General features: G+C 59.2%; 221 protein-coding genes and 3 tRNA genes (2 of these 224 only partly in view). 79 read left to right on the plus strand and 145 right to left on the minus strand.

What is annotated here, in order from left to right; all coding sequences use genetic code 11:
- Positions 1–930 carry the 3' portion of a glycine cleavage system aminomethyltransferase GcvT gene (gene gcvT / locus NAT49_RS02165; RefSeq protein ID WP_251589965.1) on the plus strand. The gene continues 180 nt to the left of window position 1, outside the view, so 930 of the gene's 1,110 nt are visible here — the last part of the coding sequence; its start codon lies beyond the left edge, outside the window; it ends in the stop codon at positions 928–930.
- A 27-nt stretch (positions 931–957) separates the two neighbouring features.
- Here the strand turns inward: gcvT and NAT49_RS02170 are convergent, their stop codons facing one another.
- The 11 genes from NAT49_RS02170 to NAT49_RS02220 form a co-directional block, all read right to left on the minus strand.
- Positions 958–1,572, minus strand: coding sequence for an alpha-ketoglutarate-dependent dioxygenase AlkB family protein (locus tag NAT49_RS02170; protein WP_374708796.1), 615 nt, complete (start codon positions 1,570–1,572; stop codon positions 958–960).
- Positions 1,569–2,111, minus strand: coding sequence for a phosphatase PAP2 family protein (locus NAT49_RS02175; protein WP_251589969.1), 543 nt, complete (start codon positions 2,109–2,111; stop codon positions 1,569–1,571). Before NAT49_RS02175 ends, NAT49_RS02170 begins: the two co-directional genes overlap by 4 nt.
- Positions 2,083–3,243 carry a glycosyltransferase family 4 protein gene (locus tag NAT49_RS02180; RefSeq protein WP_251589971.1) on the minus strand — a complete coding sequence of 387 codons (1,161 nt, stop codon included), beginning with the start codon at positions 3,241–3,243 and terminating at the stop codon, positions 2,083–2,085. The genes NAT49_RS02175 and NAT49_RS02180 overlap by 29 nt, the downstream gene beginning before the upstream one ends.
- An 89-nt stretch (positions 3,244–3,332) precedes the next feature.
- Positions 3,333–4,190 carry a LysM peptidoglycan-binding domain-containing protein gene (locus tag NAT49_RS02185; RefSeq protein ID WP_251589972.1) on the minus strand — a complete coding sequence of 286 codons (858 nt, stop codon included), beginning with the start codon at positions 4,188–4,190 and terminating at the stop codon, positions 3,333–3,335.
- The gene (gene yihG / locus NAT49_RS02190) at positions 4,160–5,005 is read right to left on the minus strand and encodes a 1-acylglycerol-3-phosphate O-acyltransferase, YihG family (protein WP_251589973.1); all 846 of its coding nucleotides are present in this window, start codon (positions 5,003–5,005) and stop codon (positions 4,160–4,162) included. The genes NAT49_RS02185 and yihG overlap by 31 nt, the downstream gene beginning before the upstream one ends.
- A 172-nt stretch (positions 5,006–5,177) precedes the next feature.
- Positions 5,178–6,020 carry a fructosamine kinase family protein gene (locus tag NAT49_RS02195; protein WP_251589974.1) on the minus strand — a complete coding sequence of 281 codons (843 nt, stop codon included), beginning with the start codon at positions 6,018–6,020 and terminating at the stop codon, positions 5,178–5,180.
- Entirely contained in the window at positions 6,017–7,894 is a 1,878-nt protein-coding gene (locus tag NAT49_RS02200) for a monovalent cation:proton antiporter-2 (CPA2) family protein (protein ID WP_251589975.1), read from the minus strand. The genes NAT49_RS02195 and NAT49_RS02200 overlap by 4 nt, the downstream gene beginning before the upstream one ends.
- 73 nt (positions 7,895–7,967) lie before the next feature.
- Complete coding sequence (locus NAT49_RS02205) at positions 7,968–8,234, minus strand: GrxA family glutaredoxin (protein ID WP_251589976.1); 267 nt, start codon at positions 8,232–8,234, stop codon at positions 7,968–7,970.
- 104 nt (positions 8,235–8,338) lie between these two features.
- Positions 8,339–9,163, minus strand: a complete 825-nt coding sequence (locus NAT49_RS02210) for an inositol monophosphatase family protein (protein WP_251589978.1) — start codon at positions 9,161–9,163, stop codon at positions 8,339–8,341.
- Positions 9,164–9,250: 87 nt separating this feature from the next.
- Positions 9,251–9,790 (minus strand): response regulator transcription factor, encoded by a 540-nt coding sequence (locus NAT49_RS02215; RefSeq protein WP_251589979.1) that lies wholly within the window; start codon positions 9,788–9,790, stop codon positions 9,251–9,253.
- 23 nt (positions 9,791–9,813) lie between these two features.
- Positions 9,814–11,076 carry an ATP-binding protein gene (locus NAT49_RS02220; RefSeq protein ID WP_251589980.1) on the minus strand — a complete coding sequence of 421 codons (1,263 nt, stop codon included), beginning with the start codon at positions 11,074–11,076 and terminating at the stop codon, positions 9,814–9,816.
- Positions 11,077–11,605: 529 nt separating this feature from the next.
- Between NAT49_RS02220 and NAT49_RS02225 the strand changes: the two genes are divergently transcribed.
- From NAT49_RS02225 to NAT49_RS02240, 4 genes are all read left to right on the plus strand, one after another.
- The gene (locus tag NAT49_RS02225; RefSeq protein WP_251589981.1) at positions 11,606–12,265 is read left to right on the plus strand and encodes a metallophosphoesterase; all 660 of its coding nucleotides are present in this window, start codon (positions 11,606–11,608) and stop codon (positions 12,263–12,265) included.
- A 132-nt stretch (positions 12,266–12,397) separates the two neighbouring features.
- Positions 12,398–12,535, plus strand: coding sequence for a hypothetical protein (locus NAT49_RS02230; protein WP_251589982.1), 138 nt, complete (start codon positions 12,398–12,400; stop codon positions 12,533–12,535).
- A gap of 110 nt (positions 12,536–12,645) precedes the next feature.
- Complete coding sequence (gene prfC, locus NAT49_RS02235; RefSeq protein WP_251589983.1) at positions 12,646–14,232, plus strand: peptide chain release factor 3; 1,587 nt, start codon at positions 12,646–12,648, stop codon at positions 14,230–14,232.
- Between the two features lie 119 nt (positions 14,233–14,351).
- Positions 14,352–15,155: a TatD family hydrolase gene (locus NAT49_RS02240; protein WP_251589984.1), complete on the plus strand. Its 804-nt coding sequence runs from the start codon at positions 14,352–14,354 to the stop codon at positions 15,153–15,155.
- 82 nt (positions 15,156–15,237) lie between these two features.
- Here NAT49_RS02240 and NAT49_RS02245 read toward each other — a convergent pair whose 3' ends face one another.
- From NAT49_RS02245 to metH, 3 genes are all read right to left on the minus strand, one after another.
- Complete coding sequence (locus tag NAT49_RS02245) at positions 15,238–15,729, minus strand: DUF934 domain-containing protein (protein WP_251589985.1); 492 nt, start codon at positions 15,727–15,729, stop codon at positions 15,238–15,240.
- Positions 15,722–17,374 (minus strand): nitrite/sulfite reductase, encoded by a 1,653-nt coding sequence (locus NAT49_RS02250; protein WP_251589987.1) that lies wholly within the window; start codon positions 17,372–17,374, stop codon positions 15,722–15,724. The genes NAT49_RS02245 and NAT49_RS02250 overlap by 8 nt, the downstream gene beginning before the upstream one ends.
- 199 nt (positions 17,375–17,573) lie before the next feature.
- Entirely contained in the window at positions 17,574–21,302 is a 3,729-nt protein-coding gene (gene metH, locus NAT49_RS02255; RefSeq protein ID WP_251589989.1) for a methionine synthase, read from the minus strand.
- Positions 21,303–21,463: 161 nt separating this feature from the next.
- Between metH and nfuA the strand changes: the two genes are divergently transcribed.
- Positions 21,464–22,051, plus strand: a complete 588-nt coding sequence (nfuA, locus tag NAT49_RS02260) for a Fe-S biogenesis protein NfuA (RefSeq protein ID WP_251589991.1) — start codon at positions 21,464–21,466, stop codon at positions 22,049–22,051.
- A gap of 256 nt (positions 22,052–22,307) precedes the next feature.
- Here nfuA and NAT49_RS02265 read toward each other — a convergent pair whose 3' ends face one another.
- Positions 22,308–23,270 carry a DNA-binding protein gene (locus NAT49_RS02265; protein ID WP_251589992.1) on the minus strand — a complete coding sequence of 321 codons (963 nt, stop codon included), beginning with the start codon at positions 23,268–23,270 and terminating at the stop codon, positions 22,308–22,310.
- A 266-nt stretch (positions 23,271–23,536) separates the two neighbouring features.
- Here NAT49_RS02265 and NAT49_RS02270 point away from each other — a divergent pair, with 266 nt between their 5' ends.
- The gene (locus NAT49_RS02270; protein WP_251589993.1) at positions 23,537–24,694 is read left to right on the plus strand and encodes a tyrosine-type recombinase/integrase; all 1,158 of its coding nucleotides are present in this window, start codon (positions 23,537–23,539) and stop codon (positions 24,692–24,694) included.
- Between the two features lie 81 nt (positions 24,695–24,775).
- Positions 24,776–25,186, plus strand: a complete 411-nt coding sequence (locus NAT49_RS02275; protein WP_251589994.1) for a SufE family protein — start codon at positions 24,776–24,778, stop codon at positions 25,184–25,186.
- A gap of 9 nt (positions 25,187–25,195) precedes the next feature.
- On the opposite strand, the gene yidD is transcribed toward NAT49_RS02275, so the two are convergent.
- From yidD to NAT49_RS02305, 6 genes are all read right to left on the minus strand, one after another.
- Positions 25,196–25,492 (minus strand): membrane protein insertion efficiency factor YidD, encoded by a 297-nt coding sequence (gene yidD / locus NAT49_RS02280; RefSeq protein ID WP_251589995.1) that lies wholly within the window; start codon positions 25,490–25,492, stop codon positions 25,196–25,198.
- Positions 25,470–25,928: a phosphoribosyl-AMP cyclohydrolase gene (gene hisI, locus NAT49_RS02285; RefSeq protein WP_251589996.1), complete on the minus strand. Its 459-nt coding sequence runs from the start codon at positions 25,926–25,928 to the stop codon at positions 25,470–25,472. The genes yidD and hisI overlap by 23 nt, the downstream gene beginning before the upstream one ends.
- 21 nt (positions 25,929–25,949) lie before the next feature.
- Complete coding sequence (locus tag NAT49_RS02290) at positions 25,950–26,771, minus strand: metal ABC transporter permease (RefSeq protein ID WP_251589997.1); 822 nt, start codon at positions 26,769–26,771, stop codon at positions 25,950–25,952.
- 11 nt (positions 26,772–26,782) lie between these two features.
- On the minus strand, positions 26,783–27,511 hold the full coding sequence (locus tag NAT49_RS02295; RefSeq protein ID WP_251589998.1) for a metal ABC transporter ATP-binding protein: 729 nt from the start codon (positions 27,509–27,511) through the stop codon (positions 26,783–26,785).
- A gap of 3 nt (positions 27,512–27,514) precedes the next feature.
- The gene (locus NAT49_RS02300) at positions 27,515–28,483 is read right to left on the minus strand and encodes a metal ABC transporter solute-binding protein, Zn/Mn family (protein ID WP_251590000.1); all 969 of its coding nucleotides are present in this window, start codon (positions 28,481–28,483) and stop codon (positions 27,515–27,517) included.
- Between the two features lie 79 nt (positions 28,484–28,562).
- On the minus strand, positions 28,563–29,006 hold the full coding sequence (locus NAT49_RS02305) for a transcriptional repressor (RefSeq protein WP_251590002.1): 444 nt from the start codon (positions 29,004–29,006) through the stop codon (positions 28,563–28,565).
- 370 nt (positions 29,007–29,376) lie between these two features.
- On the opposite strand from NAT49_RS02305, the gene NAT49_RS02310 reads away from it, so the two are divergent.
- Both NAT49_RS02310 and NAT49_RS02315 read left to right on the plus strand, forming a co-directional pair.
- On the plus strand, positions 29,377–30,687 hold the full coding sequence (locus NAT49_RS02310; RefSeq protein ID WP_251590004.1) for a dicarboxylate/amino acid:cation symporter: 1,311 nt from the start codon (positions 29,377–29,379) through the stop codon (positions 30,685–30,687).
- 399 nt (positions 30,688–31,086) lie between these two features.
- Complete coding sequence (locus tag NAT49_RS02315; RefSeq protein WP_251590006.1) at positions 31,087–31,635, plus strand: DUF1161 domain-containing protein; 549 nt, start codon at positions 31,087–31,089, stop codon at positions 31,633–31,635.
- Between the two features lie 107 nt (positions 31,636–31,742).
- On the opposite strand, the gene NAT49_RS02320 is transcribed toward NAT49_RS02315, so the two are convergent.
- The 4 genes from NAT49_RS02320 to gorA all read right to left on the minus strand — a co-directional run bounded on the left by NAT49_RS02320 (position 31,743) and on the right by gorA (position 35,708).
- Entirely contained in the window at positions 31,743–32,138 is a 396-nt protein-coding gene (locus NAT49_RS02320; protein ID WP_251590008.1) for an ectoine synthase, read from the minus strand.
- A 95-nt stretch (positions 32,139–32,233) separates the two neighbouring features.
- Positions 32,234–33,499, minus strand: coding sequence for a diaminobutyrate--2-oxoglutarate transaminase (ectB, locus tag NAT49_RS02325; protein WP_251590010.1), 1,266 nt, complete (start codon positions 33,497–33,499; stop codon positions 32,234–32,236).
- A gap of 74 nt (positions 33,500–33,573) precedes the next feature.
- A complete protein-coding gene (ectA, locus tag NAT49_RS02330) occupies positions 33,574–34,149 on the minus strand; it encodes a diaminobutyrate acetyltransferase (RefSeq protein ID WP_251590012.1) in 576 nt (191 codons plus the stop codon).
- Between the two features lie 194 nt (positions 34,150–34,343).
- Positions 34,344–35,708: a glutathione-disulfide reductase gene (gene gorA / locus NAT49_RS02335; protein ID WP_251590014.1), complete on the minus strand. Its 1,365-nt coding sequence runs from the start codon at positions 35,706–35,708 to the stop codon at positions 34,344–34,346.
- 127 nt (positions 35,709–35,835) lie between these two features.
- On the opposite strand from gorA, the gene can reads away from it, so the two are divergent.
- Complete coding sequence (gene can, locus NAT49_RS02340) at positions 35,836–36,489, plus strand: carbonate dehydratase (RefSeq protein WP_374708802.1); 654 nt, start codon at positions 35,836–35,838, stop codon at positions 36,487–36,489.
- A gap of 3 nt (positions 36,490–36,492) precedes the next feature.
- Here can and msrA read toward each other — a convergent pair whose 3' ends face one another.
- The 7 genes from msrA to mtnA form a co-directional block, all read right to left on the minus strand.
- Entirely contained in the window at positions 36,493–37,119 is a 627-nt protein-coding gene (msrA, locus tag NAT49_RS02345; protein WP_251590018.1) for a peptide-methionine (S)-S-oxide reductase MsrA, read from the minus strand.
- Positions 37,120–37,122: 3 nt separating this feature from the next.
- Complete coding sequence (tamB, locus tag NAT49_RS02350) at positions 37,123–41,010, minus strand: autotransporter assembly complex protein TamB (protein WP_251590021.1); 3,888 nt, start codon at positions 41,008–41,010, stop codon at positions 37,123–37,125.
- Entirely contained in the window at positions 41,010–42,821 is a 1,812-nt protein-coding gene (gene tamA / locus NAT49_RS02355) for an autotransporter assembly complex protein TamA (RefSeq protein ID WP_251590023.1), read from the minus strand. Before tamA ends, tamB begins: the two co-directional genes overlap by 1 nt.
- Positions 42,822–42,860: 39 nt before the next feature.
- On the minus strand, positions 42,861–43,799 hold the full coding sequence (locus tag NAT49_RS02360; protein WP_251590025.1) for a hypothetical protein: 939 nt from the start codon (positions 43,797–43,799) through the stop codon (positions 42,861–42,863).
- Between the two features lie 163 nt (positions 43,800–43,962).
- Positions 43,963–45,249 (minus strand): nucleotide sugar dehydrogenase, encoded by a 1,287-nt coding sequence (locus NAT49_RS02365; protein WP_251590026.1) that lies wholly within the window; start codon positions 45,247–45,249, stop codon positions 43,963–43,965.
- Positions 45,250–45,251: 2 nt separating this feature from the next.
- The gene (gene galU, locus NAT49_RS02370; protein WP_251590027.1) at positions 45,252–46,142 is read right to left on the minus strand and encodes a UTP--glucose-1-phosphate uridylyltransferase GalU; all 891 of its coding nucleotides are present in this window, start codon (positions 46,140–46,142) and stop codon (positions 45,252–45,254) included.
- Between the two features lie 72 nt (positions 46,143–46,214).
- Entirely contained in the window at positions 46,215–47,261 is a 1,047-nt protein-coding gene (mtnA, locus tag NAT49_RS02375; RefSeq protein WP_251590028.1) for an S-methyl-5-thioribose-1-phosphate isomerase, read from the minus strand.
- A 116-nt stretch (positions 47,262–47,377) separates the two neighbouring features.
- Between mtnA and NAT49_RS02380 the strand changes: the two genes are divergently transcribed.
- Genes NAT49_RS02380 through NAT49_RS02390 form a run of 3 tightly spaced genes read left to right on the plus strand, consistent with a single transcriptional unit; the run spans position 47,378 to position 50,099 of the window.
- Positions 47,378–48,712, plus strand: a complete 1,335-nt coding sequence (locus NAT49_RS02380; RefSeq protein ID WP_251590029.1) for a TRZ/ATZ family hydrolase — start codon at positions 47,378–47,380, stop codon at positions 48,710–48,712.
- The gene (gene ubiG / locus NAT49_RS02385) at positions 48,709–49,431 is read left to right on the plus strand and encodes a bifunctional 2-polyprenyl-6-hydroxyphenol methylase/3-demethylubiquinol 3-O-methyltransferase UbiG (RefSeq protein ID WP_251590030.1); all 723 of its coding nucleotides are present in this window, start codon (positions 48,709–48,711) and stop codon (positions 49,429–49,431) included. The genes NAT49_RS02380 and ubiG overlap by 4 nt, the downstream gene beginning before the upstream one ends.
- Positions 49,428–50,099, plus strand: a complete 672-nt coding sequence (locus tag NAT49_RS02390) for an HAD-IA family hydrolase (protein WP_251590031.1) — start codon at positions 49,428–49,430, stop codon at positions 50,097–50,099. The genes ubiG and NAT49_RS02390 overlap by 4 nt, the downstream gene beginning before the upstream one ends.
- 77 nt (positions 50,100–50,176) lie before the next feature.
- On the opposite strand, the gene ybgF is transcribed toward NAT49_RS02390, so the two are convergent.
- The 12 genes from ybgF to NAT49_RS02450 form a co-directional block, all read right to left on the minus strand.
- Positions 50,177–50,893 carry a tol-pal system protein YbgF gene (gene ybgF, locus NAT49_RS02395; RefSeq protein ID WP_251590032.1) on the minus strand — a complete coding sequence of 239 codons (717 nt, stop codon included), beginning with the start codon at positions 50,891–50,893 and terminating at the stop codon, positions 50,177–50,179.
- A gap of 57 nt (positions 50,894–50,950) precedes the next feature.
- Positions 50,951–51,460, minus strand: coding sequence for a peptidoglycan-associated lipoprotein Pal (pal, locus tag NAT49_RS02400; protein WP_251590033.1), 510 nt, complete (start codon positions 51,458–51,460; stop codon positions 50,951–50,953).
- A gap of 48 nt (positions 51,461–51,508) precedes the next feature.
- The gene (tolB, locus tag NAT49_RS02405; RefSeq protein WP_251590035.1) at positions 51,509–52,807 is read right to left on the minus strand and encodes a Tol-Pal system beta propeller repeat protein TolB; all 1,299 of its coding nucleotides are present in this window, start codon (positions 52,805–52,807) and stop codon (positions 51,509–51,511) included.
- On the minus strand, positions 52,807–53,931 hold the full coding sequence (gene tolA, locus NAT49_RS02410) for a cell envelope integrity protein TolA (protein ID WP_251590036.1): 1,125 nt from the start codon (positions 53,929–53,931) through the stop codon (positions 52,807–52,809). The genes tolB and tolA overlap by 1 nt, the downstream gene beginning before the upstream one ends.
- Positions 53,932–53,940: 9 nt before the next feature.
- A complete protein-coding gene (gene tolR, locus NAT49_RS02415; protein WP_251590037.1) occupies positions 53,941–54,375 on the minus strand; it encodes a protein TolR in 435 nt (144 codons plus the stop codon).
- 2 nt (positions 54,376–54,377) lie between these two features.
- Positions 54,378–55,061, minus strand: a complete 684-nt coding sequence (gene tolQ / locus NAT49_RS02420) for a protein TolQ (protein ID WP_285836022.1) — start codon at positions 55,059–55,061, stop codon at positions 54,378–54,380.
- Between the two features lie 33 nt (positions 55,062–55,094).
- Positions 55,095–55,493 carry a tol-pal system-associated acyl-CoA thioesterase gene (gene ybgC, locus NAT49_RS02425; RefSeq protein ID WP_251590039.1) on the minus strand — a complete coding sequence of 133 codons (399 nt, stop codon included), beginning with the start codon at positions 55,491–55,493 and terminating at the stop codon, positions 55,095–55,097.
- Position 55,494: 1 nt separating this feature from the next.
- Positions 55,495–56,532 carry a Holliday junction branch migration DNA helicase RuvB gene (gene ruvB / locus NAT49_RS02430; RefSeq protein ID WP_251590040.1) on the minus strand — a complete coding sequence of 346 codons (1,038 nt, stop codon included), beginning with the start codon at positions 56,530–56,532 and terminating at the stop codon, positions 55,495–55,497.
- Position 56,533: 1 nt separating this feature from the next.
- On the minus strand, positions 56,534–57,154 hold the full coding sequence (gene ruvA, locus NAT49_RS02435) for a Holliday junction branch migration protein RuvA (RefSeq protein ID WP_251590042.1): 621 nt from the start codon (positions 57,152–57,154) through the stop codon (positions 56,534–56,536).
- Positions 57,155–57,260: 106 nt separating this feature from the next.
- Complete coding sequence (ruvC, locus tag NAT49_RS02440) at positions 57,261–57,797, minus strand: crossover junction endodeoxyribonuclease RuvC (protein WP_251590044.1); 537 nt, start codon at positions 57,795–57,797, stop codon at positions 57,261–57,263.
- 100 nt (positions 57,798–57,897) lie between these two features.
- A complete protein-coding gene (aspS, locus tag NAT49_RS02445; protein WP_251590046.1) occupies positions 57,898–59,664 on the minus strand; it encodes an aspartate--tRNA ligase in 1,767 nt (588 codons plus the stop codon).
- Positions 59,665–59,763: 99 nt separating this feature from the next.
- Entirely contained in the window at positions 59,764–60,021 is a 258-nt protein-coding gene (locus NAT49_RS02450; RefSeq protein WP_251590048.1) for an FmdB family zinc ribbon protein, read from the minus strand.
- Positions 60,022–60,215: 194 nt separating this feature from the next.
- Here NAT49_RS02450 and NAT49_RS02455 point away from each other — a divergent pair, with 194 nt between their 5' ends.
- Positions 60,216–61,157 (plus strand): D-2-hydroxyacid dehydrogenase, encoded by a 942-nt coding sequence (locus NAT49_RS02455; RefSeq protein ID WP_251590049.1) that lies wholly within the window; start codon positions 60,216–60,218, stop codon positions 61,155–61,157.
- A 2-nt stretch (positions 61,158–61,159) separates the two neighbouring features.
- On the opposite strand, the gene corA is transcribed toward NAT49_RS02455, so the two are convergent.
- Positions 61,160–62,110 (minus strand): magnesium/cobalt transporter CorA, encoded by a 951-nt coding sequence (corA, locus tag NAT49_RS02460; RefSeq protein ID WP_251590050.1) that lies wholly within the window; start codon positions 62,108–62,110, stop codon positions 61,160–61,162.
- Between the two features lie 166 nt (positions 62,111–62,276).
- On the opposite strand from corA, the gene NAT49_RS02465 reads away from it, so the two are divergent.
- The 4 genes from NAT49_RS02465 to NAT49_RS02480 all read left to right on the plus strand — a co-directional run bounded on the left by NAT49_RS02465 (position 62,277) and on the right by NAT49_RS02480 (position 67,327).
- Entirely contained in the window at positions 62,277–63,224 is a 948-nt protein-coding gene (locus NAT49_RS02465; RefSeq protein ID WP_251590051.1) for a nucleoside hydrolase, read from the plus strand.
- A gap of 144 nt (positions 63,225–63,368) precedes the next feature.
- Positions 63,369–64,127, plus strand: a complete 759-nt coding sequence (gene otsB, locus NAT49_RS02470; protein WP_251590052.1) for a trehalose-phosphatase — start codon at positions 63,369–63,371, stop codon at positions 64,125–64,127.
- A gap of 6 nt (positions 64,128–64,133) precedes the next feature.
- On the plus strand, positions 64,134–65,915 hold the full coding sequence (locus NAT49_RS02475) for a glycoside hydrolase family 15 protein (protein ID WP_251590053.1): 1,782 nt from the start codon (positions 64,134–64,136) through the stop codon (positions 65,913–65,915).
- Positions 65,897–67,327: an alpha,alpha-trehalose-phosphate synthase (UDP-forming) gene (locus NAT49_RS02480; protein WP_285835991.1), complete on the plus strand. Its 1,431-nt coding sequence runs from the start codon at positions 65,897–65,899 to the stop codon at positions 67,325–67,327. Before NAT49_RS02475 ends, NAT49_RS02480 begins: the two co-directional genes overlap by 19 nt.
- Before the next feature lie 23 nt (positions 67,328–67,350).
- Here the strand turns inward: NAT49_RS02480 and yccX are convergent, their stop codons facing one another.
- Positions 67,351–67,620 (minus strand): acylphosphatase, encoded by a 270-nt coding sequence (yccX, locus tag NAT49_RS02485; RefSeq protein WP_251590058.1) that lies wholly within the window; start codon positions 67,618–67,620, stop codon positions 67,351–67,353.
- 99 nt (positions 67,621–67,719) lie between these two features.
- On the opposite strand from yccX, the gene NAT49_RS02490 reads away from it, so the two are divergent.
- Complete coding sequence (locus tag NAT49_RS02490; protein WP_251590059.1) at positions 67,720–68,805, plus strand: bifunctional nicotinamide-nucleotide adenylyltransferase/Nudix hydroxylase; 1,086 nt, start codon at positions 67,720–67,722, stop codon at positions 68,803–68,805.
- A gap of 20 nt (positions 68,806–68,825) precedes the next feature.
- On the opposite strand, the gene NAT49_RS02495 is transcribed toward NAT49_RS02490, so the two are convergent.
- The 7 genes from NAT49_RS02495 to NAT49_RS02525 form a co-directional block, all read right to left on the minus strand.
- Positions 68,826–69,752 (minus strand): LysR substrate-binding domain-containing protein, encoded by a 927-nt coding sequence (locus tag NAT49_RS02495; protein WP_251590061.1) that lies wholly within the window; start codon positions 69,750–69,752, stop codon positions 68,826–68,828.
- A 33-nt stretch (positions 69,753–69,785) separates the two neighbouring features.
- Entirely contained in the window at positions 69,786–71,207 is a 1,422-nt protein-coding gene (cls, locus tag NAT49_RS02500) for a cardiolipin synthase (protein WP_251590062.1), read from the minus strand.
- A gap of 117 nt (positions 71,208–71,324) precedes the next feature.
- Positions 71,325–72,833 (minus strand): fumarate hydratase, encoded by a 1,509-nt coding sequence (locus tag NAT49_RS02505; protein WP_251590063.1) that lies wholly within the window; start codon positions 72,831–72,833, stop codon positions 71,325–71,327.
- 121 nt (positions 72,834–72,954) lie between these two features.
- Positions 72,955–73,773 carry an endonuclease VIII gene (nei, locus tag NAT49_RS02510; protein WP_251590064.1) on the minus strand — a complete coding sequence of 273 codons (819 nt, stop codon included), beginning with the start codon at positions 73,771–73,773 and terminating at the stop codon, positions 72,955–72,957.
- Positions 73,774–75,795, minus strand: coding sequence for an excinuclease ABC subunit UvrB (gene uvrB, locus NAT49_RS02515; protein WP_251590065.1), 2,022 nt, complete (start codon positions 75,793–75,795; stop codon positions 73,774–73,776). It lies immediately after the preceding gene.
- A 134-nt stretch (positions 75,796–75,929) separates the two neighbouring features.
- Positions 75,930–76,337: an OsmC family protein gene (locus NAT49_RS02520; protein WP_251590066.1), complete on the minus strand. Its 408-nt coding sequence runs from the start codon at positions 76,335–76,337 to the stop codon at positions 75,930–75,932.
- A 32-nt stretch (positions 76,338–76,369) separates the two neighbouring features.
- A complete protein-coding gene (locus NAT49_RS02525; protein WP_251590067.1) occupies positions 76,370–76,564 on the minus strand; it encodes a heavy-metal-associated domain-containing protein in 195 nt (64 codons plus the stop codon).
- A gap of 97 nt (positions 76,565–76,661) precedes the next feature.
- On the opposite strand from NAT49_RS02525, the gene ygfZ reads away from it, so the two are divergent.
- The gene (gene ygfZ / locus NAT49_RS02530; RefSeq protein WP_251590069.1) at positions 76,662–77,573 is read left to right on the plus strand and encodes a CAF17-like 4Fe-4S cluster assembly/insertion protein YgfZ; all 912 of its coding nucleotides are present in this window, start codon (positions 76,662–76,664) and stop codon (positions 77,571–77,573) included.
- Between the two features lie 103 nt (positions 77,574–77,676).
- Here ygfZ and smrA read toward each other — a convergent pair whose 3' ends face one another.
- Together smrA and NAT49_RS02540 are read right to left on the minus strand one after the other, a co-directional pair.
- Complete coding sequence (smrA, locus tag NAT49_RS02535) at positions 77,677–78,273, minus strand: DNA endonuclease SmrA (protein WP_251590071.1); 597 nt, start codon at positions 78,271–78,273, stop codon at positions 77,677–77,679.
- A gap of 38 nt (positions 78,274–78,311) precedes the next feature.
- A complete protein-coding gene (locus NAT49_RS02540) occupies positions 78,312–79,550 on the minus strand; it encodes a YihY family inner membrane protein (protein ID WP_251590073.1) in 1,239 nt (412 codons plus the stop codon).
- 124 nt (positions 79,551–79,674) lie between these two features.
- On the opposite strand from NAT49_RS02540, the gene wrbA reads away from it, so the two are divergent.
- Genes wrbA through pdxH form a run of 3 tightly spaced genes read left to right on the plus strand, consistent with a single transcriptional unit; the run spans position 79,675 to position 81,327 of the window.
- Positions 79,675–80,289: an NAD(P)H:quinone oxidoreductase gene (gene wrbA, locus NAT49_RS02545; protein WP_251590074.1), complete on the plus strand. Its 615-nt coding sequence runs from the start codon at positions 79,675–79,677 to the stop codon at positions 80,287–80,289.
- Entirely contained in the window at positions 80,286–80,639 is a 354-nt protein-coding gene (locus NAT49_RS02550) for a DUF2069 domain-containing protein (protein WP_251590075.1), read from the plus strand. The genes wrbA and NAT49_RS02550 overlap by 4 nt, the downstream gene beginning before the upstream one ends.
- A gap of 40 nt (positions 80,640–80,679) precedes the next feature.
- Complete coding sequence (gene pdxH, locus NAT49_RS02555; protein WP_251590076.1) at positions 80,680–81,327, plus strand: pyridoxamine 5'-phosphate oxidase; 648 nt, start codon at positions 80,680–80,682, stop codon at positions 81,325–81,327.
- Positions 81,328–81,369: 42 nt separating this feature from the next.
- On the opposite strand, the gene NAT49_RS02560 is transcribed toward pdxH, so the two are convergent.
- On the minus strand, positions 81,370–84,147 hold the full coding sequence (locus NAT49_RS02560) for a bifunctional acetate--CoA ligase family protein/GNAT family N-acetyltransferase (protein ID WP_251590077.1): 2,778 nt from the start codon (positions 84,145–84,147) through the stop codon (positions 81,370–81,372).
- Between the two features lie 69 nt (positions 84,148–84,216).
- Here NAT49_RS02560 and NAT49_RS02565 point away from each other — a divergent pair, with 69 nt between their 5' ends.
- Positions 84,217–85,152, plus strand: a complete 936-nt coding sequence (locus tag NAT49_RS02565; RefSeq protein ID WP_251590078.1) for a histone deacetylase family protein — start codon at positions 84,217–84,219, stop codon at positions 85,150–85,152.
- A 66-nt stretch (positions 85,153–85,218) separates the two neighbouring features.
- On the opposite strand, the gene NAT49_RS02570 is transcribed toward NAT49_RS02565, so the two are convergent.
- A complete protein-coding gene (locus tag NAT49_RS02570) occupies positions 85,219–86,619 on the minus strand; it encodes an APC family permease (RefSeq protein WP_251590079.1) in 1,401 nt (466 codons plus the stop codon).
- Between the two features lie 264 nt (positions 86,620–86,883).
- Between NAT49_RS02570 and NAT49_RS02575 the strand changes: the two genes are divergently transcribed.
- From NAT49_RS02575 to NAT49_RS02585, 3 genes are read left to right on the plus strand one after another with little or no spacing between them, the layout of a single operon-like run.
- Positions 86,884–87,210: a DUF1244 domain-containing protein gene (locus NAT49_RS02575; protein ID WP_251590080.1), complete on the plus strand. Its 327-nt coding sequence runs from the start codon at positions 86,884–86,886 to the stop codon at positions 87,208–87,210.
- Complete coding sequence (gene moaB / locus NAT49_RS02580) at positions 87,207–87,725, plus strand: molybdenum cofactor biosynthesis protein B (RefSeq protein WP_251590082.1); 519 nt, start codon at positions 87,207–87,209, stop codon at positions 87,723–87,725. The genes NAT49_RS02575 and moaB overlap by 4 nt, the downstream gene beginning before the upstream one ends.
- Positions 87,715–88,905, plus strand: coding sequence for a molybdopterin molybdotransferase MoeA (locus tag NAT49_RS02585; protein WP_251590085.1), 1,191 nt, complete (start codon positions 87,715–87,717; stop codon positions 88,903–88,905). Before moaB ends, NAT49_RS02585 begins: the two co-directional genes overlap by 11 nt.
- Here the strand turns inward: NAT49_RS02585 and NAT49_RS02590 are convergent.
- The 6 genes from NAT49_RS02590 to NAT49_RS02615 form a co-directional block, all read right to left on the minus strand.
- Positions 88,878–89,501 carry an ACP phosphodiesterase gene (locus NAT49_RS02590; protein ID WP_251590087.1) on the minus strand — a complete coding sequence of 208 codons (624 nt, stop codon included), beginning with the start codon at positions 89,499–89,501 and terminating at the stop codon, positions 88,878–88,880. The two genes, NAT49_RS02585 and NAT49_RS02590, sit on opposite strands and share 28 nt — an antisense overlap.
- Positions 89,502–89,509: 8 nt before the next feature.
- Positions 89,510–89,860, minus strand: a complete 351-nt coding sequence (locus NAT49_RS02595; protein ID WP_251590090.1) for a TusE/DsrC/DsvC family sulfur relay protein — start codon at positions 89,858–89,860, stop codon at positions 89,510–89,512.
- A gap of 1 nt (position 89,861) precedes the next feature.
- Positions 89,862–90,152 carry a sulfurtransferase complex subunit TusB gene (gene tusB, locus NAT49_RS02600; RefSeq protein ID WP_251590092.1) on the minus strand — a complete coding sequence of 97 codons (291 nt, stop codon included), beginning with the start codon at positions 90,150–90,152 and terminating at the stop codon, positions 89,862–89,864.
- Between the two features lie 3 nt (positions 90,153–90,155).
- A complete protein-coding gene (gene tusC / locus NAT49_RS02605) occupies positions 90,156–90,506 on the minus strand; it encodes a sulfurtransferase complex subunit TusC (RefSeq protein WP_251590094.1) in 351 nt (116 codons plus the stop codon).
- A complete protein-coding gene (tusD, locus tag NAT49_RS02610) occupies positions 90,503–90,895 on the minus strand; it encodes a sulfurtransferase complex subunit TusD (protein WP_251590096.1) in 393 nt (130 codons plus the stop codon). Before tusD ends, tusC begins: the two co-directional genes overlap by 4 nt.
- A gap of 71 nt (positions 90,896–90,966) precedes the next feature.
- On the minus strand, positions 90,967–91,644 hold the full coding sequence (locus NAT49_RS02615; protein WP_251590098.1) for a Bax inhibitor-1/YccA family protein: 678 nt from the start codon (positions 91,642–91,644) through the stop codon (positions 90,967–90,969).
- Between the two features lie 157 nt (positions 91,645–91,801).
- Between NAT49_RS02615 and NAT49_RS02620 the strand changes: the two genes are divergently transcribed.
- A tRNA-Ser gene (locus tag NAT49_RS02620) sits at positions 91,802–91,892 on the plus strand.
- A 114-nt stretch (positions 91,893–92,006) separates the two neighbouring features.
- Here the strand turns inward: NAT49_RS02620 and NAT49_RS02625 are convergent.
- Positions 92,007–92,402, minus strand: a complete 396-nt coding sequence (locus NAT49_RS02625) for a hypothetical protein (protein ID WP_251590100.1) — start codon at positions 92,400–92,402, stop codon at positions 92,007–92,009.
- Between the two features lie 379 nt (positions 92,403–92,781).
- Here NAT49_RS02625 and NAT49_RS02630 point away from each other — a divergent pair.
- Positions 92,782–92,872, plus strand: a tRNA-Ser gene (locus NAT49_RS02630).
- 657 nt (positions 92,873–93,529) lie between these two features.
- Here NAT49_RS02630 and NAT49_RS02635 read toward each other — a convergent pair.
- Positions 93,530–95,656 carry a PhoX family protein gene (locus tag NAT49_RS02635; RefSeq protein ID WP_251590102.1) on the minus strand — a complete coding sequence of 709 codons (2,127 nt, stop codon included), beginning with the start codon at positions 95,654–95,656 and terminating at the stop codon, positions 93,530–93,532.
- Between the two features lie 753 nt (positions 95,657–96,409).
- Here NAT49_RS02635 and NAT49_RS02640 point away from each other — a divergent pair.
- Complete coding sequence (locus NAT49_RS02640) at positions 96,410–96,628, plus strand: hypothetical protein (RefSeq protein WP_251590111.1); 219 nt, start codon at positions 96,410–96,412, stop codon at positions 96,626–96,628.
- Positions 96,625–96,804 (plus strand): hypothetical protein, encoded by a 180-nt coding sequence (locus NAT49_RS02645; protein WP_251590112.1) that lies wholly within the window; start codon positions 96,625–96,627, stop codon positions 96,802–96,804. Before NAT49_RS02640 ends, NAT49_RS02645 begins: the two co-directional genes overlap by 4 nt.
- On the opposite strand, the gene cobA is transcribed toward NAT49_RS02645, so the two are convergent.
- Together cobA and serS are read right to left on the minus strand one after the other, a co-directional pair.
- Positions 96,784–97,992 carry a uroporphyrinogen-III C-methyltransferase gene (cobA, locus tag NAT49_RS02650; RefSeq protein ID WP_309619156.1) on the minus strand — a complete coding sequence of 403 codons (1,209 nt, stop codon included), beginning with the start codon at positions 97,990–97,992 and terminating at the stop codon, positions 96,784–96,786. The genes NAT49_RS02645 and cobA overlap by 21 nt on opposite strands.
- Before the next feature lie 24 nt (positions 97,993–98,016).
- Positions 98,017–99,297, minus strand: a complete 1,281-nt coding sequence (gene serS / locus NAT49_RS02660; protein WP_251590113.1) for a serine--tRNA ligase — start codon at positions 99,295–99,297, stop codon at positions 98,017–98,019.
- Positions 99,298–99,508: 211 nt separating this feature from the next.
- On the opposite strand from serS, the gene ydiJ reads away from it, so the two are divergent.
- The 4 genes from ydiJ (at position 99,509) to cobO (ending at position 106,563) form a co-directional block, all read left to right on the plus strand.
- A complete protein-coding gene (ydiJ, locus tag NAT49_RS02665; protein ID WP_251590114.1) occupies positions 99,509–102,625 on the plus strand; it encodes a D-2-hydroxyglutarate dehydrogenase YdiJ in 3,117 nt (1,038 codons plus the stop codon).
- 72 nt (positions 102,626–102,697) lie between these two features.
- Positions 102,698–104,524 carry a cation:proton antiporter gene (locus NAT49_RS02670; protein WP_251590115.1) on the plus strand — a complete coding sequence of 609 codons (1,827 nt, stop codon included), beginning with the start codon at positions 102,698–102,700 and terminating at the stop codon, positions 104,522–104,524.
- A gap of 109 nt (positions 104,525–104,633) precedes the next feature.
- Entirely contained in the window at positions 104,634–105,875 is a 1,242-nt protein-coding gene (locus NAT49_RS02675) for a NupC/NupG family nucleoside CNT transporter (protein WP_251590116.1), read from the plus strand.
- An 85-nt stretch (positions 105,876–105,960) separates the two neighbouring features.
- Positions 105,961–106,563 carry a cob(I)yrinic acid a,c-diamide adenosyltransferase gene (gene cobO, locus NAT49_RS02680; protein WP_251590117.1) on the plus strand — a complete coding sequence of 201 codons (603 nt, stop codon included), beginning with the start codon at positions 105,961–105,963 and terminating at the stop codon, positions 106,561–106,563.
- 6 nt (positions 106,564–106,569) lie between these two features.
- On the opposite strand, the gene NAT49_RS02685 is transcribed toward cobO, so the two are convergent.
- Positions 106,570–107,625 carry an ABC transporter substrate-binding protein gene (locus NAT49_RS02685; protein WP_251590120.1) on the minus strand — a complete coding sequence of 352 codons (1,056 nt, stop codon included), beginning with the start codon at positions 107,623–107,625 and terminating at the stop codon, positions 106,570–106,572.
- Between the two features lie 99 nt (positions 107,626–107,724).
- A complete protein-coding gene (locus tag NAT49_RS02690) occupies positions 107,725–108,660 on the minus strand; it encodes an alpha/beta hydrolase (protein WP_251590122.1) in 936 nt (311 codons plus the stop codon).
- 265 nt (positions 108,661–108,925) lie between these two features.
- Between NAT49_RS02690 and NAT49_RS02695 the strand changes: the two genes are divergently transcribed.
- Positions 108,926–109,663: an SIMPL domain-containing protein gene (locus tag NAT49_RS02695; protein WP_251590124.1), complete on the plus strand. Its 738-nt coding sequence runs from the start codon at positions 108,926–108,928 to the stop codon at positions 109,661–109,663.
- 91 nt (positions 109,664–109,754) lie between these two features.
- Here NAT49_RS02695 and NAT49_RS02700 read toward each other — a convergent pair whose 3' ends face one another.
- Complete coding sequence (locus NAT49_RS02700; protein WP_251590125.1) at positions 109,755–111,200, minus strand: sodium-dependent transporter; 1,446 nt, start codon at positions 111,198–111,200, stop codon at positions 109,755–109,757.
- A 167-nt stretch (positions 111,201–111,367) separates the two neighbouring features.
- On the opposite strand from NAT49_RS02700, the gene NAT49_RS02705 reads away from it, so the two are divergent.
- The 4 genes from NAT49_RS02705 to NAT49_RS02720 all read left to right on the plus strand — a co-directional run bounded on the left by NAT49_RS02705 (position 111,368) and on the right by NAT49_RS02720 (position 114,854).
- Entirely contained in the window at positions 111,368–112,024 is a 657-nt protein-coding gene (locus tag NAT49_RS02705) for a potassium channel family protein (protein WP_251590127.1), read from the plus strand.
- 64 nt (positions 112,025–112,088) lie between these two features.
- Entirely contained in the window at positions 112,089–113,453 is a 1,365-nt protein-coding gene (locus NAT49_RS02710) for a TrkH family potassium uptake protein (protein WP_251590129.1), read from the plus strand.
- A gap of 79 nt (positions 113,454–113,532) precedes the next feature.
- Positions 113,533–114,450 (plus strand): LysR family transcriptional regulator ArgP, encoded by a 918-nt coding sequence (locus NAT49_RS02715; RefSeq protein ID WP_251590130.1) that lies wholly within the window; start codon positions 113,533–113,535, stop codon positions 114,448–114,450.
- Positions 114,451–114,479: 29 nt separating this feature from the next.
- A complete protein-coding gene (locus tag NAT49_RS02720; RefSeq protein ID WP_251590131.1) occupies positions 114,480–114,854 on the plus strand; it encodes a hypothetical protein in 375 nt (124 codons plus the stop codon).
- Positions 114,855–114,928: 74 nt separating this feature from the next.
- Here NAT49_RS02720 and NAT49_RS02725 read toward each other — a convergent pair whose 3' ends face one another.
- Together NAT49_RS02725 and slyA are read right to left on the minus strand one after the other, a co-directional pair.
- Positions 114,929–115,231 carry an MTH1187 family thiamine-binding protein gene (locus tag NAT49_RS02725; protein WP_251590132.1) on the minus strand — a complete coding sequence of 101 codons (303 nt, stop codon included), beginning with the start codon at positions 115,229–115,231 and terminating at the stop codon, positions 114,929–114,931.
- Positions 115,232–115,448: 217 nt separating this feature from the next.
- Positions 115,449–115,940, minus strand: coding sequence for a transcriptional regulator SlyA (gene slyA, locus NAT49_RS02730; protein ID WP_251591919.1), 492 nt, complete (start codon positions 115,938–115,940; stop codon positions 115,449–115,451).
- Between the two features lie 213 nt (positions 115,941–116,153).
- Between slyA and NAT49_RS02735 the strand changes: the two genes are divergently transcribed.
- Positions 116,154–117,344: an amino acid aminotransferase gene (locus NAT49_RS02735; RefSeq protein ID WP_251590133.1), complete on the plus strand. Its 1,191-nt coding sequence runs from the start codon at positions 116,154–116,156 to the stop codon at positions 117,342–117,344.
- Positions 117,345–117,389: 45 nt separating this feature from the next.
- Here NAT49_RS02735 and NAT49_RS02740 read toward each other — a convergent pair whose 3' ends face one another.
- Positions 117,390–118,739: an MATE family efflux transporter gene (locus NAT49_RS02740; protein WP_309619157.1), complete on the minus strand. Its 1,350-nt coding sequence runs from the start codon at positions 118,737–118,739 to the stop codon at positions 117,390–117,392.
- Positions 118,740–118,843: 104 nt separating this feature from the next.
- Complete coding sequence (locus tag NAT49_RS02745) at positions 118,844–119,299, minus strand: hypothetical protein (RefSeq protein ID WP_251590134.1); 456 nt, start codon at positions 119,297–119,299, stop codon at positions 118,844–118,846.
- A gap of 162 nt (positions 119,300–119,461) precedes the next feature.
- On the opposite strand from NAT49_RS02745, the gene NAT49_RS02750 reads away from it, so the two are divergent.
- Positions 119,462–120,397 carry a LysR family transcriptional regulator gene (locus tag NAT49_RS02750; protein ID WP_251590135.1) on the plus strand — a complete coding sequence of 312 codons (936 nt, stop codon included), beginning with the start codon at positions 119,462–119,464 and terminating at the stop codon, positions 120,395–120,397.
- Positions 120,398–120,438: 41 nt separating this feature from the next.
- Here the strand turns inward: NAT49_RS02750 and NAT49_RS02755 are convergent, their stop codons facing one another.
- From NAT49_RS02755 to leuC, 13 genes are all read right to left on the minus strand, one after another.
- On the minus strand, positions 120,439–121,623 hold the full coding sequence (locus NAT49_RS02755) for an O-succinylhomoserine sulfhydrylase (RefSeq protein WP_251590137.1): 1,185 nt from the start codon (positions 121,621–121,623) through the stop codon (positions 120,439–120,441).
- Positions 121,624–121,769: 146 nt separating this feature from the next.
- Positions 121,770–123,290, minus strand: a complete 1,521-nt coding sequence (gene purF, locus NAT49_RS02760) for an amidophosphoribosyltransferase (RefSeq protein ID WP_251590139.1) — start codon at positions 123,288–123,290, stop codon at positions 121,770–121,772.
- A gap of 61 nt (positions 123,291–123,351) precedes the next feature.
- Positions 123,352–123,882 (minus strand): CvpA family protein, encoded by a 531-nt coding sequence (locus NAT49_RS02765; protein ID WP_251590140.1) that lies wholly within the window; start codon positions 123,880–123,882, stop codon positions 123,352–123,354.
- Positions 123,879–124,655, minus strand: a complete 777-nt coding sequence (locus NAT49_RS02770; protein ID WP_251590141.1) for an SPOR domain-containing protein — start codon at positions 124,653–124,655, stop codon at positions 123,879–123,881. The genes NAT49_RS02765 and NAT49_RS02770 overlap by 4 nt, the downstream gene beginning before the upstream one ends.
- A 53-nt stretch (positions 124,656–124,708) precedes the next feature.
- Positions 124,709–126,010, minus strand: coding sequence for a bifunctional tetrahydrofolate synthase/dihydrofolate synthase (gene folC, locus NAT49_RS02775; protein WP_251590142.1), 1,302 nt, complete (start codon positions 126,008–126,010; stop codon positions 124,709–124,711).
- Between the two features lie 6 nt (positions 126,011–126,016).
- Positions 126,017–126,955 carry an acetyl-CoA carboxylase, carboxyltransferase subunit beta gene (gene accD, locus NAT49_RS02780; RefSeq protein ID WP_251590143.1) on the minus strand — a complete coding sequence of 313 codons (939 nt, stop codon included), beginning with the start codon at positions 126,953–126,955 and terminating at the stop codon, positions 126,017–126,019.
- Between the two features lie 145 nt (positions 126,956–127,100).
- Positions 127,101–127,733, minus strand: a complete 633-nt coding sequence (locus NAT49_RS02785; RefSeq protein ID WP_251590144.1) for a phosphoribosylanthranilate isomerase — start codon at positions 127,731–127,733, stop codon at positions 127,101–127,103.
- Positions 127,730–128,626 carry a tRNA pseudouridine(38-40) synthase TruA gene (gene truA, locus NAT49_RS02790; RefSeq protein WP_251590145.1) on the minus strand — a complete coding sequence of 299 codons (897 nt, stop codon included), beginning with the start codon at positions 128,624–128,626 and terminating at the stop codon, positions 127,730–127,732. The genes NAT49_RS02785 and truA overlap by 4 nt, the downstream gene beginning before the upstream one ends.
- Before the next feature lie 5 nt (positions 128,627–128,631).
- The gene (locus NAT49_RS02795) at positions 128,632–130,740 is read right to left on the minus strand and encodes a type IV pilus assembly protein FimV (protein WP_251590147.1); all 2,109 of its coding nucleotides are present in this window, start codon (positions 130,738–130,740) and stop codon (positions 128,632–128,634) included.
- A gap of 98 nt (positions 130,741–130,838) precedes the next feature.
- Positions 130,839–131,960, minus strand: coding sequence for an aspartate-semialdehyde dehydrogenase (gene asd / locus NAT49_RS02800; protein ID WP_251590149.1), 1,122 nt, complete (start codon positions 131,958–131,960; stop codon positions 130,839–130,841).
- A gap of 85 nt (positions 131,961–132,045) precedes the next feature.
- Complete coding sequence (leuB, locus tag NAT49_RS02805) at positions 132,046–133,125, minus strand: 3-isopropylmalate dehydrogenase (RefSeq protein ID WP_251590151.1); 1,080 nt, start codon at positions 133,123–133,125, stop codon at positions 132,046–132,048.
- 82 nt (positions 133,126–133,207) lie between these two features.
- On the minus strand, positions 133,208–133,849 hold the full coding sequence (gene leuD / locus NAT49_RS02810) for a 3-isopropylmalate dehydratase small subunit (RefSeq protein ID WP_251590153.1): 642 nt from the start codon (positions 133,847–133,849) through the stop codon (positions 133,208–133,210).
- The gene (gene leuC / locus NAT49_RS02815) at positions 133,849–135,294 is read right to left on the minus strand and encodes a 3-isopropylmalate dehydratase large subunit (RefSeq protein ID WP_251590154.1); all 1,446 of its coding nucleotides are present in this window, start codon (positions 135,292–135,294) and stop codon (positions 133,849–133,851) included. The genes leuD and leuC overlap by 1 nt, the downstream gene beginning before the upstream one ends.
- A 149-nt stretch (positions 135,295–135,443) precedes the next feature.
- Between leuC and NAT49_RS02820 the strand changes: the two genes are divergently transcribed.
- The gene (locus tag NAT49_RS02820; protein ID WP_251590155.1) at positions 135,444–136,337 is read left to right on the plus strand and encodes a LysR family transcriptional regulator; all 894 of its coding nucleotides are present in this window, start codon (positions 135,444–135,446) and stop codon (positions 136,335–136,337) included.
- A 213-nt stretch (positions 136,338–136,550) separates the two neighbouring features.
- A complete protein-coding gene (locus NAT49_RS02825) occupies positions 136,551–137,528 on the plus strand; it encodes a nucleoside-specific channel-forming protein Tsx (protein ID WP_251590156.1) in 978 nt (325 codons plus the stop codon).
- Between the two features lie 145 nt (positions 137,529–137,673).
- Here NAT49_RS02825 and cysE read toward each other — a convergent pair whose 3' ends face one another.
- The 3 genes from cysE to prmB are packed head-to-tail and all read right to left on the minus strand — an operon-like array spanning position 137,674 to position 140,667.
- Positions 137,674–138,513 (minus strand): serine O-acetyltransferase, encoded by an 840-nt coding sequence (gene cysE / locus NAT49_RS02830; protein ID WP_251590157.1) that lies wholly within the window; start codon positions 138,511–138,513, stop codon positions 137,674–137,676.
- Positions 138,514–138,559: 46 nt separating this feature from the next.
- Positions 138,560–139,654, minus strand: a complete 1,095-nt coding sequence (gene aroC, locus NAT49_RS02835) for a chorismate synthase (protein WP_251590158.1) — start codon at positions 139,652–139,654, stop codon at positions 138,560–138,562.
- Between the two features lie 41 nt (positions 139,655–139,695).
- A complete protein-coding gene (prmB, locus tag NAT49_RS02840; RefSeq protein ID WP_251590159.1) occupies positions 139,696–140,667 on the minus strand; it encodes a 50S ribosomal protein L3 N(5)-glutamine methyltransferase in 972 nt (323 codons plus the stop codon).
- A 182-nt stretch (positions 140,668–140,849) separates the two neighbouring features.
- On the opposite strand from prmB, the gene NAT49_RS02845 reads away from it, so the two are divergent.
- On the plus strand, positions 140,850–141,413 hold the full coding sequence (locus NAT49_RS02845; protein WP_251590161.1) for a Smr/MutS family protein: 564 nt from the start codon (positions 140,850–140,852) through the stop codon (positions 141,411–141,413).
- Between the two features lie 27 nt (positions 141,414–141,440).
- Here NAT49_RS02845 and NAT49_RS02850 read toward each other — a convergent pair whose 3' ends face one another.
- Both NAT49_RS02850 and NAT49_RS02855 read right to left on the minus strand, forming a co-directional pair.
- Positions 141,441–142,343, minus strand: coding sequence for a patatin-like phospholipase family protein (locus NAT49_RS02850; protein ID WP_251590163.1), 903 nt, complete (start codon positions 142,341–142,343; stop codon positions 141,441–141,443).
- The gene (locus NAT49_RS02855; RefSeq protein ID WP_251590165.1) at positions 142,343–143,254 is read right to left on the minus strand and encodes an alpha/beta fold hydrolase; all 912 of its coding nucleotides are present in this window, start codon (positions 143,252–143,254) and stop codon (positions 142,343–142,345) included. The genes NAT49_RS02850 and NAT49_RS02855 overlap by 1 nt, the downstream gene beginning before the upstream one ends.
- A gap of 175 nt (positions 143,255–143,429) precedes the next feature.
- Between NAT49_RS02855 and NAT49_RS02860 the strand changes: the two genes are divergently transcribed.
- Positions 143,430–144,377: an AEC family transporter gene (locus tag NAT49_RS02860; protein WP_251590166.1), complete on the plus strand. Its 948-nt coding sequence runs from the start codon at positions 143,430–143,432 to the stop codon at positions 144,375–144,377.
- On the opposite strand, the gene NAT49_RS02865 is transcribed toward NAT49_RS02860, so the two are convergent.
- The 4 genes from NAT49_RS02865 to NAT49_RS02880 are packed head-to-tail and all read right to left on the minus strand — an operon-like array spanning position 144,374 to position 147,776.
- Entirely contained in the window at positions 144,374–144,682 is a 309-nt protein-coding gene (locus NAT49_RS02865) for an antibiotic biosynthesis monooxygenase family protein (protein ID WP_251590167.1), read from the minus strand. The two genes, NAT49_RS02860 and NAT49_RS02865, sit on opposite strands and share 4 nt — an antisense overlap.
- Positions 144,683–144,686: 4 nt before the next feature.
- Positions 144,687–145,178, minus strand: coding sequence for a phosphohistidine phosphatase SixA (gene sixA, locus NAT49_RS02870; protein WP_251590168.1), 492 nt, complete (start codon positions 145,176–145,178; stop codon positions 144,687–144,689).
- Positions 145,175–146,275, minus strand: a complete 1,101-nt coding sequence (locus tag NAT49_RS02875) for an NAD(P)H-dependent glycerol-3-phosphate dehydrogenase (protein WP_251590169.1) — start codon at positions 146,273–146,275, stop codon at positions 145,175–145,177. The genes sixA and NAT49_RS02875 overlap by 4 nt, the downstream gene beginning before the upstream one ends.
- Before the next feature lie 46 nt (positions 146,276–146,321).
- The gene (locus NAT49_RS02880; RefSeq protein WP_251590170.1) at positions 146,322–147,776 is read right to left on the minus strand and encodes a protein adenylyltransferase SelO; all 1,455 of its coding nucleotides are present in this window, start codon (positions 147,774–147,776) and stop codon (positions 146,322–146,324) included.
- Positions 147,777–147,928: 152 nt separating this feature from the next.
- On the opposite strand from NAT49_RS02880, the gene NAT49_RS02885 reads away from it, so the two are divergent.
- Together NAT49_RS02885 and NAT49_RS02890 are read left to right on the plus strand one after the other, a co-directional pair.
- A complete protein-coding gene (locus NAT49_RS02885; protein WP_251590171.1) occupies positions 147,929–148,594 on the plus strand; it encodes a response regulator in 666 nt (221 codons plus the stop codon).
- 8 nt (positions 148,595–148,602) lie between these two features.
- A complete protein-coding gene (locus NAT49_RS02890; protein ID WP_251590172.1) occupies positions 148,603–150,039 on the plus strand; it encodes an ATP-binding protein in 1,437 nt (478 codons plus the stop codon).
- Here the strand turns inward: NAT49_RS02890 and NAT49_RS02895 are convergent.
- From NAT49_RS02895 to NAT49_RS02915, 5 genes are all read right to left on the minus strand, one after another.
- Positions 149,993–150,754, minus strand: coding sequence for a protein bax (locus NAT49_RS02895; RefSeq protein ID WP_251590173.1), 762 nt, complete (start codon positions 150,752–150,754; stop codon positions 149,993–149,995). The two genes, NAT49_RS02890 and NAT49_RS02895, sit on opposite strands and share 47 nt — an antisense overlap.
- A gap of 175 nt (positions 150,755–150,929) precedes the next feature.
- Complete coding sequence (htpG, locus tag NAT49_RS02900; RefSeq protein ID WP_251590175.1) at positions 150,930–152,810, minus strand: molecular chaperone HtpG; 1,881 nt, start codon at positions 152,808–152,810, stop codon at positions 150,930–150,932.
- A gap of 107 nt (positions 152,811–152,917) precedes the next feature.
- Entirely contained in the window at positions 152,918–153,382 is a 465-nt protein-coding gene (locus NAT49_RS02905) for a PaaI family thioesterase (protein ID WP_251590176.1), read from the minus strand.
- Entirely contained in the window at positions 153,375–153,881 is a 507-nt protein-coding gene (locus NAT49_RS02910; protein ID WP_251590179.1) for a PaaI family thioesterase, read from the minus strand. The genes NAT49_RS02905 and NAT49_RS02910 overlap by 8 nt, the downstream gene beginning before the upstream one ends.
- Before the next feature lie 7 nt (positions 153,882–153,888).
- Entirely contained in the window at positions 153,889–154,215 is a 327-nt protein-coding gene (locus NAT49_RS02915) for a YkvA family protein (protein ID WP_251590181.1), read from the minus strand.
- Between the two features lie 144 nt (positions 154,216–154,359).
- On the opposite strand from NAT49_RS02915, the gene NAT49_RS02920 reads away from it, so the two are divergent.
- Complete coding sequence (locus NAT49_RS02920) at positions 154,360–156,306, plus strand: transglycosylase SLT domain-containing protein (RefSeq protein WP_251590183.1); 1,947 nt, start codon at positions 154,360–154,362, stop codon at positions 156,304–156,306.
- Position 156,307: 1 nt separating this feature from the next.
- On the opposite strand, the gene NAT49_RS02925 is transcribed toward NAT49_RS02920, so the two are convergent.
- From NAT49_RS02925 to NAT49_RS02945, 5 genes are all read right to left on the minus strand, one after another.
- Positions 156,308–156,883, minus strand: coding sequence for an exopolysaccharide biosynthesis protein (locus NAT49_RS02925; RefSeq protein ID WP_251590185.1), 576 nt, complete (start codon positions 156,881–156,883; stop codon positions 156,308–156,310).
- 84 nt (positions 156,884–156,967) lie between these two features.
- The gene (locus tag NAT49_RS02930) at positions 156,968–157,897 is read right to left on the minus strand and encodes a cation diffusion facilitator family transporter (RefSeq protein WP_251590187.1); all 930 of its coding nucleotides are present in this window, start codon (positions 157,895–157,897) and stop codon (positions 156,968–156,970) included.
- Positions 157,898–158,341, minus strand: a complete 444-nt coding sequence (locus tag NAT49_RS02935; RefSeq protein ID WP_251590189.1) for an NINE protein — start codon at positions 158,339–158,341, stop codon at positions 157,898–157,900. It abuts the gene before it with no gap.
- A gap of 53 nt (positions 158,342–158,394) precedes the next feature.
- Positions 158,395–158,847 carry a GNAT family N-acetyltransferase gene (locus NAT49_RS02940; protein WP_251590190.1) on the minus strand — a complete coding sequence of 151 codons (453 nt, stop codon included), beginning with the start codon at positions 158,845–158,847 and terminating at the stop codon, positions 158,395–158,397.
- Positions 158,844–159,683 carry an isopenicillin N synthase family dioxygenase gene (locus NAT49_RS02945; RefSeq protein ID WP_251590191.1) on the minus strand — a complete coding sequence of 280 codons (840 nt, stop codon included), beginning with the start codon at positions 159,681–159,683 and terminating at the stop codon, positions 158,844–158,846. The genes NAT49_RS02940 and NAT49_RS02945 overlap by 4 nt, the downstream gene beginning before the upstream one ends.
- A gap of 229 nt (positions 159,684–159,912) precedes the next feature.
- Between NAT49_RS02945 and NAT49_RS02950 the strand changes: the two genes are divergently transcribed.
- Positions 159,913–160,119: a cold-shock protein gene (locus tag NAT49_RS02950; RefSeq protein ID WP_251590192.1), complete on the plus strand. Its 207-nt coding sequence runs from the start codon at positions 159,913–159,915 to the stop codon at positions 160,117–160,119.
- Between the two features lie 129 nt (positions 160,120–160,248).
- Here the strand turns inward: NAT49_RS02950 and NAT49_RS02955 are convergent, their stop codons facing one another.
- The 3 genes from NAT49_RS02955 to yegS all read right to left on the minus strand — a co-directional run bounded on the left by NAT49_RS02955 (position 160,249) and on the right by yegS (position 162,239).
- Complete coding sequence (locus NAT49_RS02955) at positions 160,249–160,710, minus strand: hypothetical protein (protein WP_251590193.1); 462 nt, start codon at positions 160,708–160,710, stop codon at positions 160,249–160,251.
- Positions 160,711–160,863: 153 nt separating this feature from the next.
- A complete protein-coding gene (locus tag NAT49_RS02960; RefSeq protein ID WP_251590194.1) occupies positions 160,864–161,322 on the minus strand; it encodes a nucleoside deaminase in 459 nt (152 codons plus the stop codon).
- A 20-nt stretch (positions 161,323–161,342) separates the two neighbouring features.
- Positions 161,343–162,239, minus strand: a complete 897-nt coding sequence (gene yegS, locus NAT49_RS02965) for a lipid kinase YegS (protein ID WP_251590195.1) — start codon at positions 162,237–162,239, stop codon at positions 161,343–161,345.
- 210 nt (positions 162,240–162,449) lie between these two features.
- Here yegS and bioB point away from each other — a divergent pair, with 210 nt between their 5' ends.
- Genes bioB through NAT49_RS02995 form a run of 6 tightly spaced genes read left to right on the plus strand, consistent with a single transcriptional unit; the run spans position 162,450 to position 168,224 of the window.
- On the plus strand, positions 162,450–163,490 hold the full coding sequence (bioB, locus tag NAT49_RS02970; protein WP_251590196.1) for a biotin synthase BioB: 1,041 nt from the start codon (positions 162,450–162,452) through the stop codon (positions 163,488–163,490).
- A gap of 1 nt (position 163,491) precedes the next feature.
- A complete protein-coding gene (bioF, locus tag NAT49_RS02975; protein ID WP_251590197.1) occupies positions 163,492–164,673 on the plus strand; it encodes an 8-amino-7-oxononanoate synthase in 1,182 nt (393 codons plus the stop codon).
- Complete coding sequence (locus tag NAT49_RS02980) at positions 164,670–165,347, plus strand: alpha/beta fold hydrolase (protein ID WP_251590198.1); 678 nt, start codon at positions 164,670–164,672, stop codon at positions 165,345–165,347. Before bioF ends, NAT49_RS02980 begins: the two co-directional genes overlap by 4 nt.
- Complete coding sequence (locus NAT49_RS02985) at positions 165,344–166,120, plus strand: methyltransferase domain-containing protein (protein WP_251590199.1); 777 nt, start codon at positions 165,344–165,346, stop codon at positions 166,118–166,120. Before NAT49_RS02980 ends, NAT49_RS02985 begins: the two co-directional genes overlap by 4 nt.
- A 2-nt stretch (positions 166,121–166,122) precedes the next feature.
- A complete protein-coding gene (gene bioD, locus NAT49_RS02990) occupies positions 166,123–166,878 on the plus strand; it encodes a dethiobiotin synthase (RefSeq protein ID WP_251590200.1) in 756 nt (251 codons plus the stop codon).
- A complete protein-coding gene (locus tag NAT49_RS02995; RefSeq protein WP_251590202.1) occupies positions 166,875–168,224 on the plus strand; it encodes an adenosylmethionine--8-amino-7-oxononanoate transaminase in 1,350 nt (449 codons plus the stop codon). Before bioD ends, NAT49_RS02995 begins: the two co-directional genes overlap by 4 nt.
- A 97-nt stretch (positions 168,225–168,321) precedes the next feature.
- On the opposite strand, the gene mdoH is transcribed toward NAT49_RS02995, so the two are convergent.
- From mdoH to NAT49_RS03010, 3 genes are all read right to left on the minus strand, one after another.
- Positions 168,322–170,829, minus strand: coding sequence for a glucans biosynthesis glucosyltransferase MdoH (mdoH, locus tag NAT49_RS03000; protein WP_251590204.1), 2,508 nt, complete (start codon positions 170,827–170,829; stop codon positions 168,322–168,324).
- Positions 170,822–172,414, minus strand: a complete 1,593-nt coding sequence (locus tag NAT49_RS03005; RefSeq protein WP_251590206.1) for a glucan biosynthesis protein G — start codon at positions 172,412–172,414, stop codon at positions 170,822–170,824. The genes mdoH and NAT49_RS03005 overlap by 8 nt, the downstream gene beginning before the upstream one ends.
- A gap of 475 nt (positions 172,415–172,889) precedes the next feature.
- Positions 172,890–174,083, minus strand: a complete 1,194-nt coding sequence (locus NAT49_RS03010; protein ID WP_251590208.1) for a multidrug effflux MFS transporter — start codon at positions 174,081–174,083, stop codon at positions 172,890–172,892.
- 206 nt (positions 174,084–174,289) lie between these two features.
- Between NAT49_RS03010 and NAT49_RS03015 the strand changes: the two genes are divergently transcribed.
- Positions 174,290–175,261 carry a formate/nitrite transporter family protein gene (locus tag NAT49_RS03015; protein WP_251590210.1) on the plus strand — a complete coding sequence of 324 codons (972 nt, stop codon included), beginning with the start codon at positions 174,290–174,292 and terminating at the stop codon, positions 175,259–175,261.
- 84 nt (positions 175,262–175,345) lie between these two features.
- Here the strand turns inward: NAT49_RS03015 and NAT49_RS03020 are convergent, their stop codons facing one another.
- The 3 genes from NAT49_RS03020 to topA form a co-directional block, all read right to left on the minus strand.
- Positions 175,346–175,591, minus strand: coding sequence for a hypothetical protein (locus NAT49_RS03020; RefSeq protein ID WP_251590211.1), 246 nt, complete (start codon positions 175,589–175,591; stop codon positions 175,346–175,348).
- A gap of 122 nt (positions 175,592–175,713) precedes the next feature.
- Entirely contained in the window at positions 175,714–176,178 is a 465-nt protein-coding gene (locus NAT49_RS03025; protein ID WP_251590212.1) for a DUF6586 family protein, read from the minus strand.
- On the minus strand, positions 176,175–178,829 hold the full coding sequence (topA, locus tag NAT49_RS03030; protein ID WP_251590213.1) for a type I DNA topoisomerase: 2,655 nt from the start codon (positions 178,827–178,829) through the stop codon (positions 176,175–176,177). The genes NAT49_RS03025 and topA overlap by 4 nt, the downstream gene beginning before the upstream one ends.
- A gap of 364 nt (positions 178,830–179,193) precedes the next feature.
- On the opposite strand from topA, the gene pyk reads away from it, so the two are divergent.
- Positions 179,194–180,663, plus strand: a complete 1,470-nt coding sequence (gene pyk / locus NAT49_RS03035; protein ID WP_251590214.1) for a pyruvate kinase — start codon at positions 179,194–179,196, stop codon at positions 180,661–180,663.
- 169 nt (positions 180,664–180,832) lie between these two features.
- Here the strand turns inward: pyk and oadA are convergent, their stop codons facing one another.
- Together oadA and NAT49_RS03045 are read right to left on the minus strand one after the other, a co-directional pair.
- Entirely contained in the window at positions 180,833–182,629 is a 1,797-nt protein-coding gene (gene oadA, locus NAT49_RS03040; protein ID WP_251590215.1) for a sodium-extruding oxaloacetate decarboxylase subunit alpha, read from the minus strand.
- A 46-nt stretch (positions 182,630–182,675) separates the two neighbouring features.
- A complete protein-coding gene (locus tag NAT49_RS03045) occupies positions 182,676–184,091 on the minus strand; it encodes an acetyl-CoA carboxylase biotin carboxylase subunit (RefSeq protein ID WP_251590217.1) in 1,416 nt (471 codons plus the stop codon).
- 203 nt (positions 184,092–184,294) lie between these two features.
- On the opposite strand from NAT49_RS03045, the gene NAT49_RS03050 reads away from it, so the two are divergent.
- Together NAT49_RS03050 and NAT49_RS03055 are read left to right on the plus strand one after the other, a co-directional pair.
- On the plus strand, positions 184,295–185,269 hold the full coding sequence (locus NAT49_RS03050; RefSeq protein WP_251590218.1) for a LysR family transcriptional regulator: 975 nt from the start codon (positions 184,295–184,297) through the stop codon (positions 185,267–185,269).
- Positions 185,270–185,331: 62 nt separating this feature from the next.
- Complete coding sequence (locus tag NAT49_RS03055; protein ID WP_251590219.1) at positions 185,332–186,345, plus strand: zinc-binding alcohol dehydrogenase family protein; 1,014 nt, start codon at positions 185,332–185,334, stop codon at positions 186,343–186,345.
- Positions 186,346–186,448: 103 nt separating this feature from the next.
- Here the strand turns inward: NAT49_RS03055 and dcd are convergent, their stop codons facing one another.
- The 3 genes from dcd to NAT49_RS03070 form a co-directional block, all read right to left on the minus strand.
- Positions 186,449–187,015, minus strand: coding sequence for a dCTP deaminase (gene dcd, locus NAT49_RS03060; protein ID WP_251590220.1), 567 nt, complete (start codon positions 187,013–187,015; stop codon positions 186,449–186,451).
- Positions 187,016–187,118: 103 nt separating this feature from the next.
- Entirely contained in the window at positions 187,119–187,925 is an 807-nt protein-coding gene (gene apbC / locus NAT49_RS03065; protein WP_251590221.1) for an iron-sulfur cluster carrier protein ApbC, read from the minus strand.
- An 86-nt stretch (positions 187,926–188,011) separates the two neighbouring features.
- Positions 188,012–188,461, minus strand: coding sequence for a tellurite resistance TerB family protein (locus NAT49_RS03070; protein ID WP_251590222.1), 450 nt, complete (start codon positions 188,459–188,461; stop codon positions 188,012–188,014).
- Between the two features lie 147 nt (positions 188,462–188,608).
- Here NAT49_RS03070 and metG point away from each other — a divergent pair, with 147 nt between their 5' ends.
- From metG to nth, 4 genes are all read left to right on the plus strand, one after another.
- Positions 188,609–190,645 carry a methionine--tRNA ligase gene (gene metG / locus NAT49_RS03075; RefSeq protein WP_251590223.1) on the plus strand — a complete coding sequence of 679 codons (2,037 nt, stop codon included), beginning with the start codon at positions 188,609–188,611 and terminating at the stop codon, positions 190,643–190,645.
- Between the two features lie 73 nt (positions 190,646–190,718).
- Positions 190,719–192,323: a sensor domain-containing diguanylate cyclase gene (locus NAT49_RS03080; RefSeq protein WP_251590225.1), complete on the plus strand. Its 1,605-nt coding sequence runs from the start codon at positions 190,719–190,721 to the stop codon at positions 192,321–192,323.
- Positions 192,324–192,377: 54 nt separating this feature from the next.
- Positions 192,378–193,373: an electron transport complex subunit RsxB gene (rsxB, locus tag NAT49_RS03085; RefSeq protein ID WP_251590227.1), complete on the plus strand. Its 996-nt coding sequence runs from the start codon at positions 192,378–192,380 to the stop codon at positions 193,371–193,373.
- Complete coding sequence (gene nth / locus NAT49_RS03090) at positions 193,370–194,008, plus strand: endonuclease III (RefSeq protein ID WP_251590229.1); 639 nt, start codon at positions 193,370–193,372, stop codon at positions 194,006–194,008. The genes rsxB and nth overlap by 4 nt, the downstream gene beginning before the upstream one ends.
- Before the next feature lie 18 nt (positions 194,009–194,026).
- Here the strand turns inward: nth and NAT49_RS03095 are convergent, their stop codons facing one another.
- Positions 194,027–194,317, minus strand: a complete 291-nt coding sequence (locus NAT49_RS03095; RefSeq protein WP_251590231.1) for an HlyU family transcriptional regulator — start codon at positions 194,315–194,317, stop codon at positions 194,027–194,029.
- Positions 194,318–194,435: 118 nt separating this feature from the next.
- On the opposite strand from NAT49_RS03095, the gene nfo reads away from it, so the two are divergent.
- Positions 194,436–195,293: a deoxyribonuclease IV gene (gene nfo, locus NAT49_RS03100; protein ID WP_251590233.1), complete on the plus strand. Its 858-nt coding sequence runs from the start codon at positions 194,436–194,438 to the stop codon at positions 195,291–195,293.
- 80 nt (positions 195,294–195,373) lie between these two features.
- The gene (locus NAT49_RS03105) at positions 195,374–195,670 is read left to right on the plus strand and encodes a hypothetical protein (protein ID WP_251590235.1); all 297 of its coding nucleotides are present in this window, start codon (positions 195,374–195,376) and stop codon (positions 195,668–195,670) included.
- An 81-nt stretch (positions 195,671–195,751) separates the two neighbouring features.
- Here NAT49_RS03105 and pepN read toward each other — a convergent pair whose 3' ends face one another.
- The 3 genes from pepN to leuA all read right to left on the minus strand — a co-directional run bounded on the left by pepN (position 195,752) and on the right by leuA (position 200,638).
- On the minus strand, positions 195,752–198,388 hold the full coding sequence (pepN, locus tag NAT49_RS03110; RefSeq protein ID WP_251590236.1) for an aminopeptidase N: 2,637 nt from the start codon (positions 198,386–198,388) through the stop codon (positions 195,752–195,754).
- 72 nt (positions 198,389–198,460) lie between these two features.
- Positions 198,461–198,838, minus strand: coding sequence for a YbaN family protein (locus NAT49_RS03115; protein WP_251590237.1), 378 nt, complete (start codon positions 198,836–198,838; stop codon positions 198,461–198,463).
- A gap of 87 nt (positions 198,839–198,925) precedes the next feature.
- The gene (gene leuA, locus NAT49_RS03120) at positions 198,926–200,638 is read right to left on the minus strand and encodes a 2-isopropylmalate synthase (RefSeq protein WP_251590238.1); all 1,713 of its coding nucleotides are present in this window, start codon (positions 200,636–200,638) and stop codon (positions 198,926–198,928) included.
- A gap of 293 nt (positions 200,639–200,931) precedes the next feature.
- On the opposite strand from leuA, the gene NAT49_RS03125 reads away from it, so the two are divergent.
- Positions 200,932–201,420 carry an Lrp/AsnC family transcriptional regulator gene (locus tag NAT49_RS03125; protein ID WP_251590239.1) on the plus strand — a complete coding sequence of 163 codons (489 nt, stop codon included), beginning with the start codon at positions 200,932–200,934 and terminating at the stop codon, positions 201,418–201,420.
- 37 nt (positions 201,421–201,457) lie between these two features.
- Here NAT49_RS03125 and NAT49_RS03130 read toward each other — a convergent pair whose 3' ends face one another.
- Complete coding sequence (locus NAT49_RS03130) at positions 201,458–202,255, minus strand: SDR family NAD(P)-dependent oxidoreductase (protein WP_251590240.1); 798 nt, start codon at positions 202,253–202,255, stop codon at positions 201,458–201,460.
- Positions 202,256–202,385: 130 nt separating this feature from the next.
- On the opposite strand from NAT49_RS03130, the gene NAT49_RS03135 reads away from it, so the two are divergent.
- Entirely contained in the window at positions 202,386–203,621 is a 1,236-nt protein-coding gene (locus NAT49_RS03135; RefSeq protein WP_251590241.1) for an FAD-dependent monooxygenase, read from the plus strand.
- Here the strand turns inward: NAT49_RS03135 and NAT49_RS03140 are convergent.
- Positions 203,608–204,054: a YbaN family protein gene (locus tag NAT49_RS03140; protein ID WP_251590243.1), complete on the minus strand. Its 447-nt coding sequence runs from the start codon at positions 204,052–204,054 to the stop codon at positions 203,608–203,610. The genes NAT49_RS03135 and NAT49_RS03140 overlap by 14 nt on opposite strands.
- A 146-nt stretch (positions 204,055–204,200) precedes the next feature.
- Between NAT49_RS03140 and NAT49_RS03145 the strand changes: the two genes are divergently transcribed.
- A complete protein-coding gene (locus NAT49_RS03145) occupies positions 204,201–205,082 on the plus strand; it encodes a DMT family transporter (protein WP_251590245.1) in 882 nt (293 codons plus the stop codon).
- Between the two features lie 5 nt (positions 205,083–205,087).
- On the opposite strand, the gene NAT49_RS03150 is transcribed toward NAT49_RS03145, so the two are convergent.
- Positions 205,088–205,573: a GNAT family N-acetyltransferase gene (locus tag NAT49_RS03150; RefSeq protein ID WP_251590247.1), complete on the minus strand. Its 486-nt coding sequence runs from the start codon at positions 205,571–205,573 to the stop codon at positions 205,088–205,090.
- 163 nt (positions 205,574–205,736) lie between these two features.
- Between NAT49_RS03150 and NAT49_RS03155 the strand changes: the two genes are divergently transcribed.
- Complete coding sequence (locus NAT49_RS03155; RefSeq protein ID WP_251590250.1) at positions 205,737–207,206, plus strand: RimK family ATP-grasp domain-containing protein; 1,470 nt, start codon at positions 205,737–205,739, stop codon at positions 207,204–207,206.
- An 11-nt stretch (positions 207,207–207,217) separates the two neighbouring features.
- On the opposite strand, the gene NAT49_RS03160 is transcribed toward NAT49_RS03155, so the two are convergent.
- The 5 genes from NAT49_RS03160 to NAT49_RS03180 all read right to left on the minus strand — a co-directional run bounded on the left by NAT49_RS03160 (position 207,218) and on the right by NAT49_RS03180 (position 211,260).
- Positions 207,218–208,096 carry a DUF2797 domain-containing protein gene (locus tag NAT49_RS03160; RefSeq protein WP_251590252.1) on the minus strand — a complete coding sequence of 293 codons (879 nt, stop codon included), beginning with the start codon at positions 208,094–208,096 and terminating at the stop codon, positions 207,218–207,220.
- Positions 208,097–208,098: 2 nt separating this feature from the next.
- On the minus strand, positions 208,099–208,350 hold the full coding sequence (locus NAT49_RS03165) for a YeaC family protein (RefSeq protein WP_251590253.1): 252 nt from the start codon (positions 208,348–208,350) through the stop codon (positions 208,099–208,101).
- Complete coding sequence (locus tag NAT49_RS03170; RefSeq protein WP_251590254.1) at positions 208,343–209,224, minus strand: rhomboid family intramembrane serine protease; 882 nt, start codon at positions 209,222–209,224, stop codon at positions 208,343–208,345. Before NAT49_RS03170 ends, NAT49_RS03165 begins: the two co-directional genes overlap by 8 nt.
- A gap of 168 nt (positions 209,225–209,392) precedes the next feature.
- On the minus strand, positions 209,393–210,373 hold the full coding sequence (locus tag NAT49_RS03175) for a metallophosphoesterase (protein WP_251590255.1): 981 nt from the start codon (positions 210,371–210,373) through the stop codon (positions 209,393–209,395).
- Positions 210,374–210,378: 5 nt separating this feature from the next.
- The gene (locus NAT49_RS03180) at positions 210,379–211,260 is read right to left on the minus strand and encodes an NAD(+) kinase (RefSeq protein ID WP_251590256.1); all 882 of its coding nucleotides are present in this window, start codon (positions 211,258–211,260) and stop codon (positions 210,379–210,381) included.
- Positions 211,261–211,328: 68 nt separating this feature from the next.
- Between NAT49_RS03180 and NAT49_RS03185 the strand changes: the two genes are divergently transcribed.
- From NAT49_RS03185 to NAT49_RS03195, 3 genes are all read left to right on the plus strand, one after another.
- Positions 211,329–212,285 (plus strand): DUF1853 family protein, encoded by a 957-nt coding sequence (locus NAT49_RS03185; RefSeq protein ID WP_251590257.1) that lies wholly within the window; start codon positions 211,329–211,331, stop codon positions 212,283–212,285.
- A 61-nt stretch (positions 212,286–212,346) separates the two neighbouring features.
- The gene (zntR, locus tag NAT49_RS03190; protein ID WP_251590258.1) at positions 212,347–212,790 is read left to right on the plus strand and encodes a Zn(2+)-responsive transcriptional regulator; all 444 of its coding nucleotides are present in this window, start codon (positions 212,347–212,349) and stop codon (positions 212,788–212,790) included.
- Positions 212,774–213,859: an SO_0444 family Cu/Zn efflux transporter gene (locus NAT49_RS03195; protein WP_251590259.1), complete on the plus strand. Its 1,086-nt coding sequence runs from the start codon at positions 212,774–212,776 to the stop codon at positions 213,857–213,859. Before zntR ends, NAT49_RS03195 begins: the two co-directional genes overlap by 17 nt.
- 6 nt (positions 213,860–213,865) lie before the next feature.
- Here NAT49_RS03195 and NAT49_RS03200 read toward each other — a convergent pair whose 3' ends face one another.
- Positions 213,866–214,747, minus strand: a complete 882-nt coding sequence (locus NAT49_RS03200; RefSeq protein ID WP_251590260.1) for a DMT family transporter — start codon at positions 214,745–214,747, stop codon at positions 213,866–213,868.
- A 30-nt stretch (positions 214,748–214,777) separates the two neighbouring features.
- Here NAT49_RS03200 and NAT49_RS03205 point away from each other — a divergent pair, with 30 nt between their 5' ends.
- Positions 214,778–215,239: a DUF6314 family protein gene (locus NAT49_RS03205; protein WP_251590262.1), complete on the plus strand. Its 462-nt coding sequence runs from the start codon at positions 214,778–214,780 to the stop codon at positions 215,237–215,239.
- Between the two features lie 114 nt (positions 215,240–215,353).
- On the opposite strand, the gene NAT49_RS03210 is transcribed toward NAT49_RS03205, so the two are convergent.
- Both NAT49_RS03210 and NAT49_RS03215 read right to left on the minus strand, forming a co-directional pair.
- Complete coding sequence (locus NAT49_RS03210) at positions 215,354–215,515, minus strand: YqaE/Pmp3 family membrane protein (RefSeq protein ID WP_251590263.1); 162 nt, start codon at positions 215,513–215,515, stop codon at positions 215,354–215,356.
- A gap of 30 nt (positions 215,516–215,545) precedes the next feature.
- On the minus strand, positions 215,546–215,788 hold the full coding sequence (locus tag NAT49_RS03215) for a hypothetical protein (RefSeq protein ID WP_251590265.1): 243 nt from the start codon (positions 215,786–215,788) through the stop codon (positions 215,546–215,548).
- A 287-nt stretch (positions 215,789–216,075) separates the two neighbouring features.
- On the opposite strand from NAT49_RS03215, the gene NAT49_RS03220 reads away from it, so the two are divergent.
- A tRNA-Gly gene (locus NAT49_RS03220) sits at positions 216,076–216,149 on the plus strand.
- 41 nt (positions 216,150–216,190) lie between these two features.
- On the opposite strand, the gene NAT49_RS03225 is transcribed toward NAT49_RS03220, so the two are convergent.
- The 4 genes from NAT49_RS03225 to NAT49_RS03240 all read right to left on the minus strand — a co-directional run bounded on the left by NAT49_RS03225 (position 216,191) and on the right by NAT49_RS03240 (position 219,649).
- Positions 216,191–216,499 carry a hypothetical protein gene (locus NAT49_RS03225; protein WP_251590267.1) on the minus strand — a complete coding sequence of 103 codons (309 nt, stop codon included), beginning with the start codon at positions 216,497–216,499 and terminating at the stop codon, positions 216,191–216,193.
- A 221-nt stretch (positions 216,500–216,720) separates the two neighbouring features.
- Positions 216,721–217,206, minus strand: coding sequence for a metallophosphoesterase family protein (locus tag NAT49_RS03230; RefSeq protein ID WP_251590268.1), 486 nt, complete (start codon positions 217,204–217,206; stop codon positions 216,721–216,723).
- A 462-nt stretch (positions 217,207–217,668) separates the two neighbouring features.
- Positions 217,669–218,406, minus strand: a complete 738-nt coding sequence (locus NAT49_RS03235) for an acyltransferase (RefSeq protein WP_251590269.1) — start codon at positions 218,404–218,406, stop codon at positions 217,669–217,671.
- Between the two features lie 187 nt (positions 218,407–218,593).
- The gene (locus NAT49_RS03240) at positions 218,594–219,649 is read right to left on the minus strand and encodes an SDR family oxidoreductase (RefSeq protein ID WP_251590270.1); all 1,056 of its coding nucleotides are present in this window, start codon (positions 219,647–219,649) and stop codon (positions 218,594–218,596) included.
- Positions 219,650–219,785: 136 nt separating this feature from the next.
- Between NAT49_RS03240 and NAT49_RS03245 the strand changes: the two genes are divergently transcribed.
- From NAT49_RS03245 to NAT49_RS03255, 3 genes are all read left to right on the plus strand, one after another.
- Positions 219,786–220,715 (plus strand): LysR family transcriptional regulator, encoded by a 930-nt coding sequence (locus tag NAT49_RS03245; RefSeq protein WP_251590271.1) that lies wholly within the window; start codon positions 219,786–219,788, stop codon positions 220,713–220,715.
- Positions 220,716–221,142: 427 nt separating this feature from the next.
- Positions 221,143–221,556, plus strand: coding sequence for a GvpU-like protein (locus NAT49_RS03250; protein WP_251590272.1), 414 nt, complete (start codon positions 221,143–221,145; stop codon positions 221,554–221,556).
- Between the two features lie 143 nt (positions 221,557–221,699).
- On the plus strand, positions 221,700–222,512 hold the full coding sequence (locus NAT49_RS03255; RefSeq protein WP_251590274.1) for an HAD-IIA family hydrolase: 813 nt from the start codon (positions 221,700–221,702) through the stop codon (positions 222,510–222,512).
- Between the two features lie 4 nt (positions 222,513–222,516).
- Here NAT49_RS03255 and bluB read toward each other — a convergent pair whose 3' ends face one another.
- The 6 genes in view from bluB to NAT49_RS03285 are tightly spaced (at most 28 nt apart) and all read right to left on the minus strand, a layout consistent with a single transcriptional unit that may run on beyond the window.
- The gene (gene bluB / locus NAT49_RS03260) at positions 222,517–223,170 is read right to left on the minus strand and encodes a 5,6-dimethylbenzimidazole synthase (protein WP_251590275.1); all 654 of its coding nucleotides are present in this window, start codon (positions 223,168–223,170) and stop codon (positions 222,517–222,519) included.
- A gap of 5 nt (positions 223,171–223,175) precedes the next feature.
- On the minus strand, positions 223,176–224,204 hold the full coding sequence (locus NAT49_RS03265; RefSeq protein ID WP_251590276.1) for an aminotransferase class I/II-fold pyridoxal phosphate-dependent enzyme: 1,029 nt from the start codon (positions 224,202–224,204) through the stop codon (positions 223,176–223,178).
- Positions 224,201–225,127: an adenosylcobinamide-phosphate synthase CbiB gene (cbiB, locus tag NAT49_RS03270; RefSeq protein WP_251590277.1), complete on the minus strand. Its 927-nt coding sequence runs from the start codon at positions 225,125–225,127 to the stop codon at positions 224,201–224,203. The genes NAT49_RS03265 and cbiB overlap by 4 nt, the downstream gene beginning before the upstream one ends.
- A gap of 28 nt (positions 225,128–225,155) precedes the next feature.
- Positions 225,156–225,797, minus strand: a complete 642-nt coding sequence (locus NAT49_RS03275; protein WP_251590278.1) for a histidine phosphatase family protein — start codon at positions 225,795–225,797, stop codon at positions 225,156–225,158.
- Positions 225,794–226,348 (minus strand): bifunctional adenosylcobinamide kinase/adenosylcobinamide-phosphate guanylyltransferase, encoded by a 555-nt coding sequence (gene cobU / locus NAT49_RS03280; RefSeq protein WP_251590279.1) that lies wholly within the window; start codon positions 226,346–226,348, stop codon positions 225,794–225,796. Before cobU ends, NAT49_RS03275 begins: the two co-directional genes overlap by 4 nt.
- Positions 226,336–227,068, minus strand: partial view of an adenosylcobinamide-GDP ribazoletransferase gene (locus NAT49_RS03285; RefSeq protein WP_251590280.1) — the 3' portion only. Its footprint extends 50 nt past the window's final position; the window shows 733 of its 783 coding nt (coding positions 51–783); the start codon falls outside the window, past its right edge; it ends in the stop codon at positions 226,336–226,338. The genes cobU and NAT49_RS03285 overlap by 13 nt, the downstream gene beginning before the upstream one ends.

The raw sequence follows: 227,068 nt of genomic DNA on the forward strand, positions 1-227,068 counted from the left end.
ACCGGCGAGGGCTGCGCCGAGGCGCTCGAGACGCTTGTATGCGCCGACATCGTTGGCCTTTCCCCGGGGCGACAGCGCTATGCGCTGTTCACCACTCAGGAAGGTGGGGTGGTGGATGATCTGATGGTTGCCAACCAGGGTGACGCCTTGCATCTGGTCATCAACGCCGCCCGCCGTGATATTGACATCACACTTTTGAAAACGGGCTTGCCCGACCAGGTAAACGTCGAGGTGCTGTCCAGAGCATTGATCGCGGTGCAGGGCCCCAAGGCCAGCGAGGTGCTAAAGGCCCTCAACCCCGAGACCGAAACCATGGTGTTCATGGATCATCGCGCGCTTGCGCTGGCGGACATTCCGGTGTGGCTCAGCCGATCCGGTTATACCGGCGAGGATGGGTTCGAGATTTCAGTGGCCGAGGCAGATGCCGAGCGATTGATGGAGCATCTGCTGGCGTTCGAGTCGGTCGAACCGATCGGGCTTGGCGCGCGGGATTCACTTCGACTTGAAGCCGGTCTCTGTCTTTACGGCAATGACCTCGATGAACAGACAACACCGATTGAAGCCGGCCTCCACTGGGCCGTTGGCAAGGCGCGTCGTCAAGGTGGTGAGCGCGAGGGCGGGTTCCCGGGCGCCGACGTCATCCTGACTCAGCTTGCCAATCGAGACCACCTGACTCAACGTGTCGGGCTGGTAGCCTCTGGGCGCGCGCCGGTACGCGCCGGAAGTGCGCTGTTCGACGAGCAGGATAATCAGGTCGGTGAAATCAGCTCCGGCACGTTTGGCCCGACACTCGGTAAGCCAATCGCGATGGCGTATCTTCCCGTCGAAATGACTCAGAATGGCACCAAGGTTTGGGCTGATGTTCGAGGCAAGCGCCATGAAATGACGGTCACGGCCATGCCCTTTGTTACGCCTAACTATGCTCGCTGATTTATACCGTTATATTTTTTCAAGAAATTAAATGAAAATATGGCGGAATGTCAGGTTAATACGGGGAGATTTGATGGCTCTTGGCAGTAGCGCATGCTGCCAGTGCGTCTGAATACCTCGGCCCATGAGCAGAACACTGCCATGGGCCAACCAGATATTTTGGGAAGGCGTAATTTCTCGAGCTTCCCGCGCACGACCCCTTAGCCGAAAAGGGCGGGCAGCGCCTAGGCTCAATGACGCAATGATTGGTGCATTTCCAAGTTCAGGCTCGTCATCACTGTGCCAGCCCATGCGTTGCTGCCCGTCCTGATACCGGTTCAACAGAACACTGTTGTAAGCCGGCGCATCATCGATGTAGTGGCGAGTCAGCCGGGTCAACCAGCGCGCAAGCGTTCGGACACTGGGGTGCCAGGGCGAGGGTTCGAAGCGTTGGTTGGAGTAGGTATAGTCAGCGCCGTCAGCCCCCATCCAGATTTGAGTGCGTGGAATCGGATGGGTCTTGCCATAGAGCGTGATGCTTGGCTGCTGCCAATGCTCGAGCGCATCGAGCGCTTTGAATAGGTGGTCGGCCTTGTCGGTGGGCAAGGCCTTCGGAAAGTACCACAGCGGCCAGTCTGGCAGCGGGTGTTGCACCGAGGTCATTGAATCGTGATCAGCAGGATACTGAGTTCGGCCAGAAGAAATCCGATCAGCGCACCGGCTGCGACATCGGTCAGATAGTGAAGCCCGAGAATAACCCGCGAGATCATGACCAGTATCGCAAACGGCAGAACGACCCAGAGCAGAATCGGTACGAACGTGGCCGTAAGCGTCGTGAACATGACGGCGTGCAGCGTATGCCCACTTGGAAAGCTGTAGCGATCAAGCGGTGGCATCGTGCAGGGGATCTCGAACGAGATGTACGGGCGCTCACGGCACAGGCGGTTTTTGAGCAATCGGTAGAGCAGGCCACCAACCGCTGCAGTGATGCCAAATTCCACGGCCAGTACCCAGCCATAAAGGCCCTTGAAGATGGGAATGCTGAAGCACAGTGCAATCCAGGCCGGGCCATCGCCCAGACGGCTTGCGATGCGCAGCACCCAAAGAATCGGGCGATAGGCGCCAAGACGCGACAGGCGATGACAGGCGCGCCACTCGAGCAGGTCCAGCCGTTTAAACATTGGAGAATTGCGTTCTTGCATCACTCACCTCCTGTGCCTGATGCAGGTAGTCGACGAACTGGTCGCAAATGCTTGACCAGGTCATTTGATTAACGCGTTCTTTGGCAGCCTTGCCCATCTTGCGCGTTCGTTCTAGATCCTGGCCAAGTGTCAGTGATGCATCGATGAAGCCCTTGTCATCACTGTAGTCCACCAGAAGGCCTTCCTGGCCCGAGGTGATGAGCTCGCCGGCCGCAGCGTAATCAAGCGCGACACAGGCAAGCCCGCTTGCCATCGCTTCGGTGACCACATTGCCGAAGGTTTCCGAGCGTGAAGGGAATAGAAACAGGTCGGCGCTTGCGTAATAGGACGCCAGCGCGTCACCTTCCTGAAACCCTGCAAACTCTGCCCAGCTAAGTGTCTGTTCAAGCTCCTTGCGCATCGGCCCATCGCCGACGAACACAGCCTTGATCGATGGGTCCTTGCCGTGCAGGGCTTGAAGTGCATTGACCATCAAAGGCACGTTCTTTTCTGCAGCCAGCCGGCCGACATAGAGCACCACCAGGTCATCCTCGGCCGCACCCCACCGGCCTCTGAGGGCATCGCTTCTAAACGCTGGGGTGAAGCGCTTCGGGTCAAGCCCTCGGCCCATCACCTTGGTGTTCTTGTAGCCCTTGGCCTTTAAAGCATTGGCTTGAGACGAGGTGGGTACCAAAGTGATCGCGCTCTTGTTGTGAAAGCGTTTGAGAAAAGGGCGGACGAACGGACGAAGCATCTTGAGCAGAATATAGTGCTCGCTGTACTGATCGAAGTTGGTGTGAAAGCCGCTGACCACCGGTAACCCAAGATGGTTGGCCGCGAACAGGGCGCTGAGCCCCAGCGGGCCTTCAGTGGCAATGTATACGGCGTCCGGTCGGTGCGCTTTCCAGAAACGAATCAGCTTCAATGGCGCGGGAACTCCCATGCGAACCCCTTCATAATCGGGAATGGGAATGGCAAGCACCTGAAGCTCCTTGACGACGTGAGGGTCGTTTTGGCGATCAACCGGACGGGGTCGAACCAGTTGGAGTTCGAACCCGCGTTCCAGCAGTTCATTGGCGATTTGGGTCAACGTATGGGCTACGCCATTGATTTCCGGAGCCCAGGTTTCGCTTACGAACGCAATGCGAGACATGACTTTTCCTTGGCCGGAAGTCGGTATATGTCCAGTATCTTTACTCGTCATGACAGCGTCGCGTAATAAAAGTGATGATTGAATGACAGCTACTGTAGCACGCGGCGAGGATCAACGGGTTGACCGGCCTTGCGCACATCGAAGAGAAGGTTGTAGTGGCCTATGTCGCCTCTGCGCGCGGTTTCACAAATGGGTGTTCCTGGTGAAACCGACTGGTCTTCGCGCACATGCACCTGCCCGCAGTACGCAAAAATGGTCTGCATGTTATTGGCGTGATGCACGATGACGACATTGCCGAGCTGGCGCATGCTGTTGGCGAATTTGACCGACCCGTTGGCAACCGCCCGCGCAGTATGGTCCGCACCGGCCCTTAGCATCATCGGCTGCAATGTGCCATGGGCATCGGTGCCGAACGCACGTACAACGCTTGCCTGACGCAGGGGCCAGGGCCAATTGCGCGCGCTTGCAGGCAACGAGGTCGTATCCACTCGCGGGCGGGTACGGGCAACCGGGCTGGCGCTTGACCCGCTCCGACCCGCCGGCACCTTGATGGTCTGGCCGATCGAAAGACTCCTCGGGTGAACGCCCGGGTTGGCGCCGGCGATACTCTGGGCCGATGTTCTAAAGTGCGTGGCGATACGCCCGTATGTATCCCCCGGGCGAACCTGATACCGATAGGGACCGCTACCCGGAGCACGCTCGGCGCGAGACGGCATCATCAGGCGCTGTCCGATCTTCAAGTCATTGGCATCGACGCCTGGATTGAAACGCTGAAGCCTAAGAAGGGGGATGCCATAGCGTCTGGAGAGTCGATGAAGCGTGTCTCCGCGTTGTACCTGAACCCAACCACCGCTGCCGGATGCGCCACCGTTGGTTGCGCACCCGCTTAATCCAAAAAGGATAATCAACAAGACAATCAGGAAAGGCGTCGATCTTTGTCGTGCCAAAGTGCATTGACCCATGCATGAAACCGTTTTTTTCGTTCAAATTCGAGGATGTGCGTGTCCGTCATCCATGGCTTTAGCGGCAGGCGATCAATGTGGATGCGCAAGATACCGCTGCGCCCACACAGAAAATCCCAAAAGCGGGTCGACCCGTGCTGGTAGTCGAGCGTCGCGTCCAAGATGCCCGAAAGGCGGCTTCCCAGCAAGGAAAGAACGATGCTCAAGCCGCCCGCCTTGGGGCGAAGAAGATGTGTGAATGGACTTTTTTGTTGCAGTCGTTTTTGCGGGGTAAAGCGAGTGCCTTCAACAAAGTTGTAGATGGTAATCGGGCGCTCGAGTGCGTGTCGGCACAGGCGTCGGGTGGCTTCCAGATCCTTTTCGGCCGCTTTTCGGCCTCCCTTGCCTCGATTGAGCATCGGGAATTCAAGTGCCCAGAACGCAAGGCCGATCACGGGAATCCAGATAAGCTCTCGCTTGATGAAAAAGCGGGGCGGCGCCGTGGATTGTTGTAGGGCGTATTGCAAAAGCAGGATATCGGTCCAGCTTCGGTGATTGGCGATGACGACCCACCATTGATCGCGTGCGTTTGGGATAGCGCCGCTGACGTGAAGCGTCGGTTTTAGAACGGTGCGAATCCAGAACGTGTTCAATGCGATCCAGACCAGGGCAATGCGATTGAGCCCACCAATGATCGTGTTACGTACCCGGTGAATTGGAAGTACGAGTTTCAAGAGTGCCAGTACATAAAAAGGCAGGGCGCACACGAGAGTGTTGACCGTCAAGAAGCATAAGCTGGCGCAGCCTTTTATAAAAAACATTAACACTCCCGCAGAAAGCCACTTGATTTTTACGCCGCTCATTGTGCATAGGGCCTTGATACAAAAGCAACTATTAAACAGGATCCAATGCGCGGCCTGTCTAGCTGTTCGTTAGTCACGCATTTATATTTCCTTGAAATCCAGAGCGCCACTCAAATTTTATACCGTTATACTACCATTTTTCTAACATTTTAATTTTTGACTGAAGTTCGCCTAAGAAAGATTGACCAAACAACAGGAGGTGATTAAGAAGCGGGTAAAGCTGAAACAACGCACATTGCGCTGGCCACGTCTCAGGCCGTGGTCCATCCCAATACGCCTGTTCAAAGTTGGTTGATGTGGGCGAAAAAAGGGCCAACATCGCAAGATCGAACATGGCGTAGTGGCGATGTATCGCAGGGTCAATCAGAGCGACACCCGTTTCGGTGTAGAACACATTTCCGTGCCAGAGATCACCGTGCACTAAACACGGTGGTTCATTCGGTAATAGACCAGGCACGCGCGCAAACAAGGCATCCAGTTTACGAGCGTCCTGTTTCGGCAGCTTGTTTTCGCGCAGGCAGCGCTCGGCCAACGGCCTGAGACGCTGCTCGATCAAAAAATCTGCGCCGTTTTCGAGCGACGTATTGATCTGCGGTGTAGGGCCTGCAAACGTCGTCGTGGCCCATCCGTGCGTCGTTGCGCGTGATCGGGTGTGTAAGTGGCGAAGTTCCTCTCCCAGAAGGCGGGTCTTTGCATCACTTGGCTTCCCCGGTGAAAGCCAGGTCATGGCCAGAACATCATCATCAAGCTCGAGGCACTCCGGAATTTCCAGTTGGGTGGGAACAGCGGCCAGTGCGGCCAGACCATCGCGCTCCGCGCGAAGAATATCCGGCGCAGCACGCTTGATCACAACACGCCCATGAGGGGTATCCACGCGATACACCTCGCTGATGTCACCGCCTTGAAGCGGGATAAGTGGGGCATCCGGGCCTAGTCCCAATCGGTCGAGCACACGGTTCAGCGCCTGTGTCATTGCTCGCTCTCCTGAGATGAGGTCGTTTCATCGGTCTGTGTGCGCTTGCTGCGCTTGACCCCTTGTCGCGCGGCTTTCTTGATCGATGCCTCTTTCTTCTCGCGTTGCTCTTCGACGTTATCCTGGCCCTTTCTGAACAGCTCATACAGCTCCTCGATGGCCAGACGGTCACTTTCAAGCAATGCATCGTTGTCATTTCGGTGCTTGTAGGACGACCAGAAGAGTTCGTTGTCGAATTCCCGGAAGGTACGTACCGCCTCACTGGCTGTTGAGCTCGGATAGCCCAGACCCTTTAGAAGGTCGATGCTCATTTCCATGCTCGAATCGAAGGTTTCACGAACCAGGTGTTCAACCCCCAGCTCCATCAACTGCCAGGCGTGGTGTCGGTTGCGGGCTCTGGCATAAACCGTTAGATGCGGGAAATGCTGCCTGGCCAGGCGCGCAATGGTAAGCGCGGCTTCAGGATCATCAACGGCAATGACAAGCACCTTGGCGTTATCGGCGCCAGCGGCACGTAAAAGCTCCGGGCGCGTCGCGTCGGCGTAGTAGATGCGTGAGCCGAACTTACGAATGAACTCTACCTGTTTGATATTGGGGTCAAGGGCGACAAAATTGATTCCCTGTAACTTCAACACTCGAGCAATCATCTGACCGAACCGGCCAAGGCCTGCAATCAGCACCGGGGGCGTATCGTCGATGGCTTCCTGATCGAAGGACCGCGTCGTGGACAAACGGTGCCCCCAGTTTAAAGCGAAGCGATAAAGAAAGGGCGTTAGCGCCATTGAGAACGTCACAGCGGCGATGCAAAGGCTTGCCACGTTTTGGCTGAACACGCCAACGGTTACGCCCGCCGTCAACAGAACAAAATCGAATTCTCCCCCCTGAGACAAAATGGCCGCCAACGCCGGAATTTCGTGGCGAGGGGTTTTGGTCGCAAACCCGATCAGCGCAAGAACGGCAATCTTTACGAACAGGAGCACGGCCGTGATCCCGATCACCAACAGAAGGTTCTGCCACACCAGCTCGAGATTGATCGACATGCCAACGCCCATGAAAAAAAGGCCCAGCAGGATGCCCTTGAAGGGTTCGATGTTGGCCTCGAGTTCATGGCGATACACGGTATCGGCAAGCAGTACGCCCGCCAGGAAGGCGCCAAGCGCCATTGAAAGCCCCGCCCACTGCATGATGAGCGCCATGGCAAGCACCATGAAAAGGGCCGCTGCCGTGAATACCTCATGAAGCTCACTGCGTGCGACCAGACGCAGAACGCGTGGAAAGATCATGCGTCCGATAACGATGGCGCCTGCGACCGTGCCCAGGCTTTTCAATAGGCCGAATACGATGTCCGAGGCGCTGCCGAGGTTCCCACCGGCAAACAGCGGCAGTACCGCCAGCAATGGGATGACGGCCAGGTCCTGGAACAAAAGCATTGAAAACGCGGATTGACCGTGAGCGGTGGTAAGGTGTCGATGCTCGTTGAGCACCTGCAGCGCAAACGCCGTCGAGGACAGGGCAAGAATGAACCCCAGCAGCAACGCCGACCCCGTGGGCAGGCCCAGCATCCAGCCGATTACCGCAAGCCCCAGGCCGCTAAGCACCATCTGGGCGCTGCCCAGACCCAGAAGCCTTGCACGCATTCGCCAGAGGCGCTTTGGCTCAAGCTCGAGTCCGATCACGAACAGCAGCATCACCACGCCGAACTCGGCGAAGTGCAGAACGGCGTCCGGTTCCGAGAACACCTTGAGTAGGGACGGGCCGAACAGAACGCCGACAAACAGGTAGCCCAGGATGGAGCCAAGCCCCAAGCGCTGGAATATGGGAACCGCGATAATCGCGGCGCCGAGAAGCAGGGCACTTTCAACAAGAAAAGGCATCAACGTGGTTCCTTGAGTCGATGCCTTTAATGCTAGAACGGAGAAGGCCTCAAGGGCCAGCCTCGATTGATGCTCAGGCGGGCGTCAGCAAGGCGTTGTCGCTGACGTACTGGTTGAACTCGGTGAAACCCCCGATGTGTTTTTCATCGACAAAGATCTGGGGCACGGTCTCGACCGGCTTGCCAATGGTCTTTTCCATGTCCGCCTTGGAAATACCTTCCTTGTGAATATCGATGTAGCGATAGCTGAAATCATCACGAACGTCGCTGAGCGATTCCGCCAGCTCCTGCGCGCGAACGCAGAACGGGCAGCCAGGGCGACCAAAAATTACGGTGAACATGAACTTCTCCTGAAAACATGGGCATGTACTTGATGCCGAATGATGGGACATAAGCGGGTGACTCGCCAATAGATTGGCCTGAACCCGCTTATTGAATCGCTAAATTACCGCTCATCGTCAAAGATGTTGCGATCCGCCCGTTCGAGCAGGCGCTTGAGCTCTGAATAAATCTCGGGCGCAGTTACCAGCAGGTTCTCGCCATAAAGCTCTTCCGGAATGCCTTCCGGACATGGATAGAGGTGGCCGGTACGGGCGCCTGCCTCACGCGCGATCAGCATGCCCGCCGCAAAATCCCAGGGTGAGACGCTTTCGTAGTAACCATCGAGAGTGCCGTTGGCAACGTGACACAGATCGAGTGCCGCGGCGCCGTTTCGGCGAATGTCGCGGCATGTGCTCAAAATGGCACGCAACCTGCGAAGCAGCGGAAACCGAGCATCCTTGTCGTAGGGAAAGCCAGTGGCGATCAACGCCGCGTCTGTTGACTGACAATCACTTGTAGAGATCGCCTTACCGTTGCACCAGGCGCCCTTGTCGCGAATGGCCGTGAACGTCTCATTCAAAAACGGCGAGTGCACCACGCCGATTTGAACGCGGCCGTTTTCCGACCAGGCGATCGATACCGCGACATGCGGATGGCCGTGGGCAAAATTGACCGTGCCGTCGATGGGGTCGACGATCCAGAGCGTATCGTCTTCAAGAATGGCGTCCCGGTCGGGCGTCAGTTCCTCGCTCAGGCGCTGTTCGCCAGGGAAGTGCGTCTCGAGCTCAGTGCTGATGAAGGTATCGATCTCGACATCCACATCGGTCACCAGCTCGTTGCCATCCTTGTAGCGGCTGTCGAACTGACATTCTTCGCGGGCTTTCCTGATGCGTCGCCCGGCTTCTTCGGCAATGTTGATGGCGCGCTCTAGTCGGGTCTGCAGCGTCATGGGGGCTCACTTCATCAATGCGTTAAAAGAATTCTTCGTAGGCGTCGGAGTATAGCGCGTCGGCACTCAGCACTCAGCACTCAGCACTCAGCGCCGTACCGGCCGTTTTTGAAGCTTGCGTTGAAGTGTGCGTCGGTGCATGCCAAGGCTTCGGGCGGTGGCTGAAATGTTGCCATCGTTTTCCTGCAGCACCTTCTGAATATGTTCCCACGTCAGTCGGTTGATCGAGGGCGGGTTTTCGGCAATTTCAGCATCCGGGTCGCCCTGAGCGGGGCGGTCGAGCGCACCGAGCACATCGTCGGCGTCCACGGGCTTGCAAAGGTAGTTGTAGGCACCGAGTTTCATGGCCTCGACGGCGGTCGTGATGCTCGAATAGCCGGTCAGGATGATGACCTTGCACTTGGGGCTTACGGCAAGAAGCTCTGGTAGAAGCTGAAGGCCCGAGCTGTGCTCCAGTTTCAGATCAAGCGTTGCATAGACCGGGGGCGTTGCCCGGGCAAGCATCATGGCCTCTTCGTGATCGGCCGCTGCCAGCACCTCGAAGCCGCGACGCTTCATGGCGCGGGTCATTACCTGTCGGAAGAGTTCATCGTCATCGACGATCAAAAAGGGGGTTTGGGTATCCATTGCGTTCTCCTTTAACGAACGAATCACTCTTTGCTGTCCACGCGAGGGAGCGTGACCTCGGTCAGGGTGCCGCCTTCTTCGTGATTGTAAAGGCTGACGCTGCCGCCGAACCGATTGATGGTCGCATGGGTCAGAAAAAGGCCAATGCCCATGCCCTTTGATTTGGTAGACACAAATGTCTGCCCAAGCTGGTCGGCGATGTCCATTGGAACACCAGCGCCGTGATCGCGTATATCAACGATGACCTGCTGCTCATCCCAGTCGAGCGTGATGTCGATGTTCTGAGGGTTGGCGTCTGCCGCGTTATTGAGCAGATTGAGAAGCGCCTGCTGAAGCGTGTCGTCAGTCGGAATGATCGCGTGGCGTCGGCCAAGGCAGGTCAATCGATGCGTGACGTCCGGTCGAATCACTAGCCATTTCTCGATCACTCGCTCCAGATAGGCCTGAACGTCCTGATGCTCGAGCGGGCCAACCCGCCGGCGTTCAGCGGTAGCGACCAGGGACCGAAGATGGGCTTTGCACTGCTCGACCTGGCGCTGAAGCAGGGTAATGTCCTCACGCAGAATGTCACTGTCTGCGTCCTCTTTCATTTCACCAAGCAGCACCGCCATGGTGCCAAGGGGCGTGCCAAGCTCGTGCGCGGTGCCGGCAGCCTGGCTTGCCACGGCGAGAATCTGCTCATTTCGAAGCGCCGTTTCGCGCGTTTTTGACAGGGTGCGATCACGCCGGCGCAGGGCGCGCGCCATCTTGAATACGAAATAGGTAATGAGGCTTGCGCACAGGGCGAAATTGAGCCACATCCCAAGGACATGCAGGCTAATGCCGGTGCCCGCGATGTGGCGCGACAGTTCTGGAATGGGCTGATAAAACAGCATCAGGGCGCTGTAGCCACCGAACGCCGTGACGGTCGTCAGGATCGTATAACGGACCGGAAGCGTAGCGGCTGCGATGGTGATCGGTACGATGTAGTAGGTGATCACCGGATTGGTCGAGCCGCCGGTAAAGTAAAAGATTGCGGTCAGGCCGATGACATCGATCAGAAGATGAACAAGGCACTCGGCTTCGGTTACCGATCTAAGCCACCCAAGTCGCCACCAGGTCGCAACGTTGAATAAGCCCATGACCACGATGATTAAAAAGATCGGCACCAGGTAGAGCTGAAAGTTCAAAACCTCGATGCCAAAGATGATGGCAATCAAAAACCCGGTCCAGGTAATGCCGCGCGCGATGGTCAAAAGGACCAGGTTACGGCTTGGCGTTGACAGGGCCAGGGGTTGCTGGGGCATGAACGGGCTCCACTTCGATCGAACGTAAGGGCCCATGGTAGCGCACTTTCACTGCGGCATATCTTCGCTGCGGCAATCTGAACCAGCTAAATGTAGTTAAACTACAAAAAGGGTGCAGAATCGAAAACGCCAGCTCTATAAGGCTGGCGTTCTTGTCTGGCGAAGCTCACATCAGTGTGCTGTCAGTGTCAGGTTCGGCAGACTCACAGATATAATCGAATGACTGTTTTTGCCCAGAATTGTTGGCTTTACCGGCGCATTTGCTGCTTCTTTCTGCCGGCGAGCGTTCATTTGTCGGTTTTCTTCGAGCATTACGTTGTGACCGCCAATCATGTCGAGTCTCCAGCTGCGATGTGTCTATGCGTTATTTTAAACCAAGGTCTAACAAAAAGAAATATAACTACAAAAAAATGCATCAAGGGACCAGTTGCTTGAGTGATTTAACGGCCGTGGCACTGCGTAGTTGAGAAAGCCCCTATCCTTAGTACCATACGCAGGCTGACTGCCTTATGACTCAAAGGAACCGGGAATGCTCGAACATATCGCGCAAAACACGCAGGGTCGGGATTTTGTAGTGGGGGATCTTCATGGTGAATACGATCAACTGATGGCGCTGCTTGAGGAAGTGCAGTTCGATCGAACGTGTGACCGACTGTTTGCCGTTGGCGATTTGATTGACCGAGGCCCTGACTCGATGAAATGTTTGGCGCTGATGCGTGAGCCCTGGTTCTTTTCCGTTCAGGGCAATCACGAAGCCATGGCAATGAAAGCCATGAACGGTGAGATGTGGCATCAGTGGCAGGAAAATGGAGGGCGCTGGGTCTTGAAGGAGAACCCGCCGGAGGTGGCAGCCCTGCTCAAGGAGGCCGTGGCCAAAATGGCCATTGCCTATGAGATCGAGACCGGGCGAGGCCGGGTGGGCATCGTTCATGCGGACCCACCGTTGCGTTGGCAGGTGCTCGAAACGCAAAGCGAGGATGTAAAGCGTCAAAGTCTTTGGTCACGCAAGCGCTATAGCAAGAAGCTTGAAACGCCGGTTGAGGGCATCGACGCCGTTATCGTCGGACACACGATTGTTGCAAACCCGGTCATGCTCGGTAATGTGCGCTATATCGATACCGGGGCATTTACATCGAACAAGCTGACGCTTGAGCCGTTGACCCACGTGCTGGACCTGCTGGCCGGTTGATTTAAGAACGCGCTAAAGTTTAGCGCCACGGTGCCGATAGCGTCTCAATCAACCGTCTAGCCAGGAGTGGCCATGTACCGCGTTCGCTGCGTTTTTCAACCAACCACCTTTTCGAAGCCGAAAGTGGTGCAAATGAAGTGGATTCCAAAAAGCGGGGAGTGGATGATGCTGGACAATCAGGAATTCGAGGTGCAGCGCATCATTCACACGCCACAGGATACCGATGTCGAAGTGCAGCTCCAGCTCAAGGTCAATTTAAACACACTGTGATGCTTGATTGAGTGTAGACGCAGGATCGGCGAAAATAGCGGGATTCGACCCATTCCAACATCGGCGCACCTTGGTGCGCCGATGGCGTACTCACCAAGAAGAATCGCTCAATGCCAACTACCGCCGTGTCGCAAGAAGCCGCCAAACGACGCACCTTTGCGATCATCTCTCACCCCGATGCGGGCAAGACCACCATCACCGAAAAGCTTTTGTTGTTCGGAAATGCCATTCAGGTGGCCGGTGCCGTCAAGAGCAAGCGCGACGCCCGAAGCACCACCTCCGACTGGATGAAGATGGAGCAGGAGCGCGGCATCTCGGTGACGACCTCAGTCATGCAGTTTCCCTACAAGGGCCGCATGGTCAATCTGCTTGATACGCCTGGTCACGAAGATTTCTCCGAAGACACCTACCGCACGCTGACGGCCGTCGATTCCGCGCTGATGGTGGTCGATGGCGCCAAGGGCGTTGAGGACCGCACCATCAAGCTGATGGAGGTCTGCCGGCTCAGAACCACGCCGATTCTGACATTTGTGAACAAGATGGATCGCGACATTCGCGACCCGATCGAGGTGATGGACGATATTGAAACCACGCTCAACATCCAGTGCGCGCCCATTACCTGGCCGATCGGCATGGGCAAGCAGTTCCGGGGCGTCTATCACATTCTCAATGACACCGTGCACCTCTATCAGCAGGGGCAGGGCAACCGGATCCCGGATGACGTCTTCATCGAAGGGCTTAATAACCCGAAGGTGGATGAAGCGCTTGGCGAATACGTCGCTCAGGAGCTTCGTGACGAGATCGAGCTGGTCCAGGGGGCATCCCATGAGTTCGACCTCGAGGCGTATCTGCGGGGTGAATTGACGCCTGTGTATTTCGGCACCGCCATGGGGAATTTCGGCGTACGGGAAATGCTTGACGGGTTCGTGGAGTATGCGCCCAAGCCGCAGCCACGCGACACCGATGCCCGTGAAGTCGAGGCAGACGATGAGCGTTTCACCGGCTTCGTGTTCAAGATTCAGGCCAACATGGACCCCAAACACCGCGACCGCGTGGCGTTCTTGCGAGTGTGTTCGGGCAAGTACGAAAAGAACATGAAGATGCGCCATGTGCGCATCAAGAAAGACGTCAAGATCGCAGACGCCCTGACCTTCATGGCCTCTGATCGGTCCCACGTCGAGGAAGCCTGGCCCGGCGACATAATCGGCCTGCACAACCACGGCACGATCCAGATCGGCGACACCTTCACGCTCAGCGAAGACATGCGCTTCACCGGTATTCCGCACTTCGCACCGGAGCTCTTCAAGCGCGTGCGCCTGAAAGACCCGCTCAAGATGAAGCAGCTTCAAAAGGGCTTGCAGCAGCTGTCCGAGGAGGGCGCGACACAGGTCTTCATGCCGCTCAACAACAACGACCTGATCGTCGGTGCCGTGGGCAGTCTGCAGTTCGATGTGGTCGCACACCGGCTCAAGGACGAATACAAGGTGGACTGCATCTACGAGCCGATCAATGTTCAGACGGCGCGATGGGTGTATGGCGACGAACGCAAGATCGACGAGTTCCGAAACAAGACCGCCGAAAACCTTGCAATCGATGGCGGTGGTTACCTGACGTATCTGGCCCCGACCCGGGTCAATCTCCAGCTGACGCAGGAGCGCTGGCCTGACCTGCGCTTTTCCGCCACGCGCGAGCACTGATGCGCGCGATGTGACGTATTCGACGGTTGACCCTGGATCGACCATGGTAAAAAAGCTGCCTCTGGCAGCTTTTTTTCATGCGGGGATAGATAAGTCTCTTCGATGTATCGGGAGGTTCCATGATCGACGCCCACTGTCACCTGTCTCGCGACGCGTTCGACGATGACGCCCATGCAGTCCATGCGCGCGCGCTGCGTGCAGGTGTCACGGGCATGATCGACGCCGGCACGACGGCCAAGCGCTTCAAGCACCAGCTCGCACTGGCCGAGGCCTTGCCTGGGCTGTCCTTGTGTCATGGGCTACACCCATACTTTCTTGACGATCATGTTCTTGACGATACCCGGGGCATCGATGGACCCACACACGACGGTAAGCCTCACGATGACGTCGTGCGTCTTGAACAGGCGCTCGATCGTGGCGAGCGTCGTGTGGTGGGCGTGGGTGAGTGCGGTCTTGATCGCCGGCTTGAACGTTTTGACGCACAGTGGACGCTGCTGGAACCCCAGCTTCGTCTGGCCAAGGCGCGATGCCTGCCGGTCGTGCTTCACTGTATCGGCATGAACGATGAGCTTTCCAAGCGGCTGAAGCAGTTGGACCTGCCGGCACGCGGGCTTGTGCATGCCTTTAGCGGAAGCTGGCAGCAGGCCGTTCGTTTTTTGGATCTGGGGTACGTGCTGGGCGTGGGCGGGGCGATGACTCATGACGGCGCACACCGGCTGCACCGCATCGTCAGGGCGCTCCCGGCAGACTGTTACGTGCTCGAGACCGACAGCCCCGACATGGCGCCCCAGGGCATTACCGAGCGAAATGAGCCGGCCAATCTCGCGCGTGTCCTAGCGGCAGCAGCGGTGCTTCGCGGCGAGAGCGAGGCAGCTATCGTTGCGGCAACGTCCAATACAGTGCGGCGTGTATTCGGTGTTTAAGCGCTGGCGACTTTGAGCATTGAAAAAACGATGGCATAAAAAAGCCGCCCAGTGGGCGGCTTCCGTACAGCGTTTGATGCGATCAGGCGCTTCGCTCACGAAGGCGTCGTTCAAATAGCGCCTCGTTTTGATCCACGCCGGTCTGATAGTGAACGCTGAAGCTCTGAAACGCGCGCAGGGCGTCGTCGACGTCCTGGTCATCGCGCAGTGCAAAGCTGTCGAAACCACAGCGACGCAGGTAGTAGAGCTGATCGATCAATACGTCGCCGATCGCGCGAATGTCACCCTTGAAGCCGACGCGCTCGCGCATGAGACGGGCCATGGTATAGCCGCGCCCATCGGTAAAGGCGGGGAAATCGATCGCGATCAAGGGGCACTCGCCAAGCGTTGCCATCAGCTCGGCGTCAAGCACGGTATCGCTCGGGAGCCAGGGGGCAAGCCCCTCGCGGTCCGCACTCGCTTGCCACAGTGCCAGCGGTACGATGGCCGGGCGTGCCTGCGGGAGGGCCTCTTCGTCACGGCTTAGTGTCCACTCGTCTTGGTGAAGACCGTCGGCGCGCAATACATCAGGCATAGACATGATCCTTGAACGGTTTGATGCCGAGTCGGCGATAGGTGTCGACAAAACGCTCTTCAGTGTCGCGTTCGCGCACGTAGACCTGCAGCACTTTCTCGATGACGGACGGCACATCTTCCCGGTAGAACGACGGGCCGAGGATCTTGCCAAGCGAGGCATCGTCAAGGCTGGAGCCCCCGAGTGAGATCTGGTAATACTCCTCGCCTTTCTTGTCGACGCCCAGAATGCCGATGTTGCCGACGTGGTGGTGACCACAGGCGTTCATGCAGCCCGAGATGTTGAGATCCAGCGGGCCAAGGTCGTAGACGAAATCCAGATCCTCGAACTTCTGCTGAATCGCCTGAGCGATCGGGATCGATTTGGCGTTGGCCAGTGAGCAGAAATCGCCCCCCGGGCAGCAGATGATGTCGGTCAGGGTGCCAACGGTTGGGCTTGCCATGTTGTTGGCATCAAGCACTTCCCACAGCGCCTCGAGCTGATCGACGGGCACATCGGAGAGCACCAGGTTCTGCTCATGAGTCACGCGCAGTTCACCGAAGCTGTATTCGTCGGCAAGCTGTGCGGCCAGGTCCATCTGATCCGCCGTAATGTCACCCGGGGCATGGGTATGATGCTTGAGCGAGAGCGTAACCGCGCAATAGCCGTTGACCTTGTGGCCCATGACGTTGTTGGTCACGAAGCGGGAAAACGCCTTGTTGTTCTGACGCGCCTGCTCAAACGCATCGATGCCGGACTGTTCGACGACGCGGCGCTCCGGCTCCGGGAAGAAACTGCGTGCGTGATCGATGGCGTCCTGAGTGATGGTCTGGCTGCCGTTTTCAAGGTGCGCCCACTCTTCGTCGACCCGGCGACGGAATTCCTCGATACCGAGGGCCTTGACCAGAATCTTGATGCGCGCCTTGAACTTGTTGTCCCGGCGGCCGAACTGGTTGTACACCCGCACGATGGCCTCGATGTAGGTCAGCATATGCTGCCACGGGAGATCCTCGCGGATGACGCTTCCGATCATCGGCGTTCGGCCAAGGCCGCCGCCGACCAGAACGCGTGCACGAACGTCGCCGTCGTCGGTGTGCCACAGATTGATGCCGATGTCGTGGACCTGAACCGCGGCGCGGTCACTGGTCGCGCCGGTCACGGCGATCTTGAACTTGCGCGGCAGGTAGGCGAATTCCGGATGCAGGGTCGACCATTGACGGATCAGCTCGCACCACGGGCGCGGGTCCTCGATCTCGTCCTGGGCGATGCCGGCGAACTGGTCGGTGGTGGTGTTGCGCACGCAGTTGCCGCTGGTCTGGATGGCGTGCATCTGAACCTTGGCAAGCTCACCCAGGATGTCCGGCACGTCTTCAAGCTTTGGCCAGTTGAGCTGCATGTTCTGGCGCGTGGACAGGTGCCCGTAGGCGCGGTCATAGCGCCGAGTGATGTCGGAGATCGTCTTGATCTGAGTGCTCGAAAGCATGCCATAGGGAATCGCGATGCGAAGCATCGGCGCATGGCGCTGCACGTAGAGTCCGTTCTGGAGGCGAAGCGGACGAAATTCCTCTTCGCCGAGCTTGCCCGCCAGGTGGCGGTTCATCTGGTCACGGAACTGAGCCACTCGTTCTTCGACGAGGGTCTGGTCATAAGTGTCGTAGCGATACATCGTGGAGAGATGTCCTGCTGTTAGGTGGCGCTTGCCACATGAATAAGACACGTGAAGCCGGTCTGGTGCCGGACTTATCAACTCATCATGCCGGACAGGATACACGTCTTTCGACCGGCCCGGTAAACCGGGCCTAACGCCCGACGTAAAAAGCCATATCACTAAATCGGATACGTCAGGCGTTAACGAGTCCCCGGGGTCAGGCGTCCGGGTCGTAGGTCAGAACAGGCGAAAGCCAGCGTTCGAGTTCGGTTATCGGCATCTGCTTGCGCTCACTCAAGGCCTCGACCTGATCCCGGCCGATCTTGCCGGTCGAGAAGTAACGGGACTCGGGGTGAGAGAAGTACCACCCGGATACCGCAGCGGCCGGCCACATCGCGAAATTTTCGGTAAGTGTCATGCCGGTACGCTCGGGCGCTTCCAGCAACGAAAACAGCGCCGTCTTCTCGGTGTGGTCGGGGCAGGCCGGGTAGCCGGGGGCCGGGCGGATGCCCTGGTATTTCTCGCCGATCAGGGCTTGATTGTCGAGGGCCTCGTCAGGCACGTAGCCCCAGAATTCCTTGCGCACTCGCTCGTGAAGCCGCTCGGCGAACGCCTCGGCCAACCGGTCGGCAAGCGCTTTCACCATGATCGAGTTGTAATCATCGCCTGCGTCTTCGTAGCGCTTGGCAAGTTCGTCGGCGCCGTGGCCGGTGGTGACGGCGAAGCCGCCGAGCCAGTCGGATTTGCCGCTGCCCTTGGGGGCAATGAAGTCTGCAAGGCTGTAGCACAGGCCGTTGGGGTTCTTGCTGTTTTGCTGGCGCACATGGGTCAGCCGCTCGATGACCTGAGTGCGGGCATCGTCGCTGTAGATTTCGATGACGTCATCATCAACGGTATTGGCCGGCCAGAAACCGATCACGCCGCGCGCTTCAAGGTGTTTCTCCTCGATCAGCTTCTTGAGCATGGTCTGCGCGTCATCAAACAGGTTACGCGCCGCCTCGCCGACCACGGCGTCGTCGAAAATCTTGGGATACTTGCCCACCAGCTGCCAGCTCATGAAAAACGGCGTCCAGTCGATGCGCTCCACCAGCTCGTTCAGATCGTAATCATCAAACGTCATCAGCCCTTTGACGGCAGGTTCGGGCGGGGTGTAGATATCCCAGTTCGGGCAGAAGCGTTTCTGGCGCGCGGTTTCATAACTGATGTCGGAGCCCTTGGGGCGGCGCTTGCTGTTGCGTTCACGCACTTTCTCGTACTCGGCGCGAATGCCTGCCACGTAGTCGGGCTTGAGCTGAGGCGACAGGAGTTTTCCGGCCACACCGACGGCGCGCGAGGCGTCACTTACGTAGATGACGGGCTCTGCGTAGTTCGGCTCGATCTTGACCGCGGTATGCGCTTTCGACGTGGTCGCACCGCCAATCAAAAGCGGCAGGGTGAAGCCCTGACGGGTCATCTCCTTCGCTACGTGCACCATTTCATCGAGCGAGGGCGTGATCAGCCCCGAAAGCCCGATGATGTCGGCGTTGTGTTCCTTGGCCGCAGCCAGAATCTTCTCGCACGGCACCATAACGCCGAGATCGATGACCTCGTAGTTGTTGCACTGAAGCACCACGCCGACGATGTTCTTGCCGATGTCGTGCACATCCCCCTTGACCGTCGCCATGATGATGCGGCCCTTGGTTTCATCCGCGCCGTCTTTCTCCGCCTCGATGTAGGGGATCAGATACGCCACCGCCTGTTTCATGACACGGGCCGACTTGACCACCTGCGGCAGGAACATCTTGCCGTCGCCGAACAGATCACCGACCACGTTCATGCCGTTCATCAGCGGGCCTTCGATCACCTCGATCGGACGGGTCGCGTTCTGTCGGGCAAGTTCGGTGTCGTCTTCGATGTAGGCGGTGATGCCCTTGACCAGTGCGTGCTCGATCCGTTTTTCAACCGGCCAGCTTCGCCACTCCAGGTCTTCCTTCTTGGGGCCACTCAAGCCGTCACCCCGGTACTTCTCGGCAATGTCGAGCAGGCGTTCGGTGCTGTCATCGCGCTTGTTGAGCACCACGTCCTCGACGGCGTCCTTGAGCTCTGCCGGCAGGTCGTCGTAGACCGCAAGCTGGCCTGCGTTGACGATGCCCATGGTGAGGCCTGACTTGATCGCGTAGTAAAGAAAGACCGAGTGAATCGCCTCGCGCACAGGGTTGTTGCCGCGAAACGAGAACGAGACGTTGGAAACGCCGCCGGAGATCATCGCACCGGGCAGGTTGTCCTTGATCCAGCGGCAGGTCTCGATGAAATCGACCGCGTAGTTGTTGTGCTCATCGATGCCGGTGGCGATTGCGAAGATGTTGGGGTCGAAGATGATGTCTTCGGCGGGAAAGCCGATGTCATCGACCAGCAGGCGGTAGGCGCGCTCGCAGATTTCGGTCTTGCGCTTGAAGGTGTCGGCCTGGCCGTCTTCATCGAAGGCCATCACGATGATGGCAGCGCCATAGCGGCGGCATTTGAGGGCCTGCTCGCGAAACTGCGCCTCGCCTTCCTTCAGTGAAATCGAGTTGACCACCGCCTTGCCCTGAACGCACTTGAGGCCGGCCTCGATAATGTCCCACTTGGAGGAGTCGATCATGATCGGCACGCGAGAGATGTCAGGCTCCGAGGCGATCAAATTCAGAAAGCGCACCATCGCTTCCTGCGACTCCAGCATGCCTTCATCCATGTTGACGTCGATCACCTGCGCGCCGTTTTCGACCTGCTCGAGCGCGACTTCAAGCGCCGTGGTGTAATCCTCTTCCTTGATCAGGCGCTTGAACTTGGCCGAGCCGGTAACGTTGGTGCGCTCGCCGACGTTGACGAACAGGCTGTCGGCTTGAATGTTGAACGGCTCGAGCCCGGAAAGGCGGCAGGCCGGCGGCGGTGTTGGCCGCTTACGGGGGGCGAGGCCCGCCATGGCGTCGGCAATGGCGCGGATATGCCCGGGCGTGGTGCCGCAGCAGCCGCCCATGATGTTGACCAGCCCGCTCTCGCCGAACGAGCGCACGATCTCGGCCATTTCTTCGGGCGACTGATCGTACTCGCCGAATTCGTTGGGCAGGCCTGCATTGGGGTGCACACTTACGAAGGTGTCGGCCTTGGTCGAGAGCTCTTCAAGATAGGGGCGCAGGTCTTCGGCGCCGAGCGCGCAGTTGAGGCCAATCGAGATCGGGTTGGCGTGGCGCACCGAGTTCCAGAAGGCTTCCGTGGTCTGACCTGAAAGTGTGCGCCCCGAGGCATCGGTAATGGTGCCTGAAATCATGATCGGCACCCGGTACCCCAGGCGCTCGAACAGCACCTCGAGGGCGTAGATTGCCGCCTTGGCGTTCAGGGTATCGAAGATGGTCTCGATCAGGATCAGGTCAGAGCCGCCGTCGATCAGCGCCTCGGCGGCCTCGAGGTAATTTTCGTAAAGCTCATCGAAGGTAACGTTGCGCTTGGCCGGGTCGTTGACGTCCGGTGAAAGTGACGCGGTACGGCTCGTCGGGCCTAGAACGCCTGCCACATAGCGCGGCACCCCGGTTTCCGCGGCGACCTCGTCACACACCTCGCGAGCGAGTCTTGCGGCCTCGTAGTTGAGCTCGACCACCAGCGATTCCATCGCGTAGTCGGACTGAGACAACCGGGTGCTGTTAAAGGTGTTGGTTTCGACAATGTCGGCGCCGGCTTCCAGGTATAAACGGTGCAGGTGCTTGATGTCGTCGCGCTTGGACAGGGTGAGCAGGTCGTTATTGCCCTGAAGGTCGGTGGCCCAGTCTTCGAAGCGGTCTCCTCGAAAATCCGCCTCCTGAAACGCGTAGCCCTGAATCATGGTGCCCATGCCGCCATCGAGTATCAGGATGCGGTCTTCAAGCGCACGTGTCAGGTCACGGGAAGAGGTGCTAGTCGTCAACGGTGAGACTCCAGGATCTATAGGATTCATTATTACTGGATGATCGGCCGGGGCCGGCGCGGGGTAGAGTATCAGACCCGGCCTTGCCTGCGGCGGTGAAAATTACCCGATCAAAATACTCGGGAATTGTCCCTGATGCGGATCATGGCGTACCATAAAGCCAATTTCCGCATTGTATCCAGGGGATATTCATGAGCGATAGCATCGAATTTACCGATAACGCGCAGGAGTACCTGTCCGAGCTTTTGGCCAAGCAGGACGTCGAAGGCATCAGCGTGCGCGTTTTCATCACGCAGCCCGGTACACCCTACGCCGAAACCTGCCTGGCGTACTGCCGTCCGGGCGAGGAAGAGCCGACTGACATCAAGCTCGAGCTCGACAAGATCACCGTACTTCTGGAAAAGCACAGCGAGGCGTTTCTCGAGGAAGCGGTCGTTGATTTCAACAAGGACCGCATGGGCGGCCAGCTGACGATCAAGGCGCCCAACGCCAAGATGCCGAAGGTCAGCGCCGACAGCCCGATGGAAGATCGCATCAACTATATCCTCTACAGCGAAATCAATCCGGGACTTGCCGCGCACGGCGGTGAAGTCAAGCTGATTCAGCTGACCGAGGATAATGTGGCCGTTCTGCAGTTCGGTGGTGGGTGCCAGGGCTGCGCCGCGGTCGACGTCACGCTCAAGCAGGGGGTCGAGCGCACCATTATCGAGCGCATTCCCGAAATTACTGCCGTACGCGATGTGACCGACCACTCCGACACCACCAACGCCTACTATTAATTGATAATTAGTAATTACTACTATTAATTAGTGATGGCTGAGCCGCGCATGTGGCTCGGTTGAATCAAAAAAGCGCCCTTGAGGGCGCTTTTTTTTGTGCTCACATTACCTGTTTTGCATCGGGCATTTGGTTGGGGGTATAATCCAGTAAGCCTCGCTGGCTGCCTCCACCCGGAATTGTACCGACACGGACTTGCAGACCCGCGGGGCATTTTTGTATCCAGCATCGGCATCCCCCGCCGTGTGAGTTCCTGGTCTAGATGTAAGGCGGCAACGTCGTCCGTGAAAGGCGCTCCTGCAGAACGCGGAGCTCGGTCTTGATACGGGCGTTTTCCCGCTCCTTTTCATCGAGCAGTTTGGTCTGGCGCTGTTCGCGCTCGCTGGTTTCGCGAAGGGTCTGCTGAGCCTGCTGAGTTTTCCATTCCGCCTCGCGTGCCTTGCGCTCCTCATTCTGGGCGTTCTGGCGCATGGCTTCGAGCTGCTGATTGAGCCGATCGATGCGCTCCTCGAGTTGATCCGTCTTGCGACGCGTCTGTTTCTCGATGTCCGTTTTTTCCTGGCGAGCAGCGTCGAGCAGTTGCATCAAGCGATTCTCGGCCGTTTCGTGACGGCTTTCTTCCTGCGCGAGCTGTTTCTTGCGCGTCTCTTCCATCTGGGCAACAACGTGCTGGTGATCTTCCTCCTGCTGAGTGCGCTCCTTGCTCAAGGCCTCGATCTGCTCATCGCGCGTATCTAGGCGCGCCTGCAGGTCATCAATGTGCTTGCGCGCCTGAGCCAATTCGTGATCGCGGTGGGCGAGTGCCGTGGTCTTTTCTTCAAGCCGCGCCTGTACCTGATCGAAGCGCTCGCCGAGTGCACTGAGACGTTGCTGCGCGTCTTCGGTCATCCGCTTGGCCTGGCCTGCGTCAGTGTGGGCCTCTTCGATGCGTTCATCGGCCTGCTTTCGATAGAGCGCCAACGCCTCGAACGCCTCTTCCTGTGCCTGTTGCCACAGCCCGTTAAGGGCTTCTTGAAGGCGGTCGGGCGGTGACTGGGGCAGCGGCTGATCCCGGTTTTCGGTGCGCCGTGTCCGCCACTCCCGAAGGTGGTCACTGATGGTGGTGAAGCTCCCGGTGCCAAGCGTTTCACGAATGCGCTGAACGCTTGGCGACTCGCCGCGTTGCAGCAGTGCCTCGATGGCGCGCTGCACATCGTCGTAGCTGATCCCTGCTCGAGCCATGGTGAGTAACTCCCTGATCCCTGCGTTGTCATTTATGCCTGCTTTATACGCCGAGAATAGCCGAGGTCCGTCGTAAAATAAAGGTTTTTACGTATTACGTAATATGTAAAATACACTACGAAGTACAATTAAAATTCAAGATTACGCGGCTTATCTTGAGTTTATCGGGCCGAGTGACTTAGTGTGGGTATCAAAACTAAAGCAGGGCAAAAAGCGCCCTGAAAGAGCGTGTTAGAGGGAACTCGATGAGCGTAAGAGGAGAGGGCGTGGGCGATAGGACCTTTGCACCGCTTGAGGTGAGTAACGAGCAGGCGCTGATGACTGGCACAAGGGGTGCCGGTACGGAGGGATCAGGGCTTGTCGAGGCCAACAACGACCGGGAAGCCGTGCTTCAGTGGCTGCTCGAGTACCGCCAAAGCCCGAAAACCCTGCGTCATTATCGCAAGGAGGCCGAGCGCTTTGTGCTGTGGCTGGAAGCGCAGGCGCTGACGCTTAACAACCTTAAGCGGTCGCACATCGACGCGTTCGATCGATTTCTGGAAGATCCGCAGCCGGCCTCGGTGTGGGTTGGGCCGACTCGCCCGCGTCATCATCCAACGTGGCGCCCGTTTCGGGGTGGGTTATCGCCTGCGAGCCGGCGTCAGGCGCTGGTGATCCTGCAAAGTTTGATGAGCTGGCTTCAGCAGGGCGGCTGGGTTCGCCACAACCCGTTTTCATTGATTCGAGACCGAGCGCGCCGATTCAACAACAGCGCACGCCCGGTGGAGCGCTACTTCGAACGCGATCAGTGGGCTCAGATTTGGACGCGGTTGAATCGTCCGCACGCAGAGCAAGGTGATTCACGCGAGCGCTTCGAGGCGCAGCGCCTGCGGTTCATGTTCGGGTTTGCCTACCTGTTGGCGCCACGCATCAGCGAGATGAGCCAGGCGCGCATGAACGATTTTTTTCTGCATGAAGGTCAGTGGTGGTGGCAAGTGGTGGGAAAGGGCGATAAGTGGGCACGCCTGCCGGTCCCCGCCGATATGATGGCGCTACTTGGGCAGTGGCGGGCAGCACTTGAATTGCCGCCGGAACCTGGCCCAATGGAGGATGCGCCGGTGCTGCGCGCACTGGATGGCAAGCGGGGGCTCAGTGACAATCAGCTCTACCGGTTATTCAAGCAGGCCTACTCAGCCCTTGCCGATGAACTCGACGCATCAACCCCAGATGAGCAGCGCCTCGTGCAGCGGCTTCGAGCCGCCACACCACACTGGTTGCGCCATACGTCGCTGACGCATCAGGCGCAGGCCGGCATCGAGCTTAGATACCTCGCTCTGAACGCGCGCCACGCGCGTCTTGAAACCACGGCGCGCTATCTCCACGCCGAGAGCGATGAGTGGCAGCAGCAGCAGAGCCGTCATGGTCTGACAACGGACGTACCGTGATTCGATGCGCCTTACGAGTGGCACGCTCGTCGAGTTTGCCAACGCCCGTTATAATGCTCGTCACGCGACCAAGGAGATGTCATGAGCACGAGTGATGCGCAGCAGGAACTTATCGATGAATTCGAGATTTTCGACAATTGGATGGATCGGTACCAGTATCTGATCGACATGGGCAAGGCGCTGCCCGAATTTCCCGACGCGCTTAAAACCAGCGACACTCGAATCGAAGGCTGCCAATCCCAGGTCTGGATTCACGAGCAGCTGGAAGACGGGCGGCTGCATTTTCAGGCCACCTCCGACGCCGCTATCGTTTCCGGGCTGATCGCGGTATTGATGCGGATCTACAACGATCGAACGCCGGCTGAAATCATGGCAACCTCAACGGATTTCCTGCAGGCGCTCGGATTGGATAAACACCTGTCGCCCACGCGCAGCAATGGCCTGCATGCAATGCTTGACCACATCTACCAAAGTGCGCGCGTGCACCAATAACCCAGGCGTTCAGTGCCGGTGAGTGCTATTGCGCTCACCGTTCGCGGGCGGCACCGGATCGATGCCGCCCTCATGCCAGGGGTGGCATTTTGAAAGACGCTTCAAGGCCATCCAGCCGCCCTTGAACGGCCCATACTGCGAGATTGCCTCGAGCGCGTAACTCGAGCAGGTGGGGTAGAACCGACAGCTGGGCCCAGTCAGTGGGCTGATAAAAAGCTGATAGCCCCTGATCCCTTTCTTGAAGACCCAGGCCAACCCGATCTTTGCAGTGTTCCAGGCGCGCTCAGCGATCCTTTCGCTGGCCATAAAGGGTCTCCGGATCGACGTCGGGCGCGGTGGTGATCGTACTGTCCGTACGATCAAGCTGATGATAGAAGCAGCTTTTGCGCCCGGTGTGACAGGCCGGACCCAATTGATCGACCAGCAGCAGAAGGGTATCGCCATCGCAATCAAGATGAGCGGATTTGAGCACCTGCACCTGGCCGGAAGACTCGCCCTTGCGCCAGAAGCGCTGACGCGAGCGCGACCAGTAGCACACCCGGTGTTTCTCGAGCGTTTCAGTCAATGCATCGCGGTTCATCCAGGCCATCATCAGTACTTCCCGGCTATCAAACTGCTGAGCGATGGCCGGAATCAGGCCGTCGTCGTTCCAGGGAATGGCGTCCAAAAGTGTATCAGTAGTGGTTTTGGTGCCGGGCGCGGACTTTTCGAGCGCGCGAAAAAGCGCGAGAGACGAGGGCATCTGACTTCCTGTAGGTGGTAATTAACTGCGCAAACGTTTTAACAGCAGGGAGAAAAAATAGCTGACACCACAGACTAGAACAATGGTCGCACCCGAAGGCAAATCCGACACCCACGAAATGCCCATACCGATGAACACGAACGCACCGCCGGCGATCGAGGCAAACAGCATCATCTTGCCGAGCGAGCCGACGTGATGGCCGGCGAGCGCCGAGGGCAGGGTCAGAAGGGCAATGACCATGATCAAGCCAACCGCCTGCAACAAGATGACCACCGTAATCGCAACCAGACACAGCAGCAGCAGGTAGAGCGCCTTGGTTGGCACGCCGCGAAGGCGCGCGAATTCGTCATCGAAAATGACCGCGGTCAAGGGCTTGTGCACAAACAGTAAAAGCGCACCAATCACTGCAACGACGAGCGCTAGAAGCGGCGCAAGCCCGGACGGCGTCAGCAGAAGGTTGCCGAACAGATAGCTGGTCAGATTGGTTGCGTAGCCGGGCGTCTGGCTGATGAACAAGACCCCGGTGGCCATGCCAACGGCCCAGAACGCGCTGATGAGGGTATCTTCGTGATCGGCCTGATTGAGGCTGATGACCCCGATGATCAAGGCGGAGATGATCGCGCAGATAAAGGCGCCAAGAATCGGTGAGGCGCCAAGAAAGTAGGCAATCCCCATGCCCGCAAGCACGGTGTGCGCGATGCCGCCACCAAGGTAGCCAATACGCTTGACCACGACATACGGCCCGACAAGCCCGCCGGCCGCGGCCGCAAGTAGTCCAACGATCAGGGCGTTCAAGAGAAACGACTGGTGCGCGAGGGCGTAGAAGAAATCCTGCAGAGCCAAGGTGATACCCATCAGTGGTGGTGGTGAACCATTTGTACCTGTTCACCGTAGAGCTGGTTGATTGTGTCGGCTGTCACGGCCTCGGTCGGATGCATGATCAGCTGTTTATTGAGACACGCGACCCGATCGACGTAGTCACTGATAAAGCCCAGATCGTGCGAGATGACCATGACGGTCATCTCGCGCTTGAGCTCGCTGAACAACTCGAAAAGCGTCGTTTCTCCATCCCGGTCGACGCTTGCCGTCGGCTCATCGAGCAGCAGAATGCGGGGCTCTGCGGCAAGTGCCCGGGCAATCAATACCCGTTGCAGCTGTCCGCCTGACAGGGCATCCACCGGTTTATGGCGCAGGTGGTCGATGCCGAGTCTCTCAAGCGTGGGCGTGATCGAGTCGCGGTCGCGCCGCCGCCAGGGCAGCAGCATGCGCCCGCGCTTCAAGCGCCCCATCAACACGACATCTTCAACACTGATCGGAAAGGCGCGAGCAAATCGAGCGAACTGAGGCACATACCCAAGCTGCCTCGCCGCCTTTCGAGGCGAGGTGCCAAGCACCTGTACCTCGCCGCTCTGTGGCGGCAGCAAGCCCAGAATCAGTCGAAGCAGTGTGCTTTTACCGCCGCCGTTGGGGCCAATCAGCCCCAGAAATTCGTGGGGCTGAACATCGAGGCTGACATTTTTAAGGACATGCTCGGTGCCAAACGCAAAGGAGACCTGGTCGAGCGAGATAACGGGTTGGCTCATCGATTATCCGTCTTGATTCGAAAAGCCGCGCTTCAAGGCATCGGCAATGTGTTCGAGGTTGCTCAGGTAGTCGGGGCTCAACGGGTCGATCGCAACCACCGTGCCATCGATTTCATCGGCAAGCCGTGACGCGATGCGCGTAGAGAATTGCTTTTGAATGAAAATGGTATGGATGTTCTGGTCATGTGCGGTCTTGATCAGTGCGTTGAGTGCCTGAGGCGTAGGTTCACGGCCGTTGAGTTCGATGGGAAGCTGGTTGAGCCCGAACCGGTCGCCGAAATACCCGAACGCCGGATGATAGACCATGAAGCTTTGCCCCTTGTATGGCGCAAGCTCGCGCTCAATCGAGTCTGTGGTGTGCTCGATCTTCTGGATCAGCGCCTGTTCGCGCGCCTCGATGGCCTCAGCCTGATCGGGCAGGGCATCGCTCAAGGCATCCGCGGCAGTCTGTGCCATGACGATCATATTGTCGGGGTCAAGCCAGACGTGGGGGTCCGGCTGCCCTTCGTGATGACTGTGGCCGTGGCTTGCCTGATGCTCGTCATGATGGGCATGTTCATGCGCGTCATGTCCGTGGCTTTCGTGGCTATGCGCGCCATGTGCATCAGCGCCGCTTGCAGACTCGGCGTGGGCTTCGATGGCGCGCTTTTTAAGGCCTTGATCGAGATGAAAAACCTTCATCTCAGGCGCACGTTGCTCGAAGCGCTCAAGCCAGGCCTGCTCGAACGGGACGCCGATAGCGAAGTAAAGCGTTGACTGCGTAAGCGTTGAGAGTTGGCGAGGTGAGGGGGAAAAGTCCTCGGGCTCTTTGCCTTCCTCAACCAGCGCCTGAACCTCGACCGAATCGCCGCCGAGCTGCTCGATCAGCCATTTTTCGGGCAAAATGCTGGTCGACACCTGAAGCGGTGCGGCCATGACGGGCAAGGACGTAACAAAAAGGGCAGTGCTTACGACAAGGGCTTTAACATTCATGCGGGCGATCCGGTTAGAGTGGCTGACGATGCGTACGCAAATGTTATACTATAACATTGTTGGTCAGTACAATGCGCCGTCAGTGGCATTGACGGCACAGACCCAGTAGCTCAATGGTCTGCCGTCGAATTGAAAAGCCATATTCGGACGCCACGCCGTCAAGATGTTCAGACATGCGCTCGTCGTGAAGCTCCTCGACGTTGCCACATTCCTGACAAATCATCAGCTGAAACCCGCGCTTGTGATCGGGGCACGGGCACGCTACATAGGCATTAAGGGATTCGATGCGGTGAATAAGCCCGAGTTCCAACAGAAAATCCAGCGCCCGGTACACCGTTGGCGGTCGCGCCGAGGCATGCTCCTTTGCGAGCAGGTCGAGGATATCGTAGGCCTTGACGCCTGAGTCCGAGCCGGCAATCAATTCAAATACGCGCTTTCTGATCGCGGTGAAACGAACGCCCTGGTCCGCACAGCGCTGCTCGGCCGCGGTCAGCATGTCCTTCAATGAATGAGCATGAGTCATTAAATAAAGCCACCGGTAGATCGGGAAGAAAAACGACGGGTGATAACATAACATCTCTCGTGCCGTCAGCACACGCTATGCTCTGAACGTCGTCGGCTTCAAGCCCAATCGGAAACCCTGGCGCGCCTGGTTTCAAGGCGGTACGACCCGCTTGCCGCAATGCACTGCCTGACGCGTCCATGGTGTTCATTGACCGTCTTTTGACCAAACCGTTCATGTGCACGGTGGTGATCCATACGCCCGCCGGTATTGACGGTTGACCCGGGCGCGCATCGATAATACGCGCATTCACCGCGTGGCGGCGCGGGCGCATGCCGGGCGGTGTGTGTGGCCCGCGACGCGCTCATCATTTACTTATCAAGGCGTTTAAATGAAGTCACTCGTTCGAGTCTATCTCGACTCCTCTTTGATTCTACGTGTCACCATTGCTCTGGTGCTGGGACTTGGCGCCGGGTTATTGGGGGGCGAGACCTTTGCTGCCTGGGTGGCGCCACTGGGCGATTTGCTGCTGCGCCTTTTGCAGTTTCTGATCGTACCGATTGTATTGTTCACGCTGATTGTGGGCATCAATCAGGCCGAACTCGGGCGTCTTGGGCGCATGGGCGGAAAGGTTTTTGTCTACTACGTGGCGACCTCGGCAATGGCGATCGTGATCGGGCTTGCCGTCGCGTCAGTGCTCTCACCGGGCAGCGGCATGCAGCTTGATGACAGCGCGGCTATTTCAGTGCCTGAAAATCCGGGCATTGTCAGCGTGCTGCTGTCGATCGTGCCCGACAATATTGTCTCCGCGATGGCCAAGCCCAACCTGTTGGGCATTATCTTCACCGCCTTTGTGTTTGGCATTGCGCTTTTAAAGCTTCGGCAGTACGGGGCGGCAACCAGGGGCGACGCGTCGAGCGCTCATGGGGTCAACGAAACGTCCGATGGAAAGCGCCAGAGCGAACTTGCGGAAAAGCTTTATGTGGTGATCGAGGGTTTGAACGCGGTAACGATGAAGGTGATGGCGGGGGTGCTGCACGTCGTACCCATTGGCGTGTTTGCCATCGTGACCGGTACGGTTGCCAGGCAGGGATTTGGCACGATTCTTTCCCTTGGCAACATGGTACTGGTGCTCTATTTGGCATTGGCCGTGCATCTGGTGTTTTATTGCCTGCTGATGAAAGGGTTCGGAGTGCGACTTGGGGCGTTTTTTCGCGAGGCACGTACGCCCATGGCAACCGCATTCGCCACCCAGAGCAGCAGCGGCGTATTGCCATTAACGCTGAACGCGGCTCAGCGCCTTAAGCTGCCACGGAGCCTTTACGCCTTCAGTCTGCCTCTTGGAGCAACCGTCAACATGGACGGCGCCGCGATTCGGATTGCAATCTCGGCGGTTTTTGCAGCCAACGTGGCGGGCATTCCACTTGATCTCACCAGCATGCTCGAGATCGTTCTGATCGGTACACTTACCTCGATCGGCACCGCCGGAGTCCCGGGGGCTGGAATCGTGATGATCGCCACGGTTTTTGCACAAGTTGGCCTGCCGATCGAGACGGTGGCGCTTTTGACGTCAATCGATGCGCTGGTTGGCATGGGTTGTACCGCGCTTAATGTCACTGGCGATTTGACCGGGAGTGCGATCATCGCGCGCACCGAAGCTCAAACCGACGATGAGGCTTATTCGGCGGATTCGATGTCGTAAATCTCGAGCACTATGGCCCAGTCACTGGCGTGTTTTGCCAGTGACTGGGTCACTTGAATCGTAACGGTTAATGGAGCCACGTTGAGCCGGACTGACTGTCGGGCTGGATTGACTGACGAATCCAGCGTGAGTTGCGCAGGGCACAATGATCATGAATATGGGGGGAGCAGCCAGCCTAGGTAGAGTAGATACCCAGAGAATCTAATATGTGTTAGATGCTTTGCAATACTATATTTAACATAATATATATTATGCGAAGTTATCAGGCGGCCATGTTCTGTGCCGAATCGCTTGTTACCTGTGCGTTTGGCGCGGTTCGGTCAAATGCCTGGCAGTGAACTGTGGCAATGAAATCGGGTCATGGTAAGGTCGAGAGGAATTTTCTGGAGGAAAATGAACATGCGCTACCTCATGCGAATGGCGCTATGTGTTGGATTGAGTTTCAGTGCACATACCGTTTTCGCGTCATGCGAGACGACCATCGATATGATTGCCGGCAAGATTCACGAGAACGGCGTGCCCTACAATCAGTTCAGTCTGCACGCCATCCCGGCCGCTCAAGCTGAAAACGCAGAAGGCACCATTGTCGGACGCTGCGGCAATAATCGGCTTCGTATCCTCTATACACGCCATGCCCCGAAGGCTCAGGCCGAACATGGGCCCGAGTCCGAAAGCGCCATCGAGGCGCAAAAGGAAGATGCATCACGCCCGGATGCACACTCGTCGAACGCACCGGCTGCGACCGAACCCTCGGCGTCAGCGCCTGACGATACTTCCGAGTCATCAACTCGTCAGCATGGCACTTACAAGGCCGCGCCTTCCCAGGATGCCGGGCAGCGATCGGATGATCTGACTCGCCATAAAAATACGGCGTCAACGTCCAGTGTCCCCAAAGACAAGGACATTTTCGAAGACGGCAAGGATGGCACGCCCTGGTATCTCAAATAAGCTTTTGTTGGATACACAGTGGATCGACAAAAGAAAACCCGCCGATTTGGCGGGTTTTCTTGTCTGGCCAGGAAATATCTCAGACCAGGTTTCTGTAGGCAGCCGATCTAGGCGTCGGGCGCGGCATAGGAGCCATCGTCTCTATGAATTTCACGGCCGGTCAGCGGCGGATTGAACACGCACGCAACCGTCATGCCCTGCTCCTTGCCTCTGAGCCAATGCTCATCGTGCTGATCCAACAGGTACATGTCGCCTGCCTTGATGGTGTACTTCTTGCCATCGGCAATGGTTTCGACCTCGCCCTCGCCTTCATAACAAAACACGGCTTCAATGTGATTCTTGTAGTGAATGTGGGTTTCTGTCCCCGGATAAATTCGGGTGATGTTGAATGAAAACCCACAGTTATCGTCGGCAAGCATCAATCGTGTGCTGTCCCAGTTGCCGTTTTCCGCTTCAACGAACCGTTCTGAATTGCGGCATTGTTCCAGGTTTCTAACAATCACGAAGTACCCTCCAGGTCGTGGCGCTTAAGCGCCGTCGATGTCGAAAAAAGCGTCAACCATGTTGCCGGCGTTTATCGGTTGCCGACCCTATTGATTTATGCAGCCAAGGCGTCCTTGACACTGTCTTCAAGAATATCGAGCGCCTTTTCGAGCTCATCTCCCGTGATCGTCAGCGAACACAGACATTTAATGACGTTGCCGTCGTGACCACAGGTTTCAATAATCAGCCCTTTCTTGAACGCACGCTTGGTGATCTTGTCGGCCATCTCGCCGGTTTTTACATCGAGTCCTCGCATCAGGCCTCGGCCACGTTCACTGGCTGGGTGCCCGTGATCGCTGATCAGGCTGGCGAGTTTCTGATAGCGCGTCTTGACGATCTCACCCTTGCGCTGGATGTCTTTTTCAAAGGTGTCGTCTGACCAGTATTTCTTGAGCGCCGCCGTTGCCGTGACCATGGCGAAGTTGAAGCCACGGAAGGTGCCGTTGTATTCGCCGGCCTTCCAGACATCAAGATCGCGGCGCATCAGGACCATGGCAAACGGTAAGCCAAAGCCTGAAATCGACTTTGAATTGGTGATGATGTCGGGCTTGATGTCGGCGTGCTCAAAGCTGAAGAACTTGCCGGTACGACCGCAGCCTGCCTGGATGTCATCAACAATCATCAGGATGTCATGCGCTTTACATAGGCGTTCGAGTCGCTGCATCCATTCGATCGAGGCCACGTTGATGCCGCCCTCGCCCTGTACCGTTTCGAAAAAGACCGCCGCGGGCTTGTCCAGGCCACTCGATGAATCGGTCAGGGCCTTTTCGAGGTAGTCGAGGGTATCTACGCCCTCACCCAGATAGCCGTCATAAGGCATGAACTGAGCACCGATTGCCGGAAGTTCGGCGGCCTGACGGAACTTCGAGTTCCCGGTAGTTGCAAGTGCACCCATGGTGACACCGTGGAAGCCGTTGGTGAACGTGATGATGTTCTTGCGACCCGTTGCGTGGCGTGCAAGGCGGATAGCTGCCTCGACCGCGTTGGTGCCGGTAGGCCCCGGTAGCTGAATCTTGTAATCCAGGCCGCGTGGCTTGAGCAGGATCTCCTCGACCGTTTTGAAGAACTGGTATTTGGCATCGGTCCACATGTCCAGCCCGTGCACGATACCGCCGGACTGAATATAGTCGATCAAGGCCTTTTGAAGATCCGATTCGTTATGACCGTAATTCAGGGTGCCCGCTCCTGCCAGGAAATCCAGATACTCATTGCCGTCGGCGTCCCAGATTCTGGCGCCTTGGGCCTTGTCGAAAATGACCGGGAATGAACGAGAGTAGGTACGAACGTTCGATTCGATATTTTCGAGATACTGTGTATCCATAGCGATATAAGCTCCTGAAAGTGATTCACGAAATAAGATCGATCTATACGAGATGCTTCCTGTGACGGACTGGCTCAGATAGCGCTGGGGTCGAATGGCCCGATGCGCACCAGATTTTCCGGGTCATGCTCCCCGCCCAACTGCTCTTCCGAGAAATACTCGCGGCTGTTAAGCGGAGCATGCCAGCGGCGGGCCAGCTTTTTGAAAAGCCCCCACGATGCGTCATTGTCCGGAGTGATCGTTGTTTCCAGATGATGTACACCTTCCTGACTGGGGCGCTTGAGCACGGTCTCGATCAGTGTCGGGGCAAGGCCCGTGCCGCGTGCCTTGGCACCTACAGCAACCTGCCACAGGAAAAAGGTGTCGGGGGCGTTACTTTTAACGTAACCGGACACGAACCCAACGATTTCGCCGTCTTCTGTTGTCGCCACGGCGCAAGTGTCACGAAACTGCGTGGCCAACAGGAGATACGCGTAGGCTGAATTTACATCCAGCGGCGGGCAGGACTTGATCAGCTCATAGATGGCCCAGCCGTCGTCAGTTCCGGGTGAGCGTATGAGAAGTGGGGTCTTTCCTTCGATGATCGTTTCCGCACCGCCCTGTCGATTCAGGTCGCGTGACGAGGTAAAAGTCTGTTGTGATGTGTCCATGCCGTTCGTCGTAGATGAAGGATTAAGCAATAACCATAACAATGAGTTATCGGCTTATCAAATTTTTTTGTTATGGTTTGAATTTTTTCCCATAAAATAAAATTATCCATTGTGCCGGGTTCTCGTGTACTCCTAAGGTCTATCCATAAAAAAACGCCGCATGAGCGGCGTTTTTTTATGACGTGCTTCGTTTGTCAATGGCGCGTGACGGAACGCATGGTCACGAATTCCTCGGCACTGGTCGGGTGAATTCCAACGGTTGCATCAAAATCGGTCTTGGTAAGTCCGGCTCGCACCGCGATGGCCATGCCCTGAATCAGCTCTCCGGCCTCATCACCGACCATATGAACACCCAGCACCTTGTCGGAAGCGTCATCGACGATCAGTTTCATGAAGCAGCGTTCATCACTGCCTGACAACGTATGTTTCATCGGTTTGAAATCGGCGGTGTAGATCCGAATTTTTTCAAAGCGCTCGCGAGCGCTCTCTTCACTTAGGCCTACCGTACCAATGTTGGGGTGGCAGAATACGGCGGTCGCCACCTTATCGAGCTCAAGTGCCGGCAGCGTGCGCTCGTCGCTGAAATGCCACTCGACCAGGCGCATGGCCTCTTCAAGCGCCACAGGCGTCAGCTCTGGCCCCTCGATCAGATCACCGAGGGCCAGAATCGACGGTGTGGAGGTCTGATAGTGCTCATCAACGGCCACCTTGCCCGAAGGCGTCATGTCGATATGAACATTGTCGAGCCCGAGCCCGTCGAGATTGGGCTTACGCCCGGTGGCACCCAGGACAGCATCTACGGTGAGCACGTCGCCGGTAGTCAGCGTGACGTCAAGTTCCTGACCGCGTGCATCGATGCGTTCGATGTTGGTCTGAAAATGCAGGTTGACGCCCTTCTTGGCCATTTCATCGCGCGTGAACTCGCGCACTTCATTATCAAAGCCGCGCAGGAAGAGATCGCTTCGATAGATCAGATGCGTCTCTGCGCCGAGTCCATTGAAGATGCTGGCGAACTCGACGGCGATATAGCCCCCGCCCAACACCAGAAACCGCTTCGGAAACGATTCAAGGTCAAACACTTCGTTGGAATTGACCACGTGCTCCTTGCCCGGAAACTCCGGCACCCATGGCCAGCCGCCGGTCGCCAGCAAAATCTTTTTCGCCGTGTGACGTGCGCCGTTGACCTCGACTTCATTGGGTCCGATAACCGTTGCCCGGCCATCGATCAACGTGACGTCGGAGTTATCGAGCAGTTTGCCGTAAATGCCGTTCAACCGCTCGATCTCACGGGTCTTGTTGTCGCGCAGTGTCGCCCAATCAAAGCGCGGCGCGTCATCGAGGCTCCAGCCATAGCCTTGGCTATTTTTGAAGTCGCTCTGAAAATGCGCGGCGTAGGAATATAATTTTTTGGGCACACAGCCTACATTGACGCAGGTGCCACCGAGGTAGCGGTCTTCGGCCACGGCAACGCGGGCGCCTTTCGAAGCCGCCGTGCGCGCAGCGCGTACACCGCCCGAACCGGCACCGATAACAAACAGGTCGTACTCAAAACTGGACACTAATAAAGCTCCCTGATGGATAGTTGTGTAGTCACGGATCAACTACAGACGTTCGATTTGGGGGTCATTATACTAGCTGTGCAATTCACTCAAGACGTATTAAGGGCTAAAACCGATGAGCAAAAGCATTTCTCCTGATATTCAGAAGCTATTGGAACAAAATAGAAAATGGTCAGAGGAGATGCAGACGCAGGACCCTGCCTTTTTCGAGCGCCTATCCAGGCAGCAAACCCCCAAGTTTCTCTGGATAGGCTGCAGTGACAGCCGGGTGCCGGCCAACCAGATCATTGACCTTCCGCCGGGAGAGGTGTTCGTTCACCGAAACGTGGCCAATATCCTCCATCACAACGACATGAACGCCCTGTCGGTGATCCAGTACGCAGTCGATGTACTGGGCGTCGAACACATCATGATTGTTGGTCACTACGGTTGCGGGGGGGTCCGAGCGGCGCTGGATGGGGATGAATGCGGCATCGTCGATTACTGGTTGCACTCGCTGAGACAGCTCAGCGCCATGCACCGCAGCGAACTGTCACCGCTACCGATCGAACAGCAGGCCGATCGTCTGTGTGAACTCAACGTTATGGCGCAGGTCAGCAATCTCTGTTCAACCAAAATCGTTCAGCGCGCCTGGGCACGCGGTCAGAACCTGTCGATTCATGGCTGGTGCTATAGCCTGAGCAATGGCCAGGTCAAGGATCTTGAATGCTCACAAGATAGGCTCGATGAAATCGATCAGCTCTACCGATTCGACTTCATCAAGCCCGTTGGCGACGCCTAAGCCCTAGGCAATCGGGCAGCTGACGCCAGTGCCCTTGAGACCGCAATACCCCGCTGGATTCTTGCTCAAGTACTGCTGATGCTCCGTTTCAGCAAAGTAGAATGTCTCCAGCGGTTCGATCTCCGTGGTCACCTTGCCCACTCCCGCCTGATCCAGCGCCCGTTCGTACTCACGGGCGCTGGCCTTGATCTTCTCGAGCTGATGGGCGTCGGTGTAATAGATGACCGATCGGTACTGAGTGCCGACATCGTTACCCTGACGCATGCCCTGTGTCGGGTCGTGGGACTCCCAGAAAATACGCAGGAGCTCGGGCAGACCGATGATGGTCGGGTCGAATACGACACGCACCACTTCTGCGTGGCCGGTTCGCCCCGAACACACTTCCTTGTAGGTAGGGTTCGGTGTCAGGCCGCCGGCATAACCCACCGCCGTGACCCACACGCCTGGCGTTTGCCAGAACAGCCGCTCGGCTCCCCAGAAACAGCCAAGTCCCAGCACGATCTCTTCATGGCCGCTTGGATACGGTGAAACGATCGAACGCCCGTTGACGTGATGCTCGGTAGCCACCGGCATTGACGTATTCCGGCCGGGTAAGGCCGTTTCGGCGGTCGGCATGGTCGATAGACCCATATCTCATTCCTCCGTGCGTTGCTCGGCAGGCGTTTTTGCCTTGCCAAGACTGAATGTATAGATCAGATCCAGCGCCTGGTTGGTGCCGGATACGGCTTCCAGATACAGGCTCTGGATCAATTTGTAGCGAAGCGTCAGCTCGGCAATGGAGGAGAACATGCCAACGCCGTAGCTGACTTTCAAGCCATCGAACAGATAGCCACTGACAACCACCTGGCTCGAGTCGCCGGAACCTGCGGTATCGAGTGTCAGATCCTGGATGCCGAAATTTTCGCCGAGCGAGCCGATCGCGCGCCCACTCTGGGAGACAGACAGGCCGATCAGCGCCGAGGCGAGCGCGTTGTCGCTGTCCCCTGAGTCGTCCGGTGCGCGCCCTCGCAGCAGATAGGAAAGCGCGGCCGTCTCGTTCATTTCAGGGTCGGAAAACACCTGAATGTTGGGTTGACTGGCACTGCCGGTAACCTGAAGTCCGACAATGATATTGTCGTCTTCAATGGTCTCGGGGTCACGGATGGCCCTGAAATCCAGATACGGCTCGGCAGGCGGCCCGTTGAAGGTAACCTTGCCCTTGCGAATGATCAGGTTCTGGCCGTAGGCCTTGAAGCGGCCGCCACTGAGGTCAATGTCGCCCAAAAGCTGCAGCGTGCCGCGGCTTTGGCGAACCCTCAGCGTACCGTTGAGGTTGGAGGCCAGGCCGTAGGCGTTCAGAGTAACGTCGTTGCCGATAATGACATTGACGTTTACATCCAGGTCCATCCCCGCCTCTTCAAGAGCCTGCCCGGTGGCCCAGTCTGGAAGCTCACCCTGTTCGATGGCCTGATCCGTCCGAGCGGCTTCCTCGCGGGTCAGAATCACTTCATCCTTGGACGGCGATACCGCGGAAGGCGGCAAGGCGTCGACCTCGATCCGCCCCCAGGGAATGCGTACGGTCCCACCGATGGCTAGACGTTCGGGGGTGGCCTCCACCTGGAGATCCGGCGCGACGCGAACGCGCCCGTAAGCGGGAAGCGATGCCAGAAGCGGTTGGTCGGCGCCATCGAGCGTGACTCGGGCGTCCCAGTTGCCGCTTTCTGGCCAGCTAGCCTGCCCGCCCAGGTCCCATGTAGCGTCGCCGGACGTCAGTGCGCCGTCGAGGGTGCCATGATCCCCCTGCAGGTTCATCGCAACCCGGGCGTCGTCCAGTGCAACCGGAATATCCCGGCCGCTGACTCGAACCTGATCAAGCGTCAGCTGACCATTGAGTCGGGGCGCGATCGTCGAGCCTGACAATGCCACTCGCCCGTTGAGTTGCCCTTTTAGCGTATCGAGCTGCGCTGCCAACGGCTGATAGGGCTCGAGCTGGAGTCGGTCGACCGTCAATGACCCGTCGAGGCTCCGCGTCTTCATCGGATCATCGACATTGACCGTAAGCCCGAGTTTTCCCGCCTCGGAAAGGTCAAGGTCAAGGTCGGCACGCGCCCGGGATTGCGTGGCATCAAGACTCAATCGGGCCCGGGTTTGAGGCAATTGCCATGGGCTACCATCGGCGGCCTGGCCTTCAAGGTCCAGCGTGGAGCGAAGCTCGCCATCGGCCTGCCATCTCGTGGCCTGGTTCTGCCAGGCAAGATCGATGTTGCCAAGGGTGGTGCCGCTGGCCTGCCAGCCATCAGGCAGTGCGCTGTTGGCAACGCTCATGGGAATATCATTGAGCGAGAGCGTCATGGCGCCCTTGTCAGCACCAAGGTCGGCCGCCTCGGAAAGACACAGCGAGCCCCCCTGCTCACGCACGAGACAGAACGGTTCCAGGTGAGCCCGCGACTGATCAAGGCGCACGGTGGCGCGCAGCGGCTCATTGAGCGCAATTCGATCCCCGCGCGAAAGCGTTGTGGCAAGTTGATCGATCGTTGCGGTATAGCGCTGCTTGAGCTGATCGAAGTGCCCGTCCAGATGGCTCGACAGCGCATCGACTGCGTTATCGGGCCCGCCCTTGGCATCGAGTGCAAGCTGGTGGTCGCTCAATCGGCCGTCAAGCGTCAGCGCAATGCTTGACCAGATTTGTGCGCCGGTTTGAAGCTCGTCAAGCGACAGGTCCACATCAAGTCGCGGGTTGGTCTTGCCGGAGCTGGTGGCCGACAGGCCCAGCTGACCGATCGACAGGGTGTTGAAAGCAAGTGACTGACCTGCAAGACGTGCCTTGGCAACCGGCTTTTCGGCGCTACCGGAAAGCGCAATGGAGCCATCGAGGCGGCCAGCCAGCGTCGGCAGAAGCGTACTTAGATCCGGGGCATTGATGGTCGCATCGAGGTTGTAGGTATTCGAAAGCGTTCCCTTGGCCCGGACACGGTTCGGGCCCTGACGCAGGGCAAAGCGCTCGATGTCCCAGTGCATGTCGCTGTTACCGGAAAGCGCGGTATCGAGCTGGAACGGTCGATTCTGGACCGTTCCCGTAAGCTTCAATCCCGGCACATCGACCGACCATGGGCCTTCCGGCTGCTGGGTAAATTCGACCTTGCCCTGACCGTTCAGGCTTCCGGAAACGGACGGCGTCAGGGCGCCAAGATCAAGCGAGGCGAGATCGAGCGTTGCGCGGGCAGCGATGCCCTTGGCCCACGAAAGGGTTCCCTCACTGGAAAGCCGGCCCTTTGGCGTTTCAAGGCGAAGCGTCTGCCAGTCAAACGAGGTTGCATTGCCACTGCCCCGGGCATTGAGTGCCAGAGAGCTGACTTCCGGGCCTGCGCCCTCTCCATCAATTGCAAGGCGATAGCCGTCAAGGTCGCCTTTCAAACTGGTTGTGAGGGTGTCCAGGGTATAGACGGGCACACCCTTGAATGGCCACTGGGTCTTCTGCGCGGAAAGTGTTATATCAAACGGCAAACGTGGGGCCAGCATGTCGGCATTGCCTTTGGCGCTTGCGGTCACGTCGCCTTCGGCCTTGAGCGTCAGTGAGGCATCCGAGGCGTCGCCCGTGAGTGACAGCGCCAGGCTCTGGCCGGTAAATGGTGTTGCGTTTATCCGGCTGTCGATGTTAAGCGCCATCGGGTAGTTTTCAGAAAGAGTGATCTCGCCGTTGATGTCGAGCCGACCTTGTGGGGCCTCCAGGTGCGCGCGCTCGATGTTTATGTGGCTGTCGCGCGTTTGAACGGCAAGTTCCAGCGCCTCGATCGTCTGGACTGGGGTGTCGGGAGCGCTCGTGATACGAGCATTTCTGACGGCCAGAAACGGTAGATCGATATCGACCGGCAGCACGATGCCTGGTAGGTCAATACGATCCGTCGATGGCTCCTGATCCAGCGCCTTGAGCGGGTTATCAATGGCGCCGCCCGTGTTGGCCGGCGCGGGCGCAGGATCGGTCGATGGCGTGACGGCGGTTGCGTCGTAAAACGGGTCGACAAGCTCGGTGCGGTCGATATGAATCGTATGGCCTTCAAACCGCAGACCTGACGTGAAGCGTGCCCAACCAAGCCGCGCGCCGTTGGCAAGCGTCACGTTCAGCTGATCGACATCGAGATTACGAACCTCCAACGGAATGGGCGTCGAGAGTCGCCCGTCGCCGTTCGATGCCTCTTCCGCCTCGGGCGCCTCGCTCGGTGCCGGCTTTAATGTGACGTCGATGTTTTGGCCGGTCAGATCATCGATGCACAGCGCGCCGCTGGTCAGACAGTCGCTTGACCAATCAAGGCGCAGCGTCTCCGCGCGCAGGCTAAGCCCTGCCGTTTCTAGCGATACTCCGGTAAGGGTCAGATCGTCCAGCGGCGCGCCCGAGACCGATTGATACTCGATCCAGCCTTTTGACTTGGCGTAACCCAGAAGCTGTTGGGTGCCCCACGGCGACAGCGCAAGCCCCAGGCACAGACACACCAAGGCGATAAGGCTGATCAGTGTCCAGAAAACGCCCTTGAGTACCTTCTTCATCAGAATTCAGGCCCTATCGCAAAGTGAATATGTACGCCGGAGTCGTCTTCATCACCGATGGGCTTGGCCAGATCGAAACGGATCGGGCCGACCGGTGAAATCCAGCGCACGCCGATGCCGGCGCTGTGTTTGATGTCATTGGGCCACCATTCATCGAAGGCGTTACCCGCATCGGTGAATACCGCACCCCACCAATCGCCGGTGATTCGGCGCTGATATTCGGCGGTACTGGTCAACAGATGCTGACCGCCGAGCAGTTCGCCGTCGTCATTTTCCGGGGAGAGGCTTTCGTAGTCATAGCCGCGAAGGCTGTTGTCGCCGCCGGCAAAAAAGCGTAGCGACGGGGGAATCTGATCGAAGGTGTCGGTGGCTGTTGCACCGACAGTCACGCGGCCGACAAAGCGGTTATCCGTGCCGAGGCTCGTGATCCACTGTGAGCTGAGTCGCGTTCGGACAAATCTGGCATCGGAGCCCCAGGCGGGATCCGAGACCTCGAACAGTGCGTCCTGACGGTTGCCGTGCATGGGAAAGCGCTGGTCGTCGACGGCGGTACGGCGCCAGCTGACGCCGGGCACCAGAAGGTAGACCGTCGCGTCTTGATCGGCCTGGGTAAAATCTTCACGGGTAGCGCGTACATAGACGCGCTGGTGCCAGCCGTTGGAGAACTTCCATTGGCGGGCAAGCGCAATCGAGCTTTCAAAGCTTCGGGTATCTTCGTTGTCGATCTTCTTGAGCCCGTAAGGAATTTCCCAGCTGTCGCGCAGGGGGTTGTCCAGCGGTATGGAATAAAGCCCTTCGAACACGGTTCGAGGCGCAGAGAGGTAGAGCGAATTGTTCCAGCTGTCGCCTCTGGAGTTGACCCAGGGCTGATCCCAACTGAAGCGAAACCTCGGCCCGACGTCGGTGGCGTAGCCGGCTCCGACTTCGAAGCGGTGCCGGTCGGCAGGCACCAGATTGACATCGATTGGTACCTCGGCATCACTGGGCGGCCGGATGTTACCGTCCTGTCGGGCGTCAGCGCTCGGTGACTGCCCCAGTTCCGGCGTACCCGGTGAAGCGATCGTTGTGTCCTCTTCGGCGGTATCAAGTCTAGGGGCGACGGTGATGCTCTTGAACCATCCCATCTGGGACAGGCGCTGATTGTAGGTGGCCAGGTCGTTGGTTTCGTAATACTCGCCTTCATGAAACGGCATCATGGCTCTCAGACGATTTTCATCGATCTGGCTGCCGGAAATGGTGATGTCGCCATAGCGATAGCGAGGGCCAGTGTCCATCGACAGGGCCACGTTGGCTTGGTGGGCCCAGGGGCGAATTTCAAGGCGGTGCGTCACAAAGCGCGCATTGAAGTAGCCGCGCTGAAGCGCCATGTTCTGAAGTTTGGCCTTGAGCCCGTCGTAATCGGCGTGATGAAGCGCCTTGCCCTTTCGGGCCTTGAGCGTACTGCCATCGATCAAGCGCTTGAGTGCATCATCGTCCGCTCCAGCACCGCTTAATTCGAGCCAGAGGTGATTCAGCTTCACAGGCGTTCCAGGCGTTACCCGAACGGTGACGTCATCACGGTTTTCAAGGGTGATCTCGAGCTCGGCCGAGTAGTAACCGAACGCGTGCAGCGCCTTTTGCGCCTTGTCGGCCACCTCCGCCTTGTAGCTTTCAAGGCGCGCGTTTTCAGGAATGGAGATTGGCGCCAGAAAGTTGGCGATATTGGTGGCCGGAGCACCATCGATGCCCTTGACCGAGGCATCGAGTGCGTATGCTGAAGCCGGTAGCAGCGACAGAGCGAGTACGGCCGGCCCGGCGTATCTGCCCCACATTGCTGATGACATCCTGGTCATGTGTTGTCCGTTCTTGTCTTAATTGTTTTGTTGAAGCCTGTTGACCTCGGTAATGAGCTGGGCAACGCGGCCGCTCAGCTGGCGACGGCTATCGTCCAGTCGATCCAGACGCGTCTCGATGGCGTCAAGATCGGTATTTGGTCCTTCATTGTTTGGCCCTTCATTGGCCGCGCGGAGTGCTGTGATGTCCGAGGATTGGGCGTCAAGCTGGTTGGAAAGCTGAGCCATGGCCTTTTTTTGTTGAGCCAGGTCCTTTTGAAGCTGTGCCAGCTCGTCCGGTGCTTTTTGGCCTTTTTCCAGTTCGTTAAGGCGGCGTTCAAGGCCCTCGAGCTGTTTGGAGAGGCCACTTTGACGCTTGACGTCTGCTTTTAGTTCATTGAACGATTCACTTTGCTGCTTTTGCCGATCCTGTAGACGCTCAAGGCGCTCGCGCTGGGAGGTGTCGGCGGCCACCATGGCGCCTTGCTGATGCTTGAGCGTTGTAAGCGTCTGGGTATATTGGTCGATTCGCGCCGATTGCGCCTCATTTTGCTTTTCAAGGCGAGCGCGCTCGCTTCGAGCATGCTCTTCGGCGGCCGCTACGTTGGACGCTGAAGCGAACTGCTTGTGCTGAGCGCCAAGCGCCTCGACGTCCTGTTCAAGCTGGGCCGTGGCACTGGCCTGCTGCTCGAGTTTTTTGGACTGGGCGTGCATGCGTGTAATGACGTTTTCAGCGTCGGTATCGGAACTATCGCCCAGGGCGCTTTGCAGTGCGCCAAGCTGAGCCTGCGTCTCGGTGAGCTGGCGGTGTTGGTAATAGAAGCCACCGGCCGCACTCAGGGTGATCACGCCAAGCACTACCCAGATCAAGGCCTTTCTTGAGGACGACGCGCCTGAGCCGCTGTCACCGCACGCCGGTTTGCGCGAGGACGATGTGTTCGAGGACGTTTTATCGTTGGGGTCGGGCACTATTTGCATGTCTGTTCCGTCGTGATTCGGCGGCCGGGCAAGGATAGATCAGGTGTTTTCCACTAGATCAACTACAAAGACAAGACTAACACGCCACAGTTCGCCATTCAGGTTGGCGTGAGCTTAAAAAAAACGGGCTCCAAGGGAGCCCGTTTTGATGTCCACCGTCACGCTAGCGAGGGTCGGCGCGACGACCGATGCCCCGATAGATGAAGCCCTTGTCAGCCACATAGGCGGGGTCATAGATATTGCGCCCATCAAGAATGAGCGGCGTTTTGAGCAGAGTGCTCAAGCGCTGCCATTCGGGGTTCCAATACCCTTTCCATTCGGTGACAAGCAGAAGTGCTTCTGCGCCGTCACACGCTTCATAGGCACTGTTGGCAAGTGTCAGGAGCGGATGGTCACCGAAGAACTCCTTGAGCCGAGGCAATGCCATCGGATCGTGAACCTGCACCTTGACGCCCTGGGCGAACAGCGCCTGCATCAGCGCGATCGACGGCGCGTTGTCGATGCTTGCCGTGTGAGGCTTGAACGAGGCGCCCCAAATGGCGACCGTCTTGCCGGCAAGCTGCCCTTCATAGTGCTGCCAGAGCTTTCTGAACAGGGTTTCCTTCTTGTGCTCGTTAATATCGAGCACTTGCTGCATGAGCTGGGAATCCCTGCCCTTTTCCGCCTGGATTTCCGAAAGGCGCGTCAAATGCTGGGCAAAGTTCGGGCCACCGAAACCGCACCCCGGGTAGAGGTACTGATGTCCGATGCGAGGGTCGGCGCCCATGCCTCGTCGTACCACTTCAACGTCGACGTTCATCGTATCGGCAAGGCTTGCCAGCTCGTTCATGTAGCTGATGCGCGTCGCCAGCATGCCGATGATTGCGAGCTTGGTGAACTCGGCGGCCTTGCAGGGCATCAACTGGAACGAATCTTCGCGCCGGTTGAAGGCGCGCAGCAGTTCACGAATCTGCTTGATGGCAAACTCATCATCACTGCCTAGAAGAATGCGGGTCGGCCGGGTGAACATGGCCATCGCCCGCCCTTCTTCCAGCATGTCCGGCAGTGCGACACACGCCTGACCCGGTCGAGTAAACAGATTCGACAGTGTTTCCGTGTACCCGATCGGGAACGTGCTGTTGTTGACGATGACGAACTCGCCCTTCTCCTTGGCAAGTACGGTCTGAACCCAGTCTCGGGCGTAGTCGTGCTTGTCGGGATCGAGCGCGAGCCAATAGATGTTAGCCCGGGGCAGCCCGCTCTGCTTGTCGCAAATGGTGAGCGACCCCTGTGCGCGCGCCTGATCGAGCTGGGCCTTGAGACCCGGCTCGCTGTTCAGCCACTCGCTCTCTTCGAGCCGTTCAAAGGGCGTGTCGGGGTGCGGCCACCAATGTACACGGTGGCCAACCATGGAAAGCGCGGTCGCGGCAGTGGCCGCACTCAACGTACTTCCGTGTACAACGACTTGCATGATTATCCCTCTTGGCTATAGCGGGTCAGAAGTTCACGGAATCCTTCGCCGAATTTCGGATGACGCTTGGCAAAGGACAGCGTGGCTTCCAGGTAGCCTAGCTGATGACCGCAATCGTAGGTATCGCCCTGCATGCGATACGCCGCTACGTCGCTTTCTCCGCGAAGCGCGTCGATCGCGTCGGTCAGCTGAATTTCGTTGCCTGCACCCGGCTTGGTTTCGGCAAGCAGCGGGAAGATGCGGCCCGGAAGCAGGTAACGGCCGATGACGGCAAGGGTAGACGGCTCTTCACCGGTGGCCGGTTTTTCGACCATGCCTGTGATCTTGGCGCTCTGACCCGGAGACGGCGCATCGCCTTCGAGGGCCACGATGCCATACTTGTAGGCAACTTCCTGCGGAACGCTTTCAACCATGATCTGCGCCTGACCGGTTGCGTCATAGGCTTCGATCATGCCGCGAAGGTCGTTCTTGTCGCGACCGTCACAGTCAACGAGCACGTCCGGCAGAAGAACCGCGAATGGCTCTTCATCGCCGATGACAGAGCGAGCGCAGGCAACGGCGTGACCGAGGCCGAGGGCCTGATGCTGGCGAACGCTGATGATGGACACATCGCTTGGGACAATGTTGCGTACTTCATCGAGCAGTTCGTCTTTGCCTTTGGCTTCGAGCTGGTTTTCGAGCTCGAAGTGCGTATCGAAATGGTTTTCGATCGCTGACTTGGTGGCATGCGTGACGAGAATGATCTCTTTGATGCCTGCTTCGACCGCTTCCTGAACGACGTACTGGATCACCGGCTTGTCGACGATGGTGATCATTTCCTTTGGAATGGCCTTGGAGGCAGGCAGACAACGAGTACCAAAACCGGCGACGGGCAAGACTGCTTTACGGATCATTCCTTGGTCCTTTATTTGATTGGGGGTGGCAACATATCAGACCGATCATGACATGTCTGTGCGTAACTGGGTTTAAACTTTAACATGGTTTTCGATTTTTTCCCGACACGGCGTCTCGATGACCCCCTGCTCGGTAACGAGCGCATCGATCAGTGTATGAGGCGTAATATCGAAGGCCGGATTGAAGGCGCGGATGCCGTCCGGCGCGATCCGCGTGCCGCCTTGATAGAACAACTCGTCTTCCGAGCGCGTCTCTATCGGAATGTGTGACCCATCCGGAATCGAGAGGTCGAACGTGCTGATCGGTGCTGCGACCATGACGCGCATGCCGTGATGGCGAGCCGCAATGGCAAGCGTGTAGGTGCCGATCTTGTTGGCAACGTCTCCGTTGGCAGCGATGCGATCAGCACCGACAATGAGCCACCGGGTTTTGCCGCTTGAAAAGGTCAGTCCTGCGGCACCCTCGGTTTGAAGCGCCATTGAAATGCCGGACTGTTGAAGCTCCCAGGCGGTCAACCGAGCGCCCTGCATCCAGGGGCGGGTTTCATTGACCACCACATGGTCGATCACCCCTCGAGACCAGGCAGTCTGTATGATGCCGAGCGCCGTTCCATGCCCACCGGTTGCAAGTGCCCCGGTGTTGCAGTGCGTCATCACGGCAAAGGACGCGGGTTCCTGCTGCGCCAGAAAGGCGGCGCCGTGCTCGGCCAGCGTGAGGTTGTTTTCGATGTCTTCTCGATGAATCGCCTCGGCTTCGTGCACAAGGGCATCGATGGCAGGCTGCGGGGCTGAATGCTTTTTAAGTACGCCAAGCATTCGATCGATGGCCCATTGAAGATTGACTGCCGTCGGCCGTGACTGGGCCAGGCGAGCACAGTCATCGATGATCGGATCGATCGTGGAGGCCGCCCGGTGAGCGATGGCCGAGAGGACAACGCCGTAGGCCGCCGCGATCCCGATGGCCGGCGCCCCACGAACCACCATGGTCTGAATGGCCTCGTTGACCTGATCAACGTGCGTACATTCAAGCCAGCGGGTGTCGACGGGCAGCGCCCGCTGATCGAGCAGCCAGAGTGTATTGCCCTGCCAATCGATGGCGCTGTTAAGCGGTGTGCACATAGAAAACGAGTTCCTGAAAAAGAAAGACAGATGTGCAAGCGATTAGGCGCCTGTACCTGACCCCGGCCGGTCTAACCGCTAGAATAGAGATCCATCTTACAAGGAGCCTATATACGATGTCTTCGCCCCAGTCGATCCAGTTATTGCTCGAATGTCGGTGGGTCCTGCCAATGACGGACGATCAGCCTGTACTTGAACATCAGGCGATCGCAATCGATCAAGGGCGCATCATCGATCTAGGCCCCATCGATCAGATTGCGCCCAGATACTGCGCCGAGACGCACCACCGACTGACCGAGCACGCCGTGCTGCCGGGGTTTGTCAATGCGCATAATCATGCCGGCATGAGCCTTTTGCGTGGCTACGCCGATGATCTTCCGCTGATGACCTGGCTCAATGAGCACATCTGGCCGGCGGAGGCCCGCTTCATGCAAGGCGAGTTTGTTGCCGATGGCACGCGGCTGGCGATGGCGGAAATGATCCGCTCCGGAACCACCACGTTTTCCGACATGTACCTGGCCCCGGAAGACGTAGTTGAGCCGATCGTGGCCTGCGGCATGCGCGCGCAGCTCTGCACGCCCTTGATCGACTTCGAAATCCCCTGGTCAAAAAATTTCAGCCATGGGCTCGATAAGACCCGGGCCCTAATGGATCAGGTGGCTCCCCATGACACGTTGACCCTCGCCTTCGGCCCCCACGCGCCCTATACGGTGAGCGATGACAGTCTGGCAATGCTTTACAAGGCGCAGCAGTCGCTGGGGCTTCCGATTCAGATGCACGTGCACGAAACCGCCGATGAAATTGAGCAGGAGCGAGCCAAGACCGGCCGTCGCCCTCTTTCGAGACTGGCCTCGGCGGGGCTGCTCGGCCCAAACTTTCAGGCAGTGCACATGACGCAACTCGACGCCTCGGACATGGCGCTTGTGGCCGAGTCAAACACGTCGATCATTCACTGCCCCCAGTCGAACCTGAAACTGGCAAGCGGCATGTGTCCGGTCACGGAGCTTCGTGCTCAAGGCACGGTGGTCGGCCTTGGCACCGACGGTGCGTGCAGCAACAACGATCTGGATATGTTCGATGAAATGAAAACGGCAGCGCTTCTTGCCAAGGGGGTAAGCCGAAACGCGCAGTCCCTGCCGGCAATGGACGCGCTTGCCATGGCGACCCGTGAAAGCGCGCGCGCGATCGGATTGGGCGACCGCGTCGGTCAGCTGAAGCCCGGTTTCGAGGCCGATCTGATGGCGGTCGATTTGAACGCGCTCAATACCCTCCCCGTTCACCATCCGGAATCGGCGCTGGTGTATGCGGTCAATAGCCGTCAGGTCACCCACGTCTGGGTCAAGGGATCACCGCTTTTAAGTGATGGCCGATTAACCCGCATCGATGAAGCGGCCCTGATTGATACCGTCGAGGTTCGACGCAACGAAATGAGCAAGGAAGGCACGGCATGACAACGCAGACAGAGAATGTGGATCGCGCTGAAATCGACAAGTTTGAAGCGCTGGCGGAACGCTGGTGGGACCGAGACGGTGAATTCAAGCCGCTGCACGACATCAACCCGCTTCGACTCGACTACATCGACCAGCGTGCGCATCTGATTGGTAAGACCGTTGTGGATATCGGCTGCGGGGGTGGGCTTCTAAGCGAGGCCATGGCCTATCGCGGTGCACAGGTGACCGGCATCGACATGGGAGAGGCACCGCTGGCAGTCGCACGACTTCACCAGGAAGAAAGTGGCATCAACGTTGATTACCGCTGTATCAGTGCCGAAAAGCTTGCCGATGAACACGCCGGTATGTTCGATGTCGTCACGTGCATGGAGATGCTTGAGCATGTGCCTGAACCGGCAAGCGTGATCGAGGCCTGCGCGCGTCTGGTCAAGCCGGGTGGGCATGTATTCTTCTCGACCATCAATCGACATCCAAAGGCGTACGCCCTGGCGGTGGTCGGTGCCGAATATGTGTTGGGGCTTCTGCCCAAGGGCACCCATGATTACAAAAAGTTCATCCGGCCATCAGAAATGGCGCGCTGGGCACGCCAGGCCGGGCTCTCTCCGCAGGATTTGACCGGGATGCAGTACAACCCGTTGACCCGAGGTTACCGTCTGTCGTCAAACGATTTGAAGGTCAACTACTTTGCCCATTTCCGCAAGGAAGAGACCGCCTCATGACGCTGCCGGCCCCTGCAGCAATTCTGTTCGACCTCGACGGCACGCTTGTCGATACCGCGCCGGATCTGGCGCGGGCCACCAATCGATTGCGAAAACACTATGGTCGCCCTGCGCTGGATGAAACAACGATCCGGCGCGAGGTCTCTCACGGTGGCAGTGCGCTGGTGACACTTGCGCTCGATATGCCCATTGATCACCCGGAGCACGATGCCTGTCGGACACAGCTTCTGGAATTCTATGGCGAGGATGTGGCCGTTGACAGTCGGCTCTTCGACGGTTTTGCCGATCTGGTGCAGGCGTTCAAGCGGCGTGCCGTGCCTTGGGGAATCGTTACCAATAAGCCCCGACAGTTTGCGGTGCCCCTGCTTGAGGCACTGAATGTACAGCCTGATGTCCTGCTGTGCGCGGATGATCTTCCCGTGAAAAAACCAGATCCTACGCCGCTGCTGGTTGCGGCCGAGCGGCTCGGCGTGTCACCAAGTGCGTGCTGGTATCTGGGCGATCATGAGCGTGATGTCGATGCCGCTCGACGCGCCGGCATGGTGGCGATTGCGGTGGGTTACGGCTATCTGCGAGATGAGGATGATCCAGCCTCGTGGTCAGCGGATCTTTTGTTTGATACGCCAGCCGACACCACCAAGGCACTTCGAGCGCAGCTGGGTCTTTAGACGCGAATGTGTTCAAAAGGATGAGCCGTTTGAAAGCCATCATGCCCAAAGGGGAAAGCGGCGTATCGCCGCTTTTCTCAGCGCATCTGATCGATGAAGTTCTGCGACTTGGTCGCTGCACCGGAATTGGGGTAGTCGCTAACGACTTGCTTCAATAGCGCCATGGCCTTGGAACCATTACCTAGCCGAGCCTCGACCAAGCCCAGGCGATACATCGCATCGGGCACCTTGCTGCTGTTGCTGTACTTGTCGAGTACCGTCTGAAACGCACCGGCTGATTTACTCAGCTGCGACTTGGCCGCATAGGACTCGCCGAGCCAATAATAGGCGTTGGCGTTCAGATTCGACTCCGGATAGCTCGCAGTGAATTTCTCAAAGGCATCGATTGCCTCGTCGAACTTGCGGCTTTGAACGTTCGAAAATGCGTCCTGATAGGCCTGCTGCGCGCCATCATTACCCGTCGCTGCGGTACTAGACCCCTGGCGGGCCGCCGTCGAGATCGGATCGCTATCCTCGTTCGAGCTCGCCTGATTCGACGTCGACGCACTCTGGCTATCGGCGTTGGACAGACGCTGCTCGAGATCCATATAACGTTTCTGGGACAGTTCTTTCTGTTCTTGAAGCTGATGTTTCAGCTCTTCGATTTGCCCACGCAGCGCATTGATATCCTGCTGCTGGCTTTGAAGCTGATTGAAGGTAGACAGACCGCCGGAGCTGATGCCGGTCTGATCGTAGAGGGAGTTCGATTGTGCGGCGAGTGCTGGGGAGAGCCCCGCAACGGACAGCGGGAGCATTAAAGCTCCCGCGCCGCACAGTCTTTTCAGACTGTAGTTCATGCAATACTCCGCGTCTTAGTAGTCAAAGACGACACGACGGTTCTCGGCGTAGGCAGACTCGGAGTGCCCTTCAACTGCCGGACGCTCTTCGCCGTAGCTCACGACTTCGATCTGTGAAGCTGAAACGCCCTGCATGACCAGGTACTGTTTGACAGCATTCGCACGGCGCTCGCCGAGGGCCAGGTTGTATTCACGGGTGCCACGCTCATCGGCGTAACCCTGCAGAACAACGCTTGCACTCTGGTTGGCTTTCAGATACGCCGCGTGGCCGTTCAGTACCTGCTCGTACTTGGACTGAATGGTTTCCTGGTCGAACTCGAAGTAGATGGTCATGACGTCAGGCATCTGGACGTTCATGTTCTGACCGCTGTTCATGCCCTGGCTGGATGTGCCAGACGTCATGCCATCGGTATCCATGGTGCCACTTCCTGTGCCGTCTTGCGTGCCACCACCGCTGGAGCAGCCGGCGATTACTGCAAATGAAAGTGCGGCTGCCAGAGTTTTGGCTGTCGTGGTGAACTGCATAGGACTCTCCTTGCTCTTTAAAAGTACAACAAATACTAGCTTAGCGTTTTAGTCCGTAAAGGGCGACCACGCCGGTTCACGAACATTCCCTTTTGTTGATGGAATCACGAATTCCGCTTTCCCATCGTCTGACACCAAGCCGAGAACTCCTTGAGTTCCCCGCTGAGTGGCATATTCCACCATTGTCCCGTTCGGTGCAATGGTCGGTGCCTCGTCCCAGCGTGTTTTTGTAAGCACTGTAACACGACCGTTTTCAAGGCTTTGTTTTGCAACGTGATAGCCACTGTCATCACGAGTAACCATGAAGATGTTCTTGCCATCAGGACTGTAGTGACCGCCGGCATTGTAGGGACCTGTGAAGGTTTTGCGGCTGACCTGACCACTGCCGAGGGTGTATTCGTAGAGCTGTGGTCCGCCGCTGCGATCGGAGGTAAAGAGGATGTGCTGACCATCCGGAGACCAGCTTGGCTCGGTATTGATCGCGCTCGAATTGGTAAGTCGCGTCAATGAACGATCGGCAAGATTCATGACATAGATTTCAGGATGCCCGCTTTTTGAAAGCGACATGGCCAGGCGACGTCCATCCGGTGACCAGGCCGGTGCGCCATTGATGCCCTTGAACGACGTCAACTTGATGCGCTTGCCGCTGGTAAGCTGTTGGACGTAAATGGCCGGTCGGCCGCCCTCAAATGACACGTAGGCCAGCTTTTTGCCATCGGGAGACCATGCCGGCGATAGAATTGGCTCGTTGGAACTCAAGACCTGGCGAGCGTTGTAGCCATCATAGTCTGAAACGTTCAAGGTAAACTGCATGTTCTGATCGGTGCCGGTTGCACTGACGTAGGCGATCTGCGTCGAAAATGCGCCACGAACATCCGTGATCTTCTTGTAGATTTGATCGGCAATGAAGTGCGCGCCTGCGCGTAGCTGATCCCTTGAGGCGCTGACATACTGACCCAGTACACGTTTTTGCCCCAGCACATCATGCAGTTCGAAGCTGATCTTGTAGCCATTGCCTTCTGGTGTCATCTTGCCGACCACCACATAGTTGGCATTGATCATCTTCCAGTCGCTGTAGTTGAGGGTGTCCCCCGCGCCTGGCAGTGAAATCAGATCCTTGCGGTCGATCGGATCGAAGCGACCGCTGTGCTCGAGGTCATCGGCAACGACCTGGGCAACATCGGTGCCGGGGGATGTGCCCTCCCCCTTGAACGGAACGACCGCAATTGGAATCGCTTGATCATTACCCTTGGTAATTTCGATGGTCAGGTCATTGGCCGCCATGGCCGTCCTGGCGGCAAGCGCCATGACGATAAAGGCCAGCGCGGCTCGTAGCATTTGTCTCATCAGCGCACATCCTCCGGATTGAACAGCAGATTGAACTCTCTGAATTGTGTTTGTTGGGCGGGCGACAGCTGTTGCAGCTCCTTGAACGGTGCCGCCTGTTGCACCGCGCGGATCGCCGATTGATCGAACGCCGCATTGCCGCTACTGCGTGTTACTCGAACATCGACCAGCTCACCGGTCGGCAACAGTTTAAGTGTAAGCGTTGCCTTGATGTCCGGGCTCAGATTATCGGGTTGACGCCACGCCTGCTCGACATAGCGCCGGACCAGATTCTTGAAGCCATTGGCAGCCTCCTGCGCCTGTTTTGCGTTGGAAATGGACTGCTTCTCATCGCTTACGGCACTGCCGAACGCATCCTGGCTTGCTGCGGCGGCTGCGGCGGCCAGCTTTTTCTGACGCTCGGCTTCTTTCTGAGCTGCGGCCTTTTTCTTGGCCTCTGCTTCGGCTTTCTTCTTGGCCTCTGCTTCAGCTTTCTTCTTGGCCTCTGCTTCGGCTTTTTGCTTGGCCTCTGCTTCGGCTTTTTGCTTGGCGGCTGCTTCAGCCTTTTGCTTGGCCTCTGCTTCAGCCTTTTGCTTGGCGGCTGCTTCGGCTTTTTGCTTGGCGGCTGCTTCAGCCTTTTGCTTGGCCTCTGCTTCGGCTTTTTGCTTGGCGGCTGCTTCAGCCTTTTGCTTGGCCTCTGCTTCGGCTTTTTGCTTGGCGGCTGCTTCAGCCTTTTGCTTGGCGGCTGCTTCAGCCTTTTGCTTGGCGGCTGCTTCAGCCTTTTGCTTGGCGGCTGCTTCGGCTTTTTGCTTGGCGGCTGCTTCAGCTTGCTTCAGGTCAACCTGGTCGTCGCTTGGAGCGGTCTCAGCAGGCTCTGGTGCCGCCGTCTCTTTCTCTGGGGTCGGTGCTTCGGACTGTTTTTCCGGCGCGTCGGGCATGGCCGTGCCCTTGGCCTCAGAGGGGCGCTGAGGCTTGTCAGTGGCGGTTTCCATTTGAACGAGGCGCGCATTGACGATGGCATTGGAGCTTTCGTCAGGCTTCTTTTCCGGCCAGGTCATCAGAGTAAGGCCAAGAATGCCGCCATGGAGCGCCAGCGCAAGAGCCAGAGGCAGGCCATAGCCGGGCGGGCGTGAATGATAAGCCATCGTGTGTTCCTAGTTCGCGCTGGGCGGATCGGAAATCAGACCGACATTTGGCACACCTGCGCCCTGTAACGTACTCATGAGCGTGACGATCTGCCCATAGGTCGCGTTGGTGTCTCCGCGCACCATGACCGGTGTCTTGGGGTTGCGAGTGACGATCTTGACCACTTGGTCGCCGATTTCATCAAGCTCGATCGGCTTTTCGTGATCATCGCCCAGGTTGATGTAGTACTGCCCGGCCTTGTCGACCGAGACAATGACCGGGTCCGCCTGGTTTTCGATCGGCTCGGAACTGACCTTCGGCAACTCGACATCGACCCCTTGATTCATCATCGGGGCGGTAATCATGAAGATGATCAAAAGCACCAGCATGACATCGATGAACGGGACGACGTTGATCTCGCTCGAGAGCTTGCGACGTTTTCGTCGATTGTAGGGGCCCTGCATGATCAGTGCTCCTTGCTCTTCTCATCCTGTTCACGCGATTGAACATTTCGGTGCAGGATGGAATGAAATTCCTCGGCAAAATCTTCAAGGCGGCCCATCTGCCGGTCGCTCTTGGTGGTCAGCCGGTTGTAGAAGATAACGGCCGGAATGGCAGCGAACAGACCCATGGCGGTGGCGACGAGCGCCTCGGCAATCCACGGTGCAACTGTTGCAAGCGTTGCCTGCTGAGCGTTACCCAGCGCCTGGAAGGAGCCCATGATGCCCCATACCGTGCCGAAAAGACCGATGTAGGGGCTGGACGAGCTGATCGTTGCAAGGATCGGCAAGTGCTGATTGAGCCGCTCTTCTTCTCTTGAAAGCGCAACACGCATGGCGCGCTGAACGCCATCCAGCACCGCCTGATTGCTTCGGGCCTTGGGCATCAGTCGATTGAACTCGCGAAAGCCCGCACGAAAGACGTGGGCCGCACCAGTGGCACCTTCTGACGGAACTTCGCGATAAAGCTCATTGAGATCCACACCGGACCAGAACCGGGTTTCGAACTTGGTGTATTCCTTTTCTTCGCGCCGCAGACCGAAGCTTTTTTGAAAGATGAGCACCCAGGACAGAATGGAGGCAGCAAGCAGGATCAACATCACCACCTGGACAATCAGGCTGGCGTGAAGAAAGAGCGACACAATGGACATCGAATCGTTCACGGAAATTCCTCGTAACTCGGACTAGTGGTCGTTGGTGAAAGCGGCGTTGAACACGGACGGCCAACGCATCGGTCGCTGCCGGTGGGCATCGATGCATGCTATGTCGACCTCGGCATCGCACAGGTGTTCCCCGTTGCATTCAATACGCTGCTCGAACACGGCCGAACAGGATGAATGACGAAGCACTGTTGTGCTCACCGACAGGACATCATCGAGCCGGGCCGGACGTTTGAAACGGCAGGTGATCGAGCGAACGACCAACTGCACGCCTTGATCCAGAAGCCCCTGTTGCTCAAGACCCAGATCGCGGAGCCATTCGGTCCGAGCCCGTTCGAAATAGTGAAGATAGCGGGCATGATAGACGATCCGGCCGGCGTCGGTATCTTCGATGTAGACGCGAACGTGGATCTGACTGCTCATGTCATTCCTGTACTCTTGGCGCTTCACCGGCCATGCGCGATGGCGGCGGAAGCTCGAAATGGGTGTACGCCAGACGGGTCACCATGCGCCCGCGAGCGGTTCTGAGCATGAATCCCTGCTGAATCAGGTAGGGTTCAAGCACATCCTCGATGGTGTCACGCTCTTCGCTGATGGCCGCGGCAAGACTCTCGACACCGACCGGCCCGCCGTCGAACTTGTCGATCATGGCCAGAAGAAGCCGCCGGTCCATGTGATCCAACCCATGACGGTCGACGTGCAGCATGTTCAGGGCAATATCGGCAATCTCGGCGGTCAGCCGGCCATCGCCCTTGACCTCGGCAACATCTCGCACCCGACGAAGCAGCCGATTGGCGATGCGCGGTGTCCCGCGTGAGCGCCGTGCAATCTCAAGCGCGCCTTCGGGCTCACTCTCAAGGCCCAGAAGCCTTGCCGAGCGCGTAACGATCTGGCTCAGCTCATCGATCTGATAGAACTCGAGGCGCTGCACGATGCCGAAACGGTCCCTCAGCGGCGAGGTCAAAAGCCCCGCACGGGTGGTTGCGCCTACAAGGGTAAAGCGTGGCAGATCGATCTTGATGGACCGCGCCGCCGGCCCTTCACCGATCATGATGTCGAGCTGAAAATCCTCCATGGCGGGATAGAGAATTTCCTCAATGTTGGCTGACATGCGGTGAATTTCATCGATGAACAGCACGTCGCCTTCGCTCAGGCTTGTAAGAAGCGCGGCGAGATCGCCGGCCTTTTCAAGCACGGGGCCGGAGGTTGCCGTCAGCTCGCTGCCCATTTCGGTGGCGATGATGTTGGCAAGCGTGGTCTTGCCAAGCCCCGGCGGGCCAAATACCAAGGTGTGATCGAGTGCATCGCCGCGCTGTCTGGCGGCGGTAATGAAAATATCGAGCTGGTCACGCACCTGGCGCTGGCCGATGTAGTCGGACAGGCGCTTGGGGCGAATGGCTGAATCGGCGCGCTCTTCGTGACTGTCGGTTTTGGGACTGATCAAGCGATCGGATTCAATCATCTCAGCGCCCTACTCCCATCTTGCGTGTCAGCGCCGCCTTGATGACGGCCTCGGTCGGCTGTTCGGTGTCGATATCGGCCAGCATCTTCGCGGCTTCAGTCGGTTTGTAGCCAAGCGCGACCAGCGCCGACTCGGAATCGGCGTAATTGTCCTGTCGGACAGGGGTTGCTGTGCTGTTCGCGGTGGCGTCGTCGCTGTATAGGTCGTGGGTCGTGGTCCATTTGCTCAGACGGTCGCGCAGTTCGATGATCAATCGATCGGCGGTTTTTTTGCCAACACCCGGCAAACGCGTGAGCGCCTTGCTGTCTTCATCCATCACGCAGCGAATCAGAACGTCCTTTTCCATGCCGGAAAGGATCGCCAGGGCAAGCCGGGGGCCAACGCCTGAGATTCGAATAAGCTCGCGAAAGAGCTGCCGCTCTTCTTCATGGAAAAAACCATAAAGCAGATGGGCGTCTTCGCGTACGGCCAAATGGGTATACAGGAGCGCCATCTGCCCGGGTTCGGGCATGTGAATGAGCGTAGTCATGGAGGCTTCGAGTTCGTAACCGATGCCATGTACGTCGATCACAACCAGCGGCGGGCGCTTTTCGAGTATGGTTCCGTAAAGGCGACCAATCATGAGATGAGATTCCAACGCTTGGCTTGCAAACGGCCACTATACTTGCGCCCCTGACGATTGACCAGAGAGGCTGCGTTACGGTTGGTAGTTGGTTGAAAACAGGCCGTTAGACCGAAAATTGACGCCAGCTCTTGCGCCCGCTGCTGCGTCGCTTCTGACTGTGGGAGCGCCCCGAAACGCCGCGGCAGGCGTAATGGTGGGTCAATGCGATGGCGAGCGCATCTGAGGCGTCGCTTTGCAGAGGACCATCGATGCCAAGCGTCAGCGTGACCATTTGTTGAACCTGGTGCTTGTCGGCGTTGCCATGACCGGCCACGGTCTGCTTGATGTGGCGGGCCGCGTACTCGGCAACCTCAAGCCCATGATTGGCACCACAGACAATGGCTGCGCCTCTGGCCTGGCCGAGCTTCAGCGCGGAGTCGGCGTTCTTTGACATGAAAACCTGCTCGATGGCGAGTTCTGCCGGGCGGTGACGGGCGATCAGCTCACTGACGCCTGCGTAGATTTGTGCAAGTTTCTGGGGAAGGTCTGGTGCCGTGATGCGAATACAGCCGCTGTCCATATAGCGAATCTGGCCATCCGTAATATCGATCACCCCAAAGCCTGTGCGGATGGAACCTGGGTCGATGCCAAGAATGATCATGGTTGCCCTCTTCCTTTGGACCTGGATGCGTTTGGGATCAACCCTGTAAAGGTGAACGCATGAACGGGAAAGGGCCGCACTGTGGCGGCCCTTGTCTTGATCATTCGCTGGCTTTTGCCTTCAGGCGAATGTTGAGTTCCTTGAGCTGCTGGGCAGACACATCCCCTGGCGCATCGGTCATCATGCAGGCCGCACTCTGGGTTTTCGGGAACGCGATCACATCACGGATGGTACGCCCACCGGTCATCAGCATGACAAGCCGGTCGAGGCCGAAGGCCAGACCACCGTGGGGTGGCGCGCCGAATTGAAGTGCGTCCAGCAGGAAGCCGAATTTTTCAGTGGCTTCCTCTTCACCGATACCAAGCACCTCAAAGACCGCTCGCTGCATATCCTGATTGTGAATACGGATCGAGCCGCCGCCGAGTTCGGTGCCGTTCAATACCATGTCGTAGGCACGCGACAGGGCCTTCTCCGGTGCGGCCTTGAGCTCATCGGCGCTGCAGGACGGTGCGGTAAACGGATGGTGAAGCGCGCTCAGGCGGCCACTGTCTTCACGCTCGAACATCGGGAAATCGACGACCCACAGCGGTGCCCACTCACTGGTGTAAAGCTCAAGGTCTTCACCGAGTTTAACGCGCAGCGCACCGAGCGCTTCCGAGACGATCTTGGCGGTATCGGCACCAAAGAAAACGATGTCGCCATCTTCAGCGCCTACGCGGTCAAGTACGTCACCGACGACGTTTTCCATGAACTTGACGATGGGTGACTGCAGCCCCTCAAGGCCGCTGGCGCGATCATTGACCTTGATGTAGGCAAGGCCACGCGCGCCGTAGATGCCCACGAACTTGGTGTATTCGTCGATTTCCTTGCGGGTGAGCTTGGCGCCATTGGGCACACGAAGCGCCGTCACGCGGCCGTTTTCATCGTTGGCCGGGCCCGAGAACACCTTGAAGTCGACGTGTTTCAGGAGATCATCGACATCAACCAGCTCAAGCGGGATGCGAAGGTCCGGCTTGTCGGAGCCAAAGCGGCGCATGGCGTCGGCGTAGGTCATCTGCGGGAAGGCAGGAAGCGTTACATCAAGCACATCGCTGAAGAGCTGACGAATCATCTCCTCGGTCAGGCCCATGATGTCGTTTTCGTCGACGAACGAGGCCTCGAGGTCGATCTGGGTAAATTCCGGCTGACGGTCGGCGCGCAGGTCCTCGTCGCGGAAACACTTGGCGATCTGATAATAGCGGTCGAAGCCGGACACCATCAGAAGCTGCTTGAAGAGCTGTGGCGATTGCGGGAGCGCAAAGAACTGACCGCCGTGGGTTCGACTCGGCACCAGATAATCCCGCGCGCCTTCCGGCGTTGCACGCGTAAGAATCGGTGTTTCGACGTCGAGAAAGTCGTTGCCTTCAAGATAGGCACGGACGCTGTGTGTAATGCGAGAGCGCAGCTTGAAACGCTCGATCATTTCAGGACGACGCAGATCGATGTAGCGGTACTTGAGACGGGTCTCTTCCCCGACCTTGCCGTGCTCGTCGAGCTGGAACGGCGGCGTGGCTGCAGCGTTCAGGACTTCAACGTCGTGGGCGAGCACTTCGATCAGACCAGTTGGCATGTTCGAATTCTGGGTGCCTTCCGGGCGAAGACGAATGCGGCCCTTGATGCGCAGCACATACTCGCTTCGCGCCTTGTCCGCCTGTTCGAAGGCATTGGGCGTGTCGGGATCGACGACCACCTGGGCCACGCCTTCGCGGTCGCGCATATCAAGAAAGATCACGCCCCCGTGGTCGCGGCGGCGATGCACCCAACCACATAGGGTAACGTCGTGATCTACCAGGGTTTCGTTCAATTGGCCGCAATAATGGCTGCGCATGCTAAATCAATCCCGTCATGTTGTTTGATGGAAAATGGAAACGGCTCGCTTGTTGAGGCAAGCAGAGCCGTGAAATGTCAGATCGACATGAGTGTCGGATCAGTTTGACGAGGTGCTTGAGTCGCTCGCCTTTGGTGCGGTCGACGTGTCGCCATTGGCCAGATTCTTCTTGGCGCCGGATTTGAAATCGGTTTCGTACCAGCCGCCTCCGGCCAGTCTGAATCCAGCGGCGGATACGAGCCGCGTCAATGCCTGTTCATCGCAGGCCGGGCACTGCGTCAGTGGTTCGGCGCTGATTTTTTGCAGTTTCTCAAGGCGCTGACCGCACGCCTTGCATTGGTATTCGTAGATGGGCATGTTAGTTGATCCTAAAAATGGCGATCTCTAACGAATCGCGACGACTCTACCACCCAAGCGGTGGCGTCCAGCGCTGATATCGGGACTAGATGTTTCAAACTCAAGTCGCTACAGCAACAATGCCAACCGGCGCCCCATTATAGCGCGGCTTCAACCTTATGGGGCAACCCGGATTACATCGAGATGGAGCTTTCATGAACGCAGTGCTTCTAGACACCGACTCACTGGGCAGTGGTTTGGATTTTTCAGAGCTTGAGCGCGTGCTGCCGGGCATCGTCTGTTACGGCATGACCGAAAAAAACGACGTGATGGAACGAGTTGAGCACGCGGACGTCGTATTGACCAATAAAGTCGTGATCGATGCCGAGACGATGGCCTCGGCCAAACATCTCAAGCTGATCTGTGTTCTGGCGACCGGCACCAATAATGTTGATCTCGAGACGGCCCGCGCGCGTGGCATCGAGGTTCGAAACGTGACCAACTACGGTACCGCATCGGTTGCCCAGCATACCCTGATGATGATGCTGGCCTTGGCAACGAAGCTGCCAAGCTATCAGCAGGATGTACGTCAGGGTGCCTGGGAAGAAAGTCCATTTTTCTGCCTGCTCGGCCACCCTGTCACCCAGCTTGCCGGCAAGACGCTGGTGATCGTCGGCTCGGGCACACTTGGCAAACACGTCGCGCGCCTTGCCGAGGCATTCGAGATGAACGTGCACTTCAGTGCCCGCCCCGGTTCGACGGATGATGTCCGCCCGTCACTCATGACGCTACTACCGTCTGCAGATGTTGTCTCGCTCCATTGCCCGTTGACCACGGAGACCGAGCATCTGATCGACGATGCGGCGCTCAAGGCAATGAAGCCAGAGGCGTTTTTGGTGAACTGCGCGCGTGGTGGTGTTATCGATGAGAAGGCAGCCTTGAGCGCCCTGCGCGAGAAGCGCATTGCCGGGCTTGCGATCGACGTTCTCCCTGAAGAGCCGCCAAGGAAAGGCCACGATGTGTTGCAGGCCCTTCGCGATGAGCCTGCACTTAACCTGATCGTGACACCCCACAGCGCCTGGGCTTCCCACGAGGCGCGTCAGACCATTATTGAACTGACTGCCAAAAACGTGATTGAGGTGTTTGAAGAACGATAGGGTTAAAGCCAACGTTTCCACTTGAAAAACGAATAGGTGCCAAGCGCTGACAAACACATCATCCCAAGCGCCATGGGATAGCCAAGGGTCAGATTAAGCTCCGGCATGAACTGAAAGTTCATGCCGTAAATGCTTGCGATCAAGGTTGGCGGCATGAACACCACTGCAGCTACCGAGAAGATCTTGATGATCCGGCTCTGATCCATGTTGGTGAAGCCCATGGCCACATCGAGCAGAAACTTGATCTTTTCGAAGATAAAGGCGGTGTGTGGGTGCAACGAGTCGATATCTCGCAACATGTTGGTGATTTCATCACGCCGGGTTTGCCCCTGCGCCTGATCACCGGCGTGACGCATCATGTTGCGCAGTGCCCGTTGGGTATCCAGAAGCGACAATCGAACGGTGTCGTTGTACCCCTCCTGCGTCAGTAGATCCTTCAACGTATCCTCAAGTGCGTCTGGCGTCATCGCCTGATCGCTGATGCGTTCCAATGTGGCGTAGATATCCTCGATTTGGTCGGCCAGATAGTCGATTTTCATCTCCATCAGCGCCAAAAAGATTGCCCAGGGCGACTGTGGGCGCAAACGTTGGCGGCGAAGATGGTTTCGAAACAGGCGCAACATTCCGGTCTCTTCGGTTCGAAGCGTGACTAGAAGCGTTTCCGAGAGATGAAATGAGACGTTGATGCCTTTCGCTTCTCGCTTTTGCCGATGAGGGAACAGCGATGTAACCCGAATGCCATCGCTATTGATCTGAAAGCGCGATGACGACTCGATTTCATCGAGGTCATCAAGGGTTGGCAGCTCCTTGGTGAACAGTGTCTGAAGCCACTCATGTTCGCTTTGATCCGGCTGACAGGCATCGATCCATAGACTGTGTTCCGGAAGCCTCCCTTCCGGAAGCTGCTCGAGGGTGCGCAGTCGTTCCCCGTCGTTGTAATAAATCGTTATCATTTTATTCCTTAGATCAAGATAACGGTATAAAAATATCTATCTGATATCATGGCCCAATCACGACATCACCAACTTTCCCGAATATAGTGCATTGATATGAAGTACTTGCGTTTATAACAATGAAAAGAGAAGGTGTTGTGACTCGACAAACACTACAGGACATATCATGACAACTACTCCCATTATTTTCGACACGGACCCAGGCGTTGATGATGCACAGGCAATTGCACTGATTCTTGCAGACCCGGCCATCGAGGTCGTTGGCATGACGACCACCTACGGTAATGTTCCGGTCGAAACAGCAACGTCCAATGCCCTACTCTTGACCGAGTTGGCCGGCCAGACTGTCCCGGTCGCACAGGGCGCGGCACGACCGCTCAGCAAGACACCCAACCCCTTCCCGACCTTCGTTCATGGCGTCAATGGCCTTGGAGACATCGACCTGCCCTCACCCAAAACACAGGCTGTCGATCAGACCGCTGCGCAGTTTCTGGTTGAAAAGACCAAGGAGCGTCCGGGTGAACTAACGCTTGTAGCCGTCGGCCCGCTGGGTAATCTCGCAACAGCACTTCAGATCGACCCCAACATCGTCGACCGCGTCAAACAGGTCGTCATCATGGGGGGAAGCGTCAAGCAAGGTGGCAACGTAACGCCTGTGGCAGAAGCCAACATCTACTCAGACCCCCACGCGGCGCAGCGAGTATTCAACGCCGGCTGGCCTGTCGTGATGGTGGGCCTTGATGTGACTCACAAGACACACCTAAGCCCTGATCGCATGGCTCGGATTCAGGCCGCTCAAGGCGAACTTGGCCGTGTGCTCGGTGAAAGCTATGGGTTCTATGCCGACTTCTATCGCAAGGCGCTGGGCATTGATGGCTGCTGCCCCCACGACAGCTGCGCGGTTGCCTGGCTCAAGAAACCGGAATTGTTCAAGACCGTTCGTGGCCACCTGAATGTCGTGACCGAAGGCCTTGCTCAAGGCCAGACCGTATTCGCCCCCGAGGAAGCAACATTCGCTGAGCCGCGCTGGTCTCAGACGCCGTTGATCGATGTCTGCATGGACATTGACGGTGACGCGGTTTCCCAGTGGATCGAGGACACCCTGACCACCTGATCCCCCGTTTATTTTCGAGTTTCATCAAGAGCATTGGCGCAATCGTCAGTGCTCTTTTATTCTTAAGCTCATGCTAATCATGTTCGTTCACGTTCATCGGTCTGCCCTGGTCGTGCACGACTTACCCCAGGAGACGTAGTTCCAATGGATGCCTCTTCACTGCCCGCGCCCCCCTGCCTGAATCTTGAGGAGCAAGCCTGGGCCTTGTTTCTTGACCTCGACGGTACGCTCGCGCCATTGCAGGATCATCCAGACGATGTCGTGCTGTCGGAAGAGCTTCTGGACGTCCTTACTCAACTCAGTGCCCGACTGAACGGCGCGGTTGCGATTGTCAGCGGGCGCGCCATCGCAAATCTTGATGGGCTGATTTCACCGGTGAAACTGGCACTTGCCGGTCAGCACGGCGCGGAGCGACGTACTGTTGACGGGACGTATCATGCCGCCGAACAAAATGCGCTGATGACTGACATCAAGCACGCTCTTCAAACCTTCGTTTCAGCCCATGAAGGGCTGGGACTTGAGGACAAGGGCGCAAGCCTTGCGCTTCATTACCGAAACGCACCGCACCATGAAGATGCTCTCAGAGCGCATATCAGGAAATTGCTCGAAGACTGCGAGGGCGTGGTCAGCGCCCACGATGGCAAGTGCGTGATTGAATTGCGCACGGGTACGGCTCACAAGGGCCACGCCATCAAGGCCTTCATGCAGGAACCCCCTTTTGCAGATCGGACACCGATTTTTCTGGGCGATGATGTAACCGACGAGGACGGCTTCAATACCGTCAATCACGTAAACGGGCTGAGCATTAAAGTCGGCACTGGCGACACCACCGCCCGTTACCGATTAGAAGGTCCCGAAACGGTTATTGAGTGGCTAATGACGTCACTGAACTCACACAGGTAATGTGTCATGACAACGCTTGAACAGGCTCTGGTAGGCAATTGCAGTATCTCGGCATTGATCGATGAGCGTGCAAGCGTTGTCTGGGCCTGCCTGCCGCGTCTGGATGATGACCCTGTCTTCTGTGCGCTGGTCAACGACGACGCTCCTGACTATGGACGTTTTGATCTGGCCTTGAGTCATCAGACACACGTCAAACAGCACTACGTTCGAAATACCGCCGTCCTTAGAAGCGTTCTGACCGATGAGTACGGGCAACAGCTCGAAGTATTCGATTTCGCCCCGCGATTCGAGCAGTTCGGACGTTCGTTTCGCCCCCATACGCTGGTTCGACACGTACGGCCACTCAAGGGCTCTCCTCGCCTGGTCGTGGGCGTTTATCCCTGTGGCGAGCAGGGGCGACCGCTTCGTCAGATCACCCATGGCAGCCATCATGTTCGCTACATTGGCGAACAGCGCACCCTGCGCTTGACCAGCAATGCGCCGGTTACGGCGGTGCTCGATGCCCGGCCGTTTCTGGTCGATGGCCCCATCACGTTCCTGTTCGGTGACGATGAAACCGTGACGGATGCCCCGGAACTGATCGGTGAGCGCTTTTTGAACAGTACCCGTCATTATTGGCAGTCCTGGGTTCGCAACCTGGCGGTTCCCTACGAATGGCAGGACGTGGTGATTCGCTCGGCAATCACCTTGAAACTCAATACGTTCGAAGACACCGGCGGCGTTATCGCGGCGGTCACGTCCTCGATTCCGGAAGCGCCCAACACGCCGCGCACCTGGGATTATCGTTTCTGCTGGTTGAGAGATGCCTGCTTCGTGGTCGCCGCGCTCAATCAGCTTGGCGTGACCCAGACGATGGAAGGCTTTCTTCGCTACATCATCAACATCGCCGCCGAGAGTGACGACGGCTACCTTCAGCCCGTCTACAAGCTCAACGGCCAGGCGAGACTCGATGAAATGGTCATCGAGTCCCTGACGGGCTATCGCGGCATGGGGCCGGTTCGTTTCGGAAACGACGCCTATCATCAGGTGCAAAATGATGTCTATGGCTCGGTTATTCTGGCGGCGGCGCACATGTTTTTTGACCACCGCCTGCCGCGCCAGGGCGACCAGCAACTGTTTGAACAGCTCGAGCGGCTGGGGCACAAGGCTTCAAAGGTCTACGACACAGCGGATGCGGGACTTTGGGAGTTTCGAGGGCGTGCGGAAGTCCATACCTTTTCCGCTGTCATGTGCTGGGCCGCCTGCAATACGCTTGCGCGGATCGCGCAGAAGCTTGGCTTGAAGGAACGTCATCAGGCCTGGATCGAGCAGGCAGACACCATGCACCGAGCAATCTGCACCCGGGCCTGGAACGCCGACAAACGCGCGTTTGCTTCCGCCTTTGGCGGCGCCGACATGGACGCCTCACTGCTGCTGCTCCATCGGCTTGGATTTATCGAGGCCAGTGACCCCCGCTTTGCACAAACCGTCGGAGCCATCGAGCGCGAGCTCAAACAGGGGGATTATTTTTACCGCTATGTTATCCCAGATGATTTTGGTGTGCCGGACGTATCCTTTACCGTATGCAACTTCTGGTACATCGACGCGCTCGTGGCGCTGGGTCGCCGTGATGAAGCTCGTACGCTCTATGAGCGTCTGATCAGTCAGCGCAACGCGTTCGGATTGCTATCTGAAGATATAGACCCCACAACGGGGGAGCTCTGGGGCAACATGCCCCAGACATACAGCATGGTCGGGCTGATCAATTCGGCCCGGCTGCTGAGTAAACCATGGGAGGAAGTCTTTTGAGTGACAAGGAACCAAACAATCGGTTGATTGTAGTCTCCAACCGGGTACCTTCACCTAAGGGTGCCGGAGGCAATCAGGGAGGATTGGCCGTCGGTGTCATGAATGCGTTGCAAAAGGCGGATGGTCTTTGGCTGGGCTGGAATGGCGAAATCGACGGCGATAACAACGCACAATTATCACATTACGACTTTGATGGGGTTCGCTTCGCCACGTTCCCGATCACGGAACACGACCACAAAACCTACTACACCGGGTTTTCCAACGAAATTCTATGGCCACTCTTTCACTATCGGCCGGATAAGGTCGAATACAGCCGAGAAAGCCTTGATGGCTATCTTCGAGTCAATCAGCGCTTTGCGCGCCACATCAAGCCACTGGTCGAGCCTGATACCCGCGTGTGGGTGCACGACTACCATCTGATCCCGCTTGGCTACTATCTACGCCAGACCAGCGTGGATGCCCCGCTCGGCTACTTCCTGCACATCCCCTTTCCTCCGTGGGATGTGGTTCGCATCTTGCCGGAATACGAAGACCTTCTCAGGTATCTGACTTCATACGACCTGATTGGGCTTCAAACCGAGATCGATCTTAAAAATCTACGCGACTGCATGGTCATGGCGCTCGATGCCAGGGATCTGGGCGATAACGTGCTCGAGGTTGAAGGTCGCCGCTTCAAGATCGCAGCTTACCCGATTTCGATCGACGTCAACGATGCCCAGGACCTTGCCAAGAAAGGTGAACAGTCTGCCACCGGCCAGCGTCTCAAGCGCTCGATCGGAGACCGCCCCCTGGTCATCGGGGTCGACCGGCTGGATTACAGCAAAGGGGTCTACAAGCGCTTTCAGGCATTCGAACGGCTGCTCGAAAACGCCGAGCACCAGCGGGGCAATGTGGTCTTTATTCAGATTTCGCCCCCCTCACGCACCGATGTGCACGAATACGCCCAGCTTCGAAGCACGCTTGAGCGCGTGGCAGGCCATGTCAACGGTCGATTCGCCGACTACGACTGGACACCACTTCGTTACCTGAACCGGGGTTATGGCCGTGAAGCCGTGTTCGGCTTTCTGCGCCAAAGCCGGGTCGCGCTGCTGACACCGCTGCGTGATGGCATGAACCTGGTGGCCAAGGAATACGTCGCCGCGCAGGACCCGGAGGACCCGGGCGTTCTGATCATTTCTCACCTGGCAGGCGCCTCGTGGGAGCTCAAGGACGGCGCACTGGTGTGCAACCCCTACGACATCGACGGGGTGTCCGACATGCTCGAGCAGGCGCTTGCCATGCCACTTGAGGAGCGCAAGCTTCGCTGGCGACGGATGATGGATGTGCTGGAAACCAACGACATCCATAACTGGAGCCAGAACTTTCTGGCAGAGCTTATGGAAATGAAACTCGCCAACAGCGCCTCTCAATAAGGCAATTGCTTCACGGCCGCCGCTCAGGCGGTCGTGAACGCAGCGTACTGCTCATCGGTGTCACACTGTTTTGCAGTCAGCGCATCGACGCGGGCATGTCTTGGCCCGTCGTTCAACCAGGCCCGTAACGCTTCGATGTGCTCCTCCCGGCCCTGGGCAAGCACTTCCACGCGGCCATCAGCCAGATTTTTCGCATAACCGGTCACGCCAAGCTCACGCGCCTTGAGCGCCGTTGCATGGCGAAACCCGACGCCTTGAACGTCTCCAGTAACCCACGCCTTGAAACACGCCATCGATTTTCCTCCTGCCCGGTATAAGCTTGAATGCCTCATTGAATTGCGTCCCACGCCATAGTTGCGATAATGCGTGCGTTCACGCCCAAGAGAGTACCCATGTCAGACAAGGACTTCGACTGCCTCGTTTTTATCGGCCGCTTCCAACCGCCACATCGTGGCCACCTCGAAGTCATTCATCAGGCGCTTGCCAAGGCACATCAGGTGATCGTGCTGGTCGGCTCGGCCTGGCAGGCTCGCTCGCTTCGAAACCCCTGGACGTTCGATGAGCGAAGCCAAATGATTCGAGCCTGCTTCAGTGATGAGGACAACGCACGACTTGAGCTGGTGCCGCTGCTTGATGCGCTCTACAACGACGATGTGTGGGTGCGCGATGTTCAGCAGAAAGTCCGAGAGCTTACGCGGGCAACGTCGCAGAAGTTGCCAAACGTCGCCCTGATCGGCGCGCAGCAATCTCAGTCGAACTACTTTCTGACCCTGTTTCCCCAGTGGCAATCAAGCAGTGTCATGCCGGTCGACGGGGTCACCTCGGAAGCCATACGTGCCCCTCTTTTCAAGAGTATGGAAAGTGCCATGGCGTTTCTCGACACCGCTGCTGACCGTACGCTTGAAGCGCCCGTTGCCAATGCCATCGAGGCGTTTCTGGGCACGCCAGCCTGGCAAGCGCTTCATCAGGAGCATCAGCTGCTCGAGGCGTATCAATCGGCGTGGCGTGATGCGCCCTATCCGCCCCTGTTCGTGACGGTCAATGCCGTGGTCGTTCAATCCGGCCATGTGCTTCTGGTCGAGCGACGCTCGGCACCCGGCGAAGGCCTTTACGCGCTGCCGGGCGGCTTCGTACAAAACCACGAGCGCCTGGAAGACGCCTGTCTTCGAGAACTCCGCGAACGCGTGCGGCTCAAGGTGCCTCTGCCGGTGTTGAAAGGCTCTTTACGCGCCCAGCGGCTGTTCGATGAGCCGCATCGAAGCTGGCGCGGCCGAACCCTTGCCCAGGCGTTCTACTTTGCACTTCGCCCCGAGCAGCGCCTGCCTGACGTGCGCACCGGGCAATCCGGCCATCGCGCCACTTGGCTACCTCTGGCCGAGCTCGACCCGGAGCAGCTGTTCGAGGATCATTTTTTCATCATACAAAGTTTTCTCGGCCTGCCGGCCGGATTTCGCGCCGACTCTTCACCCGGAAACTAGGTGGGCTTTTCGGCTTGAAATCAGGCAGGCTTGGTTTCGAGAAAATCCCGGGGAAGTTTCTGCATGCGGCGCCAGAGCCGCTCGACCCCGGGCTTATGCACCAGTGAACAGCGATAAAGTCGAATTTCAAGCGGGATATCCCACTGCTCACCGCCGGCGCGTACCAGCCGTTGTGACAGGAGCTCTTCCCGAATGCAGAACTCGGGAATCCAGGCGACCCCTGCGCCCTCGAGCGCCATGCCCTTGAGCCCCTCGGCCATGGCGGTCTCATACACCGTTTTAAGCCGCATGCGAAGCGGATCATTTTTCAAGAGCATGCGCACGCTTCGCCCCAGAAAGGCGCCCTGGGTGTAGCTTAGAAACGGGACAGCCTCGCTGCCGCTGAAGTTGAACTTGGGCGCCCCGCTGGCGTCAGGGATAGACACCGGTACCATCTTGACCTTCGCAACCGAGAAGGAAGGAAAGGCCTCGCTATCAAGCTGCATGGTCGCGTACGGGTCATGGTAGGCCAGCATCAGATCACAGTTGCCCTCTCGAAGTACGTGCAGCGCATCTCCCACGTTCATCGCAATCAACCGCGTGGGTAGTTCGCCCACCCCCTTTTGCAACCGCGAGATCCATTTGGGATAAAACCCGAGCGCCAGTGAGTGTGCCGCGACGATATCGAGCGCTTCATTAGCCATCTCGAGCCCCCGCAGGTGCCCAAGGCACTCGGTAAGCTGTTCAACCATGTTGCGCGCGGTAATCACGAACAGCTGCCCTTCCGGGGTCAGATTGACCGGTGTGGTCGAGCGGTCAACCAGCTGCGCCCCGACCGCCTGCTCCAGCGAGCGGATGCGTCTACTGAACGCGGGCTGGGTAACGTGGCGCTGGCGCGCCGACGCCGAGAAGCTGCGGGTGTTGGCAAGTGCCACGAAATCTTCTAGCCACTTTGTTTCCAGATTCACACGGATTCCCTAATTAACGCGTTCCCGCCAGGGCTATTGAATGGGTGCTGCAAGATACGCCGCCCTCGACAGCATCTTTCGCCAGAACGGGCGTGACTGAATTTCCTCGATCGATACTGGCCGACTGGCCTTGAAGTCCTCAAGCAACATGGTTTCGACTTGAGCTGCGAATACCGGTGAAGGAATGTACGCCGTGACCTCGAAGTTGAGCCTGAACGAGCGATTATCAAGGTTGACCGTACCCACTGCGGCGCACTCATGATCAATCAAAAATACTTTCTGATGTAAAAACCCGGGTTGATAACGGTATATTTTCACCCCCGCAGCAATCATGTCCGGCAGGAATGAAAACGCGGATAAAAACACCAGCAAGTGATCAGGGTGCTCGGGCAACAGCACACGAACATCGATGCCTCTTAGTGCGGCAAGCTTGAGCGCATCTCGTACTCCCTGATCCGGCACGAAATACGGGGTCGCCACCCAAAAGCGCTCGCGGGCGCCGTGGATGGCCTGTTGCACCATCAAACTGGCGGTTTCCTGATGATCGGCAGGGCCCGAGGGGACGATCACCACGTGCTGATCGGCCTCGGTCAGCTGCGCCTGCCAATTCAGTGAAAGGATATTGCCTGTCGCCCAGTGCCAGTCTTCCCAGAACGCCTCTTGAAGGCCAAGCACCGCAGGCCCTTCGAGCTTCAAGTGTGTATCGCGCCAGTGGCCGTAGCGTTCGCTCTGATAGCGATACTCTTCACCAACGTTCAGACCCCCGACCCACCCTTGAATGCCATCAACGATGGTAATCTTGCGATGGTTGCGGAAATTGACCTGAAAGCGATGACGCCAGCCCCGAGAAGAGCCAAACGCCGAGACTTCAACGCCTGCCTCCTGCAGCTCGACCAGATACGCGTCCGGCAATTTGCGACTGCCAATTTCATCGTAGAGAAAGCACACCCGAACATCTCTATGGGCGCAGTCGATCATGGCCTGCTTCAGGGCCTGGCCAACCCGGTCGTCACGCACGATGAAAAACTGGACCAGAACGTAGTACTGAGCATGGCGAAGCCCCTCGAACAGGCTTTGGAATGTGGCTTCCCCATCGATCAACAGCGCCGCCTTGTTGCCTCGAGACATGGGAATCATGGCCAGACGCTCAACCGCGATCAGCCGGGCCGAGGATTCCTCCGGCTTTGAAAAGCAGGGCTCGAGATCACGCCGAAAGCGGGTCAATACCTGACGCAACGTGGAATCACGCTCTTCTCGCGCGGAAACGTAGCCGTAGAATCGAGGGCGGCCGAAGATCCAGTACGCCGGCAAGGCCAGATAGGGAAAGGTCAGAAGCGAAATGATCCAGGCGATCGCGCCCTGGGACGTGCGGCTCGACATCAAGGCCATAAGGGCCGAGAGCGTGCCGAGCACGTGCATGATGATGATGATCACGCCACCGAGAATCGCGGTCATCGCACTCCCCATCCCTGGCTCAATGAAAAAGGCCAGGAAACTCCCTGGCCTGGCTGCGTGTTCTGTCTGCAACAATACACGAGCGTGCCCGAAAAGGGCACGCATCGTAAGAGCGGTTTAAACGCGCTCGGCAATGATTTCACGCCATTTGGCCGGGCCCGTTTGATGAACGGACTCGCCATTGGCATCGACGGCCACCGTGACCGGCATGTCCTCGACCTCGAACTCGTAGATCGCCTCCATCCCAAGGTCCTCGAAGGCAACGACGCGTGACTGCTTGATTGCCTGGGCCACCAGATACGCTGCCCCACCGACGGCCATCAAATAGGCAGCCTTGTTGTCCCGAATGGCTTCGATGGCAGCGGTGCCGCGTTCGGCCTTACCGACCATACCGGCAAGGCCGGTCTGCTCGAGCATGGTCCGGGTGAACTTGTCCATGCGCGTGGCGGTGGTCGGCCCTGCCGGCCCAACAACCTCGTCACCGACCGGGTCGACCGGGCCGACGTAATAGATAAAGCGTCCCTTGAGATCCACTGGCAGCGATTCGCCGCGAGAGAGCATATCGACCATGCGCTTGTGCGCCGCGTCGCGCCCGGTCAGAAGCTTGCCGGACAGCAACAGGGTGTCGCCGGGCTGCCAGCTTTGAATGTCCTCGGCCGTGATTGTATCGAGGTTGACGCGCTTGACGCCTTCACCCGCTTCCCAGGTGATGTCCGGCCAGTCCTCGATCGACGGCGCTGGCAATGAGGCCGCCCCGGAGCCATCAAGGGTAAAGTGCACGTGCCGGGTCGCGGCGCAGTTGGGAATGATCGCAACCGGCTTGTTGGCCGCGTGGGTCGGATAGTCCTTGACCTTGATGTCGAGCACCGTGGTCAGACCACCAAGGCCCTGGGCACCCACGCCCGTCGCATTGACCTTGTCAAAGAGCTCAAGGCGAATTTCCTCACCGCGATTGGCTGCACCGCGCGCCTTTAAATCCTGAATATCGATCGGATCAAGCAGCGATTCCTTGGCAAGTTGCATCGCCTTCTCGGCTGTGCCACCAATGCCGATGCCGAGCATGCCCGGTGGGCACCAGCCCGCGCCCATCTTCGGAATCTGCTCGAGCACCCAGTCGACCACGCTGTCGGATGGATTCAGCATGGCAAACTTCGACTTGGCCTCACTGCCCCCGCCCTTCGCAGCCACATGAATCTCGACCGTATCACCGGGCACCAGCTTGTGGTGAATGATCGCCGGAGTGTTGTCCTTGGTGTTCGCGCGCTTGCCGTCGGGGTCCGCCAATACCGACGCCCGAAGGACGTTATCCGGATTCAGATAGGCACGTCTGACGCCCTCATTGACCATATCGTCCAGGCTCATCTCGGCGTCCCACTGCACGTTCATGCCTACATGCACGAACACGGTGACGATGCCGGTGTCCTGACAGATCGGACGATGACCGGTTGCGCACATGCGCGAATTGATCAGAATCTGGGCAATGGCGTCCCTGGCCGCTGGATTGTCTTCACGGGCGTGCGCCTCGCTCATCGCCTGAATGAAATCCTTGGGGTGATAGTAGGAAATGTACTGCAAGGCATCGGCGACGCTCTGGATGACATCGTCCTGACGGATTACGGTCGTCAAGGGGCACTCCTCATCGTTTTCGTTTTAGTGGCCATACGGGCCTGATCACGGCGAACGATTATATCCAATGCGCCACTTTCTCGCAGTCCACTTTTAGCACATTAAGAATATAACGGTATAATCACTGCTGGCAGGTAGGGCATAGGTACAGACGTCTGGAGGCAATCGTTCGCTTTTCAATCAGACTGTCGCAGTAAAAACAGCGGCGGCCTTCGCGGTTGAATACAGCGTGGCGCCAGATGGCGCGAGGATGGCCGGCCTCAATCAGCGGCGCCCGCCATTCAGGCCGATTGGTTACTCCAGCCTCACGGTAAGCGCCCTGCGTACACTCAAGCATGCACGTTGCAAGGCGCGCGAGCTCGGCATCAGAGAGATCGGCCGGGCGGCGCCTGGGCAAAAGTCCCGCATAGAAAAGAATCTCGGAGCGCAGGTAATTGCCGATGCCGGCCACCAGCGACTGATCAAGCAACAGGCCGCCCAGATTACGTTTCTTGAAACGTGAGCTTTTAAGTCGCGCCTCAAGCCAGTTTGGGCTGACCTGATGCGTCAGAAGATCCGGCCCCAAACGGCTTAAGAAGGGATGATCCCCGAGCGTGTCTTCGTGCCAGAGGGAAATATCCGAGGCGCTATAGAGCCTGGCTGCGTGGGTGTCGGTTACAAGTTCAACGCGAAGGATGCGTTTGGTGGACGGCACCCGCGCCTTTCGACTGATGCGCCAGACTCCGTAGAGCTGGTTATGACTGTAGAGCACCTGGCCATTGTCGAATCGGATCAACAGCGCCTTGCCCCAGCTGTCGACCGCGCGAACACGCGCGTTGCAAAGCGTCGGGGCGTGCTCTGCAAGCGATTCGAACGCGAACCAGACCTGCTCGAGTGGGCGCTCAATCAAAACGCGCCCGAGCCGGTCGGCAACGCGGCGTATTTCCGGACCTTCGGGCATCTACTTCAACTCGATCATGCGCTCGTTCAAGGCGTGCACCTGATCGCGCAGCTTGGCGGCGTTTTCGAACTCGAGGTTCTGGGCCGCCTTGTACATTTCGTCCTCGAGCGTTCGAAGCCGCTTGGTAATCTCTTCGGCGTTCATCGACTTGATGTCCTCGAGTGTGTCGGGCGCTCGACTCTCTTCTCCGCCCTTGCGCCGACCGCCCTTCTTGCCCGGTGTCTGCGCGCCTTCCATGATGTCGGCCACGCTTTTGGTAATGGTTTCGGGCACGATGCCATGGCGCTCGTTGTGCTCGATCTGCTTGGCCCGCCGGCGCCCGGTTTCATCCATGGCGCGCTGCATGGAGTTGGTGATCTTGTCCCCGTACAGAATCGCCTTGCCGTGGGCGTTACGCGCCGCACGTCCGATGGTCTGGATCAGCGAGCGTTCGGCGCGCAAAAACCCTTCCTTGTCGGCGTCGAGAATGGCCACCAGCGACACCTCAGGGATATCGAGGCCCTCGCGCAGCAGGTTGATGCCCACCAGCACGTCGAACTTGCCAAGTCGCAGATCGCGAATGATCTCGACGCGCTCAACGGTGTCGATGTCCGAGTGCAGATAGCGCACGCGAATATCGTGCTCGTTGAGATAATCGGTTAAATCTTCAGCCATGCGCTTGGTAAGCGTCGTGACCAGCACCCGCTCGCCCACCTCAACGCGCACCCTGATTTCCGACAGCAGATCATCGACCTGAGTGGTGGCAGGCCGTACTTCGATTTCCGGATCCAAAAGCCCCGTGGGCCTGACCACCTGCTCGACCACCTGATCGGCGTGCTCTTCCTCGTACGGGCCAGGCGTTGCCGACACAAACACGGTCTGTGGCAGGATCTTCTCCCACTCCTCGAACTGCATCGGGCGGTTATCAAGTGCCGATGGCAGTCGAAATCCGTATTCCACCAGCGTTTCCTTGCGCGAGCGGTCGCCGCGGTACATGCCGCCCACCTGAGGTACGCTTACGTGGGATTCGTCGATGAACACCAGCGCGTCCTTGGGCAGATAATCGAAGAACGTCGGAGGCGCGTGGCCGGGCTCACGCCCGGACAGATAGCGCGAATAGTTTTCGATGCCGTTGCAGTACCCAAGCTCCAGCATCATTTCGATGTCATAGAGCGAGCGCTGTTCAAGGCGCTGGGCCTCGACGAGCTTATCGTGATTTCTCAGGTACTCGAGCCGCTCGGTCAGCTCGCCCTTGATCGACTCCACCGCCTCCAGAATGGTTTCTCGGGGCGTGACGTAGTGGGTCTTGGGGTAGATTGTCATCCGCGGCACCTTGCCCGAGACCTCCCCGGTCAGCGGATCAAACAGGCTGATGGTATCGATCTCGTCGTCAAACAGCTCGACGCGCACCGCCTGCTCGTCGGAGTCGGCCGGGAAAATGTCGATCACATCCCCCCGGACGCGGTAGGTGCCGCGCCGGAAGTTCATGTCATTGCGGGTGTATTGAAGCTCCGCCAGCCGCCTTAGAAAGCGCCGCTGATCGATCTGCTCACCCCGGGTGAAATGAAGACGCATCTTCAGGTACTGGTCCGGGTCACCAAGGCCATAGATGGCAGAGACCGACACCACGATCAGCGCATCACGACGCTCCAGCAGGGCTTTGGTTGCCGAGAGGCGCATCTGTTCGATGTGATCGTTGATCGAGGCGTCCTTCTCGATAAAGGTATCGGAGGACGGCACATAGGCTTCGGGCTGGTAGTAGTCGTAGTAGGAGACGAAGTACTCGACGGCGTTATCCGGAAAGAAGGATTTGAACTCACCATAGAGCTGGGCCGCCAGCGTCTTGTTCGGCGCCATCACGATGGTTGGGCGCTGAACCTTCTCGACCACGTTTGCCATCGTGAAGGTCTTGCCGGACCCGGTCACGCCCAAAAGGGTCTGATACGCAAGGCCCGCCTCGAGCCCTTCGACCAGTGAGGCAATGGCGGTTGGCTGATCGCCGGCCGGTTGATACTTCGATGCGATCTGAAACCGCTTTTCCATACTGCCCCCTGGGTACAATGGCGTGACCTGAACACCACTGTATATATAGTCACCCTCTCAAGGATTCAAGGGCCTGTCGCGACGACCGATCACGACGACGCGTCATGACGAAAGACCCGATGCGTTAACCCCACTTACCCTACATGGGCCTCGGTCGTGATCGTGATGGTCGATTCGGTCATGAGCCGGTGAACCGGGCATCGATCGGCGATGTCATGAAGCGTGGTCTTCTCTTCCGGGCTCAAGTGGCCAATCAAGGAAAGCCGGACATGAAGCTCGTAATGACCATTATCTTCATCGTCTGAGTTACGTGAGACGTTCATGGAGACACCCTCGAGTGCCAGATCATGGCGCTTGGCGTACATCATCACCGTAATCGCCTTGCAAAGCCCCAGCGACAGATCGAAGTAGTCATGCGGGTCCGGCGCACTGCCCTCGCCGCCTGCCGCTTCCGCCACATCACCAAACAGTGTGTCGAACTGATCGACCTGTACCCGCTGTCGAAGCTGCCCCTGGCGTTCGGTCTCGATCAAAATACTCATTGTTTCTCCCTGAGCGTCTCACGTGTATCGCATCAGCCCTGGCGCGCCTTGAATCCAAGCGGCGTCAGTGCCTTTTGAACCTTTTCGAGGGACGTACGCCCCTCGATGTGGGCAAAGTGTAGACCGACTTCTGCACTTTGAACGCCATCAAGCATCATCAAGGCGTTGGTCGCCTTGTTCACATCGTCGACGTTGTTGAGACCCTCGAGGGTATAGGATAGGGACATCGTGTACGCTCCTTCTTGATATCGATTGGAAAAAACCCCATACAACCTAACAAACCCCGCGAATTCTCGCAGCTTACGACGACTTTGGAGTCCTGCAATGACCGACCCGACGTCCACCTCCGTGCCGGACGCACCCTTTGCTATCGTGGAGCTTGATGGCCCCGGCAGCGCAACCCTGCTTCAGGGGCAAAGCTCTGCGGCCATCGACCTCGTAAGGCCTCCCTTCGCGCCGTTGATCGCGTTTTGCACCCCGAAAGGCCGCATGATCGCCAACGGCCAGGTTGTTGCCGTGGGGGAACATCGGTTCTGGCTTCTACTTGATGCAGGCCTTGCCGACACGGTGATGACGCATTTGAAAAAATTCGCCGCGTTCTACAAGACCGAACTGACCCTGCGCAGTGATCTTCAAGTGCAAAAACTCATCGCACCGGGCGACGTTGGCCACCCGCTGCCGGATCTGCCCTTTCAGATGCAGCAACACGACGACATCGTGTGGCTTCGTCATCCCGGCGAACATGCCCGCTTTCTACGGATTGCCACAACCCGCGATGACACCCTAGAGAGTGCATCGGACGCTGCCTGGCGGCTCGAGGACATCGACGCCGGACTTTGCTTTCTTGATGGCGAACAAAGCGAGCAGTGGCTGCCTCAGATGCTCAACTGGGAAGCCCTTGGCGGCATCAGTTTCAAGAAGGGCTGCTACACCGGCCAGGAAGTGGTCGCACGAGCCCACTACCGCGGCCAGGTCAAGAAACGGTTGGTACATCTTTCCGGCCCACGTGGGCTTGCGCTCGCCTCAAACGATCAACTAAGCACCGAGGATGGCAAGCGCGTCGGTTCCGTGATGGTCGCGGCCGAGAGCGACACGACCACCGAGCTTCTTGCCGTGGTCAACGTCAGCGCCCTCGATGCCACGGTCTATCACGATGAAAGCCGTACCGCGCTCACACTCGCGCCGTTGCCATACGCGCTTGAGCGCGTGGACCCCGAGACGCTGGCCGCGAGCTGATCGGCGGGCAACAGGTCTACGTGACCGCGCGCACAAAAAAGCAGGTCAATGATGACCTGCTTTTTTATGGATAAGGGGTTGGAGGTTTGAGGCGCTATAGCGCTCAGGGGGCGTGTCGGCGCTGATGGCGTTCTCTGTTGCGCTGACTGGCAGACGCCGACTTCTTGAGCGCCACATAGGTCGCGCCCAACCCGCCGTTACGCGGCTGAGCGGTGGAAAACGCCTGAACTTCGTCAAACTGCTGAAGCCATTTGGTCACGTAGGACCGAACGATGTTGGCGTGGCTGTCGTCGCGCTTGCCTCGCCCATGCACAATCAAGAGCGTTCTCAGCTCATGGGCGTAGGCTTCTCTGATAAACGCAAATACGTCGCGACGAACGTCTCTGAGCGGCTGCCTGGCCACATTGATCTGGGCGTCGATACGATAGCCGCCTTGACGCAGCTTGTCGATCACACCGGTTTGAATGCCGTCTCGCCTGAACTCGAACGGGTCGTTGACGGGCAGCAGATCCACGAACTCATCGGAAAGAAAATTGGTGGCCTCCTCTTCTTTCTGGGCCTGGGCGCGACGTGCGCGCTGGGCGTCGGTCAATTGCGGGTCACGCTTGAACGACACCACCGTATTCGACGGTTTCAACGGGGTAACGTCGGCCATCTCCTTGGCAAAAAGCGCTTCATCTCGGTCGTAATCGCGTTCCATCGTCACTGCCCTCATGCATTGGCTGAAATGACCTTGCGTCATCGATGAGAGGCGCCCTGATCGTCGGTCGACGGCCGACCGGACTGCCCCTCGTCGATGTAGTCTCGAAGTGCCCGGTTCGTCGCAATGCGACGCTGCATTGTCAGCGCGTCAAGCGCGTGCTGAATCGGCTTGAAACGCGCATCGGGGGCGGCGTACTCATCGCTTGGCTGCCACCCGATATGCATCAGGATATCGCATAACGGCAGTTCGTCCAGGCTGCGCGCAAGGACCCACCCCCCCTGGATTCCCTGCACGACCCAGCGCTGCTCCACCAGCGGCGCCATCAGTGACCGATAATGCCCACCGACCAGCCGGCGCACCTGCCTGAGCGACAGCTCGCCGCCAAGCGCGCGCTGCTTGTCGAGCTTGTAAAGAAGCCCGATGCTCTGCCAGAACGGCGACCAGTGCCGCCAGTCGGCCCGGTGCGACTCCCCCAGATACGCGGTGAGTTCCGCCCCGAGCAACACGATTGCCCAGCACAGATAGACCCAGATCAGAAAAAGGGGAACGGCGGCAAAGGCGCCATAGATGATCTGATAGGACGGGAAGTGGCTTACAAAGACCGAAAAACCGTACTTGGCAAGCTCGAACGACACCGCAACGGAGACTGCGCCAATCAGCGCGTCGCGCACACGCACGCGCGTACTCGGTACCGCCATGTAGACAAAGAAAAACGCCAGTACGCTCAAAAAAAGCGGCATCAGCATCAGTATGAGATCACGGCCCCCGAACAGGAACGCCGCAGTATCAAATATTCGAAGCGAGGCAAGGTAGGATGAGAGCGCAAACCCCGAGCCAATCAACAAGGGGCCGAGCGTCAATACGGTCCAGTAGATCACGAAGCTTGCGATGCCGCGGCGATGGGTCGACACCTGCCAGATCTGATTGAACGCGTGCTCGATGGTGTACATCATCATGATCGAGGTCACAAACAGCACCCCGATTCCCACGCCGGTCAACTGCTGCGCCTGATGCGAGAACTGGTTGAGCTTATCGATCACCACCTCGCCGGTGGCCGGCAGAAACTGCTGGAACACGTAGGTCTGGAGCTGGTCTCCCACGCCCTGAAAGGCCGGGACCGCAGAGAGCATGGCGTAAAGCACCGTGGTCAACGGCACCACGGCAAAAAGCGTGGTGTAGGTCAATGCGCCCGCGGTTCGAAGCCCATCGTGGCGTGCAAACCGCGTGAAGAGGTGTCGCACCTCCTTGAGCGCCCTGAGCCGCTTCGGGCCCATGAAGGGGCGTTGTGACTCTCGCTGACGCCGCACTACAATACCTCCCTGATGCTTAAATAACGCGCCAAACGCTCGTTTCCTCGAGCCTTTTCACACTTAAGCCCTTTTACCAACGGGATACCCCATGACCACGCCTTACCTTCTTGTCCTGTACTATTCGCGCAACGGAAAAACCCGTCAACTGGCCGAAGCAGTGGCGTCCGGCATCGAATCCATTTCGGGCGTCGACGCCCGGCTCAGAACCGTGCCGTCGGTCTCGCCGACCTGTGAGGCCACCTCTCCCGAAATCCCTGAGTCCGGCGCCGTCTACGCGACCCTTGATGATCTTCGCGACTGCGCGGGCCTGGCGCTTGGCAGCCCGACGCGCTTTGGCAACATGGCGTCGGCATTGAAGCATTTTCTCGATGGCACCAGCGAACTCTGGATGACCGGTGCGCTGGTCGACAAACCGGCCGCGGTCTTCACCTCGACGGCAAGTCTTCACGGCGGTCAGGAAACCACGCTGACCAGCATGATGACACCGCTGCTTCATCACGGCATGATCATCACCGGCGTCCCCTACAGCGTCACCGCGCTTTTCGAGACGACCCAGGGCGGCACCCCGTATGGCGCAAGCCACGTCAGCGGCGAAAGCAACGCCCTCGAGGTCGACGCCAACGAACATGCCATCGCCTATGCTCAGGGCCAGCGGCTCGGTGCACTGGCACGCACGCTCACCCAACACGAGTCCCCGACATGAATACGATGAAACGCTGCATTCTATCCTATGTGGCCCTGCTTGCCGTGGCCGTTGCCAACGCCATCTGGCTGGTCGCCACACACCAGATGGAAATTGCGCCACTGGCCATCCGTCTGCTGCCGCTGGTGCTTTTGGGCACGGTGTTCTGGATGCCACGGACCCGCGGGTTCATCTGGCTGGCCTTTGTCAGCATCATCTACGGCGTTCAAAGCGCGTTGATGATCGAAGCCGACGGTCAGTGGCCCTGGTCGGTGGTTGAGATCCTCGCCGCACTCGCCCTGTTGATCACCTCGGTCAATCAGGCCCAGCGCCTGAAATCGAAGCAAAACGTCGCCAACGAACACGCGTAGCCAATGGCGCTGCGCCGTACCAAGACTCGAGGACCCCTGCATGAATCAGGACATTGCCCAGCTAAGACGGGACTATGCCGGCGCAAGCCTTGCCTTTGACTCGACCCCGGCAAGCCCCTTTCCACTCTTTTCGGAGTGGCTCTCGGCCGCTGTCGACACCGAGAAAGACGACGCCAACGCCATGACGCTCGCAACGGTTGATAACAACCAGATGCCGCACGCGCGTATCGTGCTGCTCAAGGGCTTCGATGAGCAGGGCTTCGTGTTCTACACCAACTACCAAAGCCACAAGGGCAGCGAACTGGCCGGCAACCCCGTGGCGGCCATCGTCTTCTGGTGGCCCACGCTTCAGCGCCAGGTCCGCGTCGAGGGCCACGTCGAGCAGGTTGAAAAGGCGCTTTCCGACCGCTACTTCGAAAGCCGACCGCGTGACAGTCAGCTCGGCGCCTGGGTGTCGCAGCAAAGTGTCGAGATTCCGGGGCGTCGCTGGCTCGAAGAACGTCAGGCGCGGTTTGAAAGCGCGTTTGACAACGTCCCCGTCGAGCGCCCCGCGCACTGGGGTGGCTATCGGATCAAGCCGCACATGATCGAGTTCTGGCAGGGCCAACCCAACCGCCTGCACGATCGACTGAGGTTTCGCCGCCGTTCAGAAACTGCCCAGTGGGACAAGACCCACCTCGCCCCTTGACCTGAAACCAGATTGACCTGACGCCGTGGCCCGGGCCGCCCCTTACGGATCGGTCTGGGCCAGACGCTGGCGCTGCCAGGCCGTGGCAGGCTCATTCAGCGCCAGTCGCGCGGTCACCACCCCCTCTTCCATATCAAGGCGGGTGGTAAAGCCAAGGGCTTTGACCAGTGCACGCATCGCCCGGTTGTCCGGTGCAATCTTTCCATACATTTCAAGCGTGCCGACGTGACGGCTGTAGTCGATCAATCGCGTCATCAAACGCCGCCCCAGGCCTCGCCCCTGCATGTCGTCACGGATGATGATCGAAAACTCGGTGCGCACGTTATCCGGGTCGTTCCAGACGCGAGCCACGCCAAGCATCGTGACCGACTCACCAAGCGCCTCACCTGATGACGAGCCCCACTTAGGCACACTCTCCAGTGCAACAAACGCCATCTGGCGGTCGTAATTAAGCTGGGCAAGACGCGCCAGCGCCTCCTGCGACAGCTCCGGCTTGTCGCGAAAATACCGAAATCGGATGCTCCTGGCAGAAAGATGGCGATGAAACTCGGTAATCAGCGCGGCGTCCGATTCCCGGATCGGTCGAATCGTGATCGAATCACCCTCTGAAAGAAGCTCCTCGTTCACCCACTGATCGGGGTACGGCATGATCGCGAACCGCGCCGGCGGCCCCACGCTCAACCGATAGTCTTCGGCCCAGACATCCGTCGCGCTCACTCGCAGGGGGCTGATGTTCAAACACTCGAGCGTGGGGACATCGGTTGCAAGCGTCGAAAGCGTCACCAGAAGCCGGGCCAGCCGCTCCCGCCAGGCCTCAGAGCCCAGCTGCTCGGTCAGGAGATGGCGTGCAGACGTCTGATCGATCAGGGTGTGGGCCAGTTCGCGATTGAGCGGCGGCAGCGCCACATGGCGGTCCTCGGCCTCATCAAGCGGATGTCCCGCCCGACCGATGAACACGACCGGGCCAAACACCGGGTCTCGAGTAATACCGACGCTCAACCCAACGCTTGCGACATCCGAGCGTTCAGGGCGCACGCACACGCTATAAAGCGGCGTGTCACGGGCCTCGAACCGTGCCTTGAGTTCGGCAAACGCCTCCTGCAAGGCGATCGGCGTTGTAAGGCGGCGCAGCACACACTCAGCGGTGTCCGACACCGAAAACGGCATGCACGCCTGTTCATGCACGGCCTGCATCTGCCAGGGCGGTGCAAACGCAGGCAACACCGGCTCCGAGTGCGTCGCTTGTAGATAATGCACGCGGCCGAGGCTCACCCCATAGGCATCGAGTACCTCACCGCACTCCTGATGCGTCAACGCCCGGCGCTGCCGTTCAAACGCCTCGCGAATAAGGCGCTGGGCGTTTTCCCTGCGGTGATCGCGGCCAACAAGCTCTGCATTGGGCGGCGTCAGACGCAGAAGATGCTGCGCCTTGCGATAGCGCACCATTAGCATCACGCCATCCACCGCCTTTTCCGGCGAGCGATAATGCGCGATACCGGCCCGCTGGCACTGAAGGCGCGCCTCGCGGGCGGTCTTGAGCCCCATCCAGCAGCTCATCAGAACGCCCCGCACGGCGTCCCTGCTTGCCACTACCCGCCGGGCCACCTCCTCGGCCGGCGCCATGCGGGTCGGGGCGTGAATGGTGATCACCACATCCACGTTCGGGTCGGCGCCCACTAGACGCACCGCCCGTTCGAACACCTCAGGGGTCGCCAGACTCCCGACATCGACCGGGTTGTCTCCGCGCACGCTGACGTCCAGCGCCTGCGCCGTCAGGGCATCACACGTGGCGTCTGACAGGGACGCCAGAGTGCCGCCCTGGGCGATCAAGGCGTCCATTGCCATGAACGACAGCCCCAGCCCATTGGCCACGAACGCGACCCGATCTCCCGGCATCGACTGCACACGCGTCAACGTCTCGAGCGCATCGATCAGCTCATCAGAGGCATTCACGCGCAGCACGCCCGCGCGCTCGAGGGCGGCGTCAAGCACCTGATCGCGCCGGGAGAGCCCCGGCGCGACGCCGTGACGGGCAAGGTCGGTGCGTTCGAAGCGCCCGCTCTTGATCGCGACTACCACGTGATGGCGCGCAGCCTCGCGCAGCGCCGTCATGAAATGGCGAGCGTTGTCGATCCGTTCAAGATGCATGACCAGTGCTCGGTAGCCGCCGCTCAGATTCAGATAATCAAGCACGTCGGGCAGCGTCACATCGACGCTGTCGCCGAGTGCCACCATGTGCGAAAAGCCGATGCCCCGTTCTGCGGCCCAGTCGATCAGAGCGTGACCGACCATGCCCGACTGGCCCAGGTAGGCAAGCCGCCCCCGGGCAATCGCGGTGCTGGTGCAGGACGCATTGAGATTGTGCCGCGTCGAGAGAATGCCTGCGCACTCAGGCCCCATGATGCGAAGACCAAAACGGGTAACAATCGTACCGAGCCGCGCACGAAGCGAGTCCGGCTCGGAGGCCGGGCTCTCGCTCCAATGAGCGCCCCCGGTCATGATCAATGCCGCCGCACAGCCTCGCTCGGCGAGCGTGGTCAACGGCTCTGGTACGCACTCGACTCGACAGACAAAGAGAATCAGATCCGGCGGCGGCGACAACGCCTTGAGCTCCGGCACCCGCTCGAGGCCCTTCATGGTGACCTCACCGGCCGAATCATCAAGGCCGTATACGCCAAGGCGCCCGTTAAACCCACCTTCACTCAGGTTGGCAAGCACCGTGCGCGCAAGGTCGAGATGCTCGCTATCAAGCACGATCAGAATTGATCGTGGCTGGAAAAACCGTTCGACGAATTGAAGCCCCAAGCCGTTTTCCTGCATGATTCCCTCGTTCGCTGCCTTGCGCTGCGCGCGTTCATCGCTCGGGCGTTACCTGATTAAGGATGACCCATGATAACCGCACTGATCGCCCCGAGTTTCTGTCGCCGCCATATGGTGGCGCCGTGGCACCCCGATCACCCCCGACGGCTCAACGCCATCGAGCGCCAACTGGCACGTCATGGGGTATCCCAACACCTGCAGCATTTCGATGCCCGCGCGGCCAAACCCGAGCACTTGCTGCTCGCCCATGATGCAGGCTATCTGGGCTTTTTGAGCGACGCCACTCCAGATGATGCCCCGATTGCCCTCGACGATGAGACCTTTGTCACCAAGGACAGCTGGCAGGCGGCCCGCATTGCCGCAGGGGCTGTGGTCAAGGGCGTCAATCAGCTGTGCCGCCAGCAGGCGGACAACGTGTTCTGCGCCATTCGTCCGCCGGGCCATCACGCCGAGCACCAGCGCGGCATGGGGTTCTGTCTGATCAATAACGCCGCCATCGCCGCGCGCTACGCGATCACCCACTGGGGCCTCAAGCGCATCCTGATCGTGGACATCGATGCCCATCAGTGCAACGGCACTCTGGACATTCTAGGCAACGACCCGCGGGTACTGATCTGCTCGATGTTTCAACAGGGGATCTACCCTGCATCAAGCACGCCACCGCCGTCGAACTCGATCAACATGGCGCTTGCGCCGCACACCACCGGACGCGAGGCCAGCCTGCGCTTAGAGGCTGACTGCCGTCACGCCATCGAGCGCCACCGGCCAGAGCTTGTGATCATGAGTGCAGGTTTTGATGGTCACAGGGAGGACGGCATGACGGATCTCGATTTCGAGACGCAGGACTTCAGGGCGCTTACGCAACAGTGTCTGGACATCGCGGCCAGGTTCAGCGACGGCCGACTGCTGTCGGTGCTGGAAGGCGGGTATCATCTGGAGAGTCTCGGGCCTTCGGTCGAGGCCCATGTACAGGCCCTCGCCGGGCTCGGCGAGGGCCTGCGCTGACGCTGGGTCAGCCGGACGCGTCTCAGCGTGCCCGGCGCGTCTCAGCGTGCCCGGCGCGTCAGACGATCAGTATTCGTGCGTCATCATCTTTTTGGCGTAGTCCTTGCCGTAGCGCGCCAGCGCCCAGGCGTACATCAAAAGCCCAAGCAGCATCCAGCCCCCAAACACCAGCCACTCGATACCGGTCAACGCCGCAGGGCTGAAGGGCAGATAAAGCCCGGCCATGCCGATGGACAGCGCCACCGCAATGACACCCACCAGCATGCCCTGAGGCACACGGAACGGGCGTGGCATCTCGGGTTCCCTGGCGCGCAGCACTAGAAACGACAGCGCCACGAACAGGTAGGCAATCACGATACCAAGGCCGCCTGCGTCCACCAGCCACACCATGGCAGGGCGCCCCATCAGTGGCGCCAGGCTCGAAATGATACCGATCAGCAAGATGGCGTTGGTCGGCGTCTTGTACTTCGGATGCAGCTTGGCGAGAAAGCCTGGCAGCATGCCGGCATGCGCCAGCGCGTAAATAGCCCGTGACCCCCCGATATAGAACGCGTTCCAGCTGGTGATGATGCCGGCCATGCCCGCAAGGATCATCAGCTTGGACGCCCAGGGCGCATCGAAGACGGCCTCCATGGCTGCCGGTACCGCCAGCACATCGCCGCCAAGCTGTGAGGCCGGCAGCATCAGCGAGGTGCCAAAGACGATCAGCGCGTACCAGACCACTGCCAGTACCACCGACAACATCAGCACCCGGCCAATATCGCGATACGGCAGATTGATCTCTTCAGCGGCCTGAGGGATAACGTCAAAACCAACGAACAGAAACGGCACCATGATCATCACCGTCATGATGCCGCCGGCACCATCGGAAAACAGCGGTTGAAGCGTGGTGGTCTCGCCGGTAAACAGCGCCCCGGTAATGAACAACACACCCACCACCAGAATCAGAAGCGTGACCAGCCTTTGAATGAGTGCGGCCATGGTCACGCCCACGTAGTTGATCACCATCATGACAAGGGAGCCAATCACGCCCACCAGAACCCAGGTGAACTTAACGTCCCAGCCGGCAAGCGTCCATAAGTGACCGACGGCGTAGTTTGGAAAGAGACTCTCAACGACCGTGGGCAGTGCAACGGCTTCGAACGCGACCACGCTGAGGTAGCCAAGCACGATGCTCCAGGTGCAGATGAACGAGGCGAAATGCCCCAGCGCCCGATAGCTGTAGACGTGTTCACCGCCCACCTTGGGCATGGCGGCGGCAAGCTCTGCGTAGGTCAGTCCAACAAGGATGACCGCAGTCCCGCCGATCAGAAACGCAACGACCGCGCCCATGCTGCCGGCATTGACAATGAATTTGCCGGTCAGCACGATCCAGCCCCAGCCGATCATGGCCCCGAACGCCAGTGCAAGCACGTCCTTGCGCGCCAGCACTCGAACGAGTGCGTCTGAAGAATTGGTAGACGACATTGTTGACTCCGTTATTGTGTCGAGCGTGCGCCCCGTTGTTATTAAAGATTCGGGCACATCCGTTTGGTCGAGCGTGCAATATAATGACCATCAAAATCGATAAGCAATAGAAAAATGCACTTTGAGGCTTAAATAGGCACCTTTTTGTAAATTAAATAAAACGTTTTTAACGTCTGGCGCACCCAAGGGGTTCGAAAGCGACACAGCCGCGCTACACTGCCCCAACGACGCATCTATCGCACCGAATACCCGCAAGGAGCCTCCATGTACGCGCAGCTGCCCGAACAAACCCAGCAACGCATCGAAGCCGAAGCCTTTCGCACATTGCTCAAGCACCTCGATGACAACAAGGACGTTCAAAACATCGACCTGATGATCCTGGCGGACTTCTGCCGAAACTGCCTCTCGAAGTGGCTGGTCAACGCCGCCGCCGATCAGGGCATCGAGCTCGACTACGAAGCCGCCCGTGAGCACGTCTATGGCATGCCCTACAGCGAGTGGAAAACGCTGTATCAAGCCGAGGCCACCCCCGAGCAGCTCGAGGCGCTCAAGGCCCGCCAGGCGGCCAAACAGGATGAGCACACCCCATGACCTTTCTTCCTCTATCCATTGCCGTGCTGACGGTTTCCGACACGCGAACGCCCGATACCGACAAGTCAGGCAACTACCTGGCCCAGGCCATCGAAGCCGCGGGCCATCGCTGCGCCGAGGGCGTAATCGTGCCGGACGACATCTATCAGATTCGGTCACAGGTATCGGCCTGGATCGCGGCCGCCCACATCGATGTCATCATCACCACAGGCGGCACCGGCTTTACCGGGCGCGATACCACACCCGATGCGTTGACGCCGCTGTTTGATCACGCAATCCCGGGCTTTGGTGAGCAGTTTCGCGCCCTGTCCTATCAGGAAATCGGCAGCTCCACCATTCAAAGCCGCTGCATCGCGGGCTTTGCCAACCGCACGGTCATCTTTGCCCTGCCAGGCTCGACCGGGGCGTGCCGAACCGGCTGGGAGGGACTGATTCAGGAGCAGCTCGACAGCCGCCACCAGCCGTGCAACTTCGCCAACCTGGTCAAACGGGGAGACGGCCAACATGGGCACTGACTTTCACAGCGTCGATGCTGCACGTGCGGCCCTGCTCGAGGGCGTCACGTCGCTTGAGAGCGAATCGTGCGCGCTGGACGCCGCAGGGGGGCGTGTACTCGCCGAGGACGTGCACGCCGCCTACGACATGCCGCCCTTCGATAACAGCGCCATGGACGGCTACGCCCTTCATAGTCGTGACCAGGGCAAGACTCTTGCCGTTTCCCAGCGCATTCCGGCCGGCACCAATCCACCACCGCTCGCCCCCGGCACCTGCGCGCGCATTTTCACCGGTGCGCCAATCCCGGGGGGCGCCGACAGCGTGATCATGCAGGAACACGTTCAAATCGATGAAAACGGCCACATCGGTTTTCCAGACACCGTTGCTTCCGGCAACAACGTTCGCGTTCAGGGCGGTGAAGTCGCCGTGGGCAATGTGCTGCTTTCTGCCGGAACGCGGCTGACGCCCGCCACCCTTGGGGTACTTGCAAGCCAGGGCATTGCCCAGCCAAGGGTTCGACGCCGGCCACGTGTCGCGCTCTTGACCAGTGGCGATGAGGTCATTCTTCCGGGCACACCGATCCAGCCGGGCCAGATCTATAACAGCAACCGTTATCAGCTGGCGGGGTTGATCGAGGAATTCGGCGGGGAGATTGTCAGAATCACGCACTTGCCCGACAGCTTCGAGGCCACCTGTCAGGCACTCCAGGAGGCTGCCGCGACCGCCGATGTACTGGTTACCGCTGGTGGGGTCTCGGTCGGCGAGGAGGATCACGTCCGCCACGCGATCGAATCGATGGGCACGCTCACGATGTGGCGGCTGGCGATGAAACCCGGCAAACCGCTGACGATAGGCCGTATCGGTCACGCATCGGTGGTGGGACTTGCAGGCAACCCGGTGTCCGGGTTCGTTGGCAGCTACCTGTTTCTGCGTCCGCTGCTTGGCCGACTGCTGGGCTGCCCGACGCTTGAGGCATTACCGGCCCGAACCGCTAAAGCTGCCTTTTCGACCAGGACGGCCGGCCGCCGCCATTACATGCGCGTAACGCTCACCGCCGAAGGCGATGCCCATCTGACGGGCTCGCAGGACTCCTCGATGCTGACCTCCTGCGCGCTGGCCGAGGCATTTGCGGTCATCGAGCCAGACAGTGTCATCGCCCCCGGCGATCCCATTCACTGTTTGACGCTGCCTGGGGCCTGACGCGCCCTATCGACCGGCCGGGTCTGGGCCTCCAGATCCGGCCAAAGCCGTTCAAACGCCGCTTCCAGGCGCCTCGGATGGGTCTCGAGCCAATCGCCCAGCGCATACATCTGAGGCGTTTGACGCGGGATTCGATGGCCGAGTGCGCGCACGCTCTGGCAGGTGTAGCCATAGTCGGCGTAGCGCTCCAGCCAGCGCTGTCTAATCAGGGCATCGCACAGCGGCCCCATGCGGCCCGGTACAAGATGCGCATTTAGAGACAAAACCTCATAGATTCGGTCGATGAGGCCACGCTCGAGCGCGGGGTGCTGCGTCGCTGGATCAAGCAGAAATCTTGCCAGAAAATGATCCCATACCAGATCAAACCCGATGCCCGAGACCCGGCGCACCTCACGCGGCACATCCTCCTTGAGTGCCTGCACCTCGGTGTGGTGATCGATCCACTCATCAAGCTGACGGTGGCGCCGGATGCCAAGGGCAACGTCCGCGGGCCAAGCGGAAAGATCACGGCCCTTGATGCCATCGGCGATCAGGTTGCCCAAAAGGTACTCATCGGACCCGCTGTGAGCGATGACCGCGTGGCCCAGAAAGTTCATCGCAGGCCCTACAGGCAGTTGGTGGGCTTGGGGAGCCCGGCCAGGCGCGCCGCGACCTTGGCAGGGCTGTCCGGAAACAGCCGCATCAGATAGATCGAACGGCCCTTCTCGGGCCCAAGCGCCTGACCGACCGCCTTGACCAGCGGTCGCATCGCAGGTGAAAGCTCATAGGTCGCGTAAAAGGTACGGATGACCTCGATCACCTCCCAATGCGCGGGCTCAAGCGTTCGGCCCTCGCGCTCGGCCAGGGCGTTGGCTACCTCGGGCGTCCAGCGCGCACGCTCAACCAGATACCCCTCGGGATCCAGCGCGATGACCTCTTCGCCGACGTTGATTGAAAGCTCGTCGTTGCCTGCCATGTCAAAACCAGCTGATGGACTGTGAGTGGGTGGCGGTCAATTCTACAAACCCGTCGACCGTCACGGTTTGCACGCGAGCATCTGTGCGCGCACCAAGGCCTCGCGCCTCAAGATCCTCCGACAGTGCGTACACCGCAACGTCAAGAGGCAGTGACGCACACCACCGCGCATCAAGCGCGCAGTAGACACCGTCCTCGACCAAGACGAGCGCATCGCCCGGGACAGTGGCACGAAGGGCATCATCGGGCGTCGCGCTTGAAAACGCACTGCGATTGAGAATATGCAACGTCATGGGTCAAAAGCTCACTATCTGTCGATACGACGCGGTCACGGACGCCAGTTCGCATTCGATGGCATCGACGGCAAGCGCACTCACCTCGAGCCCCCGTTGCTGCAGTGCGACGCGGTCCACGAAAATCGTTTCGATGTCATACATCGGCAACGCCTTGATCATTGGCAGCGTGCCCTTTTGCCCGAGCGCCCCGGCGCTCTGGTCCGGGAGCAGGCAGAACACGCCGTCGCCGGCGAACACAATATCCACCGCCATGCCCATCGCCCCACCGACCAATGCGGCTTCGATGCCTTCACGCGCAAAACTCGTTCCGTGCGGCGCATGACGAATCAGAATCAATGTTTTATCGGTCATGGGGCAAAGGTCACCGTGCGATCTGAGGATTGGGCCGAGGCCAGTAGCTGTCCGACGCCTGTCAGCTCAAAAGGTTCGCCCAGATTATGCACCTCGCCCCCGTGACGGCGAGCCTCGGCGTCGTTCATCACACCCCGTTTCAGCGCAGCCGCCACACACACCAGCAGCTCACAGCCCTGAGTAGTCTTGAGCTCGGCCCAGGCCTGATTCAGGTGTGGCTCATCCTGTGGCGGTGTGATGAGCGTCGAGGCGTTATAGACACCGTCGTGATAAAAGAACACGGTGGCAACCGTATGCCCAAGCCCCGGCAGCGCACGGGCGAACCGAAGCGCCGAATGGGCAGCCTGGCTGCTGTAGGGGGCGCCATAGACGATCAGCGTGTACTTCAAGAAAGGACTCCTTCACAAACAAAAGCAGGGCCCGAAGGCCCTGCACTTGCATCCCGCTGTCACGTCGATGCTCAATCGTCGCCGGAAACGACGCCTAGAATCGAGAGCAGGCTGACAAACAGATTATAGATCGCCAAGTATAACCCCAGGGTGGCCAGAATGTAATTCTGCTCCCCCCCATGGATGATCTGGCTGGTCTCATAAAGAATCATCGCGCTTGCAAACAACACGAAACCGGCCGATACCGCGAGCGCCAGACCGGAAATGTTGAACAGCATCGCAACGACCATCGCGACCACCAGCACAATGGCGCCGGCCATGAGGAAGTTGGCCAGGAAACTGAAATCCTTCTTGGTGACCAGCACCACCGCGGAAAGCCCCACAAACGTGATCGCCGTCATCGCAAGCGCGGTCATGATCAGCTGCGCGCCGTTGCCAAGCGTTAGATAGCTTGAAAGCACCGGGCCGAGCGTAAAGCCCATGAAGCCGGTGAAGGCGAAGATCGCGAGAAGCCCCGCGGATGAGTTCTTGAGCTTGTGCACCAGAAACATCAGCCCGTAGGCGCCGATGAAGAAAACGAAGATGTTGAGATGGGCAACACCCATCGACATCGCAAGCCCGGCGGTCAGAGCAGAGACCCCAAGTGTCAGGGCCAACAGCATGTAGGTGTTGCGCAGAACCTTGTACGCCGGAGCGACCTCGCTCCTCGACTGGCTGTGCGACGCGACATCGTGATAGCGCTCATTCATGACAGGTCTCTCCAATGAGACAGAGAAAGTGATAGTCACCAGCATGCAACGCCTTCTCACACCATGCAACACACCGTTCAACACTGGTTAAGTCTATGATCGTAAAAAACATACTTGACGATCCAAAACCAGCTGGTAGTATACGCAGCCGTGAGCCGGAGGGATGGCAGAGCGGTTGAATGCACCGGTCTTGAAAACCGGCAAGGGTTTATAGCCCTTCCAGGGTTCGAATCCCTGTCCCTCCGCCACCTTGACTACCGACGCCCTGAATCGATCTCATCGATTCAGGGCGTTTTCGTTTTAGGCCCACCCTGTTTCAAAGGTCATCTCAAGCGATGACGCTCCATCAAGCCGTCAAAGGGTCAGCGCGTCGATGCCTCGGTCATCGGGTTTCTGGCCGCCACCAGCGCAACCATAAACGCCACCAAGGCAAGGCCCAGGTACCCACTTAACACCTCGGCAAGACTCATGACGCGAGCGGCCTGCCCGGCAATCAATGACGGAATCGCCAAGGCGCACAGTACCACCGGCTTTAGGCAAACGTAGTTGGACACGCGCCCGAACACTAAAAGCGCCGTTATGGCCCCCACGAAATAGAACACCGCCGTCAACGAAAGATCGGCGTAGGAAAGTCCATGGGCAGATTGGTAAAGGGCGTAGAGCGGAATGGGTGTTGCCGAGGCGGCAAACACCGCCATCAATGACAGAGAGGCCGCCCAGAAGCCAAGCCAGCGAGACGGTGGATCAAATGACGGCATCACTTACCTCAAGACGAATGAAAAACGCCTGCCCCCGTGGCAACGGATACAGGTGAGGGTACAAAACACGCAGGCGAGACCTAATGCATCAGAACGTGAACGAACGCCTCAGTGCGTTAACGTCGCTTTCGATCACTCAGGCCTGTCCGTCGTACTCGGCGTCGGCCACCTTTTCAAGCTAGGTTTGATGCTCTTGACGAAAACGGCGCTATTTCGGTCATCATCAAACGTGCAGAGTGATGCATTCTCTCTGTTACCCAGGGCCGAACCAGCGCGCCGCCGAAGGCGAGGCCCGGCGCGCACTCTCGAACAGGTGCATATTCCAAGAGTCAGCAATTGCGCAGAGCGCTATAGCGTGTTAGTGTACGCACCCGCATCTGGAGGGATGGCAGAGCGGTTGAATGCACCGGTCTTGAAAACCGGCAAGGGTTTATAGCCCTTCCAGGGTTCGAATCCCTGTCCCTCCGCCAGCTTCATGAAAAAGCCCCCGGCACCTTACTCAGGTACCGGGGGCTTTTTTTATCGTTAAGCCAGCAATTGGCCAAACGCCCAAAAGAAAAGCGCCCATAAAAAAAGCCGCTCACTCGAGGGGGGTAAGCGGCCAAAGCATGTAAAAGCAAGACACGGCGTACGTCCTGCTTTTTTAATTTACGGCAGACAGTGGTGTTTCTTTATCGATTAAACGCTTGAATTGATAGTCTTTTGCACAATTTATAAACCGATCGGTCTCGAACAAGAAGAAACTCTAACTCTACTTGGCATCTACTTCCAATTCGGTACGAATACAACCTTCCATTCGAGCGCACGGCCGGCGGGGTCAAAACCGGTTGCGACTTCCAGTCGGCCACACTGACAACACACGCGCTCTTGATAAGGAGGTTCCAATTGCCAGGTGTGCCCTTTAAACCAGCAGAGTGAGGCCAACGGTAGGCGCACATGTCTTTTTTTCATTGGGTAAGCGAGTTCCGGCGGCGGTTAATCATTCTATTTGTTACATAATGTTTAAAAGTTTATCTCATTACTAAAAATACGAATGTACTGATATGCGCATCCCCTGCGCATAAGCGCCTTTTTTCAGGCATAAAAAAACCGCCCGAAGGCGGTTCAAAAAATACGGAAAATGCTGTCTACACGCCGATCTTGCCACCATCACTCTTTTGAATCACGACGGTTGCCGCCCGAGGACGAACCTGGCCATTGGCGATGGCGGTCGCATCATTAGAGCCCGGCACCGGCCAATTGCCCGGATGCTGGATATTGATAAACAGCGCCGTACGGTCAGGGGTTGCAAAGATTCCGGTTATTTCGCAGGCGTTCGGCCCGACCGCAAAGCGCTTGAGCTCGGTATACCCCTCTCCCAGCGCTCCTGGAATACAGGCCAGCACCTGGTCGTTGGTCGCCTCGGCCACCGCGTTGGTACGCCCTTTATCAATGCCGTTGTCGGTCTCGATCCAAAGGATGCCGGCGCCTTCATCGGTGCGCTGATCGAACCAGAGCCCATCAGGGCTTGCAAACTGGTTGGCTTCGGTAAGCCCAGAGCGGTTGACGGCGGGGCTTGCATCCGCGGCGCTCCCGAACAGGAACACTTCCCAGGTAAACGACGACGCCGAGGCGCCTTCGCGCCAGCGCAGCACTTGACCGTACTCGTTGTCCGGACGCGGGTTGGCGGCGTTGACTGGCGCGGTCTTGTACCCCACGCCCAAGGCCTCTGCAGACGCATCTGACTCGGTGTACTCAGGCTCGGTGCCATGGGCGGTGCGTTTTGAGTTGTTGGTCAATGACATGAACACGTCGCCGGTACCGGGATCGACGGTCCCCCATTCCGGGCGGTCCATCGGCGTCGCTCCCATCAGATCAGACGCGTCGCAGGTATTGATGATGATCCCGGCCTGGTCGCCAAAGACGTCACCGAGCGTACGTTCACCCTTGGGGCCTCCGCCTGGAATCGTGCTGTCCGGCGTCAATGCAAGCCACTCGCCACGACCGTCGGAGCCGAATCGGGCGACATAGAGCGTTCCCTCGTTCATGTAGCTGTCGCCAATGGCGTGACGGTCATACCGCTCGCCGGGGCGATTGGCATCCTGAGCACGCCAGCGCTTTTTGGACACGAACTTGTAGATGTATTCATTGCGGGCGTCATGACCGGTATAGAACGTCAATGGCTCGCCCTCGACCACCTTGCCGGGCCAGCACCCTTCGTGCCGGAAACGGCCCAGGGCGGTGCGTTTGTGAGCGCTGCTGTTGGGGGCGTAAGGGTCGATTTCGACCACATACCCAAAGCCTCGGGCCTCGTTGCGGTAATCCTGAAGCGCCGAATCACCGCTTGGGGTGTTGTTGAAGCGCTCGAACTCACCCTGCGCGCCGCCGGTAGCGGTTTCCCAGGCGTAGCGGCCACGATCGTCACGGAGTCCAAGGCGACGTTGATCGTCCGTCATCTCGCCGGTGTTGATGAACACTTCCGGCCAGTTCTCTTCGCAGGTCAAATACGTGCCCCAGGGCGTATAGCCACTGGCGCAGTTGTTATTGGTGCCACGAACGCGAGTGCCATCCGGCGACCAGGCGGTCTTTACGTACTCACTGCCTCGAACCGGGCCCGCCAGCACCATTGGCGTCGCAGAGGTATAGCGCTTGTTGTGGGCATCGTCTTTCACCATGTGCCAGTGGCCTTCGGCGTTTTTGGAAAGCCGCACCACACAGACGCCATGAGCGTTGATTTCAGTACGAACCTCGTCGGCCGGACGTGCGCCTTCCTCCTGATGCGTCGGACCGCCTTTCGGAGACCACAACGCCGACTGGTCGATGTACTCGTGGTTGATCGCAAGCAGAAAATCACTCGAGGCCTTATCGGTACTCAAGGGAAAGTGGTACATGCCATCGTGGTGCATCCCCATGGCATTGGCCTGAAATTCGGGCGTGAGCTCAAGCGTCTGAGACCACTGCGGGCCACTCGAGCTCAACGCGCTGCCCCAGGGCACCAGCACCTGAGCGGTGTACCCCGGAGGCACTACGACGCCATCGGTCATGGCGCCGGCAATGGACTCGAACCCAAGGGTCAAGGCAGGCGCCTTTGCCGTATTGGCCATGGCGTGCTTGATGGCGCCGGGCAGCCCAAATCCTGCAAACATGGAGGCGCAGGCCATACCGAGCCCGCCCTGCATGATCTTTCGCCTGGAGAGATGCCTGTCCAAGACGGTCGAAAACGGCGTGTTCGAGGAAGGGTTCAATTCATCATGGTTTTCGATTTCACTGCTCACCGGCCAGGCTCCTTAATGTCTTTGTTCAAGGCGCAGGCAGACTAACTGCACCAAATGACAAAACCATGACGGCCACCTCATCCGGTGTGCCCTTGCAGACACCACATACAAAAATCGGACACAAAAAAACGCCCGACCCAAAAGGTCGAGCGCAAGTACGCAGGGAATGCTGCCGTAGAAGACAGCGGGAAAAACGACGCGATGTTCGCGTTCACCGCTTTCCACTACGGAGGCACTACATGGACAGACGGGGTGCTTAAAAGTTTCATGCCATGCGCGATAATTTCATCATTTTAACGACCGGCCCGTCATTGAGATGTCATCAAGCGCTGATTGAATCGTTCGCGCCTGGACGGCATTCGGCTCGTACAGGACGTGCAAACAAGAAATGTACAAAAACCGTAAAATAAATGTATAATTATACCGTACCGTTCACCGACGAACCGAATACGCGCATGGATGCGCATTTTGAGGATGATACGCCAATGACCTCACCCAACTGTCCCCAATGTGGCTGCATGCTTGAATGGCCCAAGCTTTCTGGCCGTACACGTGATGACCAGTGGCTCTATTGCGCCAACGGGCATCCAATATGTACGGTAAGGGAGTTCCGCTACGTTGCGGAAGAGCTGTTGATGAGCGCAGAACTTGCCGAACGGCAAAGACGTAAACCAATGCACCGAGCGGCGTGATCACACGCGGCTCACCCGGCGCAGCGCACGCTGCGCTCCCTTTTTTGCCGGAGGGGATATCATGATTTCAGAACCCTACTACACCGAGCAATTTACCCCGTGTCAGCGCTGGCTATCAAACTGGCTCGATCAGTTCGAACATACGCCGCAACATGCCTGGCACCAGTTCGAGTCCGCCCATCGGACCGCATTTATCATTTTGCGCGCAACGCATCCCGACATGCCCGACGACTATTTGATCGAGTCACTGATCCAGGCCCAAATGCAGGCCATGACATGAGCCGACGGTTTCGCCGTCGGGCTCGACGTGAAATTACCAATTCCCATTATCGCCAGATCATACTGTGGGAAGACATCAAGCTTCTTGCCATGGTCGCCTTCGGCCTGTTCTCACCGATTCTTCTTTGCCTTGCGGTCATGGCGCTTACCAATGCTCTACCTTTCACCCTTCTCTGACAGATCCCCCTGCTGCGACACTGCGGCCTCAGGCGTTGGGTGCTTGCCGTGACGCCAGCCAAGACTCGATGAACCGTTGGGGTCGAACCAGTGCAGCTTCTCATGCAAGGACACGACGTCGCCTACGATGATCAGGGTTGGCGGCGCGATATCAATATTATCTGCATACGCGGCCATGGTACCAAGCGTGCCAACATGAACCTGCTGGCGCGCCGTGGTGCCCTGCTCAACCAGCGCTACCGGCCGCTCGGCTGGTGCACCATGCGCGATCAACTGATCGCAGATCACACCCAGCGTCCCAAGCCCCATATAGAACACCAGAGTCTGGCCAGGCTGTGCGAGGGTTGGCCAGTCGAGGTCGCAGCTGCCGTTTTTGAGATGCCCCGTAATGAAGCGCACCGACTGGGCATGATCACGATGGGTCAATGGGATGCCTGAATAGGACGACACACCGATAGCGGCCGTGATGCCAGGCACCACCTCGAACGACACACCATGGTTTGCAAGCTCTTCGAGCTCCTCACCTCCCCGCCCAAACACGAACGGGTCTCCCCCCTTGAGCCGAACCACGCGATAGCCGGCCTTGGCCCACTCCGCCAGAGAGCGATTGATATCCTCCTGGGGTACGCTATGGTCAGAACGCGCCTTGCCGACATAGAAGCGCTGGGCCTCAGGGCGAATCATCGACAGGATCTCGCGAGAGACCAGACGGTCATGGACCACCATGTCAGCGGCCTCAAGCGCGTCCACGGCCTTGAGCGTCAAAAGCCCCGGATCACCCGGCCCGGCCCCAACCAGCGTGACGTGGCCCGGGCCGCCGCGCGGCTTGATGGCGCGGCCCTGCACGTGGCGCCCTGGCAAATGCACGCTTGATTGTTCGGGAAAGCGCGGGGCGTATACGGGCACATCGGCGTCGAGCGCCTCGCGCAGACACGCCTGATCAACGTGCTCATCGTCGGTGGCCACCACCCAGATTACGCCAGGCGCCGGGGCCGGGCGCTGCTCCTGGTGCGCCCAGCCTTCCCGTTCGATCAGCGCCTCAAGCGAACTCGAAAGCGCACGTGAATAAACCGTGACCCGAAGGCCGAGACCCGGCCACTGCTCGGCAAGCGTCAGTGCGCTTGCGCCCCCGCCAATCAGGCACAGATGCAATCGATCCGGGCGGTAATGTACCGTCAATACGTCCATGACGCGCTCCCTGCCTCGATCGCCCTAGCCTGCATTGATGCTGTCGCGACCACCCATGTAGGGCTTAAGAACCTCGGGCACCTCGATCGAGCCGTCTTCACGCTGATAGTTTTCAAGGATCGCGACCAGGCAGCGGCCAACGGCCAGACCCGACCCGTTGAGCGTATGCACAAGCTGAGGCTTCTTCTGATCCTTCATTCGGAAACGAGCCTGCATGCGGCGGGCCTGGAAATCCTCGCAGTTGGAAATGGAGGAAATCTCACGGTAGGTGTCCTGACTCGGCAGCCAGACCTCGAGGTCGTAGGTCTTGGCCGCGCCGAAGCCCATGTCACCGGTGCACAGCGTCACCGCACGGAACGGCAGCCCCAGCGCCTTGAGAATTGCCTCGGCGTGGCCGCGCATTTCTTCGAGGGCCTCGTAGGAGCGGTTGGGGTGTACGATCTGAACCATTTCGACCTTGTCGAACTGGTGCTGACGAATCATGCCGCGCGTATCGCGCCCATAGGCGCCGGCCTCGCTTCGAAAACACGGCGTATGCGCCGTCAGCTTGAGCGGAAGCGCCGCCTCATCGACAATTTCGTCGCGTACGAAGTTGGTCAGGGTCACTTCAGCGGTCGGAATCAAGTAGTACTCGGCGTCGCCCTCGAGCTTGAACAGATCCTCGCCGAACTTGGGCAGCTGCCCTGTTCCAAACAGACTGTCCTTGTTGACCATGTACGGCACGTACGCCTCTTCATAGCCGTGCTCGAGGGTCTGGGTATCGAGCATGAACTGCACGAGTGCGCGATGAAGCCGCGCCACGCCCCGTCGCATGACAGCAAAGCGTGAGCCGGTCAGCTTGGCCGCCAGCTCAAAATCGAGCTCACCGTGTAATGCGCCAAGGTCGGTATGATCCTTTGGAGTAAAATCGAAGGCTTTCGGCGTACCCCAGCGGTGAAGCTCGACGTTGTCGTCTTCGGACGCGCCTTCAGGCACACTTGCATGCGGCAGGTTGGGAATGCCCGACACCAGCGTTTCGAAGCGCTCCTGTACCGTTGCAAGCTCGGCCTTGGCCGACTCCAACCGCTCGCCCAGATCGCTGACCTCGGCCAGAAGCGGCTCGATGTCCTCGCCCCGGCCCTTGGCCTGGCCGATCGCTTTCGAACGGGTATTGCGCTCGTTTTGAAGCTCCTCGGTGCGGCCTTGAAGCTCACGCCGCGTTTGCTCAAGCGTCTCGAATTCCGCTGTATCCAGTTCGAACCCGCGTTTGGCCAACCGCTTGGCAACCGCGTCGAGATCGCTTCGAAGCCCTTTAGGATCAAGCATGGGGTAATCACTTCCTTAAATCAGTACGTCTGGATGGCGGTGGATCATGCACCGCAAGTCGGGCCATTGTATGGAAAAGCGCCGCCAAGCTCCATGTGTGAAACAAAGCGTCGCTTATGAGCAGCATCATCGATATCGATGAAGGGGTCGAAGTCCATGCGGCCACCCCCTAAACTAGCAGGATCGCCTTCATAACCATCGATTTATACCCATGACGCATTCGCAGGAACCTTCGATCCCGCATCAGGATCTCTATCTCGCCTTCTTGAGTGAGCTCGACCACCGCGGCTTCGAGGGCGACATCGCATCAAGCGACGCCGACCGTACCGTGCTTGCCACCGACAACTCCATTTACGAGCGCGTCCCTCAGGCCGCGCTGTTTCCGCGCCACGCGAAAGACGTTGCCCTGATCGCTCGGCTTGCGGGCGAGGCGCGCTTCAAGGCCGTCACACTCACACCACGCGGAGGCGGCACCGGCACCAACGGCCAGTCACTGACCGATGGGTTGGTGGTCGATGTCAGCCGCTACATGAACCGCATCATTGATATCGATCCCGACACACGGCGTGTCGTCGTCGAGCCCGGCGTCGTCAAGGATCAGCTCAATGCGACACTAAAGCCCCACGGGCTTTTTTTCGCCCCGGAACTGTCGACGTCGAACCGGGCAACGCTTGGCGGCATGATCAATACCGATGCAAGCGGCCAGGGCAGCTGCGAGTACGGCAAGACCCGCGATCATGTTCTGGGCCTCAAGACGGTGTTGATCGGCGGCGAGACACTTGAAACCACGGCGTTGACCGATGAGGCGCTTGAGACCGTGAGCGCGAGCCAGACTCGAAGCGGTGCCCTTCACCGCACGGTGAGCGCGCTGTTCGACGATAACGAGCAGGCGATTCTCGATGGGTTTCCGCCGCTCAATCGCTGCCTGACCGGCTATGATCTGCCGCACCTTCGAAACGACAAGCGCCAGCTCGATCTCAACAGCGTGCTCTGCGGCTCGGAAGGCTCGCTCGGGATTCTGGTCGAGGCGACCCTGAACGTACTGCCGATACCGGCGCACAGCGCGCTCGTTAACGTGCGCTATGAAGGCTTCATGGATGCGCTCAGAGACGCCACCTCATTGATGGCCCATGCGCCGACGTCGATCGAAACCGTCGATGAAAAAGTGCTGCTGCTGGCCATGGACGACTACGTCTGGGAAGGCGTCGCCGATTTCTTTCCGGCCAACCCGGCCAATGCCACAGGCCAGGTGCCAAGCACCCGCGGCATCAATCTGGTCGAATTCAATGCCGACACTGAACAGGCCCTCGAGGACAGGATCACGGCGTTTCTTGACGCGCTGACCGCCGACACGGCCACCCCACGTCTGGGGCATACCATCGCCCGCGGCCGCGCGTCGATTCAAAGGGTGTATGCCATGCGAAAGCGTGCGGTGGGCCTTCTGGGTAACGCCCGAGGTGAACGCCGCCCGCTTCCGTTCGTGGAAGATACGGCCGTGCCGCCGGAGCGACTGGCCGACTACATTCAGGAGTTTCGGGATCTGCTCGATGGGTACGGGCTACAGTATGGAATGTTCGGACACGTGGACGCCGGCGTACTCCACGTTCGCCCGGCGCTCGACATGCGCGACCCGGCGCAGGCAGCCCTGATCCGCCCGATCTCCGATCAGGTGGCTGAGCTCACTCAAAGATACGGTGGCCTTCTATGGGGCGAGCATGGCAAGGGCATCCGCTCGGCCTACACGCCGGACTTTTTCGGCGAACTCTATCCGCTGCTTCAACGCATCAAGGGCGCCTTCGACCCCGATAACCAGTTGAACCCCGGCAAGATCGCCACACCGCTCGAGTCCACGGATACGCTGCTCGAGGTGGACGGGGTTACCTTTCGCGGCGAACTAGATCGGCCCATCGACGAGCAGGTATGGCGTCACTACTCAAGCGCGGTGTACTGCAACGGCAACGGCGCCTGTTTCAACTATGACCCGAACGACGCCATGTGCCCGAGCTGGAAGGCGACCCGTGACCGCCGCCACTCCCCCAAGGGCCGGGCGATGCTGTTCAAGGAGTGGCTACGCCGGGAAGACGCTGCCGGCCGCGACGTTCTTGCCGAGGCCGGCACGGCAAGGACCCTGTCGCCCTGGATGGCGCTTTCGCGACGGCTCAGGGCCCAGGTGTCGAACGCCACGTCTCGCGCCGGTGATACGTCGTTCGATCATGAGGTGTTTGATGCGATGGCAGGCTGCCTGTCGTGCAAGTCCTGCGCCGGTCAGTGTCCGATCAAGGTCGACGTACCGGATTTCAAAAGCCAGTTTCTCTCGATCTACGCACAACGCCATGGCCGCGTCCTGAAGGATTATCTGGTCGGTTATCTGGAGGCCATGCTGCCACTGGCGGCGAAGGCCGCGCCGGTCTACAACACGCTCATCACCAGCACACCCGGTCAAAAACTGTTCAAACGCCTCGGTCTTGTCGATACCCCGACCATTGATCGGGCGCCGCTTGACAAGGTTTTTGCACAGTGGGGCGTTCCACAGGCCACTCCGATCACACTGGCACGACTGAGCCCAGCGCAGCGCGCTCGAAGCGTGATCCTTGTGCAGGATGCGTTCACACGCTATTTCGACAGTCACGTCGTCCGCGACACCGTGACGCTGCTGCAAAAGCTCGACCTGAACGTACTGGTCGCCCCGTTCAGGCCCAATGGCAAGCCGTCTCAGGTCATGGGGCAACTGGGCCGCTTTGAAGCCACGGCGCGGATCAATGCTTCCCATTTAAACGCACTGGCCGACGTTGGCGTGCCGCTGGTGGGCGTCGACCCGGCCATGACCCTGACCTATCGTCAGGAGTACGTTAAGGCACTCGGCCCCGATGCGGTACCGGACGTGCTTCTGCTCCAGGAATGGCTACAGACACTCGCGCCGCGGTTCAAGCGGTTAAACCTCGATGCGCCGACATTCAAGCTTTTGAGCCACTGCACCGAACGCACCACTGCCGCCGGCAGCGCCAGCGGCTGGCAGGCAGTCTTCAAAGCGTTCGGCGTGCCCCTTGAGCTGGTGCCGACCGGGTGTTGCGGCATGTCCGGCACCTACGGCCATGAAACCGCCCACAAGGCCACTTCCGAGGCCATCTATGACCTTTCCTGGCGGCCTCTGGTCGAGACCGACGCGCCCGGCCAGCTACTGGCCACCGGCTACTCGTGCCGAAGCCAGGTCAAACGGTTTTCGAACACCACGCTCGAGCACCCGGTGCAGGCGCTTTTGAAGCTTGTGGCGCGCGCCGAAGTTCACACCGACGCATCGATGGGTCAATCCATTGCCTCCGATGCGTAAGCCGGATAGGCTTGCGCCTTTTTACGCGTCAGCCATCCTTGCAATTCAGCCATCACTCGCCGGGGCCCTTGAATGGAACATGCTGCACTCTATCTGTCCCTGATCGGACTTTTGGCACTGGTGTGCCAGTGGGTTGCCTGGAAGATGCGTCTGCCGGCCATCCTCCCCCTTTTGATCGCCGGCCTTCTGATCGGGCCAGCCAGCGGTGTTTTGAAACCTGATGAGCTGCTGGGCGACCTGCTGTTTCCGCTGGTGTCGCTGTCCGTGGCGGTCATCCTGTTCGAGGGCAGTCTGACGCTTGACTACAAGGACCTTCGAGGCCACGGCCATACCGTGAGCCGACTGGTCACCTGGGGGGTGCTGGTGACGGGCCTGATCGGTACCGCCGCCGCGCACTGGCTTTTGGGCGTGTCATGGCAAATCGCGGCGGTGGCCGGCGCCGTGCTGGTCGTGACAGGGCCGACCGTCGTCACCCCGCTTCTACAAACGCTGCGCGCCAAGGGAAACCTGACTCAGATCCTTCGCTGGGAAGGCATCCTGATCGACCCGATCGGTGCCCTGCTTGCGGTTTTGGTGTATGAGTTTGTCGCGATCGGCCAGGATAACGGCGCCGCCTCGCACACGCTGCTTCTCTTTGCGAAAACGATTGGGCTCGGTTTCGGCGTCGGCGGCGTCGGGGGCTATATCTGGGGGCGTGTCCTTCGCAATTACTGGCTGCCGCAGAAGCTTCACAGCTTCGGTACCCTGATGGTGATGCTTGCGCTGTTCGCGGCCTCGAACACCCTGTTCGAAGAGTCCGGGCTTTTGACGGTGACCGTGCTCGGCATCTGGCTTGCCAACATGCGCGGTGTCCCTACCGCGCCGATCATCGAGTTCAAGGAAACCCTCTCGGTTCTTTTGATCTCGGGGCTTTTCATTCTCCTTGCCGCGCGCATTTCATCCGAGCAGCTCATGGCGCTGACGTGGCCCTACTGGCTGATGCTCGCGATCTTGATGTGGGTAGCCCGACCGCTGTCGGTCTGGGTCTGCACGATTGGAAGCGGTCTCAACTGGCGCGAGAAGGCGCTGCTTGCGTGGTTATCGCCACGCGGAATCGTTGCCGCCGCCGTGGCCTCGCTGTTTGCGATCAAGCTTGAAAAGGCCGGTGTCGAAGGCGCCGAAACGCTGGTGCCGATCACGTTTCTTGTCATTATCGGCACCGTCGTCATTCAAAGCCTGCTGTCTCAGCCCATCGTTCGTCTGCTCAAGGTCAGCGAGCCGCCCCCTACCGGGTTTCTGATTCTCGGCGCCAACCCGGTCGCGCGCGCCATTGCACGCGTGCTGGTCGATCTCGGTTTTACCGTTCGTCTGACGGACACAAGCTGGGACGCCGTGCAGGAGGCGCGCATGGCAGGGCTTCCGGTCTATTATGGCAATCCGCTGTCGGAGCACGCCATTCAGCATCTTGAATTGACCGGCATCGGCCGATTGCTGCCGCTCTCGCCCTACCGCGAACTCAATAACCTGGCCGGGCTTCACTTCGAGCACATCCTGGGCCATGGCAACGTGTTTCGACTGTCTGAAGATACCGGCAAGCAGGCCAAGCGTCAGCAGGACAAGGCGCTCGGGCACCTGCCGCTGCTGTTCGATCAGGAAGCGTCCTACGCAAAGCTTGCAAGCCTTATCGCCCACGGCGGCGAAGTGCGAACGGCAAGCATCACCGACAACTTCAGCATGGCCGACTACGAAGCTGCCCATGGCGGCCGGTTGATACCGCTGTTTGTACTGTCGGCACAGGGCAAGCTGCGCGTGGCTCAGGCCGGTTCAGCGCTCGCGCCCAAGGCCGGTGATCGACTCGTGAGCCTGATCCTGCCGGACTCGCCGGAAATGGAGCGCCGCAAACCCGCGGAAACCGTGTAGAGAGACAGCGCTCGCCAGACACACGACGCGTCGAGTAAGGTACGTAAATGCTGTCGAGGCCGACAGCATTTACCACACCAACAACAAACAACAGCTGTGGAGAAACGCTATGGGCGCCATCATGGGCCTAGTCGGTGTCATTACCGTACTGGTCATCGCCTTTGCATTGTGCGAAAACCGCAAGGCCATCAAATACCGAACCGTTCTGGGCGCGTTTGCCATTCAGGCAGGCCTTGGCATGTTCGTACTCTATACCCCTGCCGGCAAGACCGTGCTGCTGGCGATGTCAAACGGCGTTCAGAACGTAATGGACGCAAGCCAGGCCGGCATCGAGTTCGTCTTTGGCGGCCTGGTCTCGGACCAGATGTTCGAGCTTTTCGGCGGCGGCGGCTTCATCTTCGCCTTCCGCGTACTGCCTTTTATTGTCTTCTTCTCCTCCCTGATTGCCGTGCTTTACTACCTGGGCGTCATGCGCTGGATCATCATGATCCTCGGCGGGTTTCTGCAAAAAGTGCTTGGCACCAGCCGTCCGGAGTCGCTGTCGGCGGCAGCGAACATCTTCGTCGGTCAGACCGAGGCGCCACTGGTCGTTCGACCGTTCGTCAACAACATGACCCGCTCGGAGCTGTTTGCGGTCATGTGTGGCGGCCTTGCAAGTGTTGCCGGTTCGGTACTGGGCGGGTACGCCGCCATGGGGGTCGATCTGAACTACTTGATCGCCGCCTCGTTCATGGCAGCGCCTGGCGGTCTCTTGATGGCCAAGTTGATCATTCCCGAAACCGAAACGCCCAAACAGGATCTGGAAAACCTCGACGGCAAGATGGAGGATGACGCCGCCAATGTGATCGATGCCGCCGCCGAAGGCGCCAGTGCCGGCCTGCAGCTCGCGCTCAACGTCGGCGCCATGCTATTGGCGTTCGTTGGCCTGATCGCGCTTGCCAACATCCTGCTTGGCGGCATCGGCGGCTGGTTCGGCTTCGAGGACCTGACGCTTCAACAGATTCTCGGCTACTGCTTTGCCCCGCTTGCCTTCCTGATCGGGGTGCCCTGGCATGAAGCCGTCACGGCGGGCAGCTTTATCGGTCAAAAAATCATCCTCAACGAGTTCGTGGCCTTTGCCAATTTCACCGACATCGGTACGGCGCTGTCTGAACACAGCAAGGCGATCGTGACCTTTGCGCTGTGCGGGTTTGCCAATCTATCCTCCATTGCCATTTTGATGGGCGGGCTGGGTGTCATGGCGCCCGACCGCCGAGGCGACATCGCGCGTCTTGGTATAAAAGCCGTCATGGCGGGGACGCTTTCAAACCTGATGAGCGCCTCGCTTGCCGGGCTGTTTTTATCCTTGTAACACCAAGGCCGCGTTTACCGTTAACCACGTGCTCGTCGGGCCCTGATGTCAATCAGGGCCCGACGTCGTTCAAGGAGAGATCGTCATGAGTGATGAACGAAACCACCGCCACAAACGCGCGATGGAAAAACTGAAAGCGCGCGTCGATGAACGTGTCGCGTCCGCCGATGAAGAGCGGGGTCAGATTCTTATAAATACGGGCAATGGCAAGGGCAAGACTACCGCCGCCTGGGGCACGGTGACTCGAGCGCTCGGCTATGGCTATACCTGCGGTGTGGTTCAGTTCATAAAAGGCACGTGGGAGTGCGGTGAGCGCAACCGCCTCGAGGAGGATTCAAACCTGCACGTGGTGACCATGGCCACCGGATTCACCTGGGATACACAGGACCGCGACGCTGACCGCGCGGCGTGTCAATCGGTGTGGCAGCAGGCCGAGGCAATGCTTTCGGATGCCAACATGTACCTGGTCGTGCTCGATGAGATCACGTACATGCTCAAGTTCGGCTATCTGGAGATTGATGTGGTGCTGGAGGCACTTGCCCATCGGCCCAGGGAGCAGACGGTGATCATTACCGGGCGCAACGCCCACCGAGACTTGATGGGCGTGGCCGATACCATTACCGACATGCAGGAAACCCGGCACGCCTTCAATCATGGGCTGAAGGCCCGCCGGGGGATCGACTACTGAGCGCGCTTACGCGTCCGTATCGCTCGGATCATCGATCCAGAGACTGCCCGTCAGCGGCACTGCCGCAAACTTCTTATTGATGGCGTCAAGCGTTGCAGTAGGGTCGAGCTCACCAAACACGTCGGGATGAATCCATTTGGCCAGAAGCTCGAGGACAACGATGTTGTACGGCGTATTGATCAAGTGGTGATAAAGCCCATGGACGCGGTGATGCTTGACCGCCGCCAGCTGAGCGATTGCGTCTCGGCTGGTCACGCGCTTGAGCGAGGCACGCGCTTTCTCGATCGGTTCGAACGGGCCGAGCACCATGCCGGGCGTTCCCTCGAGATAGGAGCCGCCGGTGGCGATGTAGATGTCGGGCTGGCTTGCAAGAATATATTCAGGCGTCAAGAGACCGCTTTTGCCCTTGAGGGTCCGCCCCCCTAGGTTCTCGCCACCCACTAGATCGATGAACCCCTGAAAGCTGCCATCGCCCGGTGAGTAACAGCAGGCGTGCATGCCCGCGGCGTGAGCCTCTAAAAAGATCAGCGGTTTGGGGGTAGACGGATCAATGCCTTCAGCAAGTGTCGCGACTTCCTGTCGCTTGGCCCGGTAGAACGTGGCAAACCGCTCATACTCGGCGTCACGACCGATCAGCTTGGCCATGATTTGAAGGCTCTTGAGCGTATCCTGGGCCGGGTCGGTTGCAAAATCCACATAGACCAGCGTGATGCCGGCGGCCTCGAGCTGGCGCTCGAGCAAGGTATTTTCCGATGGCGGCGTCTGTGAGCGGCTCAGGATGACCACGTCCGGGCGCAGGGAAATGATCTTTTCAACAGAAAGATCTGATGCGCCCTGCCCGCTGCCGACCGTCGGAATCGTTTCGAGCTTGGGCAGTGCCTCGGTGAATCGCCGGTAGATGTTCTTGTAGCGCTTGAAATCACTGCCCCAGCCAACCAGTACATCGCTTGGCTGCGGCGTAAGTAGCGACAGCGCAATGACGTTACGCCCCTCGCCAAGAATCACCCGCTTGGCAGGCGCCTCAAGCGATACATGGCGCCCGGTCACGTCAGTTACGTCCAACGCCCACACCTTCAAAGGCGTCAGCAGTATAAAAAAAACGGCCATGCACAGGCCGAAACAATACCTCATGATCATGTATGTCCTGAACGTTTTGTGGCTTTAGCCGGCATCCGGCGACAGGATAAAGTGCAAGGCGCGATTCAATGCAACAAGCAACACGGTACGGTGATACTCCTGCGGAAAGACGATCGCGGTCGCACTGAGCCGTTTAGTATCAAGCATGTTGAGGCGCTGAGCGAGCGCTTTGGCGTTGTTGGTCATTTGATGTTCACGTCGGCGGGCGGCCACTTCACTGGCGTTGGCCTCCTTGCGCTCCGACGGGGACAGCGCCTGCTCGTACTCGCCTACGGTGAGCAGTACCCGCACCGGGTTGGTGGCATCGATCGCCTTGGGAGTAAACGCCTGCTCAAGCTGTTCCATGACACCATTGCCCCACCAGAGCGACGGGCTCGCCGCAATGTACTGCTGAAAGGCATCGGGGTGGCGAAACAAGGTGGTCAGCGCGAACAATGCGCCGTAGGAATGCCCGAACAGCGCCTGACGCTGGGTATTGATCGGATAACGGGACTCGATGGTGGGCTTCAGTGTCTGCTCGATAAAGCGATAGAACCGCTCGGCACCGCCGTAGGCCACCGGCTTCCCCTCACGCGTCACCGAGGTGCGCTCGCCCGGAGCCGGCATGGGCGTATAGTCGTGCGCCCGGCGCACCATATCGAAGGGGTCGGCGTGCGGATACCCGATGCCGACGATGACGGCTGCGGGCAAGCCACCGTGGGCCGCGGCCTGCTGTAGTCGAAATGCCTCGACAGCGATCGGGAAGGTCGCATTGCCATCGAGCAGATAAATAACCGGAAAACCACCTGGAGGTGCCTTTACATCCGGCACGTACGTCATGATCGAATACGCTTGATCGGATGCGTTGTGAAGGGTAAACGTTTTGGTATCCGGTATCGACATGGCGGACGAGGAATCCGCATTGGACGCCGCCTGCGCCTGAGAGGCGCCGACACTGATAGCCCCTGACAGGAGCGACATCACCAACACACAGACTTTGTACGATTTCTTTTTAGATATGTAATCGATTATCGTTTTCATCAACATCGTACTCTTATGCTACTCCAATGCCGTGGTTATGCATTTTCTCTTTTCGTAATGCATGACTGTACATGGCCCTGTTCATGCACTACTAAAAGTAACACTGTTCGACACATAAAAGTGTGCTGAAACCGGTAACCCACAATATTTCGTCACATTAAATTACAGGTTACAACGATGTGACCATTACCTTTAGGGAGACCCTATGCGTATATACCGTAACGCCTGCAGCGTCATCGCGCTATGCCTGCTTCCCCTGCCCGCGCTGGCGGTCGATGCACCCCAGCCAACCGGCATCGATGTCAGCGCCAGTGCATCCGTTAACACCGTACCGGACAAGGCAACGCTTCAGGCGGAGCTACAGGAGACGACGCCTTACGCCACGTCAGACACTCCGACGGAACAGGCGTTCCAATCGGCACGCAAGCGGCTGACCGAGCGCTCAAACCGCCTGATGAAGCAGTTAAACGCATTCGGTCTTGATAGCAAGGCGTTATCAGCCGGCACGCTCACAATTCATCAGCAGCAGCAAAGCCGAGGCAACGATGAAACGCCCCAGAGCCGGATGGTGCTGTCACGGCCAATCGGCATCGAACTCGACCAGCTGGATCAACTCTCGAAGGTTGTCAGCCTGCTCCTCGATGCCAAGGTAGACCGACTGAGCCCGCCAACGTTTGACAGCAGCCAGCGTGAGACGCTCGAACTCGAGGCACTTTCCAAGGCGGTCGAGCGGGCGCGCCAGAAAGCATCGGCCATCGCCAAGTCAGGCAAGCTCGAACTTGGCGCGATGACCTACGTCGATGCCCAGACACCCTCGGTGGGCCCCATGCGAAGCTACATGAGCGAAGCCCGCATGGCCAAGGCCAGTGATTTGGACCTTTCCCCGGGATTGATCGAGATCAACACAAAGGTCTCGACCCGGTGGGCCATCAGCGGCCAATGAGCGTAAAAGTACGAACGAAAAAAGCCCCGATACCGGGGCTTTTTATTTACGCGCGTTTTTTGCAGGCGTTCGTTTTCAGACACCGCGTCGCTTACGTACGTCTAACACGCGTCATCAGCTCGCCCAACGCAGCGATCCCCAACACGGCCGCGACCACGTAGTACCACTGCTCGGCAAGATTGAAGTCAAGCCAGCCGAGGGCGTCCAGAAAGACCAGCGTAATGCCGACCGGCACGATCGCTCGCAAGGCAAACTGCCATAGAACCCAGCCCAGCCCGGAAAGATTGACCTCTTCCTTGATCACCGAGCGCTTGAAGACGTAGCCGGCCATCAGCGCTGTCAGCAGGCCGCCCAGTGGCATCAGCCAGCGAGACGTCAGGAAATCCAGCCAATCGAACACGGTCTTGCCTGCAAGCGTCCACCCGGCGCCAAGGTTGAACGACAGCATGGCAAAGAAACTGATAATCCATAAAACCACCCCGACCCACGCGCACAGCACCGAACGTCTGGCGCCGGTGTGGCGCTCGAGAAAGGCAACCGTTGCCTCGATCATTGAAATCGAGGACGTCAGCGCCGCAAGAGAGAGCATCACGAAAAAGATCAGCGCGATGACTCCACCAAAGGGCATTTGATCGAACGCCAGCGGCAGGCTCATGAAGATAAGGCCGGGACCGGAGGAAGGATCCATGTTGTTGGCGAAGATCACCGGGAAGATCGCAAGCCCTGCCATCATCGCGATGACGGTGTCACAGGCGGCCACCAACATGCTGGTTCGCGCGATCGAACGTTTAGCCGGCAGGTATGACCCGTAGGTCATGATCGCACCGGCGGCGAGACTCAAGGTGAAAAAGGCATGGCCAAGTGCTGCAAGCATGGCGCCGGCGGTCAGCTTTTCGGGATCAAAGGCGAACATAAAGCGCACACCATCACCGAAGCCGCCGGAAAATACCCCATAGCCGATCATGATGCCCAGCAAAATAACCAGGCCAGGCATCATCCAGTTGACGTTTTTTTCGATGCCTTCCTGCACGCCCTTGCCAACAATGGCAAGCGTAATGACGATGACCAGCGTACTCCAGCCGCCAAGGCTCCAGGGGTTGGCGTTCGTCGCGCCAAACAGGGCCTCATAGGCCTCCACACTTCCGAGGCCGAAGCCGCCGCTGATTGCCTTCCAGACGTAGGACAGCGCCCACCCCGCCACCACCACATAGAAGCAGAGAATCAGAAATCCGCTGATCATCGACATCCAGCCGACGATCGACCACAGCGAGCTTCGGTTCGATTCACGGGCAACTGCCTTGACCGCATCCACGGGACTGCCCCGGCCACGCCGGCCAAGCGTAATTTCCGCCATCATCAATGGAAGGCCGATCAACAGAATACAGACCAGGTAGACCAGCACGAACGCCGCCCCGCCGTATTCGCCCGTCATGTACGGAAATTTCCAGATATTGCCAAGCCCGACGGCGGAGCCGGTCGCGGCGAGCACAAATCCCCAGCGCCCGACCCACTGGGTCGTTGTGGCCGATTCACTCATGTCTCTTGCTCATGTTGGTAAGGTCATTGATCCAGCGACTGGACGTGTAAGGCGGCGCATTTTATCGCGGCAATGCACCCGGTGCGATACATTGATGCCACGCGTCCACTCTACATGGGTACCACTTTACGCGATCTATCCGATTCACAGTCACATCGAGGGGTTTCATGAGTCGTCAATTCGCTATTATCGGACTCGGGTACTTCGGTTCCACCGTCGCACTCGAACTTCATCGTCAAAACCACGAAGTGCTGGGTGTCGACCGTGATGAAAAACGGGTCAACAAGATCGCCGAGCATATCACCCGAGCGGTCATCGCCGACCCGACCGATGAAACGGCGCTTGGCGAACTCAATCTCAGCGAATTCAGCGCTGTCCTGGTCGATGTCGACGACAGTATCGAGGCCAGCATCATGACGACCCTTCATTTGAAGGAGCTCGAGGTCAAGGAACTGTGGGTCAAGGCGCTCAATGACGATCACCACAAACTTCTGAGCTACATCGGCGCAGACCGCATCGTCCACCCCGAATACGATCTTGGCATTCGCGTTGCCGAGAGCCTGAGCTATCACGCCGTGGTCAATTTCATCCGCCTGGGCGATCAGCAGTACGTGGTCGAGGTCGAACTGACCGAGCGACTCGTCAAACGCTGCACAACCGTTGGCGAGCTGGGCTTCAGTGACAAGCAGGCAACCGTGGTTGCCATCAAACAGGGCAGCCAGCTCGACTGCACGCCAAGCGCCTCGACCGCACTGCACGCAGGCGATCACCTGGTCCTGATCGGCGATCTGGACGTGCTGCGCCATTTCGGCGACAAGCTCTGATCGGCCGCCGATACCTCGATCACAGGAAACCGACCCTACAACACCGGCTTCAGGCGTCCACCTCATGACCCGACTGTCTCGCCCACACCGACCGTTTCAGCGCCTGCGCCGACGTGCGGTCAAGCTCAATCCGCCGATTGTGCTGTTAAGCGGCTTTGTACTGCTTGCGTTGATCGGCGCTGCCCTATTGAAACTGCCCATCAGTACAACGGTGCCCTTGACCTGGATGGAGGCACTGTTCACCGCAACATCGGCCGTTACCGTCACCGGGCTTGGCGTCATTGATGTCGGCCAGGACATGACGCTCTGGGGGCAGCTGATCCTACTGACCCTGATCCAGCTCGGCGGCATCGGATTCATGACCTTTGCCGCACTGACGCTTGTGATGCTCGGCGGCAAGATGCCGCTTCAACACCAGAACATCGTTCGGGAGGCGCTCAATCAGTCCTCGTTCAACGATCTGTTTCATCTGGTTCGTCTCGTGGTCGGGTTTGCGCTGTTCATCGAACTTGTCACCGCTGCCCTTCTTGCAACCGCCTGGGTGCCGGAATTCGGCTGGTCATCCGGTCTCTGGCTCAGCCTCTTTCATTCGGTCTCGGCGTTCAATAACGCAGGCTTTGCGCTCTGGGGCGACAGCCTCAGCCAATACGTCAGCTCACCGATTGTCACACTGAGCATTTCAGGGGCATTTATCATCGGCGGCCTGGGTTTCGCGGTGATTCAGGAAATCATCGGCCATAAAAAGAACACGCCCTGGTCCATGCAGACGCGATTGATCGTCTACGCAACCGTTGGACTGAACGTCGTGGCAACGCTCTTGTTTGGGCTGCTTGAATGGCACAACCCCGCAACGCTTGGTGGACTCGACAGTACGTTCGATCGAGTGCTGGCGGCGTGGTTTCAGGCAGTCACCCCCCGAACCGCGGGCTTCAATACGCTCGATACCGCAGCCCTTGGGACACCGAGCGCCCTTTTGACCATGCTTTTGATGTTCATCGGTGGAGGCCCGGGGTCAACCGCCAGTGGCATCAAGCTGACCACGTTTATAGTCTTGCTGTTGACCGCGCGCGCCTTTCTTCGTGGCTCGACCGAGCCGGTCATTTTCAGTCGTCGCATCCGCCAGGAAATCGTGTTCAAGGCTGTCGCAGTCGCCTTCAGCGGCGTCATGCTGATCTTTCTGGCGCTGTTCGGACTCAGCATCAGCGAACCCAGACAATCGTTTCTCGATCTGGCGTTCGAAACGGTGTCCGCCTTCGGCACCGTCGGCCTCTCTCGAGGCATCACCAGCGAACTGAGCGGCGAAGGCCAGATGATTCTGATCGTGACCATGCTGCTTGGCCGCGTTGGCACGCTGTCGCTGGGGTACTTTCTCGCCACGCGCTCGGTCGGCAACGTGCGCTACGCCGAGGGCCGTATCCAGATTGGCTGATCGAGAGCGCTGGCACGCACCAAGGCTCTCATATACCATTACATAAACTCATGCCTACTAGAACGCATAACCTAATCTAATGCTTGATTACAAACTTCTTGAAGCCCTCAGTGCCGTTATCGATCAGGGCGGGTTCGAACGGGGCGCCAATTACCTGGGGTTGACCCAGTCGGCCGTTTCTCAGCGCATCAAGCTTCTTGAAGCGCGCCTGGGCCAACCGGTCCTGGTGCGCTCCCCGACGCTTGGCCCCACCGCACTTGGCAAGCGACTGTTAAATCACGCCCAGCAAGTGCGTTTGCTCGAGTACGACCTGATCGATATCGTGCCCTCGCTTGGTACCGATGAGCAGCGACTTCGCATCGCACTCAATGCCGATAGCCTTGCCACCTGGTGGCCGCTCGCCATCGGCCCATTCAATCAGGAACATCGCGTACTTCTTGATCTTGTAGTGCAGGATCAAACCACGGCGCTTCAGCGCATGCGTGATGGCGAAGTCGCCGCCTGTTTATGCTCGACCCCAAGGGCCGTGCAAGGCGCTCGCGTGGTCTCGCTTGGTGGCATGCGCTACATGGCTGTGGCCACACCCAGGTTCATAGAGCGGCATTTCCCGGAAGGTCTGAACGCCGAAAGCCTGTCAGAAGCGCCGGGCATCGTGTTTGGCCCGGATGATCGACTCCACCATCGCATGGTTGCGCAATACCACATCGCGCCGCCGTTCCCACACCACATGTGCCCTTCATCCCAAGGCGTGGTTCAGATGACGGTCGCGGGACTTGGCTACGCGCTGCTTCCCGAGCATCAGGCCCGGCCACATCTTGAGTCGGGAGCGCTGGTCGAAATTGAAACCCCTTCACCCATCATCGTGCCCATGTACTGGCACTATTGGCGCCAGGGCGGGCAGCTGCTAAGTTCGTTGACCAGCTATCTGAGCGAACAGAGTCCGAACTGGTTGCTCAGCGTCGAAGAAACCGAGCGCGGCTCGCCAACGCCGTTGTAGCCTTTTTTGATATCAGGGAGTGATGTCCAATGAAGAAATCGACCCTCACGCGTTCGCTCATGGCCGGTGTACTCATTGCCGGCGCCGCCACATTGAGCGCCTGTGGTCCCTCAACCAGTGTGGTCAAAAGCGAATCCGCGCAGTACACGGTGGTATCGGTCGATGAAGACCGCGAGGCGGCCATCGAGGGTGCGCGTGAACGTGCGCAGGAGTATTGCCAGGCCCAGGAGGATAAGGACGCCTACACCGTGATTGAACAGCGCGAAGAGCCGCCGCACTCCGGCGATGGCGCAAGCCAAGGAGCACTGCCGGATAACGCCACCATTAGCGAGGACACCGACCTCACCGCCGCCAGCAGTGAGGGCGAAGGCTATAAGGTAACCTGGACCATCCGCTGCTCCTGAGTTCACCTCGTTTAACGCAAGGGCGCCCACAGGTGCCCTTTTTCACGACGGTCGGCGCTTTTATAAGCGGATGATCAGGGCGCGAGCTTGCGTGACACGCTCGAGACCTTATCGGCAAGACTCTGTTCACGATCAACTCGAGTGCCCAGCTTCATCGTGGTGGTAATTCGGGGGGCGCCCGCCTCATGGACCACCTCGTGACAGCGCTTGACCACCGCCATCACCTCATCCCACTCCCCCTCGATATTGGTGCCGTACGCGTGCATCTCATGCACAAGCCCGGCCCGCTCGATTTCACGCTGACACAGCGCCACATACTCGGAGACGGAGACGCCGACGCCCATCGGCACAACGCAGAGATCGATAATCACGTTCATGGTGCGCTCCTTGATAGGAAATAATCGGTTCTGCCCGGAAAGGCAGCTGGTTCATTTCTTTTCTGACGTTCGGTCCATTTTTTACTGACGTTTATTTGCCATTGAATGTGGCTTCAGAAACATGCTGATGCGGCAGGTACAGAGCCCAGAGGCCCATGAAACCCGGCGCAGGTGCCAATCCCATATCACTGCCCCTGGAACACACACATTTGGCCACCTACTGCTCGGCATTCAGACGGGAAAAATCGGACGTCGTAGTGTCTCCAGACTCGTCAATGATCGAGACGGCGTTGGCGGCAATGCGAGACACCATTGAGGTCAATTGCTCGATTTCCTGGTCGTTGAATCCGGCCAGCAGGTGACGATGGACATCCTGAGCCCGCCCCTGCACCGCCGCCATGGTGGTCTTTCCCGCCTCGGTAAAGCAGATGGTACGGGCTCGCCGATCATTGTCGCACCGCTCGCGGCGAATCAGCTCCTGCTTTTCCAGACAATCGAGCGTTCGCATCAATGAAGGCAACTCGATGCCGATGTGCTGGGCAAGACTTGACTGGGTCGTGCCCTCACCCAACCGAGACAGATGCAACAACGCGATCCAGCGCGCCTGAGTCAGCCCAAGCGGCTCCATCGCTTTGTCGACCGCCGCACGCCACCCTCGGTTCATCAAGGCCAGCTGCATCCCCAGACTCATCTGGTCGAATCCTTCCATATCGATCACGGTAGAGCGCTCCTATCCCGAGTCATTACTAGAGCCCCCATGATGCTTTGCACACTCACTTTATGCCAGTAAATACACCGCCCCGCCTGATCGCCGTGAATTTAGCGATCGATAGTGCGAGGGGTAAACCGACACGTTATGATTAATTTTCCGGGGGCGTTGACGCCCTATTTCTGAATACACTGATGAGGCTTTGGCATTCGCATGTTTGAGCAGATAGAACGCGTTCCGGGCGATGCAATTCTTGGGTTGATCGATGCGTTCAAGAAAGACACCAACCCCAACAAGGTGGATCTCGGCGTCGGCGTCTATCGTGATGCCAGCGGCAATACGCCGGTGCTCGAATCGGTCAAGATCGCCGAAGAGCGCCTTTTAAGCAGCGAAACCACCAAAAGCTACATCGGCTCCCACGGCGACCCAGCCTACGGCAGCGCCGTACTCTCGCTGGTGCTTGGCGAAACCTCGCCGGTGCTTGAGGCCAACCGCGCAAGCCTCACTCAGTCACCGGGCGGCACCGGTGCCCTGCGCCTTGCGGCGGATTTCATCAAGGCCAACCTTCCGGGCAAGGCCATCTGGCTGAGCGCCCCGACCTGGCCAAACCACCTCGGCATTTTCGACGCCGCAGGCGTTGAGCGTAAGAGCTACCCCTACGTCAGCGCCGACAACACGCTCGATTTCGACGGCATGGTCGAGACGTTCGAAACCATTCCAGAAGGCGATATCGTTCTGCTGCACGCCTGCTGTCATAACCCCTCCGGGTTCGATCTGAGCAAGGCTCAATGGCAGCAGGTGCTCGAAATCATTAGCCGGCGCAACCTTCTGCCGCTAATCGATTTCGCCTACCAGGGCTTTGGCGATGGCCTAGATGACGACGCCTACGGCGTGCGCCTTCTGGCTGAATCGCTTGATGAAGTGATCATCACAAGCTCATGCTCGAAGAATTTCGGCATCTACCGTGAACGTACCGGTGCATTGATTCTGATCGCGAAGGATCAGGAGCAGATGGAAAACGTACGCTCACAGGCAGCCATCACCGCGCGCGAGAACTACTCGAACCCACCGGCACACGGCGGCGCGATCGTGAGCACCATCCTGAACGACAATGCCCTTCGCGTTCAGTGGTTGGGGGAAGTCGACGAAATGCGCCAGCGCATCAACAGCCTGCGTCGCAACTTCGTCAAGGCGATGGCGCCCTACGGACTCGAGGAGCGCTTTCGGTTCATCGAACAGCAGCGCGGCATGTTCTCCTTCACCGGCCTGACGCCTGAACAGGTCGACCGGCTGCGAGACGAGTTCAGCATCTATATGGTGCGCTCAGGCCGTGCAAACGTTGCCGGCTTGAGCCATGACGTGCTTGATTACGTGGCAAAGGCAATCGCCACCGTCGTGAAATAAGTCACACGCTCAAAACCGCGCCGCACACGATGTGCGGCGCGGTTTTCATCCGGCTGCTGCCGCGCGTTGAACGCGCTGCTCAAGGCCACGGTAGAAAACCCAGCCCGCCATTATCCCCGCCAGCACGTTACCAAGCGCTGCGCCAATCGCGATGCCCAGCGTGCCATAAAGCCAGGCCCCGAGGGCGACACACGGCAGATAACAGACAAACAGACGCGCGAAGGCAATCATCATTGCACGTCGAGGCCATCCAAGGGCATTGCTTGCCGAGACCACAATCATGCAAATACCGAGTAACGCGTAGCTTGGCAGCATGAACACCATCAAGATGTTCAGCGCCTCACTGACCGCGTCGTCGCTGGCCATCCAGTGTGATAGCCATGGCGACATCACCGCCAGCACCGCGCCGAGCACCAGCTGCCACGCGACAATCACCTTGAAACTCAACATCATCAGCGCACGAATCTCGCTCCAGCGGCCAGCCCCATAACATCGCCCGAGCCAGGGCGGCAGCGACATGGTGAGTGCGAGCACCACTAGAATCGAAAAGCTTTCGAGCCGATTGGCAAGTCCCCAGGCCGCGACCACGGCGTTGCCCTCGGTGGCAACGATCGAGGTGGCTACGAGCGCCGCGAGCGGGGGCATCAACTGACTGATCATCGCGGGCCCGGCAATACCGGTAAACTCACGCCAGGAACGGGACAGCTCGTCAAGAAGCCCTTCCCATTTGAGCCAGGCGTGCTTGAAAAGGCGCATGAACACGAACAGCGCACCGATCCCAAAGGCGATCATCGTCGCCCAGGCGGCCCCCACCAGGCCAAACTTTGGTATCGGGCCCCAGCCAAAGATCAGGATCGGATCGACCACCAGGTTGATCAGACTGGTCACCACCATCATCAGTCCCGGAAACTTGGTGCGCCCATGCGCCCGAAACAGGCTGTAGCCCAGATAGAGCATGGCCCCGACCCAGCTGGTCACAAGCCATGGCCCCCAATACGCCTTGATCTCACCCAGCAGCGATGTCTCCGCACCCATCAACGGAAAGATGACATCGCTTGCAAGCCAGAGCAGCAGCAACACCAGCGCCAGCAAAACGCCACCCCCGACGATCACGACGCCGCCCAGACGGCAGGCGCGAGGCTCATCGCCTCGTCCAAGGGCACGAGAAATCAGGGCCGCCGCCGCAATGCCGATACCCACCTGAAGGCCAATGACGATAAACGAGACGGGAAAGGTAAAGGATTGAGCGGCAAGAGGCTGGGTACCGAGCCGTGCAACGAACAGACTGTCGACCAGGTTGAACCCTAGAAGCGACATCACGCCGATGGCCATTGGCCAGGTCTGGGCCCAGAGGGTTCGGCCCATGGAAGAATTGGTTGTTGATGCGCTAGACAAAATCGACTCCTGAATTCACCAAAAAATGCCGCTATCGACTCATAGCGGCATTTCATCAGACCCGTAATGGTAGCGCGTTAATTATTACGACATAACCGTTCGACTTAAAGATAATCGACCTGGAGCTGATAGTTGGCATCGGTTGCGTTGTCGTGATCGAAGCTGAGCCCGTGCACCTTGATCAGGTAATCCCCGGCATCAAGTGACTGAGTCAACGCAAAGTTGCCCTGGCCATTTGGAGTGGCCGCTGCGACCAGATGGTGCTTTTGATCGTAGACCTTGGCGGTGATGCGGTAGCTTGACTGCGTATCGCCGGCGTAGGGCACGCTTTTGATCGCGATGGCCTGCGGATGACTGACGTGCAGAAGAAACCGGTCAGGGTGGCCCTGGGAAATCAGGTGGGTATTGCTCCACCCGGCATCAAGTACCTCAACCTTGTCGAACTGATGAGGTGTACTCAGCCTGGTTTGTTGCCCGTCGATCACGGTGGAGGCCAGCGCCTGGCCCGCTGTGGCCGCGAGAAAAAGGCTTGAAACGATCAATGCAGGTACGGTTTTCATATAGTATTCCCCTAATAATTCGAGTGAGACGAAGCGTGGCGCGTCGCTATCAGACGCGTCGCCCGTGCTGTACGAATTATGTTAGGGCACTAACAATTTTCGAACCACAGACCCGCCGGCACTATTAATGTGCCTTAAGGGCAACAATCAGGCGTGCTTACCATGGATCGCAGCACACGATTACTGCTGTTTCTGGATGTGGTCGATGCCGGCAGCTTCACCGCTGCGGCCGAACGGCGCCACGTCAATCGCTCGGTCATCTCCAAGCAGATTCGCGCGCTCGAACGAGAGCTCGAGGTACAGCTCTTCAACCGCTCGACACGAAGCGTCGCGTTGACCGGCATCGGTCGCGAAATCTATCAGAGCGCGCTCAAGCTTCGAGAAGCGCTCGATGAAACCGGTGATGTGGTCAGAGCCCATCAGGAAGAACCCAGAGGCACTCTTCGCATTACGTGCCCGGTACATTTCGGGCGACTCCATGTCACTCGGGGCCTGCGCCTGTATTTGAAACGCTACCCTGACATGCATGTGGATCTTCAACTCGATGACACGCCGGTCAACCTGATTGGCGGCGGATTCGATATTGGCATTCGCATCGCTCAGCTCGATGACTCGAATCTGATCGCCCGTCCCCTGGCGCGTAACAAGCGCATTCTCTGTGCAAGCCCTGGCTTTATCGCCTGTCATGGCGCACCAGGCACGCTCGATGAATTGATCGGACTTCCAGCCGCCATCTATTCACGTGACGGCTTTGAACTGGACCGGCTTCATTACATTGATCAAACCGATGGACTGGAACGGCGGGTACGCCTTCACCCCAAGATCAAGGCCAATGACCCTGAAGTCCTGAAACAGGCAGTGCTTGCAGGCGTGGGCTACTCGATGGCGTCGCTGTTTCACGTCAGTGAAGAGTTGAAGGACGGTCGGCTGGTGCCGCTCCTGCCGGCGCTCACGCTCTCCGATGCGCCCGCCATTCAACTGGTCTATCCGCACAGGCGCTATCTGCCGCAAAAGACGCGGCGTTTCATCGAATGCATGCAGGAAACGGTCGGTGATCCGCCGTTTTGGGAGACGTGGTGGACAGGCGCGCCTGAATAAGCGCGCCTGAGCCCGACATAAAGCTCAACCTGGAGCCAGGATTAAAGCCGGTCGAGCCCGCGTGCGAGATCGGCTTGAATGTCTTCTAGCGCTTCGATGCCGACTGAGATGCGGATGAGGCCCGGTGTAATGCCCGCACTGGCAAGCTCGTCCTGAGACAGCCGCCCGTGCGTGGTAGTAGCCGGATGGGTGATCGTGGTCTTGGTATCGCCCAGATTGCCGGTGATCGACAGCATTTTCGTTGCATCGATGACCGCCCACGCCCCTTCCTGACCGTTTTTGACCTCAACCCCGAGCACCGCCCCGAAGCCGGACTGCTGCTGTGCTGCAAGGTCGTGCTGCGGGTGGTGTGAAAGCCCTGAATAATGCACGCGCTCCACCGCCGGATGCGCCTCGAGCCAGGTTGCAAGCCCCATCGCGTTTTCACAGTGCGCCTTCATCCGAAGTGAGAGCGTCTCAAGCCCTTTCAGGAAGATCCAGGCGTTGAACGGGCTCATGCACGGGCCACAGGTGCGGTTCACGCGATAGATTTCTTCAAGGGTCGCGTGATCGCCGACGACCGCGCCCCCGACTGCGCGCCCCTGGCCGTCCAGAAACTTGGTTGCCGAGTGCACGACGAGATCCGCGCCAAGCGCCAACGGCTTTTGAAGTGCCGGCGTGCAAAAACAGTTATCGATCACAAGCTTGATGCCATGCTCATGCGCGATGTCGGCAAGCGCCGGAATGTCCACCAGCTCCTGCAACGGATTCGACGGCGTTTCGGCAAAGAACAGCTTGGTGCGCGGCGATACGGCGGCCTTCCAGGCCTCAAGGTCTGAAAGCGGCACATAGTGGGTGGTGACACCGAACTTCGCCAGAAAGTTGTTGAACTGACGAATCGAGGTGCCAAACAGCGACCGGGAGGCAACGATCTCATCGCCGGCTTCCAAAAGCCCCAGCGACAGCGACAGGATCGCCGCCATGCCGGAACTGGTGGCGACCGCACGGTCTCCGCCTTCAAGGGCCGCCAGGCGCCGTTCGAACGTCTGAACGGTCGGGTTTGAAAACCGCGAGTAGACGTTGCCCGGCTCATCGCCCGAGAACTTGCGCGCGGCTTCAGCGGCGCTTTCGTAGACGAAGCTCGAGGTCGTGAAAATCGCCTCGCTGTGCTCCTGTTCCTGCGTACGCTCATGGCCACCGCGCACCGCCATGGTCTCGAGCCGCCACTGATGCGTTTCGTCATTCATTGTTGCTGCCTCCCCGAATCAGGCACGTCGGTTATACGCACTTGTTGGCAAGTACGTTTTTTCAAAAAACAGGTAGTGATATACGGGCTACGTAAGATGGGCCCTGATAAACAAAGGCCGGCGCAGAAGGCGCCGGCCGAAATCGATCACTCGATCTCTTCAATGTCGTTATGAAGCTCGACCACCGCCGAGCTTCCGGCACCGGCCTGCTTGGCGGCGTCGCTGCGGCTGGCCTCAAGACGTGCCAGATAATCCCCATCGATATCGCCGGTCACGTAGTTGCCGTCAAATACCGAGCAGTCAAAGGCCTCGAGCTCGGGATTGATCTCGCGACAGGCGTCTTTCAGATCCTCGAGGTCTTGATAGATTAGACGGTCGGCACCGATCAATTCACAGACATCCTGATCGGTACGGCCATGGCCGATAAGCTCCATGGCCACCGGCATGTCGATGCCATAGACATTGGGATAGCGCACGGCAGGGGCCGCGGATGCAAAGTAGACGTTCTTCGCCCCGGCTTCCCGCGCCATCTGAATGATTTCTTCACAGGTGGTGCCGCGCACGATGGAATCATCGACCAGAAGCACGTTCTTGCCGTCGAATTCGATATCCATCGCATTGAGCTTTTGACGTACCGATTTCTTGCGCTGGGTCTGCCCGGGCATGATGAAAGTACGGCCGATATAGCGGTTCTTGGTAAAGCCTTCGCGGTACTTGACGCCCAGATACTGCGCAAGCTCAAGCGCCGCAGTCCGGCTGGTGTCCGGAATCGGAATGACGACATCGATGCCATGCTCTCCCCACTCACGCTCGATCTTGCGCCCGAGCTTTTCACCCATGCGCATGCGCGTCCAGTACACGTTGGCACCGTCCATGATGGAATCCGGCCGTGCAAGATAGACGTACTCGAAAATACACGGGCGAAGACGGGCATCGTCAGAGCAGACCTGACTGTGGAAGTTGCGGTCATTATCGATAAAGACCGCCTCGCCCGGCGCCAGATCACGAATCAGCTCGAAGCCAGCCACATCAAGCGCCACCGATTCGGAGGCGATCATGTATTCATCCGGGCCGTTGTTGCAGCTGCGACGACCGACCACGACCGGACGAATGCCATTGACGTCACGAAACGCGACAAGCCCGAGGTCATTGATGATGGCGGTGGCGGCGTAACCGCCCCGGCACCGACGATGAACCCGACGTACGGCGTCAAAGATGTCCGCTGCCTGCAGGCGATGCCCCTGCTTTCCAAGCTCGTGGGCAAAAACGTTCAACAACACTTCGGAATCGGAGCGAGTGTTGATGTGGCGAAGGTCGGTCGTGAACAACTCCTTGACCAGTTGGTCGGAGTTGGTGAGGTTGCCGTTGTGTACCAGCGCGATGCCGTAGGGGGAGTTGACGTAGAACGGCTGGGACTCCGCCTCGGACGACGAGCCTGCGGTTGGATAGCGCACATGGCCGATGCCGAGATTACCCTGCAATCGCTTCATGTGACGGGTATGGAACACATCGCGAACCAGGCCGTTACTCTTTCTCAAGAAGAAACGGCCCTCATGCCAGGTCATCATCCCGGCGGCATCCTGACCGCGATGCTGCTGCACCGTCAGCGCATCATAGAGCGCTTGATTGACCATGGAGTTGGCCATAAGGCCGACGATACCGCACATCAGAATATCCTCACTATAAAGTCATCGGCCACGCCGAATCGGCGTGCAGAAACACAAAAAATCACGCCCCTGCGTCGAGGGGCGCCTGCTTGTCGAGTTCATCGGCGCGGCGGTCGGCGGCCCAGTTTTCCCAGTGCTGCATGACCGCATCGCGCGCCTTGGCAACGCTTGGGCGAAGCTGGGAATCCTGCCAGGCCGGCGCATGACGCCAGGGGGTCAATCCGACAACAGAAGCCACCAGAATAACGATGGCGCCGCCCTTTAAAAACCCGACACAGCCACCCAGCAACCGGTTGAATCGGCCCATGCCGACCCACTCGACCACCGAGTCGAGCACGCGAATGATCATGCCGGAGGCAACGATCACCACGAACACCACCAGCACGAAGCCGACGGCAAGCCGCACCTCCGGGCTTGCGATATAGCTCTGAAAGACCTCGCCGGCAGGGCCTGCAAAGAAGCGCGCCGCAAACAGCGCACCGCCCCAGGCCAGAAAACCAAGACCTTCACGAATGAACCCCCGGGCCAGCCCGTTCAATACCGATAAAACGAGCACACCGGCGAAGGCCCAATCAACCCACGTCCACGTCATTCATTGCCCTTTCGACGAACAACCAGTCCCTTGATGTTGGCCTGTTGCTGAAGCTGGGTGCTGGCGCGCTCGGCCTGCTCGTTGGTCTCAAACGGTCCGACCAGCACCACGGTCAGCTCATTGCGGGACAGCGTATAGACCGGGAAGCCCTTTTCCTTGAGCTGATCGGCCAGCCGAGTTGCGTTATCGCTCTTGCCGAAACTGCCCGACTGCACGGCCCATCCGCCATTTTCGCTCGCACGCGCCGGCGTGCCACTGCCATCCGACCCCTGACGGGCGGCTTTAAGAATCGGATCTTCGTCCCGCGCGTTCTTTTGTGTGTTGCTTGGCGCAGGCGCCGAGGATTGCCCGGAAGTTTGCACGTCACTGCGGGCCGGCTTGGACGGCGCAGGTGCCTGCTGGGGCGCAGGCTCGGGATCAGGCTCACGAGACTCGGACGCGGGCTCAGAGGGCTGCTCCGACGGTGATGGCAACTGCTGGCCGTCAAGGGCATCATCGCCGCCCGATGAGCCACCGAGCATGGCACTGCCGTTATCGAATCGACCCGTCGACTCAGGGTCGCTCTCGGGCGCAGTGTCGGATTCGATGGGTGAGCTCGGCTCGTCTACCGTCGAGGTGTCCTGATCGGTCGAGATGGGCTGCTCGATGGTGAGCGCCGGCTCTGAGCTGCTGCCCTCGGGCTCGGGCTTATCAAACAGCATCGGCAGGAAAATGACGCCGAGCGCCACCACGACCACAATGCCAATAATACGTTCTCGTTTACCGTACTTCATTGGTTCTCCTTCACCTGTCAAAAAACGAGGTGAGCGCCTTCGCGCTCACCTCGTTACTGTCCGATGCGTTCATGGCCCAATGCCGTCAATGCCTCGGCCACCGTGAAAAACGAGCCACAGACCAGAACCGACGCGGCTTCGAATTCGTCAGCCCCCTTAGATACCGAGAGTGACGCGATCGCGCTCGAGACGTCATCATGGGTGCCGATTACCCGAGCCCCACTGGCACGAACCACCTCGGCAAGCTCATCGCCGGTGCGTGCCCGATCGCCATCAAGGCCTGCAAGTATCCAGCCATCGATCACGCCCTCAAGTTCGGCCACCACCGCGGCGGCGTCCTTATCCGAAAGCATGGCCAATACCCCAAGACGCGGGCCGGGCTGCCTCACAAGCTGGCCGGCTACATAACGAGCGGCATGAGGGTTGTGCGCCACATCCAGGCACCACCGCCGACCGCCACGCTCGAGCCACTGCATCCGTCCAGGCAGCGTAATACGGCCAAGAGCCTGAGCGATGGCGTCAGCACTCAAGGGCTCGTGGGCAAGTGAGAAGGCCTGTAGGGCCGTGGCGGCGTTATCAAGCGGCAGGCCTGGGTCGATCAGCTCACTGAGCCCAAGACGTTCGCCGTGACGATCAAGGCCCTGCCAGTGCCAGCGCCCCCGCTCATCGGCGTCGGTACGTCTGAACTGGGACTCGAGTTGATAAACGGGGGCGGCACCCAGCGTCTGTGCGTAACGGGCAACCGAGGCCGGAAGCGTTTTGCTTCCAAGCACCGCCGGGGCGCCCTTGCGCAAGATACCGGCCTTTTCAAGACCAATCTGCTCGAGGTCGGTCCCGAGAAACGCCGCGTGATCGCGGTCCACGGTCGTCACCACGGCAACATCGGGATCGATGATGTTGACCGCATCGAGCCGGCCTCCAAGCCCCACTTCCAATACAGCGATGTCGGGCGCGCGCGTCTTGAACACATGAAGTGCTGCAAGAGTTCCGGCCTCGAAGTACGTAAGGCTAATGCCATCACGTGCGGCATCAACGCATTCGAACGCCATAACAAGCGTTGCATCGTCGACCGGTGCGCCATCGAGCCGAACACGTTCGTTGTACTTGAAGAGGTGGGGCGAGGTATAGCTTGCGCAGCCAAGACCGTGCGACAGCGCCAGTGCCTCGATCATGGCAACGGTCGAGCCCTTGCCGTTGGTACCGGCAACGGTGATGACCTTCGAGGCAATCTTGCCGTCAAAGAGCCCCATGCGGCGGGCCACGGGCTCAATGCGTTCAAGCCCCAGATCGATCGCCACCGGATGATTGCGCTCGAGTTCAACGAGCCACTGATCAAGCGTCTTGGTTTGGCTCATCGCGATTTAGCTCGCATCACCGCTTTTGGGTGAAAACTGGGCATCGGCCAGCGGCGCGTCCTCGTCACTCTCCTCGTCGGCGGATGCCGCAGGTGAGTTGGTCAGAATCGCCAGCGCATTGTGAAGGCGGCGCTGCAATTCGCGGCGATGAACGATCATGTCCACGGTGCCGTGCTCGAGCAGGAACTCACTGCGCTGGAATCCTTCGGGCAGCTTTTCACGAACGGTCTGTTCGATGACACGGGGCCCAGCAAAGCCGATCAGGGCATTGGGTTCGGCCACGTTCAGATCCCCCAGCATGGCAAGCGAGGCGGATACGCCACCAAACACTGGATCGGTCAATACAGAGATGTAGGGTACCCCTGCTTCACGAAGCCGCTCGAGCGCCGCGGAGGTCTTCGCCATCTGCATCAGTGAAAAAAGAGCCTCCTGCATGCGCGCACCGCCGCTCGCCGCAAAGCAGATCAAGGGCCGATTTTCCTCCAGCGCGATGGTTGCCGCGCGGGCGAACTTCTCACCCACCACGCTTCCCATCGAGCCACCCATGAAGTTGAACTCGAACGCTACCGCGACCACAGGCAGCGACTTGAGGGTGCCCTTCATGACAATCAGAGCGTCATTTTCGTCCGTGCTCTTCTGGGCCGCGACCAGGCGGTCCTTGTACTTCTTGGAATCGCGGAACTTGAGGCGGTCGGTCGGTTCAAGATCCGCTGACACTTCCTCGCGACTGTCGTCGTCCAGAAACCAGGACAGACGCTTGCGCGCGTTCAGACGCAGATGGTGGTCACATTTGGGACACACGTTACTGTTACGTTCGAGTTCCGGGCGATAGAGCACGGCTTCGCATTTGGGGCACTTGTGCCACAGCCCATCGGGAATATTGTTTCGGCGATCAGCGCGCTGAGTACGCCCCATGGATGGAACAATCTTATCCAGCCAGCTCATAATGCAAAGAATTCCGTATTCAGAGTCAAACCGTTAACGCCCGGCTCGCGCCGGGCACTGTGAGTCGGGTATCGGCCCGAAACGACGAAAGCGTTGCCGGGCGATCAAGGCCGAGAGTGTATCGCAAGGCGAGGTGACATGCATTTCAATCGTCCTTATATTGCGCCGCCAGGCCCACCTGTTCAATAAAGGCGCGCATGGCCTCGGACGACTTGATGCCCTTGCCTTGTTCGACGCCACCGGAGACGTCCACCGCATACACGCTCGTGCGTGAAATCGCCTCGCCAACGTTATCCGGCGTAAGCCCTCCGGCAAGAATGATCGGGCGTGACGGCGCGCTCGGCACGCGCGACCACTCAAACGTCTCGCCGGTACCGCCAGGCACGCCCGGGCGATAGGCGTCCAGCAAAATGCCCTGCGCGCGTTGATAGCGTGCAATTTCGCCCTCAAGATCAAGCTCTGGCTTCATGCGAATCGCCTTGATCCAGGCCTTGCCATAGACCTCGCACGCCTCGGGAGGTTCGCTGCCGTGAAACTGCAGAAGATCCAGATACGGCATGCATTGCGCGATCACATCGGCCGGTTGATCCACGAACAGCCCCACCCGCGTAACGAACGGCGGCACCTCGGCGCTCAGGCGCACCAACTGCTCGGGAGTAATCGCTCGGGCGCTGCCCGGCCACAGCACGAACCCCAGCGCGTCAGCGCCGTACTCGACGGCCAGTCGAACATCTTCTGGGCGTGTGAGCCCGCATATCTTGACCCGGCATCGGTTCATGAGCGCTCCAGACGTTGTTGGGTAATTGCGTTGACCGGCACCGCGCGCTCACCGCTCCACTCCCCGGTGTGCCAGAGAAAGCTCGGTCCCAGCGGTTCGCTTGGAAGGTCAAAACGGGGGTCGTAACAGCTGTCGACGAAATAAAGGCCGTCTGCGGGGGCGGTCACACCGCCGAGTGTGCGATCCCGGCCATCGAGCAGGCGTTTCGCCCAGCCAACCGGCTGGCTGCCCTCACCGATGGCGATCAACACACCGGCAATATTTCTGACCATGTGGTGCAGGAACGCGTTGCCCTGAATGTCGATCACTACCAGCGGGCCATGACGCTCAACATTTACATGATGAAGAAAGCGCCAGGGCGTGATCGATTGGCAGCTCGAGGCGCGAAAGGCGGAAAAATCGTGCTCGCCAATCAGAGCCTGGGCGGCCTCATGCATGCGCTGATGATCGAGCGGCGTCCGGTGCCAGGTCACTCGTTCATGCTCAAGCGCCGGCGGCGAGGCCCGATTGTAGATCACATAGCGATACCGTCGGCCGAGGGCGCAAAAGCGGGCGTGAAAGTCCTCCGGCATGGGCCGGATCCAGTGAATCGTGATATCCCGCGGCAACAGCGCGTTGGCGCCCATCATCCACGCCTTTTCGCTTCGAGGACTCGGGGCATCGAAATGCGCGATCTGACGGGTGGCGTGCACGCCGGAATCGGTTCGGCCGCTGCACATGACGGTGACAGGCGCCGCCGCGATCTTGGAAAGTGCGGTTTCAACCGCCTCCTGCACGGAAGGGCCGTGGTTCAACCGCTGCCAGCCCATATAGCGGTGCCCCGCATACTCGATGCCAAGCGCCAGACGGCCGGCCATCGAGGTGGTTTCATCCAGAAATTCAAACAGCGACATTCGGATCAGTTCGTCTCGTAACGTTCGAGCAAGCCTCGCGCCGCCGCTTGTGCATGATCGTCACCATCGTCGATGATCTCGAACAGCAGCGCCATGGCTTCATCGGCCCGGTCTTCCTCCAGCAGCAGATGCGCCTTCGTCAGCCGTTCGTCATGTTCGGGCGCAAGGTGTGAACCGTCATTATCCTGATCAAAGCTTGCAAATGCCACCTCCTCCAGCGCCCAGCTTGACTCATTGGGCGCCGAGTGCGTTGCGTCCGCCTCGGCCGATGGCCCATCGAGGTCGAACAGCGCATCGACCCGGTCCTGCCCTTTCAAGGGCGTACCGGCGTCTTCGCGCCCGGTCAGAGAATGCGCACGCGTGCGAATGTAGCTATCGTCATGACCGGCCAGGTGCTCGAAGTGACGCTCAAGTGCGGTGGCCTCGCCAAGCGTTGCCAGCACCTCCATGAGCTTCAGACGCGCCCGGGCATTACGAGGGTTGCTTTCAAGCTCGCCTTCAAGCATTTCACGCGCGGCATCGACTCGGCCGTGTGCGATAAAGATATCGACCACATCCTGCCCCTCGCCACTTGAGGGCGCCTCGACGGGCTCAGGGTCAGCGGCCTTGTCTGCCAGAGTGAAATCGAGCGCGGGCATGGCCTCCGGGGGCGAGCCATGAGCCGCAAGGTCCTTCGCCGCGCTTACTGAGGAATCGGTGTTACCACTTGAGGCCTCATCCAGGGGTTCAAATTCGATCGACGTAGGCTCAGGCGTGTCAATAGACTCCGGCTCACGCGCTGTCTCATGCCGTGTCTCGCGCCGCTGCTCATGCTGCTCATCACGCGCCGGTGGCGCAGTCTCCTGAGGCGCGTCGCGTTCAGATGTCGTGATTGCTGACGTCATCGTAGGCGCAGAGGGGCCACGGGGTTCGATCGTTGGTCGGGCGTCGATCACCATTTTTTCAGCGTCGACCGCTTCAAAAAGCGGCGTGTGCTCAACGTCTCGAGCCCGGCGCGCGCGGTAGCGATACATCAAAAGCCCCAGCGCACCTAAAATCACGACGCTTCCAAGCCCGATCAGCCAGTCGCCGCCACGCATTGATGAGATGCGAGGTGTGTTCGTACCTGTCGAGGTTGGCTGCTGGGCGTAACTCAGTCGCTCAAGTCGGGCAGACAGCGTGCGCCGGGTCTCATCGAGTGTTTTTTGCTGAGCGCTCAGCGCTGCGGTCAGCTCGGCAATTCGGGCGTCACTGGCCTGCAATTGCTGTTGATTCTGAATAAGCTGCGCACGCAGGGTCTGAACCGAACCAAGCGCCGCCTGACCGGCTTCCAATTGCTCAACGCGTGAGGCAAGCGCAGGCGCCGGCGCGTTGTTTGCAGCGTTTGAGTCGTTCGACGCAAACACCTTTGCAGGCGGCGTCAAACGCTCGGACGGCTCAGGGGCAGGTACGTCTGCACGAGGGGGTAATTGCGGACGCTCATTGCCTGCAAGCTGGGCCGGACTCGGCATGATGACCGGGCCGTACGCGTAAGGCGTGAGGCTCTCCTGAATCTGGGCAAGCCCCGGATTGACGCTGGCCAGCGCAGCCGCCATACGCTTGGCCGTACTCTGTCGCTCGGACGCCATGCGCTCGACAAAGGTAGCCCACGTTTCCTCCTTGTCGGCGTGCATGGTCAATGGCCAACTGGCGCCGATCGTTTCCGAGGTAGAAGCCGGGTCAGCGCCGGGGGTGGATTCGGGGTATCGGGTCGGCAGAAGATTGATCTGGCGGGCAAGCTGCCCCTCTGGCCAGCTAAGCGTCAACAACAGGGGAAGACTTGGCGCACGAAGCGGCAATTTGCCCTCAAGGCGTGCATAAAGCGCGCCGGGGGCGCCCTCAACCGACAGAGACAGCGTATCCGTTTGCGCCGAGCGCTCAAGCCCTGCGCGCTCGAAGCGGGCGTCACTTGCAAGCGCCACCGTCAGCTCGGATGCGGTTAGATCACTGGTGTCCAGCAGTGGAATTCGAGCCTCGACCGGCGCATTGAGCGGTGAATAAAGCGTAGGCTCACCCATGCCAAGCGCCAGCGCGTTGGGCGCCGTTACGGTCAAAGCGAGCATGAGCGGCAACATGCGCCGGTATCGGTGTGTCATAGCGGTCCTTGGTGGCCCGGGGAAGTCCCCGATTCAACGCATGGATCGCATGCAAAAACGCCTCCAGAAGGAGACGTTTCATCCGGCAGCAGGCCCGTTCAGGCGCCCTTGAACTCTCTAAGCACCGTCAACATGCGCTTGAGTGGTTCAGCCGCCCCCCAAAGAAGCTGGTCGCCGACGCTGAACGCGGTCAGGTACTCGCCGCCCATGGCCATCTTGCGCAGACGCCCGACCGGAACGTTGAGCGTGCCGGTCACGGCGGTCGGTGTCAGAGACGAGAGCGTGGCGTCCTTGTCGTTGGGAACGACGCTTACCCAGTCATTGTGCCGTGCAATGCGATCCTCGATTTCATCCATCGGCACATCGTGCTTCAACTTGATGGTGAAGGCCTGGGAGTGCGAGCGCATGGCGCCAATGCGGACACACAGCCCATCGATCGGAATCGGGTTGCCGGCGGTATCGAGAATCTTGTTGGTCTCAACGCCCCCCTTCCACTCTTCCTTGCTCTGGCCGTTGTCCATCTTCTTGTCGATCCAGGGCAGCAGGCTGCCTCCGAGCGGCGCGCCGAAATGCTCGGTGGGAAAGCTTGAGTCGCGCATGGCCGCAGTGACCTTGCGGTCGATGTCGAGAATGGCCGAGCTCGGGTTATCGAGATCACTGCGGGTCAGCTCGCCCAGCTGATTCATCTGGCTCAGAAGCTCGCGCATGTTCTGGGCACCGGAGCCGGATGCAGCCTGATAGGTCATGGAGGTCATCCACTCGATCAGCCCAGCCTCGAACAGCCCACCCAGACCCATCAGCATCAGGCTCACGGTGCAGTTGCCGCCGGTGAAGGTCTTGTAGCCTGCCGCGAGCTTCTCGTCGATGATGTGGCGGTTGACCGGGTCGAGTACGATAACCGCGTCCTCGGCCATGCGAAGCGTACTTGCCGCATCGATCCAGTAGCCATCCCACCCGCTGTCTCGAAGCGGCTGATAGACCTTGGCGGTGTAATCCCCACCCTGGCAGGTCAAGACGACGTCGAGCGCCTTGAGCGCCTCGAGGTCATAGGCGTCCTTGAGCGCCGGCGTATCGACGCCAACGTCCGGGCCGCTCTGGCCGACCTGAGAGGTCGAGAAAAACACCGGCTCGATCTGTTTGAAGTCCTGATCGGCCATCATGCGCTCGACGAGCACCGAGCCCACCATGCCTCGCCAACCGATAAATCCTACACGTAACATGTCGCGCTCCCCTCGATTCAAAGGGCCTGTGCTTCAGGCACTGCACTTTAGGCACTGCACAGACCGGTCTTTAGTGTGTTCGTTGTCAGCTCTCAAGCGCCTTGAGAACAGCGTCGCCCATGGCCTCGGTGGTGACCTGAGTGGTCCCCGGGTAGGCGATGTCAGCGGTTCGAAGCCCCTGGTCGAGTACCTCCCCAACCGCCTGTTCGATGGCATCGGCCATCGCCTGCTCGTTCAGGGTGTAGCGAAGCATCATCGCCACGGACAGAATCGTTGCCAGCGGATTGGCAAGCCCCTGGCCTGCGATGTCCGGGGCGCTGCCGTGACAAGGTTCGAACATCCCCTGACCCTTGTCATTAAGTGACGCTGAAGGCAGCATCCCAATCGAGCCGGTCAGCATCGCGGCAGCGTCTGAGAGGATGTCGCCGAACATGTTGCCGGTCACGATGACGTCGAACTGCTTGGGCGCACGCACCAGCTGCATGGCGGCGTTATCGACGTACATGTGGCTAAGCTCGACATCCGGGTACTCCGGCGCCAGGCGATTCATGACTTCGCGCCAGAGAATGGTCGCTTCCAGCACGTTGGCCTTGTCGACGCTGCACAGGCGCTTGTCCCGTTTTTGCGCCATTTCAAAGGCAATGCGACCGATGCGCTCGATCTCGTGCTCATCGTAGACGTAGGTGTTGTAGGCGTAGCGCGTGCCATCCTCGCGTTTTTCGAACCCGCGTGGCTGACCGAAGTAGATGCCGCCGGTCAATTCACGAACGATCATGATGTCGAGCCCCGACACAACCTCGGGCTTCAGACTCGAGGCCTCGGCAAGCTGCGGGTACAGAAGCGCGGGGCGCAGGTTACCGAAGAGGTTCAGCTCCTTTCGAAGCGCCAGCAACCCTTTTTCGGGGCGCTTGCTGATGTCTTCCATCGTATCCCATTTCGGCCCACCGACGGCCCCGAGCAGGATGGCGCTGGCCGCTTTGGCCCGCTCAAGCGTTTTCTCGGCAAGCGGCACGCCGTGCGCGTCGATGGCCGCACCGCCCACCATGTCTTCCTCGAGAGTGATGTCGAGCCCGCGGGCTTGGCACGCCTTCAAGACCTTGACGGCTTCGCGGGTGATTTCAGGCCCGATGCCATCGCCGGGCAGTACCAGAATGTTGTGGCTCATGCTCTATCCTAATGCGTTCGGGCGCACGCGCCCGGAATCGGTGTCATGTGATCGGGCGCGGGCAAACCGCGCCCACCCCGGCTCAGCTTCGAAACAGCCAGGGATTATCGGCCTTGTAGCGGGTCTCGAACGTCCGAATGGCGTCGGCCTGCTGAAGTGTAAGCCCGATGTCATCCAGTCCGTTTTCGAGGCAGTACTTTCGAAACGCATCGACGTCAAACTCAATGGTCTCACCGTCGGGCGTGTGGATGCATTGACCGACCAGGTCGACGTCGAGCCGGTAGCCCGGCGTCTGTTCGACGTCTGTCATCAGACGCTCGACCGTTGCGTCATCCAGCGTGATCAACAAAAGCCCGTTCTTGAAGGCGTTGTTGAAGAAGATGTCGGCAAAGCTCGGCGCGATGATCACGCGAAACCCGAAGTCTTCCAACGCCCAGGGCGCATGCTCGCGGGAGCTGCCGCAGCCGAAGTTTTCCCGGGTCAAAAGGATGCTGGCGCCCTGATAGCGCGCCTGATTCAACACGAACTCCGGGTTCAGCGGCCGGTTGCTGCAGTCCTGCCCGGGAAAACCTTCATCCAGATAGCGAAGCTCATCGAACAGGTTCGGACCGAACCCGGTGCGCTTGATCGATTTCAGAAACTGCTTCGGAATGATCAGGTCGGTGTCGACGTTGGAACGATCCAGCGGCGCCACAAGCCCTTGCTTGCGTACGAACTTATCCATTAGGCGCTCTCCTGCGTGCGAGATGGAGACCAGGTGCGAATATCGACAAAGTGACCCTCGATGGCCGCCGCCGCCGCCATGGCCGGGCTGACCAGATGCGTGCGACCGCCATAGCCCTGCCGCCCTTCGAAGTTGCGGTTCGAGGTCGAGGCGCAGTGCTCGCCCGCGCCCAGCTTGTCGGCGTTCATCGCAAGACACATGGAACAACCAGGCTCACGCCATTCAAAACCGGCCTGCTTGAACACCACGTCCAGCCCCTCACGCTCGGCCATTCGCTTCACAAGTCCGGAACCCGGTACCACCATGGCCTGCTTGAGATTCGGTGACACCCGGCAGCCCTTGACCACCTCGGCGGCGGCGCGCAGGTCTTCGATGCGGGAGTTGGTGCAGGACCCGATGAACACGCGATCAAGCTGGATGTCGGTGATCTTCTGACCGCCGGAGAGCCCCATGTACTCGAGCGCACGCTCGACGCCACGACGCTTGGTGGCGTCGGTAATGTCGGAAGGGGCAGGTACCGCCCCCGTAATACCAACGACCATTTCCGGGCTGGTGCCCCAGCTGACCTGCGGCTCGATCTTGGCTGCATCGAGATGGACGACCTTGTCGAACTCGGCGTCGGTGTCGGAAACCAGCTCCTGCCAGCGCCTCACCGCCTGCTCCCAGACGTCTTCACGCGGGGCGAACGGGCGCTTGGCCACATAGTCGATGGTGGTCTGATCGACCCCGACCAGACCGACGCGGGCGCCTGCCTCGATCGCCATGTTGCAGATCGTCATCCGGCCTTCCATCGAAAGCGCCTCGATGGCGCTGCCGGCGAACTCCATCGCATAGCCCGTGCCACCGGCGGTGCCGATGTCACCGATGATCGCCAAAATGATGTCCTTGGCGGTCACGCCCTCACCCAGCTCACCGTCGACCTGAATTTTCAGGTTTTTCATCTTGCGCTGAATCAGGCACTGGGTCGCCAGTACGTGCTCGACTTCAGAGGTACCGATGCCATGGGCCAACGCACCGAAGGCGCCGTGCGTTGCGGTATGTGAATCGCCACAGACCACGGTCATGCCGGGAAGCGTCGCGCCCTGCTCGGGGCCGACCACATGAACGATGCCCTGACGCTCATCGTTGATGCCGAACTGCTCGATATTGAAATCGGTGCAGTTGCTGTCAAGGGTCATGACCTGAATGCGGGAGGTGTCGTCTTCGATGCCTTCGATGCCAATGCTGCGCTCTTTCAGCGTGGTCGGCACGTTGTGGTCAGGCGTTGCGATGTTGGAATCGAGCCGCCAGGGTTTGCGATTGGCCAGGCGAAGCCCTTCGAACGCCTGCGGCGAGGTCACCTCATGCAGAAGCTGGCGGTCGATGTAGATCAGCGCCGTGCCGTCGTCACGCTGCTGAACCAGGTGGGCATCCCACAATTTGTCGTACAGGGTTCGTCCTGCCATGTCGTTCTCCCTCGGCTGTGCCGATGTTTATCGCTTGGCAAGTCAGGCCTGCCAGTCACGTCGGTCCGTTACAGCCTCTAGGCTATGGACGTGCTAGCATAAAAGCAATTCATGTTTTTTATTCTATGCATTCCATTAAGGAATATACTGTGGACACTCAAAGTCTGAAGGCGTTTGTAAGCGTTGCGCAATCAGGGTCGTTTTCCCAGGCCGCCGAACAGCTCCACCTGACCCAGCCCGCGGTCAGCAAACGCATTGCCACCCTCGAGACGCAGGTGGGCAGCCGCTTGTTCGACCGCATCGGACGCACCATCAGCCTGACCGAGGCCGGCCGGACGCTGCTGCCCCGAGCGCGCCAGATTCTGGTGATGTTCGACGATACCCAAAGGGCGCTTTCAAACCTGAACGGCGGTGTTCAGGGCAATCTGGTGCTGGCCACCAGCCACCACATCGGCCTGCACCGTCTGCCGCCGCTTTTAAAGACGTTCACGCGGCATCACCCAGGGGTAAAACTCGACATGCGCTTTCTCGATTCCGAAAAGGCGTACTCGGGCGTGCTGTCGGGGGATCTGGAACTGGGCATCGTGACGCTTGCGCCCCACCCCGACCCGTCGCTGGTCATCGAGCCGGTCTGGGTCGATCAGCTCCGATTCGTGTGCGCGCCCGATCATCCGCTGGCGCACCGGCCGGTCACCCATCTTTCGGAACTCGCGCCGTTTGACGCGGTACTGCCGGGGGAGCTGACCTTTACTCGAGGGATCGTGATGCAGAGCTTTGCCCGCGAGGGGCTCACAGTCAACGTGGCAATGTCGACCAACTACCTGGAAACGCTCAAGATGATGGTGTCCATCGGGCTTGGCTGGAGCGTGATGCCGGAATCGATGATCACCGATGAGCTTCACGTAATGACACTTGATCATCCGCCGATCGAGCGGCCGCTCGGTTATCTGTTTCATCGTCACCGAACGCTTTCCAACGCCGCGCGCGCCATGATCGAGCTGCTCGAGCAGGCAAAAGCGCAGCAGCGCACGCTACCCGCTTGAATTTCGCAAAGGCGCGGGGCAGTCTAGTCCGCTCGATGCCAGGGCGCCGAACGGGACGTTCAGGGAACACGCCCTCGCCTTAAAACGAGCCTTCAGGCGTAACGGCATCAGGGCGAGACGCTTATTAAAGACGCCCGATGAAACCGCAGCATTCAAAACGACAATACGCACTTAAAAACACCGCTTAAAACGACAACAAATAGGGTTGCCCAAATGACCTCGACTTCCTTTTTCCGGACTGGCGTCACGCTCAGTGACCTGACACGTTACTGGCCGGCAGCAGCGCTTCTGGCATGCTCGACCATCAATGCCTCCGCAGCGCTGGCCAACGACACCGCAACCGGTCAGGACGCTGCCAACGAGACGGCAAGCTACGAAACCACTGAAAATGCGCCCAGAAGCGAGTACCTCTCGAGCTGGCTCAATCAGAACGTGACCGTGATCGGCAGCAAGAACATCCGGTTCGGCCCGCAACAGATCGATGACATCTACCTCGAGTACGAATTTGCCGGGCGCAAGGGGCCGTGGGACCTCTACGGCTATATCGATTTTCCGAAGTTCTTCGGCATCGGCAACGACGCCGACAGCGGCATTTTCGATAACGGCTCGCCGGTCTTTGCCGAGTTCGAACCCCGGCTCTCGATCAACGAAGTGCTGGATAAGGATTTGAGCGTTGGCCCGTTCAAGGAGTGGTACCTGGCCGCGGACTACATCTTTGACTGGGGTCACAACTCGGACAACCGCCAGAACACCCTTTACGCAGGTGTCGGTACCGACGTCGAGACCGGCACCCCGCTTGGGCTATCGGTCAACCTCTACAAGCGCTATCAGTGGGAAAACTACGGTGCGGCTAACGAAAACCAGTGGGATGGCTATCGGGCACAGGTGAAGTATTTCCTGCCGCTCGCCACCTTCGGCAACGGCGCAAAGCTTGATTACGTGGGTTTCACCAACTTCGATTTCGGCTCGGACCTGGGCGACAAGGCCGGCGCAACCCGCACCAACGAGGCAACGGTTGCCACCAACGTGCTGCTTTACTCGTTCACCCATCTTCGCTTCATGGCCGTGGCCCGCTATTTCCACAACGGCGGCCAGTGGAATGACGACGCCACGCTTGATTTCGGCGACGGCCCCTTCCACGTGCGCTCGACCGGATGGGGGTATTACTTTGGCGTGGGCTGGCAGTTCTGATTGACTGTCTGTGCACTCAAGGCGTGAGTACGCTCAGCAAAAAAGTACGTTCAATAAAAGTACGTCCAATAAAAAAGGCCGCCCTCTAGGGGCGGCCTTTTTGGTTTTGCCAGCGCTTGATAGGAACCCGAGCCGCTGCGATCGATCAGGACTGGCTGCTTGCCGTTCTCGAGCCGGTGTCTGAAAGCGCGTCGCAGTCGCGGTCGAACGCGTTGTGCTCGAGCGTGACCGACGGGCTCGGGCACCGCGGGCGGCCAACGCGACGAGCCGGGACACCAACGACGGTGGTGTGCGGGGCGACGTCGTCGAGCACGACACTGCCCGCACCGATCTGTGCACCGCTCCCAATCGAAATATTGCCGAGAACAGTCGCGCTTGCCCCGATCAGCACCCCATGATGGACCTTCGGGTGGCGGTCGCCCGCTTCCTTACCGGTCCCCCCGAGGGTAACGCCCTGAAGGATCGACACATTGTTGCCGATCGACGCCGTTTCACCGATCACGATCCCGGTGGCGTGGTCAAGCATGACGCCGTGGCCAATCGGGCATGCCGGATGAATATCGACCCCGAATACTTCGGAACTGCGGTTTTGAAGCATGCCGGCCATCATGTGACGGCCGTCGTGCCAAAGCATGTGCGCGACTCGATGTACCTGCAGCGCAATGAACCCTTTCTGATAAAGCACGACGTTCAGTGCAAGGGTCGAGGCGGCGTCGCGCTCGAGCACGGCGTCGATGTCGCGCACCGCCTCACCGATCAGGGACGGCGTCGAGGAAAGCGATTGCCGGAACAGTGCCAGCAGCGACGTGAGCGGCAACATCTCATTGGCAAGCTTGCGCGCCATGATGTTGGTGAGCACATCTCCGAGATCCTGGCAAGCAAGCACCTGGGCATGCATGGCAGAGGCCAGGAGCGGTTCCTGGGCTACAACGTCGTTGGCTTCCTTGCAAAGCGTATCGAACATGCGCTGTTCACACGTCATCATCTTAATTCCCCGACACGAAGCGGTTTAGTACGCGAAAGATAGCAGACTACTCTTTCATGCCAAGTTTTGGTGTGCCGACCTGAACATCCGCGTTCTGACCACGATGACGCAGCAGATGATCCAAAAGCGTCAGTGCCATCATCGCCTCGGCGATCGGGGTCGCCCGAATGCCAACGCAAGGGTCGTGACGGCCCTTGGTCACCATCTCATGCCCCTCTCCCTCGACGTCGATGGTCTGACCGGGAATCGTGATGCTCGAGGTTGGTTTCAACGCCATGCTCACAACGATCGGCTGCCCCGAGGAAATGCCCCCAAGCACCCCGCCCGCGTGATTGGACAAAAAGCCCTCGGGCGTCATTTCATCGCGGTGAACGCTGCCCTTTTGATCGATCACGCCGAACCCGTCACCGATCTCGACGCCTTTCACCGCATTGATGCCCATCATGGCGTGGGCAAGATCTGCGTCGAGGCGGTCGAACACCGGCTCGCCAAGCCCCACCGGTACGTTGTCCGCGACCACCGTGATGCGAGCGCCAACGCTGTCCTGGGCGCGACGAAGCTCGTCCATATAGGCTTCGAGTTCGCCGACAAGCTCATTGTTTGGGGCAAAGAACGGATTGTCATCGACGTCTTCCCAGCGCTTGAATGGAATCTCGATCGGACCGAGCTGGCTCATGTAGCCCCGGATCGTGACACCGTAGGTGGAAAGCACCTTTTTCGCGACGGCGCCGGCGGCGACACGCATCGCGGTCTCGCGGGCGCTGGAGCGGCCGCCGCCCCGATAATCGCGGACGCCGTACTTGTGATGATAGGTGTAGTCGGCATGCGCCGGGCGAAACACATCCTTGATCTTGGAATAATCCTTGGACCGCTGATCGGTATTTTCGATCAAAAGCCCGATCGGCGTACCGGTGGTCTTGCCTTCGAACACACCAGAGAGAATGCGCACTTCGTCGGCTTCCCTGCGCTGAGTGGTGTGGCGCGAGGAGCCCGGACGACGGCGGTCGAGATCACCTTGAAGATCCGATTCATCGAGCTCGATACCCGGCGGGCACCCATCGATGATGGCGCCGAGCGCTGCGCCGTGACTTTCCCCGAAGGTGGTGACGGTAAAGAGCCGTCCGAAGGTATTTCCAGCCATGAGTTCAGTTCCTGGTAACTACGTTCTGGGTCAATTCGGGCTTACGCCGAGGGAGCGGTCTCGGCCCAATACGCCTTGAGCGTCTCAGCCGTAATGGCAAATACGCCCTCACCGCCGTGCTCAAACTCGAGCCACATGACGGGGAGGTCCGGATAGGCCGCATCAAGATGCACGGCGGAATTGCCAACCTCGACGATCAAGACGCCGTGATCGGTCAGATGCGCGCCCGCCTCCTTCAGGATGCGGTGCACGATCGACAGGCCATCATCACCTGCGGCCAGCGCAAGCGTCGGCTCATGACCAAACTCGCTCGGCATGGCGGCCAGGTCGCGTGCATCGACATACGGCGGATTGGAAACGATCAGATCGAAGCGCTCATCGCCCAGACCGTCGAAGAGATCGCTTTCAATGACCTCGACTCGATCAAGAAGCTCATGGCGCTCGGTATTTCGACGCGCGACGTCAAGCGCATCCGGGCTGATGTCCGAGAGCACCACTTCGGTGGTCGACAGCATCAACGCCGCCGCAAGCCCGATGCAGCCAGAGCCCGTGCAAAGATCCAGCACCCGCGCCGGCGGCTCGACCGTGAACCACGGTGCGAATCCCTGCTGGATCAGCTCGGCAATCGGTGAGCGCGGAATCAGGACAGCGGGACTGACTTCAAAGGGGATGCCGGCAAAATAGGCCTCGCCCAGCAGATACGGCAGCGGCGTTCGCGTCTCGACCCGCGCTCGAATAAGTGCCATCACGCGAAGCGCTTCTGGACGGGTCAGCCTGGCATCGATCACGTTAGGGTCGATGTCGTGCGGCAAATGAAGTGCGCCAAGCACCAGCGCCACGGCCTCATCCCATGCAGATTCGGTGCCATGCCCGAAGTACAGGCGCTCGGCCTGAAAACGACTCACGGCAAAGCGAATGTAGTCACGCAGCGTACTCAGCTCATCGATGAGCGCGTCATCGGTGCTCGTGAGCGGATTGACGGGGGCGGATACGAAGGTGGCAGGCGGGCACACGACAGACGAACTCCAAGAAAAATCAGATAAATGACAGTGATCGCCTATTGGCGTAGCCGGTAAGTCTACCTTGCCCATCATGGCCTTGAAAGGCGTGACATTTACATTCGAGGCATGGCTCTTATACTTGAGCCAACGCAACGCCATTCCCCTTCCCCCATTTGCTAGCGGTGTATCTTGCCATGCCGACGGATGACGACGACCTCGATTTTTTCCGCCAGAACATGAATGAGGCAGGAGTGCGCCGTCTGCACGTCAATCGCGCCAATGTGCAACCGACAAGAACGGCTGCGACCAACGCCCACGCCCGCCGGGCGGCCGCCGTTGCCGCGCCGGAAAGCGCTGACGCCCCAAGCCGCATGTCAGATGGTCGAGTCACGCCCGTTCGCCCTTCCGAAGCCTTGTTTTTCGCTTTGCCAGACCTCCCCTGGCGCACCCAACAGCAGCTCAAGCGCGGCGCCATTGAATGGCAGGCCGGGCTCGACCTGCACGGCTACACGCTCGATGAAGCCCGCTCGGAGCTCGAGATCTTTTTGAACGAGGCTCGGCGCCAGCGTCAGCGCTGCGTGATCGTGGTTCACGGTAAATCCCGCGCCAATACAGCGGGCTACCCGGTCATCAAGAGCCACGTCAACGCCTGGCTTAGAGAGATGCCCTTTGTGCTGGCGTTTTGCTCAAGCCTTGAACGAGACGGCGGCACCGGCGCGGTGTATGTCCTGTTGAAAAAAAGCGGCCAGCCTGACTGATCTCGGGCCTACGTGACGAAATGCGATCTAGCCTTCGCTGTAGCCGGCCTCGAAACGGTCCAATGCATCGCGGGCCAAATGGCGCCCGAGCTCGATCATCGGGGTGGCGCGTTGAAATTCGTGGGTTCCGCAGACCGATTTAGGCACATTGATCAACACATCCGGCGGGTAGCCGGCGATCTTGTACTGGGCCAGTGCGGCCTGGGTGATGTCGAAGGCCTTGAGCATCAGGTCGAGCTTGCCGAGCGCCTGCGCGCTCGGGGCCTGCGTGGCGTCATCGCTTGAAAAGCGCTTTCGTAACGAGGAAAACCAGCTCTCTTCGGTCTCGACCTTGATCTCGGTCGGTGACGGCAACAGCTCTTCGAGCGTCACGTTCTTGGGCGAGGTGGCTGTCGCGTTGACGGCAATGATGATGTCGGCGTCATGAGAGGCAACCGCTGGAAGAATCGGCAAGGGATTCAAGAGCCCGCCATCGACGAGAAACCGCCCCTGCTGCTCCACCGGCGTCATGATGCCGGGAATGGCGATCGAGGCCCGAATGGCGTCCGACAGCGAACCGCTTTGAAACCACAGCTCGCGCTGGCGGGTCATGTCGGTGGCAACGATCGTCAACGGCGCCGGCAGGTCCTCGATATTGAATTCATCGGTCAGCCGGCCAAGCCGGCGCATGATCTTGACGCCCCGAATGGCGCCGGAGCTTTCCCAGCTGAAGTCGAGCAGCCGAAGGATGTCGAGCGTCTTGAGCTTGCTGACCCAGCGGCGATAGGACTCGAGCTGGCCGGCCAGATAGATGCCGCCGATGACGGCCCCCATCGAACACCCACTGATGGCCACGATGTCATGGCCACGCGCCTCGAGCTCGTCGATGACGCCGATGTGGGCATACCCTCTTGCTCCACCGCTTCCAAGCACCAGTGCCACACGCGCCATTAACCGTCCTCCCGGCCCTTTGTTAGGTTATCGGCGGTACCGACATGTTCATTGAAAAAACCATCGACAATCGATGTGACCTTATCCGGGTCGAGATGAACGTGATGCCCGCCATCAATCATCCGACGATCGAGGTTTGAAAGGTGACGTCGAGCCCGAACGGCCTGAGGGTGTGCACCCAGCACGCCGCTTGAAGCCTCAATCAGCGTGACCGGACATGCCACCTCACTTAACACCTGATCCCGCTGGGCGGGCGTGAACCGCATCAGGGAAGGATAAAGAAGCCGCGGGTCGGTGCGCCAGACAACGCCGTCGTCGACCTCACTCAGATTTCTCGGCACCAGACACTCAGCCTGAGCCTCGCTCAAGGCAGTGACACCGCCGCTCACGCGCGCCCGAACCGCGGAGGCAACGCTTGAATGCACCTTGCGCGCACGTGGGCCTCGACGCATTTTCGTTACCGCACGGCGCATCTGCTGCACGACGTCGGCCTCCGGTGTTACCAGCATGCCAAGGCCGTCGAGCAACCAGAGCCGCTCGACGCGCTCGGGCGCGATCGAGGCCGTCAACAACGCAACACTTGCCCCCATGGAGTGGCCCAGCAGACGAACCGGTGCGTCGGTAAGCTCATCAAGTGCGTCCAGTACATCATGGACATAATCCCACAGCGCGTAATCGAGCGTGCCGGGCAGCCACTGGGAATGCCCGTGCCCGGAGAAATCAAGTGCCACCACACGGTATCCGCGGCGTACAAGCTCCGGGGCAAGGTGCGTGAAGCTCATGGCATTATCAAGCCAGCCATGAAGCGCAAGCACCAACGGTGCGCTTGAATCGCCCCATGTGAGCGCTGCCAGCCGCCCGCCCGCCAGTGACCGCGCGTCGAACGCGGCAAAGCCTTCATCGATAGTCATGCGTACTTACCTGTCTGTCTTTAAGCGTATCGCCATTAACGCTACCATGGTCGTAGTCCCGCCTTCTTCGATCGAGTCCGTCATGCCCAAGCGTTCCCGCCGTTCCACGCCCAATGGCCTTTTTCTGATTACCGTCGTTGTGGCGCTGATCGTAGCCTTTTTGAGTTTGTAATTCATGAACCCACTTGATCTGTTCATCGATACGCTGAACGTGACCCTACCGGTCTTTGCCATGGTGCTGCTTGGCATGGCCCTCAAAAAGATTCGCCTGATCGATCATGCCTTCATCGATACCGGCTCAAACCTGGTGTTCAAGGGCGCCATGCCCACGCTCATTTTCCTGAGCATCGTCGATGCCAATTTTTCAAGGGCCTTCGATCCAAGTCTGGTGCTCTATTTCAGCCTTGCAACCGTTGCAAGCTTCTTCGGGGTCTGGGCGATTGCGACGCGTCTGGTCATTCGAGAAGACCGGGGCGTGTTCGTTCAGGGCGCGTTTCGAGGCAACTGCGGCATCGTGGGCCTTGCCTTGGCCGGCAGCATGTATGGCCCGGACGGTCTCTCTGCCGGTGGTATCATGGCCGGCGCGGCCATCATCATCTACAACGTCCTGTCGGTGATCGTACTGGCGGCCTATCAGCCGGGCATCGATATCAGCGCGCGCGCGCTTGCGATCAAGATCATCAAGAACCCACTGATCATCGCGGTGATTTCTGCGCTGCTCTTCTCGAAAGCCGGAGTCACACTGCCGGTGTGGCTGCACACCTCGGGTGATTATTTCGCGAGGATGACGCTGCCGCTGGCGCTGATCTGCATTGGTGGGACGCTCTCGGTCGGGTCATTGACCCGCGCAAGCACCGTGGCGCTTCAGGCAAGCTTTTTCAAGATGATCGCGATTCCAGCGCTTGCCATCCTCGGCGCCATCGCACTTGGCTTTCGAGGCCAGCTGCTCGGCATCCTCTTTCTTTATCTGGCAAGCCCCTCGGCCTCCAGCAGCTTCGTGATGGCCAAGGCGATGGGCGGCAACCATACGCTTGCCGCCAACATCATCGCCCTGACCACACTTGCCACCGGCGTCGTCATTACCGCCGGGGTGTTCATCATGATGTGGCTCGGGCTGGTTTAACCGCCGGCCTGAATCACGACCTCGAACTGCTCGAGGCCTCCGCCGTCATTGAAGGCCTCTTTCGGCATGGGATTGGCGTGCGCGGCCTTGAAATCCTCGCTGCCAACCCAGTCGCGAAACGCCGTCTGGCTTTCCCATTCGGTCTCGACCACATACGGCGCCTGATTGCCCTGGGGCTTCAGGATGCGCATGCGAACGAAGCCGGGCTGCTGCTCGATCTGCCCGACCCGATGTTGAAACCGGCGCTCGAACTCTTCGGCGTAATCCGGTTTGACGAAGACCCGATTATTGACGATGTAGGCCATGTTACTACCTCGCAACCGCCTGACCGGGCGTCTGATGGGTGATAAGCGTTGCACAGCCGGCCGCCCATACATCGGCGTCAAGAACCGCGATGTCGGCGGTGCCCATCGGCATGCGTGCGTGCGTGCCGCCATCGACCAGTCGACCGACCAGATCCGCCACCAGCGGCATATGGCTAACCAGCAGCCAGGGGCTGCCGTCGGAGGCATTTTCCTGAAGCCACTCGATCACGGATTCCGGCGGTGCGTCCGGGGTGATCAACGGCAATGACAGCGAGCTCGCGGCACCCAACGCCTGCGCGACCAGATCCGCGGTTTGACGTGCCCGCTTGTAGGGGCTTCCCACGATGGTCAGTGACTCACGTTCGCTGTCGGTCAGCGTTTCTTTAAGCCACTGCGCGCTTTGACGCACTTCCTGCTCGCCGAGAGGTTCAAGGGGGCGTGAGGCATCGGGGGTTCCGGAGGCAGCTTCGCCGTGTCGCATGATAAATAGTTTCATGTGCGTGGGTCCTGATTGGTCTCGTAGAGTGAGTGATGATCCCGCTGTGCGTCCTGACGGGAGAGCGTGAATTCAACGTCGCTGCTGTGATCGCTTCGCATGAGCGTAAGCCCCATGTCCTGGGGGGAAACGCCCTCGAACAGCACCCGGTACAACCCGTCGGCCAGCGGCATGTAGATGCCTTCCTGGCTCGCGCGCTGATGCACGAGACGCACGGTATTGACCCCCTCGGCGACCTGTCCGAGCGTCTCGATGGCGTCGTCAAGCGTTCGGCCCTCGCCTACGGCGTAGCCAATGCGGTAATTGCGCGAAAGCTCACTTGAGCAGGTCACGATCAAATCACCGACGCCTGCAAGGCCCAAGAAGGTCAGCGGGCTTGCGCCAAGGCTCACGGCAAAGCGGCTCATTTCAGCCAGCGCCCGGGTCATGATCATGCTTTTGGTGTTGGCGCCCATGCCGAGCGCGGCCGCCATGCCAACGCCGATGGCGTAGATGTTTTTGAGGGCGCCTCCGAGTTCAACCCCGTAGCGGTCATTGCTTGCATACACTCGAAAGTAATCGCAGCTCAGACAGGCCTGGGCCGAAGCCCGCGTGAACGGGTCATCGCTTGCGACCACTGTCGCGGTCAGATGGCCGGCGGCAAGCTCCGAGGCAAGGTTGGGGCCGGATAAGACACCCACGTGGGTGCTGTCGGTTTCCTCGCGCACGATGTCGCTCATCAGTGAAAACGTGCTTTCCTCGATGCCCTTGGTGGTGCTCAAGAGCACCTGATGCTCATTGAGCCAGGGGCGAGCCATGCGAACAACGGCCCGAAACGACGCTGACGGAATTGCGATCAAGACAAGCTCCGCATCCTCGAGCACCCACGCCATGTCGGTATTGGCCTTGATGGTCGGGTTCAACTCGATGCCCGGCAGATAGCGCGAGTTATGGTGCTGCTCGGTAATTTCGCGTGCGAGTGCGTCGTCCCGCATCCATTGGCGCACGCGCGCGCCCTTGGTCGCCGCGATGCTTGCAAGCGAGGTGCCGAAACTGCCACCGCCGAGGACGGCGATGCGTTCGGGTGTGCGGGTCACACTGTCGTATGTGTCTGTCATCAATCGAAAAACCTTGTTTATCGCGACGTGTGGCGAGCCTACCTGCTCACGACGAGCACGACAATGTTATTTCCTGCGCACCGGCTTCCGGCGGCAGATGCCATGCCCCGTGCGTTTCCCGAGGCTCGAACGGCGCCGACAAACAGGCTCGGTATTCCTTGAGCGGGCCGACATCGCCCTGCTCTGCGGCCTCGATCACTGACCGAGCGTGGTGAAGCCTTAGAACGTAGTACGGGTTGCATTGACGCATCGCCGCCTGACGGGCCTCGACAGCGCGGTGCTCTCGGCCAAGGCGCTGATCGTAGCGCGCAAGAAAGGCCCGTGCGGCCTCGGTGTCACCCAGCACATCGAGCAGTGCTTCACGGCCTGCCAAGGTGTCATCGTACGCACACAGGGCGCGAAACGAGCGGTGATAATCGAGCTGCTGGTCTCCCAGAAGGTCAAGCCATTGCCGGCAAAGCTCCGAATCCTCGTCTTCAAACGTCTCGAGTCCGAACCGGGCGCGCATGGTGTCGCCGAAACGGGCCTGAAGATGCCCCTCGAAGCGCCCGAGCTCGGCCTCGAGCGTGGACTTGTCCACCAGCGAGACCAGTGACTGGGCGAGCCTGACCAGATTCCAGAGCGCAACGCCCGGCTGCTGATCGAAGGCGTAGCGCCCCTGGGCATCGGTTCGGTTGGGCACACGGTCGGCCACATAGGCGTCCAGAAACGCGTAGGGCCCGTAATCAATGGTCAGCCCGAGAATCGACATGTTGTCGGTGTTCATCACGGCATGAACGAAGCCGTAAGCCTGCCAGTCCGCCACCAGGTGAGCGGTGCGCTCGACCACATCGGCAAAGAGCGCGGCATAGGGGGCGTCCACATTTTTGAGCCAGGGCCGGTGACGGTCGATAACGTGATCGGCCAGCTGTTTGAGCGCCTCGGTCTGCCCGGACAGCCCCAGCCATTCGAAATGGCCGAACCGCACATGGCTTTCAGCGACGCGCAAAAGCGTCGCCCCCGGCTCGACCCGCTCTCTGGGCACCCGCTCATCATTAATGGCAACCGCCAGCGCATGGGTGGTCGGGATACCAAGGCCCGCCATCGCTTCACTTGCCAGATATTCGCGCACGCTCGAGCGCAGCACCGCCTGGCCGTCGCCGAAGCGGGAATACGGCGTACGCCCCGCCCCCTTGAGATGAAGGTCCATCGGCCCCGACGGCGTATCGACCTCACCAAGCAACAGCCCGCGTCCGTCGCCAAGCGCCGGATTGTAGGCACCGAACTGATGCCCGGTGTATTTCTGGGCCAACGGCTCCGCGCCTTCGGGCACCCACTGCCCGGCCATAAGCGCCCGAAGCTGATCGTCCAAGGGCTCAAGCCCCTCAAGGCCGAGCCGCGCCGCACAGCCAGGACTCACATCCAGCACCCGTGTACCGGCGCGAGGCGTGGGCTGAACCCGGGTATAGAACGCCTCGGGCAACCGGGCGTATCGATTATCGAACTGGAGTCGGTCAAGCATCTTGTTTCTCGAAACGGCAACTGTGGGTGCAGTATGGCATCATTGGCGCCCGGACCCCGAACACATCACATGCGAATATCCCCGCCAACCATTTAAGTAAGCGTTAAGGCTTTGGCAGCACACTGGTGCCAAACGCTTTTAGAGGCACGTACATGCGGATACTGCTTGTCGAAGATGACCCGTTGCTTGGCGATGGTGTCGAGACCGCGCTGTCGCGGGAAGGCTATATGGTCGATTGGCTAACCGATGGTCGGCTCGCCGACGAGGCGCTCAACGTCAATCATGACTACGCCGCGCTGGTTCTGGATCTGGGACTTCCGGGCATGGATGGGATGGAGGTACTGAGGCGTCTTCGGCGACACAGCACGCTGCCGGTACTGATTCTGACAGCGCGGGATCACGTCGATGAGCGCGTGGCAGGTCTTGACGCCGGCGCCGACGATTACGTATTGAAGCCGTTCGAACTTGATGAACTGCTGGCCCGCCTTCGAGTGGTCATCCGCCGCGCCCACGGGCGCGCGACCCAGCGCATCGAGCTGGGGCCGCTGGTGATCGATGAGGCGCGCCATGAAGTGTGCTGGCGCGGTGAACCGGTGGCGCTGAACCGCCGGGAATACGCCCTTTTAAGAGAGCTTGCCAATCATCCGGGGCAAGTCCTGACTCGTCCTCAGCTTGAAAGCGTGCTTTACGGCTGGCAGGACGATGTGGAATCCAACGCGCTGGAAGTGCACGTGCATCATCTTCGCAAGAAGCTCGACAGCTCGCTGATCAAGACCCTGCGCGGTATCGGCTATCGCTTGAACGACGCGCTTACCTAGAGACCCTCATGCGCTCCATCAAACGCTACCTGCTCTGGACCATCACGCTTGCCTTGCTGCTCGGAGCGGGGCTTGCGATTACCGCCGCCTATTTCACCAGTCAGCATGAAATGGATGAAATGTTCGATGCCGAGCTTGCGAAGTTCGCACGCATCATCGCCGGGCTGAACGACACCACCCTTAACGAACAACATTACCAGGCTCTGGCTCGCCGGCTCGATCAGCCCGACCATCCGGGACGGTACTTCTCAGACGATGGCGTTGCGGCGCCGATCGATGACCGGGCCGACCAGGCCGTTCGTTACTTTCACGAAGAGCGCATGATCTCTGTTGGCTTCTGGGGCCCCAACGGCACGCCTCGGGTGCTTGACGGCGAATGGCACGACAACGGCGCCTTTCCAGCGCCTACCGAAACCGGGTTTCGCTGGCAGACGTACGACGAGCAGGACTGGCGGGTATTCAGCATGAGACTCGGTGAGGGGCGCGGCTGGATCTCGGTGGGCCTTCGCAAGGCGTTCGAACAGGAGCTTGCCGGCAAGATCGCACTCAGCAACACCATTCCTTATCTGATCGCGATTCCGCTTCTGGCGCTGATCATCGGTGCCCTGGTGCTTCGGGGGCTGCGCCCACTCGACCGTCTGTCCAGTCAGGTCGGCCGGCGCCACCACAAGGCGCTCGACCCCATCAATGAGGACGTCCCCCTGGAGCTTGTCCCGTTGCGAGACGCCATCAACGCGTTTATCGCGCACCTCAAGACGACGCTTGAGCGCGAACGTCGATTTACCTCAGACGCAGCCCATGAGCTTCGCACGCCGCTTGCCAGCCTCAAGATTCACCTTCAAAACGCCCGCACCGATCCGGTGGGTGAAAAGGCCTCGCTCGGCAAGGCCTATCAGGGCATCGAGCGGTTGCAGCGCGTGGTCGAACAGCTTCTGACGCTTGCAAGGCTCGAACGCAGCAGCGCCCCCACGCGTGAGCACGTCGCGCTCTATCCACTGGCGGCGCAGCTTTCAAGCGAGCTCTGGCCGGTGGCGGAGACGCGAGGGCAACAGCTTGCCATCGAAGGTGATACCGCGCTCAAGGTCTGCGGCGAGGCGACGGAACTGGGGGTATTGATCAGGAACCTACTGGATAACGCGCTGCGTTACAGCCCGGAAGGCGCCGTGATCATGCTGGTGCTCAAGACAGTCGACGACGAGCCAACGCTTGAAGTGATCGATGAAGGCCCGGGCGTGCCCGAGGAAAACCTCGATCGTTTGACCGAGCGCTTCTATCGTCAAAACCATCAGCACATGGCCGGCACCGGCCTCGGGCTTTCCATCGTCAATACACTGGCGCTGCGTCAGAACGCCCGGCTTTCGTTCATCAACCGCCCCGAGGGCGGGTTGATCGCACGCGTCAGTTGGCCGCCATTTGCGGACTCTGCACCTGCCGGTACTGAGTGATCGCGCGCTGGTTGTCCACCAGAATCTGTCGCAGCGCGTGTAGATAGCCGATGCCGCGCGTTGAGTATCGGGTCAGCCCAGGAATCAGACCGGCTCCGGTGGGCACCCGCTCATCGGCGCCGGCCTCGGCGCGAAGGCGTCTAAGCGTTGCGTAGGCCGGATGGGTATTGAGGTTGAGAATGTAGGCCTCGACGGCAGCCCCGACGCTTTGAAAGGTTTGAAACCGTCGGGCACTGCCCAATTGCTGAATGCCACACTCCTTGCCGAAACAGCGCATGCCGAAAAGATTGTTGCCGCGGCGGGCAAGCCGTGAGGTGCCCCAGCCCGACTCCAGAATCGCCTGACTCACCACCAGCTCCACCGGCAGCGTATCGACACGCTGCTCAAGTGCAGCCCAGGGGATCGACTCCTCGCACTCAAGCCGATAGCGGGCGCACAGCTGAGTCAGACGCTGCCGCTCGAGCCTGGACAGGTTTTTTTGCTCCCGAAGTGAGGTAAGCCAGGCGCGCTCGCGTTCGATACGTGCATTGGCGCCGTTGACCAGTGGCATGATCAGCTCGAAAAACGCGGCCTTGCGTTCCGGGCCGGGGGCAACCTCTCGAAGATCCGGCATGGACGCACCATGACGGGTATCGGCGCCATGGGCGAGGGACAGAAAGAGCGCGTGCCCCAGGCACAGCGCCGCAAGAAACGCAGTTCGAAACAGTAAAATCATGAAAGTCGCAAGGTGCAATGATGTGGGCGAGCGACACTAGCACGTCGCCCAATTTGCAACTTGGCTTATCAGGGCATGAGGCTTGCGCTGAACGGCCGGCATGCAGAAAAGGCGCAATCGGCACAAAAAAGCCCGCTCGAAAGCGGGCTCTTCATAACGCGTTACGACGCGGCCATCAGTTAGCAAGCAAGGTGTTCAAGCGCTTGACGTAGGCAGCCGGGTCGTCCAGATGACCGCCTTCGGCGATGATCGCCTGATCGAGGATGACCTCGGCGAACCCGTCGAAACCATCCTGCTCGCGATCGAGTCGATTGATCAACGGGTGATCCGGATTGATCTCGAGAATCGGTTTGACGTCCGGAACCGGCTGGCCGGCCGCTTCCATCAGACGCCGCATCTGATAGCCCATCTCATGCTCCGGCAGTACGACACAGGCCGGCGAATCGGTCAGGCGGTGGGTAACACGAACGTCCTGAACGCGTGACTCAAGCGTGGTCTTGAGACGCCCGACCAGCCCTTCCTTCTCCTTGGCGCTCTCCTGCTGGGCCTGCTTCTCGGCTTCGTCTTCGACGTCGCCCAGATCCAGGTCACCCTTGGCCACATCGACCATCTGCTTGCCGTCGTATTCGGTCAGGTGGTTCATCAGCCACTCGTCGATACGGTCGGATAGCAGCAGAACTTCGAGACCTTTCTTGCGAAAGATTTCGAGGTGGGGCGAATTTTTAGCCGCGTTGAAACCGTCGGCAATCACGTAGTAGATCTTCTGCTGCCCTTCCTTCATGCGCGCGATGTAATCGTCAAGCGATTGATCCTGCGTCGCGGCGTCGGTATGGGTCGATGAAAAGCGCAGAAGCGAGGCGATCTTCTCGCGGTTGGCGTAGTCTTCGCCCGGGCCTTCCTTCAGAACCTCACCAAACTGGGTCCAGAAGCTCTGATAGCTTTCAGGGTCCTTGGCAAGCTTCTTGAGCATGTCGAGGCCACGCTTGGTGAGCGCGCTCTTGATCGACTCGACCTTCGGGTCCTGCTGCAAAATCTCACGCGAGACGTTGAGCGACAGATCATTGGAATCGACCACGCCCTTGACGAAACGCAGGTACAGCGGCAGGAACTGCTCGGCGTCGTCCATGATGAATACGCGCTGAACATAGAGTTTCAGGCCGCGGGCCCCGTCGCGCTGATACAGATCGAACGGCGCTCGGCTCGGCACGTACAGAAGACTGGTGTATTCGAGCTTGCCCTCGACCTTGTTGTGGCTCCAGGTCAGCGGGTCAGTGAAATCGTGGGCGACGTGCTTGTAGAAGCCCTTGTACTCGTCGTCGCTGATCTCGCTCTTGGGCTTGACCCACAGCGCCTGCGCCTCATTGACGGTTTCCCAGCTGACGGTGGTCTCGCCGCTCTCGTCTTCCTGGGTCGTCGGCATTCGAACCGGGATATCGATGTGGTCGGAGTACTTGCGTACCAGCGACTTGAGGCGCTGATCGTCGGCGAATTCGGTGGCATCGCTTTTGAGGCTCAGCACGATTTCAGTGCCGTGACGGTCGCGCTCGATGGTTGAGATCGTGAATTCGCCTTCACCGCGAGACTGCCACTCAACGCCCTCGCCCAGCTCATCGCCTGCCTTGCGGGTACGCACGGTCACCTCATCGGCGACGATAAACGCCGAATAGAAACCGACCCCGAACTGACCAATCAGCTTGGCGTCCTTTTGCTGCTCGCCGGAGAGCTGCTGCATGAATTCAGCGGTGCCCGAACGCGCGATCGTTCCGAGGTTCGAGATCACATCGTCACGATTCATGCCGATGCCGTTGTCACGGATGGTGACCGTGCCGGCCTCGGCGTCGTGCTCGATCTCGACGCGAAGCTCGGCGTCGTTTTCATACAGCGCGTCGTTATTGAGCGCGGCGTAGCGAAGCTTGTCGCAGGCATCGGCTGCGTTGGAGACCAGCTCGCGCAGGAAAATCTCGCGGTTGGAGTACAGCGAATGAATCATCAGATTCAGAAGCTGTTTGACCTCGGTTTGGAACCCAAGTGTCTGTTCGTCGGTCGCTGTCGTCATTTATCCCTTCCTCAGCTCAATCAACAAGGACCGTGCCCGACGTTCGGGCACCAGCTGCGAGCTAGATGGGGGATACCCAACACTTTTTCAAGCCTTTGACATCGACACTAGCGTATCGACGTCTGATCGAGCTCGGCCAATACGCAGTGAAGTCGGGCGGTGGCAACCAGCCGGTCTTCCGAGGCCTGCCAGGCATGCACCCGGAGATTGGCCAACCGTTTGCCTTCTCGAACCAGTTCGCACCGGGCGTAGGTCGGCTGGCACTTTCCGGCGCGCAGATAATCGATCGAGAAGTTGGCGATCTTCGGCATCTTGGCCGTTCTCAAGGCCAGCATGGTGTCGATGATGGCCGCAGTTTCCATGAACGCGCCCATGGCGCCGCCATGGATTGCCGGAAGCAAGGGGTTGCCGATCATGTCGCGCCGCGCCGGGAGCATAAAGACCAGCCCGGAATCGTCGCGTGTCACCTCGATACCAAGCCAGCGCGCGTAGGGCATGTTGTCGAGGATGGTATCAGGGGCGTTGATTGCCCGGCTCTGCTCGAGCCAGTCAAGAGAAGAGGTATCAGACATGGGACTCGGTGTTGTGGGAATGGGTGGGTCGGCCACATAGAAGGCGTTCGAAATTGTGAGGGGTCATCTCCGGCGGCAGACGGGCAAAGCTTCCGACCGCACGGGCAATCGTCTTCTCGGGCGCGTTGACCTGCCAGAGCGTGCCCTCAACGGTTGCGATCGAGCCGGTCACGTTGACGATGACGGCATTGGCGACCATTGCATGCCCGACACGGGCCGGGCGGTAGTGATCGATACGCAGATCAAGCGTCGGGCAGATTTCAGGGCGCCCTAGCCCGCACAACACCGTTCCGGTACACAGCGTATCGAGCACCATCGTAATGACACCGCCGTGCACAAGCCCGCGGGAAAGATCGCCTGCAAACCACGGCTGCCAGGGCAGCCGCATTGTCACATCCCCTTTTGAAGCCTTGATGACCTCAAGCCCCGTTGCCCGGGTATGAGGCATGCCCTTGACGTAGCGCGTCATTGCGTAGCGCCAGTCCGTATCCTGTGTCATTGAATCCTCATGCATCACGTGGGCGCGCTGCGCGCCATTGTCGATAGTCCTCGAGCGACTCATCGAGCCGCGTCAGCAGCCAACCGCCGATGAAGAGATCATCGAGCCACCCCCAGCCGAGAATGAAATCGGGAATCAGATCGAAGGGCGACACGATGTACACAAGCGTCAACACCATCAGCGCCGTTGCCCGCTTGGGCAAGGGGCGATAGCTGCCTGACCACCAGTCGCGCAGGAGTAACCCGTAAGTCTTGACCGCTCGAACGATTCGAAAGAGAAGGCGGGACCGCCCCCCCAATAGACGAGAAAGCATACCGCCTTTGGCCTTTTTCATGGCATCTCCTGAATTCGGGTTGAGTCACACTGTTGAAAATTTGACGGTTCTTTCTTCAAGGTTAGTCTGAAACCGCGCGCCCCAAAAGCGGTCTATCGCAGCCTAAGCGGTCCACCGCTTCCTCATAACGCCAGGAGAACTCAGGTGACATTTCTAACTCGACTTTCCGCCGCCTGTTTGACCGGCGTGCTTTCGCTTTGGTTGCCAAACAGCGCCTACGCCGATGATCGCGCGCTTAGAAGCGCACTCGATGCCGCGCGTGCTCATCAGTGGCAGGCGATTGACGAAGCCAGTATCGATCAGCATGTTCTTTCAGGCTACATCGATTATCATCGCCTGAAAGCCAGACTACCCGGGCTTTCTCCCGAGCAGGTCCAGCACTTCATCGACACCCACGATGATTCCCCCTTGAGCGTCTGGATGCGCGACGTCGCCATCGGCGCCTACGGCCAAGCCGGTCGATTCAACGAGCTGCGCGAGATCAGCGGCGGCAACGCACCCAACGGCGTCGCACGCCAATGCTACTTCTACCGCGCCTACCTTGGCATCGATAACCAGAAAGCCATCGACGGTGGCCGCGCCCTTTGGAACGTCGGCCGCTCTCAGGACAACGCCTGCGACCCCTTGTTCGATGCGCTCAGAGCCCAGGGGGCCATTGGTGACGCGCAGATCTGGTCTCGACTGATCAAGGCCTGGGAAGCCGGCAACGACGGACTTGCCAATTACCTGAGCGACCTTCTGAGCCCAAGCTGGCAGCCCGCCGCCTCGACCTATGAACAGCTTTCAAAGACGCCCGAGCGTATTGCGACAGTTGATCAAAAGGCCTTCTCGCGCCCGGTACTGGACTCCCTGTTCGAAGCCGCCTTTCACAGCCTGACCCGTCAGAACACGCAGACAGCACTGACGCTTTGGCAGCGACTTGGCCCGAACGCCCCTGTCACCGCTGAGACCCGAAAGGCCATCGAACACGATCTCGCCTTTTATACTCTGGTTCGTGATCACGACGAGAATTTCGACTGGGTCGACGCCACTCTAACCTCACTCAATCAGGAAGACCTTTTTGAGCTCAGAGTGCGCACGGCGCTGGCGCGTGGCCAATGGGCGATTGTAAAACGCTGGGTCGAGCGGATGCCGGACGAGCAACGCACCGACGCCCGCTGGCAGTACTGGCTGGCTCGCGCCGAACAAGCACTTGGTCAAGAGAGCCAGGCGCTCGAGCACTATCAGGCCGCAGCCACACAGCGAAGCTTTTTCGGATTCGCAGCCGCTGACAAGGTCGGTCGGCCCTATGACTTGAATCAGGACCAGCGCGACAAGGCCCTTTACGCACTCGCCGAGCTCGATAAACTGCCGGCCATCCAGCGTATCAACGCGCTCGAGCGTATCGGGGAAAGCGGGCTTGCAAGAACCGAATGGTTCTATTTGATCGACCGATCAACGGGTGAGCGCGTGTATGAGCTTGCCCACTACGCGCTTCAACACGAATGGTTCGACCTGGCCGTATTTACCTCCATTCGAAGCAAGCAGTGGGACGCACTCAGCTGGCGTTTCCCACCGGCCTACGCCGAGCTTTTCAAGCATCAGGCACGGGAAAACAATGTCAGTCCGTATCTACTGATGGGCATTGCCCGACGCGAAAGCGCCTTCAATCCCGAAGCGCGCTCATCGGCCGGAGCGTTAGGCTTGATGCAGCTTATGCCAGGCACCGCACGCCATGTCAGTAAGCGCAAGAATTTGCCTTATGAGGGGCCGGCAAGCCTGACTCAGGTCGTGCCCAATGTGCAGTTGGGCAGCGCTTACATCAAATCGATGCTCGACCGGTATCGCGGCAACCGGGTCGCCGCTATCGCGGCCTATAATGCAGGCCCTGGCCGTGTCGACCGCTGGCTTACGCAAGGCAATCAACCCTTTGATCTATTCGTCGAGTCGATTCCCTTTCGCGAAACCCGCGATTACGTCCAGGCGGTTCTGGCCTATCAGGTCATCTTCGAAAGTCTTGCCAAGGGCACCACACAGGATGTTGCCATGATGAGCGCCCAGGAACGTCAGATACGTTACGACAGCGCGCTTCTGGCCCACCGCAACGACTGAGTCAAATAAGCGTCGCGATCCAGACGCTTCCGCCGAGGGCCACAGCAAGGCCGCCCAGGATGGCCACCCCATCCTGGGCAACAATACCAAGCCCGATCAGTGTCAGAGTAAACCCCGGCACGGCAGCGGCAAACGGCAGCAATTCAAGCGGAATCATCGCAGCGCCCAGCAGCGCAATAAAGACAGCAAGCACCCGCAGTACGCCGGTACTTGCCGCCCATTGACATCGTGGCTTTAAAAGCTTGTCCACCTTGCGGGTAAAGGGTTTGATCTTCTTGATGGTTTTTTGAAGTGTTTCACGCGAGATTGACCGCTCTTTCAATCTCGTCGGCAACCAGGGGGATTTTTTGCCCATGGCCAGCTGAATGGCCATCAACGCGATGAAGATACCGCAACACGATGGAATACCGGGCACTGCCCCGGTCGGAAGCCAGGCAATCAGGGCCGGAATCGTGATCAACGGCCCGAACCCTCGCCCCTCGAAAATCTCCAAAATGTCGCCAAGGCTCGTTTCATCCCCCTCGACGTTGTCATCGAGCGTTTCCAAAAGCCCGGTCAGTTCGATGCGCTGTGCCATGCTATGTCCTTTAAAGGTTTATCTCGCGTTCTATCCATGAACACGCAGTAGACAGACAGTCTCTTTTCAATAACGGATATGCGTTTAACGCTCATCCCGGCTATCCACGCCCCGGTAGGACTCCGCTTCGATGAACATGCGCTTGATGCTTTCGTGCTCAGCCTTCATCTGGCGGTCCAGGTCGGCGATACAGCCTTCGATCTCCGAGGCGCTCGCCTCTCGCTTGAAACGAACACTGATGTTGACCAGTACGAAATCCGGGCCCATGTGCATCGTGAGCACTTCATGCACACGCTCGATCAGAGGCGCCTTTTCAGCAAGCTCGCGAATGCGGCTGACCACATTCGAGTTCGCGCTTTCACCGATCAGAAGCCCCTTGGTTTCCGTCGCAAGCCAGACGGCAGTTCCCGCCAGAATCAAGCCGATGACAATCGAGGCTGCACCGTCAAATACCGGGTTTCCGGTCCACTGACTCAGCGCAACACCGGCCATGGCAACAACCAACCCCAGAAGCGCGGCCGAATCCTCGAACACAACCATGAACAGCGAGGGGTCCTTGCCCCGCCGTACGGCCTGAACGTAACTCCACTTGCCCTTGGCCTTTCGAAACTGATGCAGCGCAAAGGCCCACGAGGCGCCCTCGAACAAAATGCCAAGCCCGAGCACGATGTAGTTGATCATCGGGCTGGTCATCGGTTCGGGATTCAATACATGTGAAATACCTTCGAACAGCGACACCCCAGCGCCGATTGAGAAGATCAGCATCGCGACCACAAAGCTCCAGAAGTAGACTTCCTTGCCGTAGCCGAACGGAAACTGTGCATCCGGCGGCCGCTGGGCGCGCTTCATCCCAAGCAACAACAATACCTGGTTGCCGGTATCGACCACCGAGTGAATTCCCTCCGACAGCATGGCGGAACTCCCCGTGATGCCCCCGGCGATGAACTTGGTGATCGCAATCAGAAGGTTCCCGGCCATGGCCGCGTAGATAACAGGTTTGGATTCCGCCGACATTTACAGATCCTTCCCGAGCCGCTTGCCGTCATCGCGGGCATTGCACTCGCTCAACTGCTGATTGAGTGTCCAGAAATCATAGAGAATTCCGAGCAGGAACAGCCCCCCGGTCAGAAGATAGATAATGCCGGTCACGATCTTTCGCATATAGAACCGGTGCAGACCAAACACGCCGGTAAAGGTCAACAACAGCCAGCTCAGGGAGTAGTTGATCCGACCGTTTCGAAAGCGCGTGGTCGCCTCCCGGGCCATGGATGGGATCAACAATAGATCGATGATCCAGCCAACGAAAAAAAGCCCCAGGGTAAAAAACCAGAGCGTGCCTGTCAGCGGCTTACCGTAATAGAACCGGTGCGCGCCCATGAAACCGAAAATCCAGAGCACATAACCGAGCCAGAGATTGTGGGTAGGTTCATGGTTATCAGAAGTGGATACTTGAGTCATTGCAGTTCACATAGAAAGTGGACAAATGGGTAGCAATTGTGACAGCCGGGCGCTTATAAGGTACAGCGCATTTCGATCAAACCGGTGCGATCGTCGAAATAACGCCTGAAATGAAACCCGGCGCGCTCATAAAGGCGCCTTGCCGGGTTGTTCTCGAATACCTTGAGCTCAACGCTTGTCGCAGGCCCGTTCCGCTGAAGCGCAAGCCAGTCATCGAGCACGCGCCCCCCAAGACCCTGACCGCGGCACGCTTCGATCAAGTGAAGCTCACGGAGATAACCGACTCGCCCCTGAATGTCCCAACCGATAAAGCCGTCTCGAGGGCCGGAGTATTGAATGATCGCGGCCTCCATCTTGGGCCAGAGATCCATGAACTTGCGGCGACTGAACGCCATGTGCCGCATGCGCCAATAGGGTGACATCGTCTGATTGACGAGCGCGCAGGCGAACTCTGCGTCCGCCGGATGGGTCGCGGCCCGCCAGTAGGCAGGCCAATGGGCAGTCATATAACGCCTAGTTCCTTGAGCCGTTCCTTGAGATAACTGTCGGCAGTATAGCGCTCTGACAATACGACATCCGGTTTGGGATGAAGAAACAAAGGCAGCGACAGTCGTGCGCGGCGTGCGGATGCACCATCGGGGTTGACGACCCGATGGGTGGTCGACGGGAAATGGCCCTGAGACGCTTCCTGAAGCATATCGCCGACATTGATGATCAATTGACCCGGATCACTTGGCACCGGCAACCACTCTCCATCGCGCCCCTTAACCTCAAGCCCGGGTTCATTTGAGGCCGGCAACAGGGTAATCAGATTGATGTCTTCATGGGCCGCAGCGCGCACCGCATCCACCGGGGCATCGTTTGGGATCGGCGGATAGTAGAGCACTCGAAGAAGCGTCTGCTGACTGCCGTCAATCATGGAGGAAAGCGATTGACTGTACTGCGTGGCAACGGCTTCCGGCGTGTGCGCTTCTATCCAGGAGAGCAACTCGCCGGCGAGCGCATCAGCCTGGCGGTAGTACTCACGAATATCCTGCTCGAGCGCATCCGGCACTTTCCCCCACGGATAGACGTGGTAGTACTCTTTCAAATCCTTCTGTGAGCTGCCCTTGGCGGTTTCGGAAACGTCAGGCGGAAAATAGCCATCCTGAGTGTTTGGATCGAAACGCCACTGAGCCTTGTCGTCCGAGCTGAAAAAGTGCGCCCACTGCTCGTAGATACGTTCAACCAGATCCATGTCCAGCGGATGATTACGGAGCACTCCGAACCCGGTTTCCCTGAGGGAAGTCGTGAAGTGTTCGGCGGCATTTACACTGGTGTAATCGACGTTTTGTACCGGCATAAACCCTCTCTTATATGTCGCTGAAATTCGCATTAATACTAACGCATACACCCCCAAAAATAAGCTTGACGATATTTTTAGAGTGACGCATTCTGATTTTGTAGGTTTGCAGGTGATGTCTCGGCGTGATCTGAGTGTCGATAGATCAAGCGATCTATTTTCCCCTGATAAGCCCAACGCTACACGGGCCCCGGCTCGAAGTCTTCAGCAAGTAAGAAAGGAAAACGACATGGCAACTGGCACTGTCAAATGGTTCAACGACACCAAAGGCTACGGCTTCATTTCGCCAGACGATGGTGGCGATGACCTCTTTGCACATTTCTCCGAAATCCAGGCAGACGGCTTCAAGTCCCTGCAGGATGGACAGAAAGTGTCTTTTGAAGTGACCCAAGGCAAGAAAGGCCTGCAAGCCGCGAACATCAAGGTCGTCAACTAAGCAATTTAGTGTGACTGGTCCAGAAAACCCGCTCATCGAGCGGGTTTTTTTATGGCCACGGGCCAAAAAGGCGCCATAAAAAAAGCCCCACCGTCAGGCAGGGCTTTTTCAAACAGGGCGATTTCAGCCTTACTGGGTATTTTCGCCGCTGTTGTTGAGCTGCTCCGCGTTTTCGGCACCGCTCATGGTTGCCGAGGAATCGGCGCCTGCGCCGGCTTTTGAATCAGAGCTTTTCACAGCGTCGTCCTGCTCGCCCATGCTGGTGTCGTCTTCCTGCATGCTTTCCATGGTATTGCTGCTGTTGGTCGCATCAGACTCATCCGAGCCCATGGTGTCTTCAGAATCCATGTCGCCATCTGTCATGCTGCCAGAGTCGGTGTCCATGCTCTGATCGTGTTGCATGCTGTCATCAGACCCCTGTGACATGCCCGAATCCGTACCGGTGGTGGATTCATCCTGCTGCATCTGGGCATTTTCCTGGCTTTGCTGCTGGTCAGAGCCAGGTGCATCGTCGCCATTGTCACCACAGGCGCTGAGACCCAGGGCCATTACGAACGCAAGGCTTGCTGCAGAAAGTGTCTTGATTGTCATGATACCGTTCACTCCTTGATGAAAATTGCGAAATGCAATGTGTCCTTCGTTCCGCGCGACCGAAGCCGTCCACTCGTATTTATGGCTTTAATGTATGAGTGACATGGGACATCGTTCTAACATTCACCCTAGACGATGTCGAGTCCATGACGCTTAACGCTGCGGCGTACCGCCCTCTTCTCCGATGTCTTCAAACCAGATATCCGGACGCGTTTCTATAAAGCGCGCCATCAGGTGCATGCATTCGGGGTCATTGAGCACCTCGAGCCGAACCCCCTTGGCCTCAAGCGCCGACTCCGCCCCCATGAAGGTGGTGTTCTCGCCAATCACGACATGCTTTATACCGTAGAGCTCGATGGCACCGGAACACATCGGGCACGGTGACAGCGTGGTATAGAGCGTACACGCCCGATAGACTTCGGCCGGAAGCCGACCGGCATGTTCGAGCGCGCTCATTTCACCATGCAAGACCGCGCTGCCTTTCTGAACACGCTGATTGCGGCCGCGGCCAAGAATCCGACCCTGATGCACAAGCACCGAGCCGATGGGCACACCGCCTTCCTCAAACCCCTGGCGGGCCTCGTCAAGGGCGGCTTTCATGAATTCATCCATACTTTCTCCCTGCTGTCGGATCACTGACTGCACAAGCGGCAGTCATCGGGCAGTACGATGTTGACAGCACCGGCCTTGACCGAGCACTCGAGCGTATCGACCTCATGCGCTTCGCCATCGAGGTTGAGGGGAAACTTCTGCTCACTGTCAAACGTCACCCAGGCCGTCTTGAAATACCGCACGAAACGTCCGTCCGGGCCGAGCGCCTCCATTTCCTTGACCACCGCCGGGATATTGCGATAGCCGAACGTATCGACGATCAGCACATCCAACAGACCATCATCAATATGGGCGTGCGGGGTCAATTCCTGACTCCCCCCCGCCTGACGACCATTGCCGATGGCAAGCACCATCGCATCGACCGTGCAGGAACCACCATCCCAGCGCAGTTCACCGCGGTAGGGTTCGAAACTCCAAAACCGCATGGCACCGACCAGCGAATATGCGCCACCGCCCAGCATCTTCTTCAAAAGCGGGGGCGTCGAGGTTGTGATCTTGGCACCAAAGCCACCCGAGAGCATGTTCAGAAAGAAAAGCTCATCGAGCTTGCCCACATCCACCGACCGAGCATGCCCTTTTAGCGCCAGCGTCAGCGCCTCAAGCGGCTCGGTAGGAAGCGTTGCCGCGGTTGCGAAATCATTGGCGGTCCCCATCGGGATAATGCCAAGTTCGGGGCGCTTGTCCGGGGACACCTGCATCAGTCCGTTGACCGCCTCGTTCAAGGTGCCATCTCCGCCACCCACGATAATTCGGGTCACGCCCTCCTCGGCGGCCTCCTGAATGAAGCGGGACACGTCACCGCCTTCCCAGCTGACTCGAACGTCAAGCGAATACCCCTGCTCCCGCATGGTGCTCACCGCTTGACGCAGTGGTTCCTCTCCTGCTGTTTTGCCGTTCAACAGCAAACGAAGCGTCATTCTCGTTCTCCTTGCCTACCGGTATCACTCACCGTGCATATCCTTTTGCATGTCATGGCTCCACTGTAGCGCGTACGAGCGCATCAATCAGCATTGATCTCATCGCACCCCCCATCACCACCTTGTAAACCAAAAAACAAGATCATGGTTGACATAAAACACCAGACGCTTACTCTCTCGCTGAACAACGAGCCAAGATGAGGAGCCCTTATGGCCGCAGAGCGTCACGACTGGACCCGCGCCGAAATCACTGAGCTGTTCGAACTGCCCTTTTTCGACCTGCTTTACCGCGCGCACAGCGTTCACCGCCAGCACTTCGATCCCAACGCCGTTCAGGTCTCGATGCTTCTCTCTATAAAGACCGGCGCCTGTCCTGAAGATTGCAAATACTGCCCTCAGTCCGGCCACTACAATACCGGTCTTGAAAAGGAAAAGCTGATGGCAGTGAACAAGGTGCTTGAAGACGCCGCACGTGCACGCGACGCCGGCGCCAGTCGGTTCTGCATGGGCGCTGCCTGGAAATCCCCCACCGAACGTGACCTGCCTGCCGTGCTTGAGATGGTCAAGGGGGTCAAGGCGCTCGGGCTCGAAACCTGCATGACGCTCGGCCGGTTAACGCCTGAACAGGCACAGGCACTCAGCGACGCCGGGCTCGATTACTACAACCACAATCTTGATACCTCGCCTGAATACTACGGCGACATCATCACCACCCGCACCTTCGGCGAGCGGCTCGATACGCTCGCCAACGTGCGCGACGCCGGCATGAAGGTCTGCTGTGGCGGCATCCTCGGCATGGGCGAGACCGAGCAGGACCGCGTTGGCCTGCTCGAACAGCTCGCGACGCTGCCGACCCATCCGGAAAGCGTGCCGATCAACATGCTGATTCGCATCCCGGGCACCCCGCTTGAACACGTTGAGGACCTCGACCCCATCGAGTACGTTCGAACCATTGCGGTGGCGCGTATTCTGATGCCGCGCTCCTACGTGCGTCTCGCGGCCGGGCGCGAGTACATGAGTGATGACACCCAGGCCCTGGCCTTTTTCGCCGGCGCCAACTCGATCTTCTACGGCGAGCGTCTATTGACGGCGGGCAACCCGGAAGCGGACAAGGACAAGGCGCTGTTTGAAAAGCTCGGACTTCACCCAGAGCATCACTGCGGCGTGACTGACCAGGCGCATCAGGCGGCGATCAATGATGCCCTGCGCCACAAGGCCCTTGATGACCTGACCGTCGATGCAAGCGCCTGACATGCTCACCGCACGACTGACCAACCGTCTTGCCGAGCACAAGGCGGCCAGGCGGGATCGCCACCACCGCCTGCGAAGTCTTGCAAGCCAGACGCGCACCCGCATCAATGGCCAGGACGTGGTGGCCTTTTGCAGCAATGACTATCTTGGCCTTGCCGACAATCCGCGCCTGGTTACGGCACTGGAAGAAGGCGGGCGTCGTTTCGGGGTGGGAAGCGGCGGATCACACCTGATCAGCGGCCATACCGACGCCCACCGACGGCTTGAAGACACCCTGTGCGAACTCACCGGACGCTCTGCGGTACGGCTTTTTTCAAGCGGTTATCAGGCCAACCTCGCAGCCATCGCCGCCTTCAGCGAGCGCGGCGATACCGTATTGCATGACCGACTCAATCACGCCTCGCTTCTCGACGGCGCCCGGTTATCAGGCGCCAAAGTGACGCGCTATCGCCATGGTGACATCGACCACCTGACGCATTGCCTCGCCCGTGATCGCCCTTTACTGACCGTGACCGACAGCGTGTTCAGCATGGAAGGCGATTGCGCTCCTCTCAGCGCGATTGCCGGACACTGTCGCGCGCACGACTCGGCACTGATGGTTGATGAAGCGCACGCCTTCGGCGTGATTGGGGATTATGGGCAAGGCGCGGTCGCCGAGGCCGGTCTTACGGAGTCAGACGTCGCAATCGTCACCGGCACTTTGGGTAAGGCCTTCGGCACACAGGGGGCGTTTGTCGCCGGAAGTGAGACTGTCATCGAGGCGCTGACGCAGTTCGCACGGCCCTACATCTTCACCACCGGGCTCTCGCCGGCGCTTGCCTGGGCAAGCTGTGAAGCGATCACCATCGCGCGCACCGAAGGCGAGCGCCGAACGCACCTGAAAGATTTGATCGCTCACTTCAAGCGCGAACTCCCGGCAACGCTTCAAGCGCGCCTTCTGCCCTCCGAGACGCCGATTCAATCGCTTGTGATCGGTGATGAAGCCGACGCACTGGCAGTGGGAGACGCCCTCTGGGAACAGGGTCTTCTGGTCGGCGTCATCCGCCCACCCACGGTCCCGATGGGCACTGCGCGACTTCGCATCACGCTTTCAAGTGCGCATCGCCATGAGGATCTGGACCGCTTGATCGACGCGCTCAGCCAGTGCGGCATGCACAAAACGTGCACGGAGGCGAGCGTATGAGCCCTTCGATTTTTTTGCTGCCGGGCTGGCCCTTCTCGGCGCAAGCGATGCACGGCCTCGCCGGTCACCTGGCCGATCAGAACCTGCCCGCGCGGCTTTTGGAGCTTCCCTGGCACGCCGGCCCCTCACCTGATGCGTGGGTCGATCGTCTCATGGCAGACATCGACGAAAACAGCCTCCTTGTCGGCTGGTCGCTCGGCGGCATGCTCGCATCAAAACTTGCCGAGCGCTGCCCTGAGCGTGTCGAGCGCGTCATAATGCTTGGCAGCAACGTCCGTTTCATTCAGGACAGCAGCTGGCCTACCGCCATGGTGCCCGCCACGTTCGAGCGCTTTTATCAGTTGTTCAAGGGCCGCCCGGAAACCGCGATCGCCCAGTTCGAACAGCTCTGCATTGCACCGAATACACCCACCGACATCATGACCTACCGGGCAAACGTGCCCTACGACCACATGCTGGCCGGGCTTGATGTGCTTGCGGGCTTGTCCTTGAGCACGCCCCCAAAAATACCGACCGCGGCGCTGATGGCGCGAGGCGACAGACTCGTCCCCAGAACCGCGGCCGCAGCGCTTACGCGAGCGAGCATCGAGACCGACCTTATCGAGGGAAGCCACCACGACCTGATTACACAGCCCGAGGCGCTTGAGTGGGTACTACGGCAGGTGCGCACATGACGCAGAAACACCGCATACAGGCACGCTTCGGTCAGGCGGCGGCGCAGTATGATTACCACGCACGGCTCCAGCAGCGCATCGCCCAGACGCTGGTTGCCCGGGCCGGACTGTCTGAGTCCGGCGCGCTTCTTGACATCGGCTGTGGTACCGGCTGGCTCCTGAAACATCTGGCTGGGCGCGCGCCGGATGCGCGGCTTATCGGCCTTGATCTTTCAAAAGAGATGCTCGCAACCGCCCGGCACGGGTGGCCTTGTGACGCGCCGTCTCCCCTCTGGCTTCAGGGTGACGCCGAGGCCCTGCCCTTGAAGGCGGCCTCGGTCGATACCGTTGTTTCGAGTCTGGCGCTTCAATGGTGCGAGATATCCCGCGCCCTCGATGAGATCATCCGCGTACTCAAACCCGGTGGAAAGGCACTGATTGCCACCCTGGTGGAAGGCACGCTGCCGGAACTCACTCGGGCCTATCAAACGCTTGACCGGCCTTCGCCGGTGAATGCCTTTCCAGACGTCGATGCCCTGAGTGCACTTCTGGACACAATGTCGGCCGCGGAGGCCACCTGCGCGATCCGCTGGGAGCGCGAGGATCACCCTGAACTCAGCGGCGCACTCGCACACCTTCGTGGCATCGGTGCCAATACGCCCTTGAACGACGCGCCGACACGGTTGCCGGCGCGCCGCTTCGCCCACGCCTTCAAGGCGGCCAGCCGGGGGCCCGGCTTCAGCATCAGCTACAGGGTGGCCTACCTCACTCTTCACCGACTCGACAGGTCATAGATATGCACCACGCCTACTTCGTGACCGGCACCGACACCGACGCCGGCAAAACCACCATAAGCGCCGGTTTGCTATCGGGCTGGCACAGCCTCGGACATTCGACGGCCGCCAGCAAGCCAGTAGCCTCCGGCTGCGAACAAACACCTCATGGGCTGTCCAACAGCGATACTCGACGTCTTGCCGCCGAGTGCCGCCCCGCACTCGATGAGCGAACGATCACGCCCTACACCTTCGAACCGGCCATTGCACCGCACTTAGCGGCTCGGCTCGCAGGCCAGCCTCTCTCGCTCAAGGACGTCATTCGCTCGGTTCGCACGGTGCTGGCACAGGGCGCTGATGTAACGCTTGTGGAAGGCGCTGGTGGGTTTCGAGTGCCATTGAACGATCACGAGGACTTGAGTGACCTCGCCAAGGCGCTGGAACTGCCGGTAATTCTGGTGGTCGGCATTCGCCTCGGTGCGATCAATCACGCGCGCCTCAGCGCCGAGGCCATCCGCGCGGAAGGGCTTCACCTTGCCGGCTGGGTCGCCAATCGAATCGACCCGAACATGGCCTACGCCGATGATACCGTCGAGCGACTGACTCAGACCCTCGGCGTACCGCTCTTGGGTGACGTGCCCTATTTAAGCGACCCAGCCGCCGAACGGGTCGCTCGTTACCTCTCGCTGCCGGACGTTTCGCCACAGAAGATGACCTCGCCCGCCCCCGGAATCGGGTCGGCACCCTCACTCTCTCCGGCACAGGACACGGCTCGATGACGAATAACGCCCACTGGATGAACCGCGATCTTAAAAGCGTCTGGCACCCCTGTACGCAAATGAAAGACCACGAATGGCTGCCGATGATTCCGATCAAGCGCGGCCAGGGCGTCTGGCTTGAAGACTTCGACGGCAATCGCTATCTGGATACCGTCAGCTCCTGGTGGGTCAATATTTTCGGCCACGCCAATCCCGCCATCAATCAACGCATCAAGGATCAGCTCGATACCCTCGAGCACGTGATTCTATCGGGGTTCACCCACCAACCGGTGATCGAGCTGTCAGAACGCTTGACGGCCATTACCCCCGAGGGTCTCGGCCACTGTTTCTACGCCGACAACGGCTCATCGGCCACGGAAGTGGCCATGAAGATGAGTTTTCATTACTGGCAAAACCACGGCCAGCATCGAAAGACGCGGTTTTTGTCACTGCAAAACGGCTATCACGGCGAAACGCTCGGGGCACTGGCGGTCAGCCACGTTGGCTTGTACCGGGACACCTATCAGCCGTTACTGCTCGACGTCGAATCCGTGCCCTCCCCGGACTGCTTCGGTCTGCCTCGCGATGAGTGGGAAGCCCACTGCCGGTCGATGTTCGCTCATATGGAAGCGGCGCTCGAGCGCGGACGCGACGAACTCTGCGCCGTAATCGTCGAGCCACTGGTTCAGTGCGCCGGCGGCATGCGCATGTACCATCCGGTGTATCTAGAGCTTTTGAGAGAGGCCTGCACCCGTCATGGTGTGCACCTCATCCTTGATGAAATCGCGGTGGGGTTCGGCCGCACCGGCACACTGTTTGCCGCCGAGCAAGCAGGCGTCAGCCCGGATTTCTTGTGTTTGTCCAAGGCACTGACCGCAGGCTATCTACCGCTTTCCGTGGTGCTGACAACCGATGAGGTCTACGACGCGTTCTACGACGATTACGCCGCGCTCAAGGCCTTTCTGCACTCTCACAGCTATACCGGCAACCCCTTGGCCTGCAGTGCGGCACTGGCAACCCTCGACCTGTTCGCACAGGACGACGTCATCGCGAACAATCGACAACTTGCCGAGCATATGCGTGAGCGCAGCGAGGCGTTCAGGGAGCACCCCCACGTTGGTGATGTCCGCCAGCACGGCATGATCGTTGCGATCGAAATGGTCAAGGACAAGGCAACGCTTGAACCCTACCCCTTCGAGGAACGTCGTGGCCTGGCCGTGTTTCAACACGGACTGAGCCGCGGTGTCCTGCTTCGACCGCTGGGTAACGTGATCTACTGGATGCCGCCCTACGTGGTCACACCGGAAGAAATCGATTTGATCGCCGACGTCACTCGAGAAGGCCTAAAAGCCGCGACCGGCGTTTGAAGACAAGTCCCGAACCCGTGCACATCTCATGAATGTGCATCTCATAAAAAACCCGGCCAAGGCCGGGTTTTTATTTTTACGTCAAAGAACGCGGTGATCACACGAACCGGGGCGGGGGTCGATGCACATAGGTGTTATCGATCCACTCCGGATAGCGCTCCCGTTCCTGCCAGACCGTATAGTGCAGCCGAGACAAGAGAATCGGGTCGTCGATCAGCTGAAGCTTGAGCGCGTTGGGCACCCCGTGCGGGCCATGCTCGAGCACTTCCTCGAGATAGCGCTTTCGGCTTCGCTCCAATGCGTACGACTCGCCATGACGAGCCACGCCCATTGCACAGGCGAAGGCGTTTTCAACCGGGTCCACCACTGCGTCGATGAAACGCGGCGTTTCCCGAAGCGCTTCAGCGTGGCGAACATAACGCTTGGTCGCCCGAAGCTCGCGCGCGGGCTTGGCCTCTTCCGGGATCAAAAACAGCCGCTTGCGCCGACTCTTGATGCCAAGTCCAACCTTGCTTGAAATCACCGAGACCGGAATCGACAGGATCAGCGCACCAACGATCGGGGCCAGCCACCAGAGAAACCGGGGGTCGAGATACCAAACGCCCGCGGTCCAGACCAGACCCAATACCGTTTGTGGCCCGTGACGAACAACCGCTTCACGCCAGGGCGTTTCACTGCTGTCGCGCGACGGTGATTTCCACTTGATCTGAATCCCGAGCAGCGCAGCCAAGACGAATCGGGTGTGAAAGAGCATTCGCACCGGGGCCAGCATCATCGAGAAGAGTGACTCGAGTACCATACTGAGCCCGAGCCGAGCACGGCCACCGTAGAGCTTGGCGCCCTTGACCCACAAAAGGATGATACTGAGGATCTTGGGCAGAAACAGCAGGGTCAGCGTGGTGGAGAAAAGCGCCACCGCCTTGCCCGGATGCCATTCCGGCCATTGAGGGTGCAGCATGCCAGGTTCCGGAAAGTACACCGGCTCCGACATGGTGTGAATGCCAAGCATCACGGTCGAGAGCACCAGGAACAAGAACCAGAGCGGTGCCGACAGATACGACATGACCCCGGTCAGAAAGACCGCGCGGTGAACAGGGTGCATGCCTCGCACCATGAACAATCGGAAGTTCATCAAATTGCCGTGACACCAGCGGCGATCGCGCTGAAGCTCTTCCAGAAGGCTCGGCGGCATTTCTTCATAGCTTCCCGGCAGATCATAGGCAATCCAGACGCCCCAGCCTGCACGGCGCATCAGCGCGGCTTCCACAAAATCGTGTGAGAGAATTTCACCGGCCAGGGCGCCCTTGCCCGGGAGCGGTGCAAGCGAGCAGTAATACATGAACGGCTCAACACGAATGATCGCGTTGTGCCCCCAGTAATGGGACTCACCCAGCTGCCAGAAGTGAAGGCCCGCGGTGAAGAGCGGCCCGTAGACACTGGTCGCGAACTGTTGAAGGCGCGAGTAAAGGTTATTACTGCCCGCTGCCACCGGCGCTGACTGGATGATGCCAGCATCGGGATTGGCCTCCATCAGCTGCACCAGGCGCTTGAGGCAGTGACCGGTCATGACACTGTCTGCGTCAAGCACCAGCATGTAGCGATAGAGGCTACCCCACCGGCGACAGAAGTCGTCGATGTTGCCGCTCTTGCGTTTTACACGACGTCGGCGACGGCGATAGAAGATACGCCCGAACCCGTCGACCTCGCGGCAAAGCCGCATCCACGCGTGCTGCTCGGCCAGGCACAGCTCGGGGTCATAGGTATCGCTCAACACGTAGAAATCGAACAGGTGGCCCTGACCGGTTTTCTGCACGGACTCATAGGTGGCCTTGAGGCCTGCAAAGACGCGGTCCACATCCTCGTTGCAGATCGGCATTACCAGGGCGGTACGTGCGCTGTCTGCGATGTCGGCATCGGGCGTGGCCGAGGCCGTGATGCTGTAGCGATCACGTCCCTTGAGCAGCTGGAAAAAGCCCATGAGCGCGGTCCAGAACCCGGACGACACCCACGCAAACAGCAACGCGAACAATACAAGAATCGCGATCTCAAGCGGCGTGGTGCCCTTGTACGGCAGAATCGACGTCATGTACATGACCGCCATCGCGCTTTGCGCAACGGTTAGTACCGCAAGCGTCCAACGCCTGGCCGTACCGACCTTTTGCCAGTGATAGCGCTTGGGCGCGTCCGGTGCCTGCTGCTTGCGCTGCCACGGTTTGATCTCCCCCCGCTTTAGCTTGATCGATTTCGACATGCGCTTGAACGGACTGGTCGTCCAAGGCTTGGGCGCCATCGATGCACGGCTCACCGGGGGCGCCGTTGCGATGCGTACGCGCCCCTTGGGGTCATGGCCCAGCACGGCAGGCGGCGCCAAAGGGGAACTACCATAGGCCAGTTCCAGCCGCCTGAGTACGCTCAGACTGGCTGGATCCTGCCCCGGCTCGGCGGCATCCCCAGTGGTCCCTAGATAGCGGTGGAGTTGACTAAGGGTCAGGTCCGAAGAGCTGCCCGAGAGCAGCTTTCGGCGTTCCTTGGGCTCACTGGTCTCGAGCGCCAGGCGCTCGAGATAGTCCTGAGCCAAACTGATGTCGGATACGTTATCACTCATTGGCAGCTTGCAGCATGTAGCTCCAGGTTTCAGACAGTGCACCGCCCTGTCCATCCGTCAGGTACGCACGCAGCTCGATCGGCTTGGCGCTGTCTTTCGGCTTGACGTTAAGCGTCAGACGATACCCACCCGTCGCGGGGTTCTTTTGAACCTCAGTGCGGCTGATGTCACCGTTGTCTCCGGCACTCACGTTGGCCTTTGGCGTATTACTGCCATCAAGCGACTTGAGATTCGGACCCTTGAAGTCGAGTACGAATTCGGTCGTGCCGTCGCTCTTGCGAATGAGATTATCCTGCAGCACCTCGCCCTGGCTGCGACGCGTCTGGGAGACCCAGGCATTGTCCGGGCTATGGTATTTCGGCTCGTTCAATGTCCAGCTGATGCGGTAGTCGTAGTTCAGCGGCTGATCGACGCCTGGAAGATTGGTCGGACGCCAGTAGGCAACGATGTTGTCGTTGGTTTCATTCGGCGTCGGGATCTGCACCAGCTCGACCTGGCCTTGGCCCCAATCGTTGGTCGGCTGAATCCAGGCGCTCGGGCGCAGGTCGTAACGGTCGTGCAGGTCTTCGTAATCGTGGAAGTCATGGCTTCTCTGCAGAAGACCAAAGCCGCGCGGACTGTTGGCATCAAAGGAGTTGACCTGAAGCTTCTTGGGGTTTTGCAGCGGACGCCAGAGCCAGTCGTTGTCCCCGGAATTCACGGCAAGACCGTTCGAATCGTGAATCGCCGGGCGGTAGTTCAGTTGTCCATTGGGCTGACTCGGCCCGAACAGGAACATGCTGGTAAGCGGTGCAACGCCAAGCTTGGTCACTTCGTGGCGGCGGAAGATGCGCGATTTGACATCAACGACGCTGTCTTCACCCGGACGCAGGATAAAACGATACGCGCCGGTCATGCTCGGCGAGTCCATCAGGGCAAAGATGGTCAGGTACTTGTCGCCCTTCTCAGGCTTGGCAATCCAGAACTCCTTGAACCTCGGGAACTCTTCGCCGGAGGACAGCGCCGTATCGATGGCAAGGCCACGCCCGGAGAGGCCGTAACGCATGTTCTCGCCGATCACGCGGAAATAGCTCGCCCCCAGAAAGACCATCACTTCCTGTTTCGTGGCGCTGTTGATCGGGTAGTTGACCTTGAATCCGGCAAAGCCGAGATCGGACAGTTTGGACTTGTCGAGCTTCAGATCGCCAAAGTCGAAATCGTCCGGGGAGTATTTAACCTCGTGAACGTCATCGGCCTGCGGCCCATCGATTTCGTTGATGGTCACCGGCGTATCGTAGTGCATGCCCTGATGGAAAAAGCTCAGATCAAACGGCAGATTCTCATCGCGCCAAAGCGACTTGTCCGCCTTGAACTGAATTTTTGCGTAATCCTTGTACTTGAGCTTGGCAAGCTCATCGGGCAGGTTGCTTTCCGGCTGGGAATAGTTCTGCTTGGCAAGCGACTTGGCCTGGTCTGCTACATCCTGAAAGCCAAAGGCGAAGGCCTGCTGGGCGCAAAGGAGGGAAGCAAGGCTAAAGGCGACAAGGGGAAGACGATGGGAAGCTCGGGGGGACTCTGAACGTTCAAAAGATTGATGGTGCGTCACGGATGACTCCTCATGCGCTGTCTGTATTCGGTATTAGCGATGCGCCTGAACGCATAGGGCAACGCGCATCTTGACTTAAATCACATGCATTAAGCTATAAAGCATCGAGCGAATCAATATCCGGCAACGCTCACGCAACATCTGCTTTTACTGTAATAACACGCGCTTAGCATTGTCTGGTCAGGGTATTAACGACCGCAGAACACCGTTTTAAACATCAGACTACCAGATTTACAGCAAAGACAATCTGCCATTCGTAACACGATGTGTCCGCGTAACACGTCGCGCTCGCTCTGGCACAGTGCCTGGGAAACAGTATCTGCCACGACGTCAATGCACTGAAACCACGTGGCCGACGTAAAACGAAAGTCGCACCGCCTCACTTGCCGCCCTCGCTAATGGACTTCGCCCACCCTGCTCCTCGTAAAGCGTGGGCCTCCCCAGACCGCACGCCCTAAACATCCTCGACCGTTTTTTACTGGGACTTACAGGAAAAAACGCGTTTGATGTATCCCAACCAGAGCAGCCCACCGATCACCGGTGCACACACGCCACCAAGCACCAGATACGCCGAGACCGGCACATGGGAAAAAAGCGCGGCAAGACCGGCCCCGCCACTCATTTGAAAGCATCCAAACAGGGCTGAGGCACTGCCGGCGCGGTCAGGGAATGCCTCGAGCGCCAGACTGACGGCAGAGCCGAGCGCAAGAGAAAACCCGGCTGTAAACACCGCAACCGGCGCCATGAAGCCAACCACGGATGCTCCCCAGAGTGCAAACGAGATAAAGAACATGAGGCCCGAGACCACAATCAGGCATGCTCCGCCAACAAAGGTGGGCACACGGCCCAGTCGCGCGATCAACCGCGTCGCCCCGAAGAAACTTACGACATTGATCAGGGCATTGGCCCCGAACACCAGCCCGAACTGCCACTGACTCAATCCCAGCGTGTCGACCAGCAGCACCGGTGAGGCCGTCACGTAAATAAGTACTGCTCCCATACCTATCGCGGCAAGCGTTGCAAAGAACATGAATCTCGCATTGGTGAGCATCGGCAGAAATCGATGGAGTTGATAAAGCGCGCCGAGCGAGCGCTTCGATGCAGGTAAGGTCTCAGGCAGAAAGCGAGCGCACATCACACAGGTCAACAGCGCAAAAACCGCCATGAACAAAAAGGTGCTTCGCCAGCCGGCAAGGCTTGCAAGCACGCCACCAAGCGCCGGCGCAAGCGCTGGAATGATGCATAGCGAACCATTCAAGTAGCTGTAGATCTGTGCACCGCGCTGAGGTGTGAACGCATCTCTCACCGCCGAGAAGGCAACGACGGTTGCGACACAGGCCCCCATGCCCTGCAGAAAGCGCGCGGTATACATAAGCGAAAGCGTCGGAGAGAACGCCCCCAGCACCGCGCCGAGGGCGTATAAAAGGCAGCCGGCCAACGCCCAGCGCTTTCGCCCGTGACGGTCGGTCAAGGGCCCGACCAACAGTTGTCCGATGCCGACCGTGAACAAAAAAAGCGTGATGGTAAGCTGCAGTTCAGCGTTGTCGCCCTCGAAATCACTGCGCATCAATGGCATTGAGGGCAGATAGATATCCACGCCAAGCGGCGTGAGCATGACTAGAAGTACCAAAAGTACGGGCCAGAAACGCCCGCCGCTCGCCGATGACATACGACTTATCCTTTTTTGAACCATGTTCTAAGTTAAAGAAAAACGCTAAAGAGAAAGGGCCGTTTGCTTGATCGAGTGGTGGTCATGTTTAAGCCGAGGTGATCTGGCGTCGCGCGTTTCAGACCTCTGCTAATATTAAAGGCTTGACCGGTACATATCCCGCAACCCCCTGATTGCCTTTTCCTCAGCATGGACACCAATACTGTATGGGCAGTGACAATAACGCACCCTCGAATCAAGCAAGTGATGAACAACAACAAGCCAGCGCAGAGGCGCAGGCACGTGACGAGCAGGAAAAGGCCCTCGAAGACCAGAATGAAGGCAGCGAGGCGCTCGATACCAAGAACCTGCCCTCGCAGGCCGCTGCCGTCCATGAACGGCTTCGTATCGACGGCGAGAAGGAGCTTGAGCGAGACACCTTTGCACTGATGTGGTCAGCCATCGCCGCCGGCATTTCCATGAGCGCATCGATGATGGCCAAGGGTGTTTTGCACACGCATCTGCCGCCGGATTCAGGCGTCAGTTTTCTGATCGAGAATCTGGGCTATACCCTTGGCTTCATCATCGTGATTCTGGCTCGCCAGCAGCTTTTCACCGAAAACACGGTCACGGCGGTTCTGCCGGCCATGAGCCACCCGAACCTTAGAAATCTGATCTGCCTATTGCGGTTATGGGGCGTGGTGCTTCTTGGCAACATTGTCGGTGCAGGGCTTGCCGCATTCACCTTCCTGCATTTGCCCATGTTTACCCCCGAGGTGTCGAAATCCTTTGTCACTATTGGCGAGCATGTCATGGAGAACTCGGCGTTCGAGATGTTCGCCAAGGGCATCGTGGCCGGCTGGCTGATAGCGACCCTTGTTTGGGTCATGCCGTCTGTCGAGCAGGCCAAGGTCTGGATCATTTTGATCGTGACCTATTTCGTGGCGATCGGCGAGTTTACCCACATCATTGTGGGCTCGAGCGAAGTGCTCTACCTCGTGTTCGACGGCAAGGCCACTTGGGGCGATTTCCTGTTCCATTTCGGATTGCCGACACTTGCCGGCAACATCATGGGCGGCACATTCATCTTTGCGCTGATAAGCCACGCCCAGATTCGAAACGACATGGATGTACAGCGCCAGGGCAAGCGCGGTGCCTGGCTCTACAAACAGCGCGTCAACGGCAAGCGCAGCAAATGATCGCAGCAAATGATACTGGTGTCCTGCCATACAAAAGGGCCGGTGTATGCCGGCCCTTTTCGTGATCGGTTTCGACCGAAAACGTCAGTGCACGGTTGAGGACGGAAGTTCTTCGTCGTCAGAAGGCTCACCGTTTTCCCAGAGCTTCGAGCGCGTCAGCGCATGGTCGATCATTTCTCGGGCGATTTCGAACCGGCTGTCGCGCAGCATGTCGATGGCATCGTCTGAAAACCGGATGCTCACCAGTGCTTCATCCTCGCTGTCGGATGGGCGAAGCACCACTTCACCATTCGAGAGCTCGACGATTTCAAGTATGGCTGTGTCAGACACGGGTCACCTCATCTGTCAGGCCAACAGGTCAGCTAGGAACCGCCAGCCATGAATAAAAAACGACCATGGTTAAGACCATGGTCGCCAAATAGCGTCAGTTTACCACCGAAGCGCGCGAAGCGTCACCACTCCTCGTTGGTCGAGCGCAGGGCGCCGGCCAGCGTCTTCAGGGCATCTGCAGCCTCATCCAGCGTATCGCGCTGCGTGCGTCGCGATGTCGCGATCATCGATGCGGTTGATGACACCGCGACGGGCCCGCTCGGGCGACCATCGATCGCATCGAGGCAACTCATGAACCGGGAAAGCCAGCTGTCACCGTCAGTGAGCAGCGACTTGATCTGTGAGAGCTCGGCCTGGGCGATGTCTTCGCCGGCAAGCTGTTCACGCCAGTGAGCGACGTCCCAGGCGCGTGTATCGTCGAGTTCTCTCAAAAGCGAGACAAGCCCGCGCTCGAGCATCAACGCGGCCGCCCGTTCGAATGCGACCTGCTGCGCGCGGTGTTCGATGTCATCCTGGCCTTGAGGCGTCTGTGCCAGAAGCAGCCCGGCGTGATAAAGCCATTGATTGGTTTCGCCGCGCTGACTCATTCACCCTCTCCCTTGGCCGGTTTCTTGCGCTTGTCCTCCACCTGCCAGCGGCCATCGTCATAGGTGGCCTTCCAGCCGGATGCCTTGCCGTTTTCATTATCGGTCATGACGTACTGCGACTTGGTCTTGCGCGAGAACCGGATCTGCGCGTCGCGACCGTCCGGGTCCTGACTCGGCGCCCCCAAAAGGAAATGGTACTTTTCCGGCAGCTCGTCCTTGTGCGCCTTCAGCTCACTGACCAACGGCGGACGCGTTTCGCGATTTTTCGGAAATTGACTGGCGGCCAGGAACAGGCCACTGGCGCCGTCACGAAGCACATAGTGGTCATCGACCTTTTGACAGGCAAGCTCCGGCATGTCGATGGGGTCCATCTTGGGCGGCGCAGGCTCGCCGCTTTTCAAAAGCTTGCGGGTGTTCTTGCACGCCTCGTTGGTGCAGCCGAAGTACTTGCCGAACCGGCCCGACTTCAACTGCATGTCAGCCCCGCACTTGTCGCACTCAATGGTCGGGCCTTCGTAGCCCTTGATGCGGAACTTGCCGTGTTCGATTTCATAGCCGCTGCAGTCCGGGCTGTTGCCACAGACATGAAGCCTTCGATGCTCATCGATCAAGTAGCTGTCCATGGCGGTGCCACAGGTCGGACAACGACGCTTGGCACGCAGCGCATCGGTTTCAGCGTCTTCATCGGCGTCGGCCGCCACCGCCTCTTCGCCCGGCAGCAGGTCGATGGTCTGCTTGCAGCGCTCCTTGGGCGGCAGACTGTAGCCTGAACAGCCCAGAAACACGCCGGTCGAGGCCGTGCGAATCTGCATGTGACGGCCGCAGTTGGGACAGTCGATGTCGGTCTCCACCGGCGTATTGGGCCGCATGCCCTCTTCACTTTCGGCATGCGCAAGCTTTTGGCTGAAATCACCGTAGAATGCGTCCAACAGCGCCTTCCAGTCACGCTTGCCATCGGCGACATCGTCAAGCTCGCCTTCCATTTCGGCGGTAAACCCGTAGTCGAGCAAGTTCTTGAACGACTCGGTCAACCGGTCGGTCACGATCTCGCCGAGCTTTTCGGCGTAGAACCGACGGTTTTCAAGGCGGACGTAGCCACGCTCCTGAATGGTCGAGATGATGGCCGCATAGGTGGACGGGCGACCGATGCCGCGCTTTTCAAGCTCCTTGACCAGGCTTGCCTCGGTATAGCGCGCGACCGGCTTGGTAAAATGCTGCTGGGGATCGAGCTTTTTGAGCGTGAGAGTCTCACCCTCCTTGAGATCCGGCAGTTCCTGGTCGTCCTGTTTGCCACCGGGGCGCTGAACACGGGTATAACCATCGAACACCAGAACCCGGCCTTTCGCCCGCAGCTCATAGCCGTCGGTCTCGATCGTGAGCGTGGTGGACTTGTAGCTGGCCGGCACCATCTGGCACGCAACGAACTGGCGCCAGATCAGCTCGTAAAGCCGCTCCGCGTCACGCTCCATCCCTGCCAGATCGCTTGCGGTACGGCTCACATCACTCGGTCGAATCGCCTCGTGCGCCTCCTGAGCCCCTTCCTTGCTGGAATAGAGGATCGGTGACTCGGGCAGGTATGCCTCACCGTACTGCTCGGTAATGTGCGCTCTCGCCATCTCGACGGCGTCTTTCGACAAATTGGTCGAGTCGGTACGCATATAGGTGATGTAGCCGGCTTCATACAAGCGCTGCGCGAGCGTCATGGTTTTCTTGACCGAAAACCCGAGCCGACCACTGGCCGCCTGCTGAAGCGTCGACGTGATGTAGGGCGCGCCCGGCTTGCTGCTGGTCGGCTTGTCCTCGCGGGCACGAATCGCATAGCTTGCGCCGCGCAACGCCTTCAAGTGCGCGTCGGTTTCTGCCTCAGAGGTGGGCCGGAACGCCTTGCCCTGATGCCGAGCGACCTCGAAACGAAGCTGATGGTTGCCGCTGCTTTCCAGATCCGCGTGCAGGTCCCAGAACTCTTCCGGTACGAACGCACGAATTTCTCGCTCACGATCAACGATCAGACGTACCGCGACCGACTGCACTCGCCCTGCCGACAGCCCTCGGGCCACCTTGCCCCACAAAAGCGGCGACACCATGAAGCCGACCACGCGATCCAGAAAACGTCGCGCCTGCTGGGCACTGACGCGGTCCGTATTGAGTTCGCTTGGGGTCTTGAACGCGTTTTGAATCGCGTTTTTGGTGATCTCGTTGAACACCACCCGGCGATAGCGGGACTCATCGCCACCGATCACCTCCTTGAGATGCCAGGCAATCGCTTCCCCTTCGCGGTCAAGGTCGGTCGCGAGATAGACCGCATCAGCGGTTTCGGCCAGGCGCTTCAGCTCATCGACCACCTTTTCCTTACCGGGCAGCACCTCGTAGCGTGCGTCCCAGTTGTTGTCGGGGTCGATGCCCATGCGACGAATCAGCTGCTGACGTGCTTTTTGCTGCTTGTAGACGGCCTTTTCATCCGGCGACATCTTGCGGGTAGCTGCCGCCTGTTTGGCGCGGTCGCTCGGGTCGGTCGCCGATTTGGCGGAGCCGCTGGTCGGCAGGTCACGAATGTGACCGACGCTCGACTTCACCACATAGTCGTTGCCGAGGTATTTGTTGATTGTCTTGGCCTTTGCGGGCGACTCGACAATCACCAGTGACTTACCCATAGCTTTCCATCTCCCGCGTCAGCAGCTCAGGAGCAAGCAAGGCATGGCCTGCTGCTGCATGTTCAAAAATGCGCCTACACTACCTGAGCGCCATGGCAAGCGCCAGTCGAAGCAAGGCGGGTCTATATAAGGACAGTCTTTGACAGATAAGGACGGTCTTTGACAGAGGCGTCACTGCATTGGAATATTCAGCGGCGAGTTTGATGCATCTAGTGTTAAAGTAATAACGCAAAACCAATCGCCTTTGCCAATCCGTAGAGAATGCCAAGGGTGAAATGAACCGTGATATCGCGAAGCACTCGCTTCGCGCGTGGCCAAATGCAGTTTTTTCTGCATGCATTTACCGCCCAAGGAGACAAACCTCATGCCGTATGCGTTGCACGACCCTATTCGTCGTACCAAGATCGTGTCCACTCTGGGGCCTGCAAGTGACAAGCCCGGTGTGCTTGATGACATGGTCAAGGCCGGGGTCGACGTCGTTCGTCTCAACTTTTCCCATGGCAGCCCCGACGACCACCGTCGTCGCGTCGAAGCCGTCCGCGAGGCCGCCAGCCGCTTTCAGCGCAACGTCGCAATTCTTGGTGACCTTCAGGGGCCAAAAATCCGTATTGCCCGTTTCAAGGATGGCCCGATCACCCTCGAGGAAGACGCGCATTTCGTCATCGACGTCTCGCTCGAGCGCGACGCGGGCGACCAGAATGAAGTCGGCTGCGATTACAAGGAACTTGCCGACGACGTCAAGACTGGCGACATCCTGATGCTCGACGATGGCCGGGTCGAACTCGAAGTCGTCTCGGTGAATGCACCGCGTATCGAATGCCGAGTCAAGGTCGGCGGCAAGCTGTCCAACAACAAGGGCATCAACAAGCAGGGTGGCGGCCTGTCTGCTGCGGCGTTGACCGATAAAGACAAGACCGACATGAAAACGGCCATCGAGCTTGAAGTCGACTACCTGGCCGTCTCTTTCCCCCGCTCGGGCGAAGACATGAAGCTTGCCCGCCAGCTGCTGGGCGAAGAAGGTCGGGATATCGCGCTGGTTGCCAAGGTCGAGCGCGCCGAAGCGGTCGAAGACGAAGCGACCCTTGACGGCATCATCCTGGCGTCCGACGCGGTCATGGTCGCGCGTGGTGATCTGGGCGTTGAAATCGGCGATGCACAGCTGATCGGCGTTCAAAAGCGCATGATCGCCCGCGCCCGCCAGCTTAACCGCGCGGTCATCACGGCCACCCAGATGATGGAATCGATGATCGAGTCACCGCTGCCGACACGTGCCGAGGTCTTTGACGTGGCCAACGCCGTCCTCGATGGCACCGACGCGGTCATGCTCTCCGCCGAAACCGCTGCCGGCAACTACCCGGTCGAAACGATCGAGGCCATGAATCGGCTGTGCCTGGGCGCCGAGCGCGAACGCGCCGCGCAGGAATCCAAACACCGCATGAATGAAGGCTTCACCCGTATCGATGAGACCGTGGCGCTGTCTGCCATGTACGCCGCCAACCACTTGAAGGGCGTAGCTGCCATCGCCTGCATGACCGAGACCGGCTACACCCCGCTGCTCGCCTCACGCATTCGCTCAGGCCTGCCGATCGTCGCCCTCTCGGGCCATCCGCGCACCCTGCGCCGCATGGCGCTGTTTCGTGGCGTAACCTCCATTCTGTTCGATACCGATGACATGCCGAACGGCGAGGTAAACCAGCGCGCCGTATCCGAGCTCAAGCATCGCGGTATCGCCTCCGACGGCGATTACGTCATCCTGACGCGAGGCGACCACGTCAACGCGCAGGGCGGCACAAACTCGATGAAAATCGTACAGGTTGGAAGCCACATCGGCTGATGGTTCAGGCGCCTCGAGGGCGCCCGTACCTTGAGCAGAGCGTTCGACCTGAACGTTTGAGATGAATAAAAGCGGCGCCTTCAGGGCGCCGCTTTTATTTGCTGCTATCTGCTGCTGGTGCATCGATGGGCCGGCCTTCAGGCCCATCATGCGCATCACCCAATGCAGCTCACTCTATTTCGATCAGAACCTCGCCCGGCGTCACGCGATCGCCCTTGGCCACATGGATCGCCCGAACCGTACCGCTGACGCGGGCCTGGATTTCGGTCTCCATTTTCATCGCCTCGGTGATCAGCACCGCCTGACCTTCCTTGACCTCATCGCCTTCACTGACCAGCACGTCAACAATGTTGCCCGGCATGGACGTCGTCACATGCCCTGCCGCACTTGCCCTGGCGCGCCCGGAATCCGTCGTGCCGCCGACAAACGTGTCCTTGGCATCAAACACGACTTCTTCGGGCATGCCATCGAGTGTCAGATACACGCGGCGCTTGCTGCCTTGTGCGCCGCCGACACCGGTAATCTGAACTTCATAGGATTCGCCGTGAACGTCAATGACGAACTCGGTCGGCACCCCTTCGCTGACAGGGCGACTGCTGCCTTCGGCCTCGGGAATGGCTTCGGGGGTCAACGTACCGTCTTCACGCTCACGCAGGAAGGTTTCGGCCATGTCGGGGAACATGGCGTAGGTCAGCACGTCCTCTTCGCTTTTCGCGAGATCGCCGATGGTGGACGTCAGCCGCTCCATCTCCGGAGACAGTTGATCGGCCGGCCGGCCCTCTTCGACATCGGCATTGCCGATTGCCTGCTTCAAGAGCGCCTGATCGACACCCGCCGGTGACTTGCCGTAGCCGCCCTGCAGGTAGCGCTTCACTTCGTTGGTGATGGTCTTGTAACGCTCACCGCTCAGCACGTTCATCACCGCCTGTGTACCGACGATCTGAGACGTCGGTGTGACCAGCGGCGGATACCCCAGATCTTGACGGACCTTGGGAATCTCATCGAACACCTCACGAATGCGTGACAGTGCGTTCTGCTCTTTCATCTGGCTTGCCAGGTTCGACATCATGCCGCCGGGCACCTGATTGATCTGAACCGAGATGTCCTCGCGGGTGAATTCGCTTTCAAAGCCCGCGTATTTCTTGCGCACTTCGCGGAAGTAATCGCCCACGTCCTTGAGCGCTTCAAGATCAAGGCCGGTATCGAATTCGGTTCCTTTAAGCGCGGCAACCAAAGACTCCGTTGCCGGATGGCTTGTCCCACCGCCAAAGGCCGAGATACAGGTATCGACGTGGCGACAGCCTGCCTCGATGGCCTTGAGCTGACACTGGGCCGCAAGCCCGGCGGTCGCATGGGAGTGCAGATGAATGGGCACGTCGACGGCATTGACCAGCGCCTCGACCAGGTCCTTGGTGGCGTAGGGTGTCAAAAGCCCGGCCATGTCCTTGATCGCGATGGAATCGGCGCCCATATCGACCAGCCGATGCGCCTGCTCGACGTAGAGGTCCAGCGTATGCACCGGGCTCACTGTATAGCAGATCGTCCCTTGTGCATGCTTGCCGGCTGACTTGACCGCCTTCATGGCCGTTTCAAGGTTGCGCAGGTCATTCAAGGCATCGAACACGCGGAAGATGTCGATGCCGTTCTCCGCCGCCCGGTGGACGAACGCCGTGACGACATCGTCGGCGTAATGGCGATAGCCCAGCAGGTTCTGGCCGCGCAGCAGCATCTGAAGCGGCGTGTTCGGCAGCGCTTCCTTAAGGCTCTTGAGCCGCACCCAGGGATCTTCTTTCAGGAAACGAACACACGCGTCAAAGGTCGCGCCTCCCCAGACTTCGAGGGAGTGGTAGCCGATCTTGTCGAGGCTGTCGCAGATCGGCAGCATGTCGTCGGTGCGCATGCGGGTGGCAATCAGGGACTGGTGGCCATCACGTAACACGACGTCGGTCAGATGAACTGAACTCATGGGTACTCCTAACTCATTGTTTCTTTTATCGGGTCACAGGTACGGTTCAGAGCCCGGCATGGGCTGCAATGGCCGCAGCGATTGCAAGTGCCACGCCTTCAGGGTGGCGCTTGACGGAATAGTTCAAAAGCTCGGCGTGATTCGGCACGAAGCTGGTATTGAAATGACAGCCTCTGAACTGAGGATGCTTTAGGATTTCCTGATAATACGGTGCCGTGGTCTTGACGCCTTGAACGCGCATGTCATTGAGCGCCCGAATGCCGCGATTGCACACCTCATCCCAGGTCATCGCCCACACCACCAGCTTGAGACACATCGAGTCGAAGTACGGCGGGATTTCGTAGCCGGTATAAATGGCGGTGTCGGTACGTACGCCGGGCCCGCCCGGTGCGTAATAGCGCGTGATGCGACCAAAGGACGGCAGGAAGTCGTTCTTGGGGTCTTCTGCGTTGATGCGAAACTGCATCGCGAAGCCGTGGTATTGAATGTCTTCCTGGCGATAGGCCAGCGTCTCGCCGGCGGCAATACGGATCTGCTCGCGGACGATGTCGACCCCGGTAATTTCTTCGGTGATCGTGTGCTCAACCTGAACACGTGTATTCATTTCCATGAAATACACTTCGTTGTCACGCACCAGAAACTCGACCGTACCTGCGTTTTCATAGCCTACCGCATGCGCGGCCTTGATCGCCTGCTCACCGACGTAGGTGCGCTGTTCGGGCGTCAACTGAGGGCTTGGCGCAATTTCGATGAGTTTTTGATTACGGCGCTGAATTGAACAATCGCGCTCGTAGAGATGAATCACGTTGCCGTGGCTGTCGGCGAGAATCTGAACCTCGATGTGCAGCGGGTCGACCACGCACTTTTCCATGAACACGTCGGCACTGCCGAAGGCCTTGGTCGCCTCGGAAATAACGCGCTCCCAGGCGTAGTGGAGATCCTCGGCGCTGTCACAGCGGCGAATACCTCGACCACCGCCGCCGGAGGTCGCCTTGAGCATCACCGGATAACCGATCTTCTCGGCCAGTTCCAGCGCCTCGTCACGGCTTGCCAGATTGCCCTCGGAGCCCGGCGTTACCGGCACACCGGCCTTGATCATCGAGGCGCGCGCGGCGGTCTTGTCGCCCATTTTTGAAATGACATCGCCGCTTGGGCCGATGAATCGAATACCGGCCTGTTCGCAGATGTGGGCGAACTCGGCGTTTTCCGACAGGAAACCGTAGCCCGGGTGGATCGCATCACACCCTGTTTCGCGTGCCATATCGACGATGCGCCTTGGGTCCAGATAGCCCGCCAGCGGGTCTTCGCCCATGAAATGCGCTTCGTCGGCGCTTTTGACATGAAGGGAAAAACGATCTGGCTCGGTATAGATGGCCACACTACGGATGCCGATTTCCGCACAGGCGCGTACAATACGAACAGCGATTTCACCGCGGTTGGCGATGAGAATCTTATTGAACATGCGGGCTCTCCCAAACGTTGTTTTTGGCCTTCAGGGCGCTGCGTGTTGTGTCGGTTCTGGTGGTGTTTGTACCGCTTTTTGAAACTTGAGAAAGCAGGCAGCACAGTGGGTTCACCCTAACGAGCCATCATGCCAAAGAAAAGTTGATATTTTTTTGCCAACCTATAATGTATTCCTTATAACCAAGTAGGCGGGTAAGCGTCATGTCGCGTGTCAACTTATTGAATAGACTGACTTTCAGGCAGCTTCAGGTCTTCCAGGCCGTCTATCGCCAGCAGTCCTATTCCCGCGCGGCCGAGCAACTTGGCCTGACTCAGCCGGCCGTGAGCGCCCAGATCCGCCAGCTCGAACAGGCACTCGAGCAGTCCCTGTTCAAATACGCCGGCAAGACACTCCATGTGCTTCCTCCCGCCGATGCCCTTGCCAATTCCGTCAACGCCATCTTCGGCGAAGTGTCCAATCTTCAGATGGAGCTTTCCGAGCTGGTCGGAAAGATTCGAGGCGAGCTCAATATCGCGGCCGTCAGTACCGCACAGTACGTCGTTCCCCACCTTTTGGCCCGCTTTCGTGCACGCTATCCGGAAGTTCAGGTGCGCCTGCGCGTCGTCAATCGCGGCCAGGCGCTTGAACGTCTGGCGGAGCGACGCGACGATCTGGTCATCATGGGCATGGTGCCGGACGACCGAAACCTGACCTTCATGCCGATTCTCGATAACGAACTGATCCCGGTGGTTTGGCCCGGTCATCCCCTGATGACCAGCGCCAGACCCACGCTCGAGGACTTCGCCCGTTACTTCATCCTGATGCGTGAGCCCGGCTCCGGCACACGCATCGCGTTCGAGGAGTTTGCAACGCGTGAACGGGTGTCGCTGTCGCATACGCTCGAACTCGGTGCCAACGAGGCCATCAAACAAGGCGTCATGGCGCACCTGGGCGTTGCTGTACTGCCGCGCCTTGCGGTCGCGCTCGAACTGAGCTCGGGCCTTCTGGCCTCGCCAGAGCTTCCGGGGTTTCCGCTCAGACGCTCCTGGTGCACGGTCTATCCCAAGGACCGTTACCCCACGCCTGTGACCGAACTGTTTTTGCGCTTTCTGCATGAGATCCTGCCAGAGCTCAACGCGCACTTTCGCTCACCGCAGGTGGCCAAGCTCGGGCCGAGCTTTTTATGCACTCCCTGATTGCAGGGGCTCCGTGCGCTCTCTAGGCTAGACTCACCCTAACAACAACTCGAGGAGTGCCCATGAAAGCGCTTACGACTTCTGGTGCCGAACACGTCGACGCTGGCGCCTTCGCGCGATCAACGCTCGATACGCCATCGTGTGCAGTCGGCGAAGTATTGGTGCGCATCGAGGCAGTCTCGGTCAACCCGGTCGACACCAAGGTGCGGGCCGGCCATCTCACGCCCATCGACGCACCGATCGTGCTCGGCTGGGACGCTTGCGGTGTGATTGAAGCCGTGGGTGATGGCATCGACCACTTTTCTGTCGGCGAGCGTGTCTATTACGCAGGCGATGTCACCAAGCCCGGCTGTAACAGCGAGCTTCAGTGCGTCGATGCACGCCTGGTGGCCAAGGCCCCAACCCGACTCGACCCGGTCGAAATCGCGGCACTGCCGCTAACCTCGCTGACCGCCTGGGAAGGCCTGTTCGATAAGCTCGCCCTCGAGGAAGGCGCCAACAGTCACGCCGGAAAGCGGATTTTGGTGATCAATGGGGCAGGCGGCGTCGGCTCCATGGTGATCCAGCTCGCCAAGGCGCTGACTGGCCTTGAGGTCATTGCGACCGCCTCGCGCACCATGTCTCGACAGTGGTGTGAAAGTCTTGGCGCCGACCGCGTGCTCGATCATCACATGCTTGATTCCGAGCTCGACCGCGCCGGCATCGAGACAGTCGATTATGTGTTCTGTTGCCACGATTTAACCGTCCACTGGGACACCATCGTCGAGCGCATCGCCCCGTTCGGCCAGATTCTGGCCATTGTCGAGGCCCATGACCCGCCCAACATCACCGCGCTTCAGACCAAGTCGGCCACGCTTCACTGGGAGTTCATGTTCACGCGCAGCATGTATAGCGCCGAGCCCGAGCGCCAGGGCCAGCTTCTGACACGCCTGGCAGCCCTTTTGGATGCGGGCACGGTACGGACTACCCTGGGGGAAATCATGGGCCCGCTCACTCCGGAAAACCTGGCTCGAACGCACAAGCGCCTGGAGGAAGGCCATACCATCGGCAAGCTGGTGCTGACCAAACTCCCTTGAGGCCCGTCAAGCGCTGCGTATACATGAAAACGCCCCGCAATTTTGCGGGACGTTTTCATGCAAGCCGAGGCAGCCGATGGGCCGAAACTCAAATATCAAATACTCAGGTTCGCGGGAGGGTCACCCCACGCTGCCCCTGGTACTTGCCGCCGCGGTCCTTGTAGGACACCGCGCACACCTCATCGGACTCGAGAAACAGCATCTGCGCCACGCCTTCATTGGCGTGAATCTTGGCCGGCAGATTGGTGGTGTTGGAAAACTCGAGCGTCACATGGCCTTCCCACTCAGGCTCGAGCGGCGTGACGTTGACGATAATGCCACAGCGCGCATAGGTCGATTTTCCCAGACAGATCGTCAGCACATTGCGCGGAATACGGAAATACTCGACCGTACGCGCCAGCGCGAACGAATTAGGCGGGATGACGCACGCATCGCCCTTGACGTCGACGAAGCTCTTGTCGTCGAAGTTCTTGGGGTCAACGGTTGCCGAGTGAATGTTGGTAAAGACCTTGAATTCGTCGGAGCAGCGAACATCATAGCCATAGCTTGAGGTGCCATAGGAGATGACACGCTGACCGTTGACCTGGCGCACCTGATCGTATTCGAACGGCTCGATCATCTGCTCCTGGGCCGCCATGCGACGAATCCAGTTGTCCGATTTAATGCTCATTGCGTTCCTTAACCTCTGGGCGCGCGCACCGTGCAGCGCGCCTGTACTTATTCAAAACTGCTTATTCAAAACCGCTCATTCAAAACCGCGTGTTCAAAGCCACTTATTCAAAGCTGATCGACGGACCGGAGGTCTGATCCCCTGCCGCATTCAGGCTGTCATCGATCTGATGGACGATGGATGAGAATGTCTCGAACGTGGTGCCTTCAGGGTCCGCGATGACGGTCGGCCGCCCACCGTCGGACTGTTCACGAATGGCAAGCGACAGCGGCAGTTGCCCAAGAAGCGGCGTCTGATACTGCTCGGCAATCCGCTGGCCGCCACCATCGCCAAAGATCGGCTCGTTGTGACCGCACTGAGAGCACACATGCGTACTCATGTTCTCGACCACCCCAAGGACCGGCACCTTGACCTTTCTAAACATCTCGATGCCTCGGCGAGCGTCCAGAAGCGCGATATCCTGAGGCGTGGTCACGATTACCGCTCCGGATACAGAGACCTTTTGTGCAAGCGTCAGCTGAATGTCGCCCGTGCCTGGCGGCATGTCGATGAACAGATAATCGAGCTCGCCCCACTGGGTCTGGTTCAGAAGCTGCTGAAAGGCACCGGAGACCATTGGCCCACGCCATACCATCGCGGTTTCGATGTCGGTCAGAAACGCCATCGACATCAATTTGATGCCGTGCGCCTCGATCGGCAGCATGGTTTTCTCATCGATGATCTTGGGGCGCGTATTGGCATCAACGCCCATCATCTGCGCCTGGCTCGGCCCGTAGATATCCGCGTCCAATACGCCGACCCGCTTGCCCTTGGCTGCCATGGCCAGTGCCAGATTGGCCGTGACCGTGGATTTCCCGACGCCGCCCTTGCCCGAGGCGACGGCCACGATGCGCTTGATCGATTCCGTCATGGCTTTCTCCTGGCCAATAGTGTTTATCGGCCGGGAGTATAACGCGCCCGCCCCACCAACGCCCATACGTGAGCGACGCCGTCATGTCACTCAGGCTTGGCGGCGAACTTGGCGCGAATGAAATCGCTGTGACTCAGAAAAAGCAGCGTGCTCAGCGTTCGAATACGCGCCTCCTCGAGCGGGTCGATCTCACCATCGGCGTAGGCAAGCGTCCACATGGCGCGAACCAGCTCGAATTTCTGCTCAAACGAGCAGTGCTCGTTGATCAGGCGCACGAACTGATAATGATCGACCGCCGCCTCGGACTCCTCACGCGCAAGCTCCATCAGCTCATCGAGCGCCTGCTCGTCCAGCGAGAAGCGCCGCTTCAACATTGCCTCCATGGCAACGATTTCGCTTTCGGCGATGGAGTGATCGGCGCGCACCACTTCGCAAAGAAGAGCCGCCGTTGCAAGCTCGAGCGAGATCTCGGTGCCACCACGCGCGTCACGCATAACGATCATCTGGTCGAAAAACCGCTGAATCTTCTGGAACATACCCCTACCTTGCGTTTGTTTTCGTTTGGCGTTGTTTTCCCGGCGCGGACCAACCTTACGCTTGCGGCCTCAACACGCTAGAATCACCGCTATTCCATATGGGGGTCATGCCCCTGTCTTCCTATCTTTGTTGTCCCTTGAGGCCCCATGACTGCGCGAAAGATTCTGGTAACCAGCGCCCTACCCTATGCCAATGGCTCGATTCACTTGGGCCACCTGCTCGAATACATCCAGACCGACATCTGGGTTCGCTTTCAAAAAAGCCGCGGCCATGACTGTCACTATGTTTGCGCCGACGACGCGCACGGCACCGCCATCATGTTGCGCGCCGAGCAGGAAGGCATTACGCCCCAGGCGCTGATCGACCGTGTTAATCAGGAACATCAGGCCGACTTTGCCCGCTTTCACGTCAACTTCGACAACTACTACTCGACCCACTGTGAGGAAAACCGTCTGCACAGTGAGCGCATCTTCAACGCTCTCGACGCCGCAGGCCACATCAAGACCCGCGACATCGAGCAGATGTTCGACCCCGAGCGCGAGATGTTTCTGGCCGACCGCTTCATCAAGGGCACCTGCCCGAAGTGCAAGGCCGACGATCAATACGGCGACAACTGTGAAGCCTGCGGTGCGGCCTACACACCAGCCGAACTGATCGACCCGGTCTCGGCCATTTCCGGCGCCACGCCGGTCGTCAAGAGCTCGACTCACTACTTTTTCGACCTGCCGGCCTTCGGTAAGTTTCTGGAGCAGTGGACCCGAAGCGAGGGCCGACTCCAGCCTCAGATCGCCAACAAGCTCCAGGAGTGGTTCGACGCCGGACTCAATCAGTGGGACATCTCCCGGGACGCGCCCTATTTCGGCTTCGAGATCCCGGGAGCGCCGGGCAAGTACTTCTACGTCTGGGTCGATGCGCCGATCGGCTATCTGGCCAGCTTCCAGAACCTGTGTGAGCGCGAGGGTCTCGAGTTCGACCGCTACTGGAACAAGGATTCCGACGCCGAGGTCTATCACTTCATCGGCAAGGACATCGTCTACTTCCACGCCCTGTTCTGGCCGGCCATGCTCGAAGGCGCCGGGCTCAGAACGCCCACGGCGGTCAATTGCCACGGCTTCGTGACCGTCAACGGCGCCAAGATGTCGAAATCCCGCGGCACCTTCATCAAGGCCGAAACCTACGCCGAGCACCTGAACCCGGAATACCTGCGCTACTATTTCGCGGCCAAGCTGACCTCAGGCGTCGACGACCTGGACCTCAACCTCGAGGATTTCGCCGCACGTGTAAATTCGGATCTGGTCGGCAAGGTGGTCAACATCGCCAGCCGCTGTGCAGGCTTCATCAAAAAAGCCGGCGGAACCCTTTCTGAGACCGTATCGGAACCCGAGCTGCTTGAGCGCTTCATCAGGGAAGGCGACGTCATCGCAGACGATTTCGAAGCGCGCGAGTTCGCCCGCGCCGTTCGCCGAATCATGGCGCTGGCCGATGAAGCCAACACCTACATCGCCGAAAAAGCGCCGTGGGCTCTAGCCAAGGAAGACGGCCGCGAGCAGGATGTCCTTGATGTTTGCTCCATGGGCATTCACCTCTTCCGCCAGCTGATCGTCTACCTGGCACCGATCGTTCCGACGCTTACCGACGACGCCCGTGCGTTTCTCAACCTGGAAAGCATTGACTGGGCAAGTCGCGAGCACTCGCTGGTCGGTCATACGATCAACAAGTTCAAGCCGTTGATGACCCGCGTCGAGCGTGAGCGTATCGACGCCATGATCGAGGCGTCCAAGGACGTGTTGATCGAAGAGCAGAAGATCAAGGACGGTACGAACAAGGCGACGCCGCCGCTCGATGACGACCCCATCAGCGAGGCGATCGATTTCGACGCGTTTTCCGCCGTCGACCTTCGCATTGCCTTGATCAAGCGCGCCGAAAGCGTTGAAGGCGCCAAGAAGCTTTTGAAGCTCACGCTCGATCTTGGCGGCCTCGAAAAGACCGTGTTCTCGGGCATCAAGGCGCATTACAGCCCGGAAGCGCTGGAAGGCCGGTTGACCGTCATGGTCGCCAACCTTGCACCGCGCAAGATGCGCTTCGGGGTATCTGAAGGCATGGTGCTGGCCTCCGGCGACGATGAAGGCATCTACCTATTGTCCCCAGACAATGGCGCCAAACCCGGTCAGCGCGTCAGCTAACCACCAGAACCACTACACTTAATGCCCCACCTGCCGATAACTTCAACCGGTGAATCATGGAGTTATCGGCAACATGGTCCTTTCTTTACGCAAACGGTTTCTGCTGCGTTTAAGCCTTCTGGGTGTGACGTCCATCGTCCTGCTCTACGTGGCGTCCTTTGCTCTGGTTCAGCCGAGAATGATCGCAGGCGAGACGCGTTCTGCCCACGCCAACCTCGACCGCATCACCCACCTGCTCGACTCCCGCATGTCGCACTTGAACGTCATCACGCGCGATTGGGCGCAATGGGACATGTCGGTAGAGTTCGTTGGAGGACGCATGCCAACCTATCCCGCCGTCAATTTCAGCGAGGCCATGCTCAAGGACGCGCAGCAGACGCTGATGGTGTTTTTCGACCAGCGGCAACAGGTTCGCTGGGTTGTGGGCATTGACCCGAGTACCGGCCAGTACACCTCCTGTGAAGGAGGAAAAGGCGCGTGCGCCTGGAGTCTTGAGCTCGTCAGACTGATCGACCGCCACCTTTCAAGCCAGCCGCCACGTTCCGAAAGCTGGCTGCTCAGTAGCCCCATGCCGGCCATAGTCGCCACCAGCCCGATTCTGACCACGGACGCCCGCGGGCCAACCCGAGGCTGGCTCGGCATCGTTCAATTACTCGATGAAAGCTGGCAGGAGCAGGCGAAAACCCAGACCGGGCTCCAGCTATCGATCAGGGCCGTGCCCAAGGCTTACCCGGGCCGAATGACCGTGACCCCTCACTCGACCACCATCAAACGCGACGCAAGCGACAAAATGACCGTCACACGGCTGATCAAGGCCTCGCCTGAGAGCGCCTATCTTGCCATCACGGCCATACTGCCCCGCACCGACTATCAAGGCGGCATCCGCGCACTGTTTGGCGTCACGGCAACGCTTGCCATCATTTTTATCCTGACGCTCATATCGGTCGCGGTGCTGCTTGAGCGGCTGATCATCAAGCCCATGCATACGCTAGGCACATACACTCAGACCCTTCGCCATCAGGAAGACCGTTTTTACCCGCTGCCAGAATCTCTTTTGAGTCGAGACGACGAAATAGGCCTTCTCGCCCGGGACGTACAGCGTCTGATCAACGAAGAGCGCACCCGAAACGTGACGCTCCTGCATCAGACTCGTACCGATGAGCTCACGGGGCTTGCCAATCGCCGCCAGTTCGAGGAGTGTCTTCAAAAGGCACTTGAACAGGCCCGCACGGCAGAAACCCCACTGTGCGTTTTGATGATTGATATCGATTTTTTCAAAGGCTACAACGACCATTTCGGCCACCCCGAGGGCGACCAATGCCTGCGCATGGTGGGTGATCTGATGCAATCCTGTTTTGCCGGTGGCGATGAACTGGCCGCACGCACCGGCGGCGAGGAGTTCATGGTGCTCCTGCCAAATACCGCCCTCGAACCCGCACGACAACGTGCCGAAGGGCTCATGCGCGAACTCGGTGAACGGCGCATCCCCCACCCCGGATCGCGGGTCAGCAAATACCTGACCCTGAGCATCGGATTGAGCATTCTGAAACCCGGGACCGAGCGCAGTCCGAAGGACCTGATCAAGGCAGCCGACATCGCGCTCTACGCCGCCAAGACCAACGGCCGCAATCGTGTAGTGACCGAGCACGGATTCAGGCCGAGCCTGAATGATCAATGACGGGTAAACGCGTATACTGGCCGCCTTTGAAACACAGACAGATTACCCCGCGCCATGAACGCAGCTATTGTTTTAATTGATGACATCGATGCGGTCCTGCCGCAAACCCAGTGCGGCAAGTGCGGTCACCCAGGCTGTCGCCCTTACGCGCGCGCCATTGCCGAAGGCGAGGCCATCAACAAGTGCCCGCCGGGCGGGCAGGCAACCGTCGCTCGTCTGGCAGATTTACTCGAGCTTGAAGAGCCGCCGCTCGCGGTCGACGCCGAAACGCCGCAGGTCGCGGTCATTCGCGAGGACGAGTGCATCGGGTGCACCAAGTGCATCAAGGCCTGTCCGGTCGATGCCATCGTCGGCGCCTCGAAGCAGATGCACACCGTCATCGAGCCTGAGTGCACCGGCTGTGAGCTGTGCATCGCGCCCTGCCCGGTCGACTGCATCGACCTTATCATCGACCCGGCATGGCAGGGCTGCGCTACCGAACACGAACAGCGCACCTTCCTCGACAGCCGCGCCGAGCTGGCGCGTCGACGCTATGAGGCCCACACCGCCCGGGAAGACGCTCGACGCACTCAAAGAAAACGCAGCCAAAACGCACGACAAGGTGACTCGACGCTAGCGACCGAGGCGGCAACACCTGCACTCGACCACTTGGACATGACCGATCTGAAAGCGGCCAGGGCGGCTGCCCAGGCCCGGCTAGGACGGTTTGAGCGTCAGCTCAAGCGCGTCGATGAGGCCGAGCGTCGTGAGCTTGAACACCGACACCGCGCAGCCAAGGCGTATCTCGGTGCCATCGAGCAACGTCTCGACGCTCTGAATGCGCCAACACAGATGGCATCGACCGAGCAGCAAGGCCCGAACCTCAAGCAGCTTCGCATCGCGCTCAAGGCCGCCGAAACCACCGAAAAGCAGGCTCAGAAACAATTGAAACGGCTCGAGATAAAGGGCACTGCCGAGCAGGCCGAGGCCGCGCGCGCGCAGCTTGAACGCGCGTACGCCAACACGGCAGCCGCCCAAAAAGCGCTCGAGCAGGCGGAGGCCATGACATGAATGCGGAAAAACGCCGCTTGATCTTCGAGCGCCTTCACGCCGAAAACCCGCACCCAACGACCGAACTCATGTGGTCGACGCCGTTCGAGCTCCTGGTGGCCGTGGCGCTGTCGGCGCAGTCGACCGACGTCGGGGTCAATAAGGCCACCGCGCAACTTTTTCCGGTCGCCAACACACCAGGCGCAATCGTTGAGCTCGGGCTCGACGGCGTCAAGGCCCACATCAAGACCCTTGGCCTCTACAACAACAAGGCCAAGAACCTGATCGCGATGAGCGAGCAGCTTTTAAGCAAGCATGACGGGAACGTGCCCGGCGAGCGTGCCGCGCTCGAAGCGCTCCCGGGCGTCGGGCGCAAGACCGCCAACGTGATCCTGAATACCGCGTTCGGCGAACCCACCATCGCGGTCGACACCCACATCTTTCGGGTCTCGAATCGCACAAAGCTTGCCCCGGGCAAGAACGTCAATGAGGTCGAGGCCAAGCTCAACAAGGTCGTTGCCAAGCCATTTCGCCAGAACGCCCATCACTGGCTGATCCTGCACGGCCGCTACACCTGCCTCGCCCGCAAACCGCGCTGCGGCAGCTGTGTGATCGAGGACCTGTGCGAGTATAAGGACAAGGTCGACCTTGACTGATCTCAGCCAAGACAAGCCTTACAACTCGAACAAACGCGGCCCCTGCTCATCGATCAGGCGGTGCGCCTTCTGACGAGTCAGCTCGATGCAGCCCTCACGGTCCGGCAGCATGTCAGAGCGCTCGAAGCGGTACGGCGCCTCGTCCGTTTCCGTTCGCTTGATCAACCCACTGACGCGAAACTGCCCTCCGACCGGCTGTGGCACCGGCACGATCCAGTAGCCGTTGTATTCCGTGGCCTCGGCCTCGGTCCCCGCAGGTGCTGCCTTTTCGCGGCCACCTGAAAGTGCGCTCAGAAGTCGTTTGAACATGGAAGGTACCTCACAAATAGTGCCTTGCTGTGATCGGAATCGAGAGAGCCTATCACGGATCGTGCTGAGTCACGCCGACATGATCGGTACACTGTAGGCCGCGTACAAGGAGACCCGCATGACCGAATTTTTCGTAGGCGCCCACGTCAGTGCCGCCGGTGGCGTCGAACACGCCGTCGAGCGCGCCCATGAGCTCAACGCCACGGCGTTTGCCCTGTTCACCAAGAATCAGCGTCAATGGGTCGGCAAGCCCTTGACCGACGACAACATCGAGCGCTTCAAGGCCAACTGCGCACGGCTCGGCTACACCCCCGACCAGATCCTGCCCCACGACAGCTATCTGATCAATCTGGGCCATCCGGAGGCGGACAAGCTCGAGAAATCCCGCGCCGCCTTTCTCGATGAGTTGCAGCGCTGCGAGCAGCTCGGACTCACGCGCTTGAACTTTCATCCGGGCAGCCACCTGCGCCAGATCAGCGAGGATGACTGCTTGAAACGCATTGCCGAGTCGGTCAATGACGCGCTTTCGCGCACTCACGGCGTTACCGCCGTGATCGAAAACACCGCCGGCCAGGGCAGTAACCTCGGGCACCGCTTCGAGCACTTGGCCCGGATCATCGAGCTGGTCGATGACAAGCGCAGGGTCGGGGTCTGCATCGACACCTGCCACGCCTTTGCCGCCGGCTACGATCTGCGAACGCCCGAGACGTTCAAGGCGACCTTCAGCGACTTCGAGGCGATCGTTGGTTTCGATTATCTGCGCGGCATGCACTTGAATGACGCCAAGGTGACACTTGGCAGCCGCAAGGACCGCCATCACAGCCTGGGCCAGGGGGAAATCGGCGCCGATGCGTTTCGGATGATCATGCAGGATGCACGGTTCAAGGGCGTACCCATGGTGCTCGAGACCGTCGACCCAAGCATCTGGCAGGATGAAATCGCCTGGCTCAAGGCCCAGCGTTACGGCGCACACTGAGCAGAGTCGCTCGTGCCTAGTCAGTGGCCTATACGCCCGGTATGCTGAGCGGCCCTCACCAGCAAGACTGAGCGTCTGCCATGCACGAAGATTCTTCGTTTTTCGGCGATGTGGGCGAAGCCATTGGCGCCGTCCTCAAAAGCCTGATCGACTTTCTGGCCAGTATCTGGCAGAACTTTTTCGGCGCCATCGACGATTTCATCGATGGCGTCACCCGCTCGCTCGGCATCAGCCCGTCGGTGTTCAGCATCGCGCTTCTGGTCATCGGGTTGATGTTTCTCTATGGCGCAGTACGCGCCTTCATGCGCGGCAGCATCCTCGGTGGCGCATTCAGACTCGGCATCGGTGTGATTCTGCTGAGCTGGCTGACCCAGTGACGCTGACTTCAGTACCTCAAACGCGCGAGGCGGGCCATGGCCCGCCTCGCGCGTTTCACGTCATGACCTACCGGCCAGATATCACGCGCTGGTCAGCGCCTTGTCCACCACTTCATAGACGTTGCGCGACAGCGGCTCGGCTTTGATCCGCTCGAGCTGCTCGAGCATCAGCGCGCGCCGGGTTTCGTCCAGTCGCTTGAAGCGCGTCAGAGGCAGTACCATGCGCGCCGCAATTTCCGGATTGAGCCGGTTGAGCTCGATGACGACATCGGCAAGCAGTCGATACCCCTGGCCGTCACGGCGATGGAAATTGACCCGGTTCTGATTGACAAAGGTCCCGATCAGGGCGCGAACGCGATTGGGGTTCTTGATCGAAAACGCCGGATGCGCCATCAGAAACCGCACCCGCTCCAGCGCGTCCTCATGCGGACGAGACACCTGGGTCGCAAACCACTGATCCATAACCAGCGGGTCGTGCGCCCAGCGCTCGCCGAAGGCGCGTATCGCCGGGTCGCCGATCGACGTATCGCCGGCGTGGGCGAGCTGGGTCAGCGCCGCACGTACATCGGTCATGTTGGCGTTGGCCTCGAACTGCCGGCGCGCGTACGCAAACGCTTCCTCTCGGCCGGACGCACACAGGTAGGCAAGCGCCACATTCTTGAGGCTTCGCTGGGCGATCTGATCAAAATCCGGCGCGTAGGCAGCGTCGCTTTGCTCCTGGGTATAGAGCGTCTCGAAGGCCTCGAACAGCGTGTCCCCAAGGCGTGCGATGGCAAAGCGGCGGGCCTGGTGGATGGCGTCGATGTCGACCGTCGTTTGCTGTTCGGCGATGAATGCCTCGGTAGGCAATGTCAGCATCTCGGCAAGCACCGCCTTGTCGCTGGCCGGCGTTTCAACAAGCGAGCGCACGGTCTCGACGAAGAACTCATCGAGCACCATCTCGTCACCGTGGCGGTAGGCCGCCATCAGTGTTTCGAGCTCCTTGAGCGCGAGCTGCTGCCCGGCGTCCCAGCGGTTGAAGCCGTCGCTGTCGTGGCGCATCAGAAACGAAAGCTGTTCTCGGGTCAGCGTCTGCCTGAGCTTCACCGGCGCCGAGAAGCCGCGCAAAAGCGAGGGCACCGGCGCGTGAGGCACATCCTCGAACACGAACTGCTTGGTCGACTCGTCCAGATTCAAGACCGTCGAGGAGCCGTGTGACTGCCCATCGATTACCAGTGCCATATCAGCGCCCTGCTCGTCCAGAAGCCCCATTTCGACCGGGATCTGAAGCGGCGCCTTTTCATCCTGACCAGGCGTTGCCGGCGTGTGCTGACTGAGCGTCAGCGTAAAGGTGCGCCGCTCGGCGTCATAGGCGCTGTCGACACTGACCTCGGGCGTACCGGCCTGGGAATACCAGCGCATGAACTGGGTCAGATCAAGGTTTGACACCTCCGCCATGCAGTCGACGAAGTCCTCGACCCGCACCGCCTGACCGTCAAACCGCTCGAAATAGAGATCGGAGCCCTTGCGGAAGGTCTCCCACCCGAGCAGATTGCACAGCATCCGCACCACTTCGGCGCCTTTTTCATACACCGTCAGGGTGTAGAAGTTGGAAATTTCGATGAAATGATCCGGGCGAACCGGGTGCGCGGTCGGGCCGCTGTCCTCGGCGAACTGAGCCGTTCGAAGCAGCGCCACATCCTCGATGCGCTTGACCGGCGCCGAATTCATGTCGGAGGAAAAGAGCTGGTCCCGGAAGACGGTAAAGCCTTCCTTGAGCGCCAGCTGGAACCAGTCACGGCAGGTTACCCGGTTGCCTGACCAGTTATGAAAGTACTCGTGGGCGACAATGCCCTCGATGCGCTGGAACATCGCATCGACGGTGGTATCCGGGTTGGCAAGCACGGCGGAGCTATTGAAGATGTTGAGCCCCTTGTTCTCCATGGCGCCCATGTTGAAGTCATCTACCGCAACAATCATGAACAGATCAAGGTCGTATTCGCGGCCGAAACGCTCTTCGTCCCAGCGCATCGAGTGCTTGAGTGCGGTCATCGCGAACGCGGTCTTGTCGAGGTTCTGCTGCTCGACCCAGATCTGAAGCGTGACCTCGCGCCCGCCTTGCGTCGTGAACTGATCCTCGATCTTCTCGAGATTGCCGGCCACCAGCGCAAACAGATACGCAGGCTTCGGGTGCGGGTCGTTCCAGGTCACGAAATGGCGACCGTCCGGCAGCTCACCGCGCTCGACCGGGTTGCCGTTGGCCAGAAGAATCGGTGTCGCCGCCTGATCCCCGATAACGGTGGTCGTGAACGTGGCCATGACGTCGGGGCGGTCCGGGTAGAAGGTGATGCGGCGAAAGCCCTCCGGCTCGCACTGAGTGCAGAACATGCCGTTGGACTGGTAAAGCCCCTCGAGAGCGGTGTTGCTGGCCGGCGCAAGCACTACCTCGGTATCGAGCCGAAAGCGCTCGGGCACGGTGTAAATCGTGAGTGCGCGGTCGGTCACCTCGAACTCACCGGGCTCAAGCGGCTGGCCGTCGATTGCCACGTGCTCAAGCGTCAAATGATCGCCATCGAGCACCAGCGCCGCGTCAGACGCCGTGCCCGGGGCGCGCGCGATCTGAAGCGTTGCCTGAACGCGGGTCGCGTCAGGGGCGAGGTCGAAGCGAAGCTCGGTGTGCTCGACCTGATAACGGGGCGGCTGATAATCCTTCAAATAAATCGCATGTGGCTCGGCCATGGGGCACTCCTTGATAAATCGTGCCCCAAGTGTACGACGCCACCTCAAACAAGGCCAAAGCGCGCCCGCGATTCATTTTACGCGCTCGCTCATTGGTCGAGGCCGGGTCACCAAAAACACCGCCACCGCCGCAAGTACCGCCCAGATCGAAAGCTTGAGCCACAAAATCGAAATCAATACGCCGACCCACACTGCCCCTACGGCCATGGCGGCCACCGCCATGATCTTGGCTCGCCTTGAGATGGCCCGCTCTTCTTCCCACTGGCGAATGTGCGGCCCGGCGAACCGATGATTTCGGATCCACTCGGCAAAGCGGGTCGAGCCCCTGGACGCACAAAAGACCGCCAGCAGCATGAACGGCGCGGTCGGCATGATCGGAAGCACCACGCCGATCACGCCGAGGGCGAAGCTCACGCCTGCAAGCGCAACCCACAGTCGCCGCATCCACATGGTTCTGTCCTCGTTCTCAGCATGAAAAACGCCCGCCCCCTTGGCAGGAGCAGGCGTTAAGACCACGGGTCGAGCGTGTCGTTCCGCTCAGGCCGTTTCAGTAGCCTCGAGCTGGATGGCCACACCAGCCTCCACCGCGCGGTTGACCGCCGAGAGCGCGGCTCTGAGCGAGGCGGTCACCGTGTCGCCGTCTTCGGCCATGCCAGCAAAGCGCTGACCGTTGACGTTCAACTGAACAAAGGCCACCGCGACGGCGTCGCTGCCTTCGCCGAGGGCGTGTTCGCTGTAATCGACCACATTGACGCTGACGCCGGAGCTTCGCTGGAACGCGTCCATGAACGCCGACATCGCACCATTACCCTCACCCTGAATCGAGATGACGCTCGATTGACCGTCGCCATGCACGTTCAGTCGTGCGCTGAGGCTTTCGGCGTCTTCACGGTCGACCCGGTAGCCGGTCAGCTCGAACGGCGAGCACTGGATAAAGGTCGATTCCAGCACCTTGCGGATCGAGTCGCTCGAGAGCTCGCCAACCACCTTTTCGCTTTCCTGCTGCACATGAGGCGCCAGTTCAAGCGTCATCCAGCGCGGCATGCTGATGCCATGGTCACGCTCGAGCAGAAACGCCATGCCGCCCTTGCCGGACTGCGAGTTGACGCGAATCACGGCCTGATAATCGCGGCCCAGATCGTGCGGGTCGAGCGGCAGGTAGGCCACCTGCCACGGCTCATCCGGGCGCTGTTTCTTGAGGCACTTGCTGATCGCGTCCTGGTGACTGCCCGAGAACGCGGTATAGACCAGCTCGCCCACCCAGGGGTGGCGCGGATGCACAGGCAACTGGGTGCATTCGGTATAGACCTGGATGATCTCATCGGGGTTGGACAGATCCAGCTCCGGATCGACGCCCTGGCTGTAGAGGTTAAGGCCAAGCGTGACGATGTCCATGTTGCCGGTACGCTCACCGTTACCCAACAGCGTGCCCTCGACGCGGTCGGCGCCCGCCATCAAGCCAAGCTCGGCGGCTGCCGCCGCACCACCGCGATCATTGTGCGTGTGCAGGGAAATCAGCGCACAATCACGGTTTTTCATGTGGGTAATGAAGTATTCGATCTGATCGGCAAAGTGATTGACCGGGCCGATCTCGACGGTCGCCGGCAGGTTCAAAATGCACGGGCGCTCGGGAGTGGGCTGCCACACGTCCATCACGGCTTCGCAGATCGCGACCGAGAAGTCGACCTCGGTGCTGGTAAAGCTTTCCGGCGAGTATTGGAAACGCCAATCGACGTCGGGATAGCGTTCGGCGTAGGCCTTCACCCAGGTTGCACCCTGAACCGCGATCTCGGTGATGCCGGCCTGATCCTTTTCGAATACGCGTTCGCGCTGGGCGACAGACGTTGAATTATAGACGTGCACGATGGCGCGCTTGACGCCTTCCAGCGCCTTGTAGGTCTTCTCGATCAGATGCTCGCGGGCCTGGGTCAGCACCTGAATGTAGACGTCATCGGGAATCTGGTCTTCCTCGATCAACCAGCGCACGAAATCGTAATCTGGCTGGCTGGCGGCGGGAAAACCGACCTCGATTTCCTTGAACCCGACCTTGACCAGCAGCGCCCACAACGCTTTTTTCTGTTCGACGCTCATCGGCTCGAGCAGCGCCTGGTTGCCATCGCGTAGGTCGACGCTTGTCCAGAGCGGCGCCTTGGTGATCTGCCGGTCCGGCCATTGACGGTTCTTGAGACCGACCGGAGCGACGGGCTGATACTTGCGATGATCGAACGAGGGTGCGGATGATGCGTTCATGGTCGATGCCTTAGATAAAAGGGTTCAGGGTAGAAACCAGCTCCGAGCCCTCAGGCTCGGAGCGCGTCGCTGCCGTGAATTGGCAGCACCTCGGACAGGATACGTCCTTGTCGGCTGGAACGCAGCGTCGGATAGACGGTGCGTCTGCGGCGAAGGCCGCGACTCGCTTGTGACGATGGATACAAGTCTAGGCCATCGAAGCCCTTATTTGATTGCGAATTTAATGGCCAAAGGCGAACATATTGGCATATAAATCCACTTAACCATCACAAGATAACAGGAAATTGCGCATCATGGCTCCAGAGCTTCCCGTCGCCCTTGACCGCTTCGATCGACAGATTCTGAGCGAGTTGCAAACCAACGGCCGCATCAGCAATCAGGAGCTTGCCGACCGCATCGGGCTCTCGCCCTCGCCGTGTCTCAGGCGCGTACGCGCGCTCGAGGCGGCCGGCTTTATCGAAGGGTATCGGGCGATGGTCGATGCCAAACGGCTGGGCTATGGCATGACCGTGATCCTGCACATTGCGATGGACAAGCACACCGATGAGCGCTTTGCCAATTTCGAGCGTGCGATTCGAGCCATTCCGAACGTTCAGGAATGCTTGATCATTACCGGCCAATCGGCGGACTTTCAGCTCAAGCTTTTGGTGCAGGATATGGAGGAGTATGAAGCGCTGCTGCTCAAGACGATCAATCGCATCGAGGGCGTGACCGCCTCGCACACCAGTTTCGTGCTGAGAAAGGTCTTCGATCGCAATATCGTGCCCACCGCATCGGGGTGAGCACGCCAAGGTCATGCTCGACTTAAGCCGATACGACCTAGTTCTGAACCGACAGTACGGCGCCGCCATCGACGCGGACGTTGCTGCCATTGATGTAGGAGGCGCGCTCGGAGACCAGAAAGGCAATGGTACTCGCCACTTCCTGCGCCTTGCCGCGGCGTTTTTGCACGATGCCGGGGCGCTCTTCTTCCAGAAAGCTTTCGATCGCCTCCTCGACGCTCACACCAAGTTCCTCGGCGCGCTTTTCCATCATGCCATCGGTCATTGGCGATTCAACAAAGGCCGGCGACACGGTATTGCACAGGACGCCGTGCGCGGCTTCATCGTAGGAGAGGTTCTTGATGAACGCCGACAGCGCCGCCTTGGAGGCGTTATACACCGCCTCTTCCCAATACGGCTGTACGGCGTTTTCTGACGAGATGCAGATAAACCGGCCCCAGTTATTGCGTCGAAGCTCGGGCATCGCCGAGCGCGCAAGTCGCACAGACGACATGAAATTAATCGTCCAGCAGGTGTCGTAATCCTCATCCTTGAGCTCAAGCGGGTGCCCTTTCGCCCCGGTTACACCGGCAGTATGCACCACGATATCGAGCTGACCGAAGCGGTCAGTGGCGGTCTTGACCAGCGCATCGAGCGCGGCGGGGTCGGTCACATCGGCTGCCACGCACAAAGGATCACCCTTGAGCGCGCATGCGTCGCGCTCGAGCGCGTCGATTTCGAGATCCGAAAGCACCAACGTCACCCCTTCTTCAGCCAGAATGCGCGCAGTTTCAAAACCGATGCCGTTGGCGGCGCCGGTGATCAAGGCCACCTTGCCTGTCAGTCCCAGATCCATGGGAAACACTCCTAGAGTTATGTTTGAACCGATCAAGCATAGTGCAGATTCCCACGTGACACAGGGCAATCCACCTCATGCGTCAACGCCCATAGACCGCTAAGATAGGCACGAGACAAGAGGACACTCAATGACGCACACACGCTACGACGTTGCCATCATCGGCGGCGGCATGACCGGCGCTGCGCTCGCTCAGGCACTCGCCGACACCGACCTTACGATCGCCCTGATCGAGCCGGCGCCTCCGGCCGCCTTCGACCCGACCGCCGCACCCGATCTTCGAATTTCAAGCCTCAATCAATCGAGCTGCACATTTCTTGAGCGCCTTGGGGTGCTCGAGGCCATCAAGGCCAAGCGCGCCCACCCGTTCGTTCGGCTATCGGTGTGGGAAGAACTCGAGGGAGAGCGTCTCGCGCGGCGTCGGTGGAATCAGGCCACCTTTGATGCGCGCGACATTCAGCACGACCAGCTTGGCTATATGGTGGAAAACCGCGTGATTCAGCGGACGCTCTGGGACGCGCTCGAACATCGCCCGAATGTCGGCATTCACGCTCCGGCTCGCCTGGAGGCGCTCACGCTCGACCCCGACGGCGTTCGCATTACACTGGATGACGGCACCCATTTCGAGGCCTCGCTGGTCGTTGGGGCCGAAGGCGCACGCTCGAGCGTGCGTACGGCAGCCAATATCGAGGTCGACACCCGTCCTTACGGTCACAAGGCCATGATCGTGAACGTCCTGCTCGATGCGCCGCCGCTCGACATTACCTGGCAGGCCTTTACGCCGAGCGGCCCCCACGCCCTGCTGCCGCTGTTCAAGGCCGATGAGCACGGCCATCAGAGCTACGCCTCACTGGTGTGGTACGACGCGCCCGAGCGAATCGATACGCTGTCGGCGCTGTCGATGGAGGCACTCAAGGCGGAATTGGAAACGACCTTCCCGGGCGAATTGCCTGCGGTAAACGAGGTGCTGGGCTGCGGCAGCTTTCCGCTGGTTCGCCAGCACGCCACCCGCTACGTACAGGACCGCGTGGCCCTGATTGGCGACGCCGCGCACGTCATCAATCCGCTGGCAGGCCAGGGGGTCAATCTGGGCTTTCAGGACGTCGAGGCGTTGAGCGAGCTGATTCAGTCCGCGCGCAGCGCCGGCAAACCCTTCTGGGCGCAGCACGTCTTGAATGAGTACGCCTTGAAACGTCAATTTGCCAACCGGGTGATGATGTCGGCCATGGATGTGTTCTACCACGGCTTCAAGCATCAGGCGCTGCCGCTCAAGCTGCTGCGCAATGCAGGCCTTGCACTTGCCGAACGGGCAGGCCCCGGCAAGCGCAAGGTCATGGCCTACGCGATGGGGCTCAGTCGTCCTTAAGCGGGCGGTGGCGGCAGGCGGCGCTTGGTGCGGGCCGGCTCAGTAGAAAGAGCGCAACAGCTGCAAGGATGCCCACGCACAGCCAGAACGACCAGTGCAGGCCGATGTGCCAGTAAAGCAGCGACAGCGACAGCACCATACTGATGACGGCCACCACCTTGGCCGTCGTCGGCACCGCTCGCTCCTCTTCCCAGGCACGAATCAACGGCCCCGCCAGCCGGTTGCGTCGAATCCAGCGCTCGAAGCGTTTCGAACCGCGAGAGGCACAGATCACCGCCAGCAGAAAAAAATCGGTTGCCGGCAACAACGGCATCACGATGCCGACCACGCCGATGGCAAAACACAGTGCCGCAAGAACAATCCAGCAGACCCGTGGCAACCCCCAGCGTCGTGCCCCGGGTGGGTGCGTTTGTGGCGTATTCCCTCCGGACATGCCCTCTCCCATATCAAGAACAAGAATTATTATTGAATAATCCCCAACCAAATGGAATGCATGGCATCACCAGGTTTCATTGGCGGCGTACCTGAAACAATAAGTACCCTAGCCGTTCTACCTGGTTGACTGAATGGATCGCCACGATGGCTTATTGGGTTGTTTTCACGTTACTGGCCGCATCCTCTCAGGCCCTGCGCAACGCGTTTCAAAAGCGCCTGAGTGCGCATGTCGATGCCTATGGTGTCACCCTGGCCCGATTTCTCTGGGCCTGGCCGCTTGCGGCTCTTTACCTCGGCGCACTGTATCTGATCACACCGGCACCGCTGCCGACGCTCTCGACCGCCCTTGTCGGCTACATCCTCGGTGGCGCACTCAGTCAGATCGTGGCCACGGTCTTGATGATCACGCTGTTCAAGGAGCGAAGTTTCGCCATTGGCGTCGGCCTTGCACGCAGTGAGGCCCTGCTCGCGGCGATTTTGGGTGTGCTGGTCTTCGGGGCGACGCTTTCGATGCTCGGCTGGGCCGGCGTGGTGATCGGGGCCGTCGCGGTCTGGGTCATGAAAGGCCCCACTCAGGCAGGGGCACCGAGCGCTCGAACGGTTGCGCTTGGCCTTTCAAGCGGGCTGTTCTTCGCCTTTACAACGCTTGCGGTGCGCCAGGCCACGCTCACGCTGGATGCCCTACCGTTCACCCACGCAGCCGCCTGGGTACTCCTGGCCTCGATCGTGATTCAGGCAACGCTTTTGAGTCTCTGGCTTGGGGTAAAACGGCCGGACACGTTCATGACGCTGATACGCTCGCCCAAATTGAGCCTGCCGATCAGTATTGCCAGCTGCATCGGCTCGCTTGGCTGGTTCACGGCCGTCAGCCTTCAAACGGTGGCACTGGTGAAGACACTGGGCCAGGTCGAGGTCTTTTTCACGTTGCTGCTGGCGCGTCACTATTTGAAAGAGCCGTTCACGCGGCGAGATATTGCCGGGCTCTTATTGATCTCGGTCGCCGCGGTGCTGGTGCTCTGGGCCTAGCGGTGTCAGGAGCGCTCTGGGCCTAGCGGTGTCAGGGGCGTCAGCGGCTTGCTCATCTTCCACGCCGCGCAGCCATCGCTGTAATAGTCATCGAGCCAGGCCGTTCGCTCGAAACCAAGCCGTGCGTAGAGCGTGAGTGCGGCGTCGTTGTCGACGCGCACCTCGAGCACCAGCCGCTCAAGACCGAGTTCAAGAGCCCTGTCTTCGAGAAAGTCGACCAGGTCCTCGCCCAGACCGGCGCCGCGCGCCGAGGGATGCACGCACAGGGAATAGATGCGCCCGAGCCGCTCACGGGCGCGCACCAGAAGCGTTGCGTAGCCCGTGAGGTGGCCGTCTTGCTCGAATACGCCGGTCACGGCCTTGGCATGGCGGACCAGATAGCTGATCTGGCGGCGATTGAAACGATCGGCGCCCGGGCTGAAACAGGCCTGCTCAAGCGCCCAGAGCGCATCGACGTCATGAGGCGTCGCCGCTCGTAGTTGGCCGGTCATGATCAAGAATTCCTCGCGTTCGAAAAGGCCAAGTCTCGCCTGCGCCGAGGCGCCTGAAAAGCCGCGGATTCATGAAATTATTTCACGCACGCTCTGTTGTGTTTCTGGCACCGCTCTCGCACTCTTGCCCTGTTTTCTCTTATTGAACGACCAAGGAGTTCACATGTCCCGTCTTCGCATCGTGGTGGATCGACTCAGTGATTGGCGCCCGTTCTACCCAAGCGACGACGTGATTAGCGCCGATGAGTTTCTGGCAGAAACCGCTGACGCTCAGAGTGCGGCGCGGGCGACCCACGTCATCAATCTGTGCAACGACCTGAGCTACCTGGGTACCGGCTACTACGTGTCGCTTTTGGCCCAGGCACGAAACCAGCGCGTACAGCCAAGCGTCGATACCCTGAGCCAGCTTGAGCGCACGGAGCTGATGGCGCTGCGCCTCGATGGCCTTCAACGCTGGATGGACAAGCTCGCCCGCCAGACCGAGCTCGGCGAAACGCTGTCCCTGAAGCTCTTTTTCGGCCAGAGCGATCTCGAGGCGCTGGCCCCGCTCGGGCGGCGTCTGTTCGAGCACCTGCCGTGCCCACTCATGCATGTGGAGCTCGCCTACCATCACGGCCGCTGGCAGCTCGAGACACTCACGCCGCTGTCGCTTGACTCGCTGTCGCAAGAGGATGAAGAGCGCTTCGCCTCGGCGCTCAACCGCCACTCGAAGCAGGTATGGCGAACGCCCGCCGCGCGCAAGCGCTACCGGTTCGATCTCGCCATCCTGATCGACCCTCAGGAAGCGCTGCCGCCCAGCAACAAGAGCGCGCTGAAGGCGTTCATTCGCGCCGGGCGCAAGCTCGGCATCGATGTCAGCCTGATCACCCACCGCGACGAAGGGCGCCTTGCCGAGTTCGACGGCCTGTTCATTCGGGAAACGACCCGCATCGATCATCACACCTATCGGATGGCCAAGCGCGCCGAGCATGAAGGGCTGGTGGTGATCGACGACTCGGATTCCATTCTTCGCTGCACCAACAAGATCTATCTGCACGCGCTGCTCAATGAACGCCACGTACCGGCGCCGGGCGGGCACATCCTGTCGCGCAACGACAAAGGCATCAAGGCGCTTGCAGAGACGCTGAGTTACCCGCAGGTCCTGAAGGTGCCGGACGGCGCGTTTTCAAAAGGCGTCAGCAAGGTCCGTTCGCCCGACGAGCTTCTCGAACAGGCCGAGCGCCTGTTCAAGGATTCGGCGCTGTTGCTTTTGCAGGAATGGATGCCGACGGACTACGACTGGCGGGTCGGCATTCTCGACGGCGAAGTGCTGTTCGTGAGCCGTTACTACATGGCCCGCGGCCATTGGCAGATCTATGACCACTCGAGCGGGCGCACGCGAAGCGGCGGGTTCGAGACCATCGACCCGGTCGATGCGCCAACGGCGGTGCTCTCTGCCGCGTTAAAGGCCGCGCGCCTGATTGGACGCGGCCTGTATGGCGTGGATCTGAAACAACAGGCCGAGCGCGTGGTGGTGATCGAGGTCAACGATAATCCCAATCTCGATGCCGGCATCGAGGACGTGGTTCTCGGCCCGGCGCTCTACGAGCGGGTGATGCAGGTCTTTTTGAACCGAATGTTGGCCAGGCGCTAGCGCCTGGCCAGTCAAGTGAACAGGTCGCCGGTCTCGGCGACCGCAGTGCCCTCAGGCTCGATGCGAACGTTTACCTCGTAGCCGCCGAACTTCCGAACGTTCAGTACCCCGCTATCGAGCAACAGATATTGCCCCTTGATGCCCTCGAGTCGGCCATCCACGACCGCGTGTTTATCGAGGTTCCAGGTGGTGACCTTGGTGGGATAGCGCTCGATCGGAAAGGAAAGCGTCACCACCGGCTCGTCGACCAGCGTGATCGCCTCCGGCCCGGCGAAGGCCTTGAGCGCTTCGAGCTTCTCGGCGAGCTGCTCGAATAGCTCATCTCGAAGCGCTGGCAGATCGACCGGCGCCGGCGCGCCCTTGAGCATTTTCTGCCAGTTCGTCCGATCACTGACGCGCTCGCGCAGAAGCGCCTCGACAAAGCCTGCCTGCTGACGCGTAGCTACGCGGGCAATGATCAGTGCCTGGCTCGCGCCCTGATCGATCCAGCGCGTCGGAATCTGAGAAGGTTTGGTGATGCCGACCTTGGCACCGGAGGCGTTGGCCAGATACACCACGTGCGGTGCAAAACAGTGCGTCTCGCCCCATTCCGGCTCGCGGCAGGTGCCCAGATGGTAATGGCAGGTTTCCGGTTTGACGATACAGAGATCACACCGGGCAAGCCCCTTGAAGCAGGGGTAACAAAAGCCCTGGGCAAAGCTTTTTTTGGTGGCGCGCCCGCAGTGCAGACAAAAGATACGCCCGGTCGGCTCGATGCGAACGCGGGCGCCGAGCGCATTATCAAGCTCGAGGTGCTGCTCGCCCACGCGAAGCGTGTAATGCGCGGGCTCGGTTGCCGCCGCAGTGGGCATCTTGGACAGCACACCACAGGCGGCAACGGGGTTTTCCATGCTCAATTCACCCACGTGATGTTGTCATCGTCGCTCTTTTTCTTGTTCGAGCGATCGATGTAGCCGATGCGCGAGGCCTCGGGTATGTCGTGGGTGTGCTCGTAGTGGATGACCGCCTCCATGCACAGGGCAACCTGATCCTTGCTGAGTCGCGTACCGTCCGGCCATTTGCCCAGCTCGATCGCGCTCTTGAAGCGCTGATAAAGCTCAGGCGTCAGCTGCGCGGCTATCTTGTCAAACGTCATGTCACTCATCGTCTTCTCCGCGATTATCAGTGGGCTTACGGGCAAGAAGCGTTAGTTTACCGATAATGAGGCCGGCAAACAGCCCACCCAGGTGCGCCTCGTTGGCCACGTTCGGAAAGCCGATCGCACCGGCAAGGGGCGTCATGCACAGCACCATCCACCCCACCATGAAGAGCACCAGGGCCGTTGGCACCTCGAACCGGGAATCGGGCACGCGCGACCACAGCCAGACATACCCCATCAGTGCGTAGATCACGCCGGACATGCCACCGAACAGCAGCGTCCCGGTCAGGTACTGGGCAAGGTTTGCAAATACGCCCGAGGCGACGACGAGTGCGAGAAAGCGCAGCCGGCCCTGATACTCCTCGACCTGACGGCCGAAGTACCAGAGCCAGACCATATTGAACACCAGATGCATCCAGCCAAAATGCAAAAACACCGGCGAAAGCAGCCGCCAGAACTGCCCGGTCGCAAACGCCTGCGTTAGCGTACCGGCCTCAAGGCCCTGCGAGGTCAACGTCATTGGAACGATGGTGAAGGCCGTGATGAACTCAACGCTTGCCACGCTCATCATCACATAGATCAGCGCACAGAGGGCGATGGTCAGTGCGGTGAACGCCGCGCGCCGGAGCGCCTGACGGGCACTGTTACTGGCGGGTGGGTCAGAGCGCGTTTCGGCGTCGTGCTCGTCGAGTGTCAACGCCTGGCCGCTTCGAAAGCGCTCAGTGAGCGCAACGGCGTCATCAAGACGCGCCTCGTCCATCAGAAAGATCAGTTGCTGATCCTGCTCTTCGCGGTAGTGGTGATTGATGCGGTGCGCCCAGAGCGCCTGTCTGAGCGGTGAAATATCAATGTGCTCAGGAAACTGAAGTACCTTGGCCATAAACCCTATCCATTCGTTCAAGCCTTGAATGAGCCGGTCGTGCGATGGCCCAGGCGGTTATTGCGTCCATAAAAAAAGAAGTCCGGTGGGTAGGCCACCGGACAAGAGCAAGGGATCATTCAAGGGAACACCTACTCTGATGCCGGCATGTTCCGGAAGTTCCTCACTCTAGTGAAATTCTCGCGATTTTTTTTCAGCGTCCCGCTCCGAGAGCACCTTGAGCCAGACGAACCGGTTCGCATCGAGGCGCTGTTCGCCATCGAATCGATAGGCCACCAACCGCCCGTACTTCACTGCACTGTAGTCAAGACAGGCGACGTTCGGGGCCGGCAGAGCCGGAATGCCCTCACACCAATAGTGCCCGATAAAGAGCGGTCGGCGTGTCGGAGCGTAGTAGGCAAGCGAACGCCGCTCCCGCTCGGAAAGCGGCCGCGCGTCAAGTTCCTGCGGCAGATGATCGGGCTGAAAGACCACATCGCCGTAGGTTTCGGGCTCGGGCGTCCAGAAATTGGCGCGAAAGGCCCGGCGCGAGAACCCATCGCTCGAGCGAATCTGAAGGCCATCGGGCAGCACGACGTTGGCTCCCCGGGTCGAACGGTCAAGGACGCGGTATTCGAAGCTGTCGCTTTCGACAGTACGGTTCAGGAATGCGCGGTCGATCCGCCCGTCTGGGTAGGTCTCAAGAAAGCGCCGCACCAAGGGCTCATCCCAGCAGGCATGTACGACGCGAAGCGTCGGAAGTTCCAGGCACAGCGGCAGGGTCATGAACCAGTCGAGATAGCTCTGCCACAGCGCGTCGCGTCCCTCGAACTGTTCAAGGGTTTCTCGAATGACGTTGGTACTTCTGGGCGTATGGGGTCTCAACCAACCACTGCCCGATGGGCTTGGCGAGCAGTAACTGAGCGCGTGATATTCGTGATTGCCCATCACGATCAGGGCGCTTCCGGCATCCACCATTTGCTTGGCGATGTCGAGCGCAAGCGCCACACGCGGCCCACGGTCGATCAGATCCCCAAGGAAGATGACCCGTCGACTCGGGTGGCGATAGACCCCATCGCACCGCGTATAACCGAGGCGCTCCAGCAGTACCGCAAGTGTTGCGCCACAGCCATGTACATCGCCGATCAGATCGAACGCGTCCTCGCTCATGGCCTTCATTCTCCGAGCCGACTGCTCCAACCGAGCTTGTTGCGGCAGATGGCGTAAAAATCGTGCCCGACGGGATGAATGAGATTCAGCCGCTCCGGCAACCGCTTGACCTCGATGATATCGCCGGGCTGGGCCACGACTTGAGACTGTCCGTCACAGCTCAGGTGCGGAAAGGCCTCGTTGGTTTCACCGACGTGAAGCGTGATGCGGCTGTCGGCATCGACCACGATCGGCCGGCTCGACAAGGTATGTGGGGAGAGAGGCACAAGCTCGATCGCATCGAGCCCCGGATGCAGGATCGGCCCGCCGCCGGAGAGCGCGTAGGCGGTAGACCCCGTCGGCGTTGCAATGATGAGCCCATCGGCGCGCAGGGTGTAGACAAACTGCTCGTTGATAAAAAGCTCGAACTCGAGCATTTGAATCGCCTTGCCGGGGTGAAGCACAACGTCGTTAAGGCAGTTGCCGCGCGCGATGCACTCGCCGTTACGCTGAACGCGCATGTCGAGCAGAAAGCGCGCTTCGTGCTCGAACTCGCCATCGAGCACGCGGCCGACACCCTCTTCGACCTCATCGGGGGCGATGTCGGTCAAAAACCCGAGGCGCCCCCGGTTGACGCCGAGCACCGGTGTCCCGCTGGAGCACAGCACTCGCGCCGCGCCCAGGAGACTGCCGTCACCACCGACCACGATCACCAGATCGCAAGACTGGCCCATGGCCTCACTCGACATGACTTCCGGCGCCTGTCCCAAAAGCGATTCCGCGATATGATCCTCGACGATCACCCGGCAACCGCGTGTCTGTAAAAACCGGATCAAACGTTTTAAGGTGACCAGGGTATTGGTGCTGCCCAATCGTCCGATCAGGCCAATCGCTTTGAACGACGGCATGCTAAATATCCATTCACGGGCCAAGCGCTGCATTATGCGACGGTGAACAAATCGGGGCAAACGCCAACATGAACCAGGACCGCATCCAGGCCGATCTGGCTTGGCTAAGCAAGGCCCCGCGACTGATGGACCTGGGCGGCATCACACCGCCCACCTCTGAGCTACTGCCGGCACCGCTTGAATCGCTGTCATCGATGGCGGACGCCATTGCCTGTGACTACCTCGAAAAAAATCAGCGCGTCCGTCTCGGGCACTACGTCGAACGGCTGTGGCAGGCCCTGCTCAACGCCCAGAACGATACTGAGGTTCTTGCGTACAACCTCGGCGTTCGAGACCCTGAAACGCCCACACGAACGCTTGGGGAGCTCGACCTTCTTTATCGAACCGGCGCACGCATCGAGCATCTAGAATTTGCCGCCAAGTTCTTTCTTGGCCTGCCGCAAGGCCCGGGCGCCGAGACGAGCATGGCCCGCTGGATCGGCATGAGTGGCACCGACTCACTCGCCAGAAAGACCGCCCACCTGCTTCGCCATCAACTGCCCATGGCTCGAAAGCTGTTCGAGCATCCACCCAGGGCGCTGGCAGCGCTTGACGGCGATCTTCGCTCGCGCATGCACGTGACCGGCGCGCTGTTCTACCCCTGGATCAAGGGCAATGGCGTCAGCCTCTCCGCCCCTGAGGGCGCCGCACTCGAGCATGAGCGCGGGGTCTGGATGTATTTTGACGATGCCGAGCACGCGCTTTCCGAGCTTTGCATCACCCACCTTGTGCGGCTTTATAAACCGCATTGGCTGTCACCGCCGCCGCTCGAGACGCTGGAGCCGATCGACTCTGTATTGGAGGCAGTGCGAGAAGCCGCGTACCACACCCACCAAGCACTTTGGGGGCTTACCGCGGATCAACGCCTGATGCGCCTTGTCATCGCCCCACCTCACTGGCCCGACCGCATCGGGCTCCCTCCTACCCCGCCCATCACGGCAAAAGTCCTGGAGGCTCCCCGCTTCACGCTGAAAAAAACGACTTGACCCTGTAGTGAACAACAGGGGGTACACTGAGTTTGATGAACATTGGTCGATCAGGAGCCCCATGAAAGACTTGAAACGCGGTGACCTCGCACGCGCCGCCGGCGTCTCGAGTGAAACGATTCGCTACTACGAGACGCAGGGGCTGCTGCCCGCTCCGGCGCGGGACGCCAACGGCTACCGCCGTTACACGCCCGACACCCTCGAACGGCTGGACTTCATTCAGCGCGCCAAGGCCATGGGCTTTAGCCTCAAGGACATCGGTGAGCTTCTGGCGCTGGAGATTGATCGCGACGCCCACACCTGTGAAGAGGTCAAGCGCATTGCCGAAGCCAAGCAGCGCGACATAGAGCGGCGCATCAGCGAACTCAAGCGCATGCAAGATGCCTTGAGCGTCATCAACGCGCGCTGTTGCGGTGGGCCGCACTCGGCCACGCACTGCACCATCCTGACCGCCCTGGCCGATAACGAATCGATCGAGGAGACCTGCCATGGGCATCCTGACTGACATCGGGGCGGCGTTTCTGGAACTGTGGCAGGAGGCCGCCGTCTGGCTACTGCTGGGGCTGGTGGTCGCAGGGCTCTTGCACACATTTGTCAAAAGCGAGCGCATCGGGCGACACCTGAGCGGCACCGGGCCCTGGCCGGCGATAAAGGCGGCCCTGCTTGGAACGCCATTACCGCTGTGTTCCTGCGGCGTTATTCCGGCCGCGATCGGGCTTCGCCGCGGCGGGGCATCAAAAAGTGCCACGACCGCCTTTCTGATCTCGACACCTGAAACCGGCGTCGACTCGATCGCGATTTCCTACGCCCTGCTCGGCCCGTTCATGACCGTGATCCGCCCCATCGCAGCGCTGTGTTCGGCACTGACGGCGGCCATGCTTGTCCTGCTCGGAGAACGACGCGACGAAACGCCGCCACCACCTCAGCAACGTGCGTCCACCTGTGGCAGTTGCTGCGGCGGCGGGAATCAACGCACCGATGCCGCTGCATCGATGCCCGGACTGGGCACCCGGCTCTGGCAGGGCCAGCGCTACGCGTTCACTTCGCTGCTCGGGGATCTGTCACTGTGGCTGGTGGTCGGGCTGCTGGCTTCGGCGATGGTAGTTGCTCTGGTGCCGAACGACGCACTGGCCGAGCTCTCCCAGGGGCCAGGGGCGATGCTTGTGATGGCGCTGATCGGCGTGCCGATGTACATCTGCGCCTCCGCCTCGACCCCGCTTGCCGCCGGGCTGCTGCTGGCCGGCGTATCGCCGGGAGCGGTGCTGGTCTTTCTATTGGCGGGCCCGGCCACCAACCTTGCAACGCTTGGCCTTGTCCGCCGTGAGCTCGGCACACGGGCTCTGGCAGGCTATCTCACAGGAGTCATCGGGGTGGCGATCGCGTTCGGCTATCTGACCAACGCTTTGATCGCCACGTTTGGGATCAATATTCAGGGCGAGCTTGGGAGCCACACCGCACTTCCCGAAGCACTGAGCTGGGCTGCCTCGATTCTGCTTGCCGTACTGGTACTTCGCGACCTCGCAATAGGTATTACAAGACGGCTCGGCACCAAGCGCATCCCCCGAAGTGCCTGAGACCGATCACACGCCGGCCGCATGACGCCGGCGTCTTTTCTCCCAGGCCTCGTTGACCACCAGTGAAATCACGATAATGGCGCCGCCAAGCGTCAGCCGCAGCAAGTCAGCATCACGGTTCCAGATCACCAGGTTAACGACCAGCCCTGCCGGAATCAGTACGTTGTTCATGATTGCAAGGGCCCCAGCATCGACCCGCCGCGCGCCTTCGTTCCATAGGAAGTAGCCAAGCCCGGAGGCTACCAGCCCGAGCCACGCAAGCACCCCCCACTGAAGCGGCTCTGGACCGGGCGCGCTTTTATCGCCAAGGATCAGGTAGGCAACGACCGCAACGCCAAGTGCGCCCAGATAGAACCAGCCGAATACGGTACGTGCCGGCACATCGATCTGCTCCCGCGCCATCAGGCGACGGTAGCCGACCTGACCGATGGCAAAGCAGAGGTTGGCCGCCTGAACCATCAGAAACCCGACCCAGAACCCCTCGCCGCCCTCGGGCGCCTGAAACCGGATAACCGCCGCGCCGACGACGGCGATCAAGGCCGTGAACAGATGAAACGGGGTAAATCGCTTGGCAAGCGCGTCATCGAGCAAGGTGATATAGATCGGCGTGAAGATCGTAAACAGCAGAATTTCCGGCACGCTGAGCAGTAGAAAGGACTGATAGTAGGACACATACATCAGCCCGAGTTGAATGGCACCGACCGCCATCAGGCCAAGCCGGAGGCGCATCGGCACCGCACGCGGCTTCAGAAATGGCACAAACAGGATCGAGGCCAGCACGATGCGGGTCAGCACCGCAAAGTAGCTGTCGACGTGGCCGGCGATGTACACACCGATCAGGCTGAAGGAAAATGCCCACAGGCACGTGACGAAAACGAGATAACCCATATGAGTGGTAAACCTGAAAAGGATGAATGGTTGACAGCGATTATACGGGCCTGGAATGCGCTCACAAGCGTAACCGCCTACCGAATGCGTTCCGAGCCGGCCGCACAGTCAACCAGTGGCTGGCACGGCGAAGGTAAAGGTCAGGTACGAACGCAGCTGAATGAGGCCGGTGCGGTACTGCACTTTTTCGAGCAGGGAACGTTCAAGCCCGCGCAAACGCAGAGTATCAAGAGTCGGAATGTCTTTCGCTGGGAGCTCAACGACCATCATCTTGCGCTTTACCACGAGCGCCGAGGGCCTGAGAACGCCGTGTTTCTGTTTGACCTAATGGCAGTATCAGATCATTCGCTACAGACTCGATCGCCGCACCTTTGCGGTCAGGATGTCTACGACGCCACGCTCACCCTCCACGACACACACCTTGAATTGATCTGGTCAATCAGCGGCCCACGTAAATCCGAGCGCCTTGTTTACCGCTATCAGTGCCTCTGACGCCCTCAGGTCGAATTGACCCTTCGAGGCACGCCGCGCATGACTTCCAGAAAATCAGTTCACAAAAAAAAGCGCCCGCGTGAAAGCGGGCGCTCTGGGTCGATGTTCAGTGCGTCAGAATTTCGCGATAACCCATACGGCGTGAACGATCCCCGGAATAAAGCCAAGCAGGGTCAGTACGATGTTGATCCAGAAATGCTTGTTGGCAATGCCCACCTGCAACAGCACGCCCAGCGGGGGAAAGATGATAGCGAAAATAATGCGAATGATATCCATGACAACTCCTTGTCGTTAATGAAATCGAATCTATTGAGGGTCATCGCCACTGTCGTCGGAGCGGCGCTGCTTGCGGGCAAGTTCTTTCGAATCGCCAGCCAGTGTGTCGTGATAGCGCTCCCAGTCTTCCCAGTCAAACGGCGTACCACTTCTTGGACGATGATCGCCTGACTGACGGGCGCGCGACCAAGCTTTTTCCTCGAGCGTCTGCGGCTTGTCTTCTTCCTTATCAAGCGCAATGCCTTTACGAGCGAGATATTCTTTCGCGTTCATTGGACCCTCCCAATGCGTTCAGGGACTACATGAGGGTAACGTACACCAGTATCAATCCCATACCCATAAAAAAACCGCCACTGGACTGTGGCGGTCAAAACAACATACAAGGAACAGTAAGCAAGACGTGCTATCAGCGACTGACTGAAATCTGCATCGTCTTACCCACTCTGACCACGGCCTTTTCATTTTGATCCATAGAAAATAAAAAAAATTGAAATCGGCTGGAATCCACCGCCATGGCTTGCTTGCGCGCACCTCTTAAACCGAATAGGATCACCTCGTCGGCGGGCGTAGCTCAATGGTAGAGCACTTGGTTCCCAACCAAGGTACGTGGGTTCGATTCCCATCGCCCGCTCCAGTTCCGCGCCTCTCTCCTTCACCTCTCTTGTGTCACTCGGTTCAATCAAGCGCCCGACGCTCGAGCCGCTCATAACACTCGTTTGCCCAACGATTGGCGTATTGAATCGAGGCGCTGTAACGGCGCTCGCGCAGGGTATAGCGCGGCACGGTATAGGCCCCATCGACGATGCTTCGCTCCAGCTCGGTTTTCGCGGTCTTGGCCACGGTATTGACCAAAAAACCGGATTGACGCTTTTCCATGGCTTGAAACGCCGATTCGTAGATCGCCATGCATGTCTGATTCGTTGGCGCCGCATAAACGCTCGGGCTGATCAGTAAAGCCAGCGCCATCAAAAAAGTCCCTTTCATGTCGTGCTCCCAGATAACGGCTCCGTCCATAGAGCGCATTCAGGGGTCTGGCGTTTTAGGGAAGAAGCTTTAAAGCCAGACGCTCTGCTTCTTTCATCGGCCGACACTGGGATTTCATGGATCACTTGAAAGCCATCACCATTAAAAAAAGCCCATGAAGGGCTATTTTAGTAACTCGATTGAGTGATGGTTACTGCCTACGGCCGCAGTTCGTTGACGGCTTACTCAACAAGGCGGGCCATGTCGATGGGCGTGTACGCGAGCACTTCACAGCTCACATTGATGTATCTCGAATCATCGATACTGCTTCGATGCACATGTCCGTGAATGTTGATATTGCCGCGAAGCTCATCGGGGTGGATCGGTGCGTGCGTTAACCAGGCGTTTTTATAGTGCTTCATCGCGCCGATGCTTTTGCACAAGGGGAGATACTCGGTGAGCGCCGGTGACCCTTTTCGTTCGTTATCGTGATTGCCAAGGATAATGTGCAAAAACCCAACCTGTGAGGCGATCTCTTCCAGATAACGCATGCCCGGCTGATAGACCACCACATCGCCCAGTATGTACAGCGAATCGAACTTACCGCAGACCGAAAGAATTCGATCAGTAATCGTGCGGTCATGGGCCTCGATACTTTCGAACTCGGGGCGGTGCCGAAGGATATTACCGTGCCCAAAATGAGTATCCGAAATGACATAAACTGCCATGCAGCGCCCTTACGTTAAACCGTTTAAACCATGGTCAGGGTAAATCCACATCCCTGATTCCAAGACTCAAGCACAGCTCGTTCATTAGCCACTTCTTAAAGCTGGCCAGCTTGTTCCTGAAGGCGCCTAGCCTGGTCTTCATGCATTGTCTCCCTGCTTATCCATAGACTCAAAATCAGTGGCGCCCATGATGACCGACATTAATCTGCCCTCGTCCGTGAAAGTAGCGGCAATTATCGAAGCTTTTCATGGTTAACGCTCACGATTTATACGCTTTGGCTCAAAATAACGTGCAAGAAGGAGTTAACGTGCAACCAGGCAATGTCCTGAATGACGCACAGATCAACTCTGAGTCTGACTTTTTATACGCCTCACCCTCTTAAATCAGATACTCGGTACGCTGATGCGGGCGCAAAAGCCGCTGTCGTCTTCTCGATTTAAACCAACCAACATCGAAACGCGTCAGTACCGGAAGGGATCGTCATAGATCAATTCATCCCGCCAACTGACGTTGGCCTTGACCGCCCGGGCCGGCACCCCCACGCACAGGGAATTCGCGGGCAAATCCTGGGTTACGATCGCACCGGCCCCGACAATGGAGCCGGCGCCAATCGTCACGCCCTTCATGACTTTTGCCCCTTCCGCCAGCCAGACGCGCTCTTCAATGACAATGTCCTGGGCGTAATTGATGCGCGTGTTGGTTTCAAGATCGATGATCGAGTGTTGATCGGTGGTTCGTATATGAGGGTTGGCCAGCAGACAGCCCGGCCCCAGGGTAATGCGCGTCGATGGCTCTCCACAGGTGATGAAACACCCGTCGCCGTTGATCGACGTGCCTTCCCCGATTAAAAGCGTTGACCCTTGCGTGACCGACAGCCGCCCCTTGATCAAGCAGTTCCTGCCAATTACCACGGTCGAGTCACTTCCGATGAATACGATCTTGCAGCGCTTGACCGTCACACCGGGTTCAAAAATCAGGGTATTGTTCGCCCCCCTGAACACCACCTCACTTTTAAGTACGCGCTTGAGAGTGTCTCGTCCCTGAATTCGATTGCCTTTTTCACCCTTGATGCGAAGTTTGTATTCCGGATGCAGTTGTCTTTTGATGGTTTTTAAGGCCGCATCAAATAACTCGGCGACGTTTTTTCCAATAAACAGATGAGAGACGCGCGCGCCGGGTTTGGAGTCATCGTTTCGCATGGGAAGTCTTGTTTTAATGATTTAAATAAGTAACCCGATATTAAAACGAATGTATTAAATTCCAAACCTCTGTTCACGCGCTTCAGGCGGCGTTCATGGCAAGGCACGCATAACCGCGGCCCCTCACTTGGTTTATTCATAAAAAAACCGGCACATTGAGTGCCGGTCTTTAATAGGCAGCGCGCGATCAGGGGATAATGCGCTCGGCTCGAAGCCTATCGAACAAATCGAAGAACGAACTGCGGGTGTTACGGAAATAGTGGAAACCGAATTCGCGAGACCTGGTCATGTCGTTGACACACTCTTGATCACGTCCCAGATCGGCATCGGTGTGCCACCAGGACACCAGCTTATTGATGTCCGGCTCGGCCAAATCATGCGTTTTCGCCATGTCACGCCAGACAGACTCCATACCCTCCATCTGGGCATCCAACGTCTTGAATGCCTCAGGGTCGTCAACCACATCGAGTCCAAAATACTCACTGAGCTCACCCCAGAGCCGGCGCCAGCGGAAGACATCGCCGTTGACCACGTTAAACGCCTGATTCCACGCGCCGGGCGTGGTGGAGGCCCATTCCATCTGGCGAGCCAGCACCAAGGCATCCGTCATGTCCGTTAGCGCATTCCACTGCGTCTGTGAGCCTGGGAAGACAAACGGCTGCCCGGTCTCCTTGCAGATCGAGGCGTATACGGCAAGCGTGGTGCCCATGTTCATGGCATTGCCCAGGGCGTGGCCGATGACGGTATGTGGCCGATGCACGTTCCAGGCGAACCCGTGCTTTTGAGCGGCCTCAAACAGAACATCCTCGAGTTCATAATAAAAGTTGGCGCCAGGCACGCGCGGCTCGGACTCTCGAAACGGCGTTTCAGTGCGGCCACTGCCATAGGCCTCGAACGAGCCCAGGTACTGCTTGGTCCCCGTCACCAGCGAAGTGTGCTCGAGATGGGTGCAGTCAAGCGCGTTAAAGAGGTTTCGCATCATGGCCCCATTGGCCTTGACGTTTTCTTCCTCGGTGTCTCGACGGATCCAGGTGCAGTAGAAGAGATGGCTTATCTTTAGCCCAGAAAGCGCCTGTTCAAGCGAGTCAGGTTCAAGCAGATCAGCTTCGACCGGAATAACGCCGCTTTGCTCGGTGGCTCGACGCGACAGGCCATAAACCGTCCAGCCACTGGCAATGAGGTACGCCGCCAGATTGTTCCCGGTAATGCCGGTCGCGCCCGCGATGAGTGCCGTTTTCTTCACGATAATCTCCCGTTCGGTTCATCTTGCCCGACGTGTCAGGCATGTGAGCGAAGCCTAGAGATCGTGAATTGTTGCTACAATCGACAAATAATCAAAACTTTATTGCGATAAACGCAACTTCAAGGAAATCAGCACCATGGACATGAACGCCCTTCGAACGTTTGAGCGCGTGGCCGCCACCGGCAGCTTTACCGACGCCGCGCACCACTTTCGACGGTCGGTCTCGTCGATCTCGCGTCAGATTCATGGGTTGGAGGAGGCCCTGGGCCAGCCGCTTTTCTATCGCCATACCCGCGCCGTCACACTGACCGAAGCCGGCAGACGCTACTACGAAGACGTTCGAAAAGTGCTGGAACAGCTGGATCTGGCCACCGACGCGCTGCAGCATCCCGCCGAACACCCAAGTGGCACACTGCGTATCAATGCACCGGTCGCCTTTGGCCAGCACCAGGTCATTCCCTTGCTGACTCAGTTTCAACGCCGATTCCCCGGGGTGACTGCCGATCTTCACTTGAGTGACACCGTGGTCGACCCGATCAAGGAAGGCCATGACCTGACCTTTCGCGTCGGCGATCTGACCGATTCCTCACTGATCGCCCGGCCGCTTGCGCCAATGAATTACGTGGTCGCCGGCGCCCCCGATTACCTGGAACGTCGCGGCGTACCGACCACGCTTGAGGCGCTCAAGCATCACGACTGCCTAGTCTATCAGGGGGAACTCGGCCGCCAGCGCTGGCATTTTCAGCAAGGCGAGGCCAAGGAGGTGGCCCTTGACGTCTCGGGGCCACTGATCAGTAACGACGCAAGCAGCCTCTTGAACGCAGCACTTCTGGGGCAAGGACTCGTCATCTTCCCGACCTGGGTGATCGGTGACGCACTCAAGCAAAAGCGCCTGATTCCGGTACTCCGGCAATGGCGCTGCGAGGTCATGCCGGGCCGGCGTCAGCTGTATGTGCTCACCTCGGAACGACGTCTCACCATGCCCAAGGTCCGTAGTTTCATGGAGTACCTCTTCGACGCACTCGCGCCGACACCGCCCTGGGACAGGTGGGAGGAGGTGCTCTAGTTCCCCTAAGGGTCCTGCGTCATCAACCAATACTCATGACACTGTGCCATACCCAAGTTGCCGGGTTACCTAGTACCACTGTCATGACGTGCTCAAGGCGCGGCGACTTGGTGGCTGGTGTGCTTTGCGCAAGCACCGTCTATTACATGCTGTCGCTTTTTTGCTGAACACTTGCCCGACAAAAAAAAGGACTAGCGATCAATATGTTGAGCGCAAAAAACCGCTGCGCCCATGCTTTTTGAACCAAACTTTCCTATACTTGCCCGCTTCGCAGGAAGCGCAGACACGGTCACCGCCAAGCCCTGGCCCACCGGATACGGCTTGAGCTGCCCGAAGTCTAAACGAACGGTTCCCCTCCCCTACTCAACGATGAATAAGGCGCGTTTTGTTTGAGTTGAGACGAAAAATCACAGAAGGATCTTCGGCAGTGAGACCGTTGGACAACGATGCTTTTCTTGAAACCCTCATCGATTTTGCCGAAGGCGGGTCGGACGTCGACATAACGCTGCACGTCAATGGCGCCCTGATCAGCGGCCAGCTCATTTCGCAAAAACACTATTTCGAGCTCGGCCTTGCAACGCTGCCTGAAACCTTGAACCTCCCCCAGAAGCACGAGCCGGTCAGTGACATCAGCGAGCTTTCCCAGGCCGTTCACGAAGGCCAGGACATCACCAACGACGTGATCGAGGACGGCGAGTTCGCCTACCTTTGCCTTCACTTGAAAAACGCGATGATGACCACCGGGCCGAATCAACAGATCAAGCTCGGCGGTGAACGCGGACTGTGGCGCGGCCGGGTCAGCGCCGTCGACGGCTTCGCGCTCGGGCTTGTGGATCACTGAGACACACGCAGGCGCCGACTTGCGCTGCCGGTAAGTGCCTCACACAATGACGGTTCCTGTTCAGGCGATGCGTACCGACGCGTCATCATGACAAGAACAGCGCGTTTTTCCTGTTTCGGCCTCGAATTACAAGGAGTAAGTACGTGGAGTCTACAACCATCGATTACTGGCTGACGGACATGGACGGTGTGCTCGTCCATGAAAACAAGGCCATTCCCGGCGCGGCGGACCTCATCGCCCAATGGCGCGATCAGCAAAAGCCGTTTCTGGTGCTGACCAACAACTCGATCTACACCCCGCGAGATTTGAGCGCCCGCTTGTCGCGAAGCGGCATCGAGGTGCCCGAGGATCAGATCTGGACCTCGGCACTGGCCACCGCCACGTTCCTTAGGGATCAGGCGCCAGGCGGGTCGGCGTTCGTGATCGGTGAGGCCGGCATTACCACCGCCATGCACGAGGCCGGTTTCGTGATGACCGACGTGGAACCGGATTTCGTCGTACTGGGTGAAACCCGCACCTATTCGTTCGAAGCGATCACTCGCGCCATTCGCCTGATCAACGCAGGCGCCCGGTTCATCGCCACCAACCCCGACGTCACAAGCCCCAGTACCGAAGGCCCCCTGCCGGCCACCGGCGCGGTCGCGGCCATGATCACTGCCGCCACCAATCGCCAGCCCTACGTCATCGGCAAACCCAACCCGATGATGTTCCGCTCGGCCATGAACAAACTCGGCGCCCACTCCAAGCGCACCGCCATGATCGGTGACCGAATGGACACCGACGTAGTCGCAGGCATCGAGGCAGGTCTCCACACGATTCTGGTCATGACCGGCATCGCCGATAAAAACGAGATTGCGCGCTACCCGTTCCAGCCCAAGCAGATCCTGGAGTCCGTCGCCGATCTGATCGACAAGGGCGCAAGCAACGCCTCGTCATCCAAGAAAAAAGGCAGCTAGCCTGTCAGGCCTCGGGCCAGCGATCCTCGCCGATCAATGACTCGAGGGCCCGACGCCTATCCCAATTGCACTGCTCGAGCATCGGCGCGGAGTAGAACGCCTCGACGTGGCCGATGCACAGCACCGCAATCACCCGGCTGCCTAAAGGCGCCTCGATCAGCGCCCCGACCTTGTCCGGATCAAACAGCGACACCCACCCAAGCCCGAGCCCTTCGGCACGCGCGGCGAGCCACATGTTCTGAATCGCGCAGCTGGCAGACGCCAGATCCATGTCCGGCATGGTCCGCCGACCAAACACATAGGCCTCGCGGTGATCCGTCAATGCCATGACCCAAAGCTCGGGGCATTCGCGAATGCCCTCGACCTTGAGCGCCATGAATTCGCGCCCGCGCGCACCAAGGGCATCCGCTGTTGCCAGACGCTCCTCCTCGACAAGCTCGGCCAAGCGGGCACGCCGCTCGGGCGCGCCGATCCGGACAAACCGCCAGGGCTGCATGTAGCCCACACTCGGCGCGTGGTGGGCAGCCTCCAAAAGGCGCGTCATGGTGGCCTCATCCACCGGGTCCGATAGGAAATGACGCATGTCGCGGCGCTCAAAAATGGCGCGATAGACCGCGTCGCGGTCAGTGCCTGAAAAGGCGTTTTTGGAAGCCGTCATGAGGGTCATGCCTTTGCAAGTCGTGAACCAAGAAGGCCAAGCGCATCTTCATGCGCGCGCCCGATGCGAAGCAGCGCCCGCGACTCGTCAACCGGCCAGAGCCGCGTCCAGAGGTGCTGGCCGGCAAGCCGAACCTGCCACGCTTTCGCCTGCGTGGCGGTCATGTCATACGTGGTAAAAAGCGGCGTGGAATACATCGCCTGGGCATCCTGGCCGAGCCGGCCCTGCCAGAGTTGATCCTGTTCACGCTGCCACCGGGCAAGCGTTTGACGCATCACGCTGACCCACCGAGTGTCCCCGAGTGCTTGTGTGCCCGCCTCGATCGCAGCGGTGGACACCGCCCACGGGCCACGCCTCGCGCGAAGCGATGACAGCGACTCGTCTGTACCGAGCACGAACCCGAGCCGAACCCCGGCCAGACCGAAGAACTTGCCGAACGAGCGCAGCGTAATGACGCCTAAGTGATGTGGGGCCAAATACGCCTCGTCCTCTTGAGGGTCGATAAACGCCTGGTCGACGATCACGGCGCCACCGCGGCTGCGGGCCAGCTCGCCAAGACGGATGAGCGTTGCGCGTGCGTAGGTGCGCCCGGTCGGATTATTGGGTGAGATGATGACGAGCAGTGACGCGGATGAGCGGTCAAACGCCTCGAACAGCGCCTGATCGGACAGCCAGCCGTCGTAGCGCTCGACCGTAGTGCCCTGCTTTAAAAACGCCGCCTCGTGCTCCTGATACCCCGGAAACGGTGCCAGCACACGAACGCCCCGAAACCTAGACGCCAGCGCCTCGATCGCCCACTGGCTTCCGGGCACCGCAAGGCACGCCGTCGAGTCAACGCCGTAATGGGCACTCGCGCACCGCTCGAGCCGCTCGGGCGATTCAGGCAGTGCCGCAAGGCACGCCGCCGTCAGCGGTGTGATCGGATACGGGCTTGGGTTGATGCCGGTCGATAGATCGAGCCACTGAGTACGCGCTCCACCAAAGCGAGCGATGGCCTGATCGAGGTTGCCGCCGTGAACCACCGGTGCACTCACGGCAGATACCCGACCACACCGCAAAGCGCGGCGACGGCCAGCCAGACGATCACGGTGCGATTGATCAGCCGGCACGCAGCAACAATCGTACCGGCGGCCGGCGCATCCCCCGCCCCCAGCTCCGGCCGGGCCTGACGCTTGCCGTGATAAATGGCGTCGCCGCCGAGCACCACATTGAGTGCACCGGCGCCAGCGGCCATGACCGGCCCCGCATTCGGGCTTTTCCAGTGCCGGCCCTGCGTTCTTGCGCACGAAAGTGCCTGCCTGAAGCGCCACCAGGACCGGGTCGCGAGAGCGTAGCTTATAACCACAAGCCGTGCCGGCACCCAGTTCAGCACATCGTCAAGCCGCGCTGCGGCCCAGCCGAAATGGAGATAGCGCTTTGATTTGTAGCCCCACATGGCGTCCAGCGTATTGACCACGCGATAGATCACGACGCCCGGAAGCCCCGCCACCATGAACCAGAAGATCACCGCGAAAATGGCGTCGCTGCCGTTTTCGAGCACCGATTCGGTCGTCGCGGACGCCACCTGGCTTGGCGTCATTGCCTCGGTATCGCGGCTAACCATCAGCCCGAGCCGCGTGCGGGCAAGATCAAGCTCCCCCCGACGCAGGGGCGCCGCCACCCGCCGCGCATGCTCCTTGAGACTGCGCCAGCCAATCGCTACATAAAGTGTGATGATCGAGACCACGGCGTAGGTCGAGGTTCGATCCGACAGCACAAGCTCGAGCCAGAGCGACACAATCAGAAGCGGCAGCACCACAACCGATAGCGCAATAAGCCCCGCTATTCGACTTGGTCGGTAGTAGCGCGCCTCCACCCAATCGATAATGCGACCAAGCCCCACAAGAGGGTGATAACGCCTTGGCTCACCAAAGGTGTGATCTAGCAACAAGGCCAGTGATAAAACGATAAACAGCATGTTCGAGGCTCACAATATAACGGTATAATTAATAATTCAGCGCATCCGGCAGCGCAAACGGTGCCTGAACAACGCCGTGGTGCAGCAGTCTCAACCTGGGCACGGCCTCATCGTGATCGACCCGAACGCGCGCTACGCTTGCGTAGGGCACATCGAGTCGATGCACGTACGCACCGGCGTCATGGTTCATGCCCAGCACCTGTTGCAGAACCGCTCGAATCACGCCGCCGTGGGTCATCACCACCGTATGACGCTCATGGCACATCAGCCTGTCCTTTAACGCCTCGCCCACACGTTGCTCGAACGCCGAAAGCGTTTCGCCGCCAGGGGGGCCTGCAAGCGCCGGCGCCGCCCAGAACCGCGCAAGATGGTCAGGGTCTTGCTCATAGAGCTCCGCCACCGGGCGCCCGTCCCAGTCGCCGAAATCCATTTCCGCCCAGCGTGCGTCCACATCCAGCTCGACACCTGCTGTCTCGGCCAGGCGCTCTCCCATGCGTCGGCAACGCTTTAATGGGGAACTTATAACGTGCGTTGGCGTAGGCAGCCACCCAAGCACCGCCTCGATCTGGCGTGTCCCTTCTGCACTGAGCTCAACGTCTGTGCGCCCACGCAGCATCGGGCCCCCTTCGCAGGCACCATGGCGGACGAAATCGATAATGGTTGCGCTCATGTGCCCTCCGGATGGCCAAGTGCCGGCATCGGCACGCCCTTCAAGCACTGTGGCAATCCGGCCACGACCCACCAGGCGTGGCTGGCCCGCTGTGCGATGCGCTGATGCGCCGTACCGGAGAGATCGACAAAACGTCGACTGAGTGCGTTCATCGGCACCACGCCCTGGCCGACTTCATTGCTCACGATCAGAATCCGGCCTTCGGCGTGGGCCAGAACGTCGTCGAGCGCCTCGAGCGCAGCCGTCATGTCCCGCTCGCGCAAAAGCTCGTTGGTTAGCCAAAGTGTCAGGCAGTCGACCAGCACGCAGCGCCCGGGCGCCATCGCCCGAGAAAGCGTCTCAGGCAGGTCCAGCGGCGACTCGATCAACCCCCACCCCTCCGGGCGGCGGGCGCGGTGTAGCTCGATGCGCTCCCGCATCGACGTATCGTCACCAGCCTGGGCGGTCGCGACATAGATGACCTCGTTCTCTCGATGCATCGAATACTGGGCAAGCGTTTCGGCAAACCGGCTCTTACCGGAACGCGCGCCCCCAAGAATCAGTTCAACCACACCGCTACTCCTGCCAATAACACTGAAAGTTCAGTAATCTGCTGAGAAAATCCCAGCGCATCGCCGGTATACCCGCCAAGCATTGTCCGAAGCCACCGCGCAAGCCCGACGTAGGCAACCGCAGCCACACCAATCATCAATGCGCCGGTAGTGCCGCAGGCCCACAGCGCGATCACACACGCCGTCAGCGCCGAGCCCCCCTGAACCCTGCCCGCGACCGGACTGGCCTGGGCGCGCACCTTGCTGTCGCTCAGACGCACATAGGAAAGCCGCCCCATGACCGCAACCGCCACGGCCCGGCCAAGACAGTGCGCCGCGATCAGCGTCACGGTGGCAACGCCGGCGGACACCTCGACCAGCGCAACCAACAGGGCGTACTTCAAGAGGGTTGTCCCCACCAGCGCGAGCACCCCGTAGCTGCCGACCCGGCTGTCCTTCATGATCACAAGGCGCTGCTCTCGGGTGTGGCCGCCGCCAAGGGCATCGACCGTATCCGCAAGCCCGTCTTCGTGCAGCCCGCCGGTCACAAGCCAACCAATGATCAATGAAAGCCCTACCGCGACCGTGGGCGGCCAAAGCAGCAACGAAAGCCACAGCACGAGGGCGATCAGCCCCCCGATCAGCGCTCCGATCAATGGGTAATACCTGAGCGCATCGGACAGCTCATTACCTTCCGGCCGCTCGGTCCGCATCGCCGGCAGCCGGGTCAGAAAACTGACC

The organism is Larsenimonas suaedae (genome assembly GCF_023712105.1).
GTDB classification, from domain to species: domain Bacteria; phylum Pseudomonadota; class Gammaproteobacteria; order Pseudomonadales; family Halomonadaceae; genus Larsenimonas; species Larsenimonas suaedae.

Excerpts from the sequence above, each read along its gene's own strand:
- NAT49_RS02170 (WP_374708796.1), bottom strand. The coding sequence starts at position 1,572 with ATGACCTCGGTGCAACACCCGCTGCCAGACTGGCCGCTGTGGTACTTT.
- NAT49_RS02175 (WP_251589969.1), bottom strand. The coding sequence starts at position 2,111 with ATGCAAGAACGCAATTCTCCAATGTTTAAACGGCTGGACCTGCTCGAG.
- NAT49_RS02180 (WP_251589971.1), bottom strand. The coding sequence starts at position 3,243 with ATGTCTCGCATTGCGTTCGTAAGCGAAACCTGGGCTCCGGAAATCAAT.
- yihG (WP_251589973.1), bottom strand. The coding sequence starts at position 5,005 with ATGTTTTTTATAAAAGGCTGCGCCAGCTTATGCTTCTTGACGGTCAAC.
- NAT49_RS02195 (WP_251589974.1), bottom strand. The coding sequence starts at position 6,020 with ATGACACAGGCGCTGAACCGTGTGCTCGACCGATTGGGACTAGGCCCG.
- NAT49_RS02200 (WP_251589975.1), bottom strand. The coding sequence starts at position 7,894 with ATGCCTTTTCTTGTTGAAAGTGCCCTGCTTCTCGGCGCCGCGATTATC.
- NAT49_RS02205 (WP_251589976.1), bottom strand. The coding sequence starts at position 8,234 with ATGTTCACCGTAATTTTTGGTCGCCCTGGCTGCCCGTTCTGCGTTCGC.
- NAT49_RS02210 (WP_251589978.1), bottom strand. The coding sequence starts at position 9,163 with ATGACGCTGCAGACCCGACTAGAGCGCGCCATCAACATTGCCGAAGAA.
- NAT49_RS02215 (WP_251589979.1), bottom strand. The coding sequence starts at position 9,790 with ATGGATACCCAAACCCCCTTTTTGATCGTCGATGACGATGAACTCTTC.
- NAT49_RS02220 (WP_251589980.1), bottom strand. The coding sequence starts at position 11,076 with ATGCCCCAGCAACCCCTGGCCCTGTCAACGCCAAGCCGTAACCTGGTC.
- NAT49_RS02225 (WP_251589981.1), top strand. The coding sequence starts at position 11,606 with ATGCTCGAACATATCGCGCAAAACACGCAGGGTCGGGATTTTGTAGTG.
- NAT49_RS02230 (WP_251589982.1), top strand. The coding sequence starts at position 12,398 with ATGAAGTGGATTCCAAAAAGCGGGGAGTGGATGATGCTGGACAATCAG.
- prfC (WP_251589983.1), top strand. The coding sequence starts at position 12,646 with ATGCCAACTACCGCCGTGTCGCAAGAAGCCGCCAAACGACGCACCTTT.
- NAT49_RS02240 (WP_251589984.1), top strand. The coding sequence starts at position 14,352 with ATGATCGACGCCCACTGTCACCTGTCTCGCGACGCGTTCGACGATGAC.
- NAT49_RS02245 (WP_251589985.1), bottom strand. The coding sequence starts at position 15,729 with ATGCCTGATGTATTGCGCGCCGACGGTCTTCACCAAGACGAGTGGACA.
- NAT49_RS02250 (WP_251589987.1), bottom strand. The coding sequence starts at position 17,374 with ATGTATCGCTACGACACTTATGACCAGACCCTCGTCGAAGAACGAGTG.
- metH (WP_251589989.1), bottom strand. The coding sequence starts at position 21,302 with ATGAATCCTATAGATCCTGGAGTCTCACCGTTGACGACTAGCACCTCT.
- nfuA (WP_251589991.1), top strand. The coding sequence starts at position 21,464 with ATGAGCGATAGCATCGAATTTACCGATAACGCGCAGGAGTACCTGTCC.
- NAT49_RS02265 (WP_251589992.1), bottom strand. The coding sequence starts at position 23,270 with ATGGCTCGAGCAGGGATCAGCTACGACGATGTGCAGCGCGCCATCGAG.
- NAT49_RS02275 (WP_251589994.1), top strand. The coding sequence starts at position 24,776 with ATGAGCACGAGTGATGCGCAGCAGGAACTTATCGATGAATTCGAGATT.
- yidD (WP_251589995.1), bottom strand. The coding sequence starts at position 25,492 with ATGGCCAGCGAAAGGATCGCTGAGCGCGCCTGGAACACTGCAAAGATC.
- hisI (WP_251589996.1), bottom strand. The coding sequence starts at position 25,928 with ATGCCCTCGTCTCTCGCGCTTTTTCGCGCGCTCGAAAAGTCCGCGCCC.
- NAT49_RS02295 (WP_251589998.1), bottom strand. The coding sequence starts at position 27,511 with ATGAGCCAACCCGTTATCTCGCTCGACCAGGTCTCCTTTGCGTTTGGC.
- NAT49_RS02300 (WP_251590000.1), bottom strand. The coding sequence starts at position 28,483 with ATGAATGTTAAAGCCCTTGTCGTAAGCACTGCCCTTTTTGTTACGTCC.
- NAT49_RS02305 (WP_251590002.1), bottom strand. The coding sequence starts at position 29,006 with ATGACTCATGCTCATTCATTGAAGGACATGCTGACCGCGGCCGAGCAG.
- NAT49_RS02310 (WP_251590004.1), top strand. The coding sequence starts at position 29,377 with ATGAAGTCACTCGTTCGAGTCTATCTCGACTCCTCTTTGATTCTACGT.
- NAT49_RS02315 (WP_251590006.1), top strand. The coding sequence starts at position 31,087 with ATGCGCTACCTCATGCGAATGGCGCTATGTGTTGGATTGAGTTTCAGT.
- ectB (WP_251590010.1), bottom strand. The coding sequence starts at position 33,499 with ATGGATACACAGTATCTCGAAAATATCGAATCGAACGTTCGTACCTAC.
- ectA (WP_251590012.1), bottom strand. The coding sequence starts at position 34,149 with ATGGACACATCACAACAGACTTTTACCTCGTCACGCGACCTGAATCGA.
- msrA (WP_251590018.1), bottom strand. The coding sequence starts at position 37,119 with ATGGGTCTATCGACCATGCCGACCGCCGAAACGGCCTTACCCGGCCGG.
- tamB (WP_251590021.1), bottom strand. The coding sequence starts at position 41,010 with ATGAAGAAGGTACTCAAGGGCGTTTTCTGGACACTGATCAGCCTTATC.
- tamA (WP_251590023.1), bottom strand. The coding sequence starts at position 42,821 with ATGTGGGGCAGATACGCCGGGCCGGCCGTACTCGCTCTGTCGCTGCTA.
- NAT49_RS02360 (WP_251590025.1), bottom strand. The coding sequence starts at position 43,799 with ATGCAAATAGTGCCCGACCCCAACGATAAAACGTCCTCGAACACATCG.
- NAT49_RS02365 (WP_251590026.1), bottom strand. The coding sequence starts at position 45,249 with ATGCAAGTCGTTGTACACGGAAGTACGTTGAGTGCGGCCACTGCCGCG.
- galU (WP_251590027.1), bottom strand. The coding sequence starts at position 46,142 with ATGATCCGTAAAGCAGTCTTGCCCGTCGCCGGTTTTGGTACTCGTTGT.
- mtnA (WP_251590028.1), bottom strand. The coding sequence starts at position 47,261 with ATGTGCACACCGCTTAACAGCGCCATCGATTGGCAGGGCAATACACTC.
- NAT49_RS02380 (WP_251590029.1), top strand. The coding sequence starts at position 47,378 with ATGTCTTCGCCCCAGTCGATCCAGTTATTGCTCGAATGTCGGTGGGTC.
- ubiG (WP_251590030.1), top strand. The coding sequence starts at position 48,709 with ATGACAACGCAGACAGAGAATGTGGATCGCGCTGAAATCGACAAGTTT.
- NAT49_RS02390 (WP_251590031.1), top strand. The coding sequence starts at position 49,428 with ATGACGCTGCCGGCCCCTGCAGCAATTCTGTTCGACCTCGACGGCACG.
- ybgF (WP_251590032.1), bottom strand. The coding sequence starts at position 50,893 with ATGCTCCCGCTGTCCGTTGCGGGGCTCTCCCCAGCACTCGCCGCACAA.
- pal (WP_251590033.1), bottom strand. The coding sequence starts at position 51,460 with ATGCAGTTCACCACGACAGCCAAAACTCTGGCAGCCGCACTTTCATTT.
- tolB (WP_251590035.1), bottom strand. The coding sequence starts at position 52,807 with ATGAGACAAATGCTACGAGCCGCGCTGGCCTTTATCGTCATGGCGCTT.
- tolA (WP_251590036.1), bottom strand. The coding sequence starts at position 53,931 with ATGGCTTATCATTCACGCCCGCCCGGCTATGGCCTGCCTCTGGCTCTT.
- tolR (WP_251590037.1), bottom strand. The coding sequence starts at position 54,375 with ATGCAGGGCCCCTACAATCGACGAAAACGTCGCAAGCTCTCGAGCGAG.
- tolQ (WP_285836022.1), bottom strand. The coding sequence starts at position 55,061 with ATGTCCATTGTGTCGCTCTTTCTTCACGCCAGCCTGATTGTCCAGGTG.
- ybgC (WP_251590039.1), bottom strand. The coding sequence starts at position 55,493 with ATGAGCAGTCAGATCCACGTTCGCGTCTACATCGAAGATACCGACGCC.
- ruvB (WP_251590040.1), bottom strand. The coding sequence starts at position 56,532 with ATGATTGAATCCGATCGCTTGATCAGTCCCAAAACCGACAGTCACGAA.
- ruvA (WP_251590042.1), bottom strand. The coding sequence starts at position 57,154 with ATGATTGGTCGCCTTTACGGAACCATACTCGAAAAGCGCCCGCCGCTG.
- ruvC (WP_251590044.1), bottom strand. The coding sequence starts at position 57,797 with ATGATCATTCTTGGCATCGACCCAGGTTCCATCCGCACAGGCTTTGGG.
- aspS (WP_251590046.1), bottom strand. The coding sequence starts at position 59,664 with ATGCGCAGCCATTATTGCGGCCAATTGAACGAAACCCTGGTAGATCAC.
- NAT49_RS02450 (WP_251590048.1), bottom strand. The coding sequence starts at position 60,021 with ATGCCCATCTACGAATACCAATGCAAGGCGTGCGGTCAGCGCCTTGAG.
- NAT49_RS02455 (WP_251590049.1), top strand. The coding sequence starts at position 60,216 with ATGAACGCAGTGCTTCTAGACACCGACTCACTGGGCAGTGGTTTGGAT.
- corA (WP_251590050.1), bottom strand. The coding sequence starts at position 62,110 with ATGATAACGATTTATTACAACGACGGGGAACGACTGCGCACCCTCGAG.
- NAT49_RS02465 (WP_251590051.1), top strand. The coding sequence starts at position 62,277 with ATGACAACTACTCCCATTATTTTCGACACGGACCCAGGCGTTGATGAT.
- otsB (WP_251590052.1), top strand. The coding sequence starts at position 63,369 with ATGGATGCCTCTTCACTGCCCGCGCCCCCCTGCCTGAATCTTGAGGAG.
- NAT49_RS02475 (WP_251590053.1), top strand. The coding sequence starts at position 64,134 with ATGACAACGCTTGAACAGGCTCTGGTAGGCAATTGCAGTATCTCGGCA.
- NAT49_RS02480 (WP_285835991.1), top strand. The coding sequence starts at position 65,897 with ATGGGAGGAAGTCTTTTGAGTGACAAGGAACCAAACAATCGGTTGATT.
- yccX (WP_251590058.1), bottom strand. The coding sequence starts at position 67,620 with ATGGCGTGTTTCAAGGCGTGGGTTACTGGAGACGTTCAAGGCGTCGGG.
- NAT49_RS02490 (WP_251590059.1), top strand. The coding sequence starts at position 67,720 with ATGTCAGACAAGGACTTCGACTGCCTCGTTTTTATCGGCCGCTTCCAA.
- cls (WP_251590062.1), bottom strand. The coding sequence starts at position 71,207 with ATGACCGCGATTCTCGGTGGCGTGATCATCATCATCATGCACGTGCTC.
- nei (WP_251590064.1), bottom strand. The coding sequence starts at position 73,773 with ATGCCCGAAGGTCCGGAAATACGCCGCGTTGCCGACCGGCTCGGGCGC.
- uvrB (WP_251590065.1), bottom strand. The coding sequence starts at position 75,795 with ATGGAAAAGCGGTTTCAGATCGCATCGAAGTATCAACCGGCCGGCGAT.
- NAT49_RS02520 (WP_251590066.1), bottom strand. The coding sequence starts at position 76,337 with ATGAGTATTTTGATCGAGACCGAACGCCAGGGGCAGCTTCGACAGCGG.
- NAT49_RS02525 (WP_251590067.1), bottom strand. The coding sequence starts at position 76,564 with ATGTCCCTATCCTATACCCTCGAGGGTCTCAACAACGTCGACGATGTG.
- ygfZ (WP_251590069.1), top strand. The coding sequence starts at position 76,662 with ATGACCGACCCGACGTCCACCTCCGTGCCGGACGCACCCTTTGCTATC.
- smrA (WP_251590071.1), bottom strand. The coding sequence starts at position 78,273 with ATGGAACGCGATTACGACCGAGATGAAGCGCTTTTTGCCAAGGAGATG.
- NAT49_RS02540 (WP_251590073.1), bottom strand. The coding sequence starts at position 79,550 with ATGGGCCCGAAGCGGCTCAGGGCGCTCAAGGAGGTGCGACACCTCTTC.
- wrbA (WP_251590074.1), top strand. The coding sequence starts at position 79,675 with ATGACCACGCCTTACCTTCTTGTCCTGTACTATTCGCGCAACGGAAAA.
- NAT49_RS02550 (WP_251590075.1), top strand. The coding sequence starts at position 80,286 with ATGAATACGATGAAACGCTGCATTCTATCCTATGTGGCCCTGCTTGCC.
- pdxH (WP_251590076.1), top strand. The coding sequence starts at position 80,680 with ATGAATCAGGACATTGCCCAGCTAAGACGGGACTATGCCGGCGCAAGC.
- NAT49_RS02560 (WP_251590077.1), bottom strand. The coding sequence starts at position 84,147 with ATGCAGGAAAACGGCTTGGGGCTTCAATTCGTCGAACGGTTTTTCCAG.
- NAT49_RS02565 (WP_251590078.1), top strand. The coding sequence starts at position 84,217 with ATGATAACCGCACTGATCGCCCCGAGTTTCTGTCGCCGCCATATGGTG.
- NAT49_RS02570 (WP_251590079.1), bottom strand. The coding sequence starts at position 86,619 with ATGTCGTCTACCAATTCTTCAGACGCACTCGTTCGAGTGCTGGCGCGC.
- NAT49_RS02575 (WP_251590080.1), top strand. The coding sequence starts at position 86,884 with ATGTACGCGCAGCTGCCCGAACAAACCCAGCAACGCATCGAAGCCGAA.
- moaB (WP_251590082.1), top strand. The coding sequence starts at position 87,207 with ATGACCTTTCTTCCTCTATCCATTGCCGTGCTGACGGTTTCCGACACG.
- NAT49_RS02585 (WP_251590085.1), top strand. The coding sequence starts at position 87,715 with ATGGGCACTGACTTTCACAGCGTCGATGCTGCACGTGCGGCCCTGCTC.
- NAT49_RS02590 (WP_251590087.1), bottom strand. The coding sequence starts at position 89,501 with ATGAACTTTCTGGGCCACGCGGTCATCGCTCACAGCGGGTCCGATGAG.
- NAT49_RS02595 (WP_251590090.1), bottom strand. The coding sequence starts at position 89,860 with ATGGCAGGCAACGACGAGCTTTCAATCAACGTCGGCGAAGAGGTCATC.
- tusB (WP_251590092.1), bottom strand. The coding sequence starts at position 90,152 with ATGACGTTGCATATTCTCAATCGCAGTGCGTTTTCAAGCGCGACGCCC.
- tusC (WP_251590094.1), bottom strand. The coding sequence starts at position 90,506 with ATGACCGATAAAACATTGATTCTGATTCGTCATGCGCCGCACGGAACG.
- NAT49_RS02615 (WP_251590098.1), bottom strand. The coding sequence starts at position 91,644 with ATGAATGAGCGCTATCACGATGTCGCGTCGCACAGCCAGTCGAGGAGC.
- NAT49_RS02625 (WP_251590100.1), bottom strand. The coding sequence starts at position 92,402 with ATGCCGTCATTTGATCCACCGTCTCGCTGGCTTGGCTTCTGGGCGGCC.
- NAT49_RS02640 (WP_251590111.1), top strand. The coding sequence starts at position 96,410 with ATGATTTCAGAACCCTACTACACCGAGCAATTTACCCCGTGTCAGCGC.
- NAT49_RS02645 (WP_251590112.1), top strand. The coding sequence starts at position 96,625 with ATGAGCCGACGGTTTCGCCGTCGGGCTCGACGTGAAATTACCAATTCC.
- cobA (WP_309619156.1), bottom strand. The coding sequence starts at position 97,992 with ATGGACGTATTGACGGTACATTACCGCCCGGATCGATTGCATCTGTGC.
- serS (WP_251590113.1), bottom strand. The coding sequence starts at position 99,297 with ATGCTTGATCCTAAAGGGCTTCGAAGCGATCTCGACGCGGTTGCCAAG.
- ydiJ (WP_251590114.1), top strand. The coding sequence starts at position 99,509 with ATGACGCATTCGCAGGAACCTTCGATCCCGCATCAGGATCTCTATCTC.
- NAT49_RS02670 (WP_251590115.1), top strand. The coding sequence starts at position 102,698 with ATGGAACATGCTGCACTCTATCTGTCCCTGATCGGACTTTTGGCACTG.
- NAT49_RS02675 (WP_251590116.1), top strand. The coding sequence starts at position 104,634 with ATGGGCGCCATCATGGGCCTAGTCGGTGTCATTACCGTACTGGTCATC.
- cobO (WP_251590117.1), top strand. The coding sequence starts at position 105,961 with ATGAGTGATGAACGAAACCACCGCCACAAACGCGCGATGGAAAAACTG.
- NAT49_RS02690 (WP_251590122.1), bottom strand. The coding sequence starts at position 108,660 with ATGTCGCTCCTGTCAGGGGCTATCAGTGTCGGCGCCTCTCAGGCGCAG.
- NAT49_RS02695 (WP_251590124.1), top strand. The coding sequence starts at position 108,926 with ATGCGTATATACCGTAACGCCTGCAGCGTCATCGCGCTATGCCTGCTT.
- NAT49_RS02700 (WP_251590125.1), bottom strand. The coding sequence starts at position 111,200 with ATGAGTGAATCGGCCACAACGACCCAGTGGGTCGGGCGCTGGGGATTT.
- NAT49_RS02705 (WP_251590127.1), top strand. The coding sequence starts at position 111,368 with ATGAGTCGTCAATTCGCTATTATCGGACTCGGGTACTTCGGTTCCACC.
- NAT49_RS02710 (WP_251590129.1), top strand. The coding sequence starts at position 112,089 with ATGACCCGACTGTCTCGCCCACACCGACCGTTTCAGCGCCTGCGCCGA.
- NAT49_RS02715 (WP_251590130.1), top strand. The coding sequence starts at position 113,533 with ATGCTTGATTACAAACTTCTTGAAGCCCTCAGTGCCGTTATCGATCAG.
- NAT49_RS02720 (WP_251590131.1), top strand. The coding sequence starts at position 114,480 with ATGAAGAAATCGACCCTCACGCGTTCGCTCATGGCCGGTGTACTCATT.
- NAT49_RS02725 (WP_251590132.1), bottom strand. The coding sequence starts at position 115,231 with ATGAACGTGATTATCGATCTCTGCGTTGTGCCGATGGGCGTCGGCGTC.
- slyA (WP_251591919.1), bottom strand. The coding sequence starts at position 115,940 with ATGGAAGGATTCGACCAGATGAGTCTGGGGATGCAGCTGGCCTTGATG.
- NAT49_RS02735 (WP_251590133.1), top strand. The coding sequence starts at position 116,154 with ATGTTTGAGCAGATAGAACGCGTTCCGGGCGATGCAATTCTTGGGTTG.
- NAT49_RS02745 (WP_251590134.1), bottom strand. The coding sequence starts at position 119,299 with ATGAAAACCGTACCTGCATTGATCGTTTCAAGCCTTTTTCTCGCGGCC.
- NAT49_RS02750 (WP_251590135.1), top strand. The coding sequence starts at position 119,462 with ATGGATCGCAGCACACGATTACTGCTGTTTCTGGATGTGGTCGATGCC.
- NAT49_RS02755 (WP_251590137.1), bottom strand. The coding sequence starts at position 121,623 with ATGAATGACGAAACGCATCAGTGGCGGCTCGAGACCATGGCGGTGCGC.
- purF (WP_251590139.1), bottom strand. The coding sequence starts at position 123,290 with ATGTGCGGTATCGTCGGCCTTATGGCCAACTCCATGGTCAATCAAGCG.
- NAT49_RS02765 (WP_251590140.1), bottom strand. The coding sequence starts at position 123,882 with ATGACGTGGACGTGGGTTGATTGGGCCTTCGCCGGTGTGCTCGTTTTA.
- NAT49_RS02770 (WP_251590141.1), bottom strand. The coding sequence starts at position 124,655 with ATGAAGTACGGTAAACGAGAACGTATTATTGGCATTGTGGTCGTGGTG.
- folC (WP_251590142.1), bottom strand. The coding sequence starts at position 126,010 with ATGAGCCAAACCAAGACGCTTGATCAGTGGCTCGTTGAACTCGAGCGC.
- accD (WP_251590143.1), bottom strand. The coding sequence starts at position 126,955 with ATGAGCTGGCTGGATAAGATTGTTCCATCCATGGGGCGTACTCAGCGC.
- NAT49_RS02785 (WP_251590144.1), bottom strand. The coding sequence starts at position 127,733 with ATGAACCGATGCCGGGTCAAGATATGCGGGCTCACACGCCCAGAAGAT.
- truA (WP_251590145.1), bottom strand. The coding sequence starts at position 128,626 with ATGTCGCTGTTTGAATTTCTGGATGAAACCACCTCGATGGCCGGCCGT.
- NAT49_RS02795 (WP_251590147.1), bottom strand. The coding sequence starts at position 130,740 with ATGACACACCGATACCGGCGCATGTTGCCGCTCATGCTCGCTTTGACC.
- asd (WP_251590149.1), bottom strand. The coding sequence starts at position 131,960 with ATGTTACGTGTAGGATTTATCGGTTGGCGAGGCATGGTGGGCTCGGTG.
- leuB (WP_251590151.1), bottom strand. The coding sequence starts at position 133,125 with ATGAGCCACAACATTCTGGTACTGCCCGGCGATGGCATCGGGCCTGAA.
- leuD (WP_251590153.1), bottom strand. The coding sequence starts at position 133,849 with ATGGATAAGTTCGTACGCAAGCAAGGGCTTGTGGCGCCGCTGGATCGT.
- leuC (WP_251590154.1), bottom strand. The coding sequence starts at position 135,294 with ATGGCAGGACGAACCCTGTACGACAAATTGTGGGATGCCCACCTGGTT.
- NAT49_RS02825 (WP_251590156.1), top strand. The coding sequence starts at position 136,551 with ATGACCTCGACTTCCTTTTTCCGGACTGGCGTCACGCTCAGTGACCTG.
- cysE (WP_251590157.1), bottom strand. The coding sequence starts at position 138,513 with ATGATGACGTGTGAACAGCGCATGTTCGATACGCTTTGCAAGGAAGCC.
- aroC (WP_251590158.1), bottom strand. The coding sequence starts at position 139,654 with ATGGCTGGAAATACCTTCGGACGGCTCTTTACCGTCACCACCTTCGGG.
- NAT49_RS02845 (WP_251590161.1), top strand. The coding sequence starts at position 140,850 with ATGCCGACGGATGACGACGACCTCGATTTTTTCCGCCAGAACATGAAT.
- NAT49_RS02850 (WP_251590163.1), bottom strand. The coding sequence starts at position 142,343 with ATGGCGCGTGTGGCACTGGTGCTTGGAAGCGGTGGAGCAAGAGGGTAT.
- NAT49_RS02855 (WP_251590165.1), bottom strand. The coding sequence starts at position 143,254 with ATGACTATCGATGAAGGCTTTGCCGCGTTCGACGCGCGGTCACTGGCG.
- NAT49_RS02860 (WP_251590166.1), top strand. The coding sequence starts at position 143,430 with ATGAACCCACTTGATCTGTTCATCGATACGCTGAACGTGACCCTACCG.
- NAT49_RS02865 (WP_251590167.1), bottom strand. The coding sequence starts at position 144,682 with ATGGCCTACATCGTCAATAATCGGGTCTTCGTCAAACCGGATTACGCC.
- sixA (WP_251590168.1), bottom strand. The coding sequence starts at position 145,178 with ATGAAACTATTTATCATGCGACACGGCGAAGCTGCCTCCGGAACCCCC.
- NAT49_RS02875 (WP_251590169.1), bottom strand. The coding sequence starts at position 146,275 with ATGACAGACACATACGACAGTGTGACCCGCACACCCGAACGCATCGCC.
- NAT49_RS02880 (WP_251590170.1), bottom strand. The coding sequence starts at position 147,776 with ATGCTTGACCGACTCCAGTTCGATAATCGATACGCCCGGTTGCCCGAG.
- NAT49_RS02885 (WP_251590171.1), top strand. The coding sequence starts at position 147,929 with ATGCGGATACTGCTTGTCGAAGATGACCCGTTGCTTGGCGATGGTGTC.
- NAT49_RS02890 (WP_251590172.1), top strand. The coding sequence starts at position 148,603 with ATGCGCTCCATCAAACGCTACCTGCTCTGGACCATCACGCTTGCCTTG.
- NAT49_RS02895 (WP_251590173.1), bottom strand. The coding sequence starts at position 150,754 with ATGATTTTACTGTTTCGAACTGCGTTTCTTGCGGCGCTGTGCCTGGGG.
- htpG (WP_251590175.1), bottom strand. The coding sequence starts at position 152,810 with ATGACGACAGCGACCGACGAACAGACACTTGGGTTCCAAACCGAGGTC.
- NAT49_RS02905 (WP_251590176.1), bottom strand. The coding sequence starts at position 153,382 with ATGTCTGATACCTCTTCTCTTGACTGGCTCGAGCAGAGCCGGGCAATC.
- NAT49_RS02910 (WP_251590179.1), bottom strand. The coding sequence starts at position 153,881 with ATGACACAGGATACGGACTGGCGCTACGCAATGACGCGCTACGTCAAG.
- NAT49_RS02915 (WP_251590181.1), bottom strand. The coding sequence starts at position 154,215 with ATGAAAAAGGCCAAAGGCGGTATGCTTTCTCGTCTATTGGGGGGGCGG.
- NAT49_RS02925 (WP_251590185.1), bottom strand. The coding sequence starts at position 156,883 with ATGGCACAGCGCATCGAACTGACCGGGCTTTTGGAAACGCTCGATGAC.
- NAT49_RS02930 (WP_251590187.1), bottom strand. The coding sequence starts at position 157,897 with ATGTCGGCGGAATCCAAACCTGTTATCTACGCGGCCATGGCCGGGAAC.
- NAT49_RS02935 (WP_251590189.1), bottom strand. The coding sequence starts at position 158,341 with ATGACTCAAGTATCCACTTCTGATAACCATGAACCTACCCACAATCTC.
- NAT49_RS02940 (WP_251590190.1), bottom strand. The coding sequence starts at position 158,847 with ATGACTGCCCATTGGCCTGCCTACTGGCGGGCCGCGACCCATCCGGCG.
- NAT49_RS02945 (WP_251590191.1), bottom strand. The coding sequence starts at position 159,683 with ATGCCGGTACAAAACGTCGATTACACCAGTGTAAATGCCGCCGAACAC.
- NAT49_RS02950 (WP_251590192.1), top strand. The coding sequence starts at position 159,913 with ATGGCAACTGGCACTGTCAAATGGTTCAACGACACCAAAGGCTACGGC.
- NAT49_RS02955 (WP_251590193.1), bottom strand. The coding sequence starts at position 160,710 with ATGACAATCAAGACACTTTCTGCAGCAAGCCTTGCGTTCGTAATGGCC.
- NAT49_RS02960 (WP_251590194.1), bottom strand. The coding sequence starts at position 161,322 with ATGGATGAATTCATGAAAGCCGCCCTTGACGAGGCCCGCCAGGGGTTT.
- yegS (WP_251590195.1), bottom strand. The coding sequence starts at position 162,239 with ATGACGCTTCGTTTGCTGTTGAACGGCAAAACAGCAGGAGAGGAACCA.
- bioB (WP_251590196.1), top strand. The coding sequence starts at position 162,450 with ATGGCCGCAGAGCGTCACGACTGGACCCGCGCCGAAATCACTGAGCTG.
- bioF (WP_251590197.1), top strand. The coding sequence starts at position 163,492 with ATGCTCACCGCACGACTGACCAACCGTCTTGCCGAGCACAAGGCGGCC.
- NAT49_RS02980 (WP_251590198.1), top strand. The coding sequence starts at position 164,670 with ATGAGCCCTTCGATTTTTTTGCTGCCGGGCTGGCCCTTCTCGGCGCAA.
- NAT49_RS02985 (WP_251590199.1), top strand. The coding sequence starts at position 165,344 with ATGACGCAGAAACACCGCATACAGGCACGCTTCGGTCAGGCGGCGGCG.
- bioD (WP_251590200.1), top strand. The coding sequence starts at position 166,123 with ATGCACCACGCCTACTTCGTGACCGGCACCGACACCGACGCCGGCAAA.
- NAT49_RS02995 (WP_251590202.1), top strand. The coding sequence starts at position 166,875 with ATGACGAATAACGCCCACTGGATGAACCGCGATCTTAAAAGCGTCTGG.
- mdoH (WP_251590204.1), bottom strand. The coding sequence starts at position 170,829 with ATGAGTGATAACGTATCCGACATCAGTTTGGCTCAGGACTATCTCGAG.
- NAT49_RS03010 (WP_251590208.1), bottom strand. The coding sequence starts at position 174,083 with ATGTCATCGGCGAGCGGCGGGCGTTTCTGGCCCGTACTTTTGGTACTT.
- NAT49_RS03015 (WP_251590210.1), top strand. The coding sequence starts at position 174,290 with ATGGGCAGTGACAATAACGCACCCTCGAATCAAGCAAGTGATGAACAA.
- NAT49_RS03025 (WP_251590212.1), bottom strand. The coding sequence starts at position 176,178 with ATGAGTCAGCGCGGCGAAACCAATCAATGGCTTTATCACGCCGGGCTG.
- topA (WP_251590213.1), bottom strand. The coding sequence starts at position 178,829 with ATGGGTAAGTCACTGGTGATTGTCGAGTCGCCCGCAAAGGCCAAGACA.
- pyk (WP_251590214.1), top strand. The coding sequence starts at position 179,194 with ATGCCGTATGCGTTGCACGACCCTATTCGTCGTACCAAGATCGTGTCC.
- oadA (WP_251590215.1), bottom strand. The coding sequence starts at position 182,629 with ATGAGTTCAGTTCATCTGACCGACGTCGTGTTACGTGATGGCCACCAG.
- NAT49_RS03045 (WP_251590217.1), bottom strand. The coding sequence starts at position 184,091 with ATGTTCAATAAGATTCTCATCGCCAACCGCGGTGAAATCGCTGTTCGT.
- NAT49_RS03050 (WP_251590218.1), top strand. The coding sequence starts at position 184,295 with ATGTCGCGTGTCAACTTATTGAATAGACTGACTTTCAGGCAGCTTCAG.
- NAT49_RS03055 (WP_251590219.1), top strand. The coding sequence starts at position 185,332 with ATGAAAGCGCTTACGACTTCTGGTGCCGAACACGTCGACGCTGGCGCC.
- dcd (WP_251590220.1), bottom strand. The coding sequence starts at position 187,015 with ATGAGCATTAAATCGGACAACTGGATTCGTCGCATGGCGGCCCAGGAG.
- apbC (WP_251590221.1), bottom strand. The coding sequence starts at position 187,925 with ATGACGGAATCGATCAAGCGCATCGTGGCCGTCGCCTCGGGCAAGGGC.
- NAT49_RS03070 (WP_251590222.1), bottom strand. The coding sequence starts at position 188,461 with ATGTTCCAGAAGATTCAGCGGTTTTTCGACCAGATGATCGTTATGCGT.
- metG (WP_251590223.1), top strand. The coding sequence starts at position 188,609 with ATGACTGCGCGAAAGATTCTGGTAACCAGCGCCCTACCCTATGCCAAT.
- NAT49_RS03080 (WP_251590225.1), top strand. The coding sequence starts at position 190,719 with ATGGTCCTTTCTTTACGCAAACGGTTTCTGCTGCGTTTAAGCCTTCTG.
- rsxB (WP_251590227.1), top strand. The coding sequence starts at position 192,378 with ATGAACGCAGCTATTGTTTTAATTGATGACATCGATGCGGTCCTGCCG.
- nth (WP_251590229.1), top strand. The coding sequence starts at position 193,370 with ATGAATGCGGAAAAACGCCGCTTGATCTTCGAGCGCCTTCACGCCGAA.
- NAT49_RS03095 (WP_251590231.1), bottom strand. The coding sequence starts at position 194,317 with ATGTTCAAACGACTTCTGAGCGCACTTTCAGGTGGCCGCGAAAAGGCA.
- nfo (WP_251590233.1), top strand. The coding sequence starts at position 194,436 with ATGACCGAATTTTTCGTAGGCGCCCACGTCAGTGCCGCCGGTGGCGTC.
- NAT49_RS03105 (WP_251590235.1), top strand. The coding sequence starts at position 195,374 with ATGCACGAAGATTCTTCGTTTTTCGGCGATGTGGGCGAAGCCATTGGC.
- pepN (WP_251590236.1), bottom strand. The coding sequence starts at position 198,388 with ATGGCCGAGCCACATGCGATTTATTTGAAGGATTATCAGCCGCCCCGT.
- NAT49_RS03115 (WP_251590237.1), bottom strand. The coding sequence starts at position 198,838 with ATGTGGATGCGGCGACTGTGGGTTGCGCTTGCAGGCGTGAGCTTCGCC.
- leuA (WP_251590238.1), bottom strand. The coding sequence starts at position 200,638 with ATGAACGCATCATCCGCACCCTCGTTCGATCATCGCAAGTATCAGCCC.
- NAT49_RS03125 (WP_251590239.1), top strand. The coding sequence starts at position 200,932 with ATGGCTCCAGAGCTTCCCGTCGCCCTTGACCGCTTCGATCGACAGATT.
- NAT49_RS03130 (WP_251590240.1), bottom strand. The coding sequence starts at position 202,255 with ATGGATCTGGGACTGACAGGCAAGGTGGCCTTGATCACCGGCGCCGCC.
- NAT49_RS03135 (WP_251590241.1), top strand. The coding sequence starts at position 202,386 with ATGACGCACACACGCTACGACGTTGCCATCATCGGCGGCGGCATGACC.
- NAT49_RS03140 (WP_251590243.1), bottom strand. The coding sequence starts at position 204,054 with ATGTCCGGAGGGAATACGCCACAAACGCACCCACCCGGGGCACGACGC.
- NAT49_RS03145 (WP_251590245.1), top strand. The coding sequence starts at position 204,201 with ATGGCTTATTGGGTTGTTTTCACGTTACTGGCCGCATCCTCTCAGGCC.
- NAT49_RS03150 (WP_251590247.1), bottom strand. The coding sequence starts at position 205,573 with ATGACCGGCCAACTACGAGCGGCGACGCCTCATGACGTCGATGCGCTC.
- NAT49_RS03155 (WP_251590250.1), top strand. The coding sequence starts at position 205,737 with ATGTCCCGTCTTCGCATCGTGGTGGATCGACTCAGTGATTGGCGCCCG.
- NAT49_RS03160 (WP_251590252.1), bottom strand. The coding sequence starts at position 208,096 with ATGGAAAACCCCGTTGCCGCCTGTGGTGTGCTGTCCAAGATGCCCACT.
- NAT49_RS03165 (WP_251590253.1), bottom strand. The coding sequence starts at position 208,350 with ATGAGTGACATGACGTTTGACAAGATAGCCGCGCAGCTGACGCCTGAG.
- NAT49_RS03170 (WP_251590254.1), bottom strand. The coding sequence starts at position 209,224 with ATGGCCAAGGTACTTCAGTTTCCTGAGCACATTGATATTTCACCGCTC.
- NAT49_RS03175 (WP_251590255.1), bottom strand. The coding sequence starts at position 210,373 with ATGAGCGAGGACGCGTTCGATCTGATCGGCGATGTACATGGCTGTGGC.
- NAT49_RS03180 (WP_251590256.1), bottom strand. The coding sequence starts at position 211,260 with ATGCCGTCGTTCAAAGCGATTGGCCTGATCGGACGATTGGGCAGCACC.
- NAT49_RS03185 (WP_251590257.1), top strand. The coding sequence starts at position 211,329 with ATGAACCAGGACCGCATCCAGGCCGATCTGGCTTGGCTAAGCAAGGCC.
- zntR (WP_251590258.1), top strand. The coding sequence starts at position 212,347 with ATGAAAGACTTGAAACGCGGTGACCTCGCACGCGCCGCCGGCGTCTCG.
- NAT49_RS03195 (WP_251590259.1), top strand. The coding sequence starts at position 212,774 with ATGGGCATCCTGACTGACATCGGGGCGGCGTTTCTGGAACTGTGGCAG.
- NAT49_RS03200 (WP_251590260.1), bottom strand. The coding sequence starts at position 214,747 with ATGGGTTATCTCGTTTTCGTCACGTGCCTGTGGGCATTTTCCTTCAGC.
- NAT49_RS03210 (WP_251590263.1), bottom strand. The coding sequence starts at position 215,515 with ATGGATATCATTCGCATTATTTTCGCTATCATCTTTCCCCCGCTGGGC.
- NAT49_RS03215 (WP_251590265.1), bottom strand. The coding sequence starts at position 215,788 with ATGAACGCGAAAGAATATCTCGCTCGTAAAGGCATTGCGCTTGATAAG.
- NAT49_RS03225 (WP_251590267.1), bottom strand. The coding sequence starts at position 216,499 with ATGAAAGGGACTTTTTTGATGGCGCTGGCTTTACTGATCAGCCCGAGC.
- NAT49_RS03230 (WP_251590268.1), bottom strand. The coding sequence starts at position 217,206 with ATGGCAGTTTATGTCATTTCGGATACTCATTTTGGGCACGGTAATATC.
- NAT49_RS03235 (WP_251590269.1), bottom strand. The coding sequence starts at position 218,406 with ATGCGAAACGATGACTCCAAACCCGGCGCGCGCGTCTCTCATCTGTTT.
- NAT49_RS03245 (WP_251590271.1), top strand. The coding sequence starts at position 219,786 with ATGGACATGAACGCCCTTCGAACGTTTGAGCGCGTGGCCGCCACCGGC.
- bluB (WP_251590275.1), bottom strand. The coding sequence starts at position 223,170 with ATGACGGCTTCCAAAAACGCCTTTTCAGGCACTGACCGCGACGCGGTC.
- cbiB (WP_251590277.1), bottom strand. The coding sequence starts at position 225,127 with ATGCTGTTTATCGTTTTATCACTGGCCTTGTTGCTAGATCACACCTTT.
- NAT49_RS03275 (WP_251590278.1), bottom strand. The coding sequence starts at position 225,797 with ATGAGCGCAACCATTATCGATTTCGTCCGCCATGGTGCCTGCGAAGGG.